General features: G+C 75.3%; 195 protein-coding genes, 2 pseudogenes and 1 riboswitch (1 of these 198 running past the window's edge). Of the genes and pseudogenes, 106 read left to right on the top strand and 91 right to left on the bottom strand.

Translation table 11 applies throughout. The features are described from left to right. The 4 genes from AB0O09_RS00985 to AB0O09_RS00970 form a co-directional block, all read left to right on the top strand. Positions 1 to 641, top strand: the 3' portion of a protein-coding gene (locus AB0O09_RS00985) for a TNT domain-containing protein (RefSeq protein ID WP_363538862.1). It extends 64 nt beyond the left edge of the window; 641 of the gene's 705 nt are visible here — the last part of the coding sequence; its start codon lies off the left edge, out of view; its stop codon occupies positions 639 to 641. A gap of 197 nt (positions 642 to 838) precedes the next feature. Beyond that, positions 839 to 2875: a thioesterase domain-containing protein gene (locus AB0O09_RS00980; RefSeq protein WP_363538860.1), complete on the top strand. Its 2037-nt coding sequence runs from the start codon at positions 839 to 841 to the stop codon at positions 2873 to 2875. 1 nt (position 2876) lies between these two features. After that, complete coding sequence (locus AB0O09_RS00975) at positions 2877 to 4142, top strand: ATP-grasp domain-containing protein (RefSeq protein WP_363538858.1); 1266 nt, start codon at positions 2877 to 2879, stop codon at positions 4140 to 4142. A gap of 157 nt (positions 4143 to 4299) precedes the next feature. Beyond that, positions 4300 to 4452, top strand: a complete 153-nt coding sequence (locus AB0O09_RS00970) for a hypothetical protein (RefSeq protein WP_363538856.1) — start codon at positions 4300 to 4302, stop codon at positions 4450 to 4452. Positions 4453 to 4483: 31 nt separating this feature from the next. On the opposite strand, the gene AB0O09_RS00965 is transcribed toward AB0O09_RS00970, so the two are convergent. The 5 genes from AB0O09_RS00965 to AB0O09_RS00945 form a co-directional block, all read right to left on the bottom strand. Beyond that, positions 4484 to 5254, bottom strand: a complete 771-nt coding sequence (locus tag AB0O09_RS00965; protein WP_363538854.1) for a hypothetical protein — start codon at positions 5252 to 5254, stop codon at positions 4484 to 4486. After that, positions 5238 to 6467 carry a hypothetical protein gene (locus tag AB0O09_RS00960; RefSeq protein WP_363538852.1) on the bottom strand — a complete coding sequence of 410 codons (1230 nt, stop codon included), beginning with the start codon at positions 6465 to 6467 and terminating at the stop codon, positions 5238 to 5240. The genes AB0O09_RS00965 and AB0O09_RS00960 overlap by 17 nt, the downstream gene beginning before the upstream one ends. A gap of 58 nt (positions 6468 to 6525) precedes the next feature. After that, positions 6526 to 9480, bottom strand: coding sequence for a BTAD domain-containing putative transcriptional regulator (locus tag AB0O09_RS00955; RefSeq protein WP_363538850.1), 2955 nt, complete (start codon positions 9478 to 9480; stop codon positions 6526 to 6528). A 184-nt stretch (positions 9481 to 9664) separates the two neighbouring features. Then, positions 9665 to 10933 (bottom strand): cytochrome P450, encoded by a 1269-nt coding sequence (locus AB0O09_RS00950; protein ID WP_363538848.1) that lies wholly within the window; start codon positions 10931 to 10933, stop codon positions 9665 to 9667. After that, complete coding sequence (locus AB0O09_RS00945; RefSeq protein ID WP_363538846.1) at positions 10930 to 13191, bottom strand: alpha/beta fold hydrolase; 2262 nt, start codon at positions 13189 to 13191, stop codon at positions 10930 to 10932. The genes AB0O09_RS00950 and AB0O09_RS00945 overlap by 4 nt, the downstream gene beginning before the upstream one ends. 229 nt (positions 13192 to 13420) lie before the next feature. On the opposite strand from AB0O09_RS00945, the gene gntD reads away from it, so the two are divergent. The 18 genes from gntD (at position 13421) to AB0O09_RS00855 (ending at position 42099) form a co-directional block, all read left to right on the top strand. Continuing rightward, positions 13421 to 14473 carry a guanitoxin biosynthesis L-enduracididine beta-hydroxylase GntD gene (gntD, locus tag AB0O09_RS00940; protein WP_363538844.1) on the top strand — a complete coding sequence of 351 codons (1053 nt, stop codon included), beginning with the start codon at positions 13421 to 13423 and terminating at the stop codon, positions 14471 to 14473. After that, positions 14470 to 15318 (top strand): arginine deiminase-related protein, encoded by an 849-nt coding sequence (locus AB0O09_RS00935; RefSeq protein WP_363538842.1) that lies wholly within the window; start codon positions 14470 to 14472, stop codon positions 15316 to 15318. The genes gntD and AB0O09_RS00935 overlap by 4 nt, the downstream gene beginning before the upstream one ends. A gap of 8 nt (positions 15319 to 15326) precedes the next feature. Next, entirely contained in the window at positions 15327 to 15539 is a 213-nt protein-coding gene (locus AB0O09_RS00930) for an MbtH family NRPS accessory protein (RefSeq protein WP_363538840.1), read from the top strand. Continuing rightward, positions 15536 to 20521, top strand: a complete 4986-nt coding sequence (locus AB0O09_RS00925) for an amino acid adenylation domain-containing protein (protein ID WP_363538838.1) — start codon at positions 15536 to 15538, stop codon at positions 20519 to 20521. The genes AB0O09_RS00930 and AB0O09_RS00925 overlap by 4 nt, the downstream gene beginning before the upstream one ends. Then, a complete protein-coding gene (locus AB0O09_RS00920) occupies positions 20511 to 28043 on the top strand; it encodes an amino acid adenylation domain-containing protein (protein ID WP_363538836.1) in 7533 nt (2510 codons plus the stop codon). Before AB0O09_RS00925 ends, AB0O09_RS00920 begins: the two co-directional genes overlap by 11 nt. 84 nt (positions 28044 to 28127) lie before the next feature. Beyond that, positions 28128 to 29099, top strand: a complete 972-nt coding sequence (locus AB0O09_RS00915; RefSeq protein ID WP_363538834.1) for a TauD/TfdA family dioxygenase — start codon at positions 28128 to 28130, stop codon at positions 29097 to 29099. A 14-nt stretch (positions 29100 to 29113) separates the two neighbouring features. Next, on the top strand, positions 29114 to 30289 hold the full coding sequence (locus AB0O09_RS00910; RefSeq protein ID WP_344626076.1) for a Zn-dependent hydrolase: 1176 nt from the start codon (positions 29114 to 29116) through the stop codon (positions 30287 to 30289). After that, positions 30286 to 30873, top strand: coding sequence for a TIGR00730 family Rossman fold protein (locus AB0O09_RS00905; protein WP_344626075.1), 588 nt, complete (start codon positions 30286 to 30288; stop codon positions 30871 to 30873). The genes AB0O09_RS00910 and AB0O09_RS00905 overlap by 4 nt, the downstream gene beginning before the upstream one ends. Before the next feature lie 64 nt (positions 30874 to 30937). Continuing rightward, positions 30938 to 31819 carry an FAD binding domain-containing protein gene (locus AB0O09_RS00900; protein ID WP_363538831.1) on the top strand — a complete coding sequence of 294 codons (882 nt, stop codon included), beginning with the start codon at positions 30938 to 30940 and terminating at the stop codon, positions 31817 to 31819. Further along, positions 31819 to 32292 carry a (2Fe-2S)-binding protein gene (locus tag AB0O09_RS00895; protein WP_363539249.1) on the top strand — a complete coding sequence of 158 codons (474 nt, stop codon included), beginning with the start codon at positions 31819 to 31821 and terminating at the stop codon, positions 32290 to 32292. Before AB0O09_RS00900 ends, AB0O09_RS00895 begins: the two co-directional genes overlap by 1 nt. A gap of 3 nt (positions 32293 to 32295) precedes the next feature. Further along, positions 32296 to 34683 (top strand): xanthine dehydrogenase subunit D, encoded by a 2388-nt coding sequence (gene pucD / locus AB0O09_RS00890; RefSeq protein WP_363538829.1) that lies wholly within the window; start codon positions 32296 to 32298, stop codon positions 34681 to 34683. Between the two features lie 17 nt (positions 34684 to 34700). Then, positions 34701 to 35897, top strand: coding sequence for an XdhC/CoxI family protein (locus AB0O09_RS00885; RefSeq protein ID WP_363538827.1), 1197 nt, complete (start codon positions 34701 to 34703; stop codon positions 35895 to 35897). Positions 35898 to 36013: 116 nt separating this feature from the next. Beyond that, positions 36014 to 37084, top strand: a complete 1071-nt coding sequence (locus tag AB0O09_RS00880) for a branched-chain amino acid aminotransferase (protein WP_363538825.1) — start codon at positions 36014 to 36016, stop codon at positions 37082 to 37084. A gap of 26 nt (positions 37085 to 37110) precedes the next feature. Further along, entirely contained in the window at positions 37111 to 38868 is a 1758-nt protein-coding gene (locus AB0O09_RS00875; protein ID WP_363538823.1) for a non-ribosomal peptide synthetase, read from the top strand. Beyond that, entirely contained in the window at positions 38865 to 40169 is a 1305-nt protein-coding gene (locus AB0O09_RS00870) for an MFS transporter (RefSeq protein ID WP_363538821.1), read from the top strand. The genes AB0O09_RS00875 and AB0O09_RS00870 overlap by 4 nt, the downstream gene beginning before the upstream one ends. Positions 40170 to 40173: 4 nt before the next feature. Continuing rightward, complete coding sequence (locus AB0O09_RS00865) at positions 40174 to 40554, top strand: nuclear transport factor 2 family protein (protein WP_344627543.1); 381 nt, start codon at positions 40174 to 40176, stop codon at positions 40552 to 40554. A gap of 173 nt (positions 40555 to 40727) precedes the next feature. Beyond that, a complete protein-coding gene (locus AB0O09_RS00860) occupies positions 40728 to 41384 on the top strand; it encodes a response regulator transcription factor (RefSeq protein WP_363539247.1) in 657 nt (218 codons plus the stop codon). Between the two features lies 1 nt (position 41385). After that, positions 41386 to 42099: a thioesterase domain-containing protein gene (locus AB0O09_RS00855; RefSeq protein ID WP_363538819.1), complete on the top strand. Its 714-nt coding sequence runs from the start codon at positions 41386 to 41388 to the stop codon at positions 42097 to 42099. Between the two features lie 25 nt (positions 42100 to 42124). On the opposite strand, the gene AB0O09_RS00850 is transcribed toward AB0O09_RS00855, so the two are convergent. Beyond that, positions 42125 to 42805, bottom strand: a complete 681-nt coding sequence (locus AB0O09_RS00850; protein ID WP_363538817.1) for a macro domain-containing protein — start codon at positions 42803 to 42805, stop codon at positions 42125 to 42127. Positions 42806 to 43013: 208 nt separating this feature from the next. On the opposite strand from AB0O09_RS00850, the gene AB0O09_RS00845 reads away from it, so the two are divergent. Further along, complete coding sequence (locus tag AB0O09_RS00845; RefSeq protein WP_363538815.1) at positions 43014 to 44633, top strand: ADP-ribosyltransferase domain-containing protein; 1620 nt, start codon at positions 43014 to 43016, stop codon at positions 44631 to 44633. Between the two features lie 42 nt (positions 44634 to 44675). Here AB0O09_RS00845 and AB0O09_RS00840 read toward each other — a convergent pair whose 3' ends face one another. From AB0O09_RS00840 to AB0O09_RS00805, 8 genes are all read right to left on the bottom strand, one after another. Further along, positions 44676 to 45899 (bottom strand): branched-chain amino acid ABC transporter substrate-binding protein, encoded by a 1224-nt coding sequence (locus tag AB0O09_RS00840; RefSeq protein WP_363538813.1) that lies wholly within the window; start codon positions 45897 to 45899, stop codon positions 44676 to 44678. Between the two features lie 420 nt (positions 45900 to 46319). Continuing rightward, positions 46320 to 48200 carry a BTAD domain-containing putative transcriptional regulator gene (locus tag AB0O09_RS00835; RefSeq protein ID WP_363538811.1) on the bottom strand — a complete coding sequence of 627 codons (1881 nt, stop codon included), beginning with the start codon at positions 48198 to 48200 and terminating at the stop codon, positions 46320 to 46322. A gap of 141 nt (positions 48201 to 48341) precedes the next feature. Continuing rightward, positions 48342 to 48506, bottom strand: coding sequence for a hypothetical protein (locus tag AB0O09_RS00830; RefSeq protein ID WP_363538809.1), 165 nt, complete (start codon positions 48504 to 48506; stop codon positions 48342 to 48344). A gap of 18 nt (positions 48507 to 48524) precedes the next feature. Continuing rightward, entirely contained in the window at positions 48525 to 48767 is a 243-nt protein-coding gene (locus tag AB0O09_RS00825) for a hypothetical protein (protein ID WP_363538807.1), read from the bottom strand. Positions 48768 to 48949: 182 nt separating this feature from the next. Next, complete coding sequence (locus tag AB0O09_RS00820; RefSeq protein ID WP_363538805.1) at positions 48950 to 51049, bottom strand: prolyl oligopeptidase family serine peptidase; 2100 nt, start codon at positions 51047 to 51049, stop codon at positions 48950 to 48952. A gap of 182 nt (positions 51050 to 51231) precedes the next feature. Beyond that, complete coding sequence (locus tag AB0O09_RS00815; protein ID WP_363538803.1) at positions 51232 to 52491, bottom strand: MFS transporter; 1260 nt, start codon at positions 52489 to 52491, stop codon at positions 51232 to 51234. 26 nt (positions 52492 to 52517) lie between these two features. Further along, a complete protein-coding gene (locus AB0O09_RS00810; RefSeq protein ID WP_363538801.1) occupies positions 52518 to 53714 on the bottom strand; it encodes a radical SAM protein in 1197 nt (398 codons plus the stop codon). A gap of 68 nt (positions 53715 to 53782) precedes the next feature. Next, positions 53783 to 54064, bottom strand: a complete 282-nt coding sequence (locus AB0O09_RS00805) for a hypothetical protein (RefSeq protein WP_344627555.1) — start codon at positions 54062 to 54064, stop codon at positions 53783 to 53785. A 316-nt stretch (positions 54065 to 54380) separates the two neighbouring features. On the opposite strand from AB0O09_RS00805, the gene AB0O09_RS00800 reads away from it, so the two are divergent. The 7 genes from AB0O09_RS00800 to AB0O09_RS00770 are packed head-to-tail and all read left to right on the top strand — an operon-like array spanning position 54381 to position 62251. Further along, positions 54381 to 55538, top strand: coding sequence for a radical SAM protein (locus tag AB0O09_RS00800; protein WP_363538799.1), 1158 nt, complete (start codon positions 54381 to 54383; stop codon positions 55536 to 55538). Beyond that, positions 55535 to 56224 carry an iron-containing redox enzyme family protein gene (locus tag AB0O09_RS00795; RefSeq protein WP_363538797.1) on the top strand — a complete coding sequence of 230 codons (690 nt, stop codon included), beginning with the start codon at positions 55535 to 55537 and terminating at the stop codon, positions 56222 to 56224. The genes AB0O09_RS00800 and AB0O09_RS00795 overlap by 4 nt, the downstream gene beginning before the upstream one ends. Beyond that, positions 56221 to 56424 carry an aroma-sacti cluster domain-containing protein gene (locus AB0O09_RS00790; RefSeq protein WP_363538795.1) on the top strand — a complete coding sequence of 68 codons (204 nt, stop codon included), beginning with the start codon at positions 56221 to 56223 and terminating at the stop codon, positions 56422 to 56424. Before AB0O09_RS00795 ends, AB0O09_RS00790 begins: the two co-directional genes overlap by 4 nt. A gap of 10 nt (positions 56425 to 56434) precedes the next feature. Further along, positions 56435 to 59614, top strand: a complete 3180-nt coding sequence (locus tag AB0O09_RS00785; RefSeq protein WP_363538793.1) for an adenylate/guanylate cyclase domain-containing protein — start codon at positions 56435 to 56437, stop codon at positions 59612 to 59614. Continuing rightward, complete coding sequence (locus AB0O09_RS00780) at positions 59611 to 60456, top strand: S8 family serine peptidase (RefSeq protein WP_363538791.1); 846 nt, start codon at positions 59611 to 59613, stop codon at positions 60454 to 60456. Before AB0O09_RS00785 ends, AB0O09_RS00780 begins: the two co-directional genes overlap by 4 nt. Next, positions 60453 to 61046, top strand: a complete 594-nt coding sequence (locus AB0O09_RS00775) for a GAF domain-containing protein (protein ID WP_344627833.1) — start codon at positions 60453 to 60455, stop codon at positions 61044 to 61046. The genes AB0O09_RS00780 and AB0O09_RS00775 overlap by 4 nt, the downstream gene beginning before the upstream one ends. A gap of 26 nt (positions 61047 to 61072) precedes the next feature. Then, entirely contained in the window at positions 61073 to 62251 is a 1179-nt protein-coding gene (locus tag AB0O09_RS00770; RefSeq protein WP_363538789.1) for a cytochrome P450, read from the top strand. A 44-nt stretch (positions 62252 to 62295) separates the two neighbouring features. Here the strand turns inward: AB0O09_RS00770 and AB0O09_RS00765 are convergent, their stop codons facing one another. Together AB0O09_RS00765 and AB0O09_RS00760 are read right to left on the bottom strand one after the other, a co-directional pair. Beyond that, positions 62296 to 63309 (bottom strand): LuxR C-terminal-related transcriptional regulator, encoded by a 1014-nt coding sequence (locus AB0O09_RS00765; protein ID WP_363538787.1) that lies wholly within the window; start codon positions 63307 to 63309, stop codon positions 62296 to 62298. 133 nt (positions 63310 to 63442) lie between these two features. Next, positions 63443 to 64318: an oxygenase MpaB family protein gene (locus AB0O09_RS00760; protein WP_363538785.1), complete on the bottom strand. Its 876-nt coding sequence runs from the start codon at positions 64316 to 64318 to the stop codon at positions 63443 to 63445. Positions 64319 to 64464: 146 nt separating this feature from the next. On the opposite strand from AB0O09_RS00760, the gene AB0O09_RS00755 reads away from it, so the two are divergent. Beyond that, on the top strand, positions 64465 to 64944 hold the full coding sequence (locus AB0O09_RS00755) for a DUF427 domain-containing protein (RefSeq protein WP_344627837.1): 480 nt from the start codon (positions 64465 to 64467) through the stop codon (positions 64942 to 64944). A gap of 51 nt (positions 64945 to 64995) precedes the next feature. Here the strand turns inward: AB0O09_RS00755 and AB0O09_RS00750 are convergent, their stop codons facing one another. From AB0O09_RS00750 to AB0O09_RS00715, 8 genes are all read right to left on the bottom strand, one after another. Next, positions 64996 to 65169, bottom strand: coding sequence for a CsbD family protein (locus AB0O09_RS00750; RefSeq protein WP_363538782.1), 174 nt, complete (start codon positions 65167 to 65169; stop codon positions 64996 to 64998). 101 nt (positions 65170 to 65270) lie between these two features. Beyond that, positions 65271 to 65687: an SsgA family sporulation/cell division regulator gene (locus AB0O09_RS00745; protein ID WP_363538780.1), complete on the bottom strand. Its 417-nt coding sequence runs from the start codon at positions 65685 to 65687 to the stop codon at positions 65271 to 65273. Between the two features lie 93 nt (positions 65688 to 65780). Continuing rightward, complete coding sequence (locus tag AB0O09_RS00740; RefSeq protein WP_363538778.1) at positions 65781 to 66209, bottom strand: ATP-binding protein; 429 nt, start codon at positions 66207 to 66209, stop codon at positions 65781 to 65783. A gap of 73 nt (positions 66210 to 66282) precedes the next feature. Further along, positions 66283 to 66678: an STAS domain-containing protein gene (locus AB0O09_RS00735; RefSeq protein WP_363538776.1), complete on the bottom strand. Its 396-nt coding sequence runs from the start codon at positions 66676 to 66678 to the stop codon at positions 66283 to 66285. A 164-nt stretch (positions 66679 to 66842) separates the two neighbouring features. Further along, positions 66843 to 67187: a PRC-barrel domain-containing protein gene (locus AB0O09_RS00730; RefSeq protein ID WP_363538774.1), complete on the bottom strand. Its 345-nt coding sequence runs from the start codon at positions 67185 to 67187 to the stop codon at positions 66843 to 66845. Positions 67188 to 67242: 55 nt separating this feature from the next. After that, complete coding sequence (locus AB0O09_RS00725; protein ID WP_344627842.1) at positions 67243 to 67503, bottom strand: GlsB/YeaQ/YmgE family stress response membrane protein; 261 nt, start codon at positions 67501 to 67503, stop codon at positions 67243 to 67245. Between the two features lie 159 nt (positions 67504 to 67662). Beyond that, on the bottom strand, positions 67663 to 67983 hold the full coding sequence (locus tag AB0O09_RS00720) for a WhiB family transcriptional regulator (RefSeq protein WP_363538772.1): 321 nt from the start codon (positions 67981 to 67983) through the stop codon (positions 67663 to 67665). A gap of 22 nt (positions 67984 to 68005) precedes the next feature. Beyond that, entirely contained in the window at positions 68006 to 68230 is a 225-nt protein-coding gene (locus AB0O09_RS00715; RefSeq protein ID WP_030275090.1) for a DUF6458 family protein, read from the bottom strand. A 194-nt stretch (positions 68231 to 68424) separates the two neighbouring features. Here AB0O09_RS00715 and AB0O09_RS00710 point away from each other — a divergent pair, with 194 nt between their 5' ends. Then, positions 68425 to 68859 (top strand): SRPBCC family protein, encoded by a 435-nt coding sequence (locus AB0O09_RS00710; RefSeq protein ID WP_363538770.1) that lies wholly within the window; start codon positions 68425 to 68427, stop codon positions 68857 to 68859. Positions 68860 to 68881: 22 nt separating this feature from the next. Here AB0O09_RS00710 and AB0O09_RS00705 read toward each other — a convergent pair whose 3' ends face one another. The 3 genes from AB0O09_RS00705 to AB0O09_RS00695 all read right to left on the bottom strand — a co-directional run bounded on the left by AB0O09_RS00705 (position 68882) and on the right by AB0O09_RS00695 (position 71188). Continuing rightward, positions 68882 to 69907, bottom strand: coding sequence for a mechanosensitive ion channel domain-containing protein (locus AB0O09_RS00705; protein ID WP_363538768.1), 1026 nt, complete (start codon positions 69905 to 69907; stop codon positions 68882 to 68884). Positions 69908 to 69970: 63 nt separating this feature from the next. Then, positions 69971 to 70402 carry a hypothetical protein gene (locus AB0O09_RS00700; RefSeq protein WP_363538766.1) on the bottom strand — a complete coding sequence of 144 codons (432 nt, stop codon included), beginning with the start codon at positions 70400 to 70402 and terminating at the stop codon, positions 69971 to 69973. A 114-nt stretch (positions 70403 to 70516) separates the two neighbouring features. Beyond that, positions 70517 to 71188 (bottom strand): hypothetical protein, encoded by a 672-nt coding sequence (locus AB0O09_RS00695; RefSeq protein ID WP_363538764.1) that lies wholly within the window; start codon positions 71186 to 71188, stop codon positions 70517 to 70519. A gap of 254 nt (positions 71189 to 71442) precedes the next feature. Between AB0O09_RS00695 and AB0O09_RS00690 the strand changes: the two genes are divergently transcribed. Beyond that, entirely contained in the window at positions 71443 to 71886 is a 444-nt protein-coding gene (locus AB0O09_RS00690; RefSeq protein ID WP_363538762.1) for an SsgA family sporulation/cell division regulator, read from the top strand. Between the two features lie 128 nt (positions 71887 to 72014). Here AB0O09_RS00690 and AB0O09_RS00685 read toward each other — a convergent pair whose 3' ends face one another. Together AB0O09_RS00685 and AB0O09_RS00680 are read right to left on the bottom strand one after the other, a co-directional pair. Next, positions 72015 to 72896, bottom strand: coding sequence for an RNA polymerase sigma factor SigF (locus AB0O09_RS00685; protein ID WP_363538760.1), 882 nt, complete (start codon positions 72894 to 72896; stop codon positions 72015 to 72017). Between the two features lie 585 nt (positions 72897 to 73481). Beyond that, positions 73482 to 73898: a hypothetical protein gene (locus tag AB0O09_RS00680; RefSeq protein ID WP_363538758.1), complete on the bottom strand. Its 417-nt coding sequence runs from the start codon at positions 73896 to 73898 to the stop codon at positions 73482 to 73484. A 70-nt stretch (positions 73899 to 73968) separates the two neighbouring features. On the opposite strand from AB0O09_RS00680, the gene AB0O09_RS00675 reads away from it, so the two are divergent. Continuing rightward, on the top strand, positions 73969 to 75252 hold the full coding sequence (locus tag AB0O09_RS00675) for an NAD(P)/FAD-dependent oxidoreductase (RefSeq protein ID WP_363538756.1): 1284 nt from the start codon (positions 73969 to 73971) through the stop codon (positions 75250 to 75252). Between the two features lie 270 nt (positions 75253 to 75522). On the opposite strand, the gene AB0O09_RS00670 is transcribed toward AB0O09_RS00675, so the two are convergent. The 8 genes from AB0O09_RS00670 to AB0O09_RS00635 form a co-directional block, all read right to left on the bottom strand. Further along, positions 75523 to 76515 carry a MerR family transcriptional regulator gene (locus tag AB0O09_RS00670; RefSeq protein ID WP_363538754.1) on the bottom strand — a complete coding sequence of 331 codons (993 nt, stop codon included), beginning with the start codon at positions 76513 to 76515 and terminating at the stop codon, positions 75523 to 75525. Positions 76516 to 77067: 552 nt separating this feature from the next. After that, positions 77068 to 77805 carry a DUF1295 domain-containing protein gene (locus AB0O09_RS00665; RefSeq protein WP_363539245.1) on the bottom strand — a complete coding sequence of 246 codons (738 nt, stop codon included), beginning with the start codon at positions 77803 to 77805 and terminating at the stop codon, positions 77068 to 77070. Between the two features lie 56 nt (positions 77806 to 77861). Then, entirely contained in the window at positions 77862 to 79100 is a 1239-nt protein-coding gene (locus tag AB0O09_RS00660; protein WP_363538752.1) for a cyclopropane-fatty-acyl-phospholipid synthase family protein, read from the bottom strand. Continuing rightward, positions 79097 to 80350, bottom strand: a complete 1254-nt coding sequence (locus AB0O09_RS00655) for a cyclopropane-fatty-acyl-phospholipid synthase family protein (RefSeq protein WP_363539243.1) — start codon at positions 80348 to 80350, stop codon at positions 79097 to 79099. The genes AB0O09_RS00660 and AB0O09_RS00655 overlap by 4 nt, the downstream gene beginning before the upstream one ends. A gap of 65 nt (positions 80351 to 80415) precedes the next feature. Beyond that, on the bottom strand, positions 80416 to 81231 hold the full coding sequence (locus AB0O09_RS00650) for a DUF1365 domain-containing protein (RefSeq protein WP_363538750.1): 816 nt from the start codon (positions 81229 to 81231) through the stop codon (positions 80416 to 80418). Then, complete coding sequence (locus AB0O09_RS00645) at positions 81228 to 82559, bottom strand: FAD-dependent oxidoreductase (protein ID WP_363538748.1); 1332 nt, start codon at positions 82557 to 82559, stop codon at positions 81228 to 81230. The genes AB0O09_RS00650 and AB0O09_RS00645 overlap by 4 nt, the downstream gene beginning before the upstream one ends. Before the next feature lie 213 nt (positions 82560 to 82772). Then, complete coding sequence (locus AB0O09_RS00640; protein ID WP_363538746.1) at positions 82773 to 83540, bottom strand: anti-sigma factor; 768 nt, start codon at positions 83538 to 83540, stop codon at positions 82773 to 82775. Continuing rightward, the gene (locus tag AB0O09_RS00635; protein ID WP_363538744.1) at positions 83537 to 84121 is read right to left on the bottom strand and encodes a sigma-70 family RNA polymerase sigma factor; all 585 of its coding nucleotides are present in this window, start codon (positions 84119 to 84121) and stop codon (positions 83537 to 83539) included. Before AB0O09_RS00635 ends, AB0O09_RS00640 begins: the two co-directional genes overlap by 4 nt. A gap of 344 nt (positions 84122 to 84465) precedes the next feature. On the opposite strand from AB0O09_RS00635, the gene AB0O09_RS00630 reads away from it, so the two are divergent. Continuing rightward, a complete protein-coding gene (locus AB0O09_RS00630; RefSeq protein WP_359982598.1) occupies positions 84466 to 85521 on the top strand; it encodes a spore photoproduct lyase family protein in 1056 nt (351 codons plus the stop codon). A 51-nt stretch (positions 85522 to 85572) separates the two neighbouring features. Continuing rightward, a complete protein-coding gene (locus tag AB0O09_RS00625; RefSeq protein ID WP_363538742.1) occupies positions 85573 to 87096 on the top strand; it encodes an SDR family oxidoreductase in 1524 nt (507 codons plus the stop codon). 126 nt (positions 87097 to 87222) lie between these two features. On the opposite strand, the gene AB0O09_RS00620 is transcribed toward AB0O09_RS00625, so the two are convergent. The 3 genes from AB0O09_RS00620 to AB0O09_RS00610 all read right to left on the bottom strand — a co-directional run bounded on the left by AB0O09_RS00620 (position 87223) and on the right by AB0O09_RS00610 (position 92130). Continuing rightward, entirely contained in the window at positions 87223 to 89961 is a 2739-nt protein-coding gene (locus AB0O09_RS00620; protein ID WP_363538740.1) for a hypothetical protein, read from the bottom strand. Continuing rightward, positions 89958 to 91148: an ATP-binding protein gene (locus AB0O09_RS00615; RefSeq protein WP_363538738.1), complete on the bottom strand. Its 1191-nt coding sequence runs from the start codon at positions 91146 to 91148 to the stop codon at positions 89958 to 89960. Before AB0O09_RS00615 ends, AB0O09_RS00620 begins: the two co-directional genes overlap by 4 nt. A gap of 91 nt (positions 91149 to 91239) precedes the next feature. Further along, positions 91240 to 92130, bottom strand: coding sequence for a hypothetical protein (locus AB0O09_RS00610; protein ID WP_363538736.1), 891 nt, complete (start codon positions 92128 to 92130; stop codon positions 91240 to 91242). A gap of 429 nt (positions 92131 to 92559) precedes the next feature. On the opposite strand from AB0O09_RS00610, the gene AB0O09_RS00605 reads away from it, so the two are divergent. Genes AB0O09_RS00605 through AB0O09_RS00595 form a run of 3 tightly spaced genes read left to right on the top strand, consistent with a single transcriptional unit; the run spans position 92560 to position 94515 of the window. Next, positions 92560 to 93174, top strand: coding sequence for an NUDIX domain-containing protein (locus AB0O09_RS00605; protein ID WP_363538734.1), 615 nt, complete (start codon positions 92560 to 92562; stop codon positions 93172 to 93174). 27 nt (positions 93175 to 93201) lie between these two features. Further along, entirely contained in the window at positions 93202 to 93903 is a 702-nt protein-coding gene (locus tag AB0O09_RS00600; RefSeq protein ID WP_363538732.1) for an HAD family hydrolase, read from the top strand. 57 nt (positions 93904 to 93960) lie between these two features. Then, positions 93961 to 94515, top strand: coding sequence for a DUF2231 domain-containing protein (locus AB0O09_RS00595; RefSeq protein WP_363538730.1), 555 nt, complete (start codon positions 93961 to 93963; stop codon positions 94513 to 94515). Here AB0O09_RS00595 and AB0O09_RS00590 read toward each other — a convergent pair. Next, a complete protein-coding gene (locus AB0O09_RS00590) occupies positions 94442 to 94897 on the bottom strand; it encodes a ribosomal protein L7/L12 (RefSeq protein ID WP_363539241.1) in 456 nt (151 codons plus the stop codon). The genes AB0O09_RS00595 and AB0O09_RS00590 overlap by 74 nt on opposite strands. 198 nt (positions 94898 to 95095) lie before the next feature. Between AB0O09_RS00590 and AB0O09_RS00585 the strand changes: the two genes are divergently transcribed. The 10 genes from AB0O09_RS00585 to AB0O09_RS00540 all read left to right on the top strand — a co-directional run bounded on the left by AB0O09_RS00585 (position 95096) and on the right by AB0O09_RS00540 (position 102957). Next, entirely contained in the window at positions 95096 to 95662 is a 567-nt protein-coding gene (locus AB0O09_RS00585; RefSeq protein ID WP_363538728.1) for a Uma2 family endonuclease, read from the top strand. A gap of 89 nt (positions 95663 to 95751) precedes the next feature. Continuing rightward, the gene (locus tag AB0O09_RS00580; protein WP_363538726.1) at positions 95752 to 97452 is read left to right on the top strand and encodes a response regulator transcription factor; all 1701 of its coding nucleotides are present in this window, start codon (positions 95752 to 95754) and stop codon (positions 97450 to 97452) included. 181 nt (positions 97453 to 97633) lie between these two features. After that, positions 97634 to 97963: a tetratricopeptide repeat protein gene (locus AB0O09_RS00575; RefSeq protein ID WP_363538724.1), complete on the top strand. Its 330-nt coding sequence runs from the start codon at positions 97634 to 97636 to the stop codon at positions 97961 to 97963. Then, on the top strand, positions 97960 to 99138 hold the full coding sequence (locus tag AB0O09_RS00570) for an NAD(P)-binding domain-containing protein (RefSeq protein ID WP_363538722.1): 1179 nt from the start codon (positions 97960 to 97962) through the stop codon (positions 99136 to 99138). Before AB0O09_RS00575 ends, AB0O09_RS00570 begins: the two co-directional genes overlap by 4 nt. A gap of 116 nt (positions 99139 to 99254) precedes the next feature. Further along, entirely contained in the window at positions 99255 to 99695 is a 441-nt protein-coding gene (locus tag AB0O09_RS00565) for an SRPBCC family protein (RefSeq protein ID WP_363538720.1), read from the top strand. Next, the gene (locus AB0O09_RS00560; RefSeq protein ID WP_363538718.1) at positions 99692 to 100105 is read left to right on the top strand and encodes an EVE domain-containing protein; all 414 of its coding nucleotides are present in this window, start codon (positions 99692 to 99694) and stop codon (positions 100103 to 100105) included. Before AB0O09_RS00565 ends, AB0O09_RS00560 begins: the two co-directional genes overlap by 4 nt. Continuing rightward, positions 100102 to 100581 carry a MarR family transcriptional regulator gene (locus AB0O09_RS00555; protein WP_359985695.1) on the top strand — a complete coding sequence of 160 codons (480 nt, stop codon included), beginning with the start codon at positions 100102 to 100104 and terminating at the stop codon, positions 100579 to 100581. The genes AB0O09_RS00560 and AB0O09_RS00555 overlap by 4 nt, the downstream gene beginning before the upstream one ends. Positions 100582 to 100648: 67 nt before the next feature. After that, positions 100649 to 101413: an endonuclease/exonuclease/phosphatase family protein gene (locus tag AB0O09_RS00550; RefSeq protein ID WP_363538716.1), complete on the top strand. Its 765-nt coding sequence runs from the start codon at positions 100649 to 100651 to the stop codon at positions 101411 to 101413. Positions 101414 to 101495: 82 nt separating this feature from the next. Then, a complete protein-coding gene (locus tag AB0O09_RS00545; RefSeq protein WP_363538714.1) occupies positions 101496 to 102269 on the top strand; it encodes a class I SAM-dependent methyltransferase in 774 nt (257 codons plus the stop codon). A gap of 193 nt (positions 102270 to 102462) precedes the next feature. Beyond that, positions 102463 to 102957 (top strand): DUF6328 family protein, encoded by a 495-nt coding sequence (locus AB0O09_RS00540; protein WP_363538712.1) that lies wholly within the window; start codon positions 102463 to 102465, stop codon positions 102955 to 102957. Between the two features lie 139 nt (positions 102958 to 103096). Here AB0O09_RS00540 and AB0O09_RS00535 read toward each other — a convergent pair whose 3' ends face one another. Further along, a complete protein-coding gene (locus tag AB0O09_RS00535; protein WP_363538710.1) occupies positions 103097 to 103327 on the bottom strand; it encodes a hypothetical protein in 231 nt (76 codons plus the stop codon). Positions 103328 to 103521: 194 nt separating this feature from the next. Here AB0O09_RS00535 and AB0O09_RS00530 point away from each other — a divergent pair, with 194 nt between their 5' ends. Together AB0O09_RS00530 and AB0O09_RS00525 are read left to right on the top strand one after the other, a co-directional pair. Continuing rightward, on the top strand, positions 103522 to 103716 hold the full coding sequence (locus tag AB0O09_RS00530; RefSeq protein WP_363538708.1) for a hypothetical protein: 195 nt from the start codon (positions 103522 to 103524) through the stop codon (positions 103714 to 103716). 93 nt (positions 103717 to 103809) lie between these two features. Continuing rightward, the gene (locus tag AB0O09_RS00525) at positions 103810 to 104376 is read left to right on the top strand and encodes a type 1 glutamine amidotransferase domain-containing protein (protein ID WP_363538706.1); all 567 of its coding nucleotides are present in this window, start codon (positions 103810 to 103812) and stop codon (positions 104374 to 104376) included. Positions 104377 to 104437: 61 nt separating this feature from the next. Here the strand turns inward: AB0O09_RS00525 and AB0O09_RS00520 are convergent, their stop codons facing one another. Both AB0O09_RS00520 and AB0O09_RS00515 read right to left on the bottom strand, forming a co-directional pair. Beyond that, entirely contained in the window at positions 104438 to 104668 is a 231-nt protein-coding gene (locus tag AB0O09_RS00520) for a DUF6296 family protein (protein WP_363538704.1), read from the bottom strand. 154 nt (positions 104669 to 104822) lie between these two features. Continuing rightward, positions 104823 to 105008, bottom strand: a complete 186-nt coding sequence (locus AB0O09_RS00515) for a hypothetical protein (RefSeq protein ID WP_363538702.1) — start codon at positions 105006 to 105008, stop codon at positions 104823 to 104825. Between the two features lie 631 nt (positions 105009 to 105639). On the opposite strand from AB0O09_RS00515, the gene AB0O09_RS00510 reads away from it, so the two are divergent. Next, on the top strand, positions 105640 to 106788 hold the full coding sequence (locus AB0O09_RS00510; protein ID WP_363538701.1) for a glutamate--cysteine ligase: 1149 nt from the start codon (positions 105640 to 105642) through the stop codon (positions 106786 to 106788). A 37-nt stretch (positions 106789 to 106825) separates the two neighbouring features. Here AB0O09_RS00510 and AB0O09_RS00505 read toward each other — a convergent pair whose 3' ends face one another. From AB0O09_RS00505 to AB0O09_RS00480, 6 genes are all read right to left on the bottom strand, one after another. Then, positions 106826 to 109129: a SpoIIE family protein phosphatase gene (locus AB0O09_RS00505; protein ID WP_363538699.1), complete on the bottom strand. Its 2304-nt coding sequence runs from the start codon at positions 109127 to 109129 to the stop codon at positions 106826 to 106828. 5 nt (positions 109130 to 109134) lie between these two features. Continuing rightward, positions 109135 to 113325, bottom strand: a complete 4191-nt coding sequence (locus AB0O09_RS00500) for a HAMP domain-containing protein (RefSeq protein ID WP_363538697.1) — start codon at positions 113323 to 113325, stop codon at positions 109135 to 109137. A 125-nt stretch (positions 113326 to 113450) separates the two neighbouring features. Beyond that, positions 113451 to 113885 (bottom strand): ATP-binding protein, encoded by a 435-nt coding sequence (locus AB0O09_RS00495; protein WP_363538695.1) that lies wholly within the window; start codon positions 113883 to 113885, stop codon positions 113451 to 113453. Continuing rightward, positions 113882 to 114274: an STAS domain-containing protein gene (locus AB0O09_RS00490; protein WP_363538693.1), complete on the bottom strand. Its 393-nt coding sequence runs from the start codon at positions 114272 to 114274 to the stop codon at positions 113882 to 113884. The genes AB0O09_RS00495 and AB0O09_RS00490 overlap by 4 nt, the downstream gene beginning before the upstream one ends. Before the next feature lie 90 nt (positions 114275 to 114364). Further along, complete coding sequence (locus AB0O09_RS00485) at positions 114365 to 116836, bottom strand: SpoIIE family protein phosphatase (protein WP_363538691.1); 2472 nt, start codon at positions 116834 to 116836, stop codon at positions 114365 to 114367. A gap of 196 nt (positions 116837 to 117032) precedes the next feature. Then, on the bottom strand, positions 117033 to 117941 hold the full coding sequence (locus tag AB0O09_RS00480) for a SigB/SigF/SigG family RNA polymerase sigma factor (protein WP_363538689.1): 909 nt from the start codon (positions 117939 to 117941) through the stop codon (positions 117033 to 117035). 408 nt (positions 117942 to 118349) lie between these two features. Between AB0O09_RS00480 and AB0O09_RS00475 the strand changes: the two genes are divergently transcribed. After that, the gene (locus AB0O09_RS00475; RefSeq protein ID WP_363538687.1) at positions 118350 to 118661 is read left to right on the top strand and encodes a DUF3040 domain-containing protein; all 312 of its coding nucleotides are present in this window, start codon (positions 118350 to 118352) and stop codon (positions 118659 to 118661) included. A 49-nt stretch (positions 118662 to 118710) separates the two neighbouring features. Here the strand turns inward: AB0O09_RS00475 and AB0O09_RS00470 are convergent, their stop codons facing one another. The 7 genes from AB0O09_RS00470 to AB0O09_RS00440 form a co-directional block, all read right to left on the bottom strand. Further along, on the bottom strand, positions 118711 to 119373 hold the full coding sequence (locus tag AB0O09_RS00470) for an HAD family hydrolase (RefSeq protein WP_363538685.1): 663 nt from the start codon (positions 119371 to 119373) through the stop codon (positions 118711 to 118713). 95 nt (positions 119374 to 119468) lie between these two features. Then, positions 119469 to 119978, bottom strand: a complete 510-nt coding sequence (locus AB0O09_RS00465) for a hypothetical protein (RefSeq protein WP_363538683.1) — start codon at positions 119976 to 119978, stop codon at positions 119469 to 119471. Positions 119979 to 120059: 81 nt separating this feature from the next. Beyond that, complete coding sequence (locus tag AB0O09_RS00460; protein WP_363538681.1) at positions 120060 to 120533, bottom strand: ATP-binding protein; 474 nt, start codon at positions 120531 to 120533, stop codon at positions 120060 to 120062. A 241-nt stretch (positions 120534 to 120774) separates the two neighbouring features. Next, positions 120775 to 122289, bottom strand: coding sequence for an MFS transporter (locus AB0O09_RS00455; protein WP_363538679.1), 1515 nt, complete (start codon positions 122287 to 122289; stop codon positions 120775 to 120777). Positions 122290 to 122359: 70 nt separating this feature from the next. After that, on the bottom strand, positions 122360 to 123541 hold the full coding sequence (locus tag AB0O09_RS00450) for a permease (RefSeq protein ID WP_363538677.1): 1182 nt from the start codon (positions 123539 to 123541) through the stop codon (positions 122360 to 122362). 72 nt (positions 123542 to 123613) lie between these two features. Then, entirely contained in the window at positions 123614 to 124951 is a 1338-nt protein-coding gene (locus AB0O09_RS00445; protein WP_363538675.1) for a deoxyribodipyrimidine photo-lyase, read from the bottom strand. Positions 124952 to 125133: 182 nt separating this feature from the next. Then, entirely contained in the window at positions 125134 to 125841 is a 708-nt protein-coding gene (locus AB0O09_RS00440; RefSeq protein WP_363538673.1) for a pyridoxamine 5'-phosphate oxidase family protein, read from the bottom strand. Between the two features lie 483 nt (positions 125842 to 126324). Between AB0O09_RS00440 and AB0O09_RS00435 the strand changes: the two genes are divergently transcribed. Continuing rightward, complete coding sequence (locus AB0O09_RS00435; RefSeq protein WP_363538671.1) at positions 126325 to 127185, top strand: universal stress protein; 861 nt, start codon at positions 126325 to 126327, stop codon at positions 127183 to 127185. 137 nt (positions 127186 to 127322) lie between these two features. Here the strand turns inward: AB0O09_RS00435 and AB0O09_RS00430 are convergent, their stop codons facing one another. Next, positions 127323 to 128174 carry a LysR family transcriptional regulator gene (locus tag AB0O09_RS00430; protein ID WP_363538669.1) on the bottom strand — a complete coding sequence of 284 codons (852 nt, stop codon included), beginning with the start codon at positions 128172 to 128174 and terminating at the stop codon, positions 127323 to 127325. Between the two features lie 203 nt (positions 128175 to 128377). Here AB0O09_RS00430 and AB0O09_RS00425 point away from each other — a divergent pair, with 203 nt between their 5' ends. The 4 genes from AB0O09_RS00425 (at position 128378) to AB0O09_RS00410 (ending at position 131416) form a co-directional block, all read left to right on the top strand. Next, positions 128378 to 129073, top strand: coding sequence for an SDR family NAD(P)-dependent oxidoreductase (locus tag AB0O09_RS00425; protein ID WP_363538667.1), 696 nt, complete (start codon positions 128378 to 128380; stop codon positions 129071 to 129073). 313 nt (positions 129074 to 129386) lie between these two features. Then, a complete protein-coding gene (locus AB0O09_RS00420) occupies positions 129387 to 130553 on the top strand; it encodes an MFS transporter (protein WP_363539239.1) in 1167 nt (388 codons plus the stop codon). Positions 130554 to 130628: 75 nt separating this feature from the next. After that, positions 130629 to 130964: a YnfA family protein gene (locus tag AB0O09_RS00415; RefSeq protein WP_363538665.1), complete on the top strand. Its 336-nt coding sequence runs from the start codon at positions 130629 to 130631 to the stop codon at positions 130962 to 130964. Between the two features lie 38 nt (positions 130965 to 131002). Next, positions 131003 to 131416, top strand: a complete 414-nt coding sequence (locus AB0O09_RS00410) for a hypothetical protein (protein WP_363538663.1) — start codon at positions 131003 to 131005, stop codon at positions 131414 to 131416. A gap of 136 nt (positions 131417 to 131552) precedes the next feature. Here AB0O09_RS00410 and AB0O09_RS00405 read toward each other — a convergent pair whose 3' ends face one another. From AB0O09_RS00405 to AB0O09_RS00380, 6 genes are read right to left on the bottom strand one after another with little or no spacing between them, the layout of a single operon-like run. Further along, on the bottom strand, positions 131553 to 132926 hold the full coding sequence (locus AB0O09_RS00405) for a hypothetical protein (protein WP_363538661.1): 1374 nt from the start codon (positions 132924 to 132926) through the stop codon (positions 131553 to 131555). Positions 132927 to 132936: 10 nt separating this feature from the next. Then, positions 132937 to 134307 carry an amino acid permease gene (locus AB0O09_RS00400; protein ID WP_363538659.1) on the bottom strand — a complete coding sequence of 457 codons (1371 nt, stop codon included), beginning with the start codon at positions 134305 to 134307 and terminating at the stop codon, positions 132937 to 132939. Continuing rightward, positions 134304 to 135593 carry an MFS transporter gene (locus tag AB0O09_RS00395; RefSeq protein ID WP_363538657.1) on the bottom strand — a complete coding sequence of 430 codons (1290 nt, stop codon included), beginning with the start codon at positions 135591 to 135593 and terminating at the stop codon, positions 134304 to 134306. Before AB0O09_RS00395 ends, AB0O09_RS00400 begins: the two co-directional genes overlap by 4 nt. Further along, entirely contained in the window at positions 135590 to 136888 is a 1299-nt protein-coding gene (locus AB0O09_RS00390) for an ATP-grasp domain-containing protein (protein WP_363538655.1), read from the bottom strand. The genes AB0O09_RS00395 and AB0O09_RS00390 overlap by 4 nt, the downstream gene beginning before the upstream one ends. After that, positions 136885 to 137889: a class I SAM-dependent methyltransferase gene (locus AB0O09_RS00385; RefSeq protein ID WP_363538653.1), complete on the bottom strand. Its 1005-nt coding sequence runs from the start codon at positions 137887 to 137889 to the stop codon at positions 136885 to 136887. The genes AB0O09_RS00390 and AB0O09_RS00385 overlap by 4 nt, the downstream gene beginning before the upstream one ends. Next, positions 137886 to 138881 (bottom strand): aminotransferase class I/II-fold pyridoxal phosphate-dependent enzyme, encoded by a 996-nt coding sequence (locus AB0O09_RS00380; RefSeq protein ID WP_363538651.1) that lies wholly within the window; start codon positions 138879 to 138881, stop codon positions 137886 to 137888. Before AB0O09_RS00380 ends, AB0O09_RS00385 begins: the two co-directional genes overlap by 4 nt. A 117-nt stretch (positions 138882 to 138998) precedes the next feature. Between AB0O09_RS00380 and AB0O09_RS00375 the strand changes: the two genes are divergently transcribed. The 8 genes from AB0O09_RS00375 (at position 138999) to AB0O09_RS00340 (ending at position 149252) form a co-directional block, all read left to right on the top strand. Further along, a complete protein-coding gene (locus AB0O09_RS00375) occupies positions 138999 to 141779 on the top strand; it encodes a BTAD domain-containing putative transcriptional regulator (protein WP_363538649.1) in 2781 nt (926 codons plus the stop codon). A gap of 89 nt (positions 141780 to 141868) precedes the next feature. Continuing rightward, positions 141869 to 142978, top strand: coding sequence for a tryptophan--tRNA ligase (gene trpS / locus AB0O09_RS00370; protein WP_344624802.1), 1110 nt, complete (start codon positions 141869 to 141871; stop codon positions 142976 to 142978). 403 nt (positions 142979 to 143381) lie between these two features. Continuing rightward, a complete protein-coding gene (locus tag AB0O09_RS00365; RefSeq protein ID WP_363538647.1) occupies positions 143382 to 145253 on the top strand; it encodes a RiPP maturation radical SAM C-methyltransferase in 1872 nt (623 codons plus the stop codon). Further along, positions 145250 to 145972, top strand: a complete 723-nt coding sequence (locus tag AB0O09_RS00360; protein ID WP_363538645.1) for a DUF5825 family protein — start codon at positions 145250 to 145252, stop codon at positions 145970 to 145972. Before AB0O09_RS00365 ends, AB0O09_RS00360 begins: the two co-directional genes overlap by 4 nt. Then, positions 145969 to 146628 carry a hypothetical protein gene (locus AB0O09_RS00355; protein ID WP_363538643.1) on the top strand — a complete coding sequence of 220 codons (660 nt, stop codon included), beginning with the start codon at positions 145969 to 145971 and terminating at the stop codon, positions 146626 to 146628. The genes AB0O09_RS00360 and AB0O09_RS00355 overlap by 4 nt, the downstream gene beginning before the upstream one ends. Positions 146629 to 146683: 55 nt before the next feature. Continuing rightward, positions 146684 to 147049, top strand: a complete 366-nt coding sequence (locus AB0O09_RS00350; protein WP_363538641.1) for a MoaD/ThiS family protein — start codon at positions 146684 to 146686, stop codon at positions 147047 to 147049. Beyond that, a complete protein-coding gene (locus AB0O09_RS00345; RefSeq protein WP_363538639.1) occupies positions 147049 to 148287 on the top strand; it encodes a cytochrome P450 in 1239 nt (412 codons plus the stop codon). The genes AB0O09_RS00350 and AB0O09_RS00345 overlap by 1 nt, the downstream gene beginning before the upstream one ends. After that, positions 148284 to 149252: a 2-dehydropantoate 2-reductase gene (locus AB0O09_RS00340; protein ID WP_363538637.1), complete on the top strand. Its 969-nt coding sequence runs from the start codon at positions 148284 to 148286 to the stop codon at positions 149250 to 149252. The genes AB0O09_RS00345 and AB0O09_RS00340 overlap by 4 nt, the downstream gene beginning before the upstream one ends. A gap of 40 nt (positions 149253 to 149292) precedes the next feature. Here AB0O09_RS00340 and AB0O09_RS00335 read toward each other — a convergent pair whose 3' ends face one another. The 6 genes from AB0O09_RS00335 to AB0O09_RS00310 all read right to left on the bottom strand — a co-directional run bounded on the left by AB0O09_RS00335 (position 149293) and on the right by AB0O09_RS00310 (position 153186). Further along, complete coding sequence (locus tag AB0O09_RS00335; RefSeq protein ID WP_363538635.1) at positions 149293 to 150288, bottom strand: nitroreductase family protein; 996 nt, start codon at positions 150286 to 150288, stop codon at positions 149293 to 149295. A gap of 39 nt (positions 150289 to 150327) precedes the next feature. After that, a complete protein-coding gene (locus AB0O09_RS00330; RefSeq protein WP_363538633.1) occupies positions 150328 to 150624 on the bottom strand; it encodes an SHOCT domain-containing protein in 297 nt (98 codons plus the stop codon). A 133-nt stretch (positions 150625 to 150757) separates the two neighbouring features. Then, positions 150758 to 151270: a flavodoxin domain-containing protein gene (locus AB0O09_RS00325; protein WP_363538631.1), complete on the bottom strand. Its 513-nt coding sequence runs from the start codon at positions 151268 to 151270 to the stop codon at positions 150758 to 150760. 219 nt (positions 151271 to 151489) lie between these two features. Next, positions 151490 to 151756 (bottom strand): hypothetical protein, encoded by a 267-nt coding sequence (locus tag AB0O09_RS00320; RefSeq protein WP_363538629.1) that lies wholly within the window; start codon positions 151754 to 151756, stop codon positions 151490 to 151492. A gap of 127 nt (positions 151757 to 151883) precedes the next feature. Further along, positions 151884 to 152534: a beta-glucanase gene (locus AB0O09_RS00315; RefSeq protein WP_363538627.1), complete on the bottom strand. Its 651-nt coding sequence runs from the start codon at positions 152532 to 152534 to the stop codon at positions 151884 to 151886. Between the two features lie 64 nt (positions 152535 to 152598). Continuing rightward, a complete protein-coding gene (locus AB0O09_RS00310) occupies positions 152599 to 153186 on the bottom strand; it encodes a MarR family winged helix-turn-helix transcriptional regulator (RefSeq protein WP_363538625.1) in 588 nt (195 codons plus the stop codon). Positions 153187 to 153430: 244 nt separating this feature from the next. On the opposite strand from AB0O09_RS00310, the gene AB0O09_RS00305 reads away from it, so the two are divergent. Both AB0O09_RS00305 and AB0O09_RS00300 read left to right on the top strand, forming a co-directional pair. Continuing rightward, positions 153431 to 155536: an MMPL family transporter gene (locus AB0O09_RS00305; RefSeq protein ID WP_363538623.1), complete on the top strand. Its 2106-nt coding sequence runs from the start codon at positions 153431 to 153433 to the stop codon at positions 155534 to 155536. A gap of 192 nt (positions 155537 to 155728) precedes the next feature. Next, positions 155729 to 157240, top strand: coding sequence for a glutamate synthase subunit beta (locus AB0O09_RS00300; RefSeq protein WP_363538621.1), 1512 nt, complete (start codon positions 155729 to 155731; stop codon positions 157238 to 157240). Positions 157241 to 157304: 64 nt separating this feature from the next. Here AB0O09_RS00300 and AB0O09_RS00295 read toward each other — a convergent pair whose 3' ends face one another. After that, positions 157305 to 158216, bottom strand: coding sequence for a LysR family transcriptional regulator (locus tag AB0O09_RS00295; RefSeq protein ID WP_363538619.1), 912 nt, complete (start codon positions 158214 to 158216; stop codon positions 157305 to 157307). 96 nt (positions 158217 to 158312) lie between these two features. Here AB0O09_RS00295 and AB0O09_RS00290 point away from each other — a divergent pair, with 96 nt between their 5' ends. The 5 genes from AB0O09_RS00290 (at position 158313) to AB0O09_RS00270 (ending at position 165802) form a co-directional block, all read left to right on the top strand. Next, on the top strand, positions 158313 to 159749 hold the full coding sequence (locus AB0O09_RS00290) for an MFS transporter (protein WP_363538617.1): 1437 nt from the start codon (positions 158313 to 158315) through the stop codon (positions 159747 to 159749). Between the two features lie 79 nt (positions 159750 to 159828). Next, complete coding sequence (locus AB0O09_RS00285; protein ID WP_363538615.1) at positions 159829 to 160530, top strand: hypothetical protein; 702 nt, start codon at positions 159829 to 159831, stop codon at positions 160528 to 160530. 492 nt (positions 160531 to 161022) lie between these two features. Next, positions 161023 to 161173: riboswitch (cyclic di-AMP (ydaO/yuaA leader) on the top strand. 1 nt (position 161174) lies between these two features. After that, positions 161175 to 162326, top strand: a complete 1152-nt coding sequence (locus AB0O09_RS00280) for a transglycosylase family protein (RefSeq protein WP_363538613.1) — start codon at positions 161175 to 161177, stop codon at positions 162324 to 162326. A 473-nt stretch (positions 162327 to 162799) separates the two neighbouring features. Next, the gene (locus AB0O09_RS00275; protein ID WP_363538611.1) at positions 162800 to 164023 is read left to right on the top strand and encodes a glycoside hydrolase family 6 protein; all 1224 of its coding nucleotides are present in this window, start codon (positions 162800 to 162802) and stop codon (positions 164021 to 164023) included. Positions 164024 to 164428: 405 nt separating this feature from the next. Further along, on the top strand, positions 164429 to 165802 hold the full coding sequence (locus tag AB0O09_RS00270; RefSeq protein ID WP_363538609.1) for an endo-1,4-beta-xylanase: 1374 nt from the start codon (positions 164429 to 164431) through the stop codon (positions 165800 to 165802). A gap of 102 nt (positions 165803 to 165904) precedes the next feature. Here AB0O09_RS00270 and AB0O09_RS00265 read toward each other — a convergent pair whose 3' ends face one another. Together AB0O09_RS00265 and AB0O09_RS00260 are read right to left on the bottom strand one after the other, a co-directional pair. Continuing rightward, positions 165905 to 166345, bottom strand: coding sequence for a GNAT family N-acetyltransferase (locus AB0O09_RS00265; protein WP_363538607.1), 441 nt, complete (start codon positions 166343 to 166345; stop codon positions 165905 to 165907). Positions 166346 to 166804: 459 nt separating this feature from the next. Continuing rightward, positions 166805 to 168634 carry a cellulase family glycosylhydrolase gene (locus tag AB0O09_RS00260; protein ID WP_363538605.1) on the bottom strand — a complete coding sequence of 610 codons (1830 nt, stop codon included), beginning with the start codon at positions 168632 to 168634 and terminating at the stop codon, positions 166805 to 166807. A gap of 511 nt (positions 168635 to 169145) precedes the next feature. On the opposite strand from AB0O09_RS00260, the gene AB0O09_RS00255 reads away from it, so the two are divergent. The 4 genes from AB0O09_RS00255 to AB0O09_RS00240 all read left to right on the top strand — a co-directional run bounded on the left by AB0O09_RS00255 (position 169146) and on the right by AB0O09_RS00240 (position 172795). Continuing rightward, the gene (locus AB0O09_RS00255; RefSeq protein ID WP_363538603.1) at positions 169146 to 169820 is read left to right on the top strand and encodes a transcriptional regulator; all 675 of its coding nucleotides are present in this window, start codon (positions 169146 to 169148) and stop codon (positions 169818 to 169820) included. 44 nt (positions 169821 to 169864) lie between these two features. Further along, positions 169865 to 170545 carry a DUF6629 family protein gene (locus AB0O09_RS00250; protein ID WP_363538601.1) on the top strand — a complete coding sequence of 227 codons (681 nt, stop codon included), beginning with the start codon at positions 169865 to 169867 and terminating at the stop codon, positions 170543 to 170545. 17 nt (positions 170546 to 170562) lie between these two features. Continuing rightward, positions 170563 to 171492 (top strand): hydroxymethylbilane synthase, encoded by a 930-nt coding sequence (hemC, locus tag AB0O09_RS00245; protein ID WP_363538599.1) that lies wholly within the window; start codon positions 170563 to 170565, stop codon positions 171490 to 171492. An 88-nt stretch (positions 171493 to 171580) separates the two neighbouring features. Continuing rightward, positions 171581 to 172795: a saccharopine dehydrogenase NADP-binding domain-containing protein gene (locus AB0O09_RS00240; protein ID WP_363538597.1), complete on the top strand. Its 1215-nt coding sequence runs from the start codon at positions 171581 to 171583 to the stop codon at positions 172793 to 172795. A 65-nt stretch (positions 172796 to 172860) separates the two neighbouring features. On the opposite strand, the gene AB0O09_RS00235 is transcribed toward AB0O09_RS00240, so the two are convergent. Then, positions 172861 to 174228 (bottom strand): histidine-type phosphatase, encoded by a 1368-nt coding sequence (locus AB0O09_RS00235; RefSeq protein WP_363538595.1) that lies wholly within the window; start codon positions 174226 to 174228, stop codon positions 172861 to 172863. 195 nt (positions 174229 to 174423) lie between these two features. Continuing rightward, complete coding sequence (locus tag AB0O09_RS00230) at positions 174424 to 174915, bottom strand: DUF1877 family protein (protein WP_363538593.1); 492 nt, start codon at positions 174913 to 174915, stop codon at positions 174424 to 174426. Positions 174916 to 175205: 290 nt separating this feature from the next. Between AB0O09_RS00230 and AB0O09_RS00225 the strand changes: the two genes are divergently transcribed. Continuing rightward, complete coding sequence (locus AB0O09_RS00225; protein WP_363538591.1) at positions 175206 to 176132, top strand: ABC transporter substrate-binding protein; 927 nt, start codon at positions 175206 to 175208, stop codon at positions 176130 to 176132. Between the two features lie 80 nt (positions 176133 to 176212). Here the strand turns inward: AB0O09_RS00225 and AB0O09_RS00220 are convergent, their stop codons facing one another. The 3 genes from AB0O09_RS00220 to AB0O09_RS00210 are packed head-to-tail and all read right to left on the bottom strand — an operon-like array spanning position 176213 to position 179143. Next, complete coding sequence (locus AB0O09_RS00220; protein ID WP_363538589.1) at positions 176213 to 177208, bottom strand: hypothetical protein; 996 nt, start codon at positions 177206 to 177208, stop codon at positions 176213 to 176215. Positions 177209 to 177245: 37 nt separating this feature from the next. After that, entirely contained in the window at positions 177246 to 178199 is a 954-nt protein-coding gene (locus tag AB0O09_RS00215; RefSeq protein ID WP_363538587.1) for a PfkB family carbohydrate kinase, read from the bottom strand. Further along, positions 178196 to 179143 (bottom strand): pseudouridine-5'-phosphate glycosidase, encoded by a 948-nt coding sequence (locus AB0O09_RS00210; protein WP_363538585.1) that lies wholly within the window; start codon positions 179141 to 179143, stop codon positions 178196 to 178198. Before AB0O09_RS00210 ends, AB0O09_RS00215 begins: the two co-directional genes overlap by 4 nt. A 112-nt stretch (positions 179144 to 179255) precedes the next feature. Here AB0O09_RS00210 and AB0O09_RS00205 point away from each other — a divergent pair. From AB0O09_RS00205 to AB0O09_RS00185, 5 genes and pseudogenes are all read left to right on the top strand, one after another. Then, a pseudogene (locus AB0O09_RS00205) lies at positions 179256 to 179893 on the top strand (alpha-ketoglutarate-dependent dioxygenase AlkB). A gap of 58 nt (positions 179894 to 179951) precedes the next feature. Next, positions 179952 to 180362 (top strand): gamma-glutamylcyclotransferase family protein, encoded by a 411-nt coding sequence (locus tag AB0O09_RS00200; protein WP_363538583.1) that lies wholly within the window; start codon positions 179952 to 179954, stop codon positions 180360 to 180362. Between the two features lie 389 nt (positions 180363 to 180751). Then, positions 180752 to 180886 (top strand): hypothetical protein, encoded by a 135-nt coding sequence (locus AB0O09_RS00195; RefSeq protein WP_363538581.1) that lies wholly within the window; start codon positions 180752 to 180754, stop codon positions 180884 to 180886. Positions 180887 to 180948: 62 nt separating this feature from the next. Beyond that, entirely contained in the window at positions 180949 to 182109 is a 1161-nt protein-coding gene (locus AB0O09_RS00190) for a GNAT family N-acetyltransferase (protein WP_363538579.1), read from the top strand. Between the two features lie 199 nt (positions 182110 to 182308). Further along, a complete protein-coding gene (locus AB0O09_RS00185; RefSeq protein ID WP_344626666.1) occupies positions 182309 to 183091 on the top strand; it encodes a helix-turn-helix transcriptional regulator in 783 nt (260 codons plus the stop codon). A gap of 23 nt (positions 183092 to 183114) precedes the next feature. Here the strand turns inward: AB0O09_RS00185 and AB0O09_RS00180 are convergent, their stop codons facing one another. After that, a complete protein-coding gene (locus tag AB0O09_RS00180) occupies positions 183115 to 183417 on the bottom strand; it encodes a hypothetical protein (protein WP_363538577.1) in 303 nt (100 codons plus the stop codon). Between AB0O09_RS00180 and AB0O09_RS00175 the strand changes: the two genes are divergently transcribed. From AB0O09_RS00175 to AB0O09_RS00145, 7 genes are all read left to right on the top strand, one after another. Further along, entirely contained in the window at positions 183404 to 184219 is an 816-nt protein-coding gene (locus AB0O09_RS00175) for a 3-hydroxybutyryl-CoA dehydrogenase (protein ID WP_363538575.1), read from the top strand. The genes AB0O09_RS00180 and AB0O09_RS00175 overlap by 14 nt on opposite strands. A gap of 85 nt (positions 184220 to 184304) precedes the next feature. Then, entirely contained in the window at positions 184305 to 185516 is a 1212-nt protein-coding gene (locus AB0O09_RS00170) for an aminotransferase class I/II-fold pyridoxal phosphate-dependent enzyme (protein WP_363538573.1), read from the top strand. Further along, entirely contained in the window at positions 185509 to 186750 is a 1242-nt protein-coding gene (locus AB0O09_RS00165) for an MFS transporter (RefSeq protein WP_363538571.1), read from the top strand. The genes AB0O09_RS00170 and AB0O09_RS00165 overlap by 8 nt, the downstream gene beginning before the upstream one ends. Before the next feature lie 57 nt (positions 186751 to 186807). Beyond that, positions 186808 to 188412, top strand: coding sequence for a carboxyl transferase domain-containing protein (locus tag AB0O09_RS00160; RefSeq protein ID WP_363538569.1), 1605 nt, complete (start codon positions 186808 to 186810; stop codon positions 188410 to 188412). 5 nt (positions 188413 to 188417) lie between these two features. Beyond that, entirely contained in the window at positions 188418 to 190382 is a 1965-nt protein-coding gene (locus AB0O09_RS00155; RefSeq protein WP_363538567.1) for a biotin carboxylase N-terminal domain-containing protein, read from the top strand. Between the two features lie 294 nt (positions 190383 to 190676). Then, positions 190677 to 192080, top strand: coding sequence for an ABC transporter substrate-binding protein (locus tag AB0O09_RS00150; protein WP_363538565.1), 1404 nt, complete (start codon positions 190677 to 190679; stop codon positions 192078 to 192080). A 380-nt stretch (positions 192081 to 192460) separates the two neighbouring features. Next, positions 192461 to 192739 (top strand): hypothetical protein, encoded by a 279-nt coding sequence (locus tag AB0O09_RS00145; protein ID WP_363538564.1) that lies wholly within the window; start codon positions 192461 to 192463, stop codon positions 192737 to 192739. 69 nt (positions 192740 to 192808) lie between these two features. On the opposite strand, the gene AB0O09_RS00140 is transcribed toward AB0O09_RS00145, so the two are convergent. Further along, positions 192809 to 193318 (bottom strand): MarR family transcriptional regulator, encoded by a 510-nt coding sequence (locus AB0O09_RS00140; RefSeq protein ID WP_363538562.1) that lies wholly within the window; start codon positions 193316 to 193318, stop codon positions 192809 to 192811. Positions 193319 to 193495: 177 nt separating this feature from the next. On the opposite strand from AB0O09_RS00140, the gene AB0O09_RS00135 reads away from it, so the two are divergent. Together AB0O09_RS00135 and AB0O09_RS00130 are read left to right on the top strand one after the other, a co-directional pair. Beyond that, entirely contained in the window at positions 193496 to 194809 is a 1314-nt protein-coding gene (locus tag AB0O09_RS00135) for a multidrug effflux MFS transporter (protein WP_363538560.1), read from the top strand. Between the two features lie 136 nt (positions 194810 to 194945). Next, positions 194946 to 195383, top strand: a complete 438-nt coding sequence (locus tag AB0O09_RS00130; protein ID WP_363538558.1) for an SRPBCC family protein — start codon at positions 194946 to 194948, stop codon at positions 195381 to 195383. A gap of 21 nt (positions 195384 to 195404) precedes the next feature. Here the strand turns inward: AB0O09_RS00130 and AB0O09_RS00125 are convergent, their stop codons facing one another. Then, positions 195405 to 198014, bottom strand: coding sequence for a SpoIIE family protein phosphatase (locus AB0O09_RS00125; RefSeq protein WP_363538556.1), 2610 nt, complete (start codon positions 198012 to 198014; stop codon positions 195405 to 195407). 305 nt (positions 198015 to 198319) lie between these two features. Next, the gene (locus AB0O09_RS00120; RefSeq protein ID WP_263102292.1) at positions 198320 to 198583 is read right to left on the bottom strand and encodes a DUF1876 domain-containing protein; all 264 of its coding nucleotides are present in this window, start codon (positions 198581 to 198583) and stop codon (positions 198320 to 198322) included. A 177-nt stretch (positions 198584 to 198760) separates the two neighbouring features. Here AB0O09_RS00120 and AB0O09_RS00115 point away from each other — a divergent pair, with 177 nt between their 5' ends. After that, a complete protein-coding gene (locus tag AB0O09_RS00115) occupies positions 198761 to 199123 on the top strand; it encodes a tetratricopeptide repeat protein (RefSeq protein ID WP_363538554.1) in 363 nt (120 codons plus the stop codon). A 226-nt stretch (positions 199124 to 199349) separates the two neighbouring features. Further along, entirely contained in the window at positions 199350 to 200837 is a 1488-nt protein-coding gene (locus AB0O09_RS00110) for a M1 family metallopeptidase (RefSeq protein ID WP_363538552.1), read from the top strand. 93 nt (positions 200838 to 200930) lie between these two features. On the opposite strand, the gene AB0O09_RS00105 is transcribed toward AB0O09_RS00110, so the two are convergent. Beyond that, entirely contained in the window at positions 200931 to 202520 is a 1590-nt protein-coding gene (locus AB0O09_RS00105) for a phospholipase (RefSeq protein ID WP_363538550.1), read from the bottom strand. Positions 202521 to 202672: 152 nt separating this feature from the next. Then, positions 202673 to 205732 (bottom strand): EAL domain-containing protein, encoded by a 3060-nt coding sequence (locus tag AB0O09_RS00100; RefSeq protein WP_363538548.1) that lies wholly within the window; start codon positions 205730 to 205732, stop codon positions 202673 to 202675. Between the two features lie 252 nt (positions 205733 to 205984). Between AB0O09_RS00100 and AB0O09_RS00095 the strand changes: the two are divergent. The 3 genes and pseudogenes from AB0O09_RS00095 to AB0O09_RS00085 form a co-directional block, all read left to right on the top strand. Beyond that, positions 205985 to 206128: pseudogene (locus tag AB0O09_RS00095) on the top strand (MbtH family NRPS accessory protein); the annotation flags it as partial. Positions 206129 to 206200: 72 nt separating this feature from the next. Further along, on the top strand, positions 206201 to 209206 hold the full coding sequence (locus AB0O09_RS00090; protein WP_363539237.1) for an amino acid adenylation domain-containing protein: 3006 nt from the start codon (positions 206201 to 206203) through the stop codon (positions 209204 to 209206). Beyond that, entirely contained in the window at positions 209203 to 209973 is a 771-nt protein-coding gene (locus tag AB0O09_RS00085) for a leucyl/phenylalanyl-tRNA--protein transferase (protein ID WP_363538546.1), read from the top strand. The genes AB0O09_RS00090 and AB0O09_RS00085 overlap by 4 nt, the downstream gene beginning before the upstream one ends. A gap of 29 nt (positions 209974 to 210002) precedes the next feature. Here AB0O09_RS00085 and AB0O09_RS00080 read toward each other — a convergent pair whose 3' ends face one another. From AB0O09_RS00080 to AB0O09_RS00070, 3 genes are all read right to left on the bottom strand, one after another. Then, complete coding sequence (locus AB0O09_RS00080) at positions 210003 to 210722, bottom strand: helix-turn-helix domain-containing protein (protein WP_363538544.1); 720 nt, start codon at positions 210720 to 210722, stop codon at positions 210003 to 210005. 83 nt (positions 210723 to 210805) lie between these two features. Continuing rightward, complete coding sequence (locus tag AB0O09_RS00075) at positions 210806 to 211711, bottom strand: MFS transporter (protein WP_363538542.1); 906 nt, start codon at positions 211709 to 211711, stop codon at positions 210806 to 210808. A 30-nt stretch (positions 211712 to 211741) separates the two neighbouring features. Further along, on the bottom strand, positions 211742 to 213013 hold the full coding sequence (locus AB0O09_RS00070) for a metallophosphoesterase (protein WP_363538540.1): 1272 nt from the start codon (positions 213011 to 213013) through the stop codon (positions 211742 to 211744). Between the two features lie 660 nt (positions 213014 to 213673). Here AB0O09_RS00070 and AB0O09_RS00065 point away from each other — a divergent pair. Beyond that, positions 213674 to 214399: a lytic transglycosylase domain-containing protein gene (locus tag AB0O09_RS00065; protein WP_363538539.1), complete on the top strand. Its 726-nt coding sequence runs from the start codon at positions 213674 to 213676 to the stop codon at positions 214397 to 214399. 253 nt (positions 214400 to 214652) lie between these two features. Next, positions 214653 to 215642, top strand: coding sequence for a glycosyltransferase family A protein (locus tag AB0O09_RS00060; RefSeq protein WP_363538537.1), 990 nt, complete (start codon positions 214653 to 214655; stop codon positions 215640 to 215642). A gap of 110 nt (positions 215643 to 215752) precedes the next feature. Here AB0O09_RS00060 and AB0O09_RS00055 read toward each other — a convergent pair whose 3' ends face one another. Then, a complete protein-coding gene (locus AB0O09_RS00055; protein ID WP_363538535.1) occupies positions 215753 to 216358 on the bottom strand; it encodes a hypothetical protein in 606 nt (201 codons plus the stop codon). Positions 216359 to 216440: 82 nt separating this feature from the next. Between AB0O09_RS00055 and AB0O09_RS00050 the strand changes: the two genes are divergently transcribed. The 3 genes from AB0O09_RS00050 to AB0O09_RS00040 all read left to right on the top strand — a co-directional run bounded on the left by AB0O09_RS00050 (position 216441) and on the right by AB0O09_RS00040 (position 220738). After that, the gene (locus AB0O09_RS00050; RefSeq protein ID WP_363538533.1) at positions 216441 to 219284 is read left to right on the top strand and encodes an FAD-binding and (Fe-S)-binding domain-containing protein; all 2844 of its coding nucleotides are present in this window, start codon (positions 216441 to 216443) and stop codon (positions 219282 to 219284) included. 63 nt (positions 219285 to 219347) lie between these two features. After that, a complete protein-coding gene (locus AB0O09_RS00045; RefSeq protein ID WP_363538531.1) occupies positions 219348 to 219761 on the top strand; it encodes a PaaI family thioesterase in 414 nt (137 codons plus the stop codon). An 89-nt stretch (positions 219762 to 219850) separates the two neighbouring features. Continuing rightward, positions 219851 to 220738: an SGNH/GDSL hydrolase family protein gene (locus AB0O09_RS00040; protein ID WP_363538529.1), complete on the top strand. Its 888-nt coding sequence runs from the start codon at positions 219851 to 219853 to the stop codon at positions 220736 to 220738. 124 nt (positions 220739 to 220862) lie between these two features. On the opposite strand, the gene AB0O09_RS00035 is transcribed toward AB0O09_RS00040, so the two are convergent. Beyond that, positions 220863 to 221297 carry a CBS domain-containing protein gene (locus AB0O09_RS00035; protein WP_344628190.1) on the bottom strand — a complete coding sequence of 145 codons (435 nt, stop codon included), beginning with the start codon at positions 221295 to 221297 and terminating at the stop codon, positions 220863 to 220865. Between the two features lie 21 nt (positions 221298 to 221318). Beyond that, entirely contained in the window at positions 221319 to 222272 is a 954-nt protein-coding gene (locus AB0O09_RS00030; protein WP_363538527.1) for an SPFH domain-containing protein, read from the bottom strand. A 109-nt stretch (positions 222273 to 222381) separates the two neighbouring features. Here AB0O09_RS00030 and AB0O09_RS00025 point away from each other — a divergent pair, with 109 nt between their 5' ends. Further along, positions 222382 to 223200: a uracil-DNA glycosylase gene (locus tag AB0O09_RS00025; protein ID WP_359985602.1), complete on the top strand. Its 819-nt coding sequence runs from the start codon at positions 222382 to 222384 to the stop codon at positions 223198 to 223200. Between the two features lie 39 nt (positions 223201 to 223239). Here AB0O09_RS00025 and AB0O09_RS00020 read toward each other — a convergent pair whose 3' ends face one another. Next, complete coding sequence (locus tag AB0O09_RS00020) at positions 223240 to 224103, bottom strand: CHAD domain-containing protein (protein WP_363538525.1); 864 nt, start codon at positions 224101 to 224103, stop codon at positions 223240 to 223242. A gap of 127 nt (positions 224104 to 224230) precedes the next feature. Between AB0O09_RS00020 and AB0O09_RS00015 the strand changes: the two genes are divergently transcribed. From AB0O09_RS00015 to AB0O09_RS00005, 3 genes are all read left to right on the top strand, one after another. Further along, positions 224231 to 224884 (top strand): hypothetical protein, encoded by a 654-nt coding sequence (locus tag AB0O09_RS00015; protein ID WP_363538523.1) that lies wholly within the window; start codon positions 224231 to 224233, stop codon positions 224882 to 224884. Positions 224885 to 225001: 117 nt separating this feature from the next. Further along, on the top strand, positions 225002 to 225799 hold the full coding sequence (locus tag AB0O09_RS00010; RefSeq protein WP_363538521.1) for a thioredoxin domain-containing protein: 798 nt from the start codon (positions 225002 to 225004) through the stop codon (positions 225797 to 225799). Position 225800: 1 nt separating this feature from the next. Beyond that, entirely contained in the window at positions 225801 to 226394 is a 594-nt protein-coding gene (locus AB0O09_RS00005) for a vitamin K epoxide reductase family protein (protein WP_363538519.1), read from the top strand. The last annotated feature ends 69 nt before the right edge of the window (positions 226395 to 226463 follow it).

Raw genomic sequence — 226463 nt, 5'->3', positions numbered from 1 at the left:
CCGCGGGTGAGGCCGCGGCCGCCGCGCCGGCCCGTGCGGCGGCCCGTCAGCTGCCCGCGGACTGTCCCGACCTCCTGCCGCCCGACGACCCGACGGTCCACTACTGCGGCCGCCCCGAGCTCGGTCCGGCCGTCCTGCCCACGACGGGGCCGGTGGCGACGCTGCTGAAGGGCTATCACCGGCTCGGCGGGCTGCAGCCGACCCAGTTCCTCGACTGGTACCGCGTCGGCGACCAGTGGAAGTACCCGGGCAACCGGGGCTTCGCCGAGCTGAACGGCGTCCTCGACATGCACCGGCGGACGATGGAGCCGGGCGGTCTGCTGGACCGCTTCGGGGCCGACACCGGCAAGTACCTGGCGACCGGCGGGACGCCGTACGCCAAGCGCGCCCTGCCGCCGGACTCGCTCAACGGCGCGGGCAACGGCTACCACTGCTACGTGGTGAACCGCGACTTCGACGTGCAGGCGGGCCACATCGCGGCCGGCTTCGCCCAGCCCGGCTTCGGCGTCCAGGAGTGGCTGGACCCGGCCCTCAGGCCGGCCGACTTCGCCGACTCCGAGACGTACAACGTGGCCAACCTGGTCAAGCACGAGTACCTCGCGGACACCGCACCCGAGCGGTGTGCCGCGAACCGTCCCTGAGCGGCCGCACGCACGCGGCGTCCTGACGGGGAGGGCGGGTGACCCCCGCCCTCTCGGCGTGCCGGGACGCCCGTCCGGCTCCCCCGTAGGGAGGGGACGGCCCGAAAGACCCGACGCCGTGCCCATTACCGGTCCCGACGGCGATGCCCAATCATGACGGGAGAGTCCATCGCGGGCACGCCAGGAGGGGACCGGGCATGAGGGTAGACGAATTGTTGCCGTTGTGGGCCGGACGCGGCACGGGCCTCCCGGTCTTCTGCCTGCCCCACGCCGGCGGCTGCGCGTCCGCCTACCGCGGCATCGCCCGGGGCGCACCCCCGGAACTCAGCCTGCAGCCCGTCCAGCTCCCCGGCCGGGAGACCCTCGCCCGGCTGCCCCTCTGCGACGACGTGCCGCACCTGGTGGACCTGCTGGGCACGGCCCTGCGTCCGCTGCTGGACGGGCCGTTCGCGCTCGCCGGGCACGGCATGGGCGCGCTGCTCGCCGCCGAGCTGACCGCCTGGCTGGAACGCCGCGGGGCCCCGGCACCCCGGCTGCTGGTCGTCTCCTCCTGCGGCGGCGACCCCGGGCCGGACGCCATGCCGACCGGCGACCTCGGCGACGCCCGGCTGCTCACGGGGCTCGCCGGGCTCGGCCGGACGGCGCCCGGCCCGACCGCGGACCCGGAGACCAGGGCCCACCTGCTGGACGTCCTCCGCAACGACCTGCGCCTGCTGCGCCGGTACCGGCCGGGCCCGGGCCGGCTGACCGTCCCCGTCCTGGCGATCGGCGGCGACCGCGACCCGGCGGTGACCGCCACGGCGCTGGCCGCGTGGCGCCACCGCACCGACGGCGACTGCCGCGTCGAACTCCTGCCGGGCGGCCACTTCGTCCTCCACGAGCAGGCCGCCGCGGCCTGCGCCCTGATCGCACGGCGACTCCGGCAGGCGGCGCGGCCGTTCGACGCCCTGTCGGCGGCGGACCGGGCACGGTTGCCGGCCGGGCTCGCCGACGCCTTCCCGGCCTCCGCGGAGCAGTCGGCGCTGCTGGCCGACCGCCGGGGGCCGGGCCGGGACGTGGTCGGCGTGCACGTCGAGGCACCGTTCGACGAGGAGCGGTTCCGGGCCGCACTGCGCACGGTGACCGCCCGTCACGACCCCCTGCGCAGTTCGTTCGCGGCGGCCGGGTTCTCCGTGCCGCTGCAGCTCGTCCGGGCGGAGGCGGACCCGCCGGTGGAGGTCGGGACGGGTGGCGGCGCCGCGCTCGTCCGCGCCTTCCAGCGGCGGCGGTTCGCCGCCGACGCCGACGCGGCCGGGCCGCCGGCCTTCCGCTGCCACGTCGTCCGCGAGCCGGCGTCCTTCAGCGTCTCGGTGGCCGCCCACCACGCCGCGGTGGACCGCTGGAGCGTGTGGGTCCTGCTGGCCGAGCTGGTCGCCCTGTACGAGTCCGAACTCACCGGTTTACCGGCCGAGTTGCCCGACGTCCCACCCGACGGGCACCGGCGGCTGGCCGTACCCGAGTACGCGGACCCGGCCTCCGCGGCGTTCTGGCTCGCCGAGGCGAACGCACCGCCGTTGCTCCTGCCGCTGCGCGCCGCGGACGCCGTCCCCGACCCGGACGAGGCACGGTTCATCCCGCTCGACGGGCCGGCCGTCGACCGCATCCGCGCGGCCGCCGAGGAGGCGGGGGTGCCGCCGAAGAGCCTCTACCTCGCCCTGCACGTCTGGTCGCTGGCGCAGGCGACCGGACGCGACAGCGACATCGTCACCGGCCTGGTGACGGACTGCCGGCCCGCCGGCGAAGGCTCCGACCACCTGGTGGGACGCTTCTCCAAGACCCTTCCGCTGCGGCTGCGGACCACCGGCGGCAGCTGGGCCGACCAGGCCAGGCGGGCCTGGAGCGCCGAGCGGAGCACCGCCGCGCACCGGCACTTCCCGCCCGCGGAGATCGAACGCCGGCTGCGCCGGGCGCCGTTCGACGTCGCCTTCGGCTTCACCCGGTTCCGTCCGCGCCACCGGCTGGAGCACCTGGAGACCGCCGTCGGCTCCTGGTGGTCCGTCGGCGGGGCGGGCATCCCGCTCGGCGTGGACGTGCTGCTCGGCTCGCCCGACCTCGGCAGCGGCGTGCTGGTCGCCTTCGACCCCGGACTGGTCAAGGCCCCGGTCGTCGACGAGTACATCCAGTCCTTCACCTTCGCACTGCTGTGCGTCGCCAACTCCCTTCCGTTCGTCATGCGCACCTTCCCCGGAGGCTGACATGCTGGTGATCGCCTATGACCACGGGGCCGCCGCCGCGGCGGAGATCGCCACGGCGCTGGCTGCGGACACCCCGCTCGCCTTCCTCGTCCCGCGGACCGACCACACCGTTCAGGTCCGGCCCCTGCTGGAGCAGTTGGGCACGGTCGTCGACCTGGCCGGTGACGACCGGGACGTCGCCCGGGTCCGGGCGCTGCGCCCCGACGGCATCGTCACCTACAGCGAGCCGATGCTGCGGGACACCGCCCGGATCGCCGCCGCCCTGGGGCTGCCGGGCCACCGGCCGGAGACCGTGCTGCTGCTCACCGACAAGGAGCGGCAGCGCCGGCGGCTCGCGCAGGCCGGGGTGGACGCGGTGCGCCACCACCCCGTCCACCGCCCGGAGGACTGGGCCGCGGCCCTGGACGCCGTCGGCCTCCCGGCCGTCGTGAAGCCGCTGTACGGCGGCGGCAGCCGGGACACCCACCTCGTCCGGGACGAGGAGACCCTCGCCCGGGTCGCCGAACGGCACCCCGCCGGCATGATGGTCGAGGAGTACCTGCAGGGCAGGCCCAGCCTGCCCTACGGGGACTACGTGTCGGTCGAGAGCCTCTGCGCACCGGACCGGATCACCCACGTCTCCGTCTCGGGCAAGTTCCCGATGGCTCCCCCGTTCCGCGAGCAGGGCCAGTTCTGGCCCTCGGCGCTGCCCCCGCAGGACGTGGCCGCGGTGGCCGACCTGACCACCCGGGCGCTGCGCGCGCTCGGCGTGGACTTCGGCGTCACCCACACCGAGGTGAAGCTCACCGCCCGGGGGCCGCGGATCATCGAGGTCAACGGCCGGCTCGGCGGGCTCGTCAACGAGATCAGCCGCCGGGCGGCGGGAGTCGACCTGATCCGGCTGGCCGGCCTGCGGGCCACGGGCAAGGACGACTGGGCCGAACCGGAGCCGATGGACCGGGTCCACTTCCAGTACTGGGGCGCCGGGCCCGCCGAACGGTGCCGGCTGACCGGCGTCGAGGGCGGCCGGGAGGCCCGGGCGGTGCCGGGCATCACCGCCTACCGCCCGATCGTCAAGCCCGGCCAGTGGCTGTTCGACGGCGGGATGACCTGCCAGCTCGACATGGTGTGCGGAGAGGCGGCGTCCCACCGGGAGATGTTCGCGGTGCTCGACGAGGCGCTGGGGAGGATCGCCTACGACTTCCGGTTCGAGGACGGGCGCACCGTCCGGGTCGCACCGCCGCGGCCGTGGAGCGAGGCCGCCGGTAGCGCGTCGCCGCAGGTCTGAGGGCCTGCGCCGCGGCCGCTATCGCGGTGGCGGCCGAGGCGATAGTGCACCGATGCGGTGGCAATGGGCGGCCTTCCTAGCGTGAGCATCACGGGGAAACGCCGAGCAGGGCGCCACCGCCCGCCGGCCCGGCCCCGCCGACACATGGGAGACAGCGATGACCAAGCTCATGTTCGTACGTGCGTGCGCATGCCTGCTGGCCGCCGTGGCCCTCACCGCGGCCGCCGACTCCCTGGAGTCGCAGACCGGCCCCGCCCACCCCGTGCACGTCGTGGCCGACAACCCCTGGGGCCCGGGCCCGCAGTCCTGACGCCCGGTTCGCAGTCCTGACGAGGTCGGGGTCAGACGGGCGGCATCAGGTCGCTCTCGCTGACGGTGTACGTCAGCGGGGGGTAGGTGAAGTCCGCTTCGTGGTTCTCGCGGCGCCGCAGCCGGTAGAACTCGCGGCTCTGCTCGTCGTCGGCCGCCACCAGGCGCGCACCGTCCGGGAGGTGGGCGTGATCGTCGCGGAAGCGGACGAAGGTCTTCGAGGTCCGGAAGGTGACGCCCAGCCAGTGGTTGTCCGAGGCCGGGACGGTCGTGTCCAGCACGATCCTGTGCCTCAGCCGCCGGTTCGAGGCGACGGAGAACGCGACGACGCCGTTGTGGGCGAGCGGGATCTCGAACCCGTCGAGGTCCGACTCCTTGGATTCGAAGATCAGCTTCCTCGACGGACCCGCTTCGGGACGCAGGTAGCAGGAGAAGACGGCGATGAACGAGCCGTCGGCCAGATCGAGGGCCTGGTCACAGTGGGCGCCCATGGTCCGGTAGGCGTCGGTGTAGCGCTCGACGAGGGCGTTGTTGAAGCCGACCGGGAGCGCCGCAGCGTCCCGGATCCGCCGCGCCAGCCGTTCGTGCACCGCCCGGAAGCGCTGCGCCGGGCTGCCGTACCGGGTGGTGGTGCGCACGAGGGGCACGCCGCCCGCCTCGTCGACCCTGGTGAGCACGGCGCCCCGGCGGCCCCTCCCCACGTCCTCCAGGCGGGCCGACGCGGCCAGCTCGGCGAAGAGGTCCTCCGCGGCCGGCAGGGTGCACGAGACGATCTCGTCCGCGATCCTAGGCCCGGGGTGCACGGTAGTCCCCCGTGTTCATGCTGAAGAGCAGTTCGTCGCCGTAGTCGACGGAGGACGAGGACCTGTTCTCCTCGGCGTACAGCCGGCGCAGCTCGTCCATGCCCTCCGGCGTGGGCGGCCCCAGCCGCACCGGGCCGCCGGCCGCCTTGAGGAAGGTGTGGCCGCCCTTGTGGACGGCCTCGGCCTTCGAGCAGCGCACCACGTAGCCCAGGCGGGTCGGGAGCAGCCCGGCGTCCAGCGCCGAGGGCCGGATCTCGTGCGTGTACAGGCGGTTGGTGGACAGCGGCGCGAAGAACACGGAACCGGGGTGGAGGGTCACGGTGAACTGCGCCGGGAGCGCGGCCCCGTCGTGTCCTGCGCTCGGCTCCTTGAGGCGGAAGTGCAGCCTGGTCAGCGCGCTGACGCCCTTCACCCCGCGGTCGAAGGCGTCCTCGGCCGAGGGCTGCAGCCCGTCGAGCCGGTCGTAGAAGGTGCAAAAGGCCATGATGCCGTTGACGGGCATGTCCTTGGTCTTGTCGGCGTGGGCCGAGATCCTGGCCTTGGACTGCTTGCGCCCGTCCGCGGCGGGGGTGTTGTGGTAGATCTGGGCGAGCACGTGGTTGAGCGGAGCCTGGTTCCGGAAGACGGCGGCGGCCTCGCGGTTCAGCGCCTCGACGATCTCCGTGTCGGTCGGGCGGAAGCCCTCGGTCGGCCCCGAGAGGTTCGTGGAGCAGCGGAGCAGGCGGAAGTGCAGCTCGTCGCCGTCCCGGGTGACGGGCGTCAGGTAGATCCCGCTGCGGTGGGCCGTTCCGGGCTTGGTGGACTCCGTCAGGGACTGGAAGGCGTGCTCCGCACGGATCCGTCCGAAGTGGTCGGCGTCGGGGTCGAAGAAGCAGGGGTAGTACACGCCGACGCCGTGCACCCGGACGGGGACCCGGCCGAGGCCGACGACCGTCCACGGCTCGTCGGCGTCCTCGCGGTGACCGTGCGACAGCTCCCGGACGACGAACACCCGCTCCGCCGCCCGCAGGTGGTGCCTGCTGACCCCGGAGACGTCACCGCACAGGTAGACCGTCCTCCCCGCGAGGTCGGGTGCGCCGGAGGCGAGCTCCTCCGGTGTGACGGTGGACCCGAAGAAGTCCCTGACGACGTCGTCGTCCTGCAGCTCCGGGGGTGCGACCAGGACGGTGCGTGCGGCCTCGATGCGGGCTTCTGCCGACTCTGTGGTGTCCATCAGACCTTGATCGTCCCACGGGGGCCCGACAGCGGGCAACGGAATGACCCGGGAGGGCCTAGCGGTTGACCCCGTCCAGCCGTGCCAGGGCTGTGCGGGCCCGGGTGAGGGCGGCCCGGTGGTCGTGGTCCTCCAGCACGCGCAGGGCCTCCTGCAGCAGGTTCCTCGCGCGGCCGTCCAGCCCCTGGGCGAGGCACACCTCGGCGAGGCTGACCCGTACCTGTGCGGCCGCGTGCAGGTGTCCGGCCGCTTCGGCCGTGACGAGGGCGCCCTCCAGGCAGCCTGCGGCCTCCGCGTGGTCGCCCCTGGCCATGTGGGTGTCGCCCAGGCCGTGCTGGACGATGCACTCCCCCAGCGAGTCGGCCTGTCGCCGGACGATGGCGAGGGCCTCCCGGTACCAGCGCAGGGCGTCGCCCAACCGCCCCTGGCTGAGGCAGAGTTGCCCGAGGCGGTGGAGACTCATCGAGGCGACCCGCGAGCTGCCGATCGACTGGCAGATCCGTAGTGCCTCGGTCAGTTCCTGTTCGGCCCGGCCGGGGTCGCCGCCGGCGGCGTGGATCGGTGCCATGTTGGACAGGACGTGGGCGCGGCCCAGCGGGTCCCCGGCGAGCCGGAAGAGCTCGGCCGCCCGTTCGTAGCGCCGGAGCGCGCCGTCGAGGTCGCCGACGGTGTGCAGGCACAGCGCGATGTTGCGGTTGGCCAGGGCCGTTCCGCCGGTCTCGTCGAGTTCCTCGAAGAGTGCCAGCGATCTCTCCAGGTGGGGAAGTGCCTGCCCGGCCTGCCGCTGCGAGAGGTAGAGCGATCCGAGCGAGCAGCGCACCGCCGCCTCGCCGCGGACGTTGCCGGTGCGCCGGACGAGCTGCAGGGCCGTCTCGTGGCTCTCCTGCCAGTCGGCGTAGTGCTGCCGCACTTCGAAGAGGGTGACGAGTTGGGTGGCGGCCTCCCAGCACTCCTCGTCGAGGCCGTGTTCGGCGGCGAGGCCGACGGCGGCGAGGAGTCCGGGCCGTTCGGTGTCCAGCCAGCCGAGCGGGTCGGTCAGGACGTGCCGGACGACGGCCTCCGGGGCCTGCCAGCGGGCGGAGCCGCCGCGGACGACGGTGTAGTTGCCGCCCCACAGCTGGGCCTGGGCGAGGTCCATCAGGCCGAGCCAGCCGGCGAGAACGGCGCGGACGGTGCGGGCGCGCTGTTCGGCGGGGAGCCGGTCGACGGACTCCCTGAGGTAGAGGCGGACGAGGCTGTGGAAGCGGTAGCGGGGGTTGTCGGTCGGTTCAGCGTCGGTGGCGACGAGCAGCTGGCTGGTGGCGGCCTCGTCGATGACGTCGTTGGCGTCCTCGGTGTCGCCGCCGAGGATCGCGCCGGCCATCCAGCCGGGTAAGGCCTCCGCGCCGAACAGGCTGAGGTCGCACAGGAGGTCGCGCAGGTCGGGCTTGAGCGTGTCGAAGGTCGAGGAGATGGTGCTGCGGACGGCCCGGTTGCCGTGGGCGAGTTCGTCGAGCCGTCGGCGCTCGTCGTGGATGCGGTGGGCCATGGAGGAGATCGTCCGGTGCGGCGAGGCGGCGAGGCGGGCGCCGACGATGCCCAAGGCGAGCGGCAGCCGGTCGATCTCGCGCACCAACTGGGCGCTGGCCAGGGGCTCCTGGGCGACCCGCCGGTCGCCGACGATCCGGCCGAGGAGTTCGACGGCCTCGGTCTGGGTCAGCACGTCCAGGTGGACGGACTCCAGTTCGGGGAGGCCGGTCTGCGGGCGGCGGCTGGTGACGACGACGCCGCAGTCCCGGCCGCCGGGCAGCAGCGGGCTGATCTGGTGCTCCTCGGCGGCGTCGTCGAGGATGACCAGGATCTTCTTCTCGGCGACCAGGCTGCGGAACATCGCGGCCCGCTCGTCGAGTTCGTCGGGGATGTCGCCGGGCGGGACGCCGAGCGCCCGCAGGAAGTGGTCGAGGACCCGGACGGGCGCCGCGGTGACGGTGTTGCTGCCGTGCAGGTCGTAGTAGAGCTGTCCGTCGCCGAAGCGGTCCTGGAGGGCGTGGGCGACGTGGACGGCGAGGGCGGTCTTGCCCGTCCCGCCGGGGCCGTACAGGTTGACGGCGCGGTAGGGGTGGTCCTCGGGCCCGCGCGGGTCCGCCAGGACCGCGGTCAGCCGGTGGACGGTCTCCTCGCGGCCGATGAAGTAGCGCGACCGCCTGGGGAGTTGGCGCGGGGCGGCGGGTCCTTCGGGTTTGCCGTAGCCGGGGTTCAGCTCGGGTGCGTCGCGGAGTATCTCCTGTTCGAGGCGGCGCAGTTCGTCGGAGGGTTCGATGCCGAGTTCCCGCACCAGCAGCCGGCGGCCCTCGCGGTAGATCTGGAGGGCGTCGGAGCGCCGTCCGGCGCGGTGCAGGGCGAGCATCAGCTGGCCGCGGAGCTTCTCGCGCAGCGGGTGTTCGGCGATCCGGTCGGCGAGTTCCTGGATCAGTCCACGGTCGCGGCCGCGCAGCAGTTCCAGGTCGAAGTACTCCTCCAGGACGGTGAGCCGTTCCTCGTCGAGGGCGACCGCCCGGCGCTGCAGGACGTCGCTGTCCACGCCGCCGAGCGCGGGCCCGCGCCACAGGGCGAGCGCCTCGCGGTAGGTGCGCACCGAGGTCTCGAGGTCCCCGGCGTCGCTGGCGGAGCGTGCGCCGCGGACGAGTTCGGTGAAGCGGTCGACGTCCCGGCGGCCCGGGGCCAGCATCAGGGCGTAGCCCACGGGGTGGGTGACGAGGGCCTCGCTCATCCCGATGACGCCGAGGGTCTTGCGCAGGGTGGAGATGCAGATCTGGATCTGGGTGCGGACGGTGGTCGGCGGGTCCTCGGCCCAGACCACCTCGCTGAGGTGCTCGACGCTGACGATCTCCCGCGGCCGGCAGGCCAGGGCGGCGAGCAGGAGCCGGCTCCGCCTGGCCTGGAGGGGTACCGAGGTGGCGCCGCGCGTGACCTCGAACGGCCCGAGGAGTGCGAAGTGGACGTCGTCGTCCGCATCGTGCGGCTGCAGCCCCATCTGGTTCCTTTTCTGGTGGATTCCGTCCGGTGGGCCCGATCGGCTGCCCTGCCTCGTGAGCGGACGGCGACCGTGAGTGGCGATACGAGCCGCGGGTAATGCTCGCATGCTTCATCCGTGGGCGAAACCAGTCTGTCGACGCGGTGTCAACATCCTTTCGGAACAACCGATGGGACGGGGGCGCTCACCCCTGCGGGCCTGTCGGGCGCAGCGTCATGGCGACCGGCATGCTGCCCAGGCCGGCGATGAAGTTGGACCGCAGGCGCCGGACGGGGCCGGCGGGTTCGAGGTGTTCCAGCCGGCCGAGGAGTTCGGTGAACAGCTCGTTCAGGGCGATCCTCGCCAGGATCGCGCCCAGGCAGTAGTGGGCGCCGGCCCCGAAGGTGATGTGGCGGTTGCCGGTGCGCCGCAGGTCGAAGCGGGCGGCGTCCCGGAAGACGGTCCCGTCGCGGTTGGCCGAGCCGACCCAGGCGGCGATCGCCTCGCCCTTGCGCAGCACCCCGCCCTCCAGTTCCACGTCCTCGACGGCGTGCCGCAGGAAGCTGCTGGCGGGGGAGGTCCAGCGCAGGCCCTCCTCGACCAGCGAGGGGACGAGTTCGGGGTGCCGGCGGGCCTCGGCGAGCTGGTCGGGGTGCTCCAGCAGGGCGAGGACGGTGCCGGTGAAGGCGTGCGGGGTGGTGGCGTTGGCGCCGAGCAGCAGGCTGTAGCAGTTGTAGACGGTCTTCGCCCGGCTGCCGAGTCCGGCCAGCAGGTCGAGCAGGTCGCCGCTGCCGTCCGGCCGGGCGGCGGTCTGCTCGGTGAAGTACGAGAAGAGTTCGTGGTGGGCGATGGCCAGGGTGGCGTGCCGGTTGCGGATCGTGAAGCCGGGGTCCTCGGGGGACGCGGCCATCGAGGTCCATCGGACGAGGTCGGGCCAGTCCTGCTCCGGGATGCCCATGAGCGCTCCGGTGAACGTCATCGGGAAGTCCAGGGCGGCGGTGACCAGGTCGAAGGGCCGGCCGTCGGCGGCCGGGGCGAGGACGGCGCGGGCGGCGGCCCGGATGCGGGGCCGGGCGGCCTCCAGGGCGTTGCGCTGCAGGGCGTGCTGGAGCGGGCGGCGCAGTGCGGCGTGGTCGGGCGGGTCGGTGGAGACCATCATCTGGCCGGCGGCCTCGTCGCCGTGGCCGAGCTGGTCGAGCAGGCTGCCGCGCTCCGAGGTGAACGCGCGGGAGTCGCTGAGGACCCGGCGGACGTCGTGGTAGCGGGTGACCGAGGCGAAGCTCCGGCCGTCGGGCAGGGTCTGGCGGTGCAGCGGTGCGGCCCGGCGCAGGTGCGCCCAGATCCGGTGCGGGTCGCCGTCGGCGTGCAGGCCGGGGTCGAAGAGGTCCACCGCATCGAGGTCGACGTCGGGGACGGGCTCGGGGGCGGGCTCCTGCCGGGGGTCGCTGCCGGTGTGCCGGGTCAGGACGGTCATCGGGCCTCCCCGGGCCGGTCGGGCGCCGCGACGGTGGCGAGCGCGGCGCCGAGGGCGTCGACGTACCGGTCGACCAGGGTGCCGGGGACGAGCGCGGGGTCGTGGGCGACCAGCACCCCGCTGCCCAGGTCGGGTGCGTCGATCATCGCGTCGACGCCGAGCGGGAAGCTGGCCTTGTCGTAGGACCACCACTCGTCGACCTTGAACCGCAGGTCGTCCACCTGCCGGTACGGGTGGAAGTGGGTGAAGTTGAAGGAGACGTCGAAGGCGGGCCGGCCGAGGCCCTGTTCGATCGCCGAGAGCGGGTGGCGCCGGTGGGCGAGCAGGCGCTGTTCGGCCTCCCAGGTCCGCCCGGCGAGTTCGGCCCAGTCGCCCTCGACGGACCGCAGCCGCAGCGGGACGGTGTTGAGGAAGAGCCCGATCAGTGCGGCGGAACCGGGCACCTCGGGCCTGCCGTTGGCCACCAGGCCGGTCACCAGGTCGCGGTCGCGGCCGGTGGCGAGGGCGAGGGCCCGCAGGTGCAGGGAGAGCAGCAGGCTCTTCAGCGGGACGCCGGCGTGTTCGGCGGCGGCCTCCAGGCGGGTGACGTCCGCCGGGTCGAGCGGGAGGTGGCGGGTCGCGACCGGGTCGGGGACGGCGCCGTCGGGGCGGTCGGGCAGAAGCAGCGGCGGCACGTCGGCCTCGGCCTGCCAGAACGGTGCGGACCCGGCGGCGGCGGCCTCCAGGGCGACGAACTGCCGGTGGCCGTCCGCCGGCACGGCGGGCAGCTGCGGGGTGCGGCCGGCCAGTTCGGCGTCGTAGCAGGTGAGCAGTTCGACCATCAGCTGGGCCATGCTCCAGCCGTCGATGACGGCGTGGTGGATGGCCAGGGTGAGCCGGAATGCCTCGGGCTCGCGGGCGATGTGGATGCGGAAGGCGGGGGGTGTGCCGCAGTCGATGCCGGTGGCGAGGTGGCGTTCGCGGAAGGCCCGGACGAGCGCCTCGCCGTCGCCGGTCTCGATCTCCACCGGGACGGTGACCTCGGGGTGGACGAGCTGCACGGCGGTGGAGTAGGCGGCGAGGTCGAAGGAGCTGCGCAGCAGCGGGTGGCGTCCGGTGAGCGTGCGGAGCGCGGCGCGGAACTTCTCCTCGTCGAAGGGCGCGTTGACGCGCAGGCCGACGAGGTCGTTGTAGAGGCTGGGGTCGCCGGCGAGTTCGCAGAGGTAGATCAGCCCGACCTGGAGGGTGGAGGCGGGGTAGGCGTCCTGCAGTCCGGCGGGCAGCAGGGCGCGGTCGGCGGGGCCGAGTCCGTCGAACGGCCGGTGGGTGGGTTCGGGTGCGGCGGCCGGGGTGAGGAGCGGGACGAGTTCGGCGACGGTGGAGGCGGTGAGGAGGCCGCGCAGGGGAAGGTCGAGGCCGCGTTCCTTGAGGTCCCCGACGACGGCGAGGGCGATCAGCGAGTCGCCGCCGGCGGCGTAGAAGTCGTCGTCCGGGGTGATGCCCTCGTCGCCCAGGTGGTGGCGCAGCACGTCGAGGAGGGTCTGCTCGGGTGTCCCCGGGCGTTGCGCGATCAGGGCGGCGACGGTGCCGGGGTTCTCGAGGACGGCGAAGTGGCCGCCGGGGAGGATCTCGACCCGGCTGCCGGCGGTGGTGCGGTCGCGCCAGGTGGCGAGTGCCTCCTCGTCCGCGTCGGGGTCGTCGGTGCCGCCGAGGGCGAGGATCGGGACGTTCACCGTGTCGTAGGTGGGCCGGTAGCCGCGGACGAGCCGGAGGTCGTTGCGGATGGTCTCCAGGATGAAGGAGAGCATCTCCTCGTTCTGCAGGACCTCCGGCGCGGTGCCGCCCAACTCGGTGAGGACCTCGGCCAGTTCCCGGTCGGTCCGGTCGCGGGCGGCCATCCGGTTGTGCCGGAAGTCGCCCGCGTAGGCGGAGACGACGAGCAGCTCGGGCGCGGGCCCGCCGTTGCGCTCCAGCCAGGCGGTCAGCTCGGCGGCGATCAGGGAGCCCATGCTGTGGCCGGCCAGGACGAAGGGCCGGTCGAGCCGGGGCAGCAGGCGCGGGCCGAGCCAGTCGACGAGCTGGCGGGCGTCGTCGACCAGGGGCAGCGCGACGAGGTTCTCGCGGCCCGGCAGCTGCACCGGCTGGAGGTTGACGGCCGGGCGCAGGTCGCGGGCCAGGGTGCGGAAGGCACCCGCGCCGGCCCCTGCGTGCGGCAGGCAGAAGACCGGGAGACCGGGGAGGTCGTTCTCCCAGAACGGCAGCAGATCCTCTGTCCTCATGCGGGGTTCCTCTCCGGGTTCGGGCGGGTTGCCGTCATCGTCCGGGGTGTTCGCGGTGCGGGTGTACCGGCCGGGCGTCGGCTTTCCGGGGTGCTCTCCGCCGTGCGGGGGAGGCGGCGGTGCGCCGGGACCGCCGGCATCCGCCGCGCGGCGGATGCCGGGGCCGATTCCACTCCCGGGGCGGATGGTTCCGCCGGTCCGGCTCGGCGAGTTTGGTACCGCAGAACGAATGGCGGACCAGCCGGTCCGCCCGCCGAGAAAGCGGGCACTGATGAACTCCAAGAAATTTCCCCGGGACGTGGGTGTCTACCGGGTCGACGGCGGCGAACTGGAGCGGATCGAGCGCCTGGTGGCCAAGGTGCGGAAGCAGTTCGCCACCGCCTCCGACACGGACTTCCTGTTCCACGCGGCGAGTCTGGCGACCGGGCTCCCGGACGGCCTGGTGGACTTCCTGCGGTCGTTCGAGCTGCACGAGACCACCGCCGGCGTGGTGGTCAGCGGGCTGCCGGTGGACGACGACGCGATCGGCCCGACTCCCCCGCACTGGTCGCAGCAGCCGGAGCCGTCCTCGACCGTGCGGGAGGAGGTCTTCTTCGTGCTGCTCGCGGCGCTGCTCGGCGAGCCGTTCGGGTGGTCGACGCTGCAGTCCGGCCGGATCATCCACGACGTGCTGCCCGTGCGCGGCGAGGAGACGGCGCAGAGCGGGCACGGCAGTTCCGACCTGCTGGAGTGGCACACCGAGGACGGCTTCCACCCGTACCGCTGCGACTACCTCGGGCTGATGGCGCTGCGGAACCCGACGGGGGTGGCGACCACCTTCGCCGGCGTCGGGAACCTCGCGCTGCCGGCCGAGGTGACGGAGGTGCTGCAGCAGCCGCGGTTCCTGATCCGGCCGGACACCGAGCACCTGCGCACCGGCCCGGCGGGCAGCAGCGTGCACGACATCGCGGCGCGCACCAGCCCGGTGCCGGTGCTGTTCGGCAGCCGCACCGAGCCGTACCTGCGGATCGACCCGTACTTCATGGACGCCGTCCCCGGGGACCCGGACGCGACGCACGCGCTGAAGTGCGTGGTGGCCGCGCTGGAGGCGGACCTGGAGGACCTGGTGCTCGACCCGGGCGAGGTCGCGTTCGTCGACAACTACCGGGCGGTGCACGGCCGGCGGCCGTTCGAGGCGCGGTACGACGGGACGGACCGCTGGCTGAAGAAGGTCGTCGTCGCCCGGGACCTGCGCAAGTCGCGGGAGTTGCGGAGCAGTGCGCGCTCGCGGGTGGTGGCATGATCCCGCAGGCGGTGGCGCGGCCGTTCCTGCTGCGCGATCCGGAGCACTTCCGGATCGAGTTCGAGATCAACCCGTGGATGGCCACCGGTTCGCAGCCGAGCCCCGAGCTCGCCAGGGCGGAGTGGGAGGCGCTCGGCGCGGCGCTGCGCGGGGCGGGCGGGGTGGTGCACACCGCGCCGTCCGACCCCGACTGGCCGGACATGGTGTTCCCGACCGACACCGCCGTGGTCAGCGGCGGCCGGTTCCTGCGGTCGCGGTTCAGCCGGCCCGAGCGGGGCGGCGAGGCGCGGTTGGCCGCCGAGTGGCTGACCGGCAACGGCTGGCAGGAGATCCGCACCGCGGGCTGGGACGCGGCCGCCCGGCTGGAGGGCGGTGACGTGCTGGCGTTCGGGGAGCGGCTGCTCGCCGGGTACGGGATGCGCAGCACGGCGCAGGCGCACGCCGGTCTCGCCGCGGCCTTCGGCCGCGAGGTGGTGCCGGTGCGTCTGGTGGACCCCCGGTTCTACCACCTGGACATGTCGGTCTGTCCGCTGGACGACCGGCGGGCGCTGGTGTTCCCGGGGGCGTGGGACGGGGAGAGCCGCCGCCGGCTGCTGGACCTCGTCCCCGAACCGCTGGTGGTGACCGAGCAGGAGGCGCTGACCTTCTGCGTGAACTCGGTGGTCATCGGCACCTCGGTCGTGATGTCCGCGTGCCCCGCGCGGATCGGCCGCCGGCTCGAGGCCTGGGGCTTCGAGCCGGTCGTGACCCCGATCGACCAGTTCACCAAGGGCGGCGGCGGCATCCGCTGCATGACCCTCGACCTCGATTTGCTCGCCCAAGGCGTTCCCGCCGTCCGACAGTAGGAGCAGAAGTGTCCGAGTCGAATTCCGCACTCCACCAGGTCGTGGTCAACCACGAGCTCCAGTACTCCATCTGGCCGGCCGGCCGTGACCTGCCCGCGGGCTGGACGGCCGAGGGCGTCAGCGGCACCCGGGAGGAGTGCCTCGCGCACATCGAGGAGATCTGGACGGACATGCGTCCGCTGAGCCTCCGTCTGCGCATGGCGCAGGAAGTCGGCTCATGACCGTCCGTGCCGCCGTGCCGGGCGTCCCGCACACCGCGGAGCTGCTGCTGCCCGAGCTGTTCTGGCGTCAGGTCGCCCTGACGCCGGACGCCGTGGCCGTCAGCGACGGGGCCGAGGCCCTGAGCTACCGCGAGACCGGCGAGAGGGTGCGGGCCCTGGCAGCGCGGCTCAGTGAACTCGGGGTGGGCCCGGAGGCGATGGTCGGCATCCAACTGCCGCGCTCCGTGCGGCTGGTGGTGGCCATGCTGGCCGTGGCCACCGCCGGCGGCGCCTTCCTGCTGCTCGACCCGGAGCACCCGGCGGAGCGCCGGGCGGGGATGCTCGGCACGGCCCGTGCCCTCGCGCTGGTCTGCGAGGAGCCGGTTCCCGGTCCGTGGTCGCGGGTGCGGCCGGACGAGGGGCCGGTGGCCGAGGGGCCCGTCGCGGCGCCCGCGGAGCTGTACCCCGACAACGCGGCGTACGTCGCCTTCACCTCGGGGTCGACGGGTGCGCCCAAGGGGGTGGTCAACACCCAGGCGGGCCTGGCGAACCGGCTGGCGGACGCGGTCCGCCGGCACGGTGTCGGCCCCGGCGACCGGCTGCTGTCGGCGACGGGTCTGGGCTTCGACCCGGTGGTCTTCCAGGTCTTCCTGCCGCTGGTCTGCGGCGCGACCCTGGTGCTCGCCCCGGAGGGTCTGGAGCGGGACCCGGTGGCGCTGCTCGCCCTGCTGCGCGAGGAGCGGATCACCGCGCTGGAGCTCGTCCCCTCGGTGCTGCAGGTGCTGCTGGAGCAGCCGGAGGCCGCCGGGGTCGGCGGCCTGCGCTGGCTCACCTCGGCGGGCGAGATGCTGACGGGCGACCTGTGCGCCCGCGCGCTGTCCGTGCTGGGTGTCCGGGTGCGGAACGTGTACGGGCCCGCGGAGTGCGCGATCGGCGTCACCGACCACCCGTACGACCCGGCGCAGGGCCCGGGCGGGGTGCCGCTGGGCGGGCCGATCGACAACGTCCGGATCGTCCTGCTCGACGAGGACGGCCACCGCGCGGAGAGCGGCGAGATCCACCTCGGCGGGGTGTGCGTGGGCCGCGGCTACCTCGGGGCGCCGGGCCTGACCGCGGACCGGTTCCGGCCGGATCCGGACGGCCCGCCCGGTGCCCGGCTGTACCGGACGGGCGACCGGGCGCGGACGAACCTGCGCGGCGAGCTGGAGTTCGCCGGGCGGATCGACAACCAGATCAAGCTCAGCGGGGTGCGGATCGAGCCCGAGGGCATCGAGGCGCTGCTGACCGCGCACCCCCTGGTGGAGGCGGCGGCCGTCACGGTGGCGCCCGACCGGGTGGGCGGGCAGCAGCTGGTGGCGTTCGTGAAGGGCTCCGCCGGCCACGAGGAGCTGCGCGGCCACCTGCGCGCGCACCTGCCCGACTCGCACCTGCCGTCGGTCTTCCAGCCGGTCGACGAGCTGCCGCTGACCGCGAACGGCAAGGTCGACCGGACGGCGCTCACCGTCGACGCCGACCCCCGCCGGGCGCCGTACCGGGCGCCGCGGACGCCCGAGGAGGTCCAGGTCACCGAGGTCTGGCAGGAGGTCCTCGGCGTCGGGCGGATCGGCCTGGACGACAACTTCTTCCAGCTCGGCGGCTACTCGCTGCTGCTGCTCCGGGTGGCGATGCGGCTGCGCAAGCTCTCCGGGCTGCCGCTGCAGGTGCGCGAGCTGTTCGGCGCGCCGACCCCGGCCGGGCAGAGCCTGCTGATCGCCGGCGCCCGGGCGCAGGCCTCACCGGTGTCGGCGGTCGAGCCGGTGCCGCGGGAGGGGCCGCTGCCGCTGTCGTACGCCCAGCAGGACCTGTGGGTGCTGGACCGGATGAACCCGGGCAGCGGCGAGTACACCATGCCGATCATGATCCGGCTGCCGGAGAACGGCATCCCGACCGTGGTCGTCGAGGGCGCGCTGCGCGACCTCGCCGCCCGGCACGAGATCCTGCGCACCCGCTACGCGTCGGTCAACGGCAGCCTCTGCCAGATCGTCGACAAGGACCGGCCGGTCCGGCCGTCCGTGGTCGAGGTGACCGAGGCGCAGCTGCCGGAGGCGGTGCGCCGCGAGACGGCCGCCGGGTTCGACCTCGCCGAGGGGCCGGTCTGGCGGGCCATGCTGGCCCGGGTGTCGGACGGCACCGACGCGCTGCTGCTGACCTTCCACCACATCGCCTCCGACGGCTGGTCGATGGTCGTGCTCCGCCGCGAGCTGGACGAGCTGATCTCGGCCCGCAAGGACCGCCGCGAGCCCCTGCTGGCGGACATGTCCGTGCAGTACGCGGACTTCGCGGTGTGGCAGCGCGAGCGGGTCGAGGGCGGCGCGCTCGACGAGCAGCTCGCCTACTGGCGCCGGCAGCTGGCCGGCCTGCCGACGCTCGACCTGCCGACCGACCGGCCCCGGCCGCCGATCCGGGACACCCGCGGCGCCGCGTTCGAGTTCGAGATCCCCGCCGCCGTCATGCGCCCGGTGCTGGAGGCGGGCTGGCAGCGGGGGGCGACCCCGTACGCGACCCTGCTGGCCGCGTACGCCGCCCTGCTGGCCCGGTACTGCGGGCAGGGCGACGTCCCGATCGGCACCCCGCTGGCCGGCCGGCTGCGCGAGGAGGTCGCCGGGGTGCTCGGCTGCTTCCTCAACACCGTGGTGATGCGCTGCGACGCCACCGGCGACCCGGCCTTCACCGAGCTGCTGGAGCGGGTGCGGCGGACGGTCTCACAGGCCCAGGAGGCGCAGGAGGTGCCGTTCGCCCACCTGGTGCGCGAACTGGCCCCGGAGCGGGACCAGTCCCGCAACCTGCTGGCCCAGGTGCTCTTCGACCTGCACGACGACGGGGTCACCTCGGTCGACGGCGGCAGGACCGACACCGGGATGCTGCTCGACGCCTGGACGGGCTCGAAGGCCGACCTGAACCTGGTCGTGCAGATCCAGCCCGACCGCTCCTGCCTGGCCGTGCTGGAGTACTCGACCGCGCTCTTCGACGCACGGACCGTGCGCCGGCTGGCCGGGCACTTCCGGCAGCTGCTGGCGGGCGTCGCGGCCGACCCGCAGGCCCGGCTGCACGAGCTGCCGCTGCTGCCGCCGGAGGAGCACCGGGCGGTCCTGGCGGCGGGGCGCGGGGCCGACGCGGCCCGCCCGGAGCTCGCCGTGCACGAGCTGTTCGCCGTCCAGGCCGCGAAGACCCCGGACGCTCCCGCGCTGCTCTCGGACGCGGGCGGGCTGGGCTACGCCGAGCTGGCCGACCGCAGCGACCGGCTCGCCTCGCGGCTGCGCGGCCTCGGCGTCGGACCGGAGTCGGTCGTCGGCGTCTGCCTCGACCGCGGCACCGACCTGGTGGTGTCCTTCCTCGCGGTGTGGAAGGCCGGCGCGGCGTACGTACCGCTGGACCCGGACTTCCCGGCCGAGCGGCTGCGGTACATGCTGGACGACTCCGGCGCCCGCTGCGTGATCACCGACCGCGCCCGGGCCGGCGTGCTGCGGCCCGCCGTGCCGCTGCTGCTCGACGATCCCGGGGAGCGGGCCCGACTCGCCGCGCAGCCGCCCTTCGAGGCCGCCCCGGCCGACCTGGACGCGCTCGCCTACGTGATCTACACCTCCGGCTCGACCGGCCGCCCCAAGGGCGTCATGGTCGACCACCGCGGCCTGCTCAACTACCTGATGTGGACGGTCGAGGACTACGCGGGCTCGCGCCCTGGCGGCACCCCGCTGTTCTCGTCGACCGCGTACGACATGGTGGTTCCGGACCTCTACACCGCCCTGGTCACCGGCGAGCCCGTCCGGCTGCTGCCGCCGCACTTCGACCCGTCCGAGCTGGGCCGGCTGCTGGCCGCGGGCGCGCCCTACTCCTTCGTCAAACTGACGCCAGGTCACCTCGACCTGCTGAGCGCCCAGCTCACCCCCGAGCAGGCCGCGGGCCTGGCGGGTGTGCTCGCCGTCGGTGCCGACTCCTTCCCGGTGCCGGTGCTGGAGCGGTGGCTCGCCAAGGCCGGGCCCCACGGACCGCGCCTGCTCAACGAGTACGGCCCGACCGAGATCTCGGTGGCGAACTCCACCTACCGGATCACGGGCGGCGACCACCCCGAGGTGCTGCCCATCGGCACCCCCGTCCCCAACACCACCATGTGGGTGCTCGACGGCCACGGGAACCCGTGCCCGGTCGGCGTGCCCGGCGAACTCCACATCGGCGGCACCGGCGTGGCCCGCGGCTACCGCAACCGCCCGGGGCTGACCGCGGCGGTCTTCGTGCCCGACCCGTTCTCCGCCGAACCCGGCCGGCGACTGTACCGGACGGGCGACCGGGCCCGGCTGCTCCCCGACGGGAACGTCGAGTTCCTGGGACGCCTGGACGAGCAGATCAAGCTGCGCGGCCACCGGATCGAACCGGGCGAGATCACCGCCGTGCTGACCGAGCGCCCCGAGGTCGCCGACGCGCTGGTGCGGGTCGACACCAAGGGCGCCACCGGCCGGCTGGTGGCCTGGGTCGTCCCGGCGGACGGCCACGAGCCCGTCCCGGCCGAGCTGCTGGAGCACTGCGCGCTGCGGCTGCCCGCACCGATGGTGCCCGCCGCGCTGGTGCTGCTCGACCGGATCCCGCTGAACGCCAACGGCAAGGTCGACCACGCGGCGCTGCCGGCCCCGCCCGAGGAGGCGGCGCAGCCGGACACCGGCCCGCTGGGCGAGCTGGCGGAGGGCCTGGCCGGGCTCTGGAGCGACCTGCTGGGCTACGACGTGCTGCCCGAGCTGCACCGGACGTTCTTCCAGCTCGGCGGCGACTCCGTGCTCGCCTCCCGGCTCGTCGCCGCGGTCGAGGCCGACTACGGGGTCCGGCTGCCGCTGCGCAGCGTGTTCGAGCACCCCACCGTCGCCGGCCTCGCCCGGCTCGTCGAGGAGCGGATCAGGGCGGACATCGCCGAGATGTCCGACGCCGAACTGACCCGGCTGACCACATCGGACGAAGAGGACCGAGATGAGCACTGAGATCGACGACCGGCGGCAGTCGCTGCTGCGGCAACGGCTGGCGGGTGCCCGGCGCTCCCGCGCGGCCGTCCCCCGCCTCGACCTCTCGGCCGAGCTGCCGCTCTCCTTCGGCCAGCGCCGGCTCTGGTTCCTGGACCGGTACGACGAGAGCGCCACCGACAACCTGGTGCCGATCGTGCTGCGGCTGACGGGCCCGCTCGACGCGGCGGCCCTGGGCCGCGCCTGGGACCGGCTCGTGGAGCGGCACCTGGTGCTGCGGACGCGCTACCGGGCGACCGGGGACGAGCCCGTCCAGTGGATCGCCCCCGACGGCCCGCGGCTCGAACTGACCGACCTGGCCGCCGCCGAGGACCCGGAGCGGGCGGCGCAGGAGCTGGCCGAACGGCTCGCCGCCCGGCCGCTGCCGCTCTCCGGGGGCGCCTCCGCCCGCATCCACCTGCTGCGCACGGCCGCCGACCGGCACCTGCTGGTCGCGGTGTTCCACCACATCGCCTTCGACGGCTGGTCGGAGCCGGTGTTCTGGTCGGAGCTGAGCGCGTTCTACCGCGAGGAGACCGGGGCGGGCGCCGCCACGCTGCCCGAACTGCCGGTGCAGTACGCCGAGTACGCCGCCTGGCAGCGGCAGCGCTTCGACGAGGGCCGGGCGGCCGCCGCCACCGCGTACTGGACGGAGCGGCTGGCCGGGGTCGTCCCGCTGGAGCTGCCCGCGGACCGGCCCCGGCCGGAGGTGCGCGGCCCCGCCGGCGGGGCCTGCCGGTTCGCCGTCCCCGCGGACACCGCCGACGGCGTCCGCGCGCTCGCCCTGGAGCACGGCACCACCCCGTTCGCCGTGCTGCTGACCGCCTTCCAGGCCCTGCTGGGCCGGTACACCGGGCGCAGCGACGTCGCGGTCGGCGTGCCGGTCGGCAACCGGCAGCGGCCCGAACTGCAGGGCCTGATCGGCTTCTTCGTCAACACCGTGGTGATGCGGGCGCGGTGGTCCGGGCAGCAGGGCTTCACGGAGCTGCTGCAGGACAACCGGCTCGCCGTCCTCGACGCCTTCGACCACCAGGAGCTGCCCTTCGAGTGGCTGGTGAACGAGCTGGACCCGGAGCGTGACCTGTCCCGCACCCCGCTGGTGCAGGTCATGTTCGGCTACCAGAACACCGGCGCGAGCGGCCCCGAGCTGCCCGGGGTGCGGGCGGAGGCGGTCGAAACCGCCTGGACCACCGCCAAGTTCGACCTCAACCTGCAGGTCGTCGACGCCCCGGCCGGCCCGCTGGACGCCGTGCTGGAGTACTCGGCCGAGCTGTTCGACGCGGCCACCGCGGAGAGGATCGCCGCGCACTTCCTGCGGCTGCTGGCGAGTGCGGTGCAGGCGCCGAAGACCCCGGTCGCGGCCCTGGAGTACCTCACCGCGGACGAGCTGCACCGGTTCGTCACCGCCCCGAACGACAATGCGCAGGAGCGAGGTCCGGCGGCGGTGCACACGCTGGTCGCGGCGCAGGACCCGGCCGCGGTCGCCGTCGTCGCCGCCGACGGGAGCCGGCTGACCTTCGGCGAGCTCGACGCGCGGGCCAACCGGCTCGCCCGGTACCTGATCGCGCTCGGCGCGGGCCCGGAGACCACGGTCGGCGTCCACCTCGACCGCGGCCCGGACCTGGTGGTCGCGCTGCTCGCGGTGCTGAAGTCCGGTGCCGCGTACGTGCCGGTCGATCCCGCGCACCCGGCGGAGCGGACGGCGCACGTGCTCGCCGACGCCGGGGTGGCGCTGGTCCTCACCGGTACGGCGCGGGCCGGTGCGCTGCCGGCCGCCGAGGGCCGGACGGCCGTCCTGGTGGACGCCGTGCGCCTGGACGGCCTCCCGGCCACCGACCCGGGCGTGGTGGTCGACCCGGACGGCCTGGCCTACGTCATCTACACCTCCGGGACGACCGGCCGCCCCAAGGGCGTCGAGACCACCCACCGCGGCCTCGCCAACTACCTGTCGTGGAGCGCCGAGGCGTACGCGCGGGCACCGGGCGGCACGGCGCTGTTCTCCTCGGTCGCCTTCGACCTGGTGGTGCCGAACCTGTGGACGGCGCTGATGCTCGGCCGCCCGGTCACCCTGCTCCCCGCGGACTTCGACCTCGCCGACCTCGGCCGGCTGCTGCTGGCGGCCGGCCCGCTGAGCTTCCTCAAACTGGCCCCCGGCCATCTGGAGGTGCTGGCGGGCCAGTTGGACGCCGGGCAGCGCCGTTCGGTGGCGGCGACGGTGATCGCGGCGGGCGACAGCTTCACCAGTGCCCTGGTGGACCGCTGGCGGGTCGACGGCGCGCGCCTGGCCTCCGAGTACGGCCCGACCGAGATCACCGTCGGCAACTCCTGCCAGGAGGTGACCGGCCCGATCACCACCGAGCTCGTCCCGCTCGGCGCCCCGATCCCCAACACCACCGCCTACGTGCTGGACGGGGGCCTGCGGCCGGTGGCGACGGGCGTGGTCGGCGAGGTGTACGTGGGCGGCACCGGGGTGGCCCGCGGCTACCGCGGCCGGCCCGGGCAGACCGCCGAGAAGTTCGTCCCGGACCCGTTCTCGGCCGTGCCGGGCGGGCGGCTCTACCGGACGGGGGACCTCGCCCGGATGCTGCCCGGCGGGGAGATGGAGTTCGTCGGCCGGTGCGACACCCAGGTCAAGATCCGCGGATACCGGGTCGAGCCCGGCGAGGTGCAGAACGTCCTCGACGGGCACCCGGCCGTCCGGGCCTCGGTGGTGGTCGGCCGGACGGACGGCCCGTCCGGCACCGAACTGGTCGCCTACGTGGTGGCCGACGACCGCGGCGCCGACCTGACGGCCTTCCTGGCCGAGCGGCTGCCCGCCTGGATGGTCCCCTCCGCCGTCGTCCACCTGGCGGAGATCCCGCTCACCAGCAACGGCAAGACCGACCACCGTGCGCTGCCCGCGCCGGGCCGCCGGTCCCGGCTGACCACGGAGTTCACCGCACCGCGGCCGGGCGTGGAGGCCGAAATCGCGGAGCACCTGCGGACGGTCCTCAAGACGGAGGCGGTGGGCGCGCACGACAGCTTCTTCGAGCTGGGCGGCGACTCCATCCGCGCGGTGGCCCTGGTCGGCGCGCTGCGGGCGGCCGGCTTCGACGTCGCCGTCCGGGACGTGTTCCGGCACCGCACGGTCGCCCGGCTCGCCGCCGCGCTCGGCGGGCGCAGCCGCGGGCGGCTGGACGCCCCGCTGGTGGCCCCGTTCGAGCTGCTGTCCGAGGCGGACCGCCGGCGCGTGCCAAAGGGCGTCCGCGACGCGTACCCGCTCAGCCAGGTCCAGTTGGGCATGCTGTTCGAGATGCACGCGGCGGGCGGCGAGGGCAACTACCACAACGTCACCTCGTTCCGGATCCGCGACCCGAGGCCCTTCTCCGCCGCGGCGTTCCAGGCGGCGGTGGACCACGTGGTGGACCGGCACGAGATCCTGCGCACCTCGATCGACCTCGACGGCTACTCCGAGCCGATCCAGCTGGTGCACCCGGACGCCCGGATCGCGGTGGACAGCGTCGACGTCTCCGCTCTCGCCCCGCAGGAGCAGGAGGCGGAGCTGCGGGCGCTGATGGCCCGGGAGCGCGACCGGCCGTTCGAGCTGGACCGGCCGCCGCTGCTGCGGTTCTTCACCCGCAGCTACCGGGGCGGCTGGTGGCTGACCTTCACCGAGTTCCACCCGATCCTGGAGGGCTGGAGCTTCAGCTCGATGATCATGGAGGTGCTGGACCGCTACCGGGAGTTGGCGGCCGGCTCGGCGCCCGAGCCGCAGCCGCTGCCCGAGGTGCGCTTCGCGGACTTCGTGGCGCTGGAGCGCACGGCGCTCGCCTCGGAGGCGTCCCGCGAGCACTGGCGGGCGTCGGTGGCCGCGCACCCGAAGTTCACGCTGCCCGGCGCCTGGGGTTCGACCACCGAGCCGCCGGGTTCGATCCAGCAGACCTACGTCCGCTTCGCGGACCTGCAGGAGGGGCTGCGGGCGCTGGCGGCCCGCGCCGACGTGCCGCTGAAGAGCGTGATGCACGCCGCGCACCTGAAGGTGATGAGCATGCTCACCGGCGAGGAGGCCTTCTCCTGCGGCCTGGTGTGCGACACCCGGCCCGAGGTGGCCGGCGCCGACCGGGTGTACGGCCTGTACATCAACACGGTGCCGTTCCCGTTCCGGCGGGGTGCGCGCACCTGGACGGAGCTGGTCCGGCAGGTCTTCGAGACGGAGATCGGCCTCTGGCCGCACCGCCGGTTCCCGCTCGGCCAGATGCAGCGGGAGTTCGCCGGCGGCCAGCGGCTCGCCGACGTGTACTTCAACTACCTCGACTTCCACGTCCTCGACACCGAGCTCATCGACGTCGAGACCAGCATCGACGACAGCCCGAACGAGTTCGGCCTGTCGGTGACCTCGCACCCCGGGCTGCTGGCGCTGATCAGCCGTCCGCAGGACGTCTCCACGGAGAACCGGGAGCGCCTGGGCGCGATGTACCGCGCGGTGCTGGAGGCGATGGTCGCCGACCCGGAGGGCGACGCGACGGCCGCACACCTGCCGGAGGGCGAGCGCGAGCTGGTGCTGGTGGCGCCCAACCGGACGGACGCCGCCTACCCGGCGACCACGCTGCCCGACCTCTTCGAGGCGCAGGTCCGCCGCACCCCGGACGCGGTCGCGGTGGTGGACACGGACGGCTCCACGCTCTCCTTCCGGGAGCTCGACGAGCGGGTCAACCGCCTGGCGCACGTCCTGGTGGAGCTCGGCGTCGGCCCGGAGCGCTTCGTCGCCGTCTGCCTGCGCGACGGCACCGAGATCCTCACGGCCCTGCTGGCCGTGGGCAAGGCCGGCGGCGCCTACGTGCCGATCGACCCCGCCCACCCCGCGGACCGCTCCGGCTTCATCCTCGACGACACCGCGGCGGGGGTGCTGGTCACCCGGGACTCGCTGCGGGGGCGCTTCGCGGCGTACGCGGGCACCGTGCTGTCCGTGGACGGCGACGCGCAGCGGATCGCCGCCGCTCCGGCCACCGCGCCCGGCCGGGAGCTGACGCCGGCCAACCTGGTGTACACCCTGTACACCTCCGGCTCGACCGGGCGGCCGAAGGGCGTGCTGATCACCCACGAGGGGCTGGTGAACTACCTGCTCTGGGCGGTCGACGGCTACGGGCTGGACGGCGCCGACGGGGCGGTGATGCTCGGCTCGGTCGCCTTCGACCTGTCCGTGCCGAACTTCTTCCTGCCGCTGATCGGCGGGCGCAGCGTGACGGTGCTGCCGCCGGAGCAGAGCCCCGAGTCGCTCGCCGCGCTGCTGGCCGGCACGGCCGACTACAGCCTGCTGAAGATCACCCCGGCGCACCTGGACGTGCTGCGCTCGCTGATCGGCCCCGAGGGGACGGTCGACTCGGTGCGGACCTTCGTGGTGGGTGCCGACGAGGTGAAGCCGGAGACGGTGGTGGCCTGGCGCAAGACCGCCCCGGGCGCCCGGATCATCAACGAGTACGGTCCGACCGAGACGGTGGTGGGCTGCTCGGTCCACGTCGTCCCGGAGGACTTCGACCCGTCCGTGCCGGTGCCGATCGGCCACCCGATCGCCAACATCCGGATGTACGTGCTGGACGCCGCGCTCCAGCCGGTGCCGGTCGGGGTGGCCGGCGAGCTGTACATCGGCGGCGCCGGCGTGGCCCGCGGCTACCTGGGCCGGGCGGCGCTCACGGCGGAGCGCTTCCTGCCGGACCCGTACGCGTCCGCCCCGGGCGCCCGGTTCTACCGGACGGGCGACCTGGCGCGCCGGCGCCCCGACGGCGAGCTGGAGTTCCTCGGCCGGATCGACCACCAGGTCAAGATCCGCGGCTACCGGGTCGAGCTCGGCGAGATCGAGGCGGTGCTGCTCACCCACCCGGAGGTCGCCGAGGCGGTGGTCGCGGCCCGCGAGGACGTGCCGGGCGTCCGGCGGCTGGTGGCGTACGTGGTGGCCGTCCCCGGGGCCCGGCCGGCGCCGTCCGCGCTGCGGGCGCACCTGTCCGCGGCGCTGCCCGAGTACATGGTGCCGGCGGTCTTCGTCCGGCTCGACGAGCTGCCGCTGAGTTCGGCGAACAAGGTCGACCGGAAGGCGCTGCCGGCGCCGGAGGAGGCCGGGGCGGCGGAGCGGGCGGCGGAGTTCGTGCCGCCGCGCAGCACGACGGAGCTGGTGCTGACCGCGATCTGGGCCCAGGTGCTCGGCAACGACGCGATCGGCGTGCACGACGAGTTCACCCGGCTCGGCGGCGACTCGATCACGGTCGTCCGGATGGTCGCCCAGGCGAAGCTGACCGGGCTGGACCTGACGCCGCGGATGGCGATGAGCCACCAGACGGTGGCGGAGCTCGCCGCGGCGCTCGACGCCGCCGCGGCGGACGGCCCGCCGACCGGCCGGAACTGGACGGCGCGGCCGGCCCGCGGACGCGGCCGGGGCCGGCTCTCGGTGCGGCCGGACGACGGCCTGCGGGAGTTGCTGGCCGACCGGGCGATCCCCGGGGTGAGCGTCGCCGTGGTCGACGGCGGGGAGGTCGTGGACACCTGGCAGCTCGGGGTCGTCCGGGCCGGTGCGGCCGACCCGGTCGGTGGCCGGACGCCCTTCCAGGTGGGCTCGATGAGCAAGCCCACCTCGGCGGTGGTCGCCCTCGCCCTGGCCGCCGAGGGGCGGCTCGACCTGGACACGGACGTCGCGGAGTACCTGCACGCCCTGCGCATCCGGGACGTGCACGGCGCGCCCGCGAAGGTGACCGTCCGTCAGCTGCTCAGCCACAGCGCCGGGCTGCCGATCGCCGGCTTCGCCGACTTCCACCCCGCGGAACCGGTGCCCGCCCTGGACGCGGTGCTGGACGGCACGGCGGTCACCGGGCGGCCTGCGCTGCGGGTGGACCCGCTGTTCGCCGGGCTGACCAGCTACTCGGCCACCAACTTCTCGGTGCTGCAGCAGGTGCTGGCCGACCTCACCGGGGAGCCCTTCGCCGAGCTGGCCCGGCGGCTCGTCCTCGGGCCGCTCGGGCTCGCGGACAGCAGCTTCGCCCAGGACCTGCCGGACCGCGCCGCGGTGCCGGTCGCCCTGGGCCACGACGCCGACGGCCGGCCGCTCGACGGCGGCCTGCGGATCACCCCGGAGGCGGCCGCCGGCGGACTGTGGACCACCCCGGCGGACCTCGCCCGGCTGCTGCTGTCGGTCCGGGCGGAGGCGCTGGGCCTGGGCCCGGGGGTGCTCGGCACCGCCCTGGCCCGCGCCGCGCTCACCGGGCACGCCGACTTCGACTACGGGCTCGGCATGATGACGGACCGCCAGGGCCGCTGGTTCGGGCACTCCGGGTCGACCAAGGGCACGGTCGCGATGGCCGCCCTCGACCTGCGCACGGGCAGCGGCCTCGCCGTCGCGGTGAACGGCGCGGCCGGGGGCGAGGCCGTCGCCCGGATCACCGGGCAGGCGGCCCGCGCCGACCGCGACCTCGCGTGGATGAACGGCATCCACCGCTACATGCACCTCACCGGGTACCTGGGCAACAGGCCCCCGGCCTGACGCGCCGCCCACCGGGCCGGCGGGGGGAACTGCCCCGCCGCCGGCCCGCCTTGCTCAAGCAGACCAAGAGAGGGCAGAAAGACAGTGGCTGTAAGTCTGGACATCCATGCCGAACCGGGCGTTCTCGTCCTGGACGGCGCCGAACGCGCGGACATCGAGCGGCTCGTCGAGCACCTCTCCGCCGTCCCACCGCGGCTGGTGGACCACCCGACGTGGCTGGCCGCCGCCCGCGACCGCTCCTGCCGGCTGCCGGCCCGCGTGCTGGAGGAACTGCGCCGCTTCCGCAGCGACCCGGGGCCCAACGGCTGCCTGCGGATCGCCGGACTGCCGGTCAGGCCCGAGGGGCCGACGCCGGTCGAGGCCGGCTCGGTCGAGCGCAACGCGACCGCCTCGGCCACCCTGCTGGCGCTGTGCGTGATGCAGCTCGGCGAGATCGTCGCCTTCCGGCAGGAGAAGTCGGGGGCGCTGCTGCAGAACGTGGTGCCCGTTCCCGGCCAGGAGTTCGAGCAGAGCAACGCGGGCTCCCAGCCGCTCCAGATGCACGTGGAGAACGTGCACCTGGACCACCGGCCGGACTTCGTGTCGCTGCTGTGCCTGCGCAACGACCACGACGACCGGGCCGGGCTGCGGGTCGCCTCGATCCGCCAGGCCCTGCCGCTGGTCGGGCCGGAGCACCGGCGCGTCCTCGCCGAGCCCCGCTTCCGCTCCACCCCGCCGCCGTCCTTCGCGGCCGGCCGGGACCCGGTGCACGCCGTGCTGAGCGGCGCGGAGGAGGACCCGGACGTCCGCGTCGACTTCGCCAACACCCATCCGCTGGACGCCGGGGCCGCCACGGCGCTGGCCGGGCTGCGGCGGGCCGTCGAGGCCGTGCAGACGGACCTCGTCCTCGGCGCGGGCGACCTGGTGGTGGTGGACAACCGGGTGACCCTGCACGGCCGGTCGGCCTTCGTGCCGCGCTACGACGGCCGGGACCGCTGGCTGCAGCGGGCGTTCGTCCACATCGACCACCGGCGGACCCGCGGCCTGCGGACGGGCGACGGCAACGTGCTGAGCTGATGGGAGCCAGTGTCGTGAACTCACCGAAGATCTCCGGGCGTCGACTCCTCGACGACCTGGACATGCTCGCCACCTTCGGCGGGCGGGAGGACGGCGGGGTGGACCGGGTCGCGGGGTCGCCCGCCGACCTTGCCTCCCGGGTCTGGCTGGCCGACCGGATCACCGCCGCCGGGCTGCACGCCTGGACGGACGAGGTCGGCAACGTGTTCGGGCGCCAGCCCGGATCGCGCGGCCCGTGGCTGCTGACCGGCTCGCACACCGACACGGTGCCGGTCGGCGGCCGGCTGGACGGCGCGTACGGCGCCATCGCGGCCGTCGAGGTGCTGCGCACCCTGCACGAGGCCGGCCATCCGGCGGCCGCCGCGGTCGAGACGGTCGGCTTCTGGGACGAGGAGGGCGTCCTGCCGACGTCCAACGGCGGACTGGTCGGCTCCGGCACGCTGGTGGAGTCCGGGCACATCGACGAGATCACCGGGTTCGTCGAGCTGCACGTCGAGCAGGGCCCCCGGCTGGAGAGCCGGCGCAGCACGCTGGCGGCGGTGGAGGGCATCGTCGGGATCGACCGGTACCTGGTGGTCGTCCGGGGGCAGGCCAACCACGCCGGGACGACGCCGATGAACGTCCGCGCCGACGCGGGCCGCGCCGTGGCGAAGATCGCGGCGCACCTGTGGGAGACCGCGAACGAGGTCGACGAGTCGATGGTGGTCAACGTCGGCGCGATGCAGCTGTACCCGGGCGCGCCGAACGTGGTGCCCGGGGAGGCGCACCTGACGGTGGAGTTCCGGGCCGAGTCGGAGCTGTCGCTGCTGCGGGCGGTCGAGCGCACCCGCGCGCTCGTCCGCCGGATCGGCACCGAGCAGGGCTGCTCGGTGGAGGTGTCCCAGCTGTCGCACAAGCCCGTGGTGCGCTTCGAGGACGGCTACGTCGACCGCATCCACGAGGTGTGCGTGCGGCACGACCCGACGGCGGCCCGCCTGATGAGCTACGCGGGGCACGACGCCTCCGCGCTGAGCTCCCGGGTGCCCACCGGCATGATCTTCGTCCCCAGCACGGCCGGCATCAGCCACTCGCCGGTGGAGCAGACCCCGAAGGATGACCTGATCCTGGGCGCCCAGGTGCTGCTCGACCTGCTGGTGGAGCTGGAGTCCTCGCGTTCGCACGCCGTTCCCGTCCACTCGGAGGCACGATGACCGGCTTCCGGAGGGTGGGCGTGTTCTGCGGCGCGCGGCCGGCCAGGCAGGAGTACCTCGACCTCGCCCGGGAGACCGGCCGCTGGCTGGGCCGCCGCAGGGTCGGCCTGGTGTACGGCGGCGGCGGGACGGGGCTGATGGGTGCGGTGGCCGAGGGTGCGCTGCTCACCGGCTCGTACGTCACCGGGGTGGTGCCGCACCACCTGCTGAGCCTGGAGGGGCGTCAGCCGCCGGGCGTGGAGCTGATGGTGGTCGCCACCATGCACGAGCGCAAGGCGCTGATGTACCAGCTGTCGGACGCCTTCGTCGTCCTGCCGGGCGGGCTCGGCACGGCCGACGAGCTGATGGAGATCGCCACCTGGGCCAAGCTCGGCCTGCACAGCAAGCCGGTGTTCGTCGTCAACCACGGCGGGTTCTTCGACGGTCTGCTGGCCTGGCTCGACCTGGCGGTGGGCGAGCGGATGATGACCGCCGCGGACCGCTCGCTGATCAGGGACGTGCCCTCGCTGGACGCCCTCGACGGCTGCTTCTCGCCCGACCTGCCCGTCCCGGTCGCCGGGGCGGCTCCCGGCCTGCCCCGCTGACCGGGCCTGCCTGCCGCCCCCGGGCGGTCCGCCCGGTCCGGGAACGATTCGAGAGGGAAGTCCCATGGAGTTCATCCGCCCCGGCTGCTGGGAGGAGGCGCTCGCCGCCAAGGCCGAGCACCCGGCGGCCGTACCGCTCGCGGGCGGCACCGACGTGATGGTGGAGATCAACCTCGGCCGCCGCCGGCCCGGGCACCTGCTGGACCTGAGCCGGATCGGCGAACTGTCCGAGTGGGAGGTCGGCGAGCGGGAGGTCCGGCTCGGCGCCGGCGTGCCGTACGCCCGGATCGTCGCGGAGCTGGGCCGGGAGCTGCCGGGCCTGGCGCTGGCCTCCCGCGCCGTCGCCTCGCCGCAGATCCGCAACCGCGGCGGGGTCGGCGGCAACCTCGGCACCGCCTCCCCGGCCGGTGACGCCCATCCGGCGCTGCTGGCCGCCGGGGCGGAGGTCGAGGTGGAGTCGGTGCGCGGCGCCCGCCGCATCCCGATCGACGCGTTCTACACGGGCGTCAAGCGCAATGCGCTGCTGCCGGACGAGCTGATCAGGCGGGTGCACATCGGGCGGGCGACCGGCCCGCAGCAGTTCTCCAAGGTCGGCACCCGCAACGCGATGGTCATCGCGGTCTGCTCCTTCGGGGTCGCGCTGCACCCCGGCACCGGGACGGTGCGCACCGGCATCGGCTCGGCCGCCCCGACCCCGCGGCGGGCGGCGGAGGCCGAGGCGTTCCTCGCGGACGCCCTGGCGGAGGGCGGCCTGTGGGAGAGCCGCGGACCGGTCCCGCCCTCGGTGGCGAAGCGGTTCGCGGCGCTCGCGGCCGGTGCCTGCAGTCCGATCGACGACGTCCGCGGCACCGCCGGCCACCGCCGGCACGCCGTCGGGGTGATGGCTCGCCGGACCTTCCTGTGGGCCTGGGAGGCGTACCGCAAGGGCGCGGAGGGAGTCGCATGATGCGGGTGGGTTTCACCGTCAACGGCGTCCGGCAGACGGCCGACGGGGTGTGGGAGGGCGAGAGCCTGCTGTACGTGCTGCGCGAGCGGATGGGCCTGCCCGGCTCCAAGAACGCCTGCGAGCAGGGCGAGTGCGGCTCCTGCACGGTGCGCCTGGACGGCGTCCCGGTCTGCGCCTGCCTGGTCGCGGCCGGCCAGGCGCAGGACCGCGAGGTCCGCACGGTCGAGGGCCTGGCCACGGCGGACGGGCCGGCCGCCGTCCAGCGGGCCTTCCTCGACGCCGGGGCCGTCCAGTGCGGCTTCTGCACGCCCGGCCTGCTGGTGGCCGCCGACGAGCTGCTGGAGCGCGACGCGGACCCGAGCGACGCCGACGTCCGCGAGGCGCTCGCGGGCAACCTCTGCCGCTGCACCGGCTACGAGAAGATCATGGACGCGGTCCGCCTGGCGGCCGCCCGGCGCCGGGAGACGGTCTGAGGCATGGACACCCGCACACCGACGACCTCGGTCCCCTCCCCCGCCGGTCCCGGCCCCTCCGCCGCCCGGGGCGGCATCGGCGAGTCCGTCCGCCGCCCCGACGGCACGCCGAAGGTCACCGGCGCCTTCGTCTACTCCTCCGACCTGTGGCACCGGGACATGCTCTGGGGGCAGGCCCTGCGCAGCCCGCACGCGCACGCCCGGATCCTGTCCGTGGACGTCTCCGCGGCGCTCGCGCTGCCGGGTGTGCACGCCGTCCTCACCCACGACGACCTGCCGGCCGCGCAGAAGCGGTACGGGCTGGAGATCGCCGACACCCCGGTGCTCGCCGACGGCGTGGTCCGCCACCACGGCGAGCCGGTCGCGCTGGTGGCCGCCGACCACCCGGAGACCGCACGGCGCGCCGCCGCGCTGATCAGGGTCGAGTACCGGCAGCTCCCGGTCGTCACGGACGAGGCGTCCGCGCTCGCACCGGACGCGGTCGTCCTCCACCCGGACCGGGACGACCGCCGTGCGCGGCGCGTCCCGCACCCGAACGTCCTGCACCGGCAGCCGATCGTCCGCGGCGACGTCGCGGCGGCGGCCCGGCGGGCCGACGTCGTGGTGACCGGCGACTACGTGTTCGGCATGCAGGACCAGGCCTTCCTCGGCCCGGAGTCGGGCCTCGCGGTGCCCGCCGGGGACGGCGGCGTCGACCTGTACGTCGCCACCCAGTGGCTGCACTCGGACCGGCGGCAGATCGCACCCGTCCTCGGCCTGCCGGAGGAGAAGGTGCGCCTGACGCTGGCCGGCGTCGGCGGTGCGTTCGGCGGCCGCGAGGACCTGTCGATGCAGATCCACGCCTGCCTGCTGGCGCTGCGCACCGGCCGGCCCGTCAAGATCGTGTACTCCCGCGAGGAGTCCTTCCTCGGGCACGCCCACCGCCACCCGGCGAGGCTCCACTACGAGCACGGCGCCACCCGCGACGGGAGGCTGACCCACGTCCGGTGCCGGATCGTGCTGGACGGCGGCGCCTACGCCTCGTCCACCGCCGCCGTCGTCGGCAACGCCGCCTCGCTCGGCATCGGGCCCTACCGGGTCGACGACGTGGAGATCGAGGCCGTCGGCCTCTACACCAACAACCCGCCCTGCGGCGCGATGCGCGGCTTCGGCGCGGTGCAGGCCTGCTTCGCCTACGAGGCGCAGATGGACAAGCTCGCCGCCGAACTCGGCATGGACCCGGTGGAGCTGCGCCGGATCAACGCGATGCGCCAGGGCGACCTGATGCCGACCGGCCAGCGGGTGGACTCCCCCGCGCCGGTCGCCGAACTGCTGCGCCGGGTCCGGGACATGCCGCTGCCGCCGCCGCTCGACCCGAAGGCCCCGGACGTCCGCGACCTGCCGGGCGGGCTCTCCAACACCTCGCACGGCGAGGGCATCGTCCGCGGCATCGGCTACGCCGTCGGCATCAAGAACGTCGGCTTCTCCGAGGGCTTCGACGACTACTCCACCGCCCGGGTCCGGCTGGAGGTCATCGGCGGCGAGCCGGTCGCCACCGTGCACACCGCGATGGCCGAGGTCGGCCAGGGCGGCGTCACCGTGCACGCCCAGATCGCCCGCACCGAGCTCGGCGTCGAGCAGGTCACCGTCCACCCCGCCGACACCGCCGTCGGCTCGGCCGGCTCCACCTCCGCCTCCCGGCAGACGTACATGACCGGCGGTGCGGTGAAGAACACCTGCGGGGCCGTCCGCGAGCACGTGTTCGCGGCCGGCCGGCGCAGGTTCGGCGGGGACCGTCCGGCCTGGGGCGGCGCCGGGCTGCGCCTCGACGGCGGCAAGGTCGTCACCGGGGACGGCGAGGTCCTCGCCACCCTGGCGGAGGTGCTGGAGGGCGAGGAGCCGATCGACCTCGAACTCGAGTTCCGCCACCGGCCGACCGAACCCTTCGACCCGGTCACCGGCCAGGGCTTCGGCCACGTCCAGTACTCCTTCGCCGCGCACCGCGCGGTGGTCGACGTGGACGTGGAGCTCGGCCTGGTCAAGGTGGTCGAACTGGCCTGCGCCCAGGACGTCGGCCGGGCGCTCAACCCGCTCTCGGTGGCCGGCCAGATCCAGGGCGGCACCGTCCAGGGCCTCGGCATCGCGCTGATGGAGGAGGTCCGGGTCGATCCGGCGACGGCGCGGGTGCTCAACCCCTCCTTCACCGACTACCTGGTGCCGACCCTGCTGGACGCGCCGGCCGTGCCGGTCGACGTCCTGGAACTGGCCGACCCGCACGCCCCGTACGGCCTGCGCGGGGTGGGCGAGGCGCCGACGCTGTCCTCCACCCCGGCCGTGGTGGCCGCCGTCCGGCAGGCCACCGGGAAGGCCCTCACCCGGGTCCCGATCCGTCCCGAACACATCGTCGACTGAGAGGAGTTGACCCGGCCGTGCTGGACATCGCCGCCGATCTGCACCGGTGGTGCACCGAAGGACGCGACTTCGCCGTGGCGACGGTCGTGCACGTCAGCGGCTCCGCCCCGCGGCCGCCCGGCACGGCCCTCGCCGTCGACGCCGCGGGCACCGCGCTCGGCAGCGTCTCCGGCGGCTGCGTGGAGGCCACCGTCCACCAGCTGTGCCAGGAGGCGCTGGTGACCGGCGAGAGCGTGCTGCAGCACTTCAGCGACGCCGACGGGGACCCGTTCGCCGTCGGCCTGACCTGCGGCGGCAGCATCGACGTCCTGGTGACGCCGGTGCGCCGCCGGGACGCCGTCCGGCCGGTGCTCGCCGCCGCCCTGGCCACCGCCGCCGGGGGCGGGGCCGTGGCGGCCGTCCGTGTCGCCGGCGGCCCGGACGGCCCGGCCGGCGGCGCCCTGCTGGTGCGGCCGGGCGGCGCGTACGAGGGCACCCTCGGCGGGGGCGGCGCACTCGACGACGCCGCGGCCCTGGAGGCGGCGGCGCTGCTGGCGGCGGGCCGCACCCGGACGGTGGAGGTCGCACCCGACCGCACCGACCGGAGCCGGCCGGTCGTCCTGCTGGTGGAGTGCAGCGTGCCCCCGCCGCGGATGATCGTCTTCGGTGCGATCGACTTCGCCTCGGCGCTGGTGCGCATCGGCGGGTTCCTCGGCCACCACGTCACCGTGTGCGACGCCCGCCCGGTCTTCGCCACCCGCGAGCGCTTCCCGGAGGCGGACGAGGTGGTGGTCGACCGGCCGCACCGCTACCTCGACTCCCAGCGCGACCGGATCGACGGCCGCACCGTGCTGTGCGCCCTCACCCACGAGGCCAGGTTCGACGTGCCGTTGCTGGAGCGCGCCCTGCGGCTGCCGGTGGCCTACGTCGGTGCCATGGGGTCCCGGCGCACCCACGCCGACCGGCTGGAGCGGCTGCGTGCGGCCGGCCTCTCGGAGCCCGAACTGGCCCGGCTGCACTCCCCGATCGGCCTCGACCTGGGGGCCTGGACGCCCGAGGAGGTCGCGGTGTCGATCGCGGCCGAGATCGTCGCCTGCCGGGGCGGCGGCACCGGCCTGCCGCTCGGCCGCGTCGGCACGCCGATCCACCGCGCACAGGCCCACCGCGCACAGCCCCACCGTGCACCGGCCCACCGCGCACCGGCCCGCGCCGAGCGGGCGGCCGCGGCGCGATAGGCCACCGATAGCGGCGTCCGGATACTCGGTGGCCGAGCGGTGGGCGACCCCCTCCGCGCGGCCCGAGTGCCTGCGTCCTGATCGCCCGGCAGACCCCCTCACCCAAGGAGTTGCGGATGACCACCGACCTCGAACTCGCGCCGCCCCACCCGGCCGTCGCCGAACCCGGCCCCGGCGAGGCGTTCACCGACCACATGGTCGTGATGGACTGGACGGAGGCGGACGGCTGGTCCGCGCCCCGGCTGAGCAGACTCGCCGACCTCTCCCTCCATCCCGGCACCCTCGGCCTGCACTACGGCCAGGTCGTCTTCGAGGGGCTGAAGGCGCACCGGCGGGCCGACGGCACGGCGGGCGTCTGGCGCCCCCGCGACCACGCGCTGCGGTTCCGCGGCTCCTGCCGCCGGATGGCCATGCCGGAGCTCCCGGAGGACGCCTTCACCGACGCCGCCCACCGGCTGGTCCGCGCGGACGAGGGCTTCCTGCCGGCCGACGGCTCGCGCAGCCTCTACCTGCGGCCGCTGATGTTCGGCTCGGACGCCTCGCTGATGCTGCGCCCCTCGCGCACCTACCGCTTCCTGCTGATGGCCTTCGTGACCGGGGGCTTCTTCGGCGACGGGGCCGAGCCGGTCGCCGTCCACGTGAGCCGCGACCACGTCCGGGCCGTGCCCGGCGGCACCGGCGAGGTCAAGGTGGCCGGCAACTACGCCCCGACCTTCCTGGCGCAGCGGGCGGCGGAGGCCGCCGGCTGCCGGCAGGTCGTCTGGCTCGACGCCGTCGAGCGGCGCTGGGTGGAGGAGCTGGGCGGGATGAACCTCTTCCTCGTCCGGGGGCGGGGCGAGCGGGCCGAGGTGGTGACCCCGGAGCTGACGCGGACGCTGCTGCCCGGCGTCACCCGCAGCACCCTGCTGACCCTGGCCCGGCGCCTCGGCCACCGGGTGGTGGAGGAGCGGATCGCACTGGACGAGTGGCGTGCGCAGTGCGAGGCCGGCGTCGTCACCGAGGCGTTCGCCTGCGGCACCTGGGCCGTCGTCACCCCGGTCGGCCGGGTGCGGGACGGGGACGGCGGCTGGACGGTCGGGGACGGCCGGCCGGGACCGGTGACGACCGCGCTGCACCGGCTCCTCACCGACCTGCACCGCGGCCGCGTCCTTGACGAGGACGGCTGGTTCCACCCGTCGACCCGCTGACCCACCCTCACCCACGGAGCGAGAGAATGACTGACCTGAGCATCACGGCACGGTTCCGCCGGTGCTGCGAGCGGTTCGGCGACCGGGTGGCCCTGAGCGACGAGCACACCTCCCTGACGTACGCGGAACTCGCCGCCGAGGCCGACCGCCTCGCCGCGCGGCTGGTCGAGCGGGGCGTGCGGGCCGGCGACGTGGTCGCCGTCCTCACCCGGCGGTCGGTCGACGGCATCGTCGCCCTGCTCGCGGTGGTCTCCGCCGGCGCCGCGTACCTGGCCCTGGACACCCGCTACCCCGCCGCCCGCACCGAGTTCATGCTGCGCGACTCCGGGGCCCGTCTGGTGGTCACCCAGCGCGAACTGGCCGACGGCCTCCCCGACGGGTTCGCGACCGTGTTCGCCGACGACCGGGCCCCGGCCGGGACCCCGGCGGCCGTCCGCGCGGCCGACCCGTCCGGCGAGGACCTGGCCTACGTGGCCTACACCTCGGGGTCGACCGGCACGCCGAAGGGCGTGATGGTGCCGCACCGCGGGGTGGTGCGGCTCGTCGTCGACCCGGACTTCGTCACGATCACCCCGGAGGACGTCCTCCTCCAGATCGGCCCGCTGGCCTTCGACGCCTCGACCTTCGAGATCTGGGGGGCGCTGCTCAACGGCGCCCGCCTGGTGGTCGCCCCGCCGGGCGACCTCTCGCTCGCCGAGACCACCGGATTCGTCCGCGCCTCGGGCGTCACCGTGCTGCTGCTGACGACCGGTCTGCTGCACCAGGTGGTGGACCACGGCCTCGACGACCTCAAGCAGGTGCGGTACCTGCTCACCGGCGGCGACGTGCTCTCCGCCGACCACGCCGACCGGGCGGTGGCGGCCCTGCCGGGCACCGTCCTGGTCAACGGGTACGGCCCGACCGAGAACACCACCTACACCTGCTGCCACGCCTTCGACAGCCCGCTGCACACCCCCTCGGTGCCGATCGGCCGGCCGATCAACGGCACCTGGGTGCGGGTGCTCGACCCCGAACTGCGGCCGGTGGCCCCCGGCGGGACGGGCGAGCTGTACACCGGCGGCACCGGCCTCGCCCACGGCTACCTCGGCCGCCCGGCGCTCACCGCCGAGCGCTTCCTGCCCGACCCGGAGGGCGACGGCGCGCGGATGTACCGCACCGGCGACCTGGTGCGCAGCACCGCGCCCGCGATCGAGTTCCTCGGCCGGGCCGACCGCCAGGTGAAGATCCGCGGCTTCCGGATCGAACTCGGCGAGGTCGAGGCCGCCCTCGCCGGGCTGCCGGCCGTCGCCCAGCACCACCTGGCCAAGGCGCAGGCCCCGACCGGCGGTCACGCGCTGCACGCCGCCCTGGTGCTGCGCAAGGACCACCGGCGGACCTCCCTGCTGGAGCTGCGCGCCTCGCTCGCCGAGGTGCTGCCCTCCTACGCGGTGCCGTCCCTGATCACGGTGGTCGACGAGTTCCCGCTGACCGCCAACGGCAAGGTGGACGCGGCCGCCCTCGCGGCCCGGACCCGCGTCCGCAGCCCGCAGCTGATGACCGAGTACCGGGGACCGGGCTCGCCGGCCGAGCAGGCGGTGGTGAGCCTCTGGTCGGACCACTTCGGGGTGGCGGGCATCGGTGCGGACGACGACTTCTTCGAACTGGGCGGGCACTCCCTGCTCGGCGTGAAGATCATCGCCGAGCTCCACCAGGCCTTCGGCGTGGACATCTCGCCGCGGGACTTCTACTTCGACCCGACCCCGGCGGGCATGGCCCGACTGGTCGCGGAGCGGGCGGCCCGGTGAGCACGACCGCGAAGCGGAGCACCTCGCTGCTGCTGCTCCCCGTCCTCGCCGCGAACGCGGTCTCGGTGGCCGGCACCCGGCTGACCGCCATCGCCGTCCCCTGGCTCGTCCTCACCACCACCGGTTCGGCCACCCGCACCGGCCTGGTGGCCGCCTGCGAACTCACCCCGCTGGTCGTCTCGAAGGCGCTCTGCGGCCCGGTCATCGACCGGCTCGGCTCCCGCCGGGTCAGCGTCTGCGCGGACCTGCTCAGTGCGGCCGCGGTGGCCCTCGTCCCGCTGCTCCACCTGGCCGGCATGCTGAGCTTCCCGGTGCTGCTGGTGCTGGTCGCCGTCGCCGGGGCGGCCCGCGGCCCGGCCGACACCTCCAAGTTCACCCTCGGCCCGGACATCGCGGATGCCGCCGGTCTGCCGCTGGAACGGGTCACCGGGCTGGTCAGCGCGACCGAACGGACCGCCATGATCATCGCGCCGGCCCTGGCGGGCGCCGTCATCGGGGCGGCCGGACCGGCGAACGCCCTGCTGCTGGACGCCGCGTCCTTCGTGGTCTGCGCGGTCGCCGTGGGCCTCCGGGCCCCGAAGCGGCACCGCCCGGCGGCGGAGCCCGCCGGGGAGGCGGCCGCGCCGGAGCCGTACCTCGCCCAGCTCCGCGGCGGCTGGACGTTCCTCACCTCCGACCGGATGGTGCGCTCGCTCGTCGCGATGGTCAGCGTGACCAACCTGGTCGACGCCGCGTACAGCGCCGTGCTGCTCCCCGTCTGGATCCGCGACCACGGCTACGGGGCCCTCGAACTCGGCCTGATCGGCACGGCGTTCTCGGTGACGGCCGCCGGGGCCGCGCTGCTGGCCGCCGCCTACGGCGAGCGCGTGCCGCGCCGGGCGGCCTTCCTGGTGGGCTTCTTCCTCGGCGGGGTGCCGCGCTTCGCGGCGATGGCGCTCGGCGCACCGATGTGGTGCGTGATCGGCGTGGCGCTGGTCGGCGGCTTCGGCTCCGGCTTCATCAACCCGGTCCTCAGCGCCGTGTTCGTCGAACGCATCCCGCGCGACCTGCTGGGCCGGGTCAGCTCCCTGGCGGAGGCCGCCGCCTGGGCCGGCATGCCGCTCGGCGGGATCCTCGCCGGTTCGGCGATCGCCGCCGCCGGGCTGGCGCCGGTGCTGGTCACCGCGGGGGCCGTCTACCTGGCCGCCGTCGTCGTCCCCGGCCTGCTCCCCCAGTGGAGCGAGATGGACCGCCGCGACCGACCGCACGACGCGGTGCGGCCCGCACCGCGTCAACCGCAGCAGACCGAGTCAGGAGCGTGACCGCATGAGCACCACCCACCCCGAGCAGCTCGCCGTGTCCGGCACGGACTTCGTCACCAGACTCTTCGAGGTGATCGACGGCCGCCGCTGGGACGAACTGCCCACCCTGTTCGCCGAGGACTGCACCTACCACCGCCCCGGCTACGAGGCGATCAGCGGCCTCGACGCCGTCCTGCGGTTCTACCGCGAGGAGCGGATCATCAGCGACGGCCGCCACGAGATCGAGCACGTCGCCGAGTCGGACTCCTCGGTCGCCTGCTGGGGACGCTTCCGCGGGGTCGGCAAGGACGGCCGGCAGCTCGACGAGCGGTTCTCCGACCTGTACTTCCTCGACGGCCGGAAGATCAGGACCCGCCGCACCTACTTCTACCGCCCCGCCATCTGAGACCGCCGTCTGAGACCGCCGCCGGCGGCACTCGGGTACCCACGAGCAGCGCTGCGCCCCGGGTGGCCCGCGACCGGGTTCGAAGGCGCGCCCCACCGGCCTCCTCGGCCTTTCGTTCCCGACCAGTGAAGACCACCGTGTGCGCAGATCAGGGGGAGACTGACGTGACCAGGATGAGCGTCGTGCTCGTGGCGGAGGACGCCTTCGTCCGCAACGGCATCAGATCGATCCTCGGCAACGAACCATCGGTCAGGATCGCCGGGGAGGCGGCCAACGTCGGCCAGGCGTGCCGGCTCGGCTCCCAGCTCGACCCGGCGCTCTTCGTGGTCGACATGCCGGCGGTCAAGGACCGCGACACCCTCCTCGGGCAGGTCCGGCGCCTCGCCGCGTCGGGGCACGGCGGCGCGGCCTCGGTGCTCGTCCTCGGCTCGGACCTGCGCCGGATGGACCTGGACGTGCTCCGGCTGGGCGGCTGCGCGATCATCCGGCGGCAGGTCGCCGCCGGGGAACTCGCCCCGGCGGTCCGCCTGCTGGCCTCCGGCTACCTGCCGGTCGAACAGACGCTGGTGCAGCAGCTCGCGCACACCGCCCCGCGGCTCGGCGCGGTGCCGACGCTCACCGAACGCGAGCAGGAGGTGCTGCACCTGCTCGCCCGGGGGATGTCGAACGCCGAGATCGCCACCGAGCTGGGCGTCGCCGGCTCCACGGTGAAGTCCCACGTGCAGGAGATCTTCGGCAAGCTGGGCCTGCGCAACCGGGTGCAGGCCGTCATCTACGCGTACGAGTCCCGGGCCGCGGCGCCGGTCGCGGCCCGGAGGATGGGAGCCTGACATGGCCGGCAACTGGCTGCTGCGTCGACCGCGGACGGACTCGGTCGCACGGCTCTTCTGCTTCCCCTACTCCGGTGTGGGCGCCTCGATGTTCAGCCGGTGGCCCGAGGAGATCGACGGCATCGAGGTGTGCCCCGTCCAGCCGCCGGGCCGGGAGAACCGCTCGCGCGAACCGCACTACGGCAGTTACGAGCGGTTCGCCGCCGACCTGGTGGAGTTCCTCCGGCCGTACCTGGACCGGCCGTTCGCCTTCTTCGGGCACTGCGCAGGCGCCCTGCCGGCCTTCGAGACGGCGCTCCGGCTCGCCGGGAGCGGGCTGCCCGCGCCCGAGCGGCTCTTCGTCTCGGCCCAGGTGGCCCCGCACCACTGCCCGCACGACCGGTACCTCGACCTGGACGAGGAGCAGCTCCGGGCGGAGATGGGCAAGCTGGTGCTGCTGCGGGGCGGCACCCCGCATCCCGTCCTGATCGACCTCGCCCTCGAGGTCCTGCACCAGGACCTGGAGGTGAACCGGGTCTACCGGCGCCCGTCGCCGGTGGCCCTGCCGGGCCCGGTCACCGTGCTGGAGTGGACGGAGGACACCGAGATCGGCCTCGACCAGATGGCGGGGTGGCGGGAGTACGCACGGACGGTGGAGTACACCGCCCTGCCCGGCGGGCACTTCGAGTTCCTGTCGGCGCCGCCGCTGCTGATGAAGACCCTCTCCTTCCTGTGACGGCGGCGGCGGGCGCGGGCGGGTGTCAGCGCCGGGCGGCGGTGCGGCGCGCGGGCGGGGTGATGCGGACGCGCCGGGTGGCGGGCGCCTTCTCGATGTCGTCGAGCTGGGCCGTGACGGTGCTGCGCAGGTCGTCGTAGTCCTCGAAGCAGTGGTCGTTGAACAGGGTGTAGCCCGTCCACATCAGGTTGGCGCACACCCGGGCCGGCACCTGTCCGGTCTGCGCGCCCATGCCGACCAGTGCCACCGAGCGGATACTGCCCGGTGCTTCGGCGTTCTTGCGGTGCACGGCCTGGAACGCGGCGGCGCAGGCCAGCGCCACGTTGAGCGTCTGGCTGACGTTCTGCGAGGACGACTCCATCGTCGGCGCCGAGATCAGGAACGCGGGGTTGACCGCGCCGGAGGGGACGCAGACGGCGCTGCCGACCGGCAGCCGGCCGGCGAACCCGTCCCGGATCGCCCGCTGCACGCGCAGCTGGATGCCGGCGCCGAGGTGCCGCTTGATCACCGCGTCGACGCCGCCGTCCATCCGGCCGCGGGAGTTGGTGGGGGTGACCCAGGCGTCGACGTGCTCGTCGAGGATCGAGCCGCGGTGGATCTCGATCTCGGGGGTGTCGGCGAACGCCGCCCGCCAGGACTCCACCACGGTGCTGTTGATGTCGGTCAGCACGACCCTGAGCGGCGGCTGCTGCGGGTTCTCGGACATGGGTCGGGCTCCTCCCGGACGAGCGGTCTTCCGTCGTCCATGAACCTAGATGGCGGCACCGACAGCGCCGCCGGGCCAGGTCGGCGCCGCCCCGGCAGCGCGGTCGGTTGTCACTCGCGGACGGTAGGACTGGAGTCGCCGTCGGGGAACTGACGGTCCGTTCCTGCCATCCGTCCGCACGGTTCGACGATTCCGGAGCAGCGCCACCATGACCGAGGCCACCACCCCCGCCCAGCCCGACCCGAACGACCCGCTGGCGCTCACGGAGCTCTTCGCCGGCGGCGGCGAGCCGTGGCTGCCGCTGCTGAAGCCGGTCGTCGAGGCGCAGCCCGACGCCGCGGCGTTCATCGGCCCGGCCCGCGGCCCGGAGGTCGTGCCCGTCCGCGAGCTCACCTTCCAGGCGCTCAAGCCCCATGCGCCGCACAAGTGGAAGGTGGTCGTCTTCGGGCAGAACCCGTACCCGCGGCCGGAGAGCGCCACCGGCATCGCGATGTTCGACAACACCTTCCACGACTGGAAGGACAGCCAGTTCGGCCGGGTGGTCAGCATCCGCTGCATCATCAAGGCCGCGGCGATGTGGAAGTACGGCATCGCGAAGAAGACGCCGATCGCCGACGTCCGGGCGCTGCTGAAGGAGCGGGACACCGTCCAGCCGCCGGAGTGGTTCCAGGCGATGCTCACCCAGGGCGTGCTGCTGCTGAACGCGGCGCTGACCGCCAGCAGCGACGGCTCGGTGGGCGCCGACCGGCACACCGCGTTCTGGCGCCCGGTCGCCGAGCGGATCGTCGAGGAGATCCTCCGGGCCAAGCAGGACGCCGACGAGGCGGACCGCAGCGTGGTGTTCGCCTGGTGGGGCGCCCACGCGCGGAGCCTGAAGAAGGTCGTCCTGGAGCTGCAGAAGAAGTACCCGGGGGTGGAGGTCCGGCACATCGACCACGCCAACCCGGCGGCGCAGGGCGACATCTTCTGCGACGGCGACCACTTCGACATGGTGAACACCGCGCTGACGTCCATGGGCACCGACCCGGTGGACTGGCTGCCGAGCAAGGGGTGGAACGCCCGCGCGGCGGACGGCGGCGGTGCGGACGGCGACGGCACCGCGGAGCGGATGGGCGCGTTCATCGCCTCCACCATGGAGCTGCACCAGCTCTACCTGGACCGGCTCGCGAGCGTCAAGGACGAGGGCCTCGAACTGCCGGAGATCACCGGCGTGTTCGACACTCCGCTGATGGACTTCCGGGACGCCGTCGCCCCGGTGGCGGCGGTGCTGCGCGGCCTGGACCGGCACGTGGAGCGGTCGTACGAGTTCGGCAAGCGCCGGGCGGACGAGGTGCCCGGCGGCCTGTCCGCCGACGCCGTCGCGGCGATCCACCTCTACACCTGCGAGTCGGCGTTCTACCGGGAGATCAACGCCGTGCTGCGGTCGCCGGACCGCAGCCGGCTGGTGCCGTACCTCGCCTACCTGCGGCTGCTGTTCTCGGCCGTCTCGCAGTTGCCGGTCCGCACCGAGCCGCTGTGGCGCGGTGTGGCGCTGGACCTCCGCGCGCAGTACCCGCTGGGCCGGACGGTGACCTGGTGGGGCGTGTCCTCCTGCACCTCCGAGCCGGGCGTGGCCCGGGGCTTCCTCGGCAGCCGGGGCAAGCGGACGCTGTTCGAGGTCGTCCCCTCCCGGGCGGTCGGCATCCGCGACTTCTCGGCCTTCACCGGCGAGGAGGAGTTCATCCTGCTGCCGGGCACCCAGCTGGAGGTGACGGAGGTCCGCAGCGAGCGCGGCGGCCTGTGCACGGTGCGGCTGACGGAGGTCGCGGAGGGTCCGCTGGTGTCCTGAGCGCCGGCGGCGGCCGGGGTCGTCGGACCCCGGCCGCGGCCGTCAGAAGTCGCGCAGGCGGCCGAACGGGACGATGGACGTCCAGGCGCCCTTCTGCACCTTGTAGATGGAGGCGACCTGGTTGTGGGTGTCGCCGAACTCGTCGAAGGAGACGTCGCCGGTGACGCCGAAGAACGAGACGTTCTGCAGCGCATCCGCGGTGGCCTTGCGCAGTTCGGCGCCGGTGAGGTCCTCGTTCGACTGCCGGGCCTTGGCGACCGCCTGGATCACCGCCCAGGTGGAGTCGTAGCCGTAGGCGCCGAACGGCCCGGGCTCCTCCTTGTAGCCCGCCGCGCGGTAGGCGTCGAGGTAGCCGAAGGCCGAGGCGAGGCCCTCGACGGAGATGCCCGGCTGGCTGGCGAGGTCGCCGTCGGAGGCCGTGCCCGCGGCCTTGATGAAGCCGTCGGTGTGCAGGCCGTCGCCGCCGGCGAGCGGCACCTTCACCCCGGCGGCCTTGAGCGCCGCACCGAGCGGTCCGCCCTCGGGGTGCTCGCCGCCGTAGTAGACGATGTCGGGGTCCTGCGCGGCGATCAGCTGGGCGATCTTCGCGAAGTCGGTGGTGCCCGGCTTCACGGTCGTCCGGTAGACCACCTTGCCGCCGACCTCCTCGAAGGCGGTCGCGAACTCGGCGGCGAGGTTGCTGCCGTAGGCCTTGGTGTCGCTGATCACAGCGGCCCGCCCGGCCTTGAGCCGGCTGTGCGCGTAGCGGGCCAGCAGCGGGCCCTGGACGGCGTCGGTGGTGACCGTCCGGAAGTAGGTGGGGTACTGGCGCTTCTTGCCGTTGGTCCGGTAGTCGGCGCCCCAGGTCAGCCCGGGTGCGGTGTTGGAGGGGGAGACCTCGGCCAGGCCGGCCTGCGCCATCACGGGCGCCATCAGGAGCGCGCCCCCGGAGGTCAGCGGACCGACCACGCCCATCACCCGGGAGTCGGCGGCGAACGCATCGCCGTTGGACTTGGCCTTCTGCTCGTCCGCCTCGTCGTCCTTCGCGTCGAGCACGAACTTCACGCCGGGCACGACGTTCTTGGCATTGGCCTTGGCGATGGCCAGTTCGGCGGAGTTCCGGATGCCGAGCCCCAGGTCGGCGAGCTTGCCGGTCAGCGGACCGTCGACGCCGATCACGACCGTGACGGTCGATCCGGAGCCGAGCACGCCCGAGGAACAACCCGACAGCAGCACGGCGCAGACCACACCCAGGGCGGAAGCCCTGGGCCTCGAGAATCCGGTCACTGGCACATCCCTTGCTGAGTGGGTTTGCTCATGGGACGCCGGACCGCACGCCGGTCTGGGCCGCTGGTGGCGGCACGGCGCGCAGGGAGCGGCGACGGCTGTCCGGGCCCGTGAAATCCGCACGGGGGCACGGCAGTCGGCACCTCTGTGGACGGTCCGGCGAGGGACGGCGGCCCGGCTGCCGGCGGCACTGCCGACATGTCCGGATCACCGACCGGCGTCCATGGGCCGCGACCCTATGGTCTGCCACCGGGAGCGTCAACGGGTTCGTCCGAACACAACCGGTGACGGCAAGACACCCGCCGAGCTGCCGGATTGGCCGGGGAGGCCGGATCCGGGGGCCCCCTACCGGCCGGTACGACCGACCGGTAGGGTGCCGCAGAGCCCTGGCCGGCACCCCCCGTGGTGTCCGGTCCGCCGTCAGCCCGCCACGGGCCGGTACGGCTCCGGGGCAGGGCGTTCGGCGTCGGCCCGTTCGCGTGCGTAGAGCTGGGCGAGCAACGGGATCTCGTACAGCGCCGCGTGCGCGGTGACCTCGCCGAGCCGGCAGTGCAGGACGGAGACCTCGATCATGCTGTCCAGCACCCGGCGGGCGACCTCCTCGCCGCAGCCGAGCACGGCCATCGCCTCGGCGAGGGTGAACAGCGGGCGGGGCAGCCGGCCGAAGGCGCAGAGCACGGCGCGCACGACGGCGGGCAGTCCGGCCCACCAGACGGCGAGTTGGCGCCGGACGGCGAGGTCACCGGCGGCGAGTTCGTCCAGCAGGGCGGGGCTGCGGTCCAGCCGGGCCGCGTACTCGGCGGCCGAGAGCTGGTGCAGGACGGCCAGTTTGGTGCCGCACACCCGGACGGCGAGCGGCAGCCGGCCGACGCTGTCGACGATCCGTTCGGCGGCCTGGCGGTCGGCGCGGATGCGGCCGTCGCCGACGATCCGGTCGAGCAGGCCGACGGCCTCCTCCGCGGCGAAGGGTTCGAGTTCCAGCCGCTGGACGGGGCCGAGCCCGGCCAGCCGCGTCCGGCTGGTGACCAGGACGGCGCTCGGCCCGGAGCCGGGCAGCAGGTGGCGGATGCCGCCCTCGTCGGGGGCGTCGTCCAGCACGAGCAGCAGCCGACGGCCGGCCAGCCAGGACCGCCACAGCGCCGCGGCCTCCTCCTCGTCCTCCGGCACGGCCCCCACCAGGCCGGTGGCCCGGCAGAGTTCGGCGAGCAGCGAGGTGGGGTGGCGCGGTGTGCCGTCGGCGCGCCGGAGGCGGACGGTGAGGCAGCCGTCCGGGAAGCGGCCGGCCAGGCGGTGCGCGACGTGCACCGCGAGGGCGGTCTTGCCGACGCCCACCGGGCCGCTGACGACGACGCGCCGGCCCTCGCCCGCGAGCAGGGCGGTCAGTCGGGCGACCTCCTCGCGGCGGCCGGTGAAGTCCGGGAGGTCGGCGGGCAGTACGGTCTGCGGGGCGTGCGGCGCCGCGCCGGTGGCGGCGGCGGACGGCCGCGGTGCCGGCCCGGCCGGGCCCTGTCCGTCCAGCATGCCGCGGTAGAGCGTCTCCAGCACCGGGCCGACCTGCAGGCCGAGTTGGCGGGCGAGGTGCTGGCGCAGGTCGTCGTAGACGGCGAGGGCGGCGCTCTGCCGCCCGGAGCGGAAGAGCGCGGTCATCTGGGCGGCGCAGAGCCGCTCCCGCATGGGGTGTTCGGCGACCGTCTCGGCGAGTGCCTCGGCGACGGCGGGGGCGTGGCCGAGGTCGAGTTCGGCCTCGGCCCAGTCCTCCAGCACGGCGAGGCGGCGCAGTTCGCGCCGTTCGGCCCGGTCGCGCAGCAGCTCGGAGTGGCCGAGGTCGGCGAGGAAGGGGCCGCTCCACAGGTCGAGGGCCTCGCGCAGCAGGGCGACGCCGTGCGCGGTGGCGCCGAGCCGGATCGCGGACTGCCCGGCGCGGGCGAGCTCCTCGAAGCGCAGCACGTCCAGTTCGGCGGGCGCGACGCGCAGCTGGTAGCCGGTGTGGTGGTGCACGATCCGTTCGCCGTCGGCGGTCTCGCCGAGCAGTTTGCGCAGGGCGGAGACGTAGGCCTGCAGGTTCTTGCGGGCGGAGCGCGGGGGTTCGTCGCCCCAGACCGCCTCGGTCAGCAGGTCGACGGAGACGGCGGCGTTGGGATGGCAGAGCAGCGCGCCGAGGACGAGGCGCTGTTTCACGGGGCCGAGCGGCAGCGGCCGGCCGCGGGTCGCGACCAGGAGTTCGCCGAGCACCCGGAAGCGGAGCTCGGCCGCGGCCGGACGGGCCGGGCGGGCGGCGGCGGACAGGTGGTCCAGCGTCACTGGTGCTCCTTCGGGAGGGGTGCGGGCAGGAGCGGTACCGGGACGGCCGGTGCGGCACGGATCACGGCCGGACCGGCGGGCGCAGCGGGTGTGCCGGGCAGCGGTGGGCGCGACGGCGGGCGGGCACGGCGGGCGGCGGTGCTACGGCCAGCGGGTGTCGGTGTGCGGCTCGAACTCGGCGAGCACTTCGCGGGCCCGGCGCAGGTGCACGCGGTGGCGGGCGGCCCGGACGAGGAGGGCGATCCCGACGGCGACCGGCAGGGCCGCCGCCAGCAGGGCGCGCGGCAGGGGGCGCAGGCGCTTCATCGGGGTCGGTCCGGCCTTTCAGTGGCCCCAGGCGGTGTCCATCGGGTCCTGCGGGTCCTCCGGGTCGCCGCCGAGGATGCCGCCGTGGCCGTGGCCGCCGGAGACGGGCGTGGTGGTGGGGGCGGGGGTGACCGGGGCGGTCACGGCCGGGGTGGGGGTGCCGTCCGCGGCGGCGGCCTGCACGGCGAGGACGGGCAGGCCGAGCACGGCGAGACCGGTGGCGACGGCGACGGAGACGGCCAGCGTGCGGGCACGGTTCATCGGTTCCCCTTGGTGTGTGGAGTGCGGCGCGTCCGTTGTGGTCCGGACGGCTTCGACACCTGGAAGCCTGCCGTTCGGCCGGGGGCGGGCCAAGGGGTGACGGGCTGCAGCTTGCTGCATGCAGCAAGCCACCCTGCGGGACGAATCGGGCGGATCCGTCGCTACACCAGCATAGTTACCACCTAGTAGGGCAGCCTTCCGGCAGCCGTCCGGTCGACGGGCAGCCCCGTGTGGGCGGCCAGGAAGGCGAGGCTGTCGGCGAGCAGGTCGACGGTGGCACCGATCCCCCGCTCACCGTGCCCGAGGCCGTACTCCTGGCGCAGCAGCACCGGGCCCGGCCCGGTGCTCGCGGCCTGCAGGGCGGCGGCCGTCTTGCGGGCGTGCAACGGGTCGACCCGGGTGTCGCCGTCCGCGACGCCGAACAGCACGGCCGGGTAGCGGACCCCGTCGCGGACCCGGTGGTAGGGCGAGTAGCCGTGCAGCACGGCGAGTTGGCCGGGGTCGGCGGCGGTACCGTACTCCTGCGACCAGCTCGGGCCCATCCCGGAGAGCTCGTAGCGCACCATGTCCAGCAGCGGCGCCACCGCGACCACGGCGGCGTACCGGTCGGGTCTGCGGGTGAGCGCGGCGGCCACCGTGAGGCCGCCGTTGGAGCTGCCGATCAGCGCGAGGCCCCCGGGCGCCGTCCAGCCCTCGGCGACCAGGTGCTCGGCGGCGGCGTCCAGGTCGTCGAAGGTGTTGTGCTTGAGCTCGCGCCGCCCGGCCCGGTGCCACTGCTCGCCCTCCTCGCCGCCGCCGCGCAGGCAGGCGAAGGCGTAGACGCCGCCGGCCCGCACCCACGCCAGTGCCTGGACGGCGAAGCCGGGCAGCACGGACGCGCCGAAGCCGCCGTAGCCGCTCAGCACGGTCGGCCGGGGGCAATCCGGCCGGCCCGTCGGCGAGACGACGAACATCCGCACGGGGGTGCCGTCGTGGGACGGGTACACCAGCAGCCGGACCTGCGCGCCGCCGGTGTCGGGCGTGCCCTCGGGGGCGGCCCACAGCGCGGTCGTGCCGGTCGCCGCGTCGTGGCAGAGCACCTGGTTGGGCGTCACGTGGTCGGTGTAGCCGAACCAGAGGCGGGTGCCGCCGTCCGGGTCGGTGCGCAGCGGCCCGACCGCGCCGGCGCCGGGCAGGACGGCCCGGCCGTGCGGGGTGCCGTCGGCCGCGTCGTGCAGGGCGACCTCGGCGACGCCGTGCCGCGTCCGGGTGACGGCCAACAGGGTACGGCCGGGCGCGGGCCCGTCCAGGACGGCCAGGTCCTCCAGCACCGCCTCCGGGTCCTCGGGCAGCAGCACCGTGCGGTCGTCGGGGCGGGCCGGGTCGGCGGTCTCGACCCGGCCGCGCGGGGCGCCGTCGCGGGTGAGCAGGTAGAGCCGGCCGCGCCGGACGGTGGCGGTGGTGCGGGCGTCGGCGGCGAGCCGCAGCACGGTGAACCGCGGCCGTTCCGGGCCGGTGGCGGCGAGGTCGGCGAGCCGGACCTCGGTGCCGGGCGAGGCACCGGCGGTGGCGGTGACGATCAGCCAGCGGCCGTCCTCGCTGACGGAGACGGCGTAGAACTGCCGCGGGTCGCGGCCCTCGCCGAACACCGGGACGTCCTCGGCCGGGTCGGTGCCGACCCGGTGCAGCCAGACCCGGCGGTGGTAGCGCTCCTCCCCCGGGTGCAGCTCGGGAGGCAGCCGCCGCACGTAGTAGAACGCCCCGCCGCCGGGCAGCCAGGCGATCGCCGAGCGCCGCAGCCGGTCGACCGGGCCGTCCAGCACGGCGCCGGTGGCGACGTCCAGCACGTGCAGCACGGAGTCCTCGGTGCCGCCGGTGGAGGTCTGCACGGCGATCCGGGTGCCCTCCCGGGACGGCGCCCAGGCATCCAGCACGGTGCCGCCGGACGGGTCCAGGGCGAGCGGGTCGAGCAGGGTGCGGTCGGCGCCGTCCTCGGTGACCACCAGGGCGGGCCGGTCGGCCCCCGGCCGGCCACGGGTGTGGAACTGCCGTCCACCGCGGGTGACGGGGGCGCTGACCGAGCCGGTGTCCAGCAGGCCGGTCAGGGTGCGGCGCAGCTCCGCGAGACCGGGCCAGCCGGCCCGGTGCGCGCGGAACAGCTCCTCCTGCGCGCGGCACCAGGCGACCGTCGCGGGGGCGGCGGCGTCCTCCAGTCCCCGGAACGGGTCGGCGATCCGCAGGCCGTGCAACTCCTCGACCAACTCCCGCCGCGGCGCGGTCGGGTACGCGGGCAATGCGGTCACGGCAACTTCCTCGGTCGTGGGGGTGGCTCATGGGGGCGCGTGGGGGCACCTCCCGGCCGGAGGCTGGGGGAGAACTGCGCAGTCCGGGGGTGGGTCACCGTACGCATCACGGCTTGGCCCGTGCTGTTGTGACACCCGCATCCGAACTGCACAGGTCCCCCTCCTCTGAAGGGATCGCCGTTTCAGGCGGCGACGGCGGTGCTCCCGTCCTGGGCGGGCTCGGCGGCCGGTTCCTGCCGGGGCGTGCCGAGGCCGGACTCGCGGAGCATCGGGACGGCGGCGACCGCGGTGGTGGCGGCGATCAGGGCGGCGATCAGCAGCCAGGTCTGCGGGATGCCGAGGCCTTCCAGGGCGATGCCGGTGAGGGCGGGGCCGACGGCGGCGAGTCCGGCGATCAGCAGGTCGGCGGCGGTGCTGACCCGGCCGAGCAGGTGCCGCGGGGACCGGCTGATGAGTGCCTGGCCGACCACGATGCCGGCGGGCGGGGTGAGCAGGATCAGCAGGACGAGCAGCGGGCCGACCACCCAGGGCAGCGCGGTGAAGGCGATCACGGCGGTGCCGGTGGCCCACACCGCACCGATGGCCAGGAAGAGTTGCCCCGGCTTGAGCACCTTGAGGACGCGCGGTGCGGCGAGCGAGCCGAGCACCGCGCCGACGCCGGCGCAGGCGAGCACGGTGCCGATCGCGGTGCCGCCGCTGCCGCCGTCCCGGAGGGTGACGACCATGGCGACCTCGGAGGCGGCGCCGACCAGGTTGAGCAGGGCGCCGAAGAGCAGGGCGCGCAGCAGGGCGGGCTGCCGGAGCAGCCAGCGCAGGCCGGCGGTGGGGCTGTTGTCGGTGCGGGCGCCGGGTTCGGCGGGGGCGGGGCGGGTGGCCATCCGCAGCAGCAGCACGGCGGAGACGGCGTAGGAGGCGGCGTCCGCGGTGAACGGCAGGATCCGGTCGACGGTGAACAGCCAGCCGCCGAGGAAGGGGCCGAGCAGGGAGGCGGCGGCCATCGCGGCCTGGTCCTTGGCGAGCGCGTCGGAGAGGTGTTCCTCGGCGACGACGTCCCGGACGGCGATGGTGGACGCGGGGGCGAACACCGCGGTGGCCACGCCCTCGACGACGGCGACGGCGAGCAGTTGCGGGTAGCCGAGCACGCCGAGTCCGGCGGCTGCCGGGACGGAGCCGACGGCGACCAGGCGGACGAGGTCGGCGCCGAGCATCAGCCGCCGGCGGTCCACCTTGTCGGCGAGCTGTCCGGCGGGGATCCGCAGCAGCAGCCTGGTCAGCAGTGAGCAGCTGGCCACCAGCCCGGCCTGGGCGGCGCCGCCGCCGAGGGAGAGCACGAGCAGCGGGAACGCGATCAGGGACATCTGGGAGCCGAGCGTCGACAGGGCCGAGCCGATCCAGTACCGCCTGAAGTCCCGGTTCGCGCTCAGCACTCCGGGGTCAGCCATCGTCCACCTCCGAGGTTGTGCCGGCGTCAGAGTCGGCCGGCCGTGTGCAGCAGGTCGAGCAGGGCCGCGTCGACCTCGTCCTGGAAGACGGCCAGTGCGGCGGCGTTCTCGCCGTGCTGGTACTGGTCGTCGCAGGTGATCCAGCGGCCCTCGGTGCGGTCGGCGGGCAGGTAGCCGTCGGCGAGGGTGCCGACCTCCCAGCCGGGCCGGCCGGCGGTCTCCCAGCAGCTGGAGAGCACGCCGTCGGCGTTGACCACCGCGCCGTAGCGGCCGTCCTGGTAGGTGCAGGCCTGGCAGCCGTCGTTGGGGCGCGGCCTGGTCAGCGCGAAGCCGAGTTCCAGGGCGCGGGCGTGCCAGCGGGTGAAGTCCGCGGCGAGGCCGCTGCCGTAGGCGAGTTCGTTGCCGTAGCCGACGCCGACGTCGCCGACCAGGGCGAACTGCAGTCCGCAGCGGGCCGGGTCGAGGCCGGCGGCGAGGCGTTCCAGCAGGGCGTCCATGCCGTGCCGGTTGTGGTGCGAGACGTTGATCCGCAGGTGCCAGCGGATCGACTCGGCGGCCGCCATCGCCTTGGCCACGTTGTGCACGATGGCGTCGAAGGTGCCGCCGCCGGAGCGGCGGATCCGGATCGCGTCGTGTTCCTCGCGGTCGCCGTCGAAGGTGATCTGGACGGTCCTGAGGCCGGCCGCGTTCAGCTCCTTGGCGATCAGCGGGGTGAGCATCGTGCCGTTGGAGATCATGCCGGCCTCCAGCTCGCCCAACTCGGCCGCACGGTGGAGCAGTTCCCGGGCACCGCGGAAGTTGAGCAGCGGCTCGCCGCCGAACAGCATCACGGCCAGCCGGTCGAGTCCGGCCTCGGCCATCCGCTGCCGGGTGAAGTCGAGGACCTCGCCGATCATCTCGGAGGTCAGCCGGGCGTGCTTGATCCGCGGCGGCCGGTTGCCGCCCTTCGGGTCCTGCCCGGTGTTCTGGAAGCAGTAGCCGCACCCGAGGTTGCAGTCGGTGCTGGTGAGCACCGTCAGCGAGTAGGAGCGGAAGGCCCTGGCGTCGAGCAGGCCGGTGTCCCGCAGCCGCTGCTCGGCCGCGGGTGCGAGGCCGCCGTCCGGGCCGACCTGGCCGGGGCGGAGCCGGGCGACTCCCCCGTCGCCGAGGAACCACCAGCCGGCGTCGGCCCTGCGGAGCAGGCGGTACCGGTCGGGGCGGAGGGCGGGCTGGGTTGCGGGCACGGTGACCTCCATGGGCCTGGGAAGGGGGACGGGGCCCGCCGGTCGGCGGGCCCCGTTGGCCGGGTGGATCAGTTCGCGGTGCCGGTGTTGATGATGCACCAGGGGGTGTCCTCGGCGTCCGCGCTGTGGGCGACGACCTCGACGTCCTCGTCGTCCAGCTTGGTGGTGCCGGTGTTGATGACGCACCACGGGGTGTCCTCGGTCTCGCCGCTGTGGGCGACGACCTCGACGTCCTCGTCGACGTTGGTCTTGCCGGTGTTGATGACGCACCAGGGGGTGTCCTCGGCGTCGCCGCTGTGGGCGACGACCTCGACGTCCTCGTCGCGGGTGGGCTCGGTGTTCTCGGCCATGGTGGTCTCCAGTCCTGGTTCGGCGGGCGGGCCCGGTCGGCGCACCCGGCTCGGTGCTGCGGCCGGCGGTGCGTCCGCCGGCACCGAGAAAGCTAGGAACGCCCGGCACGGCGGCGGTTCAGCCGCGGTACAGGACGGTCCGTGCGCAGGTCGGAGCCGGTGGCGGGCCTCCGAAGGTGGCGCCGCGGCACCGTCCGGGCCGTCCCGCACCCGCCGTGGCCTGCGGATGTACCGGTTCCGGGGCGCCGCCGAACCGGCCGCCGACCGCGGGCGGGCACGGTGGCGGGGACGGCCCTGCTGCGGGAAGAGGTGGACGATGGACCTGGCCGAACTCGTGGGCCTGCGCCCGACGCCCTGCGCCGGCCTGCTGCTGACGCTCACCCGCCGCTGCCCGCTCAGCTGCGCGCACTGCTCGACCGCCTCCGACATGCGCGGCACCGACCCGGCCGGGGACGGACTGCTGCGCCTCGTCCGGTCGTTCACCGCGGCCGACCGGCCGGAGCTGGTGCTGCTGACCGGCGGCGAGCCGCTGCTGCGGCCCGAGCTGGTCGCCGAACTCGCGGACGCCGCACGGGCGTCCGGGGCACGGACGGCGGTGCTCAGCGGGATGTTCTTCGCCCGCGGCGGCCGCCTCCCCCGCCGGATCGCGGCGGCGATCGGCCGGGTCGACCACTTCTCCGCCAGCCTGGACGCCTTCCACGAACGGGAGGTGCCGCGCGCGGACGTCTTCGCGGTGCTGCGCACCGTGCTGGACGGCGGGGTCCCGGTGAGCCTGCACCTGACCGGCCGCGGCCCGGACGACCCGTACCTCGCCGAGGTCACCGGGCAGGTCCGCCGGGTCTTCGGCGACGCCGTGCCGATGCTGGTCAACGAGGTGCGCGCGGTCGGCCGGGCGGCGGGCTGGGCGGCCCGGCAGTCCGCACCGGGCCCGGACGGCCGGCCGGTGCCCTGCGCGATGGCCGCCTGGCCGGTGGTCGCCGCGGACGGCGCCGTGCTCGCCTGCTGCAACCAGCAGGTGGTCGACCGGCGCCCCGTCCCCGCACACCTGCTGCTCGGCCACACCGACCGCGACGACTGGGCCGCCGTGCGGCGCCGGGCGCTGAGCGGGCCGGTGCTGCGGATGGTCCGCGCGGTCGGCGCCCCGCACCTGTACGCCCGCCACGGCGCGGTGGCGGACTGCACCGGCACCTGCGCCGGCTGCCGCGCCCTGCCCGATCACCCGGCGGTGTACGCGGCCGCCGCCCGCACGGGCGCCGGGCCGGTCGGCGAACTGCTCGACCTGCAGGCCGCGCACGCCCAGGCGGCCGCCGGGCCGGCCGCGCTGGTCCGCCGCTTCGGCAGCGCCGCGTGGGCCGACCTGGTCACCCTCGGCGCCGCACCACCGCAGCCCACGCGCACCCCCGTCCCGCTCCCGCGCACCCTCGCCCCGCTCCCGCGCACCCTCGCCCCGCTCCCGCTCGGAGAAGCCCGATGACCTCCGCACCGCCCTCCCGCAGCACCGCCCTCCGGCTGACCCTCGACCTGGCCGCCCTGCCACTGCAGGCCGCGACCTCGGCGCTGTGGCGGCCGGACGGCCTGGGCGGGCGGTACGCCGCGTACCTGCGGGCGATGCACGCGGTGGTGCGGGCCTCCGTGCCGCTGATGGAGCTCGCCGCGCGGCGCTGCGCCGCGGCCGGGCCCGGGGACCGGGTGGCGGGGCCGCTCGGCGCCTACCTGGAGCGGCACGTCGAGGAGGAGCGCGGCCACGACGACTGGCTGTTGGAGGACCTGGCGGCCGCCGGCGCCGCGCCGGACGCGGGCCCGCCGCCGGTGGCCGCGGCCCGGCTGGTCGGCCCGCAGTACTACTGGATCGAGCACGTCCACCCGGTGGCCCTGCTCGGCTACATGACGGTGCTGGAGGGCCACGCGCCGGCGCCGTGGCTGGCCGGCCGGCTCGCCGCGCAGACCGGTCTGCCGCGGTCGGCCTTCCGCACCGTGCACGACCACGCCGTGCTCGACGCCGGCCACCGGGCCGACCTGGACGCCCTGTTGGACGGTCTGCCGCTGGACGTCCGGCAGGAGAGCGCCGTCACGGTGAGCGCCCTGCACACCGTCACCGCCACCACCCATCTGTTCCGTTCGCTGGCCCACCCCGGCCCGTCCTCCGGAGACCGCGCATGAATCCCGCCGACGACCCCGTGCTCACCGCCCTCGCCGCGGCCGGCTTCCCCGTCGACACCTTCACCGACGAGCAGCTGGGCGTGTTCCGCACCCTCGGCGCGGAGGAGCTGGCGCTGCTGCTCGACCTCAAGGCGCGCCTCGACGAGGTGGAGCCGGAGGTGCAGGCGCACACCACGGTGGCCGGCGGCGCCCTGTTCTGATCGTCCCGTGATGACGTTCCGTCACCTCTTCGGAGAGGAGGCCTCCGTGGCCTGCCCCAGCTGCGCGGGCGAGCCGCCCGCCGGTGCCCGCTTCTGCCCGTACTGCGGCGCCGCGCTCGCCGCTGCGGCCGTGCCCGCGGCCCGTGCGGACGAACGCCGGATGGTCAGCGTGCTCTTCTGCGACCTGGTCGGCTCCACCGCGCTCTCCGGCCGGCTCGACCCGGAGGCGTTGCGCTCGGTGACCCTGCGGTACTTCGAGCTGATGACGGAGCGGATCGAGGCGCACGGCGGCCGGGTCGAGAAGTTCATCGGCGACGCGGTGATGGCCGTGTTCGGCATCCCGGTGATGCACGAGGACGACGCCCGGCGGGCTGCCGCCGCCGCCCTCGACATGGTCGACGCGCTGGCCGGGCTGAACGACCGGCTCGCCGTCCTCGGGGTGCGGCTGAACGTCCGGATCGGCGTCAACACCGGTGAGGCGGTGGCCAGCACGGACGCCTCCGCCCGGCAGGCACTGGTCTCCGGCGAGGTGGTGAACGTGGCCGCCCGGCTGGAGCAGAACGCCGCCGCCGGCGAGATCCTGATCGGCCCGGACACCCTGCGGGCGATCGGCCCCAACGCGGCACTGACCGAGCCGGCCGGCCCGCTCGCCCTCAAGGGCAAGACCGAGCCCGTCCCCGCGCACCGGCTGCTGGCCCTGCACGGCGACGCCCCGGAGCTGCTCCGCCGCTTCGACATCCCGTTCGTCGGCCGCGAGGCCGAACTCCGGCTGCTGGACGAGGCGTTGGCGCACACCGTGGCGGGCGGCGCCCGGCTGCTCACCGTGCACGGCGAGGCCGGGCTCGGCAAGACCCGGCTGGTCCGCGAATGGCTGGCCCGCACCGGGGTGCGGCACGGCGCCGGCCGCTGCCGCCCGTACGGCGACCGGGGCAGCCTCGCGCCGCTCGCCGACGCGATCCGGCCGCTGCTCGACGGCGCCGAACACCCCGTCCCCGCCGAGTCCTTGCGGCTGCTGGAGGCCGGACTGCTGCGCGACGGCACCCCCGACCCGTCGGTGGAGGAGACCTGCGCCGCGCTGGCCGCCGTGCTCGGCGCGCTGACCGGCCCGGACGGCCTGGTGCTGGTCGTCGACGACTTCCACTGGGCGGGTGCACTGCTGCGCACCGTGCTGCGCCGGCTCGCCGACGACCTCGCGGCACGACCCGTGCTGCTGCTCTGCCCGGGCCGGCCGGAACTCCTCGACCAGGACCCGGAGTGGGCCCGCCGCTCGGCGGCGGTCGCGCTCGGCGGGCTGTCCGACGCCGACTGCACCCGGCTGACCGCGGGTCTGGTCGAGGTCGCCGGGCACGGCGCCGAGGCGGGCGCGGCACTGCTGGAGCGGGCGGAGGGCAATCCGCTGCACCTGGAGCAGCTGCTCGCGATGGCCGCGGAGGGGCACGGCGCGGGCGGGCTGCCGCCGACGGTGCAGGCGCTGCTCGGTGCCCGGATCGACGCGCTCGCGCCGCCCGAGCGGACGACGCTGGCGCTGGCCTCGGTGGTCGGCCGGGACTTCCACACCGAGGAGGTGACCGGTCTCGCCCTCGGCGGGCCGGAGGGCGGAGCCGGCGGCGAGCTGCGGCCGGGCCCCGCCGGGGCGGACCCGGTGCTGCCCGCCCTGCACCGGCTGGACCGGCGGCGGCTGGTGGAGCCGGCCGAGCCGGACGGCGGCTACCGCTTCCGCAGCGGACTCGTCCAGGAGGTCTCCTACCGGGGCACCGCCAAGCGGGTCCGCGCCGAACGGCACGAGCGGGCCGCCGAGCTGCTGGCCTCCCGCGGCGCCCCGGACGGCGCGGTCGGCGGGCACCTCGCCCTCGCGCACCGGTACCGCACCGAGCTCGGCCTGCTGGACGCCCGCACCGACGCGCTGCGCGGGCGGGCCGCCGACCGGCTGGCCGCCGCCGGGGCGACCGCGCTGCGCCGGGCCGACCTCGGCTGGGCGGAGGAGCTGCTCGACCGGGCCGTCGGCCTGTACCGGCCGCAGGACCCGGGCCGGGCGGCCGCGGCCTGGCGGCTCGCCGAGGTGCGGCTGGCGAGCGGCCGCACCGAGGAGGGCCGTGCCCTGCTCGCGGAGGCGGCGGCCGCCGGGGACGCGGTGCTCGCCGCACACGCCGGCCTGGCGCTGGCCGTGCTCGACCCCGGGCCGGGGTTGCGCCGGGCCGCCGATGCCGCCCGGGCCGCGCTGCCGCTGTTCGAGGCGGCCGGCGACGACCTGGGCACCGCCCGGGCCTGCCTGCGGCTCGCCCAGGAACGGCAGTTGGCCGGCCGCCACGGCGAGGCGGAGCAGTTGCTGCGGCGGGCCCTGGACGGTGCGGTGCGGGCGGACGCGGAGCCGGAGCGGGCCGGCGCCCTCGGTGCGGTGGGCGTCTCGCTGTGGACGGGCCCGGTGCCGGTGCCGGAGGCCGTCGAGCGCTGCCGGGCGCTGCTGGCCCGGCACGGCGCCGGCCGGCGGACGGTACGGCTGACCCTGAACTGCCCGCTGGCCGTGCTGCTCGCCCTGCAGGAGCGGTGGGCGCAGGCCCGGGCGTGCCTGGCCGAGGCGGAACGCCTGGCCCGGGAGCTCGCCTTCGCGGAGGCGGAGGTCTTCCTGCCGGTGTTCCGGGCCGCGGTGCACGCGGCCGCGGACCGGCCGCGGCAGGCCGTCGAGGAGCTGCGGCAGGCCGAGCGGGCCTGCCGGGTGCTGGGGGCGGCGGGCCTGCGCGGCCCGATCGCCCGCGGGCTGGCCCGGTCGCTGCTGGACTGCGGTGACGCCGCCGCCGCCGAGGACGCCCTGAGCGGCCATCAGGACGGTCTGCCGCCCGCGGACGCCGCGGACCTGCACGGCACGCTCGCCCGGCTGGCGGCGCTGCGCGGCCGTCCCCGGGAGTGCGCCGAGCAGCTGCGCCGCTGCCGGGCGGCGGCCGGGGCGACCGACTCGCCGGTGGTCCGGGCGACCGCCGCGCTGGACGAGGCGCAGGCCGCGCTGGCGCTCGGCGACCCGGCCCGGGCGGCCCGCGCCGCCGCCGCGGCGGGCGCCCTGCACGCCGCCAAGGGACACGCCGCGGGCCGGCGCAGGGCCGCCGCCGTGGCCGCCCTGGCGGAACGGACCGCGGCGGCCCGAACGGAGGCGGCCGGCACCACGGCGGCCGGAACGACACAGGAGGAACAGCGATGACCAGTCCCACCGCGCTCACCTGGAGCCTGCGCGGCCGCAGTCCGGCGGACATCCCGGTCGCCGCCGACGGCCCCGAGGTGACACCCGAGTGGGCGTGGGGCGGGTCGACCGGCCGCGGGGTGCGGGTGTGCGTGGTGGACAGCGGCGTCGAGCGCGACCACCCGATGGTCGGGCCGGTGGACGGCTCGTTCGTGGTGCTCAAGGACGAGGACGGGATCCGGGTCGAGCCGACCGACACCGGGGACGTCTGCGGGCACGGCACGGCCTGCGCCGGGATCGTCCGCCGCACCGCGCCGGACTGCGAGCTGTACAGCGTCCGGGTGCTCGGCGAGCGGTTCTCCGGCAGCGGGGACGTGCTGCTCGCCGGGCTGCGCTGGGCGGTCGAGCAGCGCTTCGACGTGGTCAACCTGAGTCTGTCGACCACCCGGACGCGGTTCACCGAGGAGCTGCGGGCGCTCGCCGACGAGGCGTACTTCCACCGCACCGCGATCATCGCCTCGGCGCACAACACCCCGGTGGAGAGCTTCCCGTGGCGGTTCTCCTCGGTGATCTCGGTGGGCAGCCACCAGGAGGACGACCCGGAGCTCCTCCTCTACAACCCGGCCCCGCCGGTCGAGTTCTTCGCGCCGGGGCAGAACGTCACGGTGCCCTGGCTGGGCGGCGCGACGATCCGCACCACCGGCAACAGCTTCGCCACGCCGTACCTCGCCGGCCTGGCCGCCCGGGTGCTCGCCAAGCACCCGCAGCTGACGGTCTTCCAGCTCAAGGGCGCGCTGTACCAGGCAGCGTCCAACGTCCGCGCCGGCAACGGCCTCGAGAACACCACCAGGGGTGCCCGATGAACGGAACCTGCCGCGCCGCCGAGACCGACCCGGTCGCCCGGGACCTGCTGCAGTCGGTGGTCGACACCGCCCGTGCCATCTTCGGCGCCGCCGCCAGCTCGATCTTCCTGCTCGACCGGGAGGCCGACGAACTGGTCTTCCAGGCGGTCTCCGGGGAGGGAGAGGACTTCCTGGTGGGCATGCGCTTCCCGGCGGGACGGGGCATCGCCGGCTGGGTCGCCGGGTCCGGCGAGCCGATGGTGGTCGACGACCTGTCGCAGAGCGCCGGGTTCGCCCGCGACCTCGCCGAGAAGACCGCGTACGTGCCGAACGCGCTGATGGCCGCGCCGCTGCTCGGCCCGGACGGGGTGCTGGGCGTGCTGGAGGTGCTCGACCCGGCGCCGCAGGCCCGCGCCAGCCTCGGCGAGCTCGACCTGCTGGCGCTGTTCGCCCGGCAGGCCGCCACCGCGCTCGCGGCGGTGCTGGAGCGCCGGGCCGCCGACGCCGGGCAGGCCGCGGCCGCCCGGGTCCTGCGGGACCTGGACGACGCCGGCCGGGCCGCCGGGCTGCGCGCCCTGGAGGCCGTCCGCGACCTGCTCGCCGCGCACTGAGCGGGCCGGGACGGAAGGGGGAGGCGATGACCGCGCACTCGCCGCTCGGCGGCCGCTTCACCGCGGACCCGCACCCGGCGCTGGCCGGGCTCCGCGAGTCCTGCCCGGTGGCCCGGGTGACCACCCCGGCGGGCCGCGCCGTCTGGGTGGTGACCCGGGAGGAGGACGTCCGGGCGGCGTTCACCGATCCGCGGCTCTCGCTGGCCCGGACCCCGCCGCCCGCGACGGGCCGGCCGCGCCGCGCCCTCGACATGACCCTGGTCGACTACGACCCGCCGGACCACACCCGGATCCGCCGGCTCGCCGCCCCGGCGCTCTCGGCGGCCCGGATCGCGGCGTACCGCCCCCTGGTGGAGCGGGCGGCCCGGGAACAGCTCGCCGCGCTGGCCGCGGACCGGCCGGTCGACCTCGTGGCGCACTTCGCGGCGCCGTTCGCCTTCCGGGTGCTGTGCGAGGTGTTCGGCGTGGCGCAGGCCGACCGGGGGCCGCTGCGGGCCGTGGTCGACGACCTGATCGCGCACCGCGACGTGCCGGCCGCCCAGCGCCGGCTGGACGCCTTCGTCCGGACGGGCACGGCCGGGCGGCTCGCCCGGCCCGGCGGCGAGGACGCCTTCTCCCGGATCGTCGCCGCCTGGTCGCTCCGGACGGACGTCACCGAGGACGAACTCGCCGACCTGCTCGCGATGCTGCTGCTGGCGGGCTTCGACAGCACGGTGCAGATGCTCGCGATGGCCGTACTGGCACTGCTCGCCCACCCGGCGGAGCTGGCCCGGCTGGCCGCCGACCCGGCGCTGCTGCCCGCCGCCGTCGACGAGCTGCTGCGCTGGGACACCCCCGGCCCGTTCGCCACCACCCGCACCGCGCTGGCGGACGTGCCGATCGGCGGCACGGTGGTGCCGGCCGGCAGCGGCGTGCTGCTGTCGGTCGCCGCCGCCAACCGCGACCCGCGCCGCCACCCCGACCCCGACGTCCTCCGGCTGGACCGGCCGACCGCGGCCCGTCAGCTCGGCTTCGGCCTCGGCCCGCACTACTGCCCGGGCGCACCACTGGCCCGGCTCCAACTCACCGCGGCGCTCGCCGCCCTGCTGAGCCACCGGCCCGGACTACGGGCCGCGGTCCCGCCCGAGCGACTGCAGTGGGGCGGCGGCCCCCAACACCGCCGACTGGCCGCACTGCCCCTCCGCCTCGGCCCGCACCGCGACTAGGACAAGTCCTCGGATCACGGGCGCGCCCCCGTTTTGGCGCCCGCTCACTCGGGTCGCGGGGTGCGGGTGAGGTAGCCGGCCTGGAAGCGGCTGGCCGCGCCCAGCGCGTCCATGATCTCGGCGATGTGTTTGCGGCAGGTGCGCAGCGACATGCCGAGGCGGCGGGCGATCATCTCGTCCTTCATGCCTTCGGCGAGCAGCCGGACGATCGCCTCCTTGATCTCGCCGAGCGAGGAGTCGCCGGCGCAGGAGGGTGCGTAGGGGTCGGCGAGGGTCCAGGAGTGGTCGAAGACCGCGCAGAGGTAGGCGACGGTGGAGGGGTCGCGGACGATCACCGCGCCGTCGTAGGCCTCGTGGTGCGGGATGATCACGACCTCCCGGTCGAAGGCGATCATCCGGCCGAACAGGGCGGTGAGGGTGCGCACTTCGGCTCCGGCGCCGGTGATCCGCCGGACGTACTCCTGGGTGGGGGCGTGGCGTCGGGAGGTGTGCTGGTAGAGGGTGCGCATCCGGACGCCACGGCGGATCATCGCGAGGTCGCGGGCGAAGGCCTGTTCCAGCAGGTGGGGGGCGCGCGGGCCGCCGGGCTGGCAGGTGAGCACCTCGGTGCGGCACTGTTCGGTGAGCCGGCCGATGATGTCGATGACGGCGGCGAGTTCGAGCACTTCGTCGAGGGCGCCGCCGGCGGTGGGCCGGCCGGCGTTGCGGGCGTAGAGCGGGCCGAGCGCGGCGAGTTCGGCGCGGACGCGTTCGGCGTCGGCGAGTTGCCGGCGCAGTTCGGCCTCGGCGGGGGCGACCAGGCTGGCCACGGCGAGGTCGGGCGGGACGGCGACCAGCTGCGGTCGGGTGCCGTCGGGGCCGGGCAGCGGGCGGAGCAGGTGGAGCCGGGTGAGGACGGCGGCGGAGGCCTCGACCTCGGCGGGGTCGAGGTCGAGGTCGTCGGCGGCGGCCGCCGGGTCGAGGCCGCCGTGCCGTGCGGCCCACTGGAAGACCCGTGCATCGGTGTCGTCCAGGCCGGGCAGGTCGGTCGTGGCGGCCGGTGGCCCGAAGTGTCCCATCCTCAGCTCCCCACCCGTGCGCCGTGCCGGCGGTACGTCGATGCACATGACATGGAGTCATATAGTAGGACCGGCACATGACATTCAGGAGAACTCCACATTCCGCACGGTGCGGCCACGGCCCGACGGGCCGTCAGACGCCTGCCCGGTTCGCGCCGAGAGCCTCCGCCGGCAGACCGAGCCGTTCCCGGGCCGCCACCAGGTACGGGCCCTCCCACCAGCTGCGCGGCAGGCGGAACGCGGCCGCCCGCAGCGCCCGCGCCTCCAGGCCGGCCGTCCGGTCGGTGATCCACCAGCCGGGCAGACCGTACATCCGGCGCGCCCAGGCCGGCAGCATCGCGAAGGCCAGGCCGACCAGCCCGGACCAGGCCGGGACGGCGAGCAGGGCACTGCCGTGCAGCGGCGGCAGGAAGGCGAACCGGACGGCCTCCCGGGCGGCCGGGGTCACGCACAGCTCGGGCCGGACCTCGGCGAAGTAGCGGCGCAGCGCCGCGGCGGAGTCCGGCACGTCCGTCCCGGCGGGCACCCCGACCAGCCGGGCGACCGTGCTCTGCTCGCGCAGGTAGGCGTCCGCCTCGGCGGCGGTCAGCGGGAGTCCGGCGCGGCGGACGACGTCGAGGAAGGAGCCCACCTCGCAGGCGTGCACCCAGACCAGCAGCGCCGGGTCGTCCGCCCGGTAGTCCCGGCCGGTGACGGGGTCGGTGCCGCGGACGTGCCGGTGCACCCGGCGGACCCGGTCCACGGCCTCGCGGGCCTCCTCGCCGGTGCCGTAGGTCACCGCGCCGATGAAGGCCGCGGTGCGGTCGAGCCTGCCCCACGGGTCCTCGCGGAAGGCGGAGTGCTGGGAGACCCCGGCCATCGCCAGCGGGTGCAGCGCCTGCAGCAGCAGCGCCCGCAGGCCGCCCAGCAGCATCGCCGGGTCGGCGTGCACCCGCCAGGTGACGGACTCCGGGCCGAACAGGCCCTCGGCGGGTATCCGCGGCCCCTCGGCCGACCGGGTACCGGACATCCGGAACACCTCCCGTCGTCCGGAGCCTGCCCGCCCGTACCGGCCGGCAACCACGGGTCCACCGGTGACGGCGGCCGCCCATCCGCTCGGGGGCCGGCTCCGAACCCTTCCCGCGCGCTCCGGCGCGCAGGAACGAGGAGGCGGCGATGGCCGGCGAGGACGGTACGGAGTCGGTGTGGGACTACCCGCGTCCGCCGCGGGTGGAGCGGGCCGGGCGCCGGGTGACCGTGGAGTTCCACGGCCTGCTGGTGGCCGACACCGGGGACGCGCTGCGGGTGCTGGAGACCAGCCACCCGCCGGTGTTCTACCTGCCGCCTGCGGCGGTGGCGCCGGGGGTACTGGTGCCCACCCGGCTGCGCAGCTGGTGCGAGTGGAAGGGTGCGGCCGTCTACTGGGACCTCGTCGTCGACGGGGTGCGCAGCGAGAACGCCGCCTGGAGCTATCCCGAGCCCTCGCCCGGCTACGGGGCGATCCGCGACCACCTGGCGTTCTACCCGGCGCGGGTGGACCGCTGCACGGTCGACGGAGAGGTGGTCCTGCCGCAGGAGGGCGGCTTCTACGGGGGCTGGATCACCTCGGCCGTCCGCGGGCCGTTCAAGGGCGGGGCCGGGTCGGGGCACTGGTGAGCGGGGGCGCCGGTGTGCGGCGCCCCCGCTCGTGGCCCGAGGTCGGACGGGTCAGTGCTCGAGCGCGTCCTTGGCCTTCTGACCCGCCTGCTTGGCGTCGGCGACGGACTGTTCGATCTTGCCCTTCGCAGTCAGGCGCTCGTTGCCCACGGCCTTGCCGGCCGTCTCCTCCGCCTTGCCCTTGGCCTTCTGGGCCATGTTCTCGGCCTTGTGCTTGCCGCTCATGACCACTCCCTTCGGGGCCGGCGGGCCCTCCACCGGCGGTCACGGACGGCGTCTGCCCCGCTCCCGCCGTTCCATGCACGGGTGCTCCGGACCCGCCGTGGTCAGTCGGTCGCGCGCAGGAACGCCTCGACGGTGTCCGGCCAGCTCACCTGCCGGTGCTCGTCGCCGGGCCGCACCACCTCGGCGGTGTCGGCGAGGAAGCCGCGCAGTTCGTCGGTGGCGACCTGGACGAGGGCGACGCCGTGCCGGTTGTGGAACTCCAGCTGGGTGAGGCCGCCGTCCACCGGCACCAGCCGGAAGTCGCCGTCCCCGACGGGTCCGGCGAGGCCGGCGGTGAGCAGTTCCCGGGAGACGTACCAGCTGATCGGTCGGCCGCCGGACATCCGTCCGCCGGCCGGCGGGTCGGGGAAGTCCAGCACCACCGCGAACGGGTCCTCGGAGTCGTACCGCAGGACGAGCGGCACGATGCCGGGGACGGGGGCTGGAATGGAGGCTGCACCGGCCTGCGCGATGATCACGGTCGACTCCCTGGGAGGTCCGAAGCGGTCGGCGCCCGTCTGCCCGCGATCGGCCCGGTCATGCGCCCGCGAACGGCGGTGCCGGCGGCCGTCTCACGGGCTCCCGGGCAGCGCCACCTCGGCCCAGACCGCCTTGACGCCCGGGGCCCGCAGCACGCCCCAGGCGGTGCTCAGCCGGCCGACGATGTGCAGGCCGTGCCCGCCGGGGCGGGAGGAGCGGTGCGGGCTGCGCGGTTCGGGCACCCCGTCGCCGGCGTCCAGCACCTCGATCCGCACCGAGCGGTCCGACAGGACGAGCACCAGCTCGCTCGGGCCGCCGCCGTGCAGGCAGGCGTTGGAGACCAGCTCCGACACGATCAGCCGGACGTCCTCGTCCAGCAGCCCGTCGCAGGCCAGGCCCCAGTCCAGGAGCACCTTGGCGGCGAACTCCCGGCCCGTCCGGACCTGCCCGGCGGGCCCGAAGGCGTACCGGCGGCGCTGGCCCAGCACGGGCCCGTCGGCGGTGTGCGAACTGCTGCTCATGTCCTCACCCTGATGGATTTCCGGCACTTCCCTGCGACGCCCGCGGCCGCGGTCCGGCCGCCGGGGACCGGCCTCACCCGGCTGCGCACGCCTCCCCCACCGTCTCGAAGACCCGGAACACCGCGCCGGTGCCGGTCAGTTCGAACAGCCGGCTCAGCTGCGGGCCGGGCTGTGCCAGGACGAGCGAGACCCCCGACTCCTCGGCGTCCTGCCGCAGCCGGAGCAGGAGGTTGAGGCCCGTCGAGTCGCAGAACCCCACCGCGGAGAGGTCGAGGCAGAGCACCCCGGGCGCGGCGGCCGCCAGCAGCCCGCGCAGCGGCTCCTCGACCTCGGCGAGGCCGTCCAGGTCGAGGTCCCCGGTCAGGGAGCAGACCAGTGCCCCGTCCGGACCGGAGGCGGCGCGCAGCGGCGCCCCGGCTCCCTCGGCCCGGCCGGTCGCCGACCCCGTACCCAGTTCACCGCTGCCCATGTCCTGTGCCCTCCGCCGGCGGCCGTCCGCGGTGCGGCCGCCGTATCGTCACGTCTTCCCTGCCGGTCGGCCCGTCCCGGCCGTCCGCTTCTGGCACCGTACCCGGTGCCGGCCGGGCGGAATCCGGGGGATCCCCCGCTCCGTCGCCCGTCCCCGACAAACGGTCAGATCATCGGGCGGTAGTAGGTGCCGAGGGAGTCCAGGTAGTCGGCGGGCACCTCGTGCTCGCTCACGAACTCCGGCGCACCCTTGATCTCGTCCTTCGACCGGCCGACCAGGACGGTCCGCTCCTCGTGGTCGATCCGCAGGACGGTGCCCGCCGGCAGCAGCACCTGCCGGCCGAAGATCCACGGGCCGGTGTCCACGACCAGGTAGGCCGCGTCGACCTCGGCTGAGTGCCGGTCGACCTTGCCGATCTTCCCGTCGGTGGCCTGCACCGTGTAGCCGATGATGTCCCGGTCCGCGAGGTCGCCGTTGTCGGGGTGGTGGTTCCACAGCTGTTCGCTCATCGTCTTCTCCTTCGCTCGTCGGTGTCGGTCGGCGTCGGCCTGCCGGAGCCGGCGTTCAGCGCCGGCGCCCGGCGTACACCGGGGAGGCCGCCGCGATCAGCACGGCGGCGACGCCCACCTGCAGCAGGTGCCGCATCCAGTCGATGCCGCCGGTGTGCCGCACGCCCAGGTACGAGGCCAGTGCGTTGCCCAGGACCGCGCCGATCGCGCCGAGCAGCACCGTCAGCCACAGCGGTACGGGCTGACGGCCCGGCAGGACCAGTCTCGCCAGCAGGCCGACCACCAGGCCGGCGACCAGTGCCCAGAGGATCGTCATCGCCGAACCTCCCCCTTCGTCCGTCTCTCGCGTCCCCGGCCGCCGCCCCCTGCTGGGGCCGGTCCGTCCGGCGACGGGGGTCGTCTGCCCCCTTCCGGCGGCTCCATTCCCCCGGAATCCCCCCGGAATCCCCCCGGATTCGCCGTACCGGGGGGCGGCTCAGTTCCGGCGGGGCGGCCCGGCGGTGGCCGGGCGGCCGCGGCGCCGGGCCCGGGCCGACAGGACGCGGCGCTCGTCCTCGGTCAGCCCGCCCCAGATGCCGTACCGCTCGTCGGCGGCCAGCGCGTACTCCAGGCACTGGCCGCGCACCGGGCAGCGGGTGCAGACCCGCTTGGCCGCGTCCTCCCGTTCCTGGCCGTGCTCGCCGCGCTCGCCGGCCGGGTGGAAGAACAGTGCGGCGTCCTTGCCCCGGCAGGCCGCTCGGCGCTGCCAGGCCCAGCTTCCGGTGTACCGCCGTCCGCGGCGGTCCTCGGTGTCCATCGGTGGTCCTCCCCGGGGCGCGTCACGGCCCCTCGTAGTAGCGGCGTTCCTCGACGACCTCGTCGACGGGGCGGCCGAGCGGCCGGCGCCGACGCAGCGCGCTCGCGTACACGACGACGCCGAGCAGGCCGGCCGCCATCAGCACCCAGCCGACGGTGTCGAGGTCGACACCCGAGAGGTGCCAGTCCACCGCGAAGGCGAGAATCGCCCCGATCGCGAACAGGATGATGCATCCGCCGATGCCCATGGGTTCTCCTCCGTCGTCGCTGCCGCGGTCCGCCGGGGCGGCGGGCCGGGGCGCGTCTACCCCCGCTCGCCGCCGTCACCCGGGGCCGGTCGCAATTCCCTGCCGGAGGGGCATGTCCGGGCGCGGCGGGGACAGACGGTCTGACGGACGGTCACCGGCCGGTGACCGCGGGCGCGATGCGGAGGTGGCGAGCGATGGCACGGGTCGAGCAGTCCGTCCGGGTGGAGGTGCCGGTGCCGGTGGCGTACCGGCAGTGGGCGAGGGTCGAGGACTTCCCGCTGTTCTTCCGGGGCGTGCTCCGGGTCGAGCGGGCCGGTTCCGGACTCACCCGCTGGACGGTCCGCACCGGCGGCGCGATACGGGAGTTCGACGCCCGGGTGACCGAGCGGATCGAGGACGAGCGGATCGCCTGGGCGTCCGTCGCGGGCGACCTGCGGCAGAGCGGTGTGGTGACCTTCCACCGGGTGGACGGCCGGCGGACGACGGTGATGCTGCAACTGGACGTCCGGCCGGCCCGGCTGGCGGACCGCCTGGCGGCCGCGCTCGGCTTCGCCCACCGGCGGGTGCTGGACGGCCTGGCCGGTTTCAAGGAGTTCACCGAGGCGCAGGCCGCCCGGCAGCCGCAGTAGGTACGAGAGGGCCCCGCCGCGGTCAGCCGCGCGCGGGGTCGACGGCCACCCGCGGCAGCGCCTCCGGGTACTGCTCGCGCAGGTGGCCGATCAGCCGTTCCCTGACCCAGCAGCGGAGTTCGAAGGCGTCGGCGGCGCTGCGGGCGGTCATCAGGGCGCGCACCACGATGGTGGTCGGCGTGGTGTCGACGACCTGCAGGGCGGCGCCCCGGCCGTCCCACCACTCGCTCTCCTTGAGCAGCCGCTCGAACTCGGCGCGCAGCTCCGGCACCGGCGTGCGGTGGTCGAGGTGGAGCAGTGCCGTCCCGGTGATCGCCGGGTCCCGGCGCGACCAGTTCTCGAAGGGCCGGCCGACGAAGTAGGACACCGGCATGACGATCCGCCGCTCGTCCCAGGTGGCGATGACCACACAGGTGAGGGTGATCTCCTCGACCGTCCCCCAGTCGCCGGCGACGACGACCTCGTCGCCGAGCCGCACCATGTCGCCGAACGCCAGCTGCACCCCGGCGAACAGGTTGGCCAGCGTGTTCTGCGCCGCCACGCCGGCCACCAGGCCGAGGATGCCCGCGGAGGCGAGCAGGCTGGCGCCGACCGAGCGGACGGCCGGGAAGGTCATCAGCGCCGCCGCCAGGGCGAGCACCGCGATGCCCGCGCTGGCCAGCCGGCGCAGCATGCCAGTCTGGGTGCGGACCCGCCGTATCCGCGCCGGGTCGCGCCGCTCGGTGGCGTACCGGGCGAGCGAGGTGTCGATCAGCAGGGCGACCACGCGGGCCAGCAGCCAGGCGCCGGCCGCCAGGGCGAGCAGCACCAGGCCGTGCCGCAGCGGCCCGCGGACGGCCTCCGGGAGGCCCGCGGCCGGTTCGGCCGCGAGCAGCAGCAGGGCGCCCAGGGTCAGCAGTCCGGGCACCCGGCACGGCAGCATCACGTGGCGGTGGCGGGCTGCCGCCGGACGTCTCGCCACCGCCAGCACCACCCGGTCCAGCAGCAGGATCGCGAGCAGTGCGGCCGCGGCGACCGCGGCGGGCCTCAGGGCGGTCCACACGGACATGGTCCTCCGTAGGTGTCTGGGGCTGCGGGTCCGGCCGGCCCGCGGGGGCCGGGACGGTCGGGGTCAGGAGGCCAGCAGGCGGTCCAGGACGCCGCGGTAGTCGCGCAGAGCCAGCCGCAGCCGCTCCGTCCCGGCGTCCGGCCCCGCCGGGGTGCCCGGCTCGGTGTGCAGGCCCTCACGGCGCCGGCGGACGGCCTCGGCGACCAGGTCGGCCGCCCGGGCGACGAGTTCGTCGGCGCGCCGCACGGCGTCCGCCGGGTCGTCGACGAAGCCCGCCTGCACGGCCTCCCACTCGGCGGAGACCGTTGCCACCTGCTGCCGGTCGAGCCAGCCGCCGAACCCGTCGCCGGTCTGCGGCGGGTCGGGCAGGTCCGCCCCGGCGACGTCCGCCCGCGGTGACGAGGCGTCGGGCTGGCGGGGGAACGGCACCCGCCGGGCGGGCGCGGGCGCGTCCGGACGGTGGTGCTCGGTGTCGTGCGATCGGTCCTCGGTCATGTCGTTCCTCGCAGGGGTGGTGGGTGGATCGGGTCACCCGCCCGCCCGCCGGGTACGGCCAGGCACGGCGGCAGCCGGACGGACCGGTGGGGGCGGACGGGCGGGGCCGGTCGGTCAGGAGTTGACGGCACGTCGGCCGAACGCCTTCGCCGGGGCCGACGCGCCGGTGGCGGGTGCCGTCCGCTCGGCGTCCGGTGTCCCGGTGCCGAGCGTCTTCGCCGGGGCCGGCCGGGGTGCGGCGGGCCGTTCGGCGGGGGCCGGGTGCTCGCGGCCGAGGACCTCCAGGGTGAGGCCGCGGATCGCCAGCAGCGCGGTCCGCAGCTCCTCGGTGTCGGCGCCGGCGCCGTCGGCGCGGCCGAGGGTCTCCCGGGCCGCGCGGTACGCCGCCAGGCGCCGCGCGTGGTCGACGGACAGCGCCTCGATCCGCCCGGAGGCCGGGTAGCCGACCCGGTCCAGCAGGGACTGCAGCGTCCGCTCCGCCTCGGCGGCCGCCCGCGGCGGGTCCTCGACGAAGAGCACCTGGATTCCCCTGATCGAGGTCGTGAACCGCTCGCGGTCGGCCCCGGGGAGGCCGGTCAGCCGCAGGCCGCGGCGGAGCGCGAGCCGGTCGGCGAGTTCGCGGTCGGTACGGCGGACGTCGCCGCCGTGGCTGCGCAGCGCACGTTCGTACTCGGGTCCGAACCGCGTCCGCAGCCGGCGCGTGCGCACGCGCCGCAGGACGAACGGCGCCGCGGCCGCCGCGGCGGCGCAGAGCAGGACCACGAGGAGGACGGCCACGGTGGACATGGGCTCTCTCCTTCCGGTGGGGTCCGGGCCCGAGGTGGCGTCCGGACGGGCTTCGGCGGTACCGCCTCACCGCTCCCGGCGCGACCAAACCCCCTTGTACAGCAGCCCTGGTGACGGACAGTCGGGGAGTTCGCCGGGGCTGCGGCGGAATCGGCCGGGATCCGCCGTTCCCGCCCCGCATGGACGCCCGGCGGCGGGGCAAGCGCCCTCCGGCGGGCACCGGCCCGGGCCACGCAGGAGCGGAGGGACGCAGCATGGTGGAGACGATCGAACGGCACACGACCGCGCGGATATGCGGGGCCCGGCCGCGGCGGGTGCGCGTGGTGCTGCAGTACCGCACCGACGACCCGTACGCCGTCGCGCTGTGCTTCCCCGGGCCGGCCCGGCTGACGGAGACGCTGGTCGTCGAGGACGGCGGCGCGGTCGAGGACGGCCCGCGGTGGACGGTCGGCCGCGATCTGCTGGCCGAGGGCCGGTACGGCTGCGCCGGGGCGGGCGACCTGCGGGTGCGGCCGGACGAGGACGGCGGGGTGCTGCTGGAGTGGCGCTGCCCGGGCGGCGGCGCGGACGTCCGGCTCGGCACGGCGGAACTCGGCGCCTTCCTGGACCGCACCTACCGCGCCGTTCCCGCGGGCTGCGAGTCCGCCTTCGTCGACTGGCCGCACACCCCCGAGGAATTCCTCCGCCGCATCGTCTGACCGGACCGGGGCCCGTCAGGGGCAGCACCTCAGGGGCGCGGGGACCTGCGCGATCCGGGAGTGGTGCTCCTGACGAGTCCGGCTCACCCCTGGTCCGCCCAGCCACCCGCGCCCCCGGGGCAGGGCCCTCACCCGACGATCATGCCCTCGCGGAGGCGGTTGAGGATCCGCGCCAGCAGTCGCGAGACCTGCATCTGGGAGACGCCGAGGCGGGCTCCGATCTCGGCCTGGGTGAACTCCTCAACGAACCGCATGTGGAGGATCGCCCGGTCCCGCTCGGCGAGTGCGGCGACGAGCGGCTTGAGCGCCTCCAGGTTCTCGACCTTCTCGAGTCCGGGGTCGTGCCGGCCGAGGCGCCGCAGCAGCGAGCCGTCGCCGTCCTCGTCGTCGCTGCCGAGGTCGAGGGAGCCCGCGGTGTGGGCGTTGCGCGCGATCATGCCCTCGACCACCTCGTCCTCGGTGATCTCCAGGTGGGCGGCGAGTTCGGCGACGGTGGCGGGGCGGCCGAGGGACTGCTCCAACAGGTCACTGGCCTTGGCCAGGGCGAGCCGCAGTTCCTGGAGGCGGCGGGGGACGTGGACGGCCCAGGTGGCGTCCCGGAAGAACCGCTTGATCTCGCCGACGATCGTCGGGACCGCCAGGGTCACGAACTCCACGCCGCGCTCCGGGTCGAACCGGTCGATCGCCTTGATCAGGCCGACGGTGCCGACCTGGACGATGTCGTCCATCGGTTCGCCGCTCTGCCGGAACCGCCGGGCGACGTACCGGACGAGGGAGAGGTTCAGCTCGACCAGGGTGCCGCGGACGTAGGAGTACTCGGCGGTGCCCTCCTCGAGGGTCTGCAGCCGGGCGAACAGGGCCGAGGAGAGGACCTTGGCGTCGGCCGGGGCCACTGCCGAGGGGTCGTCGACCACGCGCTGGACCGGCGCCGGGGCCGGGGTGCCCGCGGAGCTCGCGCCTTCGGCGGTCGCTCCGGGCGCGAGGGTCGACCCTTCACTCATCACTGCCATGGCCATTCCTTCCGTGGGTGCGTCGGCGGCTCGCATGCCCGGAGCTTCGGAGCCCAGTCCCCCGAGGATCGATCCTCCACGGAAGAGCCCGGAGGACTTCACGCCTCCTCCACAATCGGCGCCGTTCGTCCACTCCTGACCGGTCCGGCGGTGGCTGCGGGGAGCGGTGCGCAAGCGATGCGTCTGGCAGGCGGTGCGGCGCGGCTGAAGACTCGCGGCAGGGTCCGGCGGGCGGCGGCGGCCCGCCGGTCGCCGGGCCGCCGCCTCGCCGACCCCCGACCCCGTCCGTCACCGCACCGCCGTCCGTCACCGCATCCGCTGTCCGTCACCGCACCGCACGGAGGGGCCGGCCCCATGGCACACCGACCGCAGGCGGAAGGTGCCGTGAGCACGCGGAACGGGCCCGGGGCATCCGCTGCCCGGGCCCGTGCATCCACCGTCGGACCGGCCCGCCGGTCACTGCCGCGCGGCGCGCCGGCTGACCTGCCTGCACTTCTTCCACCCTCCTGCGGACCTCGCGCCCGGGCCATCCGCAGCGTTCACGCAGCGCTCGACGGCCCGCCGGGAGGGGCCCGGAGGCTGCCGTCAGGGCTCCGGATCGGGGACGCGGCCGGGGACGCGGTCGGGCCGCAGCAGCCCGGCGACGGAGAGGGCGCCCCGGCCGAGCGAGACCACCAGGGCGGCCGCCCGGTACCGGGCCGCGGGCAGGCCGGTGACGGCCGGGACGGCCCCGGAGAGCAGGGCGGCGTCGCCGAGGTCGGCGGCGATCCGCAGCAGGGTGGCGGTGCGCAGGCTGCGGTCGTCGGGGGCCAGCAGCATCGCCAGGCCGCAGGCCGCGTCGCGCAGGGCCGGCTGGGAGATGCGGGCGGCGACCGGCGCGGGGACGGCGCCGTCCGGGGCTGCGAGGCCGGAGGGCCGGGCGAGCAGCGCGGGGCGGCGGGTGACGGCCAGGCCGTAGACGGCGGTGGCCGCGCCGGTGAGGCGGAGGAGGGTGCGGTTCACAGGGGCATCCGTACCCGGGGGCGGGCTGCCGTGCACGGGGTGTGCGGCCGAACGGAGAGGAGTCGGTGAGGTGTCTTCGCCGGACGTGGTGGTGGTCGGTGCCGGGCTCGCGGGGCTGGCGTGCGCCCGGGACCTGGTGGCGGCCGGGCTGGAGGTGGCCGTCCTGGAGGCCTCGGACGGGGTGGGCGGGCGGATGCGCACCGACCTGGTCCGCGGGTTCCGGCTGGACCGCGGGTTCCAGGTGTTCAACACCTCCTACCCGCAGGTGCGCCGGCGGTTCGACCTGCGGGCGCTGCGGCTGCACCCGTTCACCGCGGGCTTCGTCCTGGCGGGCGGGCGCGGCCGGTACCGGTTCGCCGATCCGACGCGGCGGCCCGACCTGGCCGGCGACCTGCTGCCCGGCCGGCTCGCCCCGTTCCGGGACGTGGTGGCGCTGGGGCTGCTGAGCGCCCGCGACATGGTGCTGCCGGCCGCCGTGCTGCGGCGCGGCCGGGACGTGCCGACCCGCGGCGCGCTGGTCTCGGCGGGCGTCTCGCCGGAGACCGTGGACGCGGTGCTGCGGCCGTTCCTCGCCGGGGTGTTCCTGGAGGACGGCCTGGAGACGTCGAGCCGGTTCTTCCACCTGGTCTGGCGGAGCCTGCTGCGCGGCACCCTCTGCCTGCCGGAGGCCGGGATCGGCGCGGTGCCCGAGCAGCTGGCGGCCGGGCTGCCGCCGGGCACGGTGGCGCTGGAGTCGCCGGTGGCGGAGCTGACGGACGCGGGGGTGCTGCTCGCGGACGGCACGGAGGTGCCCGCCGGGCGGGTGGTGGTGGCGACCGAGGCTCCGGAGGCGGCGCGGCTGCTGCCCGGGCTGCCGGTGCCGCCCGGGCGTCCGGTGACCACGGTGTACCACGCGGCGCCGGTGTCACCGCTGGCCGAGCCGACGCTGCTGGTCGACACCGACGGCCGGGTGCTGAACAGCGTGGTGCTGTCCGAGGTGGTGCCCGGGTGCTCGGGCGACGGGCGGGCGCTGGTGGCGACCTCGGTGTTGGGGGCGGCGGCCTGGGAGCCGCAGGTACGGGCCCGGCTGGCCGAGCTGTACCGGGTGGACACGGCCGGCTGGGAGCACCTCGCGGACCGCCGGATCCCGTACGCGCTGCCCGCGATGCCGGCCCCGCACCCGCTGACCCGGCCGGCCGCGCTGGGCGGCGGCCGGTTCGTCTGCGGGGACCACCGGGCGACCGGGTCGGTGCAGGGGGCGCTGGCCTCCGGTGCGCGGGCCGCCCGGGAGGTGCTGGCGGACGCGGCGGCCGGGCTCAGGACGGATCCGCTCCCCGGTCGCGTCCGGCGGCGAGCAGTTCGGGCAGGCCGCTGAGCCGGTCGGGTCCGGCCGCGGCGGGGGCGGTGCGGCGGGGGCGGTGCGGTGGGTTGGCGGCGAGCACCTCGCGGTGGCGCGGGCAGCGGGCGTCGACCGCCCCGGCGTCGAGGTCGGCGAACCGGTCGGGCAGGGCTCCCGGTGGCCGAGCCCGTGGCCGTCCGGTACTCCTCGCCGACCTGCTGCACCGCCTGATCGACGGCACCTTGGGCGGCGCCGCACCGGGGACCCGACCCGGCCTCGCCCGGGCACGGGCTCTCCGACGCGGCGTCAGGCGGTGGCCAGCGCCTCCAGGTGGGCCAGGCCCTCGGCGAGGCGGCGGGGGCGGACGGTGCCGGCCATCCGGCCGACCCCGGCCCAGCCGGGACCGCCGAGCAGCACCGCCGGCCGGGCCCGGGCACCGCGCGGGCCCCAGGCGGTCGCGGCGGCCAGCTGGGCGAGGCGGGGGTCCGCGGTGCTCCGGCACTGCGACCAGAGCAGCGCCGCCGACGGGCCGATCCGCCGGACGGCCTCGATCAGGGCGCCGGTCGGCACGGCGGGCCCGAACATCCGGAACGGCACACCCCGCCGGGTCAGTCCGGCGGCGACCGCCTCCAGCGCCAGCGAGTGCAGTTCCCCCGGCATGCCGGCGAGCAGCACCGGCGCCACGGGTGCGGCCGGTTCGGTGCAGCGGGTGGCCTTCCGCAGGGCTCCGGAGATGTGCCAGGACAGCAGGTGCTCCACCTCGACGTACCGCTCGCCCTCGGTGGCCCACTTGCGGCCGACGGCCCGCAGGGCGGGCATCATCACCTCGTCCCAGGCGGTGACCACGCCGAGTTCGGCGACGGCCGCGTCGAGCATCCGCTCCACCACGGGCGCGTCCAGACGGACGGCGGCCCGGCCGAGGCCGCGGCACTCCGGCCGGACGGTGCCCAGCGGCAGCGCCCGGCCGCCGCCCGACTCGCGGGGTTCGTCCGGTCCTGCGGTGTCGCGGACCTCGGAACGACCCTGCGGGACGCGGACGAGGGCGCCGGCCAGGGCGAGCCGGGCGGCCTCGGCGGGCGGCACGCCGTGCGCGGTGAGGCGGCACATGGCCTCCAGCACGGCGACGTCCTGCGGTCGCCAGCGGCGGTGCCGGCCGGCCTCGTGGCCGGACGGGCCGATGCCGTAGCGGCGTTCCCAGGAGCGGACGGTGGTGGGCGAGACGCCGAGTCGGCGGGCCACTCCCCCCGTGGTGATGCTGGCCTCGGCGAGGCTCGCCGTCAGGTCGGTGGGGATCTCCACCCCGGCACGGTACGCCCGCCGCCCGGCCGCCGACCACCGGACACGCCGCCCGCCGCGGGCCGGACGCGCCCGACGTGCCCGCAACGGTGCACAGGCGATGCGAGCTGCCGGACGGCCGGCGCCGTTCCACGGTGGAGGGGACCGGGCTTCGGGCCCGGTGTGGAAGGAGGTCGATCGCCATGGCAGCCGCCGCCCCGACTCCGCGGTCCGTCCTCGCCCACTCCGAACGGACGGCCCGCCTCGGCGATCCGGGGCTCGACCGCAGGCCGCGCCGCGTGCGCGGTACGGCGGGTGCGCCGGTCCGGGGTCCGCGAGTGAACGGCACGGTGCTCCCGGCGTTCGCGGTGGCCGCCGGACCCGCCCGGCGGGCCGCTGCCGCACCTCCTGCGGCAGTCCTGCCCGCCGGCCCGGCCGACCGGGGCTCGGCGGCCGCGTGCCGGCACCCGGCGGGTTCCGGCTCCAGGTTCGGATGACTCGTACTGTTCGGTTGCCGAGAGGCCGGGCGGACGCCGAGGCGCCCGCCCGGAACCGTGCCCGGCCCCGGCGGCGCCCTCAGCGGCGGGGCGGCAGCGGCACGAAGCCGCTGGTGCGCGCCGCGTACTCGGCCCAGCCGGGCTTGTCCGCACCCATCTGGCGTTCCAGCATCGGCTTGCCGCTGCCGAAGGCCAGCAGCCAGGTCATCAGCAGCGGGCTGCCGACGAACGCCCAGCCGATCGGGGTGTCCGCGGCGAGCAGGAAGAGCCCCCACCAGACGCAGGCGTCGCCGAAGTAGTTGGGGTGCCGGGTGTAGCGCCACAGGCCACGGTCCATCACCCGGCCGCGGTTGGCCGGGTCCGCCTTGAAGCGGCTCAACTGCCGGTCGCCGACGGCCTCGAAGAACAGTCCGACCGCCCAGAGCGCGGTGCCCGCCCAGGCGAACGGCCCGGGCCGGCCGGGCAGGTACTGGGCGGCCTGCACCGGCAGCGAGACGAACCAGACCAGGGCGGCCTGCAGCAGGTAGACGATGCGCACGGCGTAGAGCGTGCGGGCCCGGCCGGGCGGGCGGCGGGCGAGCATCCGGGCGTACCGCGGGTCCTCGCCGGTGCCGCGGGCCCGCCGCGCGATGTGCGCGGCGAGCCGGACGCCCCAGAGGGCGGTGAGCACGGTGGCGAGCAGCCGCCGCCCGTCGTCGCCGTACCCGGCCGAGAGCCCGTAGCCGGTGAGCGCGACGGCGGTGAAGGCGAGGCCCCAGGCGACGTCCACGCCGCGGTGCCGGCCGGTGCGCAGCCCGACGGCGAGCGCGGCCAGCATCACCGCGAGGGCGGCGCCGGCGGCCGCCGCGAGGTTGACGGCGAAGGCGGCGGCGTTCACGGGGCCGCCGCGTACCGCACCGCGGGGCCGGCGGGCCGGACGGCGAGGATCTGGTCGACGCCCATCCGCCCCTCGGCGAACGCGAGCGAGCTGCCGGCGGTGTACAACTGCCAGAGCCGGACGGTCGGTTCCCCGACCAGGCCGGTGAAGTCGGCGTGCCGCTCGCGGAGGGTGTCGTACCAGGCGTCGATGGTGCGGGCGTAGTGCTCGCGCATCGCCTCGACCTGCCGGACTTCCAGCCCGGCGCCCTCCAGCAGGTCGACGGTGCGGCCGACCGGGCGCATGTGCATGTCGGGGGCGATGTAGGTCTCGATGAAGGCGCCGCCGCCGGGGGCGTTCGCGCCGCGGGACATCTGCTGCACCAGCAGCCGGCCCTGCGGGCGGAGCAGGCCCCGCAGCCGCCCGGCGAAGGCGGGGTAGTGCCGTTCGCCGACGTGCTCGCCCATCTCGATGCAGCTGATCGCGTCGTACGGCCCGTCCGCGAGGTCGCGGTAGTCCCGCAGCAGCACCTCGACCCGGTCGGCGAGACCGGCTTCGGCGACCAGCGCGGAGGCGAAGGCGTGCTGGCGGCGGGAGAGGGTAACGGCGGTGACCCGGGCGCCGTAGTGCTTGGCGGCGTGCCGGGCGAGGGCGCCCCAGCCGCAGCCGACGTCGAGCAGGCGGCTGCCGGGGCGCAGGTCGAGCTTGCGGCAGACCAGGTCGAACTTGGCGGTCTGCGCGTCCGTCAGGCTCTCGTCGCCGGAGGTCCAGTAGGCGCAGGAGTAGGCCATCGCGGGGCCGAGCAGCAGGGCGTAGAACTCGTTGGAGAGGTCGTAGTGGTGGCTGACGACGGCCCGGTCCCGGCCGCGGCTGTGCAGGGTGCCGCGGACGGCGGCCCGGCCGCCGGGCCGGGCGGGCCGCGGGCCGAGGGCGCCGAGCCGGGCGGCGGCGGCGAGCAGCCGGGGCAGGTCGCGGGCGGACGGGCGGACGGGACCGCGGCCGGCGAGGGCGCGGCGGACGGTGCCGAGACCCTCGGCGAGGTCGCCCTCGACGTCCAGGTCGCCGGTGATGTAGGCGTCGGCGAGGCCGAGTTCGCCGGGCTGCCAGAGCAGCCGGCGCAGCGCGCGGCGGCGGCGCAGCACGACGGTGGGGGTGCCGTCGGGGCCGGCGGTGGACCCGTCCCAGGCGCGGAGCCGGAACGGCAGCGGGCCGAGCAGGTCGGTGAGCAGGGCTTCGAGGCGGTCGGCGGCGGTCACCGGGCGGTCTCCTCGCGGGTGAGCAGGATCTGCCGGACGTCGAGGTAGCCGGTGCGGAACCCGGCCTCGGAGTAGGCGAGGTAGAGCTCCCAGGTGCGGCGGAAGACCTGGTCGAAGTCGAGCGCGGCGACGTCCGCGGCGCGGTCGGTGAAGCGTTCGCGCCACAGCCGCAGGGTCTCGGCGTAGTGCGGGCCGTAGGCGTGGTCGGCGGTGACCCGCAGCGCGGTGTGCCGGGCGGTCGCCTGGTCGATGGCCTGCACGGAGGGGATGAGCCCGCCGGGGAAGATGTACTTGAGGATCCAGGTGTAGGTGTTGCTGCTGGCGATCATGCGGTCGTGCGGCATGGTGATGGCCTGCAGGGCGGCCCGGCCGCCGGGGGCGAGGACGCGGTCGATGGTGCGGAAGTACTCGGGCCAGAACTGCCGTCCGACGGCCTCGATCATCTCCACGCTCACCACGGCGTCGTACTGCCCCTCGGCGGCGCGGTAGTCGCAGAGCCTGACCTCGGCGCGGTCGGCGAGGCCGGCCCCGGCGATCCGGCGGCGGGCGAGGGCGAGCTGCTCCTCGGAGAGGGTGAGGCTGGTGACGCGGGCGCCGCGGGCGGCGGCGCGCAGGGCGAGTTCGCCCCAGCCGGTGCCGATCTCCAGGACGCGGCTGCCGGGGCCGACGGCGGCCAGGTCGAGCAGCAGGTCGATCTTGCGGTGCTGGGCCTGGGGCAGGTCGTCCCAGGTGGCGAGGGGGGCGCCGGAGGGGGTGGTGTCGAAGACCGCGGAGGAGTAGGTCATCGTCCGGTCGAGGAAGATCGCGAAGAGCTCGTTCGACAGGTCGTAGTGGTGGTGGATGTTGCGGCGGGCGTTGTCGGCGGTGGGGAGCACGGCGGCGGGCGGCCGCTGCACGTAGAGGCGGCGCAGCCACTGGGCGCCGGTCGGGACGAGGGTCTCGGGGGCGGTGGCGAGCACGGAGAGCAGGCCGACCAGGTCGGGGGCGTCCCAGTCGCCGGCCTGGTAGGACTCGCCGAAGCCGATCAGGCCGGTGGCGCCGACCCGGGCGAGGAAGTCCGCGGGCCGGTGCAGGCGGAGCACCGGGGCTCCGGGCGGGGCGGCGACCAGCCGGCTGCCGTCGGGCAGTCGGACGTCCAGGCCTCGGCGGTGGGCGACCCGTCGGAGCAGGCGTCCGGCGACGGCGGCGCGCAGCTGCGCACGGGGGACGCGGGCGACGTCGGGCCAGCGGGTCCGGTCGACCTCGGCGATCGGCGGGGCGGCGGGCTCGGCGGCCGGTGCGGCGGCGGGTGCGGTGGGGAGTTCGGCGGGCCGGGTCACGGGGCGGACACCTCTTCTGTGGCGGCGGAACCGGTGCGGTCGTCGGGCAGGGGCCTGGGGCGGGGGTGGACGGGCAGGCCCTTCAGCAGGAGGCGTATGCCCTGGTGGCGGATGTGCACACTGACGGCGAGGGTGGCGAGCGGGTGCCGCAGCGCGGCCCGCAGCAGGGCGGCCGGGCCGGCCGGACGGCGGCGGCCGCGCACGGTGGCGACGAACGGACTCGCGCCGTCGCGTTCCAGACGGACGGTCAGGGCGAGCCGCTCGCCCGGCCGGGGCAGGGCCATCCGGTACCGGCCGTCGACGGGGAAGAACGGCGAGACGTAGAACTCCTTGGCCACCGAGGCGCGGCCGTCGGCGCCGGGCCGCAGCAGGTAGCGGTGGTGGCCGCCGTAGGTGTTGTGCACCTCGGCGACGGTGCACAGCGGGGTGCCGTCGGCGGCGAGGCACCAGTAGACGGTGAGCGGGTTGAAGACGTACCCGAGCGAGCGGGCCTGCGCGAGCATCAGGACCTTGCCGCCGGCGAGGTCGACGCCCTGCCCGGCGAGGTAGCGGGCCAGGTTGCCGCGCAGGGTGCCGCGGGGGTCGCCGGGGTGGTCGGCGGCCCGGAAGCGGGCGAGCGGGCGCAGCGCCCGGGGCAGCACGGGCAGGTGGTCGAGGTCGACCAGCCACAGGTAGGTGCGGTGCCGGAAGGCGTGCCGCACCGGGGCGGTGCGGACGTGGGTGATCGCGCACTCGTACAGGGCGGCACCCCAGGGGCCGGGCAGCGCGGCCGTGCTGCGGCCGGTGTCGGCGGTGGCGGCCGCGGCAGTCATCGGACGCCCGCCGGCAGGCCGGACCGGGCGGCGGCGCCGTCCTCGGCGGGTAGGCCGAGCAGGGCGTGCGCGGCCTGCACCCCGGAGCGGCAGCCGTCCTCGTGGAAGCCCCAGCCGTGGTGGGCGCCGGCGAAGGCGGTGCGGCCGGCGGTGAGTTCGGGCAGCCGGCGCTGGGCGGCGATCGTCTCGGCGGTGTAGACGGGGTGCTCGTAGACGGTGCGGGAGAGGACGTCCTCCTCGGCGAGCGGGTCGTGCCGGTCGGCGTTGAGCGTCACCAGGTAGTCCTCGGCGGTGTCGAGGCCGAGCAGCCGGTTGAGGTGGTAGCTGACCTGGACACTCTCGGCGCTGCCGCCGCAGTCGGCCATCCGGTAGTTCCAGGAGGCGCGGGCCCAGGCGGCCCGGGGCAGCCGGGAGGCGTCGCGGTGCAGCACGGTGGGGTTGCGGGAGTAGCGGAAGGCGCCGAGCACCTCGCGTTCGGCGCGGGTCGGGCGGGCGAGCAGGGCGAGCGCCTGGTCGGCGTGGGTGGCGACCACCACGGCGTCGGCGGCGGTGCGGCGGCCGTCCGCGGTGGTGATCTCCACGCCGTCGTGGTGGCGGTGCACCGCGGTGACGGGGGCCGAGCGGTGGACGGCGGTGAGGCGTTCGGCGATCCGCTCGACGTAGGTGCGGGAGCCGCCGACCACGGTGCGCCAGGTCGGCGAGCCGGTGACGCCGAGCATGCCGTGGTTCTCCAGGAAGGCGAAGAGGTAGCGGGCCGGGTAGTCGCCGGCCAGATCGGGGGCGCAGGACCAGACGGCGGCGACCACCGGGGTCATGAAGTGGCTGGTGAAGTACCGGGAGAAGCCGCCCTCGTCGAGGAATCGGCGCAGCGAGGGGTCGCCTGCGCCGGGGTCGGCGAGCAGCCGGCGGGCGCGGCGGTGGAAGCGCGGCACCTCGGCGAGCATCCGCAGGTAGCGGCCGCGGAGCAGGGCGTCGGGGCGGGCGAGCAGTCCGGCGGGGCCGCGGGCTCCGGCGTACTCCAGGCCGCAGCCGCGGCACTGGACGGACATGCTCATGTCGCTCTCGCGGGTCTGCACGCCGAGTTCGCGGAACAGCCGCACCAGGTGCGGGTAGGTGCGGTGGTTGTGCACCAGGAACCCGGTGTCGAGCGGCACCTCCCGGCCGTCGGCGCCCACGGCGCTCTGGGTGTGGGCGTGCCCGCCGAGCCGGGCCTGCGCCTCGAAGAGGTGCACGTCCACACCGGCCCGCCGGAGTTCGTGGGCGGCGGTCAGCCCGGCCACTCCGCCGCCGACCACGGCGACGGTGCGGCCCGCGGGCGCCGGCCGCACGCGTACTCCGCCCGCCGGTTGCGGCACTGTTCCGGACACTGTCACGGGGCCCCCTCCACTGCACGGGCCCGCACTGCCGGCGGGCCGCTCCTTCACTGGCCACCGGTACTTCGGAGCGGTGCGCCGGGCGGATTGCCCTCGGTCGGTGCGGAGTTGTCGCGGCGGGCGGACGGGCCGGCACCCGCCCCCGCGGACGGGGGCAGGTGCCCGCGCTCAGCTGAACGGCAGCAGCATCACCGGCGTGCCGCTCGGGTGCGCCGAGCCGCCCTCCGGCTCCACCGTCACGCCGACGCCGACCGCGCCGTTCAGCGGCCCCTGCAGCAGCAGCGAACCGCCGGAGGCCGACATCAGTCCGGCCGGCCGCATCGTCCCGGCGTCGTCGAACCACAGCTCGTAGGTCTTGCCGGCGGGCAGCGCCGGCATCCCGGAGGCCAGGAACCCGGCCTGGCCGCGGCTCTGCGACCAGACCACCGTGCCGACGCCGGGGCCGGCGGTCGCGGTCGCCGTCCGGGCGTCCGGCGCGGTCAGCAGGCTGCCGAACGCGGCCTGCTGGGACTGCAGTTGCGCGGCCCGCGCATCGGCCTCGTCGGCCCGCCGGCTCTGGTCGACCGCGAGGCCGCCGAGCGCCGCGGCCAGCGCCACCGACGCCGCCAGCGCGAGCTTCGGCCAGTGCCGGACGATCTTGCTCCGGCGGTGGCGCCCGGTCGGCTGCGGCGGCACCTCCGGGGGCGGCACCACGGACGGCGGCGCGAGCTGGCGGACGGACCCGATGCCCGCCATCACCCGGGCCCGCAGCTCGGCCGGCGGCGTCTCGGCCTCCGCGGCACCGAGGCGCGCCAGGGTGGCGGCGAACTCCCGGACCTCCAGCGCGCAGGCCTCGCACAGGGCCAGGTGGCGCTCGAACTCCGCCAGCTCCGGCCCCTCCAGGGCATGGGCCGCGTACGCGCCGGTCAGCGTGTGCAGTTCGGCTCCGCCGGTCACGACTCCACCCCCAGGCAGTCCCGCAGCCGGATCAGACCGTCCCGCATCCGGGTCTTCACGGTGCCCAGCGGCGCGCTCAGCATGTCCGCCACCTCACGGTACGAGTAGCCCCGGTAGTAGGCCAGGGTGACGGCCTGGCGCTGGAGCTCGGTCAGCATCCTCAGACAGCGCCGCACCTGCTCGCGCTCCAGGCGGCCCTCCACCTGCTCGGCGACCTCGTCGAAGGCCGGCACGTGCGAGCGGGCGGCGACCCGCTGCTCCCGGTCGGCCGTCGCCTGCGCGGAGCGGACCCGGTCGACCGCCCGGCGGTGCGCCATCGTCAGCACCCAGGACATCACCTCGCCGCGGTCCGGCTGGTAGCGGGCGGCCGTCCGCCACACCTCCAGCATCACCTCCTGGGTCACCTCCTCCGACTGCGCCGGGTCCCGCAGCACCCGGCGCACCAGGCCGAAGACCGGGCCCGCCACCACGTCGTACAGCCGCCCGAACGCGTCCTGGTCGCCGAACGCCACCTGGGCGAGGAGCTCCTTGAGGTCCGGGCCGCGGCGCTGCGGACCGGACAGGTGGACCACCGTGCTCAATCCGCCACCCCGCTCGGTCGGGCGGCGCGGACCGCCGGTCGGGCCGGGCAGGCGTGCGGCCTGCCCGTCGGACGGATGACGGGCATCGGGAACCTCCGGGTCGTCGGTGGGACCGCACCGTCCTCGGGCGGCGGCGGTCGTCGGGCACGGTTCATTCGGAACCGGACGCCCGCCGGATTGCCCGCGGGCCGCACCAGCATGGCGGAACCCGCCCGCCCGCACACCGCTCCGGACGGAAGGACCGGAACCCATCCGATCCGCGGCCGGCTCCGAAGCACCGCGCGCGAGACCGTCCGCCCCCGAACCGCCCGGAGACCTTCACCGTGCCCACCGACCGCCGCCCGATGCCGCTCTTCCACGTCCGGGAGATCTTCGCCGAACCGGCGGCCGCCGCCTCCCCGCGCGGCCGGCAGGTGCTGGAACGCTTCCCCGGCGCCCGGGTGGTCGAGGTCGACTCGCACTGGCGGATCCCGCACCTGCACGGCAACGCCGGGAACGTCGAACGCTGGGCGCGGATCAAGAGCGAGGTCCTGGTCCTCGGGGTGAAGAAGACCCTCGCCGCCCGGCCCAACGGCCGCTCCGCCGACTGGATCGCCCCCAGCTCCGCCAACGGCTGCGCGCTGGCCTGCGCCTACTGCTACGTACCGCGCCGCAAGGGCTACGCCAACCCGATCACCGTCTTCACCAACATCGACCGGATCGTCGCCCACCTCGCCGGCCACGTCCGCCGGCAGGGCCGCAAGCCCGCGCCCAACCAGTGCGACCCCACCGCCTGGGTGTACGACATCGGCGAGAACAACGACTGCTCGGTGGACGCCCTGATCTGCGACAACACCGCCGACCTGGTCCGCGCCTTCCGCGGGTGGCCGACCGCCAAGGCCTCCTTCGCCACCAAGTGGGTCAACCGCGACCTGCTCGCCCTCGACCCGCGCGGCCGCACCCGGATCCGCTTCTCGCTGATGCCGCCCGCCGACGCCCGGCTGCTGGACGTCCGCACCACGCCCGTCCCCGAGCGGATCGCCGCCGCCGGCGACTTCCTCGACGCCGGGTACGAGGTGCACTTCAACCTCTCCCCCGTCGTCCTGCGCGCCGGCTGGCAGCGCGACTGGGCCGAGCTGCTGCACCGGATGGACGACATGCTGCCCGCCGCCGTGAAGGCGCAGGCCGCGGCGGAGATCATCATGCTGACCCACAACCGTGAACTGCACGAGGTCAACCTCGGCTGGCACCCCAAGGCCGAGGAGCTGCTGTGGCGGCCCGCCCTCCAGGAGGCCAAGACCTCCGGGAACGGCGCCCGCAACGTCCGCTACCGGGCCGCGGGCAAGGCGGCGGCGCTCGCCGAGCTCCGCGGCCTGATCGACCGGCACGCGCCCTGGCTCAGGGTGCGGTACGCCTTCTGACCGACCGTCCAGCGGCCACCGCCCGGTGGCCCACCGCCCCCGGGAGGACCGATGACCGACCAGCCCGCCCGGCCGCCGCGCTGCCTGGTGACCGGCGCCACCGGGTACATCGGCGGCCGCCTGGTGCCCGAACTCCTCGCGGCCGGCCGCACCGTGCGCTGCCTGGTCCGCGACCCCCGACGGCTGCGCGACCACCCCTGGCGGGCCCGGGTGGAGACCGCGACCGGCGACGTCACCCGGCCGGACACCCTGACCGCCGCCTTCGAGGGCGTCGACACCGCCTACTACCTCGTCCACTCCCTCGGCACCGGCCCCGGCTTCGAACGCACCGACCGCGAGGCCGCCCGGGCCTTCGGCGCGGCCGCCGCCCGGGCCGGCGTCCGGCGGATCGTCTACCTCGGCGGACTCGTGCCCGCCGGCGTCCCCGCCGACGAACTCTCCCCGCACCTGCGCTCCCGCGCCGAGGTCGGCCGGGTGCTGCGCGCCAGCGGGGTGCCCACCGCCGAACTGCGCGCCGCGGTCATCATCGGCTCCGGCTCCGCCTCCTTCGAGATGCTCCGCTACCTCACCGAACGGCTGCCCGTGATGGTGACGCCCAGCTGGGTCGGCACCCGGATCCAGCCGATCTCCGTCCGTGACGTGCTGCGCTACCTGGTCGCCGCCGCCGACCTGCCGCCCGAGGTCAACCGGGCCTTCGACATCGGCGGCCCCGACGTCCTGACGTACCGCCGGATGATGCTCCGCTACGCGGCCGTCGCCGGCCTGCCCCGCCGGCTGATCGTCCCGGTGCCCGTCCTCACCCCCCGGCTCTCCGGCCTCTGGGTCGGCCTGGTCACCCCCGTCCCCAACTCCATCGCCCGGCCGCTCGTCGAATCCCTGCGGCACGAGGTCGTCTGCGCCGAGCACGACATCGCCCGGTACGTCCCCGACCCGCCCGAACAGACCGCGCCCGGCCTCGACCGGCCGGTGCACGGCCTGATCGGCTTCGACGACGCCGTCCGCCTCGCCCTGCGCCGCATCCGCGACGCCCAGGTCACCACCCGCTGGTCCTCCGCCTCCCTGCCCGGCGCCCCCAGCGACCCGCTGCCCACCGACCCCGACTGGGCCGGCGGCAGCCTCTACCAGGACGTCCGCGAACTGCGCGTCGACGCCGCACCGGAATCCGTCTGGCGGGTCGTCGAAGGCATCGGCGGCGAGAACGGCTGGTACTCCTTCCCGCTCGCCTGGGCCCTGCGGGGGTGGGCGGACCGCGCGGTCGGCGGGGTCGGGCTGCGGCGCGGGCGACGCGACCCGGCCCGGCTGCGGGTCGGCGACTCGCTGGACTTCTGGCGGGTCGAGGAGATCGAACCGGGGCGGCTGCTGCGGCTGCGGGCCGAGATGCGGCTGCCCGGCCCGGCCTGGCTGGAACTCTCGGTCACCCCCGACGGCAACGGCGGCGCCCTCTACCGCCAACGGGCCCTCTTCCACCCCCACGGCCTCGCCGGCCACGCCTACTGGTGGTCCGTCGCCCCCTTCCACGCCGTCGTCTTCGGCGGCATGGCCCGCAACATCACCGAACGCGCCCAGGCCGCCTGAGAGGCGGCCCCCGGGGGCGCGGGGAACCGCGCGATCCGGATTGGCGAGCTCTTCAGGTTCGGCCCCTCGGACTGCGCAGTTCCCCGCGCCCCTGAGGGGTTGCCCCGCGCCCCCGAGTGCTTTCCCCTACTCCGTTGGCGGCCCGTCCCCGGTGAGCCATTGGCGGTAGACGCCGGCGAGGGCGGCGAGGACGGCCGTGCCGCCGGGGAGGGCCGTGGTGAGGGCGATGAGGGCGTTCGCGGCCTGGTCGGGGGGCGCCGTGGCCAGCCAGTTCGGCCAGAAGCCGGCGGAGGGCAGGACGGCCCCGGGTCCGGCCGGGGCGGCCGTCCTGGCGGCTTCGCCGCCGAGCGTGGCGTCCCATTCCCCGAGGACCCGGGCGAATCGGGTCCGCTGCCGGGAGGTGAACCGCCGTAGGCCGATCACCCGCAGGCTCTGCCGGACGAGTTCGGGCCGCTGTTCGCCGACGGCCGCGGTGGCGGCGAGCAGCAGCCGCGGATCCTGGGACAGCAGTCGGACCGTCCGGTCGTCGATCAGCCGGGCGAGCGCAGCGGCTCCGTCCCCGGACCCGTCCCCGGCACAGGGCCGGCGGGCGAGTTCGATCCGGATCAGCATCAGCCGGTCCCCGAGGTCCTCGGCCAGTCGTGCGGCTTCGGCGAGCTGCGGTCCGGCCTCTTCGGCGAATCCCTCGTCGACGGCCCAGCGGGCGTGCGCGTAGTCGGCCTCCGACTGCACTCCCGGGGCCTGCTCCTCGACGGCACGGCTGCGGGCGGCGGAGGCGAGCGCCCGGGCGGAGTCGAGTTCGCCGAGGGCGGCCCGTACCCGGGCTTCGAGCAGCAGCAGCCGTGCGCCGCGTTCGCCGCCGGCGGGCCGGTGGCCGAGGACTTCGGCGGCGCGGTGCGGGTCGTCGAGTTCCAGCAGCCGGGTGATCTGGACCTCGGCGTGCCGTTCCCACTGCTCGGCGGGCACCTCGCGGAGGGTGGCGGGGTGGAGCGTCCGTCCGGAGCGGGAGGCGAGGTAGGCCCGGCTGCCGGGCGGGAGTTCGTCGACGGAGCCGGTGAGCAGGGCTTCGACGCCGGGCTGCCAGCGCCGGTCGAGTTCGGTGGCGGACTCGCCGAGGCCGAGCCGGTGGTAGAGCTCTTCCGCGCGGGCGGTGAGGCCGTCCTCCTGCACGTAGTGCAGCACGGCGGCCTCGTGGATCTCGGCGACCTGTTCGGGCGCCTCGGCCTGCAGCAGCGGCAGGAGTAGGCGGCGGAGGTCGCTGCGGTGTTCGAGGGAGCCGTCGGCGGCGGGGCCGAGCAGGGTGGTCTCGCGGGCGAACAGGTCGAAGAGTTCGCCGGCCCGCAGGTCGTCGGGGACGTGCACGCCTCCGGGGCCGGCCAGGACGTAGCGCAGTACGGCGGGGGTGAGACGGCGGAGCACCAGGGCGGGGCGGGCGAGGCTGCGGACGTCGGGGTCCTCGATGCGGTCGAGGACGTGGCGGTGGAGGTGGTCGTGCAGTTCTCCCCCGGTGGTGTCTCCACGTCCGATGAGGTCGGCGGCGAGGCGCAGGTCGAGCGGGTCGCCGCCGACGGCGTCGACGACGGGGTCGAGGGCGGCCGGGTCGGCGGCGGGGCCGAGCAGCGCGCTCAGGTGGGCGCGGGCGGCGTCGCGGTCGAAGTCGGGCAGTCGGAGTTCGCGGGCGGGCAGTCCGGCGGGGACGCGGCCGGCGAGGACGACCCGCAGGGCCGGGTTGGCGTCGGCGAGCAGGTCGAACATCCGCCGGAGTTCGGCGAGCACCTCGGGGCCCATGTCCTGGGCGGCCTCGAAGGTGTCGATCGCGAGCAGGACGGGGCCGTCGGGCAGTGCGAGGGCGAGCAGCCGGGCGAACTCGCGGTACAGCGGCTCGCGTTCGGCGGGTGCGGTGAGCAGCCGGACGGAGGCGGTGAGGTGGTCGGTGGTGCCGCGGGCGGTGGCCGCGGAGTCGGCGTGGGCGGCGGCGAGGGTGTGCAGGTCGGGGGCGGCGGCGCGGGCGATCCACTTGTCGGTGAAGAACTCGGCGAGGGGCCGCAGTCCGGGGTGCTGGATGCGCAGTTGGCGGACGGCTTCGAGGAGCAGGGTGAGCGGTTCCTGCGGCAGCAGGCCGGGCCGGTCGAGGTCGATGTGGGCGAAGGGCAGCCGGGGGCCGGTGCTGCGGTGTTCGCCGTCGAGGATGAAGCGGGCGAGGACGGTGGACCTGCCGATGCCGCCGGGGCCCCCGATCAGCATCGGCCGGCGGTCGGTGCCGGCGGTGTGCTCGGCGAGTTCGGCGAGGACGTCGGCGCGTCCGGCGACGTGGGTGCCGGCGAGGCGGCGCAGCGGTTCGAGGAGTCGGCGGCGTTCGAGGTGGTCGGTGATCTCGGTGGCGCCGGGCAGGCCGGGGACGAGGCCGTCGAGCCATGCGGTGACCCGGGCGGTGGCGAGGAGCTCGTCGAGGTCCTGTTCGGCGGGGGGCGGGGCGGTGTCGGTGAGGTAGCGGGTGAGGGCGAGTTGGACGGGTCCCTGGGGGCGGTCGGGGTTGGTGTCGAGGGCGCGGCGGTGGGCGTCCGGGCCGGCCATCGCGGCGAGGGTGGTGCGGCGCAGGGCCTCGGGCAGGCGCCATTCGGGGCTGCCGTCGGCGCCGTGGACGGGTTCGCTGACGGCGAGGAGGGCTTGCAGGGCGGCGGCGTCGGGTTCGTGGCCGACCGGGCGGAGGGTGGCGGGGTCGTAGCAGGCGAGGACGGCGGCGGCCTGGCGGTAGGCCTGTTCGGCGGGCGGGGGCGGGCCGGCCGCCGCGGCCGTCCTGCGGGTGAGCCGGTCGAGGCGTTCTTCGACGGTGGCGGCGCCGAGGCGGGTGCGGGCCGTGGTCATCGCAGGACCTGCCGGTCGAAGACGGCGTCGGCGGTGTCGCGGACGGCGTCGGGGAGCCGGCGGATCGCGGCGGCGCGGTCGTCGGGCAGTGCGGCGAGCAGCCGGTCGACGACGGTCTCGACGAGGGGCGGCGCGATCTCGGTGCCGAGGTCGGTGGCGAGCCGGCCGAAGAAGGCGCACAGGTCGCGGCGGTCGACGGTGCCGACGGGCTCGGTGAGGACGCAGTCGAGGGCGTCGAGTGCCGGGCGGTCGTGGCCGAGGAGGAGGACGCGCAGGCCGGGGTGGCGGCCGCGGACGGCGGCGTCGGTGAGGTGGTCGATCAGGGCGGCGGTGTCGGCCTGCAGCGGTACGTGGTCGAGGCTGTCGACGACGAGCAGATGGGTGGTGCGGCCGGACGCGTCGTAGAGCCGGCCGACCAGCCAGTCGCACAGCCGGCGGGCCTGGTCGGCGCCCCGGGCGGGCGGGGCGGGGGTGGGTTCGGGCAGTTCCAGCTGGGCGGCGACGGAGCTCATCAGGTCGTGGGGGGTGCAGAGCCCGTCGGCCCATTCGGCGAGGTCGACGAGGACCGGTCGGAAGGTCCGCAGCTGCTGGGCGACGTGGTTGACGAAGTACCAGGTGTGGGACTTGCCGCAGGAACGGGGGCCGGTGACGAGCAGGACGCGGCTGCGGCTGTCGGAGACGAGGTCCTTGAGGTGGGTGCGGAGCAGGGTGCGACCGAGGAAGAGCCGCCGGCCGAGCAGGTCGGCGGTATACGGGTCCTCGGCTGCGGCGTCGCCCGGTCCGGCGGACGACGCCGGGACGGCGGTGAGCAGCCGTTCGGCGAGGGCGGCCACGGCGGGGAAGCGGCCGTCGCGCAGGGCGCCGAGGAACTCCTCCAGCCGGCCGTCCCGTTCGGCCTCCTCGACGACCCGGTGGACGGTGGTGCGCAGGTCGGTGCCGGTGGTGGCCGGTCCGCGGCCGGTGGGGGACCACGCCCGTTCGAGGTCCTGCGGCGTGCAGTCGTTGACGACGACGTCCACGAGGCGCCGCCGGTCCGCGCCGGAGAGTCTCACCGTCACCGCCGCCGCGGGCGGCCCGGGTGGGTCGTCGGGGGCGCCGTACGCGGGGTCGAGGCCGTGGTGGAGGCCGTGGTGGAGGGCGGGCGGGGCGGCGGGGGCCTCCCGCGTCTGCGTTCCGGGCGTGGTCATCAGGGGTGCCCCCGGTCGGGGTGTGCGGTCCGGGTCCGGTCGGCCGGGCCGCGGGCGGGGTGCGCCGCCGTTCGGGCGGCGGGCCGGACGGTCAGGCGGCGATCCGGGCGCGGACGGGCGCGCGGACGGCCGGGCGGGCGAGGTACTCGGCGGCGCCGTGGTGGTTGGCGCTGTCGTTGACCACCACGACGTCCTCGGTGAGGCTGCCCGGCTCGTACTCCGGGCGGACGGTGCGGCCCAGGGCGACCAGGTCGCGGGGGTCGTAGGCGTTCCGCCAGGCGGCGACGCCGGGCGGCACGGTGAGCGGGGCGGCGAGCCGGTCCCGGATCTCGGGGATGCCGAGCGGCGAGCCGATGGTGATCAGCAACGGCACTTCGCCCGGATGGGTGCGCAGCACCTCGTAGGCGATCACCGAGCCGAGGCCGTGACCGACCACGACGAGCGGCCCGTCGGCCTCCTCCAGGGCGGTCGAGGCGACCTTCTGGATCTGCTCGCGCATCCCGCCGGAGAAGTAGGCGTGGGCGTCCTCGTAGGTGTGCCGGGCGAGGGCCTGGAAGGCCGCGGTGCGGCCGAACCGGGGCAGCGGCAGCGCTTCCGTGCCGGTGGCGGCGCCCGCTCCGGCGGAGAGGGCCTCGGCGGCGTACACCATGGCCCGCAGCCAGGGGTCGAGCGGCCCGGGGGCGGTGCTGCCCGGCACGGGCGTCCCGGTCTCGGCGCGGACGGCGGCGAGGAACTCCTCCGGCGGGTCGGGGGCCGACGGCCGGGCCGTCCCGGGCGCCGAACCCGAGGGCGGCAGTTCGGTGACCCCGTCGTCGGGGACGGGTGCGGGCAGCGGCTCGTGGTGGCGCAGCGGCGCCCAGTACGCCATCCGGGAGAGCCCGCCCATCGGCCGGCCGAAGAGGGCGACGTCCCATTGCTCCTTCAACTGCTGTTCGGGCGGTTTGTTGCCGACCCCGTGCACGTAGACGATCGCTGGGCCCATGGCATGCCTCCGGCCGCTCGCTCTGCCTCCAGTGTCGGCCCCTTCGGCGGGGAGCTCAATCGCCCGCGGACGGCCGTCCGCCGCACGCCGCGCCGTTGGTGACGGTCCGTGGCCGGTCTGAGCGCCCGGACCCGGCCGCCGGGTCCGGGTGACGGCCGGCCGGGGTGACGGCCCGTGGCCGTCCGCCGGGGACCGTCGCAGGCCGCCCGCGGGATCCCGGCTGACGGCGGGTCGGCCGGGGTGCCCCGGCCCGTCCGGAGTCGCCCTCGGTGACGGACGCCTCGGGCGGACCGCACCGGGCGGACGGTCGCGCTCGGTGTACGGCGGGCCCGCGGCGGGGGAAAATCGGTGTGCGGAGCGCCGCGGCCCGGCTAGGTTCGACGGGTGCCGGCCGACCGGTCGCACGCGGCACGGGGACGGAGGCGGGCAATGGCCGGGACGGACATCTCCGGGACGGGGCGCACCGCGCCCGGGGAGCTGCCGACGCTCGCCGGGCTGCTGGCCGGCCACCGCCCGCGCACCGCGCAGGAGGCCGCGGACCTCGCCCGGATCGCGCCGCTGGCGGCCGCCGCCGACCCCTACGACCGCGGACGGCCGCTGCACGTGACCGCCTCCGCGCTGATCGTGCACCCCGCCCGGCGTGAGGTGCTGCTGCGCTGGCACGAGCGCCAGCAGGACTGGCTGCAGGTCGGCGGACACGGCGATCCCGGCGAGGAGTCCCCGGGCGCGGTGGCGCTGCGCGAGGCCGAGGAGGAGACCGGCCTCGCCGACCTGGCGTTCTGGCCCTCGGCGGAGCTGCTGCACGTGGTCGTGCTGCCGGTGCCCGCCTCGGACCGCGAGCCGGCCCACGAACACGCCGACCTCCGCTTCGTGCTCGCCACCGGGACCCCGGGGGCGGCCCGCCCCGAGCGGCCGGGCGCCCGGGTGCGGTGGCTGCCGCTCGCCGAGGCGGCCGGGGCGGCCCGCGGCGAGGCCCTGCGGGAGTCGCTCGCCCGGCTGGGCACCCTGCTGGAGGACGGCTCCCCGGCCGCACCGGCGAACTGACCGACCGTCACGGAACGGATGAGGTGGATGGGATTGCACGCCGACCAGGTGCTCGTCTTCGACGCCGACGACACGCTGTGGGAGAACAACGTGCTCTTCGAGCGCGTCATCGAGGGCTTCCTCGACTGGGTGGCCGGCGATCCCGCCGACCCCGCCGCCCGGCAGGCCGCCCGGGCGGTGCTCGACGCGGTGGAGGCGGCGAACGCGGCCACCCTCGGGTACGGCGCCACCGTGTTCCGGCACAACCTGGCCGAGAGCCTCGGACAGTTGCAGGGCCGTTCCGTCACGGCCGAGGACCGGGACCGGATCGACCACCTGCTGCTGCCGCTGACCAGCCGCACGGTCGAACTGATCCCCGGCGTCGCCGACACCCTCGCGGAGCTGGCCGGGCGGCACCGGCTGCTGATGCTCACCAAGGGCGACGAGGCGGAGCAGCGGCGCAAGGTCGAGGCGTCCGCCGTCGCGCACCACTTCGGCGGGATCCACATCGTGGCCGAGAAGAACGTCGACACCTACCACCGGCTGGTCGCCGACCTCTCGCTCGTCCCCGACCGGACGTGGATGATCGGCAACTCCCCCAAGTCGGACATCGTGCCGGCCCGCCGGGCCGGCCTGAACGCCGTCTTCATCCCGCACGAGCACACCTGGGTGCTGGAGCACGAGGAGTTCGGCGCGCACACCGCCACCCTGGAGCTGGCGGGCTTCACCGAGCTGCTCACCCACTTCTGAACTCCCCGTTCGGCCGGCGCGGGTTTGGCGGGTGTACGAACCGGCAAATCGCCCGATATGGACGTTCACACCTTCTCCGGATCCAGGCGGTCACCGCTCGCCGGATGGCTGGACGCACCGTCCGGCTGGGCCGCCCTCGACCCCGCGTCGGAGCGCCTGCACGGGATGCTCCAGCAGGTCCCGCAGCCCGTGCGGGACGCCCTGCACGGCGTGTGGCTCGGCCATCACCTGCACCCCGCGGTGGTCCAGCTCCCGGTGGGCTGCTGGCTCTCGGCCACCCTCCTGGACGCCGCCTGCACCTCCCCCGACGCGGCCCGCCGGCTCACCGGGATCGGCCTGATCGGCGTGGCCCCCGCCGCCTGGACGGGCTGGGTCGACTGGTCGACGCTGACCGCCGAGCAGCGCCGCACCGGCCTGGTCCACGCCGTCGGCATCGTCGCCGCGGCCGCCCTGCAGGGCGCCTCGCTGGCCGCCCGCTGCCGCGCCGCCCGTACCGGCACGGCCCCCACCTCGGGCCGCCTCCTCGGCCTCGCCGGCCTCACCGTCGCCGCCACGGCCGCCGCCCTCGGCGGCCACCTCGCCCACCACCAGGAGCCCGCCGAGAGCCTCTGACCCCGTCAGAGCGTCCCGCCGGCCCGCGGGCGGGTGAGGCCCGTCGGCCCGTGCTGCGAGCACCAGGCGCAGTCGCAGACCGCCAGGGCGTTGGCCCGGCAGTGCGCCGTGGGCCAGTACACGGACGCGCACGGCCCCGGGTCCACCGGCGCGCCGTCGCGGGCAGCGTGCGCCGACACCAGCCGCACCGAATCTCGGCCCCCGCCCCGGCCGCCCGCAGCCTCGCGGCGGCGGCGACCGCCCGCTCCAGGGCCGCCTCCGCCACCAGGCCCACCGGCGCGCCGTCCACCAGCTGCCTGCTCCGCCACAGGCTCGCCCCGGTCACCGCCCGCACCGCCTTCACCACCTCGATCCCGCGGTCCCCCGCCTCGGTCAGGTGCACCGCGAAATCCGGATCCTCCACCGCAGCCCCTCCACACGCCGTCTGACGGCCCCGAGTACATCCGGACTGCGCCCGACCGTGCCACCCGATTTCGGTCGCCCGAGGGCACGGGGCGTCAGGGAGCCCGTCCGCCGACGGTAGCCTGGCGGATGCGGTGGGTGTCCGCCGCTCCGGCCCCACCGGACAGGAGACCAGCAGGTGAGCACGGCGCACGCGGGCCCCGGCGACTACAGCCGGGTGCCCAATCCGGAGCAGGCCCTGAAGTACGCGATCCGGCACATCGCAGGTGAGCGGGTCGAGATCATCGAGGGAGTCATCACCCCCGTGTCCCCCTCCTGGGCGCACGAGAGCGCCGTCGACCTGATCCGTGAGCAGATCGGCCCCCGGATGCGTGCGCTCGGCCTGCGCGCCGGTTCCGGCAACCTCGACCTGCCCGGCACGGAGAACTTCTACGTCCCCGACCTCGCCGTGGTGCCGGCCGCGTTGGCCAAGACCGAGGGTGCGTTGCTGCCGGACCAGACGGTGCTGGTCGTGGAGGTCACCTCCCCGTCCAACGGGGACACCGACCGGACCGCCAAGCGCCGCCGCTACGCCCAGTACGGTGCGCCGCTCTACCTGCTGGTCGACCGGCAGGAGCGGGTCTGCACGCTGTTCTCGCAGCCCGGGCGGCTCGGCTACACCCTCGTCGAGGGGCCCCGTCCGTTCGGGGTGCCGGTGCGGTTGCCGGCGCCGTTCGGCCTCGACCTCGACACCGCGGAGTTCTGACCGCGGCCGGTCCCGGGCGGCGGCGGCTGACAGTCGGGGCGGGCGGCGGTTGAATGGTGGTCGGGGCCCGGTGGGGGCCGGAGGCAGGCATGGACGCGGCCGCGGTACTGACCGATGCAAGGCGCTCGCACGGCGGGCACGCCTGGCGGGACGCCTGTGAGCTGTACGCCGCCGCGGACGGCGGGGAGCCGGGCGGGCTCGGGGTCGCGGATCTGGAGGACTGGGGCGAGGCGGCGCAGCTGCTCGGCCGGGGCGAGGAGGCGTCGGCCGTCCTGCAGCGGGCGTACCTGGCGCGCGAGGGGGCCGCGGACGTCCGTGGTGCGCTGCGCTGCGCGTTCTGGCTGGCGGAGGTGCTGGCGATGCGCGGTGAGTTCGCGCACGCGGGCGGCTGGCTGGCGCGGGCGGGGCGGTTCGCCGGGTCGGGTCCGCCGTGCGCCGAGCAGGGGTTCCTGCTGGTGCGGGAGGCGGAGCGGCAGCTGCAGGAGGGCGAGCACGAGGCCGCGTTCGGGACGGCGGGGCGTGTCCTGGAGCTGGCGGGGCGGTTCGGGGACCGGGATCTGGCGGTGCTGGCGGCCCAGTACCAGGGCGCTGCGCGGATCGCGCAGGAGCGCGTGGAGGAGGGTCTGGCGCTGCTGGACGAGGCGATGGTGGCGGTGACCGCCGGGGAGACCGGCCCGCGGGTGACCGCCTGGGTGTACTGCCTGGTGATCGCGGTCTGCCAGGACCTGCAGGAGTTGCGTCGGGCCCGCGAGTGGACGCTCGCGCTGGACGCCTGGACGGACGCGCGGCCGCAGTTCGAGGGCGGGTACTCGGGGATCTGCCTGGTGCACCGCTCGGAGCTGCTGCGGCTGGTGGGCGACTGGGCGAACGCGGCCGTGCAGGCGCGGAGCGCCTGCGAGCGGCTGACCCGCGGCTTCGGGGAGTTCCTCGCGGGTGGCGCCTTCTACCAGCTCGGCGAGATCCACCGGCTGCGCGGGGAGTGGGCGCGGGCCGAGGAGGCGTACCGGCAGAGCGGGCGGTACGGCTGCGACGCCCAGCCGGGACTGGCACTGCTGCGGCTGGCCGGGGGCCGGCCGGAGGCGGCGGCGGGCGGTGTGCGGCGTGCCCTCGCGGAGGCGCCGGACCGGTTGGCCCGGGCCCGGCTGCTGCCCGCGCTGGTGGAGGTCGCGCTGGCGGTCGGCGGCACGGCGGAGGCCCGGGCGGCCGCCGAGGAGCTCGCCGCGATCGCGGGGACCTTCCGGCGTCCGGCCCTGGACGCGCAGGCCGCGCAGGCGCAGGCGGCGGTGCTGCTCGCCGGGGCGCCCACGGGGGCCCGGGCGGAGGCGCTGACACAGGCCCGCCGGGCCTGGCGGCTGTGGCGGGACCTGGACGTGCCGTACGAGACGGCCCGGGCCCGGGTGCTGGTGGCACGGGCCTGCCGGGCACTCGGCGACGAGGACACCGCGGCGGTGGAACTGGACGCGGCGGCGGCCGAGTTCGCCCGGCTGGGCGCCGGGCCGGACCTGGCGCTGGCCCGGGCGGCGGCCGGCGGGGCGGGAGACGGGCCCCCTGGCGGTACGGGTCCGGCGCAGGCGCCCGCGGGGCTGACCCCGCGCGAGGTGGAGGTGCTGCGGCTGGTCGCCGGGGGCGGCAGCAACCACGCGATCGCCCGGGAGCTCCACCTCAGCGAGCGCACGGTGGCCCGCCACATCAGCAACATCCTCGGCAAGCTGGACGCCGGCTCCCGGACGGCCGCCGCCGCGTACGCCTTCGAACACGGCCTCGCCGGAGCCCGCACCCCGGGCCACTGAGGTCCCCGGGGCCGCGGAGATCCCCGGCTCGCCGGAGCCCACGGGCCGGTGCGGCCCTCGGCCGTCTGCGCACATCTGCCCATCCGCGCCTGCCCGGAACACATGGTTCTGCCGATGTGCCGCCCCGGCCCCGCGGCCTAGCGTCGGAGTACGGCGAAGGCCCCGGAAGGCGGCGACGACCGTGGCACTCCACGCACAGACACCTGCCGACGCACCGGCCCGGACGGGCGTCCCCGCCCCCGCCCCCGCGCAGGCGGGCCGGGCGGCGACGGCCCTCGGGGCGGCGCTGGCGGAACGCGGCGAGCACGCCGCCGCCGAACGTGCGCTGCGCCGCGCGGTCCGCTGCTGCAGGGCGGCGTACGGCCCGGACGACCCGCGGCTGGCGGTGCCGTTGCGGGCGCTCGGCGCGGTCTGCGTCGCCCGCGGCCGGCTGGCCGAGGCCGAGGCCCTGCTGAACCGGGTGCTGGTGCTGCTCGCGGGGCCGGGGGACGGAACGGAGGAAGAGTCATGAACGGGGAACGGCACGAGACCGTGGTCATCGGTGCGGGGCAGGCGGGGCTCGCCGTCGGTCAGCAGCTAGCCCGGCGCGGTCGGGAGTGCGTGATCCTGGACGGCAGCGTTCGGATCGGCGACAACTGGCGCTCGCACTGGGACTCGCTGCGGCTGTACAGCCCGGCCCGCTACGACGGGCTGCCCGGGATGCGCTTCCCCGCACCCGGCTGGTCCTTCCCCGGCAAGGACCAGGTGGCGGACTACCTGGAGGCGTACGCGGAGCGGTTCGATCTGCCGGTGCGCACCGGAGTCCGGGTCACCCGGCTCTCCCCCGCGGACACCGGAGACACCACCGGTGCCGGGAGCACCGGAAACACCGACGGCCTCGACGGGGCCGGCGGGTGGGTGGTGGAGACCGACCGGGGCCGGCTGCTCGCCGAGAACGCCGTGGTCGCCACCGGCACCTTCGGCCGCGGCCCGTACGTCCCGCCCTTCGCACCGGAGCTCGATCCGCGGATCCTGCAGCTGCACTCCTGCGAGTACCGCAACGAAGGCCGGCTGCGCGACGGGCCGGTGCTGGTGGTCGGCGCCTCGCACTCGGGTGCGGACGTGGCGTACGAGGTGGCCGGGCGGCACCGGACGGTGCTGTGCGGACGGGAGACCGGGCAGATCCCGCTCACCCTGGAGGCGCGGTCGACCCGGCTGGCGTTCCCGGTGCTGTGGCGGATCGCCGACCGGGTGCTCACCACGGGCACGCCGTTCGGACGGCGGATGCGCGACGAGGTCCGCACGCACGGCGGGCCGCTGCTGCGGGTGAAGGCCGCCGACCTGGCGCGGGCCGGGGTGGAGCGGGTGCCGGAGCGGATGACCGGGGTGCGGGACGGCATGCCGCTGCTCGACGGCGGACGGGTGGTCGAGGTGGCCAACGTCGTCTGGTGCACCGGCTTCCGGCAGGACTTCGGCTGGATCGACGCGCCGGTGACCGGCCCGGACGGCTGGCCGCGGGAGCACCGCGGCGTGGTCGGGGACGCGCCCGGTCTGTACTTCTGCGGCCTCGCCTTCCAGCGGGCGTTCAGTTCGATGCTGATCGGCGGCGCCGGCAAGGACGCCGCGGTGGTGGCGAAGCACATCGCCGCCCGCGAACGCCGCCTGCACCGGGCCGACCGCCGGGAGCACGTCCTGACCGCCGCCTGAGGGCCGCACCGGACAGGCGGGCGGGCCGGACAGGCCGAGCGGGCCGGGCGACCCGGACGCGGGCAACGGGCGGACGGGCTTGACGCGGAAGATACTAAGCGCGCATAGTATTCCTCATGAGGAAGCTCGCCACGGCACAGACCGTCTCCACCGCCCACCCGTCCGCCTTCTTCGCCCGCTGGGCCGACATGGCCACCTGGCCCGAGTGGAACACCGACACCGCCTGGGTCCGCCTGGACGGCCCGTTCGTCGAGGGCGCCACCGGCGTGCTCAAGCCCAGGGGCGGCCCCAAGGTGCCGTTCACCGTCGCGAAGCTCGTCCCCGGCCGGGAGTTCACCGACGTCTCCCGACTGCTGGGAGCCCGGCTGACCTTCCGTCACCTGGTCGAGCGCACCGAGCAGGGCGGCACCCTGGTCAACGTCGAGGTCACCCTCGACGGCCCGCTCGCCGCCCTGTGGAACGCGATCCTCGGGAAGGACATCCGGGCCGGCCTCCAGCAGGACCTCGACCGGCTCGCCGCCACCGCCGAGGCCGACGGCGCGGTGGCCGCCGCATGAGGGCCTGGCTCGGCGTCGTCTGCCGCGACCACGTCCTGCGCGGCACCGGGCTGGGCATCGCCCAGCTCAACCACGGCCGCCGGGACGCGGTCGCCCGTCTGGCGGCCGGCGACTGGCTGGTCTACTACTCGCCCCGGACGAGCCTCGCCGGCGGCCGCCCGCTGCGCGCCTTCACCGCCATCGGCACGGTCGCCGACGAGGAGGTGTGGCAGGCCGACGAGGGCGACTTCAAGCCCTGGCGGCGGCGGGTCGACTACCTGCCCGGCGCCGCCGAGGCACCGCTCGCCCGGTTCGACGGCACGCTCGACCTGACCTCCGGCCCCGACTGGGGGTACCGGCTGCGCCGCGGCCTGGTCGAGCTGACCGCCCACGACCTGGCCCTCGTCCGGGCCGCTATGGTCACCGCATGACCGACCACCCGCCGCGCCTGGCCAGCGGCTTCACCGAGCCCGACGAGAGCCCCGGCCTGCTGCTCTGGCAGGTCACCAACCGCTGGCAGGCCGCCCAGCGTGCCGCCCTCAAGCCGTACGGGCTGACCCACGTCCAGTTCGTCCTGCTCGCCTCGCTGAGCTGGCTGCAGGCGGACGGACCGGTCACCCAGAAGCACCTCGCCGACCACGCCGCCACCGATCCGATGATGACCTCCCAGGTCCTGCGCGCCCTGGAGTCCCGCGGCCTGGTCCACCGGCTGCCGCACCCGCACGACCGCCGCGCCCGCGCCCTCGCCCCCACCGACGAGGGCCGCGCCCTCGCCGACCGAGCCGTCGCGGCCGTCGAGGCCTGCGACCGCGCCTTCTTCGAACCGCTCGGCGCCGACGCCGCCGCCTTCAGCGCCGCCCTGCGCACCCTCCGCAGCGCGAAGGGGCAGCCGGGCGAAGCGGGCTGAGGGGCAGCCACCCGCGGGGCTGCGCCCGCGACGCGGGGTGTCGCCGGCGGCCCGTACCATCGGGGGCATGCTCACCGTTGCCACCTGGAACGTCCTGCACCGCGTCCACGCGGAGAACTGGAGCAGTGACGTCCTCGACCGGTGGCCCGAGGAGGCACCGCGGATCGCCGCCGTCACCGCCCGGGTCACCGCGCTGACCGAACGGGTGGTGGCGCTGCAGGAGGTGAGCGGCGACCAACTCGCCTCGCTCCGGGCCGCGTTGCCCACCGGCCGGAGCATCCACACGCTCGACTACCCGCGGATCCCGACACCGCGCCGCGTCCCCACCCTGCTGGCCGACCGCAGCGAGCACCTGGTGCTGCTGGTCGACGGGCCGGGCGAGGTGGTGGCCGCCGAGGCCTTCGCGGAGGACCGCGGCAAGGGGCTGCTCGCCGTCCGCACGGCGGGCCTGCTCGTCGTCGCGACCCATGTGAGCACCGGCCCCCGCCGGCCCGGCCAACTCGCCCGGCTGGCGGAGGTGGTGGCCGCCACCGCGGACGGCCCGGCCGTCCTGTTGGGCGACTTCAACGCGGACCGGACGACTGTGGCCGCCGAACTCGGCCCCGGCTTCGCCGTCGCCGAACTCCCGCCCGGCGCAGCGCCGACCAGACCGCGCGAGACCGGCGCGGAGAAGTCCCAGTGGATCGACCACGTGGTGGTGCACGGCCTCGACAGCCGCGGCGCCGTGGTCGAGGACGTCGACGGCCTCTCCGACCACAACCCCGTCCGCGCCGAGGTCGCCCCCGGAGCCGACCCCGGACCTGCCGACCGGAACGACACGCCGTCGCTGTGAGGCCGGTGAGAGGCCGACGTGAGGCCGCCGCGACACCGACGGGGCGTCAGATCCGGCTCCGCTGACGGTGACAGGAGGACGCATGGCACCGCGGGACCCGGTGGCGGGCTTCTACGACGGCCTCGCCGCCGACTACCACCTGATCTACGCCGACTGGGAGGCGGGCATCCGGCGGCAGGGCGCCGCCCTGGACGCGCTGCTCACCGACCGCCTCGGGTCCGGCCCGGCGGAGGTGCTCGACTGCGCCTGCGGCATCGGCACCCAGGCGATCGGGCTGGCCCTGCGCGGCCACCGGGTGGTCGGCTCCGACCTCAGCGCGGTGGCGGCGGCCCGGGCGGCGCGCGAGGCGACGGTCCGCGGCGCGGAGCTGCCCACCGTCGCCGCCGACATGCGCCGGCTGCCGTTCGTCCCGGGCCGGTTCGACGCGGTCGTGTGCGCGGACAACTCGCTCCCCCACCTGCTGACCGCCGGGGACGTCGGCGCCGCGCTGGACGCGATGCGGCGGGTGCTCCGCCCGGGCGGCCTGCTGCTCATCAGCACCCGTCCGTACGACGAACTGCGCCGCACCCGGCCCACCGGGACGCCGCCGCAGGTGGTCGAGGCCGACGGGATCAGGACGACCACCTTCCAGCGGTGGCACTGGCACGAGGACGGCGAGCACTACGACCTCGACATGGTGCAGGAGCGCAGCGGCCCGGACGGGGTGCGCACCGAGGTCCGGCGCGCCGCGTACTGGGCGCTCACCCGGGAGCGGCTGACCGGGCTGGTGCTCGACGCGGGCTTCGTCCGGCCGGCCTGGGCGGAGCCGGCGGCGAGCGGGTTCTTCCAGCCGGTGCTGACCGCGGTGGCCCCGTGAGCGGGTCCGTCCGGCCCGCGGGGTTTGCCGGCCGCGGATCGGGCCAGACGCCCGAGAGGGTGGGCCCGCGCTCCTGACCCGCGGGCCGCCCGTCTGCGTCCGGACCCTGCCCGGGGCGTTCCCCGGCGGGCCTTCCCGAGCGGGCGGCCGGGTCCGGCGGCGCCCCCCGGCCGCCGCACCGAGGATGGGGAGCATGGCAGAGCAGCAGCCACCCGCGGACGGCCGCGACGAGACCCCGGAGGAGCGGGCCGACCGGCTCTGGACGGACCTGCTCCAGGAGGTGCGGGTCGCGCAGACCGGCGCGCAGATCATGTTCGGATTCCTGCTGACGGTGGTGTTCACCGAGCGGTTCACCACGCTGCACGGCTTCGACCGGGCCCTCTACGTCGGGGTGGTGACCCTCGGTGCCATCGCCACCGGCACTCTGATGGCACCGGTCTCCTACCACCGGCTGCTGGCCGGGCGGCACATCAAGCCGCGCATGGTCGCGGCCGCCGCTCGGATGGTCTCGCTCGGGGTGGTCCTGCTCGGCCTGAACGTCGGCGCGGCTCTGTTGCTATTGCTCAAGGTCGCCGGCCTCACCTGGGGCGCCTGGGTGATCGCGGGCGCCGTGCTGGTGTGGTTCGCGGTGTGCTGGGTGCTCGTCCCGGTCGTGCTGCTGCGCCGCTCCGGTCCCCGGCGGCGCTGAGCGCCAGGGCACGGCTGAACTCGGGACGGCCCGTCACATCAGTGACACTGTGTCGCAATAGCGATATCATGTCGCAGTGACAATACACTGTCGCAACAGTGACACAGCGTCACCGCGACGGAACGGGTGAGCGGTCGGCTCAGGTGTCCCGCTCCGGCGGCTGCGCGGTGTCGCGGCCGTCCTGGTGGTGGCGGTCGAACCGGTCGTGGCGGTGCGGCCAGTGCCGGTGGCGCCGCGGACGGCTTTCGTGCCGCTCGTGCGGCCTGCGCAGGGTCTCGGGCGGCGGCCCGGGGTTCACCGGGACGGTGCGTGCGGCACCGGCGGCGGGATCGTGCGGACGCAGTTCGGGCGGGCCGGGATTGACGGGCATGGCAGCCTCCTTCACCCCCTCCACTGTGCGCCTGCCCGGGCCGCCCTGCCACAAACGGGCGCCCGGCGCTCCCGGGGTGTGGCGCGGACACCCGGGACAGCGCCTGCCGGGGCCCACCGGTCGTGGACGGCACGGCCGCTCACCTCCACCGGGACCCGGCCGCGGCCGGCCGGCCCCGGCAGGCGCTGTCCCGGGTGTCCGCGCCACTGCTGGCGTTCCTGACCGCCCTGTTCGCGTTCTGGGCGGTGGACGCCGGGGACGACGACCCGGCCGCCCGCGCCGTCCCGGCCGCCCTCGCGCTGGCCTTCGGGGTGCTCGCCGTACTGGCCGCGGCCCATCCGCTGGTGTTCGTCCGCTGCCGTCGGCGCAGGCCCGGGGGCCGTGGCTGAGCATGCGCACCGGCGCCGCGGTTTCGTGCCGGGCAACCCGGTGAGACGTTCGGGGGAACGGCCCGGACCCGAGTACGGAGGAAGGTGGCCGACATGACCGGTCTGCAGGGCAGGACGGTGGCATTCCTGGTGGCGCCGAAGGGCGCGGAGCAGGTCGAGCTGACCTCGCCGTGGGAGGCGGTGGAGCGGGCCGGCGGCACACCCCGGCTGGTGTCCACCAAGAGCGGGACGGTCCAGGCGTTCGAGCACCTGGACCCGGGCGACACCTTCCGGGTGGACGCGGTGGTCGCGGACGTCTCCGCGGCGGACTTCGACGCCCTGGTGCTGCCCGGCGGCGTCGCCAACCCGGACTTCCTGCGGATGGACCCGCGGGCGGTGGGCTTCGTCCGCGGCTTCTTCGACCTGCGCAAGCCGGTCGCGGTGATCTGCCACGGCCCGTGGACGCTGATCGAGGCGGACTCCGTCCGCGGCCGCACCCTGACCTCCTGGCCGAGCCTGCGCACCGACCTGCGGAACGCGGGCGCCCACTGGGTCGACCGCGAGGTCTCCGTCTGCCACGACGGCCCCAACACCCTGGTCTCCAGCCGCAAGCCCGCCGACCTGCCGGCCTTCGAACGCACGCTGGTCGAGGAGTTCGCCCGCACCCCGGCACACGCCTGAGGCCCGGCGTTTCGCCCGACCCCTCGCACCGACGGGTCGGGCGAACGCCTGGCCGGTCAAGTCAGGGCATCGGGACGGCGTGCAGGCAGACGTGGGCGCCGGGGCAGCCCGCCAGGGGCTCGGCGACGCCCGCGGCCGTCACCTGGACGAGCAGGGTTCCGGACTCGTCGGCGTACACCGGGCGCCCGTCGGGGCCGAACGTCCCGGTCGGGGTGACGATCACGACCTGGGGCGGGGCGTGGGTGCCGGGGGCGGTGGGCAGGGTCACGGCGTAGCGCTCGGCGGGGGTCATGGCGCACCTCCTGGGGGGTGTCCCTGCGTCTGGACGGCCGGGCCGCCCGCGAAACCCGTCCCACCGGCCCCGTCCCACCGGCCCACCGGCCCCGCCCGCCGTCCCACCGGCCCCGCGGCCCGGCGGGCGGCGCCCGTCCCGGGTTCGGTGCTCTTCAGTCCTCGTCGGCGGCGGGGTCGGCCGCCGTATCGGCCTCCTCGCCCGGTTCCTGGTCGTCGGGCGGGGGCGGGCCGCCCTCCCCGGTCATCCGGGAGTCGGGGGTGTCGGTGGGCGGCCAGGCGTCGTCGGGGTGCTCGCGCCCGGTGCCCGACGACTGGCTGCGGGAAGGCTGGGTGGTCATGGCCGGTCCTCCTCGGTGCTGTTCCTCCACTGGTCGTCGGCGGCGCCCGCAGGGTGTCCGGCGGTGCCGCCCGTCACCGCGCGCCTGCCCGCCCGGGGCCCGTCCAATCGCGGCCGGGCGCAGCGCGGCGGCGGCAGGATTGGCCCCGACGGCAGGGGGTAACCGCCGGGGCGGGGGGAGACCCGCGAGCCCGGCTCGTGCAGCCCGGTCGGCTGCGCATCGGCGCGGACCGTCGGACCATGGACGGGGCGCCCGGCCCGGAGGCCGGTGTTCCGCCCGCGTGACGGCCGGTGCGTGACGACCGGCCTCCCGCCCCCCGTGACAAGGAGGACGCCATGACCGTCCCCGTTCCTCCGGGACCGGACGTCGGACCGGTGCCCGACCCGGCACCCGTCCCTCCCCCGCCCGTCCCCGTTCCTCCGGTACCGCCGGGGCCCGAGCCGGTGCCCCCGGGACCGGCTCCGGTACCACCCTCCCCGCCCGGTCCCGGGCCCGACCCGGTGCCGCCGGATCCGGCTCCGCCGGTGCCCGGCCCCGACCCGGTGCCGCCGGACCCGCAGCCCGCCCCGGCCGGCGGTCCGGCAGGTGGCTTGGCCGGCGGCTCTGCCGCCCCGGCGAGAGGTCCGGTCCGGTGACGGCCGGGGCCCGCCTTCGCCGGGCGCTGGAGGTGCCGACGGTGGGCGTCGAGGAGGAGTTCCTGCTCGTCGACCGGCACTCGCGGCTGCCCGTCGGCCGCGCGCCCGGTGTCGTCAAGGAGGCTTCGGACGTGCTCGGCGAGCGGGTTCAGACCGAGTTCTTCACCTCGCAGGCCGAGGTGTGCACCCGCCCCGCCCGGAGCCTGCCGGAGTTGCGCGCCGACCTGGTGCACCTGCGGGCGGTGCTGCGGGAGGCGGCCGCGGGCGCGGACTGCCGTCCGGTCGGCACCGCGATGCCGGTGATCGCGGACGGGCATCCGCCGACGATCACCGATTCGGCGCGGTACCGGCGGATCAGCGAGCACGTCGGCGCGGTGGCGACCAGTCCGGAGGGCCTGGTCTGCGGCTGCCACGTGCACGTCGGCGTGCCGTGCCGGGCGCGGGCGCTGGCGCTGAACAACCGGATGCGGCCGTGGCTGCCGATCGTCCAGGCGCTGGCGGTGAACTCGCCGTTCAGTGCGGGCCGGGACACCGGCTACGCGAGCTGGCGGCACGCCTTCTACCGGCGCTGGCCGACGGTCGGCCCGGCGCCGCGGCTGGACGAGCCCGGCTACCGGGCGACGGTCGGCGGTCTGCTGGACGCCGGGGTGATCCTCGACACCGCGATGATCTACTGGTACTCGCGGCCGTCCGAGCACGTCCCGACGCTGGAGGTCAGGGTCGCCGACACCAGTGCGGACGTGGACACCACGCTGCTGGTGGCGGCGCTGGTGCGCGGACTCGCCACCACGATGCTGGCCGAGCTCCCGGAGGACCCGGTGGCGGCCGGTCCGGACGTACCGGGGGCCGACACCACGGCGATGATCGACGCCGCGCACTGGTCGGCCGCGCTCTGTGGCATCAACGGCAACGGGGCGGACCCGGTGACCGGCCGCGTCGCACCGATGCGGCACCTGGTGGACCTGCTCGTGGAACGCGCCCGGCCGGGCCTGGAGGCCGCCGGGGACGTCGGCACCGTCCGCCAGCTGCTGGCCGGCCTGTGCACGGCCGGCACCGGCGCCGACCGGCAGCGTGCCGCCTTCGCCCGGCGCGGCCGGTACGGCGACGTGGTGGACGAACTCGCCGCGCTGACCGCCGGGGCCTGAGGACCCGGGACCCGTAGGACCCGCCGGGCGGCGGGTCCTACGGGTCCTGCGGGTCGGTGCGGACGGCGATCAGGCAGGTGTCGTCGTCGGTGTCCGAGCGGCTGTGCTCCAGCAGGGTGTCGAGCCAGCCTCCGAGGTCGGGTCCGGGCGCGCCGGCCGCCGCCAGCAGCTGGCGCAGCGACTCCTCGTCGGCGGTGCCGCGCCGCTCGACCAGGCCGTCGGTGTAGAGCAGCAGCACGTCCCCGGGGTCCATGGGCAGGACCTGTTCCTCGTACCGGGCGTCGGGGGTGGCACCGAGCAGCAGGCCGCGGGGCAGCGGCAGCACCCGGGGCCGGCCGGCCTGCAGCAGGACGGGCGGCGGGTGCCCGGCGCGGGCCCAGTGCAGGGTGCGGGTGTGCGGGTCGTAGCGGGCGCAGACCGCGGTGGCGGTGGCCGGATCGGGCAGCGCCAGGGCGGTGAGGTTGAGCCAGTGCAGCAGCCGGGCGGGGCCGGCACCGGTGACGGCGAGCCCGCGCAGCGCGTTGCGCAGTGCGACCATTCCGGTGGCCGCCCCCACGCCGTGCCCGGCGAGGTCGCCGACGGAGAGCAGGGCGCCGCCGTCGGGCAGCGGCAGGATGTCGTACCAGTCTCCGCCGACCCGTTCGCGTTCGACGGCGGGCCGGTAGCGGACGGCGGCCTGCAGCCCGGCGCTGTCCAGCGGCGGCGGTTCGGGCGGCAGGATCGCCTCCTGGAGGCGCAGGGCGAGCCGGTGCCGCTGGGCGGCCTCCAGCTCGCTGTCGGCGAGGCGTTCGCGGGTGGCGGCGAGGGCGACCTCGGTGCGGTGCTGGTCGGAGACGTCCTGGCCGGCGCCGCGGACGAGCACCACCCGGCCCGCGGGATCGGTGACGGGTTCGGCGACGATCCGGGCGTAGCGGGCGGGCCTGCCGGGCGGCAGCAGCCGGAAGACGGCGGAGGCGGCCCGGCCCTCCTCCAGGACGGTGCGGGTGAGCCGCTGGACGGCCCGGCGGTCGTCGGGGTGGACGTGGGCCGGGAGGGCGGCGAGCGGCACGGGGATGGCGTCGGGCGGCAGGCCGTGCAGGGCGAACATCCGCTCGTTCCACAGGACGTCGCCGCTGACGAGGTCCTCCTCGAAGCCGCCGACCCGGGCCAGCCGCTGGGCGGAGTGGACGAGGCCGACGAGCCGGGCGTCGGCGTCCTCGATCTGCCAGCTGACCAGGAGGTGGCCGTCGGTGCGGGCGGCGCCGATCCGCGCGACGACCGGCAGCCGGGACAGGTCGTCGGTGAGGAAGGTGAGCACGAACCGTTCGCGGACGGGTTCGCCGGTGGCGAGCACGGCGAGCAGGCGGTCGAGCATGCCGCGGGTGCTGGCGAGCGGGTAGGACTCCAGCAGGGTGCTGCCCTCGATGAGGTGCCGGGGGCGGCCGGCCGGGTCGCGGAAGCGGTGGTTGGTGCGCAGGATACGGAAGTCGGCGACCTCGCCGTCGCGGCCCTCCAGCGGGGCGAGCAGCAGCGCCGGGTCGAGGACGGCCTCCAGGGCGGCGGTGTCCGGGCCCGGCGGTTCGGGCCGCACCGCGGGGGGCGCGGTGTCGACGGTGACGGCGAAGACCTCGGCGAGGGCCCGCAGCCGGGCGGGCGCGGCGGTCGGCAGCGGGGGCGGCGCTTCGGCCCAGCCGAGTTCGAGGACCCCCAGCAACCGGCCGCGGCGGCGCATGGGTATCGCGAGCCGGTGCGGCGCGGTGTCCCGGCCGGCGGTGGGCAGGCCGGTGGCGGCGGGCCCGTCCTCGGGCCAGAGTCCGCTGCCGCTGCGGGCGGCGTACCGGGCCGGGGTGTCGACGTCCGGCGGGACGTGGCGCCAGGCACGGGCCTCCTCGGGGGCGAGGCCGGCGTGGCCGAGCAGGGTGAGGCCGCCGCCCGGTTCGGCCCCCCAGATCACGGCGAGGTCGGCGGCGGGCAGGTCGGCGGTGCGGTCGAGCAGGGCGCGGGCCGCGGTGTCCGCCTCGGTGGGCGGTGCGGGCGGCGGCCGGACGCCGGCGGCGGGGCTCTCGCCGAGGTCGGGGCCGGGGACGGCGGTCGCGCCGATGATCTCGGCGGCGAGCCGGTCGGCGGGGACGCCGGCCTCGGCGGCGAGGGCGTCGAGCTGGGCGGCGGCGTCGGCGGGCGGGCAGCGCAGCCGTTCGGCGAGCATGCCGGTGGCGATGTCGACGAGCGGGCGGGTGGCGAGCCGGTCGCGGAGCACGTCGCGTTCGGCCTCCAGCCGCCGCAGGGCGAGGGCGAGCCGGTCGGCCACGGGCTCGGCGCGGTCGCGGGGCGCCCCGGTGTCGGCGGGGCCGGTCCGGTCCACGAGGGTCAGCCGTCCAGCCAGTGGAGGATCCGGGCGAGCAGGTACTCGGTGTCGACGGGCTTGGTGATGTAGTCGTTGGCGCCGGCCGCGAGGCTGCGGGCCCGGTCGCCGGGCATCGCCTTGGCGGTGAGGGCGATGATCGGGACGTCCGCGGTGCCGCCCTGTCTGCGGATCTCCGCGGTCGCGGTGTCGCCGTCCATCTCCGGCATCATCACGTCCATCAGGACGATGTCGGTCTCGGGGTGGCCGCGCAGCACGTCGAGGCCGGTCCGGCCGTTCTCGGCGTGCAGGACGCGCGCCCCGTGCAGTTCGAGCATGCCGGTGACGGCGAAGACGTTCCGGGTGTCGTCGTCGACGATCAGGACGGTGCGGCCGGCCAGCCGGGCGCGGTGCACGGGCGCCGGGGCGGGCGGGGCGGGCGGGGCGGCGGGCGCCTCCTCGGGCGGGGCCGTCGCCGTCCTGATCCTCTCGCGCAGGTCGTCGAGGCCGGCGGCCGTCGGCAGGTCGGGGGTGTCCGGCCGGTCGGGCCGGTCCGGGTCGGGGGACCGTTCGAAGTGGCCGATCACCGCGGGCCCGTCCGCGCGCAGGACGTCGAGGACGGGGCGCAGCCGCTCGCCGGGCAGGTCGAGGTCGACGACGGCGCAGTGCCACGGGCCCCGGTCGAGCGCGGCGCGCAGTTCTTCGGCGTCGCCGACGGTGCGGATCTCGGCGGGCGGGTCGCGGCGGGCGGTGGCGCTGGTCGCGACGGCGGTGAGCAGGCCGGAGGGGTCGGCCTCGACGACGAGCAGCCGGGCCGGGCGCGGCGGGGCGCTCTCGGCGGACTCCCCGAGTGCGGCGCCGGGCAGGTGCAGGGTGAAGCAGCTGCCTTCGCCGAGGGTGCTGCGGGAGGTGATGGTGCCGCCGAGCAGGTGGGCGAGTTCGCGGCTGATGGACAGTCCGAGGCCGGTGCCGCCGTAGCGGCGGCTGGTGGTGCCGTCCGCCTGCTGGAAGGCGCCGAAGATGGACTCCAGGTGCTGCTCGGCGATGCCGATGCCGGTGTCGGTGACCCGGAAGGCGAGGCTGCCGGGCGGCACCGAGCCGTCGGCGGTGCTCTCCTCCGGGCTGGAGGGTTCGATCCGCAGCTCCACCCGGCCGCTGTCGGTGAACTTGACGGCGTTGGAGAGCAGGTTGCGCAGGATCTGCCGCAGCCGTGCCTGGTCGGTGTGCAGGGTGTCCGGCAGGCCGGGTGCGGTGACGACGGTGAAGTGCAGTCGCTTCTGTCCGGCGAGCGGCCGGAAGGTCGACTCGACGTACTCGAGGAGTTCGCGCAGCGGGAAGCGCTCGACGTGGATGTCCATCTTGCCGGCCTCGACCTTGGAGAGGTCGAGGATGTCGTTGATGAGCTGCAGCAGGTCGGAGCCGGCGGAGTGGATGATCTCGGCGTACTCGACCTGCTTGACCGTCAGGTTGCCGGCCGGGTTCTGGGCGAGCAGCTGGGCGAGGATGAGCAGGCTGTTGAGCGGGGTGCGCAGCTCGTGGCTCATGTTGGCGAGGAACTCGGACTTGTACATGGAGGTGCGGGCGAGCTGCCGGGCGCGTTCCTCCAGTTCCCGGCGGGCCTGCTCGATCTCCAGGTTCTTGGTCTCGATGTCGCGGTTCTGGGCGGCCAGCAGGTCGGCCTTCTCCTCGAGTTCGGCGTTGGAGTCGCGCAGTTCCTGCTGGCCGTTCTGGAGTTCCTCGGAGCGGGCGCGCAGTTCGGCGGTGAGCCGCTGGGACTCCTCCAGGAGTTCGTCGGTGCGGGCGTTGGCGAGCAGCATGCTGAGGTTGGCGCCGAGGGCCTCGGTGAACCGGTCGAGGAAGTCGCGGTGCACCGCGGTGAAGGGGTGCAGGGAGGCGATCTCGAGGACGCCGAGCAGTTGGTCCTCGACGGTGATCGGCAGGACGACGAGGGCCCGCGGCGGGGCGGCGCCGAGGCTGGAGGAGACGGCGGTGTAGCCGTCGGGGAGGTCGGTGACGGCGAGCGGACGCCGGGTCAGGGCGGCCTGGCCGACCAGCGACTCGCCGGGCCGCAGCCGGGGCGGGCTGTCCCCGGCGGGCCGTCCGTAGCTGCTGACCAGGGCGAGTTCGGGGCCGTCGGGGGTGTCCTCGGCGAGGTAGAAGGTGCCGTACTGGGCGCCGACCAGCGGGGTGAGCTCGTTCATGATGAGGTCGGCGACGACGGTGAGGTCGCGGTGGCCCTGGACGAGGGCGGTGAGCCGGGCGAGGTTGGTCTTCAGCCAGTCCTGTTCCTGGTTGGCGCGGGTGGTCTCGCGCAGCGACTCGACCATGGTGTTGATGTTGTCCTTGAGGTCGGCGACCTCGCCGGAGGCGTCGACGGTGATCGACCGGGTGAGGTCGCCCTCGGCGACGGCGCCGGTGACCTCGGCGATGGCCCGGACCTGCCGGGTGAGGTTGCCGGCCAGTTCGTTGACGTTCTCGGTGAGGCGCTTCCAGGTGCCGGAGACGCCCTCGACCTCGGCCTGGCCGCCGAGCCGGCCCTCGCTGCCGACCTCGCGGGCGACCCGGGTGACCTCGGCGGCGAACGAGGACAGCTGGTCGACCATGGTGTTGATGGTGGTCTTGAGCTCCAGGATCTCGCCGCGGGCGTCGACGTCGATCTTGCGGTTGAGTTCGCCGCGGGCGACGGCCGTGGTGACCTGGGCGATGTTGCGGACCTGGCTGGTCAGGTTGTGCGCCATGAAGTTGACGTTGTCGGTGAGGTCCTTCCAGGTGCCGGCGACGCTGGGCACGGTGGCCTGGCCGCCGAGGATGCCCTCGGTGCCGACCTCGCGGGCGACCCGGGTCACCTCCCCCGCGAACGCGGAGAGCGTGTCGACCATGGTGTTGATCACGTCGGCGAGCGCGGCGACCTCGCCCTTCGCCTCGACGGTGATCTTCTGGCTGAGGTCGCCGCGGGCGACGGCGGTGGCGACCTGGGCGATCGAGCGGACCTGCCCGGTCAGGTTGGACGCCATCACGTTGACGTTGTCGGTGAGGTCCTTCCAGGTGCCGGAGGCTCCGCGGACGGTGGCCTGGCCGCCGAGGTTGCCCTCGGTGCCGACCTCGCGGGCGACCCGGGTCACCTCGTCCGCGAAGGCGGAGAGCTGGTCGACCATCGTGTTGATGGTCTCCTTCAGCTCCAGGATCTCGCCGCGCGCGTCGACCCGGATCTTCTGGCCGAGGTCGCCGCGCGCGACCGCCGTCGTCACCTCGGCGATCGAGCGGACCTGGGCGGTGAGGTTGCCGGCCATCGAGTTGACCGAGTCGGTGAGGTCCCGCCAGGTCCCGGACACGTCCCGGACGTCCGCCTGACCGCCGAGCCGGCCCTCCGTCCCGACCTCCCGGGCCACCCGGGTCACCTCCCCCGCGAACGCCGACAGCCGGTCGACCATCGTGTTCACGGTGTCCTTGAGCTCCAGGATCTCCCCGCGCGCCGCCACGCCGATCTTCTGCGTCAGATCGCCCTCCGCCACGGCGGTGGCGACCTGGGCGATCGAGCGGACCTGGGCGGTGAGGTTGCCGGCCATCGAGTTGACCGAGTCGGTGAGGTCCCGCCAGGTCCCGGACACGTCCCGGACGTCCGCCTGACCGCCGAGCCGGCCCTCCGTGCCGACCTCCCGGGCCACCCGGGTCACCTCCCCCGCGAACGCCGACAGCCGGTCGACCATCGTGTTCACGGTGTCCTTGAGCTCCAGGATCTCCCCGCGCGCCGCCACCTCGATCTTCTGCGTCAGATCGCCCTCCGCGACGGCGGTGGTGACCTGGGCGATGTTGCGGACCTGGCCGGTCAGGTTGCCGGCCATGGCGTTGACCGAGTCGGTCAGCTCGCGCCAGGTGCCGGAGACGCCCTCGACCTCGGCCTGGCCGCCGAGCCGGCCCTCGCTGCCGACCTCGCGGGCGACCCGGGTCACCTCGGCGGTCACCCGGGACAACTGGTCGGCCATGCCGTTGAAGACCTCGGCGATCTCGCCGAGCAGCCCGGGGCCGCCGTCCGGCAGTCGGGTCCCGAAGTCGCCGTCGCGGACGGCCGTCAGCCCGGCGAGCAGCCGGCGCAGGTCGTCCTCGGGCAGCGGCCCGGGGGCCTGCCCGGGGTCCGGTCCGGCGGAGCGCAGGAACCGGCCCGCGGACCGGTCGGGTCCGCCGGGGCCGTGGTGTTCGGGCGGGATCGGTCGGTTCATCGTCGTCCTCGGCACGGTGCGGCACGTCCGAACGGGTGTCCTCCACGTCCACTCTGCCACCGTCGGGGGGCCGGGCGCTCCGCCTCCGGGGCGCCCGTCCGCCGCGGGCGACGACGGGTGCGCGCTCAGTGGTCGTCCAGCGGTTGCTCGACTTCCAGCCACACGGTCTTGCCGGGCGGGCGCGGCACGCTGCCCCAGGACGCGGCCAGCCGGTCCACCACCCGCAGTCCGTGCCCGCCGGGCGATGACCGCGGGCGGTCGGTCTGCAGCACGGGCAGGTCGACGCTGTCGTCGGACACCTCGACCCGCAGTCCGCCGCCGGTGCGCTGCAGGACGAGTTCGCGCGGCCCGCCGGCGTGCAGGCAGGCGTTGGTGACCAGTTCGCTCACCATCAGCAGCACGTCCTCGGCCACCGCCAGGCGTTCGCCGTCGACGGCGGGCAGCCAGCCCCAGTCGTGCAGGGCCTCGCGGGTGAAGTCCCGGCAGTGCTGCACCGCGCCGCGGGACTCGTAGAGGGCCAGCCGCCGCACCTGCCCGGCCGGCCCGTAGGGCCCGGTCATCCACCGCCGCCCGGTCCGGGCCCCGCCTCGGCGGTGCTGTCGACCACCCGGAAGATCTCGCCGGCGCCGGTGATCTCCAGCATCCGCCGCACCATCGCGGTGGGGGCGGCGAGCACCACCTCGCCGCCGTCCGCCTGGGCCGACAGCCGGGCGCGCAGCAGCAGGTTCAGCCCGGTGGAGTCGCAGAACAACAGGCCGGAGCAGTCCACCACGACCAGGTCGGGAGGGTCGCGGAGCGCCCCGTCGAGGGCCTCCCGGAACGGCTCGGCGCTGTCGTGGTCGAGCTCGCCGGTCGGCGCCAGCACCCAGCGGCCGGCCGACCGGTCCACGGAGACGGTCAGCTGGTCGGCGCCCGCGGGTCCGCCGCGCGCCGCAGTGTCGGCGTCCATCGCCGGCTCCTCCCGTACGAGGGGGTGCTCACCTCCACCATAGGTCGGCGCGGGCCGCCGTCCCCGGCAGCGCCGTGCCGGCGGCCCCGGTCAGCCCAGGCGCAGCCCGACCAGGCAGGTGTCGTCGAGCGGGTTGGGGGCGCCGAGGCGGCGCAGCACGTGGTCGAGGCAGCCCTCGATGTCGTCGGCGCGGTAGTCGCGCAGTGCCTCGACCAGGCGGTGCACGCCCTGGCCGAGGTCGCCGCCGCGGCGCTCGACCAGGCCGTCGGTGTAGAGCAGCAGGGTGTCGCCGGGTTCCAGGCGCAGCCGGGCGGGGCGGTAGCGGGCGCCGGGCACCGCGCCGAGGAGCATGCCGTCGGGCATCTCCAGCAGCCGGGCCTCGCCGCCGCCGCGGGTGACGACGGGCGGCAGGTGGCCGGCCCGGGCCCAGTCGAGGGTGCGGGCGGCCGGGTCGAGGCGGCCGCAGACGGCGGTGGCGGTGTAGTTGCCGCGTTCGTGGCAGAGCATCCGGTTGAGCCGGGCGAGCAGTTCCTCGGGCGGTGCGCCGGTGTAGGCGAGGCCGCGCAGGGCGTGCCGCAGGTTGGCCATGCCGGCGGCGGCGGGCAGGCCGTGGCCGGAGACGTCGCCGACCACGACGAGCACGGTGCCGTCGGGCAGGGCGAGGACGTCCCACCAGTCGCCGCCGACCTTGTTGCCCCGCCCGGCGGGCAGGTAGCGGGCGGCGGTGCGCAGTCCGGGGGTGCGCGGGCCGGCCGGGGCGTCCATCAGGGCGCGCTGCAGGGCGACGACGGCCCGGTGCTCGGTGTCGGCGCGGCGGCGCTGCTCGGCGAGCCGGGTCCGGGTGCCGGCGAGGGCCTGCTCGGCGCGGCGCCGGCCGGTGACGTCCTGCACCACGCCGCGGACGGCGACGGCGGCGGAGCGGTCGAGGCCGGGGACGGCGGTGGCGAGCACCCGCAGGCTGCGCGCCTCCGCCTCCCGGCCGACCCGGAACTCCAGCGTGGTGTCGGCGGCCCCGGCGAGCAGTCCGGCGGCGGCGGAGCGGACCTCCTCGCGGTCGCCCGGTGCGACGGCGGCCAGGGCCTGGGCGAGGCCGATCCCGCCGCTGCCGTCGTCGGGCAGGCCGAGCAGCCGGGGGACCTCGGGCGAGCAGGTGAGCCGGGTGCTGCCCGGCTCCCAGCTCCAGGTGCCGAGCCGGGCGAGCCGCTGGGCCTGGGCGAGCTGGGTCTCCCGCCGGTCCCGCTCGTCGTGGGCGTGCCAGCTGACCAGCACGCCGTCCAGGAACGGCGTGGCGTGCAGGGTCATCGCGGAGGCCCGGACGGCGCCGCCGACGACCTCCTCGAAGCGTTCGGCACCGCCCTCGTACGGGACACCGGTGGCGGCGACCTCCAGCAGCCGGCCGAAGGTGCCGGAGGCGACCATGCCCGGGTACAGCTCGGTGAGCCGGCGGCCCACCATGTCGCCGGGGGTGCGGCCGGCCAGGTCGACGGTGGCCGCGTTGGCGTGCTCGACCCGCAGGTCGGTGACGCCGCCGCCGGTGTCGCGGACGGCGCCGAGGATCAGCACCGGGTCGAGCAGCGCGTCCAGCACGGCCCGGAACCACGGCTCGGCGACCGGCGCGGCCCGGCCGGGCCCGGCGGTGCCGCCCGCGCCGACCCGTTCCAGTTCGGCGGCGCAGAGCGCGGCCACCGCGGCGAGGTACCGCTCGGTGTCCGGATCGGGCCGGTACTCCTCGGCCCAGCCGAGCTTCATCGCGCCGATCACCCGGCCGCCGGTGCGCAGCGGCAGCGCGCACACCGTGCGGCCGGGGACGAGGTCCTCGCCGGGGACGTCGGGGTAGCGGGCCGCGAAGTCCTTGCGGGTGGCGACCCAGACGGGGGCGCCCGACTGGGCGGCCTCGGTGAGCGGCAGGGCGGTCATCGGCGGGATCCGCTGCCACTGGCTGAGCCGGCGCGCGGAGACTCCGTGGCTGCCGACCAGGCGCAGCGCGCCGTCGGGTTCGAGCAGGGCGAGGACGGCGGCGGTGACGCCGAGCGGGGCCAGGGCGGTGTCGTGCAGCAGCCGGGCGAGGTCCTCGGTGGTGCCGGCGGAGGCCAGCGCGGCCGCGGCGAGGTGGTAGCGGGCGGCGAGTCCGCGGGCGGGCAGCCCGTCGGCGGCGGGTTCCGGGGCGTCCGGGCCGGGGCCGGGCGTCGGACCGGGCGGCTCGACCGGCTCCGCGCCGGCGGCCACCGGGCCGGGGCGGTCCGGTCCGGCCGTCCGGTCCTCGATGGGGGCGGCGACGCCCACCACCTCGGCGGCGATCTCCACCAGCTTGCGGTTGGTGTCCTGGGAGAGCTGGACGAGCCGGTCGAAGGCCTGGTCGGGGGTGCCGCCCTCGCGCTCCGCGAGCATGCCCTTGGCCTGTTCGATGACGGCGCGGGTGCGCATGGCGGTCTGCAGGCCCTCGACCTCGGCCCGCAGCCGGTCGACGGTGGCCTGCAGCACGGACCGCTCGTCCGCCCCGGCGCCGTTGTCGGGCTCCGGGGCGGGCGGCGCCGCGGGGCGGTGTTCGGCGCGGCCTGCCACGGAGCCAGCGTAGCCCGGCGGCCGCGCCCGGCCCGCCCGAGCCGGTCATGGCGTTCGGGTGGTCCGCCCAGGGGCGCGGGTCCGCGCGATCCGGGCCGGTGTCACGGCGGCCCGGGCCCGAACGCGGTCCGTAGGGTGGCCCGCATCCTCGTTGCGCGGTCCCCGCGCCCCTCGAGGTGCACCCGCGGTCTTCGGGTCATCCGGTCGGGGCGGGCCGGCGGGCGCCGTCCGAGCCTGCGTCGTCCAGGCGTTCGCGCAGCTGGCGGAGCGTGGCGGCGAGGATGCGGGAGACGTGCATCTGGGAGACGCCGATCCGGGCCGCGATCTCCGACTGGGTGTGGCCGCCCCAGAACCGCAGCTTCAGCACCGTCCGCTCGCGCTCCGGCAGCTCCTGCAGCAGCGGGCGGACGGACTCCCGGAAGTCGACCAGGTCGAAGTCCGCGTCGCAGACGCCGAGGCGGTCCAGGAGGGAGCTGCCGGGCTCGTCCGGGCTGTCCTCGCGGAGCGCGTCCAGCGAGTCCGAGCGGTAGGCGCGGCCGGCGGTGAGGCCTGCGGCGACCTGGTCGGGCGCGAGTCCGAGCTCCTCGGCGAGCTCCTGCGGGGTGGGCAGCCGGCCGAGGTCCTGCTCCAGCCGGTCGGAGGAGCGCGCCACGGTCAGGTAGAGCTCCTGCAGGCTGCGCGGCACCCGCACCGGCCAGGTGGTGTCGCGGAAGAACCGCTTGACCTCGCCGGTGATCGTCGGGATCGCGTAGGTGACGAACTCGACGCCGCGCCGGTGGTCGTAGCCGTCCACCGCCTTGATCAGGCCGACCGTCCCGACCTGCAGGATGTCGTCCATGTCGGCGGCGCGGTGGCGGAAGCCCGCGGCGACGAAGCGGACCAGCGGCATGTTCAGCTCGATGATGGTGCCGCGGACGTAGCTGTACTCGTGGGTGCCGGGTTCGAGGGCGGCGAGGCGCTCGAAGAGCGCGTCGCTGAGGGCCCGGGCCTCGGCCTTGCCCATGGCCCGCATCTCCTGCTGGGTCGGGCGCGGGGCCGGGGCGGTGGTGGGTTCGACGGGCGCCGCAGGGGCGGCGGTGGTCGTGGAAGCGGCAACAGCGGACACGGGGAGTCATCTCCGTGGGGCGGGGGGACCGCAGGACGTGCGCGCACGGCGCAGCACGCTGCGGGGGTGGGACACCCGGCCGCCCGACGGCTTCAGACGGTGGCGCCCCGGCACGTCGAGGTGCCGGAATCCCCGACGGCCGAAGGCCACCGGGTCGTGGAGGGGGGCAGCTCGGGCCCGACACCTCCGTCTGGTCGTTCTACCCGCTCGGCGGGTCGCTAACCCCACACAGTGGATGAAACCGGAACGAGAACGACGAAAGGTGCGAATCCACTGGTCGGCTGCCCGCGGATCGGCGGTGTCCGGCGGGTCCGCCCGGGTAGGCGTGCAACGGATCCCCGGGCCCGGCGCGCCTCGGGAGGCGGAGCGACTTCCCCGGAGCCGCCGGGGCGGACGGAGGTGACGGCGGTGGACGGTCCCGACCTCTCCTGGCGTGAACGGCGGATACTCCGCCAGATAGAACTCCGGCTCGGCCAGGACGCGGACCTCGAACTGCGGCTCCGCACCATGCGGCTCGGTCGGTGGGACGGCGTCCGGCGGGCGCTGCGGCGGCTGCCGCCGTGCGCGCTGCTACTGGTCGCCGTGTGCGCGGTGGGGCTGGCCACCGCGGGAGTCCCGGCCGCGGCGGTGGCCCTGCGGACGGTCTGCGGGGCGGCGGCCGCGGTCGCCGTGTTCGTCCTGCTCCGGGGCGCCCGCCGACGCGCCCGCCGCGGGCGCTAGGACGTGACTTGAAAGGCCTACGGATGCCGCAGGGGGGCGCGTGGGACCGTCAGGCCCGGCCCAGGGCGCTGTCGTCGAGGGCTGTGAGCAGTGCGGCCGGATCGGCGTGGACCTCCAGGGCGCCGGCGGCGCGCAGCTCGCACTCCCCCACCCCGCCGCAGGTGACGGCGATGCACGGGACGCCGGCCGCCGCCGCGGCCTGGACGTCCCACCGGGTGTCACCGACGAACAGGGCCTGGCCGGGGCCTGCCTCGGCCCGGTCGAGGGCCGCGTGCACCAGGTCGGGGGCGGGTTTGGAGGTCTCGACGTCGTCGGCGCCGGTGGCCGCCCAGAGCACGTCCTCGGCCCCGAGCACCCGCCGCATCACCTCCAGGTCGCGTCCGGAGGCCGAACTCGCCAGCACCACCCGCCGTCCGCGTGCGGCGACCTCGCGGAGCAGGTCCGCCGCGCCGTCGAAGGCCCGCAGCCGGGGCCAGAAGCGGGCGTAGAGCGCCTGCTGGGCGGCGCTGATCGCGTCGTCCTGCGCGTGGTCCCGGTCGGTGCCGAGCAGGTGGTCGAGCAGGTGGTCGCCGGCCATGCCGATCGCCCGGTGGATGCGCGCGGTCGCCGGCTCGTACCCGAACTGGGCGAGCGCCTCCGACCAGGCGGCGGTGTGCAGGTAGTTGGTGTCGAGCAGCGTTCCGTCGACGTCGAAGAGGGCTGCGGACGGCATGCTCTACTCCCTCCAGAGGGCCGGCGCGGGGACGGGCGCGGGCATGCGCAGCGTACGGCGCACGCCCGCGCCCGGCGTCCCGGACGTGCCGGGGCTCAGTGGCCGAGGCGGTGGATCAGACCCTGCCTCCGCTTCGGCTGCGGCTGCGGCTGCGGGGCGGGCTCGGCCGCCGTGTCGTCGGCCCGCAGCCCGGTGGTGGTCGGGGCGTGCGTCCCGGGGTCGGCCGGGCCGCCCGTGGCGCCGCCGAGCGGTGCCCGGTCCGCGTACGGCTGCGGCTCGGGCGCGGCGGCGTAGGGCTGGTCGGTGTACGGCCCGGTGGTGGCGGGCTCCGCCGGGGCGGCCGCGGCGCGGGCCCGGCGGGAGGTGCGCAGTTCGGCGCTGCGGCGGCGGTGCCGGCGGCTGCCGGCGGCCACCAGCAGGCAGCCGAAGACGAAGATCAGGGTCAGCGCGATCCCTGCGAGGAAGACCGCGAGGCTGTTCATGGTGGCGATGTGGTTGCCGAGCACGGCCACCGTGGTGGTCGGTCCGCCGTCGAGGTTGTCGGCGATCAGCAGTCCGGTGAAGGCACCGGTCGCCGCCAGCAGCAGGAGTCCGAGCGCGAGCATCGGCTGTCTCCTTTCGGGCTTGCGGGGGAGGTTCCCCCACCCGCGTCTGCCCCGGCGCCGCCGTCCGATGCACGGGCCGGGTCAGTGGTGCTCCTCGCCGGCCGGCCCGTCCTGGCCGGCGAGGCTGAGGTCCGCCCAGACGGTCTTGCCGTGGTGGTGCGGGACGACCCCCCAGCCGGTGCTCAGCCGGTCGACGATGTGCAGCCCCCGGCCGCCGGGCCGGTTGGCGGCCTCCAGCGGTTCGCGGGGGGCGGGGCTGCCCGGTCCGCCGTCGAAGACCTCGACCCGGGCGGACGGGCCGTCCCGCACCAGGGTGAGTTCGATCGGGCTGCCGCCGTGCAGGAGGGCGTTGGAGAGCAGTTCGGAGACCACCAGCAGCATGTCGGCACGGCGCTCCTCGCCGCCGGGACGCCCCCACTCGTCGAGGACCCTGGTGGTGAAGTCGCGGCCCGACCGGATGTCCCCGGGTGCGCCGAAGTAGCACCGGCGGCGTTCGGAGACGGTCCGTGCGGCCCCGGCGGTGTGCCGTGGCCGACCTGCGGCGCCCTTCGCCATGTGCTCATCCCGTCGACCGTGTCCGACCACTGTGTGCGCTGCTCCCGTCGGAGCGGCTGTCCCCCGCCCGCGGCTGCCGTCCGGCGGCCGCGGTCCGGTCCGCCGCGGCCGGAGGGGCTCCGTTCCGCGTCTGCCCGGCTCAGCCGGGAAGAACCCGGCCGGGCGGGGGACCGCGGGTGGCGCGGTCGCCGTCCGGCCGGACCGGTGCCGCGCACCGGTGTCACGGCCTGCCGCCCCGCCGTCAGGAAGGCCCGGCGGCCGCGGCCTGCACCTGGCTGAGCGGCGCGGCGAGCGACTCCAGGCTGCGGCGCTCGGCCTTCACCCCGATCGCCGCCTCGACGAGTCCCGCCACCACCATCAGTGCGGCGCCGATCGAGAAGGCGAGCGTGGTGTCGGCGGTCTTGCCGCTGCTGACCAGGCCGTTGAAGAGCAGCGGTCCGGTGATGCCGCCGATCGCGGTGCCGACGGCGTAGAAGAACGCGATGCACAGCGCCCTGGTCTCCAGCGGGAAGATCTCGCTGACGGTCAGGTAGGCGGCGCTGGCGCCGGCGGAGGCGAGGAACAGCACGGCCGTCCAGCACACCGTCATGGTCGTCGCGTCGAGCGTGCCCTGCTGGAAGAGGTAGGCCGTCAGGAAGAGCAGCACGCCCGAGCCGATGTAGGTGCCGGCGATCATCGGTTTGCGGCCGACCGAGTCGAAGAGGTGGCCGAGCAGCAGCGGTCCGAGGAAGTTGCCGACGGCGATGACGGCGAAGTAGTACCCGGTGTTGCCGTCCGGGACGTCGAAGAACGTCGTCAGGATCACCGCGTAGCCGAAGGTGACGGAGTTGTAGAGGAAGGCCTGGCCGACGAAGAGGGCGAGGCCGAGGATCGTCCGCCGCGGATAGGTGGAGGTCACCGTCCGGGCGATGGTGATGAACCCGAGCGCGCCCCTGGGCCTGATGGTGATCTCCTCGGTGGCGGGCGGGAGCTCCTCCCCGGTCTCCTCCGCGACCGTCCGTTCCACGTCGTCCACCAGACGTTCGGCCTCCTCGGCGCGGCCGTGCGTGAAGAGCCAGCGGGGGCTCTCCGGGACGTGCCGCCGCACCAGCAGGATGACGAGGCCGAGAACGACGCCGAGGGCGAAGGAGAGCCGCCAGCCGACGTCGGTCGCGAACAGCGCGGTGTTCAGCAGGGCGATCGAGGCGAAGGCGCCGATCGCGGCACCGATCCAGAAGCTGCCGTTGATGATCAGGTCGACCCTGCCGCGGACCCTGGCCGGGATCAGCTCGTCGATCGCCGAGTTGATCGCCGCGTACTCGCCGCCGATGCCGAAGCCGGTGAAGAACCGGCAGAGGAAGAAGAACCAGGGCGTCCAGGCGAGGGCGGTGACGGCGGTCGCCGCGAGGTAGACGCCGAGCGTCACCATGAAGAGCTTCTTCCGGCCGAGGCGGTCGGTCAGCCAGCCGAAGAAGAGGGCGCCGCTGCACGCACCGGCGACGTAGAGGGCCGCCGCGGTGGTGGTCACCTGGGCGGCGCTGATGTCGATGCCGCTGCCCGACTCGGCCAGCCGGGAGGCCATGTTGCCGACGATGGTGACTTCGAGGCCGTCCAGGATCCAGACCGTCCCGAGGCCGATGACGATGCGCCAGTGCCAGCGCGACCAGGGCAGCCGGTCCAGGCGGGCCGGCACGTTCGTCCTGATCGTGCCCTTCTGCGGGCTGCTCGCCCGGTCGGCACGGGTGGCGCGCCCCGGGGGTGGCACAGACTCGGCCATGATCGACCTCCGTTCGCTGCCGCGGGGCCGGCGGCCCCGATCGGGACGCGCCTGCCCCGCCGGAGCGCGATCACACGGGGGGACCCGCCCCGGGGACGGTGCCGTGCCCGTGCCGCGCCGCGTCGGGGCCGCCGCCCATCGCCCGCAGCATTCCGGCGCCGCCGGTGCGCAGGAAGCGGACCATCAGCACCGCGGCGAGCAGCAGGAAGGCGATGTTCAGCCAGGTGGTGTAGTCCCAGCGGACCCCTTCGGAGGGCACGGTGGCGTCCGCCTGGTCGGGGATCAGGCCGAGCGCGCCGAAGACGACCTCCACGGCGTACCCGGCGGCGACCGTCGCGGTGTAGAAGGTGGCGAGCAGGAAGAGCGTCGTCCGGCGTCCGTAGTACTTCCGGTAGATGTTGAGGATCGGCAGGATCAGCAGGTCGGCGAAGATGAACGAGACCACGCCGCCGAAGCTGATGCCGCCCTTCCACAGGACCACCGCGAGCGGCACGTTGCCGATCGAGCAGACGAACGAGGCGACGGCCACCACCGGACCGATCAGCGGGCCCCAGATCTTCGCCGCGACGGGGTGGCCGGTGAAGAAGAAGGCCTCCCAGAAGGAGTCCGGCACCCAGGCGGCGACCGCCCCGGCGATCAGCAGGCCGAGGACGAGGTCCCGCAGGATCGCGGCCCACTCCATCACGAAGACGTGCGAGACCGAGGTGAAGCCCTCGGGCGAGGCCAGCCGCCGGAGGAAGCCGCCGTCGCGGCGCACGCCCATGTCCATCGCGGCGTGGCCCTCCATCGAGCCGGCCGCCCCGCGGTCGGCGTGCTCCCGCGCCTCCCGGACCATCGGCGCCCGGAGGAACCGCCGGAAGAGCACCGCCAGCACCACGATCATGATCGGGCCGCCGGTGAACTCGGCCGCCGTGAACTGCCATCCCATCAGCAGCGCCAGGATCACCCCGAGTTCGACGACCAGGTTGGTCGAGGCGATCTCGAAGGCCATCGCCGCGGTGAAGTCGGCGCCCTTGCGGAACAGCGAGCGGGCCAGTGCGACGGCGGCGTACGAGCAGGAGGAGGAGGCCATGCCGAGCCCGGAGGCGAGCGCCAGCGTCCGCGGCCGGTCGTCGCCCAGTGCCCGGGCGACCGTCTCCCGGTGGACCACCGCCTGGACGACCGCCGACAGCAGGAAGCCGAGGATCAGGGCCCAGGTGATCTCCCAGGTCATCGCGCCGGTGATCTCCAGCGCGTGCAGCACGGCGTCCATTCGGCCTCGCAGGTCGGGCGGTCGGCGGGTGGTCCAGGGGCGGGTGGTCCAGGGGCGGCCGGGCCGGCCCGGTCAGTCCAGGCCCCGGCCCCGCCGCAGTCGCGCCGCCACCTCGCCCGGGTCGACCAGGGGCGCCGGGTAGTCGGCCGGCGGACGCTCCAGCAGCCAGGGCCGGTGGACGGATCGGCCCCGGAGGTGGGCGAGTTCGGGCACCCACCGGCGTACGTAGGCGCCGTCCGGGTCGAGCCGGTCGGCCTGGGTGAGCGGGTTGAGCACCCGGTTGGGCCGGGTGTCCGTGCCGGTGCCGGCCACCCACTGCCAGTTGAGCTGGTTGTTGGCGAGGTCGCCGTCCACCAGCAGGTGCAGGAAGTGCCGGGCTCCGGTCCGCCAGTCCTGGTACAGCGTCTTGGTCAGGAAGGAGGCGGTGAGCAGCCTGGCCCGGTTGTGCATCCAGCCCTCGTGGGCGAGTTGGCGCATCCCGGCGTCGACCACGGGGAAGCCGGTGCGGCCCTGCCGCCAGGCCTCGGCCTCGCGGGAGTCCTCGCGCCACCGGTCGCCCTTGCCGCGGTAGTCCTGCCAGGCGGCGTCCGGCCGGGCGGCGAGCACCTGGTGGTGGAAGTCCCGCCAGACGAGCTGCCGGACGAAGGCCTCCGCGCCGGGGCCGCCGTGGCGTTCGGCGAGGTCGACCAGCTCGGTCGCGGAGAGGCAGCCGAAGTGCAGGTAGGGGGAGAGACGTGACGTCCCGTCGGCGGCCAGGTCGTCGTGCACCTCCTCGTAGGCGGTGACGTCCCAGGCCTTCCAGCGTCTGCGGGCCTCGGTCTCCCCGCCGGGCGGCAGGCCCGGCGAGTCGGCGCGCTCGGGGCGGATCGCGTCCGGGTCCGTCCCGGCGAGGCCCGCGGGGGTGCGCAGGCTCCGCGGTGCCCGGTGCGGCGGGCGGCGCGAACCGCGCTGCCAGGCCCGGAAGTACGGAGTGAAGACGGCGTAGTGGTCCTTGCCGGCGGGCGCGGCTGCGCCGGGCACGAGGGCGGTGAGGGAGCCGTCGTGCACGTGGAGGCGGTCGCCGAGGTGCTTCCGCAGGGCGCTCTCGCGGCGCCGCGCGAAGGAGCTGACGCCGGCGGCGACGTGGACGGCGATCGCGCCGGTCTCCTCCGCGAGGCGCGCCGTCTCGGCCGCCGCGGAGCCCCGCCGGATCAGCAGCCGCCCGCCGATCCGGCGGAGCGAGGCGTCGAGGTCGGCCAGGCAGTCCGCGAGGAAGGCCCGGCGGTTGGGGGCGGCGAATCCGGCCGCCTCGACGCCGGGGTCGAGCACGAAGAGCGGGACGACCTCGTCGGCGCTGCGGGCGGCGGCGTGCAACACCGGGTTGTCGTGCAGGCGGAGGTCCTGGGTGAGCAGGGCGATGGCGATCGTCATGGCCCGGCCAGGCTAGGCCCTCCCGTTCGGATCGTGTCGGATCGGCACGCGGTGGTGGGCGCCCGGAGTCGCGCGCCCGGCAGGATCCGTGGGATCCGTGGGATCCGTGGGAGAGGGCCTGTCGATCGGAGCGGCCGTGCCGGTGGTGGCCGGGCGGCGTGCCTCCCGTGCGGCGGCCGGGCTCAGAGTGAGCCGACGCGGCGGCCGGTGACCCGGGTGGGCCGGATCCGGATCCAGAGCGGGTTGTCGCCGCCCGACCACGGTTCGGACCCGGGGTGCCCGGCGAGGCGGTCGACCTCCTCGTGCGCGGTCACGTGTTCGGCGGTGCCGGCCAGCAGCACGCTCCAGCCGCGGCTGAGCCGCTCGTCGATCCGGTCGATCTGGAAGGAGAGGGCGGTGCCGGAGTCCGGTGCGGCGGCGCTGTGCGGGACGGTCCGGTAGGCGACGGTGCCCGCGTCGACGACGTAGTTCACCGGGAGGACGGCGGGGCCGGGGCCGGCGGGGACGGCGACCCGGCCGACGCCGTGGTCGCCGATCCGGTCCCAGCACTCGCGGACGGTGAGCCGGACCAGCACGGGGTGCTCCGGGGCCGCGGCCCGGCCCGGTGCCTCGTCGGTGCGGCCCTCGACGAGTTCGCGGCGGCTGAGCCCGAGGGCGCTCGCGAGACGGAGGAACCCTCCGGGGTCGAAGGCCGGTCCGGCTTCGGCGAGGTGCTGCAGGTAGCGGGTCGCCATCCCGGCCTTGGCGGCGAGTTCGGCCTCGGTCAGGCCCAGGGCGTCGCGGCGTTCGCCGATCCGGCGGGCGATCGCGGCGGGGTCCGGCTCGTCGGGGCCCTGCGACGGGTCCCCGTTCGGGTCGCGGCCGGGCTCGGGGCGGGCGTTGTCGTTCACGGCTGTCCTCCGGCGGGCACGGCGGGCGCACCGGGCGCGCGCTGTCGGCGGCCGGTTCCTCGGCCGTCTCGCCCCAGTAGAGCCCGGGGCCGCCCGGACCGCCAGGCTGCCGGGTCCGCCGGGGCGGCCGGTCCGCCGAACGGGGCCGGGCGGACGCGGTGGGTCGGTGCCCTGCCGTTGCGCTGCGGCGCGGTACCCCGGTAGGGCATTCGGTCCGCCCTCCCGGGTGACCCGAGGTACCCCGTGGCCGTACCGGTCGGCGTGGTTCGCCGGGGCTCGGCCTGGCGTCCCCCGGCCGTCGTCCGGGGAAGGGCCGTCCGGCCCTGTCTCCGATCGCGCGAGACTGGTGCGATGGGGCGCACGCGGCACGGGCGTACCCCGGCGGCGCGTTCCCGGCGCCGCCCGCCCCGTGCCCGCACGCCGTGCCCGCCGGCCCGGCCCGGCCGTACCGGCGCCGAACGATCGCACCACCGGGAGGATCCCGTGAACGGACCCGTCGTCGTCGGTTACGACGGCTCGGCCGAGAGCATCGCCGCCCTGCAGTGGGCGACCGTCGAGGCGGCGCTGCGCGGGCTGCCGCTGGAACTCGTCCAGGCCTGGCCGTGGCCCGAGCACCACGTCCTCGGCGGCGAGGACGCGAACCACTGGGTCCGGCAGCAACTGGCCGACCAGGAGGCCGCGGTACGGGCGTCCGCCGGCGACGTGGCGGTCACCTCGCGGCTGGTGCCCGACGCGCCCGCCGCCGCGCTGAAGGCCGCCGGCGAGAAGGCGTCCGTGCTGGTGCTGGGCTCGCGCGGGCTGAGCACGCTGCGCGGCTTCCTGGTCGGCTCGGTCAGCCAGGAGGTGCTGGCCGGGGCGCCCTGCCCGGTGGTGCTCGTCCGGGCCGGCGGCGGGGGCGGCCCGGCCCCGGCCCGCGGTGCCGTCGCCCTGGCGCTGGACCTCCGCCACGACTGCCCCGAGGTGCTGGACTTCGCCTTCCGGGCCGCCGCGCAGCGCGGGGTGCCGCTGCGGGTGCTGCACGCGGCCGGGCCGCCGGTGGGCAGCGAGTACATGGCCTTCGGCGCGATCGCGGCGATCTCCGCGGACCTGGCGTCGGCCGAGGAGCAGGCGCTCGCCGAGGCGTTGCAGCCGTGGCGCACCGAGCATCCGGACGTCGAGGTGGAGGCGACCGTGGTGCCCGGCAGCGCCGCGCTCGCGGTGGTGGAGGCCGTCGGCGAGGACGTCGGCCTGCTGGTGGTCGGCCGCCACGACCGGCGGGTGACCTTCGGCGGCCACGTCGGCCCGGTGACCCATGCGGCGATCCACCACGTCACCTGCCCGGTGGCGGTGGTCCCCTACCGTTGACGGGCCTGCCCGGCTTGTCCGAAGGGCGCTCGAACGGTCGGTTCAAGCGCGCGCGGGGGGTGCCCCCCGACCTCCGGCCGGAAGGCGCCTCCCGACGCGCCCCCGTGAGGCGCCCGCACGCCCTTGGAGGACAGGTCCTACTCGTCGGCGGCGGGGGCCGGGGCAGCGGCGCCGTCCGTGTGGGGGCGCAGGAGGAGGGCGGCGGCGAGGTCGAGGAAGTCGGCTGTGGGGCCGGTGCAGTCGTCCTGCGGCACGACGAGGCAGGTCTCGACCGGCTGGAGGTCGGTCACCGGCAGGTAGACGAGGTCCGGGCGGGAGTACGAGTCGGCGACGCCGGCGGGGACGAGTGCGATGCCCTGCCCGGAGGCGATGAGTTCGAACTTGCCCTCCAGCGTGGAGGTCCGCCGTTCCTTGCCGTCGAGGAGGGGCTCGCCGTCGAGGTCCGCCGTGGTGAGTGCGGGGCGCCCGGCCAGTGGATGCGTGACGGGCAGGCACGCCACCTTGGTCTCCCGGTCGACGGCGACGGTGCGCAGCGCCGTGTCGTCGAACGGCCGGCGGAGGTACGCGACGTGGACGCGGCCGTCGCGCAGCGGCGCGTCCCGCTCCCACCAGCGCAGCGGGAAGACGTCGACGGCGACGTCCGGGTGGCTCCGGGCGAAGGCCCGGACGGCGTGCGAGACGTGCAGGCCCGGTGCGAAGGCGACGACCAGGCGCTGTTCGCCGCGCGCGGCCTCGTGCACGCGGCGGACGGCCGAGTCCACCACCGCGGTGATCCTCCGCGCCTCCTCGTACAACCGCTGCCCGGCCGGGGTCAGTTCGACGCTGCGGGTGGTCCGTTCGAGCAACGGGCAGCCGAACTCCCGCTCGAAGACCCGGATCTGGCGGCTGAGGACGGGCTGGGCGATGAACAGGGCCCGCGCGGCCCGGCCGAAGTGCCGGTGTTCGGCCACCGCGACGAAGTAGCGGAGCTTCCGCAGGTCGAGATCCATACCCGGACGGTATCAATGCGGACCGAAGGGTATTGGACGGCCGGTCGGGCCCGTCGGAGACTCGGTGCACGACGGCCCGTCGGCGCGCGGTGACGCACCGACGACGGCCCGGCCGCCCGACGGGCGGCCCACCTTAACGGTTCGTCACCACTTCCGCGGAGTCGCCGCCGACGCGGCGCTCCCCACGCACGACGGGAAACGACATGACCGACACCCGCCCGACCGCCCTGATCGTCGGCGCCTCCCGGACCTTGGGCCTCGAACTGGCCGCGGAGTACCTGCGCCGCGGCTGGGACGTCGTCGGCACCGTCCGTGGCAGCCGGCGCACCGGTCTGCACGACCTGGCCGAGGAGTCCGGGGGCCGCCTCGCCGTCGAGTCGCTGGAGATGACCGACCCCGGGGGGATCACCGCCCTGCGCGGCCGGCTGGCGGGACGCACGCTCGACCTGCTCTTCGTCAACGCCGCCGTCACCCGCGGCGACCTCCCGATCGGCGACGTCCCGACGGAGATGTTCACCGAGGTGATGGCCACCAACGCGCTCGGCCCGATGCGCGTCGTCGAGTGGCTGCGCCCGCTGGTCGCCCCGGCCGGGACGATCGGCGTGATGTCCTCCGACCAGGGCAGCATCGCCCTCAACACCGACGGCGGGCAGGACCTGTACCGGGCGAGCAAGTCCGCGCTGAACCAGCTGATGCGCTGTCACGCCGCCCGGCACGCGGACGACCCGCGGACACTGTTGCTGATGGACCCGGGCTGGGTCCGCACCGGACTCGGCGGTCCGGAGGCCGAACTCGGTGTGGAGGAGAGCGTTCCCGGGGTGGTGGACACGATCGAGGCCCACCGCGGGAAGCCCGGACTCCGCTTCGTCGACCACCGCGGGCAGGTCGTGCCCTGGTAGCGGCCGCCACCGGGCGCTGCCGGGCCGGGGCGGGGCCGTCCCACGGGGTGGGCGAGGGCTGGGAGCCGCAACGAACTGCTGGTAGTAGTAGGCGCGTTCCACGCCGACAGTCGAGCGCCCCGCCTGCCCACCGTCCGTGAACGGAGATCAAGTGCCCGCCCCCATCGCCCCCGACGACAGTACCGACGCCCCCGCGGCGACCGCCGACCCCGACCTGCCCGCCGCCCCCGCGCCGGCGGTCGCCGACGGACCGACGGTCGCCGCCGCCCCGGCCGTGTCCGTTCCCGGCCTGCGGCTCAAGGCCGTGCTGCTGATGGCCGGCAGTTGCCTGCCGATCCTGGGCGCCGTCCTCATCGCCCCCGTCCTGCCCGGGATCCAGGACCACTTCGCCGCCACCCCCGGCGCCGACGCACTGGTGCCGGTCGCCCTGACGATCCCCGCCCTGGCGCTCGCCCTGCTCGCCCCGTTCGCCGGCGTGCTGATCGACCGGCTCGGCCGGCACCGGCTGCTGGTCGGGGCGACCGTCGCGTACGCGTTCGTCGGCACGGCGCCGCTCTGGCTCGACTCGCTCGGGGCGATCGTCGCCAGCCGGGCGCTCGTCGGCGTCACCGAGGCCGTCATCATGACCTGCTGCACCACCCTGATCGGCGACTACTGGAGCGGCCGTACCCGGGACCGCTACCTCGCCCTGCAGACGATGTGCGCCGCCGTCTCCGCCACCGCGTTCTTCGCGATCGGCGGGGCCGTCGGCTCGGCCGGCTGGCGGGCGCCGTTCTGGGCGTACGCGGTGAGCCTGCTGCTGGCGCCGCTGATGGCGACCGTGCTGCGGCCCGCGCCGAAGGCCGCCGCCGCTGCCACCGCTGTCGCGGACGCTCCGGCGGAGCCGGCCGGGCCGGGCGGCGACGAGGAACGGCCATTCCCCTGGCGGCGGTTGGCGCCGACCTGCGGACTGACGGTGTTCGGCGCGGTGGTGTTCTACACCGTGCCGGTGGAGACCTCCTACCTGCTGGACGACCTGGGGGTGACCGCACCGGCCGTGATCGGCGCGGCGACCGCACTGGCCAGTGCGGCCACCGTCGCCGGGGCGGCCGGCTTCGCCCGCTTCACGACCCGGGCGCAGCGCTTCCTGCCGCAGGTGCTGGCGCTCTGCGCGGCCGGATTCGTGCTGATGGCGGTCGCCGACCGGGCGCCGCTGCTGGTGGCCGGCGCCGTGGTCAACTGTCTCGGCACCGGCGTCCTGCTTCCGCTGCTGCTGACCCGGGCGATGGCCCTGCTGGACCACGCGGACCGCGGCCGCGGCACCGGTCTGTGGACGGCGGCCTTCTTCCTCGGCGAGTTCGCCTGCCCGCTCGTGCTGCTGGCCGCCGCCGCGCTGGTCGGCTCCCTGGCGGCGGCGGTGGGCGTCCTGGCCGCGGCGACGGCCCTGGTGGCCCTGGGCATCCACCTCAAGGACCGCCGCCCCGTCCCCGCCGCGGTCTGACGACGGGCCCGGCCCTGCCCGCCCGGGTGTGCACGCCCGGGCGGGCAGGGCCGTCGCCACGCATAGGGTCGGGCCATGACCGTCCTGCGTTCCGTCCTGCTGTTCCTGCTCGCCGCCCTGCTGGAGATCGGCGGCGCCTGGCTGGTGTGGCAGGGCACCCGGGAGCACCGCGGGTGGGTGTGGATCGGCGCCGGGGTGCTGGCGCTCGGCGCGTACGGCTTCGTGGCGACCCTGCAGGACGACGCGGACTTCGGCCGGATCCTGGCCGCGTACGGCGGTGTCTTCGTCGCGGGTTCGCTCGCCTGGGGCATGGTCGTGGACGGCTACCGGCCGGACCGCTACGACGTGGTCGGCGCCCTGGTCTGCCTGGCCGGGGTCGCCGTCATCATGTACGCACCGCGCGGGCACTGACCCGCCGGGCGCTGCCGCTGCCGGAGGTCCTGACGGCGGTGGACCGGCTGCTGGACGCCCGTCTCGCGGTCGAGGCCGCAGGCCTCGTCGCGGTCGACCTCTACGACGGCTCGATGCTGTACGACTTCGCGGCCCGCACCCTGCGGCTGGTCGACCTGGACGAGTACCGACCCGGGCCCTTCGTCCTGACGGAGGACCGGTTGCCGGGCTCGCGCCGCTACCTGGCACCGGAGCAGTGGACCCGGGGAGCCGTGGTCGACACCCGGTCGACGGTGTTCGCCCCAGGCCGGGCCGCCCGCCTGCTGCTGGACGCCGGCGACGAGGAACGCGCCTGGCCCGGCGGTCCGGCCGGTCTCGCGGTGATCGCCCGGGTCACCGACCCCGATCCGGCCGGGCGCCACCCGACCGTCGCCGCCCTCGCCACCGACTGGCGTGCCGCCGGGGGCCGTTGAGACCCCCGGCGCAGGGCCGTGCGCGGATCAGGCCGCGGTGTGCAGGCCGTACCGGGTGCGGGCGTCGGCGAGAACGCCGGCCAGTTCGGCCGGGCGGCGGCAGGTCGGGGCGGGGCGGGCGGCGGTGCACCGCTGCTCAGCTCGGGGCGAGTCCGTGGAGGACGGGACCGGCGTGCGCCCCCGTGGCGAGGTTGACGACCAGTCCTCCGCCGTCGGCGGGGGTGGCGCGTACGTAGGCGCCGCCGTAGCCGTTGACCACGGTGAACACCCCCCACAGCGGTGTCCAGGGGCGGAGTTCGCCGTTGTCGTCGGCGAAGAGCTCGACGGAGGGCCGGACCCGCCGCTGGAGGATGTACGGGCGGTCGAGCGCCGCGTGGATGCGCGTGCTCCACTCCTGCGCGGTCAGGCCCGGTGTCCAGCCGGGCAGCACGCCGGTGCCGCCGGCCAGCGAGGTGGGCTTGAGCACCAGGTCGTGCTGGTGGGCCAGGGCGTACTCGACGAGGTCGACGGACTCCCCGTCCTCCAGGGTGACCGGGCCCGGGCGGACCATCCGCGTCCAGGTGAGGATCCGGTCGAGACCCGCCAGCACGTCGGCACCGAACAGCCGCCGGTTCCGCTCGTCGGAGAGCAGGGCGAGGGCGCCCTTGCTGGCGTACACGGCCGAGTCCAGCGGTGTGAAGATCCGGACCTCGCCGCGGTCGGCGGCGTCGAGGATCGGGTCGACCAGCTGCAGGGACTGCGGCGACTTGAGCAGGTCGCCGATCAGGAACACCCGGAAGACGATGTCGACGGGCCGCTCCCCCAGCCACACCCGGCCGTCCCGCGCCTCCAGCTGCCCGACGTGGCAGGGGTACGCCTCCAGCCCGTACTCGCCCCAGCGTTCGCAGAGCGCCTCCATGTAGGGGAGCATCCGCCCGTACGCGTCCGGCCAGTCGGTCAGCGCGACCACGGGGTTGTCCCCGGGGCCGTAGCCGCTCTCCACCACGATGTTCTCGACCTGTTCGCGGAGCGAGTCCACGAAGCCGAGCTTGTGGCGTTCGGCGAAGTCCGCGAGGTGCGGGCGGGCGAGCAGCTCCCGGCACATGTCGGGGTTGTCCATCCCGCCGACGGCGCTGCCGATGTTGAGTTCGAGCAGCTTGAAGCCGGTGTCGTCGGCGTAGAGGTCGGCCCGGGTCTGCCGGCTCACGGTCGCGCCGCGGCCGCGCATCACGGCGGAGACCTGGACGTCGGTCAGTCCGACGGCCCGGGCGAACGCCTCGAAGTCGCCGCCGAAGAGCAGGTCGGGGAGGGCCGCCAGGGCGGTGCGCAGGTTCTCCAGGTCGGCGTGGAGCTGCACCTGTTCGGCGTGGCCGAGGAACAGCGGCCGGGACAGGTACCTGCCCTCGTACATCCCGTCGAGGAACGCCGAGCCGACCGGGCCGACCGGGCCCGCCGGTCCGGCCGTCCGGGCGTCGGCGCCGGGCCGGCCCAGTTCGGCCAGGTACGCGCGGGTCAGGGAGATGCGGTCCATGGATCTCTCTCTACTGTTCGGCAGCCGCGGTTGCGCGGCGGCCACGGATCAGGGCGGCGGCGAGGACGACCGCGGCGAGCACGGCCGTGCTGATCAGCTGGATCCTGGTGCCGGGATCGACGAGCATCAGCCCGAGCAGCGCGACCATGGCGGCCAGCGCGGTCCAGCTCAGGTACGGGTGGCCCCACATCCGCACCGGCGGGTCGGCCGGCAGGCGCCGGCGCAGGCGCAGCTGGGAGCAGGCGACCAGGATCCAGACCAGCAGCAGCACCGTGCCGACCGCGTCGAGCAGGTGGAGGAAGACCGTGCGCGGCCAGAGCAGGTTGAGCACGACTCCGACGAATCCGAACGCGGCCGAGGCGAGCACGGCCGCACGGGGGACGCCCGTCCGGCCGAGCCGTGCCAGCAGCGCGGGCGCCTGGCGGCGGCGGGCCAGCGAGAAGGCCATCCGGGCGGCGGCGTAGGTGTTGGCGTTGAGCGCGGACAGCAGGGCGAGCAGCACGACGACCCGCATGACCTGCCCCGCGGCGGGAACGCCGACGTGGTCGAGGACGGCGGCGAACGGGCCGGCGCCGACCTGCGGGTCGGACCACGGCAGCAGGCTGACCACGACGGCCATGGAGCCGAGGTAGAAGACGGCGATCCGCCAGACCGCCGCGCGGACGGCCCGCCCGGTGGCCCGGGCCGGGTCGTCGGACTCGGCGGCGGCGATGGTGACGACCTCCAGGCCGCCGAACGCCGGGACGGCGGTGGTGAGTCCGGCCGCGACGCCGGCCCAGCCGCGCGGCAGCAGGTCGCCGTCCAGGGCTCCGGTGTCCCCGCCGGGGAGCACCCCGGCGATCGCCAGCACGCCGACGACCAGGAAGGCGACGATCGCGGCGACCTTGACCAGGGCGAACCAGAACTCGAACTCGCCGAAGTTCCGCACGTCGGTGAGGTTGACCGCGGTGAAGACCGACATGAACAGCAGCACCATGAGCCACTGCGGGACGGCCGGGAGCCAGCCGTGCACGATGACGGCGGCCGCGGTCGACTCCAGGGCGAGCACCACGACCAGGGTCAGCCAGTACAGCCAGCCGATGGTGAACCCGGCCCATGCGCCGAAGGCACGTTCCGCGTGCTCGGAGAACGAGCCGCTGGACGGGTGGGCGGCGGCCATCTCGGCCATCATCCGCATCACCAGCACGGTGAGGACGCCGGCCGCCGCGAAGGACAGCACGATCCCCGGTCCGGCCGCGGCGATGCCCGCGCCGGAGCCGACGAACAGGCCGGACCCGATCACGCCTCCCATGGCGAGCATGCCCAGGTGGCGCTGGCGCAGGGTGCCGCGCAGGTGCTCCCCCGGTCGCGGCTCGGTGGCGGGTGGAGCGGTGAGGGTCATTCGAGGTCCTTGGACGAGGCACGGGGACGGGGGAAGTGACGGATCGGGGTCGTGACGGGTTCGACCACCGCTGCTTCGGCGGGGCGGCCCGGCATCCGGGACCACCGCAGCGCCAGGACAGCGGAGACCGCCGCCCCGACGGCGCCGAACACGGTGATGACGACGGACGCCGGGGCGTGGTCGGCGGCGAGGCCGGCCAGGGAGATGCCGACCCCCTGGGCCATCCGGACCGCCGCCGAGGCCAGTCCGAACGCCTTGCCGCGCTCGGAGTCGGGGACGGAGCGGCTGTACTCGGCGTTCGCCGGGACCTGGAACGCCGAGAACACTCCGGAGGCCGCCCACAGCGCGCAGGTCACGGCGGTGTTCGAGGACAGCACGGTGAAGGTCAGCACCGCGCAGGAGGCGACGGACAGCGGCCCGAGCAGCCGCAGGCCGCGGTCCGGGCTCACCCAGCGGGTCAGCACGACCATGCCGACGACCGCGCCGGCCGGGCTGGCCGCGAGCAGCAGGCCCACCCCGGTCGGCCCCTGCCCCAGGGCGTGGGCGTACGGCGTGGCCAGGCCCTCCTTGCAGGCGTAGAAGCCGGAGACGGTGCCGAACGCCACCAGCAGGCGCAGCCGACGGTCGGCCCGGACGAGGCCGGCGCCGCCGGTGATCACGCTCCACCGGCCGCCGGTCGGCGGGCCGCCGGCCGGCCGCGGGCGCCGCTCCAGGCCGTACCGGGTCAGCACGGCCGAGACGGTGAAGGTGGCCGCGTTGAGCAGCAGGGCCCGGGAGGGCCCGAGCACCGCGACCGCCGCGCCGCCCGCCGCGAACCCGGCGAGCTGGCCGAGCTGGGCGGTCAGGTTGACCACCGCCGACGCGGGCAGGTAGTGGTCCCCGGGGGCGATCGTCGGCAGCAGTGCCGACCGGGCCGCCAGGTGCGGCGACTGGGCCAGTTGCACCGCGACGACCAGTGAACACAGCAGCCACAGCGGCGTGCCGGGGATCGCCATGACGGCGACCAGGCCGGTGCGGACGAGGTCGCACACCACCATCAGCCCGCGCCGCGCGCAGCGGTCCGCCAGCCAGGACAGCATCGGCCCGCCGACGAGTTCCGGCAGCAGGGTCAGGGCGTAGGTGAGCGCGGCCAGCCCCGCCGATGCGCTGCGGTCGAAGACGAGCAGGGACAGCGCCACCCGGGTGAGCTGGTTGCCGCCCACCGAGACCAGCTGGGCCAGCCACAGCATCCGGAACTCGCGGACGGCGAGCACCTGGCCGAAGCCGGCCGTCGGCGGCCTGCTCACGGGCGCGCCACCGACTGCGCCCGTCCGGCCACCCGCACCACCGGCCGGTCCTCCACCGGCTCCCAGTCGAGCCGGTACTCGGCGAGCACCCGGCCGATCGCCTCCTCGATGCGGCGGCCGCTACCCGCCCTGAACCGGTAGCGGCCGCCGGTCTCCTTCGCCCCGCCGGTGCCGTTGAGGATCGCGCCCACCTCGGGCAGGACCTCCGCGTACATCTCGGGCACCTCGGCGAGCAGCGACCTGGTCGACAGCACCCGGCAGGGACGCACCGGGGGCTCCGGGATCAGCAGGTAGCCGCCGGCCTCGCCCGCAGGGTCGGGCGGGGTCAGGTCCGGGGACTCCCCGAGGGTCAGCCGGGTGGCGACCTCCAGCAGGTCGAGCCCGTACACGTCGCGCCAGATGTGCGGGAGTTCCGCACCGCCGGCGCGCGCGGCCACCTCCAGGAACACCAGCCCGTCGTACTCGCCGGGCCCGGTCGGGTCGACCACGAACACTTCGAGGTGGAAGACGCTGCTGCGCACGCCGAGGGCGGTGAGGGCGACCTCCGAGTACCCCGTCAGCCGCCGTTCCAGCTCGGGGTCGTCCGCGGCCACCGAGCCGAACGAGTCGCCCAGGGCGTAGTCCAGGCAGGTGTTGAGCAGCCGGAAGGCCCGCAGCACCCGCACCCGCCCGTCCTGGATCACCCCGTCGACCTGGTACATCGGGCCGCTGACGTACTCCTCGCAGACGTGGTTCGGCAGCGGGGCGGCGAGCGTCTCCTCCAGCGAGACCTGGGAGTTGACCAGGCAGATGCCCTGGCTCCCGGAGCCGTCGCGGGGTTTGAGCACCACCGGGAAGCCGACCTCGGCGGCGAACCGGCGGACCTGCGCGGGATCGTCGGCGTCGACGAACCGCGGCACCCGCAGGCCCGCCGCGGCGACCAGCTGCTTCATCGTCACCTTGTCGCGGACCCGCGCCACGTCGTCCGGCCGGGGGCCGGGGACGCCGAGCAGTTCGCGCAGGTCCGCGGCGACCTCGAGGTCGCGTTCGAAGAGCGCGACGACCTGGTCCAGCGGGCCGTGGCGGTCCACGATGCCGCGGGCCAGTTCGGCGACGGCCGGCCGGTCCGCGAGGTCGTCGACGACGGCCACGGTCTCCGCCGCGGCGGCGTCGACGCCGTCGGCGCCCGCCGCCGAGCAGAGGTAGGCGACCCGGTCGGTGCCGTGGTCGATGTACGCGGTGTAGTCGCAGCCGACCGACCGGTCGAAGCGGTTGAGGACGAGGATGTGCCTGCCGGTCGCAGCGCGCTCGCTCATCCGTGCGTCCTCTCGCGGGTCAGGTGCATCAGCGCCGTGTACGGGGGCAGGTCGAAGTCGACGACGTCGGCGAGGTTCCAGCCGGCCTCGGCGAGGACGTCCTTCCACTCGGCGAGCGAGGGGATCATCTGGCCCATCACGGCGTGCGCGGTCTCGAACCCGAGCGTGAAGACCGGGTGCCGGTCGGTGGAGGGCAGGTCCGAGCGGTAGGTGTCGCAGATGATGAGGTCGGTCGCCGCCGGGAAGGCCTCGCCGATCAGCTTGAGGCTGGTCAGGCACTCCTCGCGCGGCCACAGGTCGTGACCCATCATGAAGGTGCAGACGAAGTCGACCTGGTCGAACTCGGGGCGGTGCTCCATCGCGGTCGCGTCGCCGTGGACCACGGAGATCCGGTCGGCGAGGCCGGCCCGGGCGACCGACTCGGTGGCCAGGGCCACCGCGCCGGCGGCGAAGTCGACGCCGATGCCCCGGAACTCCGGGTCCCGCCCGGCCAGCTTGATCAGCCGCTCGCCGCTGCCGCAGCCGAGGTCGGCGCCGCAGCGCAGGCCGCGTTCGGCGACGATCCGGTAGAACGCGGGGTCGACGTAGGAGAATCCGGCGTCGCGGGCGCCCAGGCCGATGGCCTTGTAGTCGCGCCGGACGGTGAACCCGTCGGGGCGGTTCGCGGTGCGGATCAGCTCCGGCATGGTGGTGAAGAGTTCGCCGCAGCCGCGGGTCAGCCAGTAGAAGAAGCCCTTCTTCGCCATGGTCTCGGCGAACTGCGGGCCGGGCTCGGCACAGCGGTGGTCCGGGTCGAGCGCGACGATCCCGGCGAGGGCCAGGCCCCGGGCGACGGCCTCGACGGAGGGCGCGTCGAGGTCCTGCTCGCGGGCGAACTCCCGCAGGTCCACGGGTGCTTCGGAGCCGTCCAGGCGGCCCAGCAGACCGGTCTCCCAGGCGGCCGAGATGGCGTAGGCGGAGAGCGTGTGGTTGAAGACGTCGTCGATGACCGAGACGGTCATGGTTCCCCCAGGTGTTGTGTGCGAGAGCCGATCAGGATCGCGTCGACCGCGGCGACGAGGGCCGCGGTCTCGGCGGCGGTGCCGACGGTCACCCGCAGGGCGGCGCCGACGGGATGGACCCGGACCCCCCGGTCCAGCAGGACGGCCGCCCAGTCCGCGGGGCCGTCCGGCGGTCGTACGTAAAGGAAGTTGGCCTGGCTGGGCGTCACCTCGAAGCCGCGCCGGGCCAGTTCGCCGGCGAGTGCCTCGCGGTTCTCCCGGTTGCGGATGCGGCGCTCCTTGAGCGAGGCCGGGTCGGCGAGCGAGGCGAGCGCGGCGGAGCAGGCCGCGCTGCTGACGGTGAACGGCGTCTGCAGCGAGCGCAGCGCGCCGATCAGCCGGGCGTGGCCGATGCCGTAGCCGACCCGCAGGCCGGCCAGACCGTGGATCTTCGAGAAGGTCCTGGTGGTCAGCAGGTTGGGCAGTTCCGACAGGGTCTTGAGCGAGGGCCCGGCGTCCGCATCGTCCGCGTAGTCGTGGTACGCCTCGTCGTTGAGCACGACGGTGCCGTCGGGCAGCCGGCCGGCCAGGTCGGCGACCGCCTGCCGGGGCTGCCAGGAGCCGGTGGGGTTGTGCGGGTTGGAGAGCGCGACCAGACCGACCTGCGCCTGTCGGAGGTGGTCGGCCAGGTCCTCGCCGGGCGGCCAGGGGCGGGTCACCGTCGGAGTGCCGCACTGGACGCCCAGCATCGGGTAGAAGTCGAACTCGGGTTCGTGGAAGAACGCCGGCCGCTCCGGCCCGGTGAACGCGCGCCAGGCCAGGCCGATGATCTCGGCGCTGCCCGCACCGACCAGCACCCGGTTCAGCGGGACGTCGTGCAGTTCGGCGATCGCCGCCTGCAGGGCGCCCTCCCCCACCGGGTACCGGTGCACGTCCGGCACCAGTGCGTGCAGGGCCTCGGCCACCCCGGCCGGTGGTCCCTGCGGGTGTTCGTTTGCATGCAGACGCAGCATCGTCCCCCTCGATTCGATCTTTCGATTACGGTAGGAACCGCGACTGGATGACGACTGGACGACAACTTTTCCTTCACACGGGGCGGGGGCGCGGAGATGGTGCAGGGGGGCGCACACGTGCAGGTTCAGCTCCTGGGACCGGTCAGGGTCCTCCAGGGCGCGGCCCGGCACGACGTGCCGACGGCGGGGCGGCGCGCGGTGCTCGGCCTGCTCGCCCTGGCCGCCGGCCGGCAGGTCTCCCGCACGGAGCTGGTCGACGCGCTGTGGTCCGACGGCCCGCCCAACTCCGCGGTCAACGTGATCCAGACCCATGTGAAGCACCTGCGGAAGCTGCTCGAACCCGAACGCGCGGCCCGCGCCCCGAGTTCGGTCCTGCTCTCGGTCGGCGACGGCTACCTGCTGCCCACCGAGGCCTGCGTCGTCGACGTCCGCGTCTTCCGCGACGTGCTCAACCGCGCCGCGGCGGCCCGGCAGGCGGGCGACCACGCGGGCGCCCTTGCCCTGTTCGACGCGGCGCTGGCGCTCTGGCGGGCCGACTCCCCGCTCGCCGACGTCCCCGCGCTGGCCGCCCATCCCGCGGTCCTGGCCTTGGTCGAGGAGCGTTTCACGGCGCTGGCGGCCAAGGGCGAGACGCTGCTGTCCGTCGGGGCGGCCGACGAAGCGGTGGCGGTCTTCGAACAGGCCGCCCACGCACGCCCGCTGGACGAGGCCGCGCTCGCCCGACTGATCCGCGGCTACGACGCCGCCGGGCGGCGGGCCGCGGCCGTCGACGCCTACCACGAGGTGCGGCGCCGGCTCGCCGAGGAGCTCGGGATCGGCCCGGGCCCCGAACTCGCCGCCGCCTACCAGGCGCTGCTGGCGGACGACGCCTGGCACACCACCGCGCCCCCGAGGCGCCGGCCGGTGCCCGCGACCCTGCCCGGGGACGTGCCCGACTTCGTCGGACGACAGCGCGAACTCTCCTGGCTGGGGCGGACCCTGACCCGGCCGGCGGGCGCCGCGGTGCCCGTCGCGGTGGTCTCCGGCACGGCCGGCGTCGGCAAGACGGCGCTCGCCCTGCACTGGTCGCACCAGGTCCGCCCGCGCTTCCCCGACGGCCAGCTCTACGTCGACCTGCGGGGTTACGACCCGCAGCAGCCGCTGTCCGGCAGCGACGCGCTCGCCAGGCTGCTGTCCGCGATGGGCCTGCCCGCCCACGAGATCCCGCTGGACGAGGCCGACCGGGTGGCCCGGTACCGGACGGAGCTCAACGGGCAGCGCGTCCTCGTCCTGCTCGACAACGTCTCCTCGGTGGACCAGGTCCGGCCGCTGCTGCCCGGCACCGGGTCCTGCGCGGTGCTGGTGACCAGCCGCGACACCCTGGGCGAGCTGGTGGCCCGGCACGGCGCCCGGCGGCTCGACCTCGACCTGCTGCCGATGACCGACTCGCTCGACCTGCTGCGCAGACTGATCGGCGACCGGCTCGACCGCGAGGCGGCGGTCGGCCAGGACCTGGCCGAGCAGTGCGTCGGGCTGCCGCTCGCCTTACGGGTGGCCGCCGAGCTCGCGGCCGCACAGCACACCACCCCGCTGCCGGACCTGGTGTCCGAACTGGCCGACCGCCGCAGGCGGCTCCACCTGCTGGACACGGTCGGCAACTCGGTCAGCGCGGTCTTCTCCTGGTCCTACCAGCACCTGCCGGCGACGGCGGCGCGCACCTTCCGGCTGCTCGGCCTGCAGTACGGGCCCCACGTGTCGCTGAGCGCGTCGGCCGCCCTCACCGGACGCGGCCCGGACGACACCCGGAGCGCCCTGACCGCGCTCAGCCGGGCCCACCTGGTCCACCCGCTCGGCCCGGACCGGTACGGCATGCACGACCTGCTGCGGGCCTACGCGACCACGCTCGCGCACGACCACGTCACCCCCGCCGACCGGACGGCCGCCCAGCGCCGGCTCGTCGACTACTACCTGCACACCGCGAGCGCCGCCTCCGTGCTGCTGGGCCGTCACGAACCGATCGCCCTCCCGCCGCCCGCGCCCGACGTGCCGCCGGCGGCCTTCACCGACCTCGACGGCGCCTCGGCCTGGTTCGCCGCCGAGCACCAGTGCCTGCTCGCCGCGGTCGACGCGGCCCCCGACGGCCTGGTCGGCCCGCTCGCCCGGGCCGTGGCGACCTACCTGGAACAGCGCGGCCACTGGCCGGACTGGGTGACCACGCAGCACGCGGCGCTGGACGCGGCGCAGCGGCTGGACGACCGGCCGGGGATCGCCGCGGCGCTCGGCGAACTGGGCCGCGCCAATGCGAGGATGGGCCGCTACGACGAGGCGGACCGGCTGCTGCGCCGGGCCGTCCCGCTCTTCCAGGAGCTGGCCGACCCGCTCGGCGAGGCGCACTGCCACAACAGCCGGACCTTGGTGTTCGAGCGGCGGCACGACTTCGTCTCCGCCCTGGAGGAGGCCGCCTCCGCGCTGGCGAAGTACCGGGCGGCCGGCAACCTGACGGGGCAGGCCCGGGCGCTCAACAACATGGGCTGGTGCAACACCCGGCTCGGCCGGTACCAGGCGGCCCGCCGGTGCTGCGAGCAGGCGCTCGCGCTGCAGCGGGAGACGGGTGACCGCAACGGCGAGAGCGCCACCCTCGACACCCTCGGCCTGGTGCACCACCGGGTCGGCGACCACCACGAGGCCATCGCCTGCTACGAGCAGGCGCTGCAGATCTACCGGGAGTTCGGCGACCGCTTCAACGAGGCCTCCCTGCTCACCCACCTGGGTGACTCGGCGGACGCCGCGGGCGACCCGGAAGCCGCGCGGGAGGCGAGGAGGAGCGCCCGCGAGATCCTCGCGGAGTTCGACCGCACGGCCGGTGCGGACGGGGGACGGCACCCCGGAGCAGCTCCTTCCTCCGGTTCCGCCGGGTGACCTGATGCCCCCTCATGTCACAAGTCTCGCTTTTGTGTTGTGGAAGTGACATGTCATCCTGACGGCAAGAACGACCTTCCAGGAGACTCGTGAACACCACACCCACCACCGCGGATCCCGACACCGCCGCCGGTCCCGCCGTCGACGCGCTCGGGACGTCCGCCGCGCAGGTCCGCAGCGCGGCGCTCGAGGAGCTGATCCTCAAGGACCCGGGGCAGTTCCGGATCCTCACGGGTGACCGGCCGACCGGCCGCCTGCACCTGGGGCACTACTTCGGCACGCTCCACAACCGCGTGCGGCTCCAGGACCTCGGCGTGGAGATGTTCGTGATCATTCCGGACTACCAGGTCCTGACCGATCGCGACGTCGCCGACAACCTGACCTGGCACGTCGAGGAACTGGTGCTGGACTACCTCGCCATCGGCGTGGACCCGGCCCGCAGCACCGTCTTCACGCACAGCGCGCTGCCCTCCCTGAACCAGCTGATGCTGCCCTTCCTCAGCCTGGTCTCGGTCGCCGAGCTGAACCGCAACCCCACGGTCAAGGACGAGATCGCGCACTCGCGGCAGTCCGCCGTCAGCGGCCTGATGCTCACCTACCCCGTCCACCAGGCCGCGGACATCCTGTCCTGCAAGGCCAACCTCGTCCCGGTCGGCCAGGACCAGCTGCCGCACCTGGAGCTCACCCGGACGATCGCCCGCCGCTTCAACGACCGGTACGGCAACGGCACCGCCGTGTTCCCGCAGCCGGAGGCCCTGCTGTCGAGCGCGCCGCTGCTGCTCGGCACGGACGGCACCAAGATGAGCAAGAGCCGGGGCAACGCCATCGCCCTGGCCGCGACCGCCGACGAGACCGCCCGGCTGCTCAAGGGGGCGAAGACCGACGCCGAACGCCACATCACCTACGACCCGGTCGACCGCCCCGAGGTCTCGTCCCTGCTGCTGCTCGCGGCGCTCTGCCAGGGCCGGACGCCGCAGGAGGTGGCCTCCGACATCGGCGCCGCCGGGGCAGCCGCGCTGAAGAAGACGGTGACCGAGGCGGTCAACGAGTACCTGGCGCCGATCCGGGCCCGCCGCGCCGAGTACGCGGACGACCGCGCCCACCTGCGGCGGACGCTGCGCGAGGGCAACGAGCGCGCCCGGGCGGTGGCCGACGCCACCCTCGCCGAGGTCCGCGCCGCCATGAACAGCCACTACTGACTACGACCGACCTCCGACCGCGCGGGCACGGCCTCCCACCACGACGGAGGCCGTGCCTTCGCTATCTGCACACCCGGCCCGAACTCCGGTACCACACACAGGATCTGAGCATGCATCAGCACGTATGCATCACCGGCGCCGATCGCTCCGTCCGGTCCCACGGATCCTCTGGTAAAAGTCGCCGGCTTCTGGTTAGCATGCAGAAGGCAGGTTGACGCGCGGACGACAAGTGGAGTCCGGGGGGTTCGCAGCCCCGTCGACCCGCCCGCCGGAGCAGGTGCGGCGCGCCGTGCGGCCGCAGCCGCCGGGACGGGAGACCGGGCTCGGAATTCCCCTGCCGCGCGCCCCTTTCTGCACCCCTGTGCGTCTTCCCCTACAGACCTCCTAGGGCAGGCATCCCTTGATGAAGCTCCTGATGGTAGCCATGCCGTGGCAAGGACTCGACACTCCGTCGAGTGCGCTGGGAATACTCGGGCCGAGCATCCGGAAGAACGCCGCGCACTGGACCGTCGACGAGTTGTACGCCAACATGCGGTGGGCCGAGCACCTGATGCGCGAGAGCGGCGGCGCCATATCCGCGGAGGATTACGGCGAGGTCGCCGTCCAGGTCTTCCACGGCGTGGGCGACTGGGTGTTCACCCCGGCGCTGTACGACACCGACGGCTACCGGGTCGACGAATTCTCCGCGTTCCTGCGCAGCCGCGGGATCGATCCGCGGATTCCCGTCGAGATGCAGAGGCACGCCCGCGGATTCGTCCGCGACCTCGCGGCCGAGATCGCCGCCGACCCGCCGGACCTGGTCGGGTTCACCAGCACCTTCATGCAGAACGTGCCGTCCCTCGCGCTCGCCAAGGAGCTGAAGCGGCTCGTCCCGGGCATCCGGACGGTCCTCGGCGGCAGCAACTGCGACGGCCCGCAGGGGCCGACCCTGCACCGCAACTTCGAGCAGTTCGACTTCGTGGTCAGCGGCGAGGGCGAACGCGCACTGCCCGCGCTCCTCAACCGCATCGCGCAGGGCAGGTCCTTCGCCGACGTGCCGGGCCTCAGCTGGCGCGACGACCGGGGCGAGGCGGTCGCGAACCCGCCGGCCGCCGCGGCGCTGCCCTTCGCCGCGGTCCCCGCGCCCGACTACGACAGCTACTTCCGCTCGCTCGGGGACTCCCCCGTCCGGCACCGCGTCCGTCCGATGCTGGTCCTGGAGACCTCCCGCGGGTGCTGGTGGGGCGAGCGCCACCAGTGCACGTTCTGCGGCCTCAACGGATCCGCCATCGACTTCCGGAGCAAGGCGCCCGGGCGCATCGCGCAGGAGGTCAGGGACCTCGCCGAACGCCACCGGGTCCTCGACCTGGTCATGGTGGACAACATCCTCGACATGAAGTACCTCGACACGGTGATGCCCGAAATGGCCGCCCTCGACTGCGATCTGCGGATCCATTACGAGATCAAGTCGAACCTGACGCGGGAGCAGTTGCGCAGCCTGCGCGAGGCGAACGTGCTCTACGTCCAGCCCGGTATCGAGGGACTGAGCGACCACGTCCTGCGCCTCATGGACAAGGGGGTCAGCGCCGCGCACAACGTGCGGATGCTCCGTGACGGCGAGGACCTCGGACTCAACGTCACCTGGAACATCCTCTACGGATTCCCGGGCGAGACCGAGGAGGACTACCGCGGACTCCTCGGGAAGCTCTCCGCACTCGAACACCTGCAACCGCCGACCGGCGCCTGGCGCATAGCGCTCGAACGGTTCAGTCCGTACTTCGAGGAGCCGTCGCTGGGATTCGCCGTCCGCCGCCCGGCCGAGATCTACGACCACATCTACCGATTGCCGCCGGACGAGCTGTACGACCTCGTCTACCTCTTCGACACGCCCGACCGGGGAATCTCCGGCCCGATCGAGGACGAACTCAAGAAGGCGGTCGAGGCCTGGGCCGGGGCCTACGCACGGAGCAGCCTCTCGTACTGGACGGACGACGGGGGCCGGGTGACCGTCGAGGACCGCCGGGCGAGCTGGCCGGAGGAGGTGATCGAGCTGGACGACCGCAGGAGCAACGTGTACCTGGGCATGTTCCAGGGCGCCGGACGGGCGGGCATCCGCCGGCGGCTCGCCGAAGGCGGATTCGCCGTCACCGAGGAGGAACTCGACCGGATGCTGCGGTACTTCGTCGACCGCGGTCTGGCCTTCGAGGACGGGGGCCGCTACGTGGCCGTCGCGCTGGAGGTCGACCCGTACCGCCGCAAGCTCGTCGACGGGCGGGAGGTGTCGGCGTCCCGATGAGCGTGCTGATGGACATCGGTGAACTCAGGGCCCGGGCCTCGGACGACGGGCACCTGCCGGGCGGCGGCCGGCCCGCGGCCGCGACGCTGACCCTCGGGGCTGCGGGGGACGGCCTTCCGACGGCCGCCGAACTGGCGGCGCTGCTGACCCGGGTGCCCGTCGCCGGGGTACGGCTGGCGGAGGCGGCCGACCTCACGGCGCTCCCCGACCGGGCGGTCGTGCGGACGGTCGCGCTGATCCGCGAGTGCGCCTCGATCGGCGTCCGGGTCACCTGGTCGCTCGTGCTGGGCGCGCACCAGCTCGGCCTGGTCCCCCGTCTCGACCATCTGCCGGCGCCGGAGGCGGTCACGGTGCTCGGGGACGGCAGCGCGTCCCCGGACGAGTGGCGCTCCACCGGCAGCTTCGGTCTCCTCTACTTCCGCAGGGGGCCGGGCTTCCTGTCGGTCGTCGACCGCCGGTCGGGGTCCGCCGGGCGGGCCGTCCTCGACGACCCCGTCACGGTGGACGTCTTCACCTGGTGCCTGGGCGGCCGTGCGCGGGCCGACCTGACCGGGGAGCAGCGGCGCGCCGCGGAGCGCCTGGTGGACGCGGGCCTGCTCCTGTGCCTCGGCGAGCACTGCGTGACCCTGCCGGTGCACATGCGCAGCTGGCCGCTGGGAGCCGCCCTGCTGGGCGGCACCCTGGCCTCGGCCGGCAAGAAGCCGGAGGAGGGCAGTTGACCGACGACGCCACCGCACCGTTCGGGGAGCTGCCCCGGCTCGTCCGCTTCGAGCACGAACCCGCCCTGCGCTTCCTCGAACACGCCGTCGGCGAGTACCGGAGGTGCCTGGACAGCCGCGGCGCCGACGGCACGCCGAGCCACCTCCCGCGCGCCTCCGGCCTGCTGTTCGGCCGTGTCGACGACCTCGGGATCACCGTCTGCGACGTCGAGTTCGTCCCGAACGTCCGCGACAGCGACGAGGCCGTGATGGCCGAGTTCGAGACGACCATCGCGCCCCGGTTCGGCGAGGTGTACCGCAATCCCGGCCGGGGGTTCTGGAGCGACGAGGGCGCCGTGCTCCGGGCGGTCCAACGGCAGGCGGCGGCCGGCCTGGAGCCGATGGGCTCCGTCCACTCGCATCCGGACTGGCACGAGATCGGCCCGCCGCACGAACGGCGCCAGCGGCTCAGCGAGAACCCGACGCCGATGGACGAGTACCTCTTCCGCCAGTCGTGCTGGCCGGTGAACGTGATCTGGTACGTCCACACCGCCGACGACGGCGGCCTGGCGCACCGGGTGGCGGGCTGGCGGCCCGGCCCGGAGCGCTGCGAAGCGCTCCGCCTCCGGCTCCCGCCGGACCTCTGCGCCGAGTTCGGCGTGCAGTCCTCCCACTGACCGTCCCGTTCCGGCCCCCGGGGCCGGCGGGCCCGCATCCCAGGAGAGCAGTCGCATGCCCGAAACCGCACAGCGCGTCGGCCGGGGTCTTCCGGCGCCGGCCGTGACCGTCCGGCTTCCCGCCGCCTTCCACGCCCTGACCGGCGGGCGGCGGCAGGTCCCGGGCGGTGGCGGGAACATCCGGGAGGTGCTCCGCGCACTCGACCGGGACTGTCCCGGCACCCTCGAACGCATCGTGGACGTGGAAGGGGCCGTGAAGCGCTACGTGAACATCTACCAGAACGACACCGACATCCGGAGCCTCGACGGTCTGGAGACGGAAGTGACGGACCGTGACGTGATCTGGATCATCCCCGCCGTCGCGGGCGGCAGCGGCGCCCCCGCCGGCGCCGGGGCCCGGCGCACCCCCGGGAGCCGCTGATGTCGGACGTGCTCCCCCCGCGGTTCTTCACCGATCCCGGGCCGTCGCCGCACGCGGCGACCGCGGAACTGCGCGCCGCGTGCCCGGTCCACCGGATCGACTACCCGCCAGGCGCCGAGGCGTTCGCGGTCCTCGGCCACCGGGAGGTCGTGGCGGCGTTCGGCGACCCCCGGCTGTCCAAGCAGGCCGAGAACCTCCCCGAGCGGTACCGGGACAGGGCGGCGAAGAGCCTCCTCATGGTCCGCAACCTGGGGTTCGCCGATCCGCCGGAGCACACCAGGCTGCGCCGGCCCATCAGCCGGGCGTTCCTGCCCGCCCGGATCGCCGGCCTGCGTCCGCGCATCCAGGAGATCGTCGACGACCTGGTCGACGCCCTGCCGGAGTCCGGCCGGACCGACCTGATGGACGCCTTCGCCCTGCCGCTGCCGCTCACCGTGATCTGCGAGTACCTGGGGGTGCCGGTCGAGGACCGCCCGCTGTTCCGGCAGTGGGGCTACGTCCTCAGCCAGGACCCGTTCCAGCACGCGGAGGCGGAGCTGAAGGCCGCGACCGACGCGTTCACCGACTACTTCGGCCACCTGGTGGCCGAGCGGCGCAAGGACCTGCGCGACGACCTGCTGAGCGACCTCGTCCGGGGCCGCGACGAGGGCGTGTTCAGCGACCGGGAGCTGTACTCGACGATCCTCCTGCTGCTCATCGCGGGCCACAAGACGGTGGCCAACATGCTGGGCAACGGGACGGCGCTGCTGCTCGGCCGGCCCGACCAGCTCGCGGTGCTCCGCGCCGCCCCCGAACTGGTGCCCTCGGCGGTGGAGGAGATCCTGCGCTACGAGGGGTCGGCCTCCTGGGCCTCGCTGCGGATCGCCGCGTCCGACCTGCGGCTCGGCGGCGTGGACATCCCCGAGGGGAGCTTCGTGCACCTCTCGCTGGCCGCCGCCGGCCACGACCCGGAGGTCCACGAGGACCCGGAGCGTTTCGACGTCACCCGCTCGCCCAACCACCACCTGGCCTTCGGTCACGGGCCGCACTTCTGCGTGGGTGCCCCGCTCGGCCGGCTCCAGGGCGAGATCGCCTTCACGACCCTGCTGCGCCGACTGCCGCAGCTGGAGCTCGCGGTGGCGCCGGAGGAGATCGCCTGGCTCGCCGACAGCTCGCTCAGCCGGGGCCTGGAGGCCCTGCCGGTCCTGGTCGGGAAGCGGCTGCCGCGGCAGGGTCCCCAGGAAGCGGGGCAGCGATGACCGGGACGGCGGGCGGTCTGCGCCTCGCCGTGGTGGGGGCCGGCGCGGTGGGCGGCTACGTCGGCGGCATGCTCGCCGCCGCGGGAGGCGACGTGCGTTTCCTGGCCCGCGGCGAGACCCTCGCCGCGCTCCGACGGGACGGCCTGCGCATCACCGGCGGCCCGGGCGGCCCGTCCGCCGACCGCCACGTGCCCGCCGTGCGGGCCTCGGCCGACCCGGCGGAGCTCGGCGAGGTCGACGCCGTCCTGCTGTGCGTCAAGACTCCGCAGCTGACCGCGGCCGCCCGCGCACTCGCCCCGCTGCTCGGGGAGGACACCGCCGTGGTCACCGTGCAGAACGGGGTGGAGGCGCCCGATCAGGTGGCGTCCGTCCTCGGCCGTGACCGGGTGCTGCCCGGACTGGCCAGGGTCGTCGCCGTGCCGGTCCGTCCCGGCGTGGTGCGGCACCTGGGACCTCCCGGCGCGCTGGGGTTCACCGAGTGGGACGGCGGCGTCTCGGAGCGGGTGCTGCGGCTGCGCGAGGCGCTGCGCGCCGCCGCGCTGACGGCGGCGGAGCCTGCCGACGTCTGGGCCGAGCTGTGGGCGAAGTTCCTGGTGGTGGTGCCGGTCGGCGGTCTCGGCGCCGCCACCGGCGGGGCGACCGTCGGCGAGCTCCGCTCGCGCGCCGGCACCCGGCGGCTGCTGGTCGCGGCCATGCGGGAGATCCACGGGACGGCTGTCCGGCTCGGGATCGGCCTGCCGGAGGACGCCGTCGACACCGCCGTCGGACTGGTGGACCGGCAGGCCCCGGACGCGACCTCCTCGCTGCAGCGGGACGTCCTGGCGGGCCGGCCCTCGGAGCTCGACGCCTGGACGGGGGCCGCCGTCCGGCTCGCCGCCCGGGCCGGGCACCGCGCGCCCGTCCTGGAGCTGCTCCACGAACTGCTCGCCGCCCGCGAGGCGCTGGCGGTCGGAGCACCGCACTGAGGCGTGCCCGTGCCGGGGCGTGCCCGTGCCGGGGCGGGCCTCAGAGCGGTGCCGGGCCGGCGTCCACGACCTCGGCGAGCGGCCGCCGCGGAGTGGGCGCGCCCTCCGGCCCGTGGCCGAGCCGGATCAGCAGGTGGACGTGGTACGGGCCCTGCCGGGCGTCGCGGGCCTCGTCCCGCAGGCCCGGCCACTCCATCGCCTGGTGCAGCAGCGAGGCGCGCAGCCCGTGCGTGGTGGCGAGCAGCAGGACGTGCTGCAGCGCGAGTCCCGCGGTCAGCCAGTCCTCGGGGTGGTCCCCGTGGGTGGCCAGGACGGCGATGCACGGGTCGGCCTCGAAGGGCGCGGGCGGCAGGTGTTCGGCCGGGTGGATGGCGGAGAAGTCCCGCATCGGCAGGTGCCCGCCGGCGTCCTGCGGGCCGAGGACGGCCGCGGGGAGTCCGTCGGCGGCGGGGTCGGGCAGGGGGCGGACCCAGTTGCGGCTCTCCGCGCGGCGGCCCGGGTCGGTGGTGTTGCGGCGCTCGGCCTCGGCGGTCAGCCGCAGCAGGCGGTCGCGCTCGGCGCGGTCGGGCAGCAGCAGGAAGGCTCCCTCGCCGTGGGCCGCCCGGGCGAGCAGGTCGAGCACGGCGGGCGGCACGGGGCGGCCGTCGAAGGGCGTGCGGACGCTGTGCCGGCGCCAGATCGCGTCGTACAGCTCGGTGGTCCCGGGCAGGTCGACCGGGGAGGGCTCGTCGAGGTCGACCGCGGCGAGCAGTCCGGGCTCGGTGGAGTCGGGCAGCAGCCGGACCCGGGGCGCCCAGCCGAGGTGGCGGGCGGCGGTGCGCAGGTTGAACAAGGCGGCACCGACCGAGATGTGCAGTGCGCGCCCCCCGGGGTCGGCGATCGGCAGACCGCGTTCCGGGGCGGCGTGCACCTCCAGGGTGGAGGTCTCGGGGCGCAGCCGGAAGCGCCACGGCTGGCTGTTGTGGACGGACGGCGCGGCGACGGCGGCGGAGATGAGCTTCTCGAGCGCGGCGGCGTCCAGTGCCTCGGTGCGCATGGCGGCCTCCTGGGGTGGGATCGGCGGGCCCGGCGGCGGTCAGCCGCTGCCGGGTCCGCCTGCGGTGCGGAGCGTCTCCAGCCGGTGCCGGTACTCCTCGGCGTCGATCTCGCCGCGGGCGAAGCGTTCGGCGAGCAGCTGCTCGGGGTCGGTACGGGGCCGTCCGGGGTCCGCGGGCGGCGGGGCGGGCGGGCCGGGGGGCGGTGGTCCGGTGCGGCCCAGGTGGCGGACCAGGACCACGATGCCGAGGACGAGCAGGGCCCAGAAGAGCACCATGCCGACGGTCATGAAGCCGAAGCCCCAGCCGTTCATGCCATGGCCGTTCCAGTACATCATCACGGCCTCCTCCGCCGGTCACGGACGGATCGCAGGCGGATCGCCCACCACCATCGTGCGCGGCCGGGGCGGCCGGACGCTTGGGCCGATCGGCCCGGGTCGGGGCCCGCAGGTCCCGACCCGCGGGCCGGTCTCAGGCGGCTCGGCGGAGTTCCCCGGCGACCCGGTGGGTCCAGGCCCGGATCTGCTCGGCGTTGCGGTAGTCGCCGCTGGTGCCGCGGCGGACCATCAGGCGGGCGAGCAGGCCGGGGGTGTCGGAGGTGACCCGGCCGCCGAAGGTGACGTGGCCGCGGGCGTGCAGGCGTTCCATCTCGCGGGCGGCGCCGGGGACGGGCAGCAGGTCCTCCTGCTCGGCGGAGCCGTCGACCGGGCCGCTGCTGAACAGCCAGACCGGCCGCTCGGTGAGGGCCTCGGCGTTGCGGTGGGCGCAGCGCAGCGCGTCGCGGTGCCAGTGGCCGGCGTAGAGCGAGCCGCCGAGGATGACGGCGTCGTACCCGGAGACGTCGCGGACCTCGCCGGCCGGGAGGACGGCGGCGTCGAAGCCGTCCTGCCGGAGGGTGAGTCCGATCTCGGCGGCGATCCCGGCGGTGGCGCCGTGCTTGCTGCCGTAGGCCACCAGGACTCTCCTGGTCTTCGTCGCGGTCATCACGTCCTCCCGTCGCCGGCCGGCCGTCGCCCGGCGGGTGTCCCCGCGGGGTGCGGCCGTCCCTTCCAGGGTGGGCCACCGGCGCCGAGGCGGCCAGGTACGGCCGTTCGGGTGATGGCCGGGAGCGGGCGGGGCGGGCCGGACGGGGTGTCAGCGGCCCCCGCCCGGCGGGGCGGAGGGCCGGGTGCGGTGCCCCGGGGCGCCCGGGGCCGGAGCGGTTCAGCCGTTGATGGGCCGGGGGTCGTTGACGACGTTCCCGTCGGTGCAGCTGTTGGCGGTGGTGCCCGTCCAGGCCGCGCCGACGGGGACGACGGCGAGTTCCTGGAGGCAGACCGCGGCGGCGGAGAAGTTCCAGTCGTCGGCGGCGATGATCGCCCCGACGAGGCTGTCGGTGGTGTCGGCGGCTGCGGGGGCGGCCGGGGCCAGGACGGCCGCCGGGGCGAGGAGGGCGGCGGTGAGGGCCGCGGAGGTGAAGGTCTTCTTCATGCCCGGCCCAACGGCCGGCGGGCGCCCCGGTCACTCGCGGCGGGGTGCCGCTCGCCCGGTCGGCGGGTGGTGGTGGTCCGTTCGGCCGTGCCGGTGCGGCTCGGCCGGGGGCGGGCGGGGCGTGCGGTTAGCGTTCGACGACCAGGCTGTGGCAGGTCCAGCTGAGCCGGGAGGGGCCGCCGACGGGCGGGCGCGGGTGGTAGGTGCCGTCGGAGACGGAGAGGTTGACGATCAGGTGGGCGTGCCAGGTGGAGCCCACGCCCCGGCGGTCGGAGTAGACGGCGGCACCGTTGGCGTACCAGTCGACGGAGGTGCGGCCGAAGACGGTGCGGAGCTCGACGGTGGCGCCGGGGGCTATGCCGGCCGCTCCGCCGTGCCAGTAGCGGTAGCCGCCGCGGACGTGGTTGGAGACCTCCAGCAGGTCGGGGTTGTCGGGGTGGTACTCGAAGACGTCGATCTCGTTGCCGCCGTCCCGCCAGGTCCAGATGGCGGGCCAGGCGCCGAGGGCGGTGGGCAGGGTGACCCGGGCGAGCATCACGTCGCCGGACCGCAGCTGGAAGCCGTCCGGGCTGCCCTCGGTGGTGAGCAGGTTGCAGTTCCACAGGTCGCTGCCGGGCCGGCGGGTCGCGGCGAAGACGCCACCCGGGCAGTAATCGGGGACGAGGTGGTCGAGCTTGTGGTCGCTCCTGTTGGTGGGCCCCATCCGGGGGTAGGCGCTGCTGCGCCCCGCCACCCACTGCCGTGTCGACGTGAAGTCCGCGCTGAAGACCGTTGCCATCGCCGTCTCCCGGTGTGCCGGTCCGCCGCGTTTTGGGCGGACGCCGTCAATCACTGGGAGTGCATTACCCGTTACGGTTCGTCATATGCGAACTCGGAGGTTCCGAATCCGGACCGGTCCGCGCCCCGCCGCGGGGGGCCTGGACGCCCTGCGCGTCCTCGCGGCGGGTGCGGCGCAGTTCCTCCAGGCCGGTGGTCATCCGGCCGAGGAAACGGGCGACGGTGCGCAGCTCGTCCGGGCTGAACCCGGCGGCGACCTCGTCGGTGCAGGCGGCGACGGGGGCGAACCAGGCGGCGGCCATCCGGCTCGCACCGGGGTTGTAGTGCACCTGGACCTGGCGGCGGTCGGCGGCGTCGCGGCTGCGGTGGATGTGGCCGGCGCGCTCCAGCCGGTCGAGCACGGCGGTCACCGCGCCGGAGGTGAGGGCGAGCTCCTCGCGCAGCCGGCTCGGGGTGACCGGGCCGGGGGTGACGCCGGCGGAGCCGCGCATGATCGCGAGCAGCGCCTGGACGTCGGTGGCGTGCAGGCCCTGCGCGGCGGCGAAGTCGTGGCCGAGCAGGTTCATCTCGGAGGCGAGCCCTTGCAGGAGGGTGCCGAAGGCCCTGCTGTCGGGCGGCCGGGGCGCCTCGGGGGTCGGCTCCTGGTCGGACAAGGGTCACCTCTCGGTCGGTCGACGGCCGGCGGACGGACCGCTCGGGCTCGGGCGGCCACCAGCCTAGGGCGTGCTCCGCCGCTCGCGCCGGGGCCCGCGCACCCCGACCCCGCCCTCGCACTCCAATCCGATCCGCGAGGGCCTTCGAAGACACCGGGCACCTCGTCCGATTATCTCAATGGTCAAGTCTTTCGATGATTGAGATATCATCGCGCCGACCGTCGACCCATCCGGAGGACCAGTCGTGCCACCTCGCCGTATCCGGTTCCTGATCCCGCTGGCCCTCGTGCTCGCCTGGCTCGCCCTAGGCGGCGCCTTCGGCTCCTTCGCGGGCCGCCTCACCGAGGTGTCCACCAACGACCGGGCCGCCTTCCTGCCGCAGAGCGCCGAGTCCACCCGGGTCGCCGCCCTGGAGAAGGGCTTCCAGGCCCAGGGCAGCCTCCCGGTGATCGTCGTCTGGGAGGCGCGCGACGGCTCGGTCACCGCCGAGCAGCGCACCGCCGCCGACCGGGCGCTGCGCGCCGCCGCCACGGTGCCGGGCGCCACCGGCCAGGTCTCCCCCGCCCTGCCCTCGAAGGACGGACGCGCCCTGCAGGGCGTGGTGGCGCTCCGCTCCGACCTCGGCCGGCAGACCGTGGACAGCGTGGACGCCGTCCGCGAACGGGTCGCCCCGGTGCCCGGCACCACCGTCGCGCTGGCCGGCCCGGCCGCCATCGCCGCCGACCTCGGCGGCGCCTTCGCCGGCATCGACGGCCTGCTGCTGGGCGTGGCCCTCGGCGTGGTGCTGGTGATCCTGCTCGCCGTCTACCGCAGCCTGCTGCTGCCGCTGCTGGTGATCGTCGGCGCGGTCTTCGCCCTCGGCGTCGCCTGCGCCCTGGTGTACGTGCTGGCGCAGCACGGCGTCGTCCGGGTGGACGGGCAGATCCAGGGCCTGCTGTCGATCCTGGTGATCGGCGCCGCGACCGACTACGCGCTGCTGCTCTCCGCCCGGTTCCGTGAGGAGCTCCCGCTGCACGCGGACCGGTTCGCGGCCATGCGGACGGCCTGGCGGCGCTCGGCCGAGCCGATCGTCGCCTCCGGGCTGACCGTGGCCCTGGGCCTGCTGGTGCTACTGCTCTCCGACCTGACGAACAACCGGGCGCTCGGCCCGGTCGGCGCGATCGGCATCGGCTGCGCGGTGGTGTCGGCGCTGACCTTCCTGCCGGCCGCCCTGGTGCTCTGCGGTCGCGCCGCCTACTGGCCGGCCCGCCCGCCGGCGGACGGCAGCGCCCCGGTGCACGGCGTCTGGCGTCGGGTGGCCGCCCTGGTCGGGCGGCGGCCCCGGGCCGTCTGGGCCTCGGCCCTGGCCGTGCTGCTGGCCTGCGCGGCCTTCGCGCCCGCGCTGGACGCCCGCGGCGTCGCCCAGACCGACCTGTTCGTCAAGGAGCAGCCCAGCGTGGTCGCGCAGCGGGTGCTCTCCGCGCACTTCCCCGGCGGCTCCGGCAACCCCGCGGTGATCGTCGCGAAGGCCGACCGGGCGGACGCGGTCGCGGCCGCCGCCCGCGCGGTGCCCGGGGTGAGCGCGGTCGCCGCCTTCACCGGCGGAGCACCCGGCGGCCCGGCCAAGGCGGTCGACGGCCTCGTCCGGCTGGACGCCACGCTCGCCGACCCGGCGGACGGCGACGCCGCGGTCTCCACCGTGCTGCGGCTGCGCACCGCGGTGCACGCGGTGGACGGCGCCGACGCCCTGGTCGGCGGCTACACCGCCCAGCAGGAGGACACCCGGGCGACGGCCTCCCGGGACCGCACGGTGATCGTGCCGGTGGTGCTGGTCTGCATCCTGCTGGTCCTGATCGTGCTGCTGCGCTCGCTGGTGGCGCCGCTGCTGCTGGCGGCGACCGTCGCGCTCTCCTACCTGGCGGTGCTCGGGGTCTGTGCGGTCGTCTTCCCGCACGTGTTCGGCTTCCCGGCCACCGACCCGTCCGTCCCGCTGTACGGCTACGTGTTCCTGGTCGCGCTGGGCGTGGACTACAACATCTTCCTGATGACCCGCGCCCGCGAGGAGTCGCTGCGGCACGGCACCCGGGAGGGCGTGCTGCGGGCGCTCACCGCGACCGGCGGGGTGATCACCTCGGCCGGCGTGGTGCTGGCCGCGACCTTCGCCGCGCTCGGGGTGATCCCGCTGGCCTTCCTGGTGCAGATCGCCTTCATCGTCGCCTTCGGCGTCCTGCTGGACACCCTGCTGGTCCGCTCGCTGCTCGTCCCGGCACTCGTCCACGACCTCGGGCCGCGTGCCTGGTGGCCGGCCCGGATCGACCCGTCGGACAGCCCGGCCGAGCCGGTCGGCGAGCAGGTGCCGGCGGCCCGCTGAGCGGGGCACCGCCCACTGTCCAAGCCGGGCGGGCGGGCGTACGGTGGCCACACGGCGCCGTACGCCCGCCCGCCCGGCTGCGACTGCCGACCCGTGCTCCCCCGGCCCCGCGCCCCCGCTCCTGTGCACCCCTCTTGCCCGGCCCTCCCCGCCCTGACGCCCGGCGGCGAACCGCACCGCTGGAGGCCGACCATGGCCGACCCCAAGGCGTTCCTGAACACGCCCCGGCTGCTCCGCGCCCGCCGGGCGGTGGCGGCCCGGGTGCACGACTGGGAGGAGGTCTACCAGCGGCGCGCGCTGCTCCCGATCATCAGCGGCCAGGCGGCCCGGTGCATGGACTGCGGGCTGCCGTTCTGCCACCAGGCCTGCCCGCTCGGCAACCTCGTCCCCGAGTGGAACCGGCTGGTCTCCGCGGACGACTGGCGCGACGCGGTGGAGCGCCTCGGCGCCACCAACAACTTCCCGGAGTTCACCGGCCGGCTCTGCCCCGCCCCCTGCGAGAGCGCCTGCGTGCTGGCCATCAACGCCGACGCGGTGACCATCAAGAACGTCGAACTCGCCATCGCCGACCATGCCTGGGAACACGGGCTGGAGCCGCCGCGGCCGCCGGAGCGCCGCACCGGGCGCACCGTCGCGGTGGTCGGATCGGGCCCCGCCGGGCTGGCCGCCGCCCAGCAGCTCACCCGGGCCGGCCACACCGTCACCGTCTACGAACGCACCGACCGGCCCGGCGGGTTGCTGCGCTACGGCATCCCGGACTTCCGGCTGGAGAAGCACCGGCTCGACCGCCGGATCGAGCAACTGCGCGCCGAGGGAACGCGGTTTTGCACCGGCGTGGCCGTCGGCCGGGACCTGCCGGCGGACGAACTGCGGGCCGGCTGCGACGCCGTGGTGATCGCCGTCGGCGCCACCGCCTGGCGCGAACTCCCGGTACCGGGGCGGGAATCCACCGGCATCCACCAGGCCATGGAGTACCTGCCGCTGGCCAACCGGGTGGTCGCGGGCGACCTCGACCGGTCCCCGGTCGACGCCCACGGGCGGCACGTGGTGGTGATCGGCGGCGGCGACACCGCCGCCGACTGCGTCGGCACCGCGCTCCGCCAGGAGGCCCTGGACGTAAGACAGTTGGACATCCACCCGCGCCCGCCCGAGGACCGTCCGCAGACGCAGCCCTGGCCCGTCCACCCCAAGGTCCACCGGGCCACCACCTCGCACGAGGAGGCGGCCGAGCTCCGCCCGCCCGACCTGCCCGACCCGGACATCCGGGCCTACGCCTCGGCCACCGTCCGCTTCGACGCCGACGCCCGCGGACAGGTCTCGGCCGTCCGCTTCGCCGACACCGAACCGGGCGGCCGGGCCCCGGTGCCCGGCACCGAGCACGCCCTCCCCGCCGACCTGGTGCTGCTCGCCCTCGGCTTCGCCGGCCCCGAGCACGACACCGGCCTGGCGCAGCAGTTGGGCCTCGGCCTGGACACCCGCGGCAACCTGGCCCGGGACGACCGCTTCGCCGCCGGGCCGGACGGCGTCTTCGTCGCGGGCGACGCCGGCCGCGGCCAGTCCCTGGTCGTCTGGGCCATCGCCGAGGGCCGCGCGGTCGCGGCCGCCGTCCACCGCTACCTCACCGGCCGCGACGAACTCCCCTCCCCCGTCACCCCCGCCGACCACGCCATCACCCCCGAGGACGTCCCCCCGCTCCCCGCCTGACCACCACGCCCGCGGGCTCGACCCACCCGATTCGGATACGGCTCGCGGACACATCCCGGCCGGCTCAGAGCCCCTCGCCGGCCAGGCGCTCGCGGATGCACCCCCGCAGCCACGCGTGCGCCGGGTCGGCGTCGTGCCGCGGGTGCCAGGCCAGGCCGAACGGCAGGGCCGGCAGGTCGAGCGGGATGTCGACCGTCACCAGTCCGAGCGCCTCGGCGAGGCCCCGGCTGCGCGTGGTGGTGAGGCCGACCAGGTCGGTGCTCCGGAGCACGAAGAGTGCCGCCGGGTAGGTCGCCACGGTGCCCACCACCGTGCGGGAGAGGCCGAGTTCGGCGAGTGCGGTGTCGATCGGTCCGTGCAGGCGGCCTCGGCGGGAGACGCCGAGGTGCCGGCCGGCCGCGAACCGTTCCGGGGTCGGCGGCCCGTCGAGCAGCGGGTGGCCGGGCCGGACGACGGCCAGCATCCGGTCCTCGTAGAGCTGTTCCACCCGCACCTCGGGAGCGGTGGTGTCGATCACCCCGACCTCCAGGTCGGCGGTGCCCTCGCGCAGGGCGGGCGCGTCCACGTGGCTCTCGCCGAGGAACCGCAGGCGGACGCCGGGCGCCTGCGCCGCGGTGCGGGCGAACAGTGCGGCGGCGTGCGCGGCGGCGAAGGCGTCGTGCGCGAGCACGGTGAACGTCCGCTCGAGGGTGCGCAGGTCGACCTGCCCGGCGGCGCTGAACAGTCCGCGGGCGCGCTCCACGACCGCCCGGACCTCCGGGTGGAGGGCCAGCGCGTGCGGGGTCGGCACCATCGAGCGGCCGGCCCGGACGAGCACGGGGTCGCCGAGGGCCTTGCGGATCCTGCCCAGGGTGCGGCTCATCGCCGGCTCGGAGAGGTGCAGCCGGGCCGCCGCCCCGGAGACGCTGCACTCCTCCAGCAGGACGTCCAGCGCCACCAGCAGGTTGAGGTCCATTCCGGATTGCACTGGACGCACTCCTCTCTTGCGAAACATGCACTGGAAGCAATCCAAGCATCCGCCTAGCGTGGACGGGAACCCAGACGCCTCTGCTCCGGAAGGAGCCCGTCCGCCATGTCCGAAAACGCCCCACCGGCCCTCCGCCGGTCCACCCTCTTCGCGATGTGCGCCTGCGTGCTCGTCGCCCAGAGCATGGTCGCCGCGATCAACCTGATGATCCCCCAGCTCGCGGCCTCCGCCCTGCACCCCTCCCCCGGCGCCCTGCTGTGGACGGTCGACGCCTACGTCATCGTCTTCGCCGGCCTGCTGATCCCGGCCGGCGCCTGCGGCGACCGGTGGGGGCGGCGGCGGGCGCTGCTCGTCGGCCTCGCGCTGTTCGCCTCCGGCGCCTGCCTGAGCGCCGCGGGCGGCTCGCTCGGCTCGGTGGCCGCACTGATCGCGGGCCGCGCGGTCTCCGGCGCCGGTGCCGCCCTCGTCATGCCCGCCACCATGGCGGTCCTCGTCCACCTGGCCGGCCCCGAGCGGCGTGTCCAGGCCCTCGCCTCGTGGACCCTCGCGGTCGGGCTCGGCGGGCTGGCCGGCAACGTCGGCGGCGGCCTGACCGCGCAGTTCCTGCCCTGGCAGGCGCTGTTCTGGGCGATGGTGCCGCTGTCCGTCCTGCTCGCGGCGGCGGTGCTGCGCACCGTCCCCGAGCTGCCGCGGCACGCCGCCGCCCTCGACCCCACCGGCTCGGCCCTGCTCGTCGCCGGCACCGCCGCCGTGCTGTACGGCATCATCGAGGGCCCTTCGCACGGCTGGCTCTCGGTGCCCGTGCTGGTCGGATTCGCGCTCGGCGCCGCCCTGTTGGCGGTCTTCACCCGGTACGGCCTGGTGACGCGGCGGCCGCTGGTCGACCCACGGGTGTTCCGTTCGCGGCGGCTGCGGGCCGCGGTGCTGGGCACGGCGGCCTCGTTCTTCGGCCTGTTCGCGCTGTTCTTCGTCAACTCGCAGTTCCTGCAGTACGCCAAGGGCTACTCGCCGGCCCGGACCGGCTTCGCCATCGTGCCGCTGACCGTCGGCATGGCGCTGGTGCCGCGGTTCGCCGGGCGGCTGCAGGCCCGGCACGGGGTGCGGTGGGTGGCCGGCGGCGGGCTGGCGCTGATCGGCGCCGGGCTGCTGGGCGTCTCCACCGCGGGCCCGGGCACCCCGTACCCGGTGTACGCGCTGTGGCTGCTGCTGCTCTCGGCCGGCATGGGGCTGTCCGCCCCGGGCCTGACCCACGCCGTGGTCTCCGAACTCCCGCCCGGGCAGGCCGGGCTGGGTGCCGGACTGAACACCGCGGCCCGGGAGCTGGGTGCGGCGCTCGGCGTGGCCGTGGTCGGCACGGTGCTCGCCTCCCGTACCGGCGCGGCCCACGGCCCGGCCGAGTTCACCGCGGGCATGGCCACCGGGCTCCGGGTGGTCGCCGTGCCGGTGCTGCTCGCCGCCCTCGCCGTCCTCGCCGGTCTGCGCGGCCGGCCGGCCGCCGAGCGGCCCGTTCCCGCGCCGGCGCCCGCCGCCGAGGCGGCCTGACGGCCCGTACGGCCCCGCGGCCGGGGCGGTGGGGCGCCCCCCGGGGCGCCGGCTCCGGCCGGTTTGCCACCATGCGGGCATGACCCTCATCGTCTCCGTGGCGGGCGCCGGTTGCGGCTGTGCGCCGCGCCGCGCCTGGTCCGCCTCGCCCGCGCCCGCGTGGGCGGCGGCCGCCGGAACCGCCCTCGCCCGCTGGCCCGATCCCGACTGCGCCGAGTCGCCGTACGAGGGGCGGGGCGTCGTGCAGACCGACCGGATGCCGGTGGCCGGCGAGGAGCGGATGCTCGGGCTGGACGGCCCGCTGCTCGTCGAGGGGCCGTTCTGGTGCCTGTTCGCCCCGGCCGCGACGGCGCTGAACGGGGTGCCCGACGACCCGGACGGGCTGCCCGAGCACGCCCTGGTCCGCTGCACCCCGCTGGCGGTGGCCGACGTCCGTCCGGGCGGTGCCTGGGTGCGCGTCGCGGTCGAGGAGGTGGTGCGGCTGACGGAGGTGCGGGAGCGCTGGGTGCCGTCCTCGGCCGGTTCGGTCGCGGGCCTGTTCCCGCCGGAGGGCGCCTCCGTGGACCGCTGCAGCGTCCGCCGCGGTGCGCTGCGGTACGTGGAGTGGTCCGCCCAGGGCGATCTGGGCCGCCGGGCGGTGCTGTGGGAGGGCGACGGCCGGTCGGTGCTGCTGATGTACGCCGAGTGGTCCTTCGACGAGGACGACGTCGTGTTCGGCCACCGGCCGCTGACCGCGGCGGAGGCCGCCGACGTGCGGGCCTGCTGGCCCGCGGAGGGCTGAGCGGACACCCGCCGCGCGATCCCCGTTCCGACACGAACGGACGGCCGCCGCGGGCGCCCGGCGGACCCGAACCTTCCGTTTCGGCCCGCTCCGGCCCCTCGGTTCGTGCCGTGATCGTCCCGGCGGGGCCCGGCGGCGGACCCGCCGAGCCCCGCATGCGTGCATTTTCGGCCGACTTCGCCGCCCTGCCGCACGGAAATGCCACCGGGAATTTCCCAGGGAATTTCCACGGAATTCGTCCGATCCGCGCCGCCGCGGACACGTCAGGGCCGCTGCCGCCCCCCGCGACCTGCGGCGCGGCCCGGGCCGGCGGTGGCGCGCGGGGCGGCGTGCGGCCGAAATGCACGCATGCGGCACCGAAGCACTCGTGATGATTGTGTGATGTTCGGGATGCTGGCTTGTTATCGCAGTGATGATCCCTCTAATGTCCACCTCAGCCCGACAGCACGGGCGCCCGAGGCGCGGCACGCCGAACCCTGCCCACCGCGTCGACCGGGTCACCGACCAGACCCTGGGCAGGGACGGGGGACCCAGTTTCGACGCCGCCCCCACACGGCTAGGGGTGAAGCCGCCTCAGTGCGGCCGGGCCACCTCCCGGTCCGAACCCGACAGCTCACCTCGCAGGCGTGCGGAGAGGGAACTCGATGGGTTTCATCGGCTCGGGCCGTCACCGCCGCCCCACCCAGACCGAGCGCGCCGTCGCGGCCGCAGGTGTGGCAGGTGCGGGTCTGGCGATCCCGCTGCTCACCGCGACGGGCGCCCACGCCGCCCCGGTCACCACCTGGGACGCGGTGGCCCAGTGCGCCAGCGCGGGCAACTGGGGCAAGAGCGTCGGCAACGGCGAGTACGGCGGCCTCCAGCTCGACCTGCGCACCTGGGTCGCCTACGGCGGCGACAAGTTCGCCTCCACGCCCGACCGGGCCACCAAGGAGGAGCAGATCGCCGTCGCCGAGCGCGTCCTCGAGGACCGCGGCGCGAAGGCCTGGGGAAACTGCGGCAAGTCCGCGGGCCTCACCGGCGAGGGCAAGCCGGAGACGGTCGACCAGAACTCCCGGGGCGACCAGGGCTCGACGGCGCCGACCGCCACCACCGCGCCGACCGACCGCGGCGCCTCGGCGCCGGTCTTCACCGGCATGCAGGGCCGGGACGCCAGCGGCGTCTACTGGTACCTGGTGGACGGTCAGTGGTACTGGACGACCAGCCAGGAGATCTACGACTACTACACCGGCCCGACGGCCCCGACCGCCCAGAGCCAGTCCACGGCGCCGGGCCAGGCCACCACCGCGCCGGCCTCGCCCACCGCGCAGGGCAACGCCACCACGCCTCCGACCATCGACCCGATCACGGGCCTCCCGGTCACCCCCGACCCGACCGGCACCACGACCGCCCCGGTGCCGGGCACCACCACGGCCCCCGGCATGCCCGCCCCGGGCACCGCCGCACCGGACGCCGCGCCCCCGGTCATCGACCCGATCACGGGCCAGCCGGTCACCCCCGGCACGACCAGCGCGCCGGCCACCACCCCCGGCACGCCCGCCCCGAGCACCACCGCGCCGGCCACCACCGGCCCGGGCACCACCGCCGACCCGGCCGCCACCACGGCCACCCCGGCCCCGCAGGCCACCACGCCCGCCGCGCAGCCCGACACGTACACGGTGGCGGCCGGCGACACGCTCTCCGACATCTCCGACAAGAACAAGCTCGGCGGCTGGAAGCAGGTCTACGACGGCAACGAGGGCACCATCGGCCAGGACCCGAACCTCATCAAGCCGGGCCAGGTCCTGAAGATCAAGTAACAGCGGCACCGCAGGCGCACCGACGCCGGCGGCCCCGGGACGCTCCCGGGTCCGCCGGCGTCCTGCCGTTCCGGCGCCGGATCCGGCCGGTGCCGGGCGGCCGGGGGCGACCCCGAAGTCAACCATCGACGTTCACATCGATGAACGATGGTTTCATCCATGGCCAGACCGTGGACGCGGAGCCGACAACACGTCAACGCCCTTCACGCAGGGGAGCATTGATCGCAGTGCGCCTCCGCGCCGCCCGCAGGCCCGGCAGCGGATTCAGCGGAGTGAACGACCCGGCCGCGGCACCCCGACAGCGCCCGGAGCCCCGCACGCATGTCGGCCAGGCGCCCAACCGCCCGTCCTGCGCGGAGCCTTGACGCGGCGGGCGGGTGCGACTAGAACTTCCCTCGCGCTTGGGAGCGCTCCCACGAGCCGCCCGCACCCTCGCCCTGCGCAGCCCGTACGCCAGCCCCTAGGAGCCGCACGTGTCCCGCCCACGCCGTCGAATCGCGGCCGCGAGCGCCGCCGTCGCCGCCGCCGCGGTCTGCTGCCTGCCCGCCAGCGCATCCGCCGCGCCCGCCGCCCCCGGCGGCGACCGGGCCGCGGGCCGGGCACCCGGCCCCGGCACCAGCTTCTACGTCGACCTCGACAGCAAGGCCCTGCACCAGGCCGCCGCCGACCTCAGGGCGGGCGACTGGGACAACGCGCTCGCCATGGCGAAGATGGGCTCGTACCCGGTGGCCCAGTGGTTCAACGGCACCGCGACCCCGCAGGAGACCACCACCGCGATGGCGCAGCTGCAGGCCAAGGCCGCGCGGCAGCATCAGACCCCGGTGGTGGTGGCGTACAACGTGCCCGGCCGGGACTGCTCGCAGTACTCCGCCGGCGGCGCCTCCAACTCCGCCGAGTACGCGGCCTGGGTCGACGGCCTCGCCCGGGGCATCGGCGACCGCCGCACGGTGGTGGTCCTGGAGCCGGACGGCCTCGCCCTGAGCCCCGCCTACTGCGGCGGCACCGCCCGGCAGCAGGCCGACCGGCTCGCCGAGATCAACGGCGCCGTCGACCGCCTCGCCGAGCAGCCGCACGCGGCCGTCTACCTGGACGCCGGCCACAGCGCCTGGCAGTCCACCGGCACCATGGCGAAGCTGCTGGTGGACGGCGGCGTCGAGCGCGCCCAGGGCTTCTTCCTCAACGTCTCCAACTACCAGCGCGACGCCGACCTGATCCGCTACGGCACCCAGGTCGCCAAGTGCAGCTGGTACCTCTCGCACACCCCGGGCGCGGTCGCCGACGACTGCGCCAACCAGTACTGGCCGCAGGCCGACGCGGACGCCTGGTACACCGCGCACGTCCCCGCCGACGCGAAGCTGCCGCACTTCGTGGTCGACAGCAGCCGCAACGGGCAGGGCCCGTGGACGCCCACCGCGACCTACCCGGACCCCCAGACCTGGTGCAACCCGCCGGGCCGCGGCCTCGGCACCCGCCCGACCGCCGACACCGGCACGCCGCTGTTGGACGCCTTCCTCTGGGTCAAGGTGCCGGGCGAGTCCGACGGCAGTTGCACCCGCGGCACCACCGGCGGCACCGACCCCGAGTACGGCGCCGCCGACCCGGCCGCCGGCGCGTGGTGGCCCGCCCAGGCCCACACCCTGGCCGCCAACGCCTCACCCGCGCTGGCCTTCGGCCTGCCGGCCGGCACGCACCGCTGACCACCCCCCATCGGCGGCCCCGGACCCCACCCGCCGGGCCGCCCGCCGGGCGCCGCACGCCCCACAGCACCGCTGCGGCGCCCGGCCCTTCTGCATGTCCACACACGGGCGAAAGTTTTCGAAGCTGGAAACGCCGCTCCTGGCCGCACTCGGCCAGAACTACGACCTGGCATTCCGTCAGACACCTTCGCCAGCACGCCAAGAAGCCCGTCATCCACCGATGGAAACTTTCGCCAGTCAATTCGAAACACGGTATTGACCGGCATTCGACAACAGGGACATACTCGTCGGCGATCGACCTCCCGCCGCTGGCCGCGTGGCGGACGCACAGCACCGCAACAGGTCCCACCCAGCCTGTCCGGACGGGCCCCACGGCCGTCCGGCCGACGGAAGAAGAGGTTGTCGATGATCCACCGCTCCCCCGGTGCCCCGGGGCTGCTCCGCCGCGTGCTGCTGGCCGGCACGGCCGGTGTGCTCGCCGCGGCGGGCCTGGCCGGTGCGGCCGGCACCGCCGACGCCGCGAGCACGCTCGGCGCGTCCGCCGCCGCCAAGGGCCGCTACTTCGGCACCGCCGTGGCCGCGGGCCACCTCGGCGAGTCCGCCTACGCCAGCACCCTGGACACCGAGTTCACCGCGGTCACCCCGGAGAACGAGATGAAGTGGGACGCCGTCGAGGCCACCCGCAACTCGTTCAACTTCGCGTCCGCCGACCAGATCGTCGCCCACGCGCAGGGCAAGAACATGAAGGTCCGCGGCCACACGCTGGTCTGGTACTCCCAGCTTCCCGGCTGGGTCGGCGGCCTGTCCGCCACCGACCTGCGCACCGCGATGAACAACCACATCACCCAGGTGATGACGCACTACAAGGGCAAGATCTACGCCTGGGACGTCGTCAACGAGGCCTTCCAGGACGGCGGCAGCGGCGCCCGGCGCAGCTCGCCCTTCCAGGACAAGCTCGGCAACGGGTACATCGAGGAGGCGTTCCGCACCGCCCGCTCCGTCGACCCCAACGCCAAGCTCTGCTACAACGACTACAACACCGACGGGCAGAACGCGAAGAGCAACGCGGTCTACGCGATGGTGAAGGACTTCAAGCAGCGCGGCGTGCCGATCGACTGCGTGGGCTTCCAGTCGCACTTCAACAGCGCCTCGCCGGTGCCGAGCGACTACCGGGCCAACCTGCAGCGCTTCGCCGACCTCGGCGTGGACGTGCAGATCACCGAACTCGACATCGAGGGTTCCGGCTCGGCGCAGGCCGCCAACTACACCAACGTGGTCAACGCCTGCCTGGCCGTCACCCGGTGCACCGGCATCACGGTGTGGGGCATCACCGACAAGTACTCGTGGCGCAGCAGCGGCACCCCGCTGCTGTTCGACGGCAACTACGGCAAGAAGGCCGCGTACACCGCGGTGCTGACCGCGCTCGGCGGTTCGGGCTCGGGCGGCGGGGACGGCGGAGGCGGTACGGGCTCGGGCTCCTGCACGGCCACCTACAGCCTCACGCAGAGCTGGAACGGCGGCTTCAACGGGCAGGTGACGGTGACGGCGGGCAGCACCGCGATCACCTCCTGGACGGTCACGGTGACCGTCACCCCGCCGCAGAAGGTGTCAGCCACCTGGAACGGTTCACCGAGCTGGGACAGCAGCGGCAACGTCATGACGATGAAGCCCAACGGCAACGGCAACCTGGCCGCCGGCGCGTCGACCAGCTTCGGCTTCACGGTGGCGTCCAACGGCAACACCACCGCCCCCAAGGTGGCTGCCTGCACGGCGGGTTGATCCCCCGCCACCGGCACGGCGGACGGCACGGCGGCTCCCCGGCCGCCGTGCCGTTCCGCGTTCACCCGTGCGCAGCGCCATGTCGGCGGGCCGCCACCCGGTTCAGGGCAGGCGCAGCGTGAGGAAGGGCACCGTGTCGCCGGGCAGCAGGTACTCCTCGACCTGGACGAAGCCCTGCGCCAGGGCGAAGGCGACGCCCTCGGTGTTGGACGCCAGGACGATCGTCTCGATCCGCTCGGCGCCCGTCGCGCGGGCCCGTTCGAGGCACCGGCGGTGGATCGCCGTCCCGATGCCCCGGCCGCGGTACTCCGGCAGGACCCGGGCGATCACGGTCGCGGCCGGTTCCTCCGCGGTCGGCGGGCGGACGGTCGAGCATCCCACGGGTTCGCCGTCGAGGCGGGCGACCTCCAGGTGGTAGCGGTCCGCGTTCCGTCGCACCTCGTCGAGCGAGAGCGGTGCGGTCGGGATGATCACGTTGTGGACGTGCCGCCAGGCCTCGATCGAGGCCTCGTCGTCCACCGGCCGGATGTGGAGATCACTCATGACGGCAGCCAAGCGGCGGCTCCCGTGCGCCGTCAACCGTCTTTCCCGGTGACCGATCCGGCGACCGTACGAGCCGGTCGCGGAGCGGTGGGGATGCGGGACCGTCCTCCCGTGCCGACCCGGCCCCGGACCGTCGTCTCCGCGGGTGACGGCAGCTGGCTCACCGTCGAAGGCGCCGATGTCGTGCGCTGGTCCCTCGGTTAGAGGTCGTTGGCGTACTCGTCGAGGTCGTCGCCGTGGCCACGCTCGACGACCCGCGACCGTGGTCGCGCACGGCGACGGCGTGAGCGGCCGGTTCCCGGCCGGTGTCGAACGCAGGGCCGCCGAGCATCGCCGACCGCGTGGCCCGGTGCCCGTGCGGGCATGGGGTGACACCGCCGCCCGGGAGTGCGGGCTCCTGGGCGGCGGTGTCGTGGCCGGGCGCGGAACGGGGGTCAGGTCACCGGTCCGCGCCACGGGTCAGGAGGTGGCGGTGCAGGTCGGGACGGCGGTGGCGACGGCCCCGCTGTCGGTGCGGGTGGCCTGGACGCCGAAGGTGGTGGAGCCGGCCGGGGCGATCACCCCGTTGTAGGAGAGGTTGGCGGCGCTGACGCTCTGCCCGTTCTGCTGGACGTCCGCGCTCCAGCTGCTGGTGACCTTGAGGCCGGTGGGCCACTGCCAGACGACCTTCCAGCCCTTGGTGGCGGCGGTGCCGGTGTTGGTGACGGTCACGTTGGCGGTCAGGCCGGCGCCCCAGTCGTTCAGGGTGAGCGCCGCGCTGCAGCCGGCGTTGCCGCCGGAGCCGGCCGTGGTGGCGGTGACGGTGGTCGAGGCGGCGGAGACGTTCCCGGCCGCGTCCTTGGCCCGCACGGTGTAGCTGTAGGCGGTGGCGGCGGTCAGTCCGCCGTCGGTGTAGGCGGTGGTGGTGCTGCTGCCGACCTTGGTGCTGCCGCGGTAGACGTCGTAGCCGGTCACGGCGGTGTCGTCGGTGGCGGCCGTCCAGGAGAGCGAGACGCTGCTCGCCGTGGTGCCGGTGACGGTGAGCCCGGCCGGCACGGTCGGTGCGGTGGTGTCGCCGCCTCCGCCCCCGCCGCCGCCGAAGCCGGGTGCCTTGATGTCGGCGAGGTAGCCGTCCTTGACGGTGTTGACGGTCGTCCAGTCGTCGTTCAGGATGCCGCCGGTGTCACCGGAGTTGGGGTTCCACGACCAGAACGTCCAGCCGAAGCTGTCGGCGCCGTACTGGGCGGTGGGCCGCAGGTACTGCACCAGGGCCTTCAGCCACTGCTGGTCGACGGTGGACTGCAGGGTGGTGCCGAACTCGCCGACCCAGACCGGGGCGATGTTCTGCTTGAAGAGGTAGCCCCAGTTCTTGTCCCAGACCCCGGGCATGTTGGCCGGGAAGGCCGGGTCGGAGAACCACGGCTGCTGGGCGACGCTGGTCGCGTAGTCGTGGGCCGAGTACACCACCCGGTTGGCGACGCTGAGTTGGACGGGGTACTGGCCGGCGCCCTGCAGGTTGCCGCCCCACCAGGTGGAGCTGCCGTTGAAGGTCTGCACGCCCTCGACGAAGATCAGCAGCTTGGAGTTGGCCGAGAGGACGGCCTCGCCGCCGCGCTGGGCGGCCAGCCGCCAGTCGGTGGCGGTGTCGCCGCAGCCCCAGCAGGCCGGGTCGTGCGGCTCGTTGTGCAGGTCGATGCCGACCACGGCGGAGTTGCCGGCGTAGCGGGCGGCGATCGACTTGAGGTTGGCGAGCCAGGTCGACTCCGGGACGGCGGCGGTGTACCAGAGGGCCGACTGGCCGCCGGAGTCCGGGCGGTGCCGGTCGAGGATCACCTTGAGGCCGGCCGTACCGGCGTAGTTGACCAGCTTGTCCATCACCTGGAGGGAGTTGAGCCCGACCAGGTCGGCGTTCATGCCGCCGGAGGTGTTGATGCTGGCGGGCTGGGTGCCCTTGAAGACGTCGTCGCTGTACGGCAGCCGGATGGTGTTGTAGCCGAGCGACCTCATCTGGTCGATCATGCTCTTGTAGTCGCGGCTCCACAGGCCGTGCGCCACGTAGTTGCCGGTCTCGAAGCCGAACCAGTTGATGCCGGCGATCCGGACGGGCTGGCCGGCCTCGTCCAGGATCTGCCGGCCGCTGGTGTGCCAGTACCCGGCGCCCGCGGAGGCGGTGGCGGCCGGGGCGGCGGGGGTGTCGGCGTGCGCGGCCTGAAGGCCGGTCGGGGCGGCGACGACCGCGGTGACCGCGGCGAGGGCTGCGGCACCGCGGCCGAGCCGGCGGGTGAGGCGCCGGCGCAGCTGAAGGCGCATGGGTCTCGTTCCTCTCTGGAGGCTGTCCGGGCGCCGCCGCCGGGGGAAGTCGGCGGTCGGGCGCGCGGCGGGTGGGGGCGGTCCGTGGTACGAGAGTGCCGATGCCGGCACCCCATCATTTCGGGAGCGCTCCCACAGTGGACGGGGCTGTGCGCCGGAGTCGCCCTCATCAAAGCCAGTGGCGGATCAGCCGTCAATACGACCAACAGACTTCAATACATGAAGGATTGGGCCGCAAACCGCCACTCCGGCTGGAAACGGTGGCCTGACCTGTACGACTAATGAAGGATCGCAGGGTGATCGACTGCCCATACTGGGAGCGCTCCCAGGGTTCGCGGGCTACGCCGACCGGTGCCCCGATGCCGCCACGCCGGGCCGGGAACCCGCCCGATCGGGCCCGGGCTGCCTACGCTGGCCGGGGCGACCGGTCCGCGGACGTCCGTGTGGGGCGCGGCGGCCCGGGCAGACGGGAGCGCGTCGGGCAGGCCGACGACAGTGGAGGAGGCCGAGCATGAGCCGCAAACCGCGCCAGGTGCTGGAGGACGTCCGCCGGGAGCTCGCCCCGGGCGAACGGGAGAACCGCCTCGTCCCCGAGATCGCGGCGGGCACCGCCCCGCTGACCGTTCTGGCGGAGCTCGCCGCCCAGCAGTACCGGATCATCGGGAGCGACCGGCGGAGCCTGCTGGTGCTGGCCGCCCGCTGCGCGGACGACCCCGGCGGCGCGTACTTCGCCGGCCTGGCCGACGGCGAGGGCGAGGCGCTGCGGATGCTCGAGGCCTTCGCCGCCCGCTGCGGGCTGTCGCCGCGCGAGGCCGCGGCCCGCAAGCCGCTGCCCGGCTGCCAGGCGTACCCCGCCTACCTGGCCTGGCTCGCGCTGAACGGCGACCCGGCCGGGGTGGTGCTCGCCCTCACCGCCAACTTCGCCGCCTGGGGCGGCTACTGCGCGGCCGTGGCGACGGGCCTGCGCCGCCACTACGGCTTCGACGACACCGACTGCGCCTTCTTCGACTTCTTCGCCCGCCCGGCACCGGCCGCGGAGGACGCGGCGGTGGCGGTGCTGGAGGCGCTGTCCCCGGACGGGGGACGGATCGGCGCGGGCCGCGAGTACGGGCAGTTGCTGCAGGCGTACGAGCTGATGTTCTGGAACACCCTCGCGGACGCCCCGGCCCGTCGGCACGGACGCTGAGCCCCGCCTCGGCGACCCTCGGCGGCCCTTCGCGAGGAGGCCGGATGTGCTGGAGTGCGGAGGCGGACGCGGCCGCCGGGGCGGTGGTCGCCGGGCTCGGCACGGTCTGCCTGCTGCGGGTGCGCGATCCGCGGCGGGTGCCGCTGGCCGCACTGCCGCTGCTGCTCGGGGTGCACCAGCTGGTGGAGGCGGCGGTCTGGCTCGGCGCGGACGGCCGGATCGGGCCCGGACCGGCCCTGGCCGCCCGCACGGTGTGGGCCCTGATCGCGTTGCCGCTGCTGGTGCTGCTGGTGCCCTTCGGGGTGTGGTGCGCGGCGGGGCCGGGCCACCCGCGGCGGCGGACGTCGGGCGCGCTCGCCGTGCTGGGCGCGGTGGTCGCCGTCCCGCTCGCGGTGGCGGTGCTGCGCCGCCCGGTGTCGGCCGAAGTCCGCCACCACACGCTGGCGTACGCGGTCGGCGTGCCCGCGGCTCCGCTGCTGACCGCCGGATACCTGCTGGCCACCGTCGGTGCGCTGCTGCTGAGCGGGGACGCCGCGCTGCGGCGGCTCGGCCTCGTCCTGGGCGCGGGCGCGGTGGTGTGCGCCCTGGTGTGGCGCCTCGCCTTCGCCTCGACCTGGTGCGCGCTGGCCGCCGTCGCGGCCGTCCTGCTGCTGGGCTGGGCGGGCGGAACGGGCCCGCCGGTGCCGGCCGGTGCGGCGGGCCGCGGTCCGGGCGGGGACGAGTGACGGCCTATCATCTCCCCATGGCCGAACCGCTGCGCATCGTCACCCGTTCGTCACCGATGGCCCTCGCCCAGGTCGAGCGCGTCCGCGCCGAACTCGCCGTGCTGCACCCGGGGATCCGGACGGAGGTCGTGCCGGTCACCACCTCCGGCGACCGCTGGACGGGCGACCTGGCCGCGCTCGGCGGCAAGGGCGCCTTCACCAAGGAGGTCGACGCCGCGCTGCTGGCCGGCGAGGCGGACCTGGCGGTGCACTGCCTGAAGGACGTCCCGGCCGACCGGCCGCTGCCGGCGGGCACGGTGTTCGCCGCCCACCTGGCGCGCGACGACATCCGCGACGCCCTGGTGCACCCGGGCGGACTGACGCTGGACGAGCTCCCGGCCGGCACCCGGATCGGCACCTCCTCGGTGCGGCGGGTCGCCCAGCTGGCCGCCTCGCACCCGCACCTGGTGTGCGTGCCGATGCGCGGCAACGCCAACAGCCGGCTGGCGAAGCTGGACGCCGGTGAGGCGGACGCGCTGCTGCTGGCCGTCTCCGGCCTGGAGCGGATCGGCCTCGCCGACCGGATCAGCGAGGTGCTGGACGTGGCGGCGATGTGCCCGCCGATCGGCGCCGGCATCCTCGTCCTGCAGTGCCGCGAGGACGACACCGCCACGGTCGACACCGTGACCGGTCTCAACGACCCGCGGACGTGGCGCGAGGCGGCCGCGGAGCGGATGTTCCTGCACGTGCTGCAGGGCCACTGCAACGCGCCGATCGCCGGCTACGCGCGGGCCGAGGACGACGGGCGGCTCTCCATGCGCGGCCGGGTGTTCTCGCCGGACGGCAAGCGAGTGCTGGACGCCCACGAGTGGGCCGGCGCACTCGGCCCGGAGGACCTCGGCACCTCGACCGCCCTCGCCCTGAAGCGGCAGGGCGCCCAGGAGCTCATCGACGGCATCGCCCACTGAGCGCGCGGCCGCCGCGTCCCGGTCGTTGACAGTGCCACGACGGGCTCCTAGCGTGGCGCAGTCGATTACCCGCGAGTAGGGACTGTTGATGGCCGCGCCGCGCCCGTACGACCTCGTCCTGTTCGGTGCCACCGGGTTCACCGGCGGGCTCACCGCCGAGTACCTGGCCCGGGCCGCGCCCCGGGACTGCCGCTGGGCGCTCGCCGGGCGGGACGAGCGCAGGCTCGCCGCCGTCCGGACGCGGCTGGCGGAGATCGACCCGCGCTGCGCGGACCTCCCGCTGCTGGTCGCGGACGCCGCGGACCGCGCGGCGCTGCGCGAGGTGGCCGCCTCCGCCCGGGTGGTGGTGTCCACGGTCGGCCCGTACCTGCGGTACGGCGAGCCGCTGGTGGCGGCCTGCGCCGAGCAGGGCACGGACTACGTGGACCTCACCGGCGAGCCGGAGTTCGTCGACCGGATGTACCTGCGGCACCACGAGCGGGCGGTGGCCAGCGGGGCGCGGCTGGTGCACGCCTGCGGCTTCGACTCGGTGCCGCACGACCTCGGTGTGCTGTTCACCGTCGAGGAGCTGCTGCGCCGCGGCGGCCCGGCGGCCCGGCTCTCGGTGGAGGGCTTCGTCCGCGCCGGCGGCACCATCTCCGGCGGCACCTTCGCCTCGGCGATGACGGCCTTCTCCCGGCCGCGGGCGATGGCGCAGGCCGCCCGGGCGCGCCGCGCGGTCGAGCCGCGGCCGAAGGGACGGCTGGTGCGCACGCCGGCCGGCCGGCCGCACCGGTCGCGGGCCGCGCGGGCCTGGGCGGTGCCGATGCCCGCGATCGACCCGCAGGTGGTGGCCCGCTCGGCCGCCGCGCTGGACGAGTACGGCCCGGACTTCGGCTACGCGCACTACGCGGCGGTGCGGCGGCTGCCGATCGCCCTCGGCGGGGTCGCCGCGGTGGCGGCGGTCGCCGTGGCCGCCCAGCTGCCGGTGCTGCGCCGGGCGCTGGGTCGGTTGCGCAGCCCGGGCGAGGGGCCGAGCGCGGAGCAGCGGGCGCGGTCCTGGTTCGCCGTCCGGTTCGTGGCGCGCGCGGAGGGCGGCCGGACGGTCTTCACCGAGGTGTCGGGCGGCGACCCGGGCTACCAGGAGACGGCGAAGATGCTCGCCGAGTCGGCGCTCTGCCTGGCCTACGACGACCTGCCGCCGGTGGCGGGGCAGCTGACCACGGCGGTGGCGATGGGCCGGCCGCTGATCGACCGGCTGGTCGCCGCGGGCATCTCCTTCCGGGTGCTGGACGGGCCGCCGACGAGCGCCCCGGGCCGCTGAGCGACCGCACGGCCCGCCCCCGCCCCGGCAGGACGGAGCGGGGGCGGGCCGTGCGGATCCGTCCGTCAGGCGCGGCCGAAACAGCGCTCCAGCTCGCCGAGCTCGTAGAAGTGGCTGCCCTTGGCGACGGGCTTGCAGAACGCCGGGAAGGCGGTCTCCTTCTCGTTGTAGAACATCCGGACGAGGTGGCTCGGTGCGCCCCCGGCCGTGGTGCCCGCGTACAGGTCCCACTGGATGTTGGCGGCCATCGGCGAGACCTCGGCGCCCCGCCAGGGGTTGTTCCGGTAGCTGTAGGGCTCGTCGGCCTCGGCGGGCTCGGTGCTGCCGGGCAGGCCGAGCAGGACGGCGAGCGGCTCGATCTCCTCGGCGTGGGTGAAGCGCAGCACCGCACCGTTGCGGCCGGTGCCGGCGGCCCGGGCCTCGGCCTGGGCGAACAGGTCGGCGAGCAGGACGCCCGCCATCCGGTAGGTGACGGTGCGGCCGCTGAAGGCGGGGCCCTTCTGGTAGAACTCCTCGGCGTCGTCGAGGTAGCCGAACCACTGGGCGTCGCGGTCGGCCAGGAACGGGTCGAGGTCGACGTCCGGCGCCTCCACGGCGAGGTCCGGCGCGGCGCTGTACAGGGCGTACAGCGAGCGGGCGAAGGCGATCCGCCGGTCGGCGGTCAGCGTGGCGGCGAAGTCGGCGCGGAAGAGGCGGCCGACGGTGTGCCGGGCGGCCTCGGCGGTGCGCGGCATGCCGTCGACGGCCGCGAGCACGGCGGCGAGGTCCTGGTCCTTCGCCAGGTACGCCTGGTAGTCGGCGTTCTGCGGTTGCTTGTGGAAGTAGAGCAGGTCCTTGTCGGTGACGGGTGCTCCGATCAGGCCGGCCAGTTCGGGCCGGCCGGCCGTCAGGCCCGCGGTGAAGGCGTTGGCGCTGGCGGTCGCGCGGGCCGCTCCGGAGGTCTCCACCACGATCGGCTCGCCCGTGGCGGCGATGGTGTCGAACAGCCCGGGCAGCCGCTGCTCCAGCCGCAGGGCGGTCTGCCGGTGCTCCTGGGCGCCCAGGCCGGACAGGTTGCCGTAGCCGATCCCGGCGGCGGCGGCCAGCAGCGACCGGACCTGTGGGGTGAGCCTGCGGCCGAGGTCGGTCAGGCCGCCGCGGTCCCGGGCCTCGGCCAGCACCGCGAGCACCGCGTCGCCGTCCTTGCCGTCGGTCATGGCCCGGGAGCCGTGCCGGGCGACGTTCTCGGTGAACACCGCGGTGTAGCCCTTCGGCACCGGCTGGTAGCGGCCCGGCCGCCCCTGCGGGAGGTACGGCGCCCTGGTCCCGTAGGAGTCCCGTTCGGCCCGCGGGCCGCCCGACCGGTCGTGCGCGGAGGCCGTGCCCCCGGTCAGCACCATGGCGGCGGCCGGCGCGGTGGCGGTGGCGGCCGTGAACCGGGCGGTGCGCTTCACAACAGACCTTTCGACAGGGGTACCGGTCCGTCGACCGAGAACCTCCGCACTCTCGCGCCCGGGCCGGAACTGCGCCCCACCACGTGGCACGGCCCGGATGATCACCGGGTGAACGCCGGCCGACCGCCTCCTTCACCATGACCCGCCACCCGTCGGCGCGCCAACGAGCGGCGCGCGGTGGTCCCGCCGGGCCGGTCACTGGCTGACGGTGAACACCGCGCCCCGCCCGTCGGCGGCGGCGCGTGCGAAGAAGGCGCGCAGTTCGCCGAACCAGTGGCGGGTGTAGCCGAAGTCCTCCTCGTCGCGGGCGCCGTCGTAGTCCTCCGGGTCGAGCGCGAAGAAGCGCTCGCGCAGCCGGGGCTCGTCGATCCCGGCGAGGGCCGCGGCGACGTCGGCGACCTCCTGCGGGGTGGTGAGGACGACGACGTAGTCGTCGCCGCCGTACAGCGGCAGGCCGCCGAGGACGGCGTGCGAGAGCGGGTAGTCGCCGCCGTCGTACGACAGCGTGCCGTCGGCGAGGCAGCGGTGGATGGCGTCCCACGCCTTGTCGGTCTCGGCGAGGTGGTTGGTGTCCCAGGCCTCCTCGATCCCGGCGACCTCGGCGAGCACCGCCTCGTCGTCCGCGGCGGCGAGCAGGCGTGCGGCCTGCTCCTCGGTCAGCGCGAAGTGCACTCCTCGGCAGCCCATCGGTGCTCCCCTCTCCGGCTTCGGCGTCGGTGCGGGACGCTATCGCGGGCCGCCGACAGCCGAGCACGGCCTACCACCGGGTAGGGACCCCGGGGGCCGCGGCGGTGTCCGGGGTGGAAGGATGGGCGGTCCGCCCCCGGTGGCGTACCTCGGTCGACCAGGCCGCCTGCCCATCCTGCGGCGGCCTCCGGTGACGGGACCAGGTCCGCGTCGCGTAACCCTGCGGCCTCGGCGGCGTGAGTGCCATCAGTCTTCCTCCGCTCTTCCCTCCCTCAGGAAGCTCCCTCACCATGCACCAGTCACCCCTGCCCCGGCGCGCCCGCGTGCCCGGGCGCACCCTCGCGGCCGCCGGTGCGGCCGGCCTGCTGCTGTCCGGCTGTGCGAGTGCGGTCTCGCCGGCCGCGGACGGCTCGTCCGACCTGCGCGACCGGGTGCCGAAGGCCGTCCGCAAGGCCGGTGTGCTGCGGATCGGCTCGTACCTCAACTACGCCCCGGTGGACTACAAGGAGGCCGACGGGCGGCCGGCCGGCCTCGACCCGGACCTGGCCGCGGCGATCGGCAAGCTGCTCGGGCTGCGGATCGAGTTCGTCGACATGCCCTTCGACCGGCTGATCCCGGCCGTGCAGTCCGAGGACGTCGACCTGGCGATGTCCGCGGTGATCGACACCACCGACCGGCAGAACGGCATCGACGACGCGGGCCGCACCTCCGGGCCGGGCGTCGACTTCGTGGACTACTTCTTCACCAGCACCTCGATCCTGGTGAAGGCCGGCAATCCGGAGCGGATCAACGGCCTGGACAGCCTGTGCGGGCACGCCGTCGCGGTGCAGAAGGGCACCGTGCAGGCGGAGATCGCGATCCGCCAGGCGGGCGCCTGCAGCCGGTACGACAAGAAGCTGGACGTGCACCAGCTGGCCGACGACGAGCTGGCGCTGGCGGAGGTGGCGGCCGGGACGGCGGTGGCGGACCTCAACGACTACCCGGTGGCCCAGTTCAACACCTCGGCGGTGCGCGGCGGCCGGTTCGAGCTGACGGGCGACCACATCCAGTCCAGCCCGTACGCGATCACGGTGAACAAGGCGGAGCCCGAGCTGCGCACGGCCGTCGCGAAGGCGCTGGACCGGCTGATCCGCAACGGCGAGTACGACCGGATCCTGGAGCGGTGGAACCTGCACACGGGAGCGGTCTCCAGTGCGGTGGTGAACGGCGGCCGCTGAGCACCCGCCGCGGTGCGGGGGCACCGGGCGGCCCGGCCCGAACCGGCCCGCCCGGCGCCCTCCGGTGATCCGAAGGATCGTCAGTTCCCCTTCTTCCGGCCGGACCGGAGCTTGGCGAGGCCGATCGCCGCGACCACCGCGATCAGGGCGGCGAGCGCGTGGTCGGTACCGCCGCCGGATCCGGAGCCGGCGGCCCGGCCGGAGGTCGTCTGCGCGCCGTCCGAGGGGGCGGCGGCCGGGCTGCCGGACGGTGCGGGTGCGGCGTCCTGGGTGAGGCGCAGCCGCCAGACGTCGCTGTCGCCGCCCTCGCTGCCGTAGAGGACGGCGGTGCCGTCCGCGGAGAAGGTCACCGACTCGCCCTGGCGCTGGAAGGGCACGTCCAGCGGGCGGAGCTTCTTCGGGGTGCCGTCCCAGGCGTACAGGTCCGAGCCGAAGTAGCCGCGCAGCACCAGTCGGCGGCCGTCCGGCGAGAAGGCGCCGTCGGTCACCCAGGGCACGTCGGCGATCCGCTTGAAGGTGTTGACGCCGGTCGGCGAGAGCGCCTCCGGGCCCTGGTAGAGGCCGCCGCCGGACTGCTTCTTGCTGGCGATGTAGGCGCGGCCGGTGACCGGGTGCACCATCAGCGCCTCGGCGTCGCGCGGGCCGTCCTCGTAGCGGACCTTGTACCGGACGGCGGTGACCGTCTGGTCGTGGAGTTCGGCCGGCTCGGGGAAGGCGTAGATCCACACCTCGGGCCAGGTGCCGTCGAGGTTGTCGCCGATGTCGCCGACGTACAGCCGGCCGTCGGGGCCGAGCGAGATCGCCTCCACGTCGCGCGGCTTGATGCCGCGCAGGGTGACGGTCGCGACGGTGCGGCCCTCGTCGTCGACGGCGTAGACGTACGGGCCGTCGTCGCTGTCGTTGTGCGTCCAGTACACGCCGGGGTGGGCCCGGCTCGCGGCGAGGCCGCTGGACTCGGTGATCCGCTTGTCGTGGACGGTGAAGAGGCGCTCCGGCCGCTCGTCGGCGGCGGCCGGCAGCGCGGCCGGGCCCAGCAGGATCAGCAGTGCCCCGGCGGCGGCCGCACCGCTGCGCATCCGTCGCCGGCCCCTCGTCGCTCGCTCCACCGGGCGATCATCGCACGGCGGCCCGACCGGTCGGCGCGGAACGGTCGGGCACGTCCCGACGCGGGCGGGCGGCCGGCGGACGGGCGCCGACCAGGGCGACCGCGGCCGCCCCGGACCGGCAGCCGGCGCGGGCCGCCTCCACCGGGTCCGCGCCGGCCAGCCGGGCGGCCAGCAGTCCGCCGGTGAAGGCGTCGCCGGCGCCGGTGGAGTCGATCGCGGCGACGCCGGGCACCCCGGGCACCCGGGCCAGCACCCGGCCGCCCGCGGCCACCAGCGCCCCTTGGGCGCCGAGCTTGACCACGGCCTCGCCGTGCAACGCGCTGAGCCGTTCGGCGGCGGTGACCGGGTCACCGGTGCCGGCCAGCAGGTGGGCCTCGGCCCGGTTGGGCAGCAGCAGGCCGATGCCGGCGAAGGCCTCGCGGACGGCGGCCGGGCCGCTGCGCTGCAGGAAGCCGGTGGACGCCGGGTCGGCGCTGACCGGCAGTCCGGCGGCGCGGGCGGCGGGCACCGCGAGGGCGGCCAGGGCGCGGCCGGGTCCGGAGAGCAGTTGGTAGCCGGAGAGGTGCAGCCGGGCGGCGCCGTCCAGGAGGTCGTCCGACCAGTCCTCGGGGCCGAGGCGGACGGCGGCGCCGCCGTCGGTGACGAGGGTCCGTTCGGCGCGCCCGTCGACCAGGCTGATCACCACGGCGGTGGGCGCCTGCGGGTCGACGGCGAGGTGGGCGGTGACGCCGGCGGCGGCGAGTTCGGCCCGGTGCCAGTCGGCGGAGTCGGCGCCGGCCCGGGCGAGCAGCCGCACCCGCGCTCCGCCGGCGGCGGCCCAGGCGGCCGCGTTCGCCCCGGCGCCGCCCGGCCGGACGGCGATCCGGGCGGCGGTGTCGGTGTGCGGGGCGAGCGGGCCCTCGTGCAGGGCGACCACGTCGGTGACGACCTCGCCGACGACGAGCAGCGCGCCCGCGGTCATCCCCGCCGCCCCGCCTGCTCGGCGGCCCGGGCGACGGCGATGCCGGCGGCCAGCCGGACGTTGCCGCGCACCGCCGCGAGGTTGGCCTCCAGCGAGGCGCCGCCGGTGTGCTCGGTGAGGTGGGCGAGCAGGAACGGGGTGATGGCCTGTCCGGTGACCCCGGCGGCCCGGGCGGCGGCCAGGGCCTCGCCGAGCACCCGGTCGTGCAGCTCCGGGTCGAGCTGCTCGGCGGCCGGGACGGGGTTGGCGACCACCAGGGCGGACTCCGCGCCGCCGAGCTCGTCCTGGGCCCGCATCACCGCGGCCACCTGGGCCGGGTCGTCGAGTGTCCAGTCCAGCGGCAGGCCGGAGCCGGTGAGGTAGAAGCCGGGGAACTCGGCGGTGCGGTAGCCGAGGACGGCGACGCCGAGGGTCTCCAGCCGCTCCAGGGTGGCCGGTACGTCGAGGATCGACTTCACGCCGGCGCAGACCACGGTGATCCGGGTGCGGGCGAGCAGCCCGAGGTCGGCGGACTCGTCCTGGCTGGTGGTCCAGTCGCGGTGGACGCCGCCGAGGCCGCCGGTGGCGAACACCCGGATGCCGGCCCGGGCGGCGAGGAAGGCCGTGCCGGAGACGGTGGTCGCGCCGCTGGCGCCGGTGGCGACGGCGGGAGCGAGCTCGCGGAAGCCCAGCTTGCGCAGCGACCCGTCGGTGGCGATCCGTTCCAGCGCGTCCTTGTCGAGGCCGATGTGCGGGACGCCGTCGAGGACGGCGATCGTCGCGGGGACGGCGCCGCCGGCCCGGACGAGGTCCTCGAGCTCGACGGCGACCGCGAGGTTGCGGGGGCGCGGCAGGCCGTGGGCGATGATCGTCGACTCCAGGGCGACCACGGGGGTGCCGGCGGCGAGGGCGGTGGCCACCTCGTCGGAGAGTCGCAGCGGGGCGGAGGGCGAGGGTCGGTCCATCCCCGTTTCCTGGCGCCGGTGCGCCGGGTTCAAACCTCGTCCGCGCGGTGGACCGGTCGACACGCCTCCACGCTATTCGCACAGATGTTCCCATGGGGCGTAGGCCGGCCGCATGCCCCACCTCCAGGGTTCGCTGTTCGACGACGCCGAGGAAACCGGCACCGGCCCGCTGGACGGCGCCCGCCGGACGGTACCGGGCGACGGCGCCTGGATCGACGAACAGCCGGGCTGCGCGGTGCCGGCGCGCTGTTCGAACGGCTCGCCGCCGAGGTCCTCTGCCAGGCCGAACGCCGGACCGTGTACGAGCGGGTGGTCGACGTCCCCCGACTGCTCGCCTTCTACGGCGAGGACGACTTCGCCGCCGGGCCGGACGCCCTGCCGCACCCGGCGCCGGCCGCCGCCCGCACCGCGCTCGGCGCCCACTACGCCGACGAACTCGGCGAGCCCTTCGCCACCGCCGGCCTGTGCCACTACCGCGACGGCCGGGACGGCGTCGCCCGGCACGGCGACCGGCTCGGCCGCGGCGGCCGCCAGGACACCGTGATGGCCGTCGTCCCGGTCGGCGAGCCGCGCCCGCTGCTGCTGCGCCCGCGCGGCGGCGGCCCGGCCGTCCGGCGGCTGCTCGGCCACGGCGACCTGCTGGTCACGGGCGGCAGCCGCCGGCGCACCTGGGAGTACGCCGCGCCCAGGACCACCCGCCCGGTGGGGCCGCGGATCGGCATCCGGTACCGGCCGCACGGGGTCCGCTGACACCGGGCGCACTCCGACGGGTACGGTGCTGCGACCCCCGACTCCCCAGGAGGGCCGTGTGCCGCCCCAGCTGCCGTTCTTCGTCTACGGGACGCTCCGTCCCGGCCACCGCAACCACCGGCGCCACCTGGCCGGGCGCTGCACCGAGGTGCGCGGCGCCGTCCTCGACGGCGCCGCCCTGCACCACGGCCCGGGCTACCCGTACGTGGTGCCCTGCCCGGGGCAGCGGGTCCGCGGCGAGCTGGTGAGCGTGCCGCCGGCGCTGTACCCGCGGGTGCTCGCCGACCTGGACCGGCTGGAGGACTGCACGCCCGACGGCCTCGGCGAGTACGTGCGCGAGCGCCTCGCCGTCCGGCTCGCCGACGGCACCGAGACCGACGCCTGGGTCTACCTCGCCGGCCCCCGGGTCGCCGCCGCGCTGCTCTCCGCCCCCGCCCCCGTCGCCTCCGGCGACTGGACGGACGCCTGATGCCCCAAGGGGCGCGTGGGCCACCTCCCGGCCCCGGACATGACGATCCCCGGCGTTCGGTGCGTCGTTCGCGTACGTGGACCGTCGTCTCCTGCACGTGTCGCCCATCGACCCGCCGGGGGTCTCGCCAGAGCCTGGATCAGGGTCACTCGGACGGCCGTCGGACGTCTCCGTCGGCGGTGCGGCTCTGTCCGGTATTCCGGTGTATTCACCAGTTTCCTCCGTATTCACCCCAGGTCAAGGGCGTCCAGCGAACTCCCAGGAATCCCCCGACCGAAAGGTCAAGGAGTGGTAAAGTCCGATTCCGTTGACGTCGCATCAGCTGCGCCCGGACGACCGCGGACCGGGCTGCCCGCAACGGTGCGGAGCGACGGCCGAAGGGGGGCGGCGTGCCGGACGAACACGCCGTCGGGGGCGGCGCCGACAGGACGGCCCCGGCGGACATCCGCAGGAACCGGATCGACACCGTGCTGCGCCACTCGCCGCTGCAGCCCGCCTTCCGCGCCTTCGCCGCCGGCCGCTGACGGGCGCGGCACACCGGAGGAGGACCAGGTCCGGGGGCACCGGGCCGGAGGGGGAGATCCGCATGACCGCAGCGACACCGGCCGGCCGGCCCGAGGTCCACCGCGCGCCGGCGGAGCTCGACGGCGAACCCGCCGACGGCTGGCGGCGCCTGGTCGCCGCCGACCCGCACGGATCGTGGTTCGCCACGCCCGAGTGGGTGCTCTCCTGGTGGGAGACGCTCGGGGCGGACAGCCCGGCGGCGGACCGGGCCGAGGTCGCCGTCTGGCGCGGCCCGGAGGGCGGCGTCGAGGCCGTCCTCCCGCTGCTGCGCACCCGGCTCCGCCTCCACCCGCGGCTGCCGTTCACCGCCCGCTGCCTCACCCTGCTCGGCTCCGGCCCGGGCGCGGCCGACCACTGCGGGCCGGCGGTGGCCGCGCACCGCCGGGAGGACGTCCGCGACTGGCTCGCCGCGCAAGCCCGGCGCACCACCCTCTGGCTGCCCGACCTCGACCCGCAGGCCGCCGCCGCGCTGCCCGCCGCGGCCCGCCCGGTGGCCCGCCCGGCCTGCCCGCGCGCCGACCTGACGGGCGGCCACGACGCGCTCGGTTCACGGCGGTTCCGCTCCACCGTGCGCCGCTACCGGCGCAAGCTGGAGGCCGCCGGGGTCGCCTTCCGCTGGGTGCCGCCGCAGGAGGCCCGGCCCGAGCACCTGGACGCCGTCCTCGACCTGCACCGGCTGCGCCGCGCCGCCCTCGGCCGTCCGACCACCTTCGACGCCCGGCGCCGCCCGCTCCACCTGCGGCTGCTGGAACGCTCGGCCGCCACCACCGCGCCCGGCGGCGACGGCCCCGCCTTCTGCCTCGCCGAGCACGACGGCCGCACCGTCGGCGCGCTGTACGGCTTCCGCTGGAACGGCTCCTTCGCCTACTACCAGATCGGCTGGGACGTGGGCTGGGCGCCGCTGCGGCTGGGCACCGTGCTGATCTCCGAGGCCGTCCGCGCCTGCGCCGAGCAGGGCCTGCACACCTTCGACTTCCTGCGCGGCACCGAGCCCTACAAGTACCGGTTCGGCGCGGTGGACCGCCACGACACCACCCTGCTGCTGCCGCACGGCCCCACCGGCGCCCTGCTCGCCCTCAAGCACCGCCTCAAGGACCGCGGCGGGCGGCCCGCGGGGCCGGCGGGAAACCCGGAATCGGTGCCGCGTTCGCGGGCAGCCGGGAGCCCGGATCGACCGGGGTAGAATCCGGGAAAGGCGTGACGTGCACATCCGTCCCGGGGGGATTTTCGGGATCCGCGACGACCGCTCCCGGGGCCGGGAGTCGGCCGGGTCTCCGGCGTTCTCGAATTCAACCGTCCGAATGTGGCGCAAGCCACAGCTGCGGGCGCGGGCGAGGGGCCGGTACGCCGGAACATCGGACCGAGACCGGAGAAATACCCAGATGCCGCCCGAGGAATCCGCCGCCCGCCGTGCCGAGGCCCTGCCCGGACTGAACGTGCTGCTGCGCAGCTGGCGCAGCAGGGCCGGCACCAGACTCGGGCTCGGCAAGCCCCTGCCGCAGGTCGACGTGGCGGGGCGGGTCGGCATGAGCGAGCGCTGGTACCGGGATCTGGAGCGCGGCACCCTGCCGCGCCTGGACCCCCGGGTGCTGGCCGGCCTGGCCGACGTGCTCGTCCTGGACGCCGACGAGCGCGCCACGCTCTACCTGTACGCCCTCGGCGGCACCCCGTACGTCGCCCCGCCCGTCCCGGGCCGGGCTCCCGACCTGCACGCGCTGCAGGAGCTGCTGGACCGTCAGATGCCCAGGCCCGCCTACCTGACCGACAGCTCGTGGAACGTCATCGGCCACAACCGGGCGATGGCCGAGTGGTTCCCCTGGGTCCTCGCCCCGGACGCCAACCTGATCCGCTGGGGGCTGACGTCCGACGAAGCGCGCGAGCAGATGCTCGACTGGCCGCAGCACGCCCGGATGTACCTGGCCATGGTCCGCTTCGCGATGGCGCAGCACCCGGACGACCCCGGGCTGGCCGCCCTGCTCACGGACGTCCTGCGGGACCCGACGTGCCGCCGGTTCTGGCAGGAGCGGACGTGCGTGGTCGCCAACCGGGACGGCCACCTCTTCCGGCTGCGGCTGCCGCACGTGTCCCCCGATGTGATCGATGCGGTGACCCAGGTCCTGATTCCGGCGGGGCACCAGGGTCTGCGTTTCGTCGTCGTCAACTGAATACAGGGAGATTCGGACAGGATTCAACGGGCGGCGACCGGCAAATATTTTCCGGTTCGCCGCCCTGTGTGCTTTTGTCCGGATCGGTGAATCGGCAAATAATTGCCGGTTGACAGTGCGAGCAATGCGTTGGAAGTCTTTTCGACCGCCGGGTCGGACACGATCCGACCCGGCGAGTTCCATTCGAAGAACCCGGAGAACGTGGTGCACGCATTCAGCTCGGCCAGGCGGAAGAATTCGGCGGCGGAGGGCATTTCACAGGACGACGGCTTCCATTGCGTCGAGCGGGTCGGCGTGGTCGGCTCGGGCGCGATGGGCTCCGGCATCGCCGAGGTGTGCGCCGTCGCCGGGGTGGACGTCAGGGTGGCGGTCTCCCGTGAGTCCTCGCTGCGCTCCGCACCGGCGCGGATCGCCGCCGCACTGGACCGGCGGGTCGCCAAGGAGAGGCTGACCGTTGAGGAGCGGGACGCGGCGACGGCCCGGATCTCCTTCACCACGGACCTCGGCGACCTCGCCGACCGGCAGCTGGTGGTCGAGGCGGTTCCCGAGGACGAGGCGCTCAAGACCGAGCTGTTCCGCACCCTCGACAAGGTGGTGGAGGACGACGCCGTGCTCGCCTCCACCACCTCGGCGATCACCATCACCCGGCTGGCCCGGGCCACCACCCGCCCGCAGCGCGTCATCGGCGTCCACTTCTTCAACCCCGTCGCGGCGATGCCGCTGGTCGAGGTGGTGCCCACGCTGCTCACCGACGACGCGGTCCGGCGGCGGGTCGAGGCCTTCCTGACCGACCGGTTGGGCAAGGTGTCGATCCCGTCCGGCGACCGCAGCGGGTTCGTGGTGAACGCCCTGCTCGTTCCGTACCTGGTCGCGGCCGTCCGGATGGTCGAGTCCGGATTCGCCTCCGCCGAGGACGTCGACCGGGGCATGCAGCTGGGCTGCGGCCACCCGATGGGTCCGCTCCGCCTGTGCGACATGGTCGGCCTCGACGTGGTCGCGGCCGCCGCCGACGCCCTCTACCGCGAGTTCCGCGAGCCGTTGTACGCCCCGTCCCCGCTGCTGTCGCGCATGGTCGAGTCCGGCCTGCTCGGGCGCAAGGCGGGCCGGGGCTTCTACGAGTACGCCTGAGCCCGCCGCCGGAGGCCGCCGGGCCTCGTACCGGGCCCGCCCCGGCCGCCCCTTCCCCCCTGTCACCTCCCCACGGAGCACCGCCATGCACGCGTTCATGAACATCAAGAAGTCGGCGAGGATCAGCCACGACTTCTGGGAGACCACCACCGAGGCCGGCATGTTCGACATCGTCGCCGCCGGTCTGGGCGACGGCCGGCACCGGTCGCTCGCCGACGGCCACGAGTTCGTCAACATGTCCTCGTACTCCTACCTGGGCCTCGACACGCACCCGAAGCTCGTCCGCGCGGCGGCCGACGCGGTGCTCGCCGAGGGCTCGCTCAACACCTCGACCTCCCGGATGCGCATCCGCTTCGCCGCCCTCAGGGACGCCGAGGACGCGCTGTCCGAGCTGTTCGACGTGGAGGCCGTCACGGTGGCCTCCTGCGCGGCCGCCGCCTGGGCCGCCCTGCCGCTGCTCGCCTCCGGGCTGCTCACCGGCGGGACGCCGCCGCTGATGGTGTTCGACAGGAACGCCCACTTCTGCCTCAACGCGATGAAGGCCAACGTCGCCGACGAGACGCAGGTCGTCACCGTCGCCCACGACGACCTGGACGCGCTGGAGGACCTCTGCCGCAAGCACCCCCGGGTCGCGTACGTCGCCGACGGCGTCTACAGCACGGGCGGCAGGGCGCCGGTCGCGGACCTGCTACGGCTGCAGGAGAAGTACGGCCTGTTCCTGTTCTTCGACGAGGCCCACGGCATCTCCACGGTCGGGGCCAACGGCCGCGGCGTCGTGCTGGAGACGATGGGCGCGATCAACGACCGGACGCTGATCATCACCTCGCTGAACAAGGGCTTCGGCGCCTCCGGCGGCGCGATCTTCCTGGGCCCGCGGGGCTCGCGGGAGCGCCGCGACGTCGCGCTGCGCAACGGCGGGCCGCTGATGTGGTCGCAGCGGATCAACACGGCCGGCCTGGGCGCCGTGATGGCCTCGGCCGAGCTGCACCGCTCCGAGGAACTCGGCCTGCTGCAGAAGCGGTTGCAGCAGAACGTCGACCTGTTCGACAGCCTGCTGCCGACGGCGCGGGCCGGTGACGGGCTGCCCATCCGGTTCGTCGACATCGGCTCCGAGGACGCCACCGTGGCCCTCGGCCGGGCCCTCCTGGAGCAGGGCTACTACGCCTCGCCGATCTTCTTCCCGGTGATCGCCCGCGGCAAGGCCGGCCTGCGGCTGATGCTGCGCGCCAACATGGGTACGGCGGAGATCGAGGACTTCTGCCACCGGCTCCGGCAGCTGCGGGCGAGCCATGTCTGACGGGTCGCCGCGGGCGGTGCTCCGGGCGCAGCCGCCCGCGGTGGCGGCGCCCCGGCCTGAGCGGCGCACCCTGCTGGTGGGGTGCGTGCTGGTGTTCATGGCCCAGATGGCCACCACCGTCTACCTGCCGTCGCTGCCGGCCGTCGAGCGGGACCTGGGCGTCTCGCGCAGCCTCGCCGCACTGTCCGTCTCGCTGTTCGTGGTCGGCGCGGCCGCCCCCGTGGTGTTCTGGGGGCGGGCCGCCGACCGGTACGGCCGGCGGGCGGCGGTGCTCGCCTCGCTGGCCCTCTTCACCGGCTCCAGTGCGCTGCTCGCGGCCGCCGGCTCGGTCACCGCGCTGCTGGTGCTGCGCGCCGTGCAGGGCGTCGGTGCGGGTGGCGCCGCCATCATCGCCCGGATCTTCGTCCGGGACCTCGGCGGCGGCGACGCGCTCGCCCGCCGGCTGTCGGTGCTGTCCGTCGCGTTCGTCTCGGCGCTCGGCGGCGGCCAGTTCCTGGGCGGCCTGATCGGCCGGTACGCGGACTGGCGGGCCGGTTTCGCCGTCCTGGCCGCCGTCGGTGCGGCGGGTGCGGTCGGTGTGCTCACGCTCCCGCTGGAGCCGGGCCGCGGCCGGCAGGAGCAGGCCGGCATGGTCCGGATCTACCTGGGCATCCTGGCTGTCCGGCAGTTCCTGCTGCCCACCGTCGCGGGCGGTCTCGGGTTCGCCACCATCGTCCTGCTCCAGGAGGTGGCGCCCTTCGTGACCCAGCAGCACTTCGGCCTGACCACCGGCGAGTACGGCGACCTGGGGCTGCTGTTCGGCCTGGCGTACCTGGCCGGGGCGCTGCTGGTGAACCGGCTGGTCGCCACGGTGGGATCGTCCTGGCTGATGCGCCTGGGCGCCCTGGTGATGACCGGTTCGGGGCTGCTGACGGTCGCGCTCTGGCTGGTGCCGGATCTCGGGACGACGGCGGCGCTGGCGGTGTTCGTGGCGCTCTACTGCGCCACCACCTTCGGCCAGGCGGCGCTGTTCCCCAGCAGCATGGCGGTCGCGGTGAGTGCCGTGACCGAGCACGGCGCCTACGCGGTGGCCCTGTGCGGCTTCCTCGCGCAGTCCGTCGCCGGGGTCGCCGCCACCGCCGCCGTCCTGCTGCACGCGGACCTCGCCTGGTCGGCCGTCGCGACCGGCCTCAGCGCCGCGGCCCTGCTGCTGGTCGGCCGGCACGGCCCGCGCCCCGCACACCCACGTACCTGATCCTCGCCCGCCCCGGCCGCAAGCCCCCCCGTACTCCACAGCGATCAGCAAGGTCCCATGACGACACTCCGTTCCCACATCGACACCACGTCGGAGACGTTCCGCCGCAACGCCGCGGCCTTCGACGACAAGCGCCGCATCATCGCGGAGGCCCGGGCGGCCGCGCTGGCCGGCGGCGACGCGAAGGCCCACCGCCGGCACGCCGAACGCGGCAAGCTCACCGCCCGCGAGCGCGTGATGCGCCTGCTGGACCCCGGGACCCCGTTCCTGGAGGTCGGGCAGCTGGTCGCGCACGACGTGTACGACGAACCCGTCCCGTCCGCCGCCCTGGTCACCGGGGTCGGCACGGTCGGCGGCCGGCCGACGATGGTCTTCGCCAACGACGCGACCGTCAAGGGCGGGACGTACTTCCCGCTGACCGTGCAGAAGCACCTGCGGGCCCAGAAGGTGGCCCGGCAGAACGGCCTGCCCTGCATCTACCTGGTCGACTCCGGCGGCATCTACCTGCCGCTCCAGGAGGACCTCTTCCCCGACGAGTACCACCTGGGCCGGATGTTCCGGAACATCGCCGAGATGTCCGCCCTCGGACTGCCGCAGATCGCCGCAGTGATGGGGTCGTGCACGGCGGGCGGGGCCTACATCCCGGCCATGTGCGACGAGGCGGTGATCGTCCGGGGCAACGGCACGATCTTCCTCGGCGGGCCGCAGCTGGTGCGCGCGGCGACCGGCGAGGTCGTCGACGCGCAGACGCTCGGCGGCGCCGACCTGCACACCCGGGTGACCGGGGTCGCGGACCACATCGCCGAGAACGACGAGCACGCGCTGGAACTCGTCCGGGAGATCGCCGTCCGCAACAGCCGCAGGGCCGTGTCGGGGCCGCCGCGCGAGCCGCGCCCGCCGCTGTACGACCCGGCCGAACTGCCCGGCATCGTCAGCGCCGGCCTGCGCGAGCACATCCCGGCCCGCGAGGTGCTGGCCCGGCTGCTCGACGGCAGCGAGTTCACCGAGTACCGCAGCCGCTACGGGCCGACGATCGTCTGCGGCACCGGACACGTCGGCGGCTACCCCGTCGGTGTGGTCGTCAACGACGGCGTGCTGTTCCCCGAGAGCGCCCAGAAGGCCGCCAACTTCATCGAGTTGTGCGTCCAGCGGGACCTCCCGCTGCTGTTCCTGCACAACATCAACGGCTTCATGGTGGGCGCCGAGTACGAGGCGGCCGGCATCGCCAAGCACGGCGCCAAGCTGGTCAACGCGGTCTCCTGCGCGAGGGTGCCGAAGTTCAGCCTGGTGATCGGCGGCAGCTTCGGCGCCGGCAACTTCGCCATGTGCGGCCGCTCGATGGGCCCGCGGATGATGGCGATGTGGCCGAGCGCCAAGTCGACGGCGGTGGGCGGGGAGCAGACCGCGACCGTGATGGCGCTGATCCGCGGCGACCAGCTCGCCAAGGAGGGCCGGACCCTCTCCGCCGAGGAGGAGGAGTCCATCAAGCGGCCGATCATCGACACCTACGAGCGCCAGTCGCACCCGCTGTACTACGCGGCCCGGATGTGGGTGGACGCCGTGGTGGACCCGACCGACACCCGCGAGTGGCTGACGCTGTGCCTGGCGATGGCCGCCGACGGTCCCCAGCAGGAGACGCGCTTCGGCGTGTTCAGGATGTGATGACGATGCTGAAACGAGTTCTGATCGCCAACCGCGGCGAGATCGCCCGCCGGATCGCCCGGACCTGCCGCCGCCTCGGCGTGGAGTACGTCGCCGTCCACTCCGACGCCGACCGCTCGGCCGCCCACCTGGAGGGCGCGGTCGACACCGTCCGGCTCGGCCCCGGCCCCGCCGCCGACAGCTACCTGCGGATCGAGGCGCTGGTCGACGCGGCGCTGCGCACCGGCTGCGACTCCGTGCACCCCGGCTACGGGTTCCTCTCCGAGAGCCCGGCGTTCGCGGCGGCCGTCGCCGGGGCGGGCCTGGTCCTGATCGGTCCGGACGCCCGGATGATCGCCGCCATGGGCGACAAGGCCACCGCCCGCGAGCTGATGGCCGCCGCCGGGGTGCCCGTGCTGCCGGGCTCCGAGCACGCCACCGAGTCGCCGGAGCAACTGGCCGCCGACGCCGGGCGGATCGGCTACCCGGTGATCCTCAAGCCGGTCGCCGGCGGCGGGGGCAAGGGCATGCAGGTGGTCGACCACCCCGACCGGCTGGCCGAGGCGGTGGCCGCGGCCGTCCGGCTCGGCCGCAGCAGCTTCGGCGACGGCCGGCTGCTCGCCGAGCGCTACGTGCCGCGTCCGCGCCACATCGAGGTGCAGGTCTTCGGGGACACCCACGGTTCGGTGGTGCACCTCTTCGAGCGGGAGTGCTCCCTGCAGCGCCGCCACCAGAAGATCGTCGAGGAGGCGCCGGCGGCGGGCCTGCCGGCCGGGGTCCGCGCGGCGATGCTGGACGCGGCGGTGCGCGGCGCCGGGGCGCTCGGCTACGTGAACGCCGGGACGTTCGAGTTCATCCTCGACGCCGACGACCGGTTCTACTTCCTGGAGGCCAACACCCGGCTCCAGGTCGAACACCCCGTCACCGAGGAGATCACCGGCGTCGACCTGGTGGAGTGGCAGTTGCGGGTCGCCGCCGGGGAGCGCCTGCCGCTCGCCCAGCACGAGATCACCGCCACCGGCCACGCGATCGAGTGCCGCGTCTACGCCGAGGACCCGGACGAGGCCTTCCGGCCCGCGCCCGGCCGGGCGGAGCGCGTCGAGTGGCCGGCCGGCGTCCGGGTCGAGGCCGCCTTCGACCGGGCCGGCGAGGTCTCCGCCTTCTACGATCCGATGATCGCCAAGCTGGTGGCGCACGGACCGGACCGGGTGGCGGCGCTGCGCACCCTCACGGACGCGCTGCGGGCCACCGCCGTCGTCGGCCTGACGACCAATCTGGGCTTCCTCGGCGACCTGCTGCGCGACCGGCGGGTGGTCGCCGGGCGCCTCGACACCCACCTGGTCGACGGGTTCGTTGCGGAGGCCGGCCGGGTCGAGCGCGCCTGGCGGGCCGCCGCGTGCGCCGCGGCCATGGAGGTGCCGGCCCTGCCCGGCGGTCCGGCCTCGCCGTGGCACGGCGCCGCCGGCGCGCTCGACCGGGGCGCGCTGGACCCGGTCGCGCCGCTCGGCCGGGTGGTGACCCGCGCCGCCGGGCGGGAGTGGGAGGCCGGGCTCACCGAGGTCGGGCCCGGACGGGTCCGCGGCACGGTGGACGGACGGTCCTTCGAGCTGACCGTCGCTCACCGGGACGGGCTGTACCGGGGCACGCTCGGCGACCGCGCGTGGTGGGGCGTCCGCACGCCCACCGGCTTCGAGATCACCGTCGACGGGTACCGCACCGCCCTCGACGTCCCGACCTTCGCCCGGGGCGACGCGGACGCCGTCGGCAACGAGGTGCGCTCGACCATGCCGGGGGTGGTCGTCGGCCTGCCGTGCGCGGTCGGGGACCGGGTCGAGGAAGGAGCCGTCCTGGTCGTCGTCGAGGCGATGAAGATGGAGAACCGCATCCTCGCGCCCTTCTCCGGCGTGGTGGCCGAGGTCAGGTGCACCCTGAACGGCCTGGTGGCGGCCGACCGGACGCTGGTGGTGCTGGCCGAGGACGCGCAGGACTGACGGGCGGCCGGGCGCGAGCCGCCCGGACCCGCGGGCGGCGGGCCGTACCGAGACGGCCCGCCGCCGACGGTCCGCCAGCCGCCCGCCCGCGTCCGGCCCCCTTCGCAAAGGGCCCATGCCGATCCGGCATGCGCAACGGCCGCGTTCCGCCGCAAGCCGACCCCGCCGAACCCTTGACAGGCACCGGACGGTGCCAGCAAGGTCCTGGGAGCGCTCCCACCAGGTGTTCCCCAGGTGTTCCCGCCGGGCCCGTGGGGCGCCTCCCACCCGATCCGTCAGTGAACGAGGCACCACATGTCAGGTACCAGACGCCGCACGACCGGCTCCCCCGCCGCGGCCGGATCCGGACGCCGGACGGCCCCCTCCCCGGGGGGCGCCGAGCCCCGCCGCCGCCGACGACTGCTCAGGGCGGCCGCCGCGCTGGGCTGTGTGGCGCTCGCCCTGACCGCGTGCAGCAGCGGCCCGGTCGCCGCACCGCAGTCCGAGTCCCCGTTCGGCGAGACCATCACCCTCAAGGTGGGCACCTTCGGCTCCTTCGGCTACCGCGAGGCCGGGCTGTACGCGGACTACATGGCCAAGCACCCGGAGGTCGTCATCACCGAGGCGGCGACCCAGGACAGCGAGGAGTACTGGGCGGACCTCACCGCGGGGCTCACCGGCCGGGGCGGCAAGCCGCTGGCCGACATCCAGGCCGTGGAGGTCGGCTACATCTCCGAGGCCACCGGCCCGCTCGCCGACAAGCTCGCCGACCTGCAGGCGGCCCCCGGGGTCCACGCCTCGTCCTGGCTGCCGTGGAAGTCGGCCCAGGCGACCACCGCCTCCGGCGCGCTGGTCGGGCTCGGCACCGACACCGGGCCGATGGCCGTCTGCTACCGCAAGGACCTCTTCCAGAAGGCCGGCCTCCCGTCCGACCGTGAGGCGGTGGGCCGGCTGTGGGCCGGCGACTGGTCGAAGTTCGTGGACGTCGGCCGCCGCTACAAGGCGCACGCACCGGCGAGGACCATGTTCACCGACTCGGCCGGCGGCCTGTTCAACGCCGTGCTGTCGAGCCAGCCCGAGCAGTTCTCGAACGCCCGCGGTGAGCTGGTCTACGAGGACAGCCCCGGGGTGAGGAAGGCCTGGGACCTCTCGGTGTCCGCCGCACGTTCCGGACTCACCAGCGGCCTCAAGCAGTTCGGTCCGGAGTGGAACGAAGCGCTGTACCTCTCCGGCTTCGCGACGATCGTCTGCCCGTCCTGGATGACCGGCGTGATCAGCAAGTACGCGGGCGACCGCGGCGAGGGCCTGTGGGACATCGCGCCCGCGCCGGCCGCCGGCAACTGGGGCGGCGCCTTCCTCACCGTGCCGAAGGCCGGCAAGCACCAGAGGGAGGCCGCCGCACTGGCCGCCTGGCTGACCGCCCCCGAGCAGCAGGCCAAGGTGTTCGCCGCGACCGGCAACCTGCCCTCGGCCACCGCCGCGCTGGAGTCGAAGGCCGTCCAGGACGCCACCAACCCGTACTTCAACAACGCCCCCACCGGCCGGATCTACGCCGACGCGGCCCGCACGGTCCTGCCCGCCCCGATCGGGCGGATGGACGGCGCGGTCAAGGCCGCCATCAGCGACGTCGCCCTGGTGGACGTCGCCCGCAACGGCACCGACCCGAAGAAGGCCTGGAACGCCGTGGTGAAGCAGATCACCGAGAAGACCGGCGGCTGACCCGGCCCGGGACGCCCGGGGACCCCGTGCCGGCAGATGGGAGCGCTCCCGTATGCTGGACACAGCCCGGTTCCGCGCCACCCCCCGCGGCGCGGGACCGGGCTCCCGCGGCTGTTCCGGTCCTCCCCCGGCCGGAACGGCGCAGATTCCCGGCCCGCGGCCACCAGGTGCATGTGGGGCACCTGGCGGCCGCGGCCCGGCCCCGTCGGCCGCCCGGCGTGCCCGCCGCCGTCCGGGCCGCCCGCCGTCCGGGTCGCGCCGGGATCGGGCAGCACCCGTACCGCGGCGGCGTCGTTGGTACCGGTATGAACACGTGCCACCCGTCCGCGCCCGATGCCCCTCCGGCCGCCGTCCCTCCGCAGGCCCTCGCCCTCCCCCTCGTGCACCAGGAGTTCGGATCCGCCGGCGGCCCCGCCGTGCGGCGGCCCGCCGCCGTCCGGGCGCCGCAGCAGACCCAGAGCTGGACGACCAGTGCGGCGGAACAGGCCAGCGACGTGCTGAGCGGCCTGCGGACCGTCGAGGTGCCGATGGCGGCCCTGCAGGCGGCCCTGCTGATCCTCACCGAGCTGGTCGCCCGGCCGCACGAGAGCACCGGGATGCGGGAGGCCGCCCGGGAGATCTGCGGCGTCTTCGCCGGGCTGACCGACCCGGCGCTCTGAGATCCGCGGCCGCCCGACCGTCCCGCCGTCGTGCCGCCGGGCGTCCGGGATGTCCGGTCGGGCCCGGTCTCAGCGCTCGGGGTTCTCCACGACGGCGCGGAGGGCGGCCAGCAGGTGCGGCCGGTCGTCGGGGGCGACCGGGGCGAGCAGCAGCCGGTCGACGATCCGGGCGTGCACCTCCGAGGCGCGGCCGAACGCCACGGCGCCCTCGGGGGTGGCCCCGACCAGGGTGATCCGGCGGTCCGCGGGCGAGGGGGCGCGCCGGACGAGGCCGGCCTGCTCCATGCGGTCGACCAGCCGGGTGGTGCCGCCGCTGGTCAGGGTGAGGCCCTCGGCGAGCTCCCGCTGCGGAACCCCTTCGCCGCGGGCGCGGGCGAGCATCAGCAGCACCTCGAACATGGTGTGGCTGAGCCCGCACTCGGCCCGCATCGCGGTGTCCACGGCCCGGTCGAGGCGGGCCGCGGCGCGCAGCAGCAGGCCGAGCTCGTGGACGGCCGGGCGGTCGGCCGCCGCCGCGAGCTCCGCCGCCGTCCGGTGTTCCCCGGACGGCCGGCCGGCCGCCGCCGGTGCGATCTCCATGGCCGGTGAGTCTACTGATCGTTTCCGGCGCCGTGCCCTGCCGAATCGACTGAGCAGTCAATTGCTGAGCAGTCAGCTATCCGGCTACCCTGGTCCGGCACACCCGGTCCCGCACCCGCGCCACCCGGGCCGACCGCCGGAGAAGGCCGACCGCCGGAGAAGACGGAGAGACCGCCGATGAACCCCGCCTCCGCCCGGCCGGCCCGCCCGGCCACCGCGTCCGCCACCGCCTCCGCGGCCTCCGCCGCCGCCTCCGCGGCCTCCGCCACCGCCTCCGCGGCCTCCCCCGCCGGGTCCGCGGCGCCCGGCCGGGGCCGGCGCCTGCGGCTGATCATGGTGCTCGGCGCGCTCTCCGCCTTCGGGCCGCTCTCGCTCGACATGTACCTCCCGGCCCTCCCCGCCCTCGCCGGGGACCTCGGTGTGCGGGACGCCGACGTGCAGCTCACCCTGACCGCCTGCCTGCTCGGCCTCGCCCTCGGCCAGCTGGTGGCCGGGCCGCTCAGCGACCGCCGGGGCCGGCGCGGCCCGCTGCTGGTCGGCCTGGCCGGCTACGTCGCCGCGTCCGCACTCTGCGCGGTGGCGCCCGACGCCGAGGTCCTGACCGCCGCGCGGCTGCTGCAGGGCCTGGCCGGCGCCGCGGGCATCGTGATCAGCCGGGCGGTCGTCCGCGACCTCTACGACGGCGTCGAGGCGGCCCGCTTCTTCTCGCTGCTGATGCTGGTGAACGGCCTCGCGCCGATCCTCGCCCCCGTGGTGGGCAGTCAGTTGCTGCGCTTCGCCGACTGGCGGGCGGTGTTCGCGGTGCTCGCCGCCGTCGGCGCCGCACTGCTCGCGGCCGCGGCGCTCGCGCTGCCCGAGTCGCTGCCCGCCGAGCGGCGCAGCGGCGGCGGCCTGCCCCGGACGGTGCGCAGCTTCGGCGGGCTGCTCGCCGACCGCCGGTTCATGGGGTACGCGGTGGGCGCCGGGTGCGCCTTCGCCGCGATGTTCGCGTACATCTCCGGTTCCTCGTTCGTGCTGCAGCAGGTGTACGGGCTGGACGCCCAGCAGTTCAGCCTGGTGTTCGGCGGCAATGCGCTGGGCCTGGTGCTGCTGGGCCAGCTGAACGCGCGGCTGCTGCGCAGCCGGTCCCCGGAGGTGATGCTGCGGGCGGGTCTGGCGGTATCGGCGTCGGGCGGGGCCGGGCTGCTGCTGGCGGTCGTCGCGGGGCTGGGGCTGTGGGCGGTGTGCGGCTCGCTGCTGCTGGTGGTGGCGGCGGTGGGGCTGGTGATGCCGAACTCGACGGCGTTGGCGCTGTCCGGACGGGACGACGCGGGCACGGCCTCGGCCCTGTTGGGGCTGCTGCAGTTCGCGCTGGGCGGGCTGGCCGCGCCGCTGGTGGGTCTGGGCGGTTCGGGGTCGGCCCTGGCGATGGCGGTGGTGATCGCCGGTTTCGCGGCGGCGGCGGTGCTGGTGCACGCGCTCTGGCTGCCGCGGCCGGCGGCGTCGCTCTGACACCCGGGCCCGGGCCGGGGCGGCGGCGGGCACGGAATCCGCACGGGTTTCCGCGTCCGGTACCGGCCGCGTCTTTTGCGGGGCCGCCGGGGGCGGGGGCAGGCTGGATGCGGGAGCCGAGAAGGCGAGGAGAGCGATGAGCACCCTTGAGGAGCAGATCGAGATCGGTGCCCCGGCCGACGCCGCCTGGGACCAGCTGCACCGGATCGCCGACTACCCCCGCTTCGTCGAGGGCGTCCTGCACGCCTCCGCCCGTGGCAGCCACCGCGCCCGTCTGGACGTGGCGGTGGACGGCGGCCACCGGGAGTTCGACGCGTTCTTCACCGACCGCGGCCACAACCGGGTGATGACCTGGGAGACGGTGGACGAGCCGCACCTGCGCGGCACGTTCGCGCTGCGCCCGCTGGACGAGCACCGCACCCAGGTGCAGGTGCGGATCGAGTACGAGCCGGCGGCGGTGGAGGAGCTGTTCGGCGGTGCGCCGCACGGTTTCGCGCTGGCGAGCGCGATCGAGCGGACCGTCCGGACGGACCTGGAGCAGTTGCGCGACCTGGTGGAGCACCGCATGCGGTGAGCGGCCGGGCCGGGCCCGCGCTCAGGGCAGCAGCTGCTCGGCCCAGATGACCTTGCCGGTGTCGGTGTAGCGGGTGCCCCAGCGCTCCGCGAACTGGGCGACCAGGAAGAGGCCGCGGCCGCCCTCGTCGGTGCTGGCGGCGTATTTGAGGTGCGGGGAGGTGCTGCTGCTGTCGGAGACCTCGCAGATCAGGGTGCGGTCGCGGAGCAGCCGGACGCGGATCGGCCCGCCGCCGTAGCGGATGGCGTTGGTGACGAGCTCGCTGAGGATGAGTTCGGTGGTGAAGGCGAGGTCGTCCAGGCCCCACTCCGCCAGGCGGCGGCTGACCTCGCCGCGGACGCCGGAGACGGCGCTGGGGTCGGCGGGGACCTCCCAGGCGTCGACGTTCTCGGCGGGCAGCGCGCGGGTGCGGGCGACGAGCAGGGCGATGTCGTCGGTGGGGCTGGCCGGGAGCATAGCCTCCAGCACGGAGTCGCAGGTCTTCTCGGGGGTGAGGCCGGGTCGGGCGGCGAGCGAGGAGCGCAGGAGTTCCAGGCCCTCGTCGATGTCGCGGTGGCGGTCCTCGACCAGGCCGTCGGTGTAGAGGACGAGGTGGCTGCCCTCGGGCAGGTCGATGTCGACGGCTTCGAAGGGCATGCCGACCAGGCCGAGCGGGGCGCCGGCCGGGAGTTCGGGGAACTCGACGCTGCCGTCGGGGTGGGCGACGGCGGGCAGCAGGTGGCCGGCGCGGGCCATGGTGCAGCGCAGCGCGACGGGGTCGTAGATGGCGTAGAGGCAGGTGGCGCCGGTGATGGGGGCGTCGCCGTCCAGGGAGGCGTCCTGGTCGATGCGGTTGACGAGGTCGTCGAGGTGGCCGAGGAGTTCGTCGGGGGGCAGGTCGAGGGCTGAGAAGGTGTGGACGGCGGTGCGCAGCCGTCCCATGGTGGCGGCGGCGTGCAGGCCGTGGCCGACGACGTCGCCGACGACCAGGGCGACCCGGGCGCCGGAGAGCGGGATGACGTCGAACCAGTCGCCGCCGACGCCGGACTGGGCGGGCAGGTAGCGGTAGGCGAGGTCGAGGGCGCTCTGGTCGGGCAGGCCGCCGGGCAGCAGGCTGTGCTGCAGGGTGACGGCCATGGCGTGTTCGCGGGTGTAGCGGCGGGCGTTGTCGATGCACAGGGCGGCCCGGGCGACGAGTTCCTCGGCGACGGAGCGGTCGTCCTCGTCGAAGGGTTCGGGCCGGTCGGAGCGCCAGAAGCTGGCCATGCCGAGCACCACGCCGCGGGCCTGCAGGGGCACCGTGAGCAGGGCGTGCACGCCGTACTCCTGCACGCCGGTGGCCCGGTCGGGGTGGTAGTGCTGCCAGGCCGCGAAGGCGGCGGTGAGGTCGGGTTCGAGGACGGCGTCGCCGGAGGCCATGGCGCGGGCCCGCGGGGTGTCGGGGACGAGCGGGACGGGCTCGCCCACGGGGATGAACGGGGAGTCGGGGCGGACCCCGCTGTGGCCGGCGCGGAACATCATGCTGGGCGTGCCGCCGGGTTCGTCGCCGCGCAGCACGGGTTCGGCGAGGTCGACGGTGACGAAGTCGGCGAAGACGGGGACGGCGGAGTCGGCGAGCTCCTGGGCGGTGCGGGCGACGTCGAGGCTGGTGCCGATCCGGCCGCTGGCGTCGTAGAGCAGTTTGAGGCGGCGTCCGGCGAGTTCGGCGCGGCCGGAGAGGGCCTGGAGTTCGGTGGAGTCGCGGAGGGTGACGACCCGGCCGGGCGGTCCGCCGTGGATGTCGGTGGCGCGGACGTTGACGGCGAGCAGCCGTTCGCCGGCGCTGACCACCCGGTCGGTGACGGTCTCGCCGGAGATCAGCAGGTCGGCGAGCGGGCGGTCGAGGCCGAGGGCGGCGACCTTGCGGCCCTCGGTGTCGGCGGGCAGCGGCAGCAGGCGGCGGGCCTCGTCGTTGGCGAGCAGGATCGTCCCGGAGCCGTCGAGGATGAGGACGCCCTCGCGGACGGCGTGCAGCACGGCGTCGTGGTGCTCGTACATGCGCGTCATCTCGGCGGGGCCGAGGCCGCGGGTCTGCCGGCGCAGGCGGCGGCCGACCAGGGCGGTGCCGATGGTGGCGAGGGCGAGGGCGCCGGCCGCGGTGGCGAGCAGCAGCGGCAGCTGCTGGTCGGCGGTGTCGGCGATCTTGGCCTTGCGGACGCCGGCCGAGACGATGCCGACGACGCTGCCGTCGGTCTCCTTGACGGGGACGGTGGCCTGGACGAGCGGGCCGATGGTGCCGTTGACGCTCTCGATGACGGTGTTCCCGGCGAGGGCGGGGGCGATGGTGCCGACGAACTTCTTGCCGATCCGGTCGGGCATGGGGTGGGTGTAGCGGATGCCCTCGGTGTTCATCACGACGATGAAGTCCACGCCGGAGGTGACCCGCGCGGCCTCGGCCCGCGGCTGCAGGACGACGGTGGGTTCGGGTGTGCTGAGCGCCTCGATGATGCCGGGCGAGTTGGCGAAGGCCTGGGCGACGGCGAGCGAGCGGTTGGCCGCCTCGCGGGTGATGTCGCGGCGCGACTGCAGCACCAGTTCGACGCCTGCGGCGACCACCAGGAGCAGCACGATGACGACCTGGAGGACGAACACCTGGCCTGCGACGGAGCGCATTCGCAACGCCGACCACGGACGTCGACCGGTGGAGTCGGGGACCGACGGGGCCCGGGATCGGTCCCTGAATCGGACCATACGCCCATGTGTACCCCGGTCTGCCCCGCCGGGCCAAGAGGTGAGCGCGGTCACATCGCTGGACGGACGGGCCGGTCACGCAGGGTGCGGGTGTGCGGGCGCGTCGTCGGCGCACCCGGCGGGCGGCCGGTGTGCGTCGACGGCGGCCCGTCCGGTCGCGGTGCGTGACGGTCCGGGCGGGGCCGGCGGAGCCGGTCCTCCGTCGTGGATGCCGTCGGTGGATGCCGTCAGTAGATGAGGTAGTTCGGCCGGTGGCCCTCGTCGGCGATCTCGCCGTCGGCCACCGAGCGCAGTTTGCGGGAGAGTTCGTCGAGTGCGCGGGAGGCGGCCACCTCCTCGCCGATCCGGGCCAGCGGGCGGTCGTCGCGGCTCTTCACCGCTTCGCCGTGGCCGCTGAGGCCGGGTGCGTGCGAGCCGCGCAGCCGGGCGTCGCAGGCGGTGTTGACACCGTCCTCCTCGAAGACCAGCTCGATGTCCCACTGGTTGTGCATCGCGCACCTCCTCGTGGCGGGTCCCGCTTCCAGCGTGCGCCCGCGGGCGCAGGCGGGACAACCCGGGGCCGGCCCTCCGCGAGGCCGCGGGAATGCCGCCCTGTCGGTGAACGTTCAACCGATCGGTCCCGAGGCGGACCGGACGGGGGACGGACACGCACCGAGAGGAGTCGCACGGTGTTCCACGAGTACCTGGCGGGCGAGACCGCCGAGCAGTGGCGCTGGGCCGGACTGTACTTCGACACGAAGGAGTACGCCGAGGCGGCGAAGCTGCTCGCCCCGGTGGTGGAGCAGCACCCGGAGCAGGTCGGCCCGCGGCTGCTGCTGGCCCGCGCCTACTACCACTCCGCCCAGCTGGGGCGGGCCGAGGAGCAGCTGCGCGAGGTGGTGGCGCGCGACCCGGTCGAGCAGTACGCGCACCTGATGCTGGGGCGGACCCTGGAGCGCCAGGGCCGGGCAGCGGAGGCGGCCCGCTGGCTGCGGCTGGCGGCGGCGCTGGAGGGCCCGTCCGGGCAGGACCCGGCACCGGCCGGCGGGTGACGCCCCCCGGGTGACGGACCGGAAGGGTCCTCGGCGGCGGGTCGGCGGCCCGGGGCCGTCCGGGGCAGTGGTCCGGGGCCGTCCGGGGTGCGGCGGATGTCGGCCGGTCGGCCGAAAGGCGTCCTTGCATGCACACGTCATCAAGGTGACACTGAGGCGCGCCTGACGGAGGGTCGAACCGACCCTCCGTCATCCGACTGCACCCCGACCGCACTGGAGGACCCCTGTGCGCACGAGGACGATCGTCTCCCTGGCTGCCGCCGCCGTCCTGCTGTTCGCCGACCCGGCGTCGGCGGCCGCGGCGGCCGCCGGCTCCCCGGGCATCGGCGACGCCTACTACCCCACCTACGGCAACGGCGGCTACGACGTCTCGCACTACGACGTCCGGCTGAAGTACCAGCCCGCCACCGACCGGCTGGAAGGCACCACCACGATCCTGGCCACCGCCACCCAGGACCTCTCCCGCTTCGACCTCGACTTCGCGCTGGACGTCTCCGAGGTGCTGGTGGACGGCCGCCCGGCGAAGTTCGCCGCGACCGGCGAACAGGAGCTGGAGATCACCCCGGCCACCCCGCTCGCCAAGGGGCAGCGCACCACCGTCGTCGTCCGCTACGCGGGCACCCCCTCGGCCGTCTCCCGCTACGGCTTCACCGCCTGGCTGCGCACCCCGGACGGCGGGGTGGCGGCCGGCGAGCCGGAGGCCGCCTGGTGGTGGTTCCCGAGCAACGACCATCCGTCGGACAAGGCCACCTTCGACGTCTCGGTGCTCGTCCCGGACGGCACCCAGGTGATCTCCAACGGCGACCTGGTCTCGCAGAGCTCGAAGATCGGTTGGACCCGCTGGAACTGGCGGCAGAACAAGCCGCAGGCCACCTACCTGGCCACCCTGGCGGTCGGCCGATTCGACATCACCCGCTCCACCAGCCCCGGCGGCATCCCGGTGCTCAACGCCTACAGCAGGGACCTCGGCGACAACGACGGCGCGGCCCGCGCCAGCGTCGAGCGCACCGGCGAACTCGCCGACTGGCTCTCCGGCCTGTTCGGCCCGTACGCCTTCGGCTCGGTCGGCGGCTACGTACCCAACGTCAAGACGGGCTACGCGTTGGAGAACCAGACCCGGGTGTTCTACAGCCCGCGGCAGTTCTCGCGCGGCTCCAACACCTCGGTGGTGGTGCACGAGCTGGCCCACCAGTGGTTCGGCGACACCGTCTCGGTGCGGCGCTGGAGCGAGATCTGGCTGAACGAGGGCTTCGCGACCTACGCGCAGTGGCTCTGGTCCGAGCACGAGGGCGAGGGCACCGCGCAGGAGCTCGCCGACTGGGTGTACTCCTCGCACCCGGCGGACGACCCGTTCTGGTCGGTGAAGCCCGGCGACCCCGGCGCGGACCACCAGTTCGACGGCGCGGTGTACGACCGCGGCGCGCTCGCCCTGCAGGCGCTGCGCACCGAGGTCGGCGACGACGCCTTCTTCCGGATCCTCAAGGGCTGGCCGGCCGAGTACCGGTACGGCAGTGCGACGATCGCCGACTTCCGGCGGTTCGCCGAGCAGGTCTCCGGCCGGCCGCTGGGCGACCTGCTGCAGACCTGGCTCTACACCCTGGCCAGGCCGGCCCGCGGTGCGGTGCCGTCCACGGCCGCCCCCGGTGCCCGCCCGACGGCGGCGCCGGCCGAGCCGCGCTCCTGGGCGAAGATCCACGCCGCACAGGAGCACTGACGGTGGTTCGGCTCCCGCCCCGCCGTCCACGGGCGGGGCGGGAGCCGGATCGGGGGCCCCGGGGGTCAGGGGCCCTCGGGGCCCGGCGGCCCGTCAGGCGGTGCAGATGCCGCGCGCCCAGTCGACGGTCGCCGCGCTCTGCGAGTACTGCCACTGCGGCGCCAGCACCTCGGCGTCCAGCCGGCCGGCGGCCGCGCGGTCCTCGACGATGTAGCCGAAGTCCTGCAGCCAGGCCGGGTAGAGGTTCTTCGAGCCGGTGTAGAACGCCTGCCCGTCCACCGAGACCACCTTGTGGTGCAGCGCGTACGGGTGCCCGTCGGCCCAGGTGGCGGTCGGCGCGGCGCGGAAGGACGCGAGCTGCAGGTTGCCGCAGAGCGCGGCCCTGCCCTCGGCCTGGCCGCCCGTCAGCTTCACCAGACGGTCCTTCAGCACGTCGCTGATCTCGGCGAGCGACTTGATCTGCGAGTAGCCGCCGCTGCCGACCGCGCCGCGGTTGGCCGGGTCGCTGACCACGATCCGCACCTTGACGCCGGCGGCCAGCTTGGCGGCCAGCACGTCGTAGAGCCGCTGGTCGTAGCGGGGCAGCGGCGGGCAGGTGGCGTTGAGGTCCTGCTGGGAGATCTCGACGTGGTCGGTGGCGCCGGCGACCAGGGCGCGCAGCGCGTTCTCCTCGGGGTTGACCGTCTCGTAGTCCCGGTCGTCGTTGGTGTGGTCGGGCAGGCCGACGCCGCAGCGGGTGGCGGCTGCGCCGGGCAGCTGCGGACGGTAGCCGGACGCCGGGTCGGCGGTGCGCACGCCGACGCCGAGGCCGCCGACGGCGATCACCGGGACGCCGCCCGCCTGCGGGGCGGCGGGCGTCTCCAGGGTGCGCACGCAGCCGGCACCGGAGGAGGCCGCGAACCAGACGTTCTGGCTCAGGCCGCCGGTGTTGTCGCAGGTCCAGGACCACAGGGTGTCCAGGTAGCGGGCGGCGGAGCCGGCCGCGGGCCCGGTCAGCTCGACGTCGGCGTCGGTGACCGGGTGGGCGGTGTCGAGGTAGTCGTCCTTCCAGCCGTTGATGCCGCCGACGATCGCGGTGGCGCCGTCCACGACCAGGATCTTGGAGTGGTTCCAGGACAGGCCGGTGCGGGAGGTGGTGGCGGAGGCGACGGTGAGGGTGACGTTCGCCGCGGCCGGGCCGAGCCGGGCGGCCAGCTCGTCGCGGTAGGCGGCGGGCCGCACGTTGAGGTGGTAGACGGGGGCCGCGCCGACCAGGATGCGCACGGTGAGGTGCCGGCCGTCGGCGGTGGCCTGCTTCAGGCCGGCCACCAGGGCGTCCTCGAAGCCGCCGTTCGGGAAGGGCGCGAGCGAGGAGACGTCCACGGTGCGGGTCGCGGCGGCGATCGCCGCGGTGGTACGGGCGAGCAACCGGTCGCTGCCGGTGCGGGTGCGGCAGGCCGGGTCGCCCCAGCAGCCGGGGGTCTGCAGCACGCCGTCGAAGCGGTTGCCGTCGGTGCGCTGCCAGACCGGGCCCTCCAGGCCCGGCGAGACCTCGCGGAGGGTCTGCTCGACGGCGTCGAGGTGCGGGGTGGCGGGCCCGGCGGCGTAGGCCGGGGCGGCGGCGGGCAGCACGCCGAGGACGGCGGCGAGGACGAGCAGGGGGCGGGTGACGCGGCCGGTGCGGCGCGGTCGGCGGTCGGGCACGGAGAGGGTCCTTTGGCAGATCACCAACAATCTACCTGATGGTAACTTGACGGCCTGCCAGATGATCAAATCGGGGTCGTCGCGGCCGCACCGCTCCCCCGCCGCACCGCGACCGCTCCCCCGCCGGGTCGACCCCACCCCCCCCCGACGGGTCAGCCGCGGCCGCCGATGTGCAGCCCGGCCGGTCGTGCGTCCTCCTGCACCAGCAGGCCCGCCTGGTCCGTGCTGAGCGGCCGCGCGAACAGGTAGCCCTGGCCGAACGGGCAGCCCATCGCGGCCAGCAGGTCGCGCTGGACGGTGTTCTCGATCCCCTCCGCGATGACCTGCACGCCCAGCGTGTCCGCGATCCGCGCGATGCCCTCGACCAGCGCGTACTGCTGCTGGGAGTGGCCGAGCCCGTCGATGAAGGACTTGTCGATCTTCAGGATGGAGATCGGGAACTCCCGTAGGTAGCTCAGCGAGGAGTAGCCGGTGCCGAAGTCGTCGATGGCGATCTGCACCCCGAGGTCGCCCAGCATCTGCATGTCGGTGCGGACCCGCTCGTCGCGGCGCATCAGCACCGTCTCGGTGAGCTCCAGCACCAGCGTGGACGGCTCGATGCCGCTCTGGTCGAGGGCCCGGCGGACGGTGTCCACGAAGCCCGCGTCGCGGAACTGCCGGCCGGAGACGTTCACGCTCACCCGCAGCGGGCCGCGGCCCCCGGCCGCCCGCTCCTCCCGGGTCTGCCGCTGCCAGCGGGCCGCCTCGGCGACCGCCCGCTCCAGCACCCAGGCACCGAGCGGCACGATCTGGCCGCTCTCCTCGGCGAGCGAGATGAACTCCTCCGGCAGCACCATGCCGCGCCGCTCGTGCGGCCAGCGCACCAGCGCCTCGAAGCCCACCAGGCCGCCCGAGGTCAGGTCGACGATCGGCTGGTAGTACAGCGCGAAGGCCGCCTCGGCGATCGCCTCGTCCAGGCTCTCGTTGAGCTCGTGCCGCTCGACCAGGCCGGCCTGCAGCGCGGGCCGGTAGTGGCACCACTGCCGCTTGCCGGCCGCCTTCGCCGAGTACAGCGCGAGGTCGGCGTGGGTGAGCAGCTCGGCGCCGTCGTCGCTGTCCTCCGTGGTGGCCACGCCGATGCTGGCGGCCACCCGGACCGCGCCGGAGCTGAGCTTGAACGGCTCCTCGAAGACGGCGAGCACCGCGGAGGCGGTCGCCCCGACGTCGGCGGGCGACAGGGCGTCCTCGACCAGCACGGCGAACTCGTCGCCGCCGAGCCGGGCCGCCGTGTCGGAGGTGCGCAGCGCGGTGGAGATCCGCAGCGACACGGCGACCAGCAGCTCGTCGCCGACCGCGTGGCCCTGGGTGTCGTTGACCACCTTGAAGTCGTCGAGGTCGATGAAGAGCACGCCGGTGACGGTGCCGCGCCGGCCGCTGCGGGAGAGCGCGTGGCCGACCCGGTCCTGGAAGAGGACGCGGTTGGCCAGGCCCGTGAGCGAGTCGTGGAACGCCCGGTGGGTGAGTTCGCGCTCCATCTGCCGCTGGTCGGTGACGTCGCGCAGGGTGAGCACCAGGCCGCCGACCGTGGGGTCGTCGCGCAGGTCGTTCCAGCGGACCTCGGCCTCGATCACCGTGCGGTCGGCCCGCAGCAGCCGCCAGTGCTCGCGCTGCTCGGCCTGCTCGCGGGTGCGCATCCGCAGCAGCGCCTGGTTGACGGCGCGGCTGTCCTCCGGCGGCACCAGGTCGGTGAGGGCCTGGCCGTCGAGCGAGGGGTAGCCGAGGACGCGGTCCGCCGAGGAGCTGGTGTACCGGATGGTGTCGTCCGCGCGCAGGATGAGGATCACGTCGGAGGCGCTCTGCACCAGCGTCCGGAAGTACAGCTCGCTGTTGCGGCGGTTGATCTCGTCGTTCAGCACCACCCGCTCGACCGCCAGGGCGGCCTGCGCGGCGAGGATGTCGAGGGTGCCCCATAAGGCCGTGAGCCGGTGCTCCGTGCCGCCGACGACGAGGGCGCCGATCAGCGGGTCGCCCGAGGGGCGCTTCTCCAGGACGAGCGGGCAGATCAGGGCGCTGGGGGCGCCCTCCAGCCGGGCGGAGAGGCCCCCGTCGAGGGTGGCGACGGGCACCAGGCGGCTCTCGCGGACGGGTTCGACCTCGATCGGGCCGTCGCCGTCGGCGCGCAGCGCGCCCTCGTCGCCGACCGCGAGCAGCGCGACGTGCGCGGGCTCGGCGGGCACCAGGGCGGAGGCGGCGGTGCGCACCGCGTCGGCGACCTGCTCGACGGTGACGGCGCCGGCCAGCGAGGCGCCGGCCATCCGCAGCACCCGTTCGCGCTCCACGGCGTGGCGGTGGTTGAGGACGACCCCGGCGAGCCGGGAGAGCACCAGCAGGAACAGCACGGCGGAGAATCCGCCGATCACGGCCGCGTTCGCGGCGTCGCCCTGGGTGACCTCCAGCACGAGCATGGTCGGGGCGATCAGCGAGGCGACGGCGAGCAGCGCGATCCGGCCCCGGCTGATGTCCTGCGGCTGGGTGGGGATGGGTCTGGTGAGCTCGACCATCGAGGGGTGCAGCGCCGCCGCGCCCCAGGCCGTGTAGAGGACCGCCCAGCCGAGTTCGACGGGGGTGCCGATCCGCCAGACGCCGTGCAGCTGGATCAGCCCGTAGAGGACGTCGGAGACCAGCAGGCCGACCGTGCCGACGGTGAGCAGGACCACGGCGGGGCTCTTGCCGCCGCGCGGCACCAGCAGCCGCATCAGCATGGCGAGGACGAGGACGTCGCCGAGCGGGTAGGCGATCGACACGGCCTTCTGGAACCAGGTGAGTTCCGGGTTCCTGGCGTACGGGACGACCAGGTACATCCAGCTGAGCAGGGCGAGGCCGACGGTCAGCGTGAGGGCGTCGATCAGCGAGCCGCGGTCCTGGTGCGCGGTGCGCCAGCGGATGAACCCCCAGACGCCGAGCGCGTAGAGCACGAACTCGGCGAGGTAGAAGGCGTCCGCGAGGGAGGGGAAGGCGGTCTGGTGCAGGTAGTTGGTCTGGATGACCTGCACGACCTCGCCGATGGTGAAGCTGAGGTTGGCGACCGCGAGCAGGTACCAGGACTCCGCGTGGGCCGGCCGGTTGAGGCGGACGCCCACCACGATGGCGGCGAAGCTGCTCAGTCCGATGCCCGTCCACCAGATGATGCGGTCGGCGGGAAAACGGTAGTAGACAACCGTCAGCAGGACCATCAAGCCGATATAACAGACCGTCAGCCGCTGTCGTCGACGTGTCAACCCAGCTACCTCCTCGGAGGTGGTGAGCTGAACCGCTCAAGAATTGGGGCGATCCCAATCATACATAGCAAGGCGTGGGTGCCTATAGTCGAGATTATCGGGGGCGGTCCGTGGCGGGCGGCGGAGGCCGCGGCCGTGCAGGGCGCAGGCCGTGCGCTCCCCGATATTTCCGGTTAATCCATCCGCCGTCTGTCGAGGTCGTCGCCGGTGGAGCTGTCGAATCACGCGCAATCCCCCCATTTCGGGCCCCATCTCGTCCTGGTGAACGGAGATGGACAGTATGCGATTTGGACGAACGAACTCCCGGTGCCCGAGGGATGGCGGAGCGTATTCGGACCGGGCGATCGCGCGGAATGCCGCCGCGAGGTCCGGACGCGCTGGCAGGACCTGAGACCGACCGGGCCGGGCGCCCCCGGACGCACGGTGCACGCGCTCTTCCGCGAACAGGCCGCGACCCGCCCCGGCGCGCTCGCCGTGCTCTGCGACGACGGACCGCTCACCTACGCAGAACTCGACGGCCGCAGCGACCGGCTGGCCGAGGAACTGCGCGCGCTCGGCGTCGGACCCGACTCGGTGGTGCCGGTGTGCCTGGAGCGCAGCGGCGACATGGTGGTGGCGCTGCTGGCCGCGCTGAAGGCCGGCGGCGCCTTCCTGCCGCTCGACCCGTCCCACCCGGACCTGCGGCTGGCCCGGTTGGCCGCCGACTCCGGCGGCGGCCCGGTGGTGACGTCGCGTGACCACGCCGGGCTCTTCCCCACGGCCGTGCTGGTCGAGGCGTACCGGTCGGCCGGTCCGCCGACCGCCGTGCCGCCGCCCGACCTCACCGACCCGGACGACCTCGCCTACCTGATCTACACCTCCGGCACCACCGGCGAGCCCAAGGGCGTACCGGTCAGTCACCGCACCATGGTGTTCACCCTGTCGCGGATCGCCGAGGCCTACGCTCTGTCACCGTCCGACCGGGTGCTCCAGTTGGGCGCGCTGGGCTTCGACACGTCACTGGAACAGATATTCACCCCGCTGCTCAACGGTGCGACGCTGGTGCTCGGCGGGCGGCACCCGTGGGCACCGATCGAACTCGCCCACCGGCTGCCCGAACTCGGCATCACCGTGGCCGACCTGACGCCCACGTACTGGCACCGGCTGCTGGCGGTGCTGCCCGAACACGGCCCCGCCGCGCACGCGCTGCGACTGCTGGTCGTCGGCGGCGACACCGTCCCCGCCGGGGACTGCCGCGAGACGCTGCGCCGGCTGCCCGGCACCCGGTTGCTCAACGCGTACGGGCTCACCGAGACCGGCATCACCTCGACGCTGTGCGAGATACGCCCCGAGCTGCTGGCCTCCCCCGCGAACGCCCCCGTCCCGGTCGGACGGCCGCTGCTCGGCACCTTCGTGCACGTGCTGGACGCCCGGCTGCGCCCGGTGCCGCCCGGGGAGCGCGGCGAGGTGTACATCGGCGGGTCCGGGCTGGCCCGCGGTTACTGGAAGCAACCGGAGCTGACGGCCGAGCGGTTCCTCCCCGAGCCGTACGCGGGCACCCCCGGCGGCCGGATGTACCGCACCGGCGACACCGGCCGCTGGCGGCCGGACGGCACCCTGGAACTGATCGGCCGGGCCGACGACCAGGTGAAGATCCGCGGCTACCGGGTCGACCCGGGCGAGGTCGAGGCCGTCCTCGGCGAGCACCCGGAGGTCGGCGAGGTCCGGGTGGTGGCCGGCGAGGCCAACGGCGGCGGGCGGGCGCTCACCGCCTACTACACGGCCCGCGACGGGCAGCCCGAGGACCTGCGGCAGTACCTCGCCGCCCGGCTGCCCGACCACCTGGTGCCCAGCGCCTTCGTCGCGGTCGAGCAGATGCCCGTCACCCCCAGCGGCAAGATCGACCGGATCGGGCTGGCCCGCGGCTCCAGGCCCCCCGCGGCCGCGGCCACGACCGTCGGCGTCGGCGCGGGCCCCGGCACCACCGTGCAGGCCGGTCTGGCCTACCTGTGGGCGCAGATCCTCGACGTCGAGCACGTCGGCCCCGACGACGACTTCTTCGAACTCGGCGGCAACTCGCTGCTCGCGATGGAGATGCTGGCCCGGGCCCGGATCATGTTCGGCATCGGGGTGGACCGGATCCGCACCCTCACCCGCGCCCTGCTGAAGAACCCCACCCTCGATGGCTTCGCCGCCGTCGCCCGGGACGCCCGCGGCGCCCTGCCCTCGGAGCCCGGCCAGCGGATCGACTTCACCGCCGAGGCCGAACTCGGCGTGCCGGTGCACCGCGCCCCCGGGCACAGCGCCCCGCGCTGGCACCAGCCCACCGACATCCTGCTGACCGGGGCCACCGGCTTCTGCGGCACCCACCTGCTGCGCGCCCTGCTGGAGACCACCGACGCCCGGGTGCACTGCCTGGTCCGTGCCCCCGACCCGGACCACGGCCTGGAGCGGCTGCGCGCCGCCCACCAGCGCTACCTGCTGCGCGACCTGCACTCCGACCGGGTCGTGCCGGTCGTCGGCGACCTCGCCGAACCGCTGCTCGGGCTCGGCCGGCGGCGCTTCGAGCAGCTCGCCGGAACCGTCGACCTGATCCACCACCTCGGCGGCCAGGTGAACTTCCTCTACCCGTACCACCAGCTGCGGGCCGCGAACGTGGCCGGCACCCGCGAGGTCATCCGGCTCGCCGGGCACTCCCGGGCGATCCCCGTGCACTACCTGTCCAGCATGGCCGTCCTCGCCGGGTACGGGCCGGCCGGCATCCGGCAGGTCACCGAGGAGAGCCCGCTCGCCCACGCCGACCGGCTGTCGGTCGGCTACGTGGAGAGCAAGTGGGTCGCCGAGGCGCTGCTGCACCACGCGGCCGCGGCCGGCCTGCCGGTCACCGTCCACCGGGTCAACGACGTCACCGGCGACCTGCGGCACGGCGTCATCAACCCCGGCACCGAACTCTCCGCGATCATCCGCTACCTGTGGGACAGCGGCACCAGCCCCGACGTCGACCTGCCGCTCGACTTCGTGCCCGCCGACGTCTTCACCCGCGCCCTCGCGGTCGTCTCCACCCGCGAACCCGCCGAGGGCCGGGTGCTGCACCTGACCAACCCCGCCCCGGCCGGCCTCGGCGACCTCGCCGAACGGATCCGCTCCCGCGGCCGCCCCGTCGAGCACCTGCCGTACCGGGAGTGGGTGCGGCGCCTGATCGGCTTCGCCACCGCCAACCCGACGCACCCGATCACCCCGTTCGTCCCGCTCTTCGTCGACCGCGCCGAAGGCACCGACATGACCATCAGCGAGATGTACTTCCGCCCCACCTTCCCGGACTTCACCCGGACCGCCGCGACCCGGGCGCTCACCCGGGCCGGCATCGAACTGCCGCCCGTCGACGCCGAACTGCTCGACTTCTACCTCGACCGGCTCGAGGCCAGCGGACAGCTGGAGCACGTCGCATGACCGGAACCGCACGGTGGTGGGCCTCGGTCGACCTCGGCCGCGCCCCCGCCGACACCCCGGTGGCCTTCTGCGCCGACCTCGGCCCCGACTCCCTGCTCGCCGGCTACCGGGCCGGGGCCTTCCCGATGCCCGCCCAGGACGAGTACGGCCTCTGGATGAACGAGGCCCGCTACGAGGAGGAGGTCGCCGAGGGCGCCATCGCCTTACCCGCGGGCGCCGGCGAGGAGGCGTACGGCGTCGCCTGGTGGTCGCCCGACCCCAGGCCGGTCGTCCCGGTCGGCGGCGCGCGCCTGGGCAGCCGGCTCTCCCGCCGGCTCCGCAACCGGGACGACTGGACGACCACCGCCGACAAGGCCTTCGGCGAGGTCGTCGACCGCTGTGCCGAAGGCCGCAGCCCCGCCTGGCTCACCCCCGAGCTGCGCACCGCGCTGCGGACCCTGCACGCCCACGGACGGGCGCACAGCATCGAGGTCTGGGACGACGGGGAACTGGTCGGCGGCGCCTTCGGCGTCCGGGTCGGGCCGGTGCTCAGCCTGGACTCCATGGTGGGCCTGCGGCCCGACGCCGCCCGGGTGGCGGTGGTCGACCTCGCCCAGCGCTTCGGCGAGAGCGGCGGCGTGCTGCTGGACGTCCAGTGGGACAGCCCGCACGTGCGGAGCCTCGGCGCGGTTCCGATGCCGCGCAGCGAGTACCGGGCCCTGCTGGACGAGGGCCCCCCGGCCGGCCCGCCCCCGGGCGAGGAACGTCCGGTCTCCCGCCTGGGGTGAGACGGAACCCCGTCAGGGGTGCATGGGGATCACCGTGGTCCGAGGACCTCGTCGGGCAGGCCGAGGGTCGCGTGGAGGGCGTGGCGGCCGGCCGGGGTGACGGCCACCGCCCGGGTGGTGCCGATCCGGGTGACCCAGCCCTCGGCGAGGGCGTGCCGGCACAGGGCCGCACCGACCGCCCCCGCCAGGTGGGGACGGCGTTCGGTCCAGTCCAGGCAGGGCCGCACGGCCGGTCGGCGACCGCCCGGCGGGAGGGCGACCCCGGCCGCGCCGAGCCAGGCCTCGCCCTCGGCGGTGAGCCGCAGGCCGTGCGTCCAGTCGAGCAGGCCCTGGGCGGTCATCGCGTCGGTGATCGCGACGCCGACCGCCCCGGCGAGGTGGTCGTAGCAGGTCCGGGCGTGGGCGAGGGCGCGCCGGCGGCCGTCCGCCGCGAGGGTGGCGGGGCGTTCGGGGCGGCCCGGGGCCAACGCGGCGAGCTGTTCGACCAGTTCGGCCACCTGCGGGTCGGCCAGCCGGACGTAGCGGTGGCGGCCCTGCCGCTCCTCGGCGAGCAGGCCGCCGCCGACCAGCCGGTTGAGGTGCTCGGTCGCGGTCGGCGCGGCGACACCGGCGTGCCGGGCCAGCTCGCCCGCCGTCCAGGCCCGCCCGTCGAGCAGTGCCAGGCAGAACGCCGCCCGGGTGCCGTCCGCGAGCAGTCCGGCCACCGCCGCGAGCTCCCGGCCGGCCGGCTGCGTTCGTTCGCTCTCCATCCGCCCATTGTCGACCGGCGACCGTTCGGCCGACGCCGAACCGAGGGGCCGGGCCCTGCCGCGCACGGGTCGCCGGCGTCCCGTCAGGCCGGTGTGCGGGGTGCGGCCGACGCCGCGTCGGGGGACGGCGCGGCCGTCTCCCCGGCAGGGGCTGCCGGCTCGCCGGGGAGCAGCGCCGCGGCGGCCACCGGGAAGGCGGCGGCCAGGGCGTAGGCGGGGGCGAAGCCGTGGGCGGTGACGAGGGTGCCGGTCAGTGGCGGGACCAGGACGATCGCGGCGTGCTGGCCGAGGCCGTGGACGCCGAGGGCCCGGCCCGCCCAGGCCGGGCCGGCGTGTTCGGCGACGGCGGTGTTGTGCAGGCCGTTGGTGGAGACGGTCAGTGCGGTGGCGAGCAGCAGGGCGGCGGTGCCGAGCGGCGGTGCGGCGGCCGCGCCGAGGGCGAGCAGCAGGACGTCGGCCGCGGTGGCCAGGGCGAGCAGCCGCATCGGGCGCAGCCGACTGCCGACCCGGTCGGACCACCAGCCGGCGAGCAGCCGCACCCCGGCCCCGGTGAGGTTGGCGACCGCGAGGACCGTGCCGGCGGCCGCGGCCGGCCAGCCGCGGGCGGTGGTGAGGAAGACCAGGGCGAAGCCGGCCACCACGAACTGCGGGACGCAGAGCAGTGCGGCCGCGCCGTGCAGCCGCCACAGCCGGCCGCCGCGGTAGGGGCCGGGCCCGCGGACGGTGCCGGTCTGCGGGGGCCGCGGCGGGTCGACGGCCAGCAGCAGGACCGCGCCGCCGGCGACCGCGCACAGCAGGGCGCAGCAGCCGAGCGCGGCGGGGAGTCCGGCGTGTTCGGCGAGCGGCGGGAGGACGGCGGCGAGCGGTGGGGAGGCCTGCCGGACGCCCATGGCGATGCCGCGCCGGTGCGGCGGGAACCAGCCGATGACCAGGCGGCCGGAGGCGGAGTTGACGGAGGCCCCGCAGGCGCCCGCGAGGACGAGCAGCACGGCGAGGGCGGTGGCGCCGCGGACGGCGGGTCAGGCCTGCCGGGAGGCGAGCGTGACGACGGTGATGTCCGAGGGCGCGCCGACCCGGACGGGCGGGCCCCAGGCGCCGGCACCGCGGGTGACGTAGAGCTGGGTGTCGCCGTACCGTTCCAGCCCGGCGACGGTCGGGTTGGCCAGGGCGGCCAGGTGGTTGCCCGGCCAGAGCTGGCCGCCGTGGGTGTGTCCGGAGAGCTGCAGGTCGACGCCGCGGCGGACGGCCTCGTGCACGGCGACCGGCTGGTGGGCCATCAGGACGGCGGCGCGACGGGTGTCGCGGTCGCCGAGCGCCCGGTCGTAGTCGGGGCCCTGGCCCTCGGCGGTGCCGGCGATGTCGTTGACGCCGGCCAGGTCGAAGTGGGCGAGTTCGGTGCGGGCGTTCTCCAGCGGGTGCACGCCGAGCTCGCGGACGAACTCCACCCAGGGGGCCGCGCCGGAGAAGTACTCGTGGTTGCCGGTGACGAAGTACGCGCCGTCCCGGGCGCGCAGCCGGGCGAGCGGCTCGGCGGCGGGGCCGAGGTCGGCCACGGTGCCGTCGACCAGGTCGCCGACGATGGTGATGAGGTCGGGCTGGACGCCGTTGATGGTGTCGACGATGCGCTGGGTGTGGGCGCGGCCGAGGATCGGGCCGAGGTGGATGTCGCTGACGACGGCGATCCGGTAGCCGTGGGCCTGCCGGGGCAGCTTGGCGAGCGGGACGGTCACGTGCTTGAGGCGCGGCCCGCGGAGGACTCCGTACGCGCCGTTGCCGACCACGGCCGCGGCGGTGGCGCCGGCGGCGACGGCCACGCCGCGGGCGACGAGGAGCCGGCGCGAGGGGTCGGCCGGTCCGTCGGCGGGCCGGTCCACGCCGGCGGGCGGCACGGCCGACGGGTCCGCCGCGGGCTCGGCGGCGGCGGCACCGGCCGGGGCTCCGGCGGCGACCGCCACGGCCTCCGGTTGCGGGGCGGGGCGGCGGCGGCGGCCGGCGCGCAGCAGCAGCGGCCGGAGGACCTCGCCGACCAGCAGGGCCAGCACCAGGTACAGCAGGACGGCGAGCCAGAGGTAGCCGGGCCAGGCGAGCCAGCGTTCGACGGCCAGCGGCAGGGCGCGGCCGCCGACCAGGGCACCGAGCGAGAGCAGCGGCAGGACGACCAGCAGGCTCGTGCCGATGCGGCGCCAGGCGCTGCCGGGGGCGGCGACGTCGCGCACCGTCCGTCGCCAGACGTACCAGTGGACGAGGGTGAGCAGGGCGACGGCCACCAGCAGGACGAGCGCGATCATCATGCGGACAGTATCCGGACCGCCGCGGGCGCCCCGGGCGCGGGGTCCGCGCCGTCCGGACGCGGCGGCCCGCCCGCCGGCGGACGGGTTCCTGTCCGTACGCCGCGGTGTCGGCGGCCGCCGGACGGCTGTGACCCCCGTCTCCGCCGCGGCCGGCCACCCCTGGGTGACCGGCCGGTGACGGGGCGCCGATCCCGGCGGCCGGTGCCTGTGAAGCCCGGCACACGGCCGCGGCCGGCTACTGCCCCCGATAGTCGTCACGACGGACCGGCCCCGGCGCCGACCGGGGGCACCCGCCCGGCGCCGACCGTACGGAACTGCGAATCCGCTGGTCAGTCGAGGTGCACGACCCGGCCGGGCGGTCGGCGGTGAGGGCCGTCCAAGCGCTCGGGGGACGCCCGGCGGGGGGCCGGGCGCTCCCCGCCGTCTACGACCCCGCGTAGTTTCCGAGCTCGTTGCCGCGTTTCTGCGGGTCTGTCAAGAATGTCCCGGTCGCAAGGCAGCGCGGCCCGATTCCGCCGCGCACCCCGCCCGCTCCGGCCCACCGGCCGGGGCGCCCAGGCCGTCCGCACGGCTCCGCGGGCCTGTTCCTCCCGAACACGCTTCGCGATGTCCGCGTGCCCGGAATCGGCCCCCGACCGATGGAAGAGGTTGTCCCCCTCCATGCAGCTCCCGCTCCCCAAGAACCTGTCGCTGACGCACCGCCCGCACGCCTTCTTCGCGAGCGTGGGCACGCTGACCGTGGCCGGCACGGCGATCCTGGCGCTGGCCCTGCCGCAGGACACCTCCACCGCCGTCGCGGCCGCCCCGGTCGCCGCGGCCCCGGCCGCCACCCAAGCCGCTGCCGCCCCGGCGCAGCCCCAGGCCGATGCCCAGGCCCAGGCCGACGCGCAGGCCAAGGCGGACGCCGACGCCAAGGCCGCCGCCGACGCCAAGGCCGCCGCCGATGCTCGGGCCGCGGCGGATGCCAAGGCCGCCGCCGATGCTCGGGCCGCGGCGGATGCCAAGGCCGCCGCCGACGCCAAGGCCGCCGCGGACGCGAAGGCCAAGACACAGGCCGCGTCCCGCTCGCAGCAGCGCAGCGCCCTGAAGGCCGCGCCGACCGGCAGCCCCAAGCAGATCGCCGCACAGCTCGTGCCGGCCAACCAGCTGGCCTGCTTCAGCAACATCGTGTTCCACGAGAGCAGCTGGAACATCCACGCCGTGAACAAGTCCTCCGGCGCGTACGGCCTGGTGCAGGCGCTCCCGGCCTCCAAGATGGCCTCGGCCGGTGCCGACTGGCGCGACAACGCCGCCACCCAGATCAAGTGGGGCCTCGACTACATGAACAGCCGGTACGGCAGCCCGTGCGGCGCCTGGGCCTTCTGGCAGGCGCACCACTGGTACTGATCCGGCCCGGAGCCGACCGACGCCGCGGGGCACGTGGTCGGTTCCACGTGCCCCGCGGCGTCCGTGTCCGACCGGAATTCCGCCTCGTCACCGGACGCGGCACTCCCCGCGACCCCCGGTGACCGATTGTCGGCATTCCGTGGCCACGGCGTGAAGATATCGGGTGCGATCGATCGGCTCTGACCGTATTTGGAGCGATTGGGTCCGCTTGGGGACATTGCGGGGGCCTGTAGACCTCTTTAGCCTCCCCGCCATGGCTACCCTCATCTCCGTCGTGCTCCCCGCCCACGATCGGAACGGCCAGCTGAAGGAGTGCCTCGACGCACTGCTCGCCCAGTCGTTCCGCGACTTCGAGATCGTCCTCGTCGTCGACACCTCACCGGACTGCCCGGAACGCGTCGCCGAGGCCTACGGCATGCGCGACCCCCGGGTCAGCGTGCTGCGGCTGAACGCGGCGGTCGGGATCGGCCGCGCCCGCAACGCCGGCGCCGCCCGCGCCACCGGCGACTACCTGCTCTTCCTCGACAGCGACCACCTGCTCGACGAGGACGCCTTCGCCGCGCTCGCCGAACGGCTGGAGGAGACCGGCGAGGTGGACGTCCTCCAGTTCGGCCACAACCGGTTCTACCGCGACAAGGTGTGGCCCGGCGGCGCCGAACAGGTGCTCGCCGAGGCCGGGCCCGAGGTCACCACGGCCGCCGAGCGGCCCGCCCTGCTCGGCACCCCGCCGCTGGTCTGGGACCGCCTGCTGCGCCGCGGCACCGTGCCCGCCTTCCCGGACGGCCACTACGACGAGATCCCGGTGGTGCACGCCGCGATGCTGGCCGCCCGCCGGGTGGCCGTGCTGCCGCGCGAGTGCGTCACCATCCGCCGCCGCCACACCCTGAACCCGGTCGGCTCGCCCGGCGCCAGCCAGTTCGACCTGTTCGAACAGTACGCCCGCAGCTTCGAGCTGCTCGCCGGCTCGCCGGACGCCACCGCCCTGTGGCCGCAACTGTTCACCAGGATGGTCCGGCACTACCTCTTCGTCTTCGACCTCGGCGGCTGTGTGGACCGCTCCGAGCGCCCCCAGTTCTTCCAGCGGGCCTCCGAGCACTACCGCGGCTACCAGCCCGAGGGCTACCGCCGGCCGGACGGCCGCGAGGGTGTCAAGTTCTCGCTGCTCTCCAGCGGCGCCTACGCCGCCTTCGAGGTCGCCAAGCTCTCGCACATAGCCCGCGGCGCGGTCACCGGCCGCCGGTAGGAGCTGTACGCAAAGGCGCTCGGGTGGTCACATCAGGGGCGCGCGGGGGGCACCTTGTGATGAACCACGCGCCCCTTGTGGTGGACCCTGCCCCCTTGTCGTGCCCCGCCTCAGACGTGTGCGGTGCCGCCGTCGGCGGCCATCGCCGCGGCGATCCGGCGGCCGGTCTCCCGCCACTCCTCGGCGGGCACCTTCGGCAGCAGGTCGTCCCAGACCGGGAGCAGGCTGCCGCGCAGCTGCATCATCCCGGCGGGCCGGCCGATCAGCCAGACGTGCAGGTGGGCGGCGCCGTCGCCCCACTTGTTCTGGTGCACCCGGGCGATCCCGCCGAGCGACATCACGGCCCGCTCGACCCGCTGCAACATCGGGCCGAGCTCCGCGGCCCGCTCCGGCGGCAGGTCGGCGAGGTCGTGGTGGGCCCGGGGCTGGAGCAGCACGATCGCCGGGACGGCCGCGGGCTCGCCGGGGCCGGAGAGCCGCCAGTGCTCGTCCGTCCACAGGAAGTCCGCGTCGGGCCGGGCGCACTGGCTGCAGTCCGCGGGCCCGTCCTCGCCGTCCCGGGGCGGCTCGGGCAGTTCGGGCGCCTTCAACGGCTTGACCTTGATGTCGCCCTCGAACGGGAAGATGTCCCAACCGGGCATGCCGTCCGCGGGGAAGGGCACGGACTCGCCGATCGGCAGGCGGGCGAGGTACGGGTTCGCATGATCGTCGCTCATGGGCCGAGTCTGCCGGATGACACCCCGTCACCCCGCGGCCGGGGTCGGCACCGCGGGCCCGCCGGTTTGCGATGATCGGCCCATGGCCACCGGACTGGAACGCGCCCTGACCGCCGTCCTGCGGGGCGAGGTGCGCTTCGACACCGCCGAACGCGCCGTCTACGGCCACGACGCCTCCAACTACCGGCACGTCCCGCGCGGCGTGGTCAAGCCCGCCGACCTCGACGACGTCCGGGCCGCCGTCGCGCTCTGCCGCGAGTTCGGCGTGCCGGTGGTGCCGCGCGGCTCCGGGACCAGCATCGGCGGTCAGGCGATCGGCCCCGGGGCGGTCGTGCTGGACTTCCGCCGCCGGCTGGGGCGGGTGCTCTCGGTGGACCCGGACGCCCGCACCGCCCGGGTCGAGCCCGGCACCGTCCTGGACGACCTGCAGCGTGCGGCCCGCCCGTACGGGCTGCGCTTCGGGCCGGACCCGTCCACGCACAGCCGCTGCACCCTCGGCGGGATGATCGGCAACAACGCCTGCGGCTCGCACTCGGTGGCCTGGGGCCGCACCTCGGACAACGTGCACGCGCTCGACGTGCTGCTCGCCGACGGCACCGAGTTCACCGCCGGCGGGCCGCTGGACGCCGCCGCCCGCGCCGCGCTGCGTGAGCTGCCCGGCCGCGAGGGCGCCCTGCACCGCGCCCTGCAGGACCTCGCCGGCGCCCACCTGGCCGTGCTGCGGCAGGCCATGCCCGCACTGCCCCGCCGCGGCTCCGGCTACCCGCTCGACGCGCTGCTGCCCGAGCAGGGCTACGACCTGGCGCGCGCCCTGACCGGCACCCTCGGCAGCTGCGCCGTGCTGCTCGGCGCCACCGTCCGGCTGGTGCCCGACCCGCCGGCCCGCGCCCTGGTGGTCGCCGGCCACCCCGACGAGGGCGCCGCCGCCGACGCCGTGCCCGCGCTGCTGCCGCTGGGCCCGCTCACCGTGGAGGGGATGTCCGCCGACCTGGTCGCCGCACTGCTCGCGGCCGGCCGCCGCCCGGCCGCCCTCGACCGGCTGCCCGAGGGCGCGTGCTGGCTCTTCCTGGAGGTCTGCGGCGACACCCCGGCCGCCGCCGGCGAGGCCGCGCGGGCCCTCGCCGAGGCCGTCCGGCGGGCCGGCCGCGCCACCGCCGTGGTGGTCACCGACCCCGCCGAGCAGCGCGCACTGTGGCGGATCCGGGAGACCGGCGCGGGCATCGTCACCCGGCTCCCCGGCGGCGGCGAGGCCTGGCCCGGCTGGGAGGACTCCGCCGTCCCCGTCGAGCACCTCGGCGACTACCTGCGCGCGCTGCGCGGCCTGCTCGCCCGGCACCGGCTGCGCGGCGTCCCGTACGGGCACTTCGGCGAGGGCTGCGTCCACCTGCGGCTGGACTTCCCGCTCACCGATCCCGCCCGGCTGCCCGCCTTCCGCGCCTTCCTGGAGGAGGCAGCGGACCTGTGCGTCTCGTACGGCGGCTCGCTCTCCGGCGAGCACGGCGACGGCCAGGCCCGGGCCGAGCTGCTGCCCCGGATGTACCCGCCGGAGGTCCTGGAGCTGTTCCGCCGCTTCAAGGGCGTCTGGGACCCGGACGGCCTGCTCAACCCGGGGGTGCTGGTCGACCCCCGGCCGCTCGACGCCGACCTGCGCTTCCCCGGCCGGGACCTGCCGGTCACGCTGCCCCTCGCGGAGGACGGCGGCAGCCTGCTGAAGGCGGTGCACCGCTGCGTCGGCGTCGCCGCCTGCGTGGACACCTCCTCCGGTGTGATGTGCCCGAGTTACATGGCCACCGGCGAGGAGCGGCACTCCACCCGCGGCCGGGCCCGGCTGCTCGCCGAGATGCTGCGCGGCGAACTCGTCACCGACGGCTGGCGCTCGGAGGAGGTCCGCGAGGCGCTCGACCTCTGCCTCGGCTGCAAGGGCTGCGCGAGCGACTGCCCGGTCCATGTCGACATGGCGACTTACAAGGCCGAGTTCCTGCACCGCCACTACCGGTGGCGGCCGCGCCCGGCCTCCCACCTCGCGCTCGGCTGGCTGCCGCTGTGGCTGCGCGGCGCCGCCCTCGCCCCGCGGCTCGCCGACCGCCTGCTGCGGTCCGGGCCGGGCGGCGCCGCACTCAAGCGGCTCGGCGGGATCGACCCCCGGCGCAGCCTGCCCGCGCTGCCGGAGCAGACCTTCACCGCCTGGTTCCGCCGGTGGCGGGCCGCGCACCCCGTCCGACCCGGTGCGCAGCCGGTGCTGCTCTGGCCGGACAGCATGGCGGAGCTGCTCGACCCGGAGCCGGCCCGGGCCGCCGTCGAGGTGCTGGAGCACCTGGGCTTCGAGGTGCGGCTGCCCTCCGGCCCGGTCTGCTGCGGGCTCACCCTGCTCTCCACCGGCCAACTCGGTCTCGCCCGGCGGGTGATGCGGCACAGCCTGCGGGCCGTCCCGGCAGGGCTGCCGGTGGTCGGCCTGGAGCCGAGCTGCACCGCGGCGCTGCGCGAGGAACTGCCCCGGCTGCTCGGCCGGGAGGCCGGCGAACTACCATCCCGGGTAAGGACGTTCGCCGAGTTCCTGGACGGCAGCGGGGTCGCGCTGCCCCGGCTGGAGGCGGACGCGGTCACCCAGGTGCACTGCCACCAGCACGCCGTCCTCGGCACCGCGGCCGACCGGAGCGTGGAGCGGCGGATGGGTGTGCGCAACGAGGTGCTGGACTCCGGCTGCTGCGGCCTGGCCGGCAACTTCGGCATGGAGCGCGGGCACTGGGAGGTGTCGGTGGCGGCGGCGGAGCGGGTGCTGCTGCCTGCGGTGCGCGCGGCCGCCCCGGACACCGTGCTGCTCGCGGACGGCCTGAGCTGCCGCACCCAGATCGCCCAACTCGCGGACGGGCGGCGGGCCGTCCACCTGGCGGAGCTGGTCCGGCGGGCGCTGCGCGAGGCGCAGTAACCGGGGCGGGAACACCGGTGCACGGTCGTGGCGCGGCCGGCGGGGCACCGCCACAATGGCACGGTGACGATCACCACCGCCGAGGCGGACACCATCCTCGCCGACCACTTCGCGCCCTGGGTGCAGGCGCTCAAGCTCTCCGTCACCGAGACCGGTGACCGGCACGCCGTGCTCCGGCTGCCCTGGTCGGACGAACTCGCCCGCGAGGGCGGCGGCCTGAGCGGCCAGGCCCTGATGGCGGCCGCCGACACGGCGACCGTGGTCGCCGTGTCCGCGGCCCGCGGCGGATTCGGCCCGATGACCACGATCCAGCAGTCGACCACCTTCCAGCGGGCGGTGGTCGGCGCGGACGTCCTGGTGACCGCCCGGATCACCAAGCTGGGCCGCCGACTCGCCTTCGTGGACGTGGTGATGACGGCCGAGGGCCAGGAGGAACCGGCCGCGCACGCCAGCACCGTGTACGCCTTCCCCGGCTGATCGCGTCCGACCCCTACTCACCGGGCCTACCGCGCAGTAGCCTCACCGGGCCGCACCCCACTGCGGCCCCCACCACCCCTGGAGGCCCGATGCGCACCCCCCTGCCCGGAGGCGTCAGACTCGCCGTCGCCGCAGCCCTGTTCACCGCCTCGGCACTCGGCCTGACGGCGGCTCCGGCCGCCGCGGCCGAGCACCGTCCCGTCCCCGCCGACGTACCGCGCTGGTACCTGGCCCTCGGCGACTCGCTCGCCGCCGGCTACCAGACCACCCCGGACGGCGGCCGGGTGGTCGGCCGCGGCTACGCCCAGGACATCGCCCGCGTGCTGGGCGAGCGGGCCGCCGCCCGCCACCGCCCCTTCGACTTCACCGACCTCGGCTGCCCGGGCGAGACCACCGGCACCATGGCGAACGGCGGCTGCCCCTGGCCGCACCCCTGGACGGACTCCCAACTCGCCGCCGCCGAGCGCTTCCTGCGCGAGCACCGCAAGGACCGGGTGCTGGTGACGATCGACATCGGCGCCAACGACGTGAACCGCTGCGCGAGCGGCGGCACCATCGACCTGCCGTGCGCCCTGCAGGGCATCGCCACCGCGGGCCACGGCCTGTCCGACATCCTCGGCCGGCTGCGGGCGGCGGCCGGACCGCACACCCGGATCGTCGGCATGAACCTCTACGACCCCTTCCTGGCCGCCTGGTTGACCGGCGAGCAGGGCAGGGCGACCGCCGCGGCGTCACTGCCGCTCTCGCACGCGCTGAACGCCGCGATCGGCATCGCCGACGCGGCGCACGGGGTACCGACCGCGGACGTCGCCCGGGCCTTCGACACCGACGAGCTGCGCCCGGTGCCGTTCAACGGCGCCCAGGTGCCGCTGAACGTGGCCCGCATCATGCAGTGGACCAACATGGCGCGCGGCGACATCCACGCCAACGACGCCGGCTACCAGGTGATCGCCGACACCTTCCTGGCGAAGCTCTAGCGGTTCCGGTTCCGGTTCCTGCTCCGGGCCGCGGGCAGCGCGGCCGGCCGGGCGGCACACCCCACCGTCCGGCCGGCCGCCGTGCCCCCGTGCCTCGCGGGACTCCCTGGCTCCGCTGGCTCCGCTACTGCGGCGATTCCTCGGCGCAGATGGTGGTGACGAACTCGGCGACCCGCTCCTGCGGCATGTGCCGGGCGATGTCCGCCTCGCTGATCATGCCGACCAGCTTGTGGTCGGGGTGGTTGATCACCGGTAGACGGCGGACGAGGTGCTGTTCCATGACCCGCAGGACCTGCTCGGCGTCCTCGTCCTCCTCGATCACCATCGGCCGGCCGACGGCGAGGTCGACCGCCTTGATCTTCGTCGGGTCGAGTCCCTCGGCGACGCACTTCAGCACGATGTCCCGGTCGGTGAGGATGCCCAGCAGCTTCTGGTTCTCGCCGCAGATCGGCAGCGCCCCGACACCCCGGTCCTTCATGATCCTGGCCGCGTCGGCCAGCGTCTCGAACTCCCCGACGCACTCGGCGCCCGGGTGCATGATCTCTCTGGCTGTGGTCATGGTCAGGCCTCCCGCCGTGCCTCAGACCTCCGTCCCTCCATCGTGGTCCCGGCCCCGCGGGCCCGCCACCTCGGGCCGCGAGCCGTTCACCGCGCCGCCGGGCGCCTCCAGCGGGTCACGGGCCAACACCTCGTCCAGCGCCGGGAGATCGGGCAGCTCCAGCTGCTCGGGGCCGGGCTCGGGGGCTGGTGCGGGGGCCGACCGGGGGGCCGGCGCGGGCTTCTCGGTGACGCTGTCGAGGAAACGGAGCAGCTCCACCGGGAAGGGCAGCACCAGCGTGGAGTTCTTCTCCGCCGCGACCTCCACCACGGTCTGCAGCAGCCGCAGTTGGAGCGCGGCCGGGGTGCTGCTCATGATCGCGGCCGCCTCGGACAGCCGGGCCGAGGCCTGGTACTCGCCGTCCGCGGTGATGATCCGCGCGCGGCGCTCCCGTTCCGCCTCCGCCTGTCGCGACATCGAGCGCTTCATCGACTCCGGCAGGGCGACGTCCTTGATCTCCACCCGGTCGATCTCGATGCCCCAGTCCAGCGCCGGGCTGTCCAGCATCAGCTCCAGGCCCTGGTTCAGCGGCTCGCGGTTGGCCAGCAGGTCGTCGAGCTCGCTCTTGCCGATGATCGACCGGAGCGAAGTCTGGGCGACCTGGGAGATCGCGAAGTTGTAGTCCTGCACGTTGACGGTGGCCTTCACCGGGTCCATGACCCGGAAGTAGACGACGGCGTCGACCCGCACCGTCACGTTGTCGCGGGTGATGCCCTCCTGCGCGGGGATCGGCATCGTGATGATCTGCACGTTCACCCGCTTCAGCCGGTCCGCGATCGGCAGCAGCCAGGCCAGGCCCGGGTCCCGGACGTCGTCCCGCACCTTGCCGAACCGGAACACCACACCGCGCTGGTACTGCTGCACCACCCGGATGCTCACCCCGGCCCACACGGCCAGGACGATCAGCGCGCCCAGAATCGCGTCGAGAATGATCATTGCGTCACCTCTGGCACACGCAGGGACCCCGCTCTCCACGCTACTCCGATGTCCACGGGCCGCCCGGATCCCGCGGCCCGGCCCGCCCGCAGCACCTACGATCTGCGACATGGAGCCGCCCTCACCACCGCCTTCCCGCGGCCCGGACCGCGACCGGCCCCGCCCGCTCCCCGCGGCCGAGGACCCGCGGGCCCCGGGCCACCCGGCCGCCGCGGCCGCCGCCACCCGCAGCCTCGCCGAGCTGGACGGGATCGTCACCCACTGCCGGGCCTGCCCGCGGCTGGTCGCCTGGCGCGAGGAGGCGGCCCGCACCAAGCGGCGCGCCTACCTGGCGGACGAGTACTGGGCCCGGCCGATCCCCGGCTTCGGGCCGGCCGACGCGGCCCTGGTCATCGTCGGGCTCGCCCCGGCCGCGCATGGCGCCAACCGCACCGGCCGGATCTTCACCGGCGACCCGTCCGGCGACCTGCTGTACGCCGCGCTGCACGAACTCGGCCTCGCCTCGCAGCCGCACGCCACCTGGCGGGACGACGGGATGGAGCTGTTCGGGGTGCGGATCACCGACCCGGTGCGGTGCTGCCCGCCGGAGAACCGGCCGACCCGGGACGAGCGGGACACCTGCCGGCCGTGGATCGCCCGCGAGTTCGCGTACCTGCGGCCGACCGTCCGCGCGGTGGTCGCCCTCGGCGGGTTCGCCTGGGAGGCCGTCCTGCCCGCCCTCGCCGCCTCCGGCCGGACGGTCCCCCGCCCGCGGCCCGCCTTCGGGCACGGCGCCCGCGCCACCCTCCCGGCCGTGGACGGCGGGCCGCCGCTGGAGCTCTTCGGCTGCTACCACGTGAGCCCGCGCAACACCTACACCGGCCGCCTCACCCCGGCCATGCTCCGCGACCTGCTCGCGGCGGCCGCCGGCACGGCGGGCCTGCTCTGACCCCTCCGGGACGCCCGCGCCGCCCCGGTGCGGCGCCGCTCAGAAGGCCGCCGGTCCGCCCGCCCTGCGCCAGACCTCCGGGAGGCGGGCCCGGTCGGCGGCCGCCGCGGTGAGCTGGCGGTCGTAGAGGACGCCGTAGGCGAAGGCGTGCTCCGGGTCGGCGGCGGCGAGGTCGTGCAGGGTGCGGCCGGCGAGGACGGCGTCCTGGTGGGTGCCGAGGAGGTCCTGGAGGTCCTTCATCCGCCGGGTGAAGCGGTCGGCGGCGGGCCCGGCCGGCTCACCGGCGTAGCGGGCGCGTTTGGCCGCCTTCCGGGCCTCGTGCAGGGCGGTGGCGGCGGCCTCGCCGGGTTCGGCACCGCGGGCCGCCTCGATCCGGCGGGCGGTGCGGCGCTGCTGGCGGCGGGCGACCCGGGCGAGCTCGCGCGGGGCCGGACGGTCGGCGCGGACGGTGAAGCGCGGCTCTGCGACGAGGCCGCGCAGCGCGGCGAGCAGGGCCGGGAAGCCGGGGCCGTCGAGGGCGGCGAGCGCCTCGGGGCGCGCGCCCGCGGTGCGTTCGGCGGCCCACGCGGCGAGCGCGGCGGCGACCTCGTCCGGCCGGCAGTCCTCGGGCAGGGCACGGGCCTCGGCGGTGAGCCGTTCGGCGAGGACCTCGGTGTCGCGGGCGGCGCCGAGGGCCGAGGCGAGGTCCTTGAGCGCGGTGACGAGGGCGGTGGTGTCGGCGCCGATCAGCGGCCGGTAGGCCTGCAGGGTGCTGCGCAGCCGGCGGCAGGTGACCCGCATCCGGTGGACGGCGTCCGGCTCGTCGGCGCGGACGGCCGCCGCCAGGTCGGCGAGGGTCTCGGTCTGCCGGGAGATCCAGGCGCCGAGGACCGTACCGGCGGTGGGCTCGGCTCCGTGCGGCACGCTGACCACCCTCTTCCCGGGTCTCCAGGGTATGCCCGCGGGGGCGCGGAGCGGGCGTTCCTGACGCCGTGTCACCCGCGCGGACGCTTACACCGTCCTGATCCACGACCTGGCATACTCGCTGTCCATGACCGAGAGCCGGGCGACGAGGGTTCTGCGGGCCGCGGTGTTCACCGCCCTCGCGGTGCCGCTCGCTGCCCTGGGCCAGGTCGTGCTGACGGGTCGGCCGCTGCCCGTGACGCTGGTCCTGGCGTGCACCGCGGCCGTGTTCCTGGTGGCCCTGGTGCTGGACGGCGCCCGGCACGGCCTGGGGCGGCTGGCGGCGGTGATGGTCCCGGTCGAGCTGCTGCTGAACACCGCGTTCAACCTCGGGCAGGACGGCTGTGCGACGGTCGCCGCCCGGTCGCACGGGGTGGATCTGCTGGTCTGCGGCGGCGGTTCGGTGGACGGCAGCCCGATGCTGTCGGGTCTCGCCGGGCAGTCCGTCGGTTCGCTGCGGCTGTTGGTGCTGCTGGCGCACCTGGCGCTGGCGCTCGCCGCCGCGCTGTGGCTGCGCCTCGGTGCGGCCGCGCTCGGCGGTGCGGCGCAGGTGCTGCGCGCGCTGCGGGCGGTGGCCGGGGCGGTCGTCCGGCACCTGCTGTCGTTCCTCGCGCCGCTGCCGGCCTGCCCGGCCGAGCTGGCGCCCTCGCCGGACGCGCGGGAGCCACTGCCCCGCCCGGAGTCCTTCGTTCCCCCGCCGGCGCCGCGCCGCGGCCCGCCGGTCTTCGCGCTCGCCTGCTGACGGCACTGCCGCCGGGCGGGCGGGCCCCGCGTGCCTTCCCCCCTTTCTCTTCGGTGCACCGCTGCGCGGCCGCGCGGCCCGGTGGTGCGCCCGTACGCGAGGATTCGACGGATCATCATGAGCACCCAGCCCCAGCAGTCCCGCACCTCCGCCCGTGAGCGCCTCCAGGAGGCCCACCGCCGGGAGAAGAAGGCCGCCGCGCTGCGGCGGCGCACCGTCGTCGCGGTGAGCGTCGTGGCGGCGCTGGCCGTGGTCGGCGGCACGGTGGCGGCGATCGCCACCGCCACCTCCTCGGACGCGGACCCGGCGGCCTCGGCGCCGCTGACGGTGCCGGCCAACACCACGGGCCAGGACGGCACCGTGGTGGTGTACGGCAAGGCCGACGCGCCGCACACGCTGCAGGTGTACGAGGACTTCCGCTGCCCGGTCTGCAAGCAGTTCGAGGCCTCCGCCGGCCGGGCGGTGCAGCAGCTCGCGGACAGCGGCCAGTACAAGATCGAGTACCACCTGGCGGCGTTCCTGGACAAGAACCTCGGCGGCAAGGGCTCGCGGACGGCGCTGGCCGCCGCGGGGGCCGCGCTGAACGAGGGCGTGGACAAGTTCAAGCAGTTCCACGACGTGCTGTACGCCAACCAGCCCGACGAGCGCGAGGACGGCTTCGGGAACGTCAACCGGATCCTGGAGCTGGCGGAGAAGGTCCCGGGCCTGAAGACCGAGGCGTTCACCAAGGCGGTCACCGAGGGCACCTACCGGCCGTGGGCGGCCAAGGTCGACGCGGCGTTCTCCGCCAGCGGCGCCCAGGGCACCCCGACGGTGGTGCTCGACGGCAAGGTGCTGAACGTCTTCGGCCAGGACGGCAAGCCGGTGAGCGGCGAGCAGTGGACGGCGCTGGTCCGCAAGACGACCGGGGCCTGACATGGCCTCCGGTGCGACGATCGGTGCGGGGCGGGGCCTCGCCCGGCTGCTGGTGGTGGGCGGGCTGCTCGGCCTGGCGGCCTCGGCGGTCCTGACCTTCGACAAGCTGCGGATGCTGGAGAACCCGGCCTACCGGCCCGGCTGCAGCATCAATCCGGTGATCAGCTGCGGTTCGGTGATGCGCACCGGCCAGGCGTCGGTCTTCGGCTTCCCGAACCCGCTGCTCGGCCTGGCGGCGTTCGCGGTGCTGGTCGCCGCCGGCGCGGGCCTACTGGCCGGTGCCCGCTACCGCCGCTGGTACTGGCTGGGCCTGCAGGCCGGCGCCCTGGCCGGCCTGGCCTTCACCGTCTGGCTGATCACCCAGGCGCTGTACGAGATAGGCGCGCTCTGCCCGTACTGCATGGTGGTGTGGGCCGTGGTCGGGCCGCTGGCCTGGTACCTCACCCTGCACAACCTGCGGACGGGCGTCCTGCCGGCCCCCCGCTGGTGGCCGTCGGTGGCCCGCTACCACTGGGTCGTGCCGGCACTCTGGTACCTCGGCATCGCCCTGCTGGTGCTCAACAGGTTCTGGTACTACTGGCGGACGCTGATCTGAGCACCGGCCGCCGCCCGCCCGCTGACGCCCCCGCCCGGGGGCGCGCCGGCGGGGGGGGGGGGCGGGGGT

Origin of the sequence: Kitasatospora sp. NPDC093679, from assembly GCF_040683455.1 — a bacterium.
Taxonomy (GTDB): domain Bacteria; phylum Actinomycetota; class Actinomycetes; order Streptomycetales; family Streptomycetaceae; genus Kitasatospora; species Kitasatospora arboriphila.
Note: the sequence above shows the minus strand (reverse complement) of the source record. Positions and strands in the feature narration are given on the sequence as shown.

Excerpts from the sequence above, each read along its gene's own strand:
- AB0O09_RS00210 (WP_363538585.1), bottom strand. The coding sequence starts at position 179,143 with ATGGACCGACCCTCGCCCTCCGCCCCGCTGCGACTCTCCGACGAGGTG.
- AB0O09_RS00515 (WP_363538702.1), bottom strand. The coding sequence starts at position 105,008 with ATGACCACCCAGCCTTCCCGCAGCCAGTCGTCGGGCACCGGGCGCGAG.
- AB0O09_RS00160 (WP_363538569.1), top strand. The coding sequence starts at position 186,808 with ATGACGACACTCCGTTCCCACATCGACACCACGTCGGAGACGTTCCGC.
- AB0O09_RS00415 (WP_363538665.1), top strand. The coding sequence starts at position 130,629 with ATGACCGTCCTGCGTTCCGTCCTGCTGTTCCTGCTCGCCGCCCTGCTG.
- AB0O09_RS00380 (WP_363538651.1), bottom strand. The coding sequence starts at position 138,881 with ATGCTGCGTCTGCATGCAAACGAACACCCGCAGGGACCACCGGCCGGG.
- AB0O09_RS00605 (WP_363538734.1), top strand. The coding sequence starts at position 92,560 with ATGGCCGGGACGGACATCTCCGGGACGGGGCGCACCGCGCCCGGGGAG.
- AB0O09_RS00465 (WP_363538683.1), bottom strand. The coding sequence starts at position 119,978 with ATGCTCGCGCTCGGACTCCTGCTGCTGGCGGCGACCGGTGCCTTCACC.
- AB0O09_RS00240 (WP_363538597.1), top strand. The coding sequence starts at position 171,581 with ATGGCCGCGCCGCGCCCGTACGACCTCGTCCTGTTCGGTGCCACCGGG.
- AB0O09_RS00520 (WP_363538704.1), bottom strand. The coding sequence starts at position 104,668 with ATGACCCCCGCCGAGCGCTACGCCGTGACCCTGCCCACCGCCCCCGGC.
- AB0O09_RS00610 (WP_363538736.1), bottom strand. The coding sequence starts at position 92,130 with ATGGGCCCAGCGATCGTCTACGTGCACGGGGTCGGCAACAAACCGCCC.
- AB0O09_RS00365 (WP_363538647.1), top strand. The coding sequence starts at position 143,382 with ATGAAGCTCCTGATGGTAGCCATGCCGTGGCAAGGACTCGACACTCCG.
- AB0O09_RS00060 (WP_363538537.1), top strand. The coding sequence starts at position 214,653 with ATGGCTACCCTCATCTCCGTCGTGCTCCCCGCCCACGATCGGAACGGC.
- AB0O09_RS00255 (WP_363538603.1), top strand. The coding sequence starts at position 169,146 with ATGAGCCGCAAACCGCGCCAGGTGCTGGAGGACGTCCGCCGGGAGCTC.
- AB0O09_RS00025 (WP_359985602.1), top strand. The coding sequence starts at position 222,382 with ATGGAGCCGCCCTCACCACCGCCTTCCCGCGGCCCGGACCGCGACCGG.
- AB0O09_RS00140 (WP_363538562.1), bottom strand. The coding sequence starts at position 193,318 with ATGGAGATCGCACCGGCGGCGGCCGGCCGGCCGTCCGGGGAACACCGG.
- AB0O09_RS00035 (WP_344628190.1), bottom strand. The coding sequence starts at position 221,297 with ATGACCACAGCCAGAGAGATCATGCACCCGGGCGCCGAGTGCGTCGGG.
- AB0O09_RS00390 (WP_363538655.1), bottom strand. The coding sequence starts at position 136,888 with ATGAGCGAGCGCGCTGCGACCGGCAGGCACATCCTCGTCCTCAACCGC.
- AB0O09_RS00905 (WP_344626075.1), top strand. The coding sequence starts at position 30,286 with ATGACCGGCTTCCGGAGGGTGGGCGTGTTCTGCGGCGCGCGGCCGGCC.
- AB0O09_RS00755 (WP_344627837.1), top strand. The coding sequence starts at position 64,465 with ATGGCCGGCGAGGACGGTACGGAGTCGGTGTGGGACTACCCGCGTCCG.
- AB0O09_RS00900 (WP_363538831.1), top strand. The coding sequence starts at position 30,938 with ATGGAGTTCATCCGCCCCGGCTGCTGGGAGGAGGCGCTCGCCGCCAAG.
- AB0O09_RS00175 (WP_363538575.1), top strand. The coding sequence starts at position 183,404 with ATGGGCTCCGGCATCGCCGAGGTGTGCGCCGTCGCCGGGGTGGACGTC.
- AB0O09_RS00665 (WP_363539245.1), bottom strand. The coding sequence starts at position 77,805 with ATGCTGGCCGCGCTCGCCGTCGGGCTGCGCACCGGCCGGCACCGCGGC.
- AB0O09_RS00085 (WP_363538546.1), top strand. The coding sequence starts at position 209,203 with ATGACCGGAACCGCACGGTGGTGGGCCTCGGTCGACCTCGGCCGCGCC.
- AB0O09_RS00580 (WP_363538726.1), top strand. The coding sequence starts at position 95,752 with ATGGACGCGGCCGCGGTACTGACCGATGCAAGGCGCTCGCACGGCGGG.
- AB0O09_RS00855 (WP_363538819.1), top strand. The coding sequence starts at position 41,386 with ATGGCCGGCAACTGGCTGCTGCGTCGACCGCGGACGGACTCGGTCGCA.
- AB0O09_RS00865 (WP_344627543.1), top strand. The coding sequence starts at position 40,174 with ATGAGCACCACCCACCCCGAGCAGCTCGCCGTGTCCGGCACGGACTTC.
- hemC (WP_363538599.1), top strand. The coding sequence starts at position 170,563 with ATGGCCGAACCGCTGCGCATCGTCACCCGTTCGTCACCGATGGCCCTC.
- AB0O09_RS00300 (WP_363538621.1), top strand. The coding sequence starts at position 155,729 with ATGGCCGACCCCAAGGCGTTCCTGAACACGCCCCGGCTGCTCCGCGCC.
- AB0O09_RS00100 (WP_363538548.1), bottom strand. The coding sequence starts at position 205,732 with ATGGTCCTGCTGACGGTTGTCTACTACCGTTTTCCCGCCGACCGCATC.
- AB0O09_RS00230 (WP_363538593.1), bottom strand. The coding sequence starts at position 174,915 with ATGGGCTGCCGAGGAGTGCACTTCGCGCTGACCGAGGAGCAGGCCGCA.
- AB0O09_RS00120 (WP_263102292.1), bottom strand. The coding sequence starts at position 198,583 with ATGCACAACCAGTGGGACATCGAGCTGGTCTTCGAGGAGGACGGTGTC.
- AB0O09_RS00055 (WP_363538535.1), bottom strand. The coding sequence starts at position 216,358 with ATGAGCGACGATCATGCGAACCCGTACCTCGCCCGCCTGCCGATCGGC.
- AB0O09_RS00600 (WP_363538732.1), top strand. The coding sequence starts at position 93,202 with ATGGGATTGCACGCCGACCAGGTGCTCGTCTTCGACGCCGACGACACG.
- AB0O09_RS00345 (WP_363538639.1), top strand. The coding sequence starts at position 147,049 with ATGTCGGACGTGCTCCCCCCGCGGTTCTTCACCGATCCCGGGCCGTCG.
- AB0O09_RS00690 (WP_363538762.1), top strand. The coding sequence starts at position 71,443 with ATGGTGGAGACGATCGAACGGCACACGACCGCGCGGATATGCGGGGCC.
- AB0O09_RS00850 (WP_363538817.1), bottom strand. The coding sequence starts at position 42,805 with ATGTCCGAGAACCCGCAGCAGCCGCCGCTCAGGGTCGTGCTGACCGAC.
- AB0O09_RS00700 (WP_363538766.1), bottom strand. The coding sequence starts at position 70,402 with ATGACCGAGGACCGATCGCACGACACCGAGCACCACCGTCCGGACGCG.
- AB0O09_RS00135 (WP_363538560.1), top strand. The coding sequence starts at position 193,496 with ATGAACCCCGCCTCCGCCCGGCCGGCCCGCCCGGCCACCGCGTCCGCC.
- AB0O09_RS00190 (WP_363538579.1), top strand. The coding sequence starts at position 180,949 with ATGACCGCAGCGACACCGGCCGGCCGGCCCGAGGTCCACCGCGCGCCG.
- AB0O09_RS00650 (WP_363538750.1), bottom strand. The coding sequence starts at position 81,231 with ATGACTGCCGCGGCCGCCACCGCCGACACCGGCCGCAGCACGGCCGCG.
- AB0O09_RS00360 (WP_363538645.1), top strand. The coding sequence starts at position 145,250 with ATGAGCGTGCTGATGGACATCGGTGAACTCAGGGCCCGGGCCTCGGAC.
- AB0O09_RS00630 (WP_359982598.1), top strand. The coding sequence starts at position 84,466 with ATGCCGCTCTTCCACGTCCGGGAGATCTTCGCCGAACCGGCGGCCGCC.
- AB0O09_RS00005 (WP_363538519.1), top strand. The coding sequence starts at position 225,801 with ATGGCCTCCGGTGCGACGATCGGTGCGGGGCGGGGCCTCGCCCGGCTG.
- AB0O09_RS00725 (WP_344627842.1), bottom strand. The coding sequence starts at position 67,503 with ATGACGATCCTCTGGGCACTGGTCGCCGGCCTGGTGGTCGGCCTGCTG.
- AB0O09_RS00615 (WP_363538738.1), bottom strand. The coding sequence starts at position 91,148 with ATGACCACGCCCGGAACGCAGACGCGGGAGGCCCCCGCCGCCCCGCCC.
- AB0O09_RS00785 (WP_363538793.1), top strand. The coding sequence starts at position 56,435 with ATGACGTTCCGTCACCTCTTCGGAGAGGAGGCCTCCGTGGCCTGCCCC.
- AB0O09_RS00125 (WP_363538556.1), bottom strand. The coding sequence starts at position 198,014 with ATGCGCTCCGTCGCAGGCCAGGTGTTCGTCCTCCAGGTCGTCATCGTG.
- AB0O09_RS00320 (WP_363538629.1), bottom strand. The coding sequence starts at position 151,756 with ATGAAGAAGACCTTCACCTCCGCGGCCCTCACCGCCGCCCTCCTCGCC.
- AB0O09_RS00495 (WP_363538695.1), bottom strand. The coding sequence starts at position 113,885 with ATGACCGGGCCCTACGGGCCGGCCGGGCAGGTGCGGCGGCTGGCCCTC.
- AB0O09_RS00765 (WP_363538787.1), bottom strand. The coding sequence starts at position 63,309 with ATGGGACACTTCGGGCCACCGGCCGCCACGACCGACCTGCCCGGCCTG.
- AB0O09_RS00875 (WP_363538823.1), top strand. The coding sequence starts at position 37,111 with ATGACTGACCTGAGCATCACGGCACGGTTCCGCCGGTGCTGCGAGCGG.
- AB0O09_RS00220 (WP_363538589.1), bottom strand. The coding sequence starts at position 177,208 with ATGCGCAGCGGTGCGGCCGCCGCCGGGGCACTGCTGATCCTGCTGGGC.
- AB0O09_RS00595 (WP_363538730.1), top strand. The coding sequence starts at position 93,961 with ATGGACGTTCACACCTTCTCCGGATCCAGGCGGTCACCGCTCGCCGGA.
- AB0O09_RS00975 (WP_363538858.1), top strand. The coding sequence starts at position 2,877 with ATGCTGGTGATCGCCTATGACCACGGGGCCGCCGCCGCGGCGGAGATC.
- AB0O09_RS00010 (WP_363538521.1), top strand. The coding sequence starts at position 225,002 with ATGAGCACCCAGCCCCAGCAGTCCCGCACCTCCGCCCGTGAGCGCCTC.
- AB0O09_RS00285 (WP_363538615.1), top strand. The coding sequence starts at position 159,829 with ATGACCCTCATCGTCTCCGTGGCGGGCGCCGGTTGCGGCTGTGCGCCG.
- AB0O09_RS00735 (WP_363538776.1), bottom strand. The coding sequence starts at position 66,678 with ATGGGCAGCGGTGAACTGGGTACGGGGTCGGCGACCGGCCGGGCCGAG.
- pucD (WP_363538829.1), top strand. The coding sequence starts at position 32,296 with ATGGACACCCGCACACCGACGACCTCGGTCCCCTCCCCCGCCGGTCCC.
- AB0O09_RS00720 (WP_363538772.1), bottom strand. The coding sequence starts at position 67,983 with ATGGACACCGAGGACCGCCGCGGACGGCGGTACACCGGAAGCTGGGCC.
- AB0O09_RS00315 (WP_363538627.1), bottom strand. The coding sequence starts at position 152,534 with ATGGCAACGGTCTTCAGCGCGGACTTCACGTCGACACGGCAGTGGGTG.
- AB0O09_RS00050 (WP_363538533.1), top strand. The coding sequence starts at position 216,441 with ATGGCCACCGGACTGGAACGCGCCCTGACCGCCGTCCTGCGGGGCGAG.
- AB0O09_RS00405 (WP_363538661.1), bottom strand. The coding sequence starts at position 132,926 with ATGGACCGCATCTCCCTGACCCGCGCGTACCTGGCCGAACTGGGCCGG.
- AB0O09_RS00705 (WP_363538768.1), bottom strand. The coding sequence starts at position 69,907 with ATGTCCGTGTGGACCGCCCTGAGGCCCGCCGCGGTCGCCGCGGCCGCA.
- AB0O09_RS00455 (WP_363538679.1), bottom strand. The coding sequence starts at position 122,289 with ATGGCCGAGTCTGTGCCACCCCCGGGGCGCGCCACCCGTGCCGACCGG.
- AB0O09_RS00340 (WP_363538637.1), top strand. The coding sequence starts at position 148,284 with ATGACCGGGACGGCGGGCGGTCTGCGCCTCGCCGTGGTGGGGGCCGGC.
- AB0O09_RS00750 (WP_363538782.1), bottom strand. The coding sequence starts at position 65,169 with ATGAGCGGCAAGCACAAGGCCGAGAACATGGCCCAGAAGGCCAAGGGC.
- AB0O09_RS00925 (WP_363538838.1), top strand. The coding sequence starts at position 15,536 with ATGACCGTCCGTGCCGCCGTGCCGGGCGTCCCGCACACCGCGGAGCTG.
- AB0O09_RS00570 (WP_363538722.1), top strand. The coding sequence starts at position 97,960 with ATGAACGGGGAACGGCACGAGACCGTGGTCATCGGTGCGGGGCAGGCG.
- AB0O09_RS00760 (WP_363538785.1), bottom strand. The coding sequence starts at position 64,318 with ATGTCCGGTACCCGGTCGGCCGAGGGGCCGCGGATACCCGCCGAGGGC.
- AB0O09_RS00740 (WP_363538778.1), bottom strand. The coding sequence starts at position 66,209 with ATGAGCAGCAGTTCGCACACCGCCGACGGGCCCGTGCTGGGCCAGCGC.
- AB0O09_RS00350 (WP_363538641.1), top strand. The coding sequence starts at position 146,684 with ATGCCCGAAACCGCACAGCGCGTCGGCCGGGGTCTTCCGGCGCCGGCC.
- AB0O09_RS00625 (WP_363538742.1), top strand. The coding sequence starts at position 85,573 with ATGACCGACCAGCCCGCCCGGCCGCCGCGCTGCCTGGTGACCGGCGCC.
- AB0O09_RS00250 (WP_363538601.1), top strand. The coding sequence starts at position 169,865 with ATGTGCTGGAGTGCGGAGGCGGACGCGGCCGCCGGGGCGGTGGTCGCC.
- AB0O09_RS00825 (WP_363538807.1), bottom strand. The coding sequence starts at position 48,767 with ATGAACCGTGCCCGCACGCTGGCCGTCTCCGTCGCCGTCGCCACCGGT.
- gntD (WP_363538844.1), top strand. The coding sequence starts at position 13,421 with ATGGCGGACCAGCCGGTCCGCCCGCCGAGAAAGCGGGCACTGATGAAC.
- AB0O09_RS00080 (WP_363538544.1), bottom strand. The coding sequence starts at position 210,722 with ATGGAGAGCGAACGAACGCAGCCGGCCGGCCGGGAGCTCGCGGCGGTG.
- AB0O09_RS00425 (WP_363538667.1), top strand. The coding sequence starts at position 128,378 with ATGACCGACACCCGCCCGACCGCCCTGATCGTCGGCGCCTCCCGGACC.
- AB0O09_RS00955 (WP_363538850.1), bottom strand. The coding sequence starts at position 9,480 with ATGGGGCTGCAGCCGCACGATGCGGACGACGACGTCCACTTCGCACTC.
- AB0O09_RS00830 (WP_363538809.1), bottom strand. The coding sequence starts at position 48,506 with ATGAAGCGCCTGCGCCCCCTGCCGCGCGCCCTGCTGGCGGCGGCCCTG.
- AB0O09_RS00030 (WP_363538527.1), bottom strand. The coding sequence starts at position 222,272 with ATGATCATTCTCGACGCGATTCTGGGCGCGCTGATCGTCCTGGCCGTG.
- AB0O09_RS00525 (WP_363538706.1), top strand. The coding sequence starts at position 103,810 with ATGACCGGTCTGCAGGGCAGGACGGTGGCATTCCTGGTGGCGCCGAAG.
- AB0O09_RS00815 (WP_363538803.1), bottom strand. The coding sequence starts at position 52,491 with ATGGCTGACCCCGGAGTGCTGAGCGCGAACCGGGACTTCAGGCGGTAC.
- AB0O09_RS00710 (WP_363538770.1), top strand. The coding sequence starts at position 68,425 with ATGGCACGGGTCGAGCAGTCCGTCCGGGTGGAGGTGCCGGTGCCGGTG.
- AB0O09_RS00790 (WP_363538795.1), top strand. The coding sequence starts at position 56,221 with ATGAATCCCGCCGACGACCCCGTGCTCACCGCCCTCGCCGCGGCCGGC.
- AB0O09_RS00165 (WP_363538571.1), top strand. The coding sequence starts at position 185,509 with ATGTCTGACGGGTCGCCGCGGGCGGTGCTCCGGGCGCAGCCGCCCGCG.
- AB0O09_RS00130 (WP_363538558.1), top strand. The coding sequence starts at position 194,946 with ATGAGCACCCTTGAGGAGCAGATCGAGATCGGTGCCCCGGCCGACGCC.
- AB0O09_RS00945 (WP_363538846.1), bottom strand. The coding sequence starts at position 13,191 with ATGAGGACAGAGGATCTGCTGCCGTTCTGGGAGAACGACCTCCCCGGT.
- AB0O09_RS00950 (WP_363538848.1), bottom strand. The coding sequence starts at position 10,933 with ATGACCGTCCTGACCCGGCACACCGGCAGCGACCCCCGGCAGGAGCCC.
- AB0O09_RS00880 (WP_363538825.1), top strand. The coding sequence starts at position 36,014 with ATGACCACCGACCTCGAACTCGCGCCGCCCCACCCGGCCGTCGCCGAA.
- AB0O09_RS00270 (WP_363538609.1), top strand. The coding sequence starts at position 164,429 with ATGATCCACCGCTCCCCCGGTGCCCCGGGGCTGCTCCGCCGCGTGCTG.
- AB0O09_RS00215 (WP_363538587.1), bottom strand. The coding sequence starts at position 178,199 with ATGACCGCGGGCGCGCTGCTCGTCGTCGGCGAGGTCGTCACCGACGTG.
- AB0O09_RS00775 (WP_344627833.1), top strand. The coding sequence starts at position 60,453 with ATGAACGGAACCTGCCGCGCCGCCGAGACCGACCCGGTCGCCCGGGAC.
- AB0O09_RS00225 (WP_363538591.1), top strand. The coding sequence starts at position 175,206 with ATGCACCAGTCACCCCTGCCCCGGCGCGCCCGCGTGCCCGGGCGCACC.
- AB0O09_RS00260 (WP_363538605.1), bottom strand. The coding sequence starts at position 168,634 with ATGCGCCTTCAGCTGCGCCGGCGCCTCACCCGCCGGCTCGGCCGCGGT.
- AB0O09_RS00185 (WP_344626666.1), top strand. The coding sequence starts at position 182,309 with ATGCCGCCCGAGGAATCCGCCGCCCGCCGTGCCGAGGCCCTGCCCGGA.
- AB0O09_RS00450 (WP_363538677.1), bottom strand. The coding sequence starts at position 123,541 with ATGGACGCCGTGCTGCACGCGCTGGAGATCACCGGCGCGATGACCTGG.
- AB0O09_RS00265 (WP_363538607.1), bottom strand. The coding sequence starts at position 166,345 with ATGAGTGATCTCCACATCCGGCCGGTGGACGACGAGGCCTCGATCGAG.
- AB0O09_RS00805 (WP_344627555.1), bottom strand. The coding sequence starts at position 54,064 with ATGGCCGAGAACACCGAGCCCACCCGCGACGAGGACGTCGAGGTCGTC.
- AB0O09_RS00535 (WP_363538710.1), bottom strand. The coding sequence starts at position 103,327 with ATGCCCGTCAATCCCGGCCCGCCCGAACTGCGTCCGCACGATCCCGCC.
- AB0O09_RS00550 (WP_363538716.1), top strand. The coding sequence starts at position 100,649 with ATGCTCACCGTTGCCACCTGGAACGTCCTGCACCGCGTCCACGCGGAG.
- AB0O09_RS00800 (WP_363538799.1), top strand. The coding sequence starts at position 54,381 with ATGGACCTGGCCGAACTCGTGGGCCTGCGCCCGACGCCCTGCGCCGGC.
- AB0O09_RS00170 (WP_363538573.1), top strand. The coding sequence starts at position 184,305 with ATGCACGCGTTCATGAACATCAAGAAGTCGGCGAGGATCAGCCACGAC.
- AB0O09_RS00795 (WP_363538797.1), top strand. The coding sequence starts at position 55,535 with ATGACCTCCGCACCGCCCTCCCGCAGCACCGCCCTCCGGCTGACCCTC.
- AB0O09_RS00980 (WP_363538860.1), top strand. The coding sequence starts at position 839 with ATGAGGGTAGACGAATTGTTGCCGTTGTGGGCCGGACGCGGCACGGGC.
- AB0O09_RS00780 (WP_363538791.1), top strand. The coding sequence starts at position 59,611 with ATGACCAGTCCCACCGCGCTCACCTGGAGCCTGCGCGGCCGCAGTCCG.
- AB0O09_RS00325 (WP_363538631.1), bottom strand. The coding sequence starts at position 151,270 with ATGACCGCGACGAAGACCAGGAGAGTCCTGGTGGCCTACGGCAGCAAG.
- AB0O09_RS00895 (WP_363539249.1), top strand. The coding sequence starts at position 31,819 with ATGCGGGTGGGTTTCACCGTCAACGGCGTCCGGCAGACGGCCGACGGG.
- AB0O09_RS00860 (WP_363539247.1), top strand. The coding sequence starts at position 40,728 with ATGAGCGTCGTGCTCGTGGCGGAGGACGCCTTCGTCCGCAACGGCATC.
- AB0O09_RS00695 (WP_363538764.1), bottom strand. The coding sequence starts at position 71,188 with ATGTCCACCGTGGCCGTCCTCCTCGTGGTCCTGCTCTGCGCCGCCGCG.
- AB0O09_RS00470 (WP_363538685.1), bottom strand. The coding sequence starts at position 119,373 with ATGCCGTCCGCAGCCCTCTTCGACGTCGACGGAACGCTGCTCGACACC.
- AB0O09_RS00150 (WP_363538565.1), top strand. The coding sequence starts at position 190,677 with ATGTCAGGTACCAGACGCCGCACGACCGGCTCCCCCGCCGCGGCCGGA.
- AB0O09_RS00430 (WP_363538669.1), bottom strand. The coding sequence starts at position 128,174 with ATGGATCTCGACCTGCGGAAGCTCCGCTACTTCGTCGCGGTGGCCGAA.
- AB0O09_RS00460 (WP_363538681.1), bottom strand. The coding sequence starts at position 120,533 with ATGGCGAAGGGCGCCGCAGGTCGGCCACGGCACACCGCCGGGGCCGCA.
- AB0O09_RS00335 (WP_363538635.1), bottom strand. The coding sequence starts at position 150,288 with ATGCGCACCGAGGCACTGGACGCCGCCGCGCTCGAGAAGCTCATCTCC.
- AB0O09_RS00920 (WP_363538836.1), top strand. The coding sequence starts at position 20,511 with ATGAGCACTGAGATCGACGACCGGCGGCAGTCGCTGCTGCGGCAACGG.
- AB0O09_RS00500 (WP_363538697.1), bottom strand. The coding sequence starts at position 113,325 with ATGAACCGACCGATCCCGCCCGAACACCACGGCCCCGGCGGACCCGAC.
- AB0O09_RS00935 (WP_363538842.1), top strand. The coding sequence starts at position 14,470 with ATGATCCCGCAGGCGGTGGCGCGGCCGTTCCTGCTGCGCGATCCGGAG.
- AB0O09_RS00070 (WP_363538540.1), bottom strand. The coding sequence starts at position 213,013 with ATGATGATCGCGCTCGTCCTGCTGGTGGCCGTCGCCCTGCTCACCCTC.
- AB0O09_RS00960 (WP_363538852.1), bottom strand. The coding sequence starts at position 6,467 with ATGGACACCACAGAGTCGGCAGAAGCCCGCATCGAGGCCGCACGCACC.
- AB0O09_RS00565 (WP_363538720.1), top strand. The coding sequence starts at position 99,255 with ATGAGGAAGCTCGCCACGGCACAGACCGTCTCCACCGCCCACCCGTCC.
- AB0O09_RS00970 (WP_363538856.1), top strand. The coding sequence starts at position 4,300 with ATGACCAAGCTCATGTTCGTACGTGCGTGCGCATGCCTGCTGGCCGCC.
- AB0O09_RS00290 (WP_363538617.1), top strand. The coding sequence starts at position 158,313 with ATGTCCGAAAACGCCCCACCGGCCCTCCGCCGGTCCACCCTCTTCGCG.
- AB0O09_RS00560 (WP_363538718.1), top strand. The coding sequence starts at position 99,692 with ATGAGGGCCTGGCTCGGCGTCGTCTGCCGCGACCACGTCCTGCGCGGC.
- AB0O09_RS00015 (WP_363538523.1), top strand. The coding sequence starts at position 224,231 with ATGACCGAGAGCCGGGCGACGAGGGTTCTGCGGGCCGCGGTGTTCACC.
- AB0O09_RS00490 (WP_363538693.1), bottom strand. The coding sequence starts at position 114,274 with ATGGACGCCGACACTGCGGCGCGCGGCGGACCCGCGGGCGCCGACCAG.
- AB0O09_RS00545 (WP_363538714.1), top strand. The coding sequence starts at position 101,496 with ATGGCACCGCGGGACCCGGTGGCGGGCTTCTACGACGGCCTCGCCGCC.
- AB0O09_RS00180 (WP_363538577.1), bottom strand. The coding sequence starts at position 183,417 with ATGCCGGAGCCCATCGCGCCCGAGCCGACCACGCCGACCCGCTCGACG.
- AB0O09_RS00555 (WP_359985695.1), top strand. The coding sequence starts at position 100,102 with ATGACCGACCACCCGCCGCGCCTGGCCAGCGGCTTCACCGAGCCCGAC.
- AB0O09_RS00065 (WP_363538539.1), top strand. The coding sequence starts at position 213,674 with ATGCAGCTCCCGCTCCCCAAGAACCTGTCGCTGACGCACCGCCCGCAC.
- AB0O09_RS00420 (WP_363539239.1), top strand. The coding sequence starts at position 129,387 with ATGGCCGGCAGTTGCCTGCCGATCCTGGGCGCCGTCCTCATCGCCCCC.
- AB0O09_RS00330 (WP_363538633.1), bottom strand. The coding sequence starts at position 150,624 with ATGATGTACTGGAACGGCCATGGCATGAACGGCTGGGGCTTCGGCTTC.
- AB0O09_RS00385 (WP_363538653.1), bottom strand. The coding sequence starts at position 137,889 with ATGACCGTCTCGGTCATCGACGACGTCTTCAACCACACGCTCTCCGCC.
- AB0O09_RS00155 (WP_363538567.1), top strand. The coding sequence starts at position 188,418 with ATGCTGAAACGAGTTCTGATCGCCAACCGCGGCGAGATCGCCCGCCGG.
- AB0O09_RS00715 (WP_030275090.1), bottom strand. The coding sequence starts at position 68,230 with ATGGGCATCGGCGGATGCATCATCCTGTTCGCGATCGGGGCGATTCTC.
- AB0O09_RS00730 (WP_363538774.1), bottom strand. The coding sequence starts at position 67,187 with ATGAGCGAACAGCTGTGGAACCACCACCCCGACAACGGCGACCTCGCG.
- AB0O09_RS00280 (WP_363538613.1), top strand. The coding sequence starts at position 161,175 with ATGGGTTTCATCGGCTCGGGCCGTCACCGCCGCCCCACCCAGACCGAG.
- AB0O09_RS00540 (WP_363538712.1), top strand. The coding sequence starts at position 102,463 with ATGGCAGAGCAGCAGCCACCCGCGGACGGCCGCGACGAGACCCCGGAG.
- AB0O09_RS00620 (WP_363538740.1), bottom strand. The coding sequence starts at position 89,961 with ATGACCACGGCCCGCACCCGCCTCGGCGCCGCCACCGTCGAAGAACGC.
- AB0O09_RS00040 (WP_363538529.1), top strand. The coding sequence starts at position 219,851 with ATGCGCACCCCCCTGCCCGGAGGCGTCAGACTCGCCGTCGCCGCAGCC.
- AB0O09_RS00685 (WP_363538760.1), bottom strand. The coding sequence starts at position 72,896 with ATGGCAGTGATGAGTGAAGGGTCGACCCTCGCGCCCGGAGCGACCGCC.
- AB0O09_RS00770 (WP_363538789.1), top strand. The coding sequence starts at position 61,073 with ATGACCGCGCACTCGCCGCTCGGCGGCCGCTTCACCGCGGACCCGCAC.
- AB0O09_RS00400 (WP_363538659.1), bottom strand. The coding sequence starts at position 134,307 with ATGACCCTCACCGCTCCACCCGCCACCGAGCCGCGACCGGGGGAGCAC.
- AB0O09_RS00445 (WP_363538675.1), bottom strand. The coding sequence starts at position 124,951 with ATGACGATCGCCATCGCCCTGCTCACCCAGGACCTCCGCCTGCACGAC.
- AB0O09_RS00845 (WP_363538815.1), top strand. The coding sequence starts at position 43,014 with ATGACCGAGGCCACCACCCCCGCCCAGCCCGACCCGAACGACCCGCTG.